This is a genomic window from Brucella sp. LJL56, assembly GCF_054871705.1.
On record NZ_JBTXLQ010000001.1, the window covers coordinates 629024 to 859709 of the forward strand.

The window sequence follows — 230686 nt, forward strand, 5'->3', positions numbered from 1 at the left end:
CGCGACGCGCTCTAACGCTGATTGAAAAGCAGCGAGGATGTGCCCTTTACAAAACCCAGCTTTTCGTAAAAGGGCACAAGCCGATCCGGGCAATAAAGCTCGAAGCTTTTCACACGTTTCAGCTTTTCATGGTTGAGAATGCGCTCGACAAGGGCCTGTCCCAGCCCTTGTCGCCTGTGCTGTTCCGACACAATCACATCAAAAATCAGTGCCTTGAAAGTGAAGTCGCTGAGAACGCGGGCGAAGCCTGCGATCTTGCCTCCCGCGTCGAGACAGAAAAGAAGCAAATCGCAATGGGCCAGCATATGCGTGACGTCATCGAGCGTCCGCTCGCTCGTCCACCATTCTTTACTGTAAAACTCATGAAATTCGCTGTATTGCTCAGGCGCGAGTTTCTCCACCCATTGAAAATCGGTCACGACTTGCCTCTCCCGTTCTACAAAGCCATCAGTCGCAAAGGCGTTCCACAATGGCAATCCAGTTTGAGCAGACCTGTCCAATCTTTCGTATGTTCGACATAGAAAAAGCCCGTGAGTTCTATCTCGGTTTTCTGGGGTTCACTCTGGATTGGGAGCATCGATTTACCGAGGGAATGCCGCTTTATATGCAGGTTTCTCGCGGCGCTTTGGTCCTGCATCTCAGCGAGCATCACGGCGACGGAAGCCCCGGCGCCAATATTTTTGTGCGTATGCAGGGCGTTGAGGAACTGCATAAGGAGATCAGCGCGCGCGGCTATCGCTTCATGCGACCGGGGATCGAGCATGAACCCTGGGGCCGCGTGATGACGGTCATCGACCCCTTCGGTAATCGCATCCAGTTCTGCGAAGGTCCGCACGAGGAATAAATAAAAAACACCCGCCAGATTTTCTGACGGGTGTTTTAGAGCGCGTTTCGATCTGATTGGATCAGATCGGCGCTCTAACTTCTTCTATTTCAAGCATAATCTTATCGATCCTCGTTTCACTCCGGTCGGATTATGCTCTAAGTTCATGATTGGAATGCCAGGTCAGTGCAGAATCTGGCTCAGGAACAGCTTGGTGCGTTCGTGCTGCGGATTGTCGAAGAACTCGTTCGGCGAGTTCTGTTCGACGATCTGGCCCTGATCCATGAAGATCACACGGTTGGCAACCTGACGGGCAAAGCCCATTTCGTGCGTCACGCAGATCATGGTCATGCCTTCGGCGGCGAGGCTCACCATCGTATCCAGCACTTCCTTGACCATTTCGGGATCGAGAGCGGAGGTCGGCTCGTCGAACAGCATGACCTTGGGGTTCATGCACAATGCACGGGCAATCGCCACGCGCTGCTGCTGGCCGCCGGAAAGCTGGCCTGGATATTTGTTGGCCTGTTCCGGAATTTTCACGCGAGCCAGATAATGCATGGCGACTTCTTCCGCCTGCTTCTTCGGCATCTTGCGCACCCAGATTGGTGCCAGCGTGCAGTTTTCCAGAATGGTCAGATGCGGGAAGAGGTTGAAGTGCTGGAACACCATACCGACTTCGCGGCGCACTTCATCGATTTTCTTGAGATCGTTGGTCAGTTCGATGCCGTCGACGACAATCTTGCCCTTCTGGTGTTCTTCCAGACGGTTGACACAGCGGATCATGGTCGATTTACCGGATCCAGACGGCCCTGCCACGACGATGCGCTCCCCGCGCATGACCTTCAGATTGATGTCGCGCAGCACGTGAAACTCACCGTACCACTTATGCATGTTGGTGATTTCGATGGCGACATCGGTTTTGGAAACCTGCATCTTTGAACGATCGACTTCGAGTTCGAGTTCGGATTGCGGCAGGGCACTTTGTGCACTCATTTCCATTATTCCCTTTATTCTTATCGTTTATGACCCGTATCAAGCCGTCGTTCCATGAATATAGAGTATCGCGACATTGCGAAACAGAAAATCCAGAAAATGAAGCCCGCAAAGATCAGACCGGTGGCAGGCGTCTGTGGAGAAGCCCAGTTGGCATCCGAGAAATTCTGGCGAACGATACCCAGAAGATCGAACATGCCGATGATGTAGACGAGGCTCGTATCCTTGAAGAGACCGATAAAGGTGTTCACGATGCCCGGAATCACCAGTTTCAGCGCCTGCGGCAGGACGATCAGTCCCGTTTTCTGCCAGTAGCTGAGACCCAGCGCATCTGCACCCTCATATTGCCCGCGGGGAATGGCCTGAAGGCCGCCGCGCACCACTTCCGCCATATAGGCCGAAGCGAAAAGCGCCACGCCGATAAGCGCACGCAGCAACTTGTCGAAGGTAACGCCCGGCGGCAGGAACAGAGGCAGCATGACGCTGGCCATGAACAGCACCGTCACCAGCGGAACGCCACGCACCATTTCGATGAAGATGATCGAGAACGTCTTGATGACAGGCAGCTTTGAACGGCGTCCGAGTGCAAGCACTATGCCAAATGGCAGCGACACGGCAATGCCCACGAAGGACAGAACAAGGGTGACCAGAAGCCCGCCCCAGAGTGGCGTTTCCACAAAGGGAAGACCAAACCATCCGCCCACCAGCAGGAAGAAGGCGACAATCGGAAACACGAAGAAGAACAAGATCGCATTGAGAGCCTTGTTCGGAACCTTCGGGATCATAAGCGGCACGAGCAGGACCACGAACATCAACGCGGTCAGATTGACACGCCAGCGTTCTGAAATCGGATAACGGCCATAGATGAACTGCTCGTATTTCGCGTTCACGAATGCCCAGCAGGCTCCCGACCAACCTTCCGGCTGCGCGCCGCCCTGCGCGACAGTCAGGCAGGCGGTGCGGTCCGTACCGGTCCACACGGCGTTGACGAACAGCCATTCGATGATCGGCGGAAGGAACCATGCCACGGCCAACAGGCCGAGAATGGTCAGCGCGGCATCCACCGGCGTTGCGAACAGGTTGACGCGGAACCAGTGAGAAATGCCCTGCACGGAGCGCGGAGGTGCTTCGCCATCAACCAGCTCTGCACGGACATATTGGAGATCTGTGTTTTCCATTGTCACCTCTCCACCAGTGCCATCTTGGCATTGAACCAGTTCATCAAGCCGGAAACAAACAGGCTGATGCCCAGGTAGATCACCATCCAGATCGCCACGACTTCGACCGCTTGGCCGGTCTGGTTGAGGATGGTTCCGCCAACCGCGACAAGATCAGGGTAGCCGATGGCGATAGCGAGCGACGAGTTCTTGATGAGGTTGAGATACTGGCTCGATAGCGGCGGGATGATAATGCGCAACGCCTGCGGAACGATGATGAGACGCATCGTCTGACCGGGGCGAAGCCCGACCGCATAGGCTGCTTCGGTCTGCCCCTTGTTGACACCGAGAACACCGGCGCGAACCGTTTCGGCGATGAAGGAGGCCGTATAGAAGGAGAGAGCCAGAAACAGCGCCAGAAATTCCGGCTTGATCTGTGCCCCGCCTGTCAGATTGAAGGTTCCGAGCTTCGGCAAGTCGAATGAAACCGGAAAGCCCGTGGCAATCAGGGCCAATATCGGCAGGCCGATAATTAATGCAATTGATACACGTATCGTATGGAAAGGCTTTCCTGTTGCCATCTGGCGGCGTTTTGCCCAGCGTGCAACGATGACAGCAGCCACGATGCCGATGAGAAACGCCACGGGCAGAAGCCATGCCCCCTCACCCCAAACAGGCGCAGGCATGAAGAAGCCGCGATTGTTGAGGTAGGTGCCAAGCGGAAGTGCAAAACTGTCGCGTGCCTGCGGCAGGACGGACAGGACGCCGAAATACCAGAAGAAGATGACGAGCAGCGGCGGAATATTGCGGAAGACTTCTACATAGACCGTGCAGATCTTGCGGATCAGCCAGTTGTGCGAAAGCCGACCGATGCCGACCAGAAATCCGAGGATCGATGCCGTGATGACACCGAGCGCAGCAACGTAAAGCGTATTCACAAGGCCGACCAGAAAAGCCCGGCCATAGTTTGAATCGCTGTTGTACTGAATGAGCGTCTGGCTGATATCAAAACCAGCGCGACCATTGAGGAAACCGAAGCCGGAAGCAATGTTTGCGCGCTGCAGATTGGTGATCGTGTTGCCGACTATCCAGTAGATTGCGCCAATGACCGCAGCAAAGACAAGGACCTGATAGAAGATGCCGCGAATTCGCGGATCGTACAGGAGCGAAGTTCCGCCGCGGTCCTGGCGACGTTCAGTTGCAGAATAGGAAGCCATATGTTTCCTGTACCTCTCGGTCGGCCACATCGACCTCGAACAAGAACGGCTGGCCGCATTTGCGGAGCAGTTTCTGACGTCGAGGCGTTGAATGCCGAACCGTTCGGTCTTGCCGTCCCCTGCACAGGCTCATCTCGAGCTTGCGGGCCTGCAAGACGCGGTTGAATTCCGAAAAGCAGCTTGTCAGCATTCAAATGCCCGCCAGATGCGGGGGCAGTAGCAAACGGACAAACCGCAGAGCCGACAAATCCGGCGGGTGCTACTGCACCCGCCTGATGATCAGTCTGGAGAATAACGCCCGTTAGCGCACGGGGATGCCATATTGCAGGCCACCCTTGTTCCACTGGGCATTGATGCCACGTGCAATCTTGAGCGGGCTGCTGGCGCCGATGTTGCGCTCGAAAATTTCGCCGTAATTGCCGACGCCCTTAACGATCTTCACCACCCAGTCATTGTCGAGACCCAGATCGGTACCAATCTTGGTATCCGCCTCTACACCGAGAAGACGCTTGATGTCCGGATTGTCGGATTTCTTCATCTCTTCGACATTGGCCTGCGTAATGCCGTATTCCTCGGCGTTGAGCAGCGCATTATGCGTCCAGCGAACGACATCCGCCCACTTGGCATCACCTTGGCGAACGGTCAGACCGAACGGCTCCTTGGAGATGATTTCCGGCAAGATGACGTGATCGTCCGGATTGGCGAGCGCCAGGCGAACCCCGTAAAGGCTGGACTGGTCGGTCGTATAGGCGTCGCAACGACCGGAGTCGTAAGCGGCATTGGCTTCTTCGATCTTCTCGAAGACAACCGGATTATATTCCATCTTATTGGCGCGGAAATAATCGGCCATGTTCAGCTCGGTCGTCGTACCAGCCTGAACGCAGATGGAAGCACCGGAAAGCTGCAATGCGGAATTGATGCCCGACAGCTTCTTCGAATTGATCATGAAACCCTGGCCGTCAAAGTAATTGATGCCAGCAAAATCGAGGCCGAGCGCGGTGTCGCGGCTGATGGTCCAGGTCGTGTTACGGATCAGGACGTCCACTTCACCCGACTGCAGGGCGGTGAAACGTTCCTTGGCATTCAGCGGCGTGAACTTCACCTTGGTTGGATCGCCGAAAATCGCAGAAGCTACAGCACGGCAATAATCCACATCGAAGCCAGACCACTCGCCCTTGTCGTTGGGCGAAGCAAATCCAAGCAGGCCCGTGTTAACGCCGCACTGCAGAAAACCTTTCGCCTTCACATCGGAAAGCGTGTCTGCGGATGCTCCCGAAGCGGCACCAAACAGCGCCGCTGCACCCAATACACCCGTCATAAGAGTTTTTTTCATCTGGCCTGCAACCTTTTTTGTTCCCTGGAGAACGCCGAACCGTTGGCTCATAGCGTCTCTTGTTGCTTTGTTTTTTGCATAAACCCATTGGAAAAGCCGCGTGACCTCCCAAGCCCATGCCTACAGCAGATTGCCCTCGCCCGAGACCGCTATCCGGTCTTCGATTTTTGTTTTTGAGCGCAGTGACAAACCTGTCGCCTTCACAAGTCGTATCGAAGGCGAAATTTTGCCGTTGGTCAAGGCATTAACGTAGTCCGGTGTACAGACGTCTCAAAAAGATGAGGGAGAAATATTCAGAAATTTACACGGTTTCCCGATTTCTGGGTAGAGCCCTTCACAGGTGAAACCTTTACCGCACCCATGTATTATAAAGCAATTTAGCTAAATTAATACAAATACTTATGTATCACTACCATCCAAGATATATGACACTATTGACAACCTTTGGTAGAAATCAAACGCGCGGCATAGCGCTTTCATCATCCAAAGAAAAAATAATATTTCGCGTCGCCATATAGCGGGCAACCCACCAGGTGGCCACGACACCGATTGTCAGACCTGCAAGAACGTCAGTCGGATAATGCGCGCCCGCCGCAAGCCTGCTGATCCCGAAGAGAATACATACAGTGACGGTCAGGATGCGCCAGCGTGGCAGGAATATCCAAAGCGAAACCATCATGATGCCCGCCATCATGGAATGGCCGGATGGAAAGCTCTCATAAAGAAACTGCCCCTTGAAGGGCGAGAAATAGGCAGCCCCCACATCGTCAAGGAGAAACGGGCGCGCCCGGCCTATGGCGAGTTTGCCGATCTCGACGGGAATGCTCGCGACGACGATTGACGTCAACACGAGTGTTGCCCAACTGTGGAGCTTTACGAACCAGGGCCTTGCACCGGCACGCAGTTTCGGCGAGAGCAGCATTGCCGTGACGAGCCACACCACCATGCCTATCGCGAGCCAGACTATGGTGCGAATCGCATCTGTGACCGCCCGCAGAAATTCCATGATGAGATTGGTGCTTTTCGCCGTGACCCGAATAATGTCCGCATCCCACAGATGCAGCACGAGTATGATGAAAGGCAGAAGCACGACAATTGCGGTCATTTCAAGCGTCCAGGAGGACGGCGCACCCTTGTCGGCCGGGCGCAGAAGAGCCTGAAGGAGTTCAATCGCGGCGCGAAAGGGATAAAGAAAAATGCTTCCCGTGCTTGACGCCATCATATTGGAAATATCCTTTCACAAGCTTCTTACGCAACAAATAGCGCGCGAGGTTGCATCCAGAACGCGCGCATCCTATCCAAGTATTCAAAGTTTCCGCCGCAAACGGAATCGCAGATCTTTTTGCCGCAGCCGACCTTGATGCGACCTGGCAGAATCCTCTCTTTCGAGAAGCGGCGGACGAGAATCAGTGGGATAGCATGCAACATGGTGTGGAGGCATTTTCGTGACTAAGCAGCAGGGCAAGACAGAGAAGCTGGGTATAAACACACGGCTCGCTCACGACGGTTATCAGCCACGCGACTATCATGGCTTCGTCAATCCACCCGTTGTCCGCGCCTCGACTGTGCTTTTTCCAGATGCGGAAACGATGGTGACCGGCGGCCAGAAATACACCTATGGTACGCGCGGCACGCCGACCAGCGATGCACTTTGCGCAGCAATCGACGCGCTGGAAGGTTCGGCGGGCACTGTCTGCGTTCCATCCGGGCTCGCAGCGGTTACCATTCCGCTTCTCGCTTTCCTGTCGCCGGGCGATCATGCGCTGTTTGTCGATTCGATCTACAATCCGACCCGTCATTTTGCCGATACCATCCTCAAGCGCATGGGCGTGGACGTCGAATATTACGATCCGGAGATCGGTTCCGGCATCGCAAAGCTGATGCGACCGAACACCAAAGTCGTGTTTACGGAATCACCGGCATCCAACACTTTCGAGATGCAGGACATTCCGGCCATCGTTGAAGAAGCGCACAAGGGCGGCGCCATCGTCATGATGGACAATACATGGGCAACCCCGCTTTATTTCAAGGCGCTCGATTTCGGCGTGGACATCACCATCCACGCCTCGACCAAATATCCATCCGGCCATTCCGATATTCTGTTCGGCACGGTTTCGGCCAACGAAAAATGCTGGCCGCAGCTTCTGGAAACCCACGGAACGCTTGGACTGTGCACGTCGGCTGACGATACCTACCAGATCCTGCGCGGCATGCGGACCATGGGCGTGCGGCTGGAACATCATCGCAAGAGCGCACTGGAAGTTGCGCGCTGGCTTGAAAAACACCCGGCTGTCGACCGTGTCCTGCATCCGGCACTGGAAAGCCATCCCGGCCATGAAATCTGGAAGCGGGATTTCTCCGGCTCCTCCGGCATTTTCTCCTTCGTGCTTGCCAGTGGCGACCAGAAAGAAGCGCATGCGTTCCTTGATGCACTGAAGATTTTCGGCCTTGGTTATTCCTGGGGCGGCTATGAAAGCCTCGCCGTTCATGTCCGTCTCAATGACCGGACAGTAGCAAAGGGTGACTATCCGGGACCGGTGATCCGGCTGCAGATCGGGCTCGAAGACGTGCCGGACCTCATTGCAGATCTCGAAAAAGGTTTTGCAGCGATCTAAGCCGGTTTTGCGGCGGTCACCTTGCGTGACCGCGCACGCACCGTCTTCTTTGCCGCCTTCAAGGGTTTCGGCTCTATTTCGGAGAGCCCTTCCACAACAGCCTCTATCATGGTGCAGGCAACGAAATCCGCCTGTATTTCTTCCCGCAGTTCTTCACGGTCAGCCGAACGAGCTTCATTCGGATCATGCCATAACACCACGCCTATACGCACAGAGCGCCGTAGCCGTCGCAGACGGCGTACGGCAAACCGGGCGTGGCGCGCCGCCTGCCGGTCCAGAAAGCAGATAATCAGCGTATCCCTTCCGGAAATATCCAGAGCCCTGAGATTGGCAGGCTTGAGCGCATCATGCGCGACGGCTTCTGCTGAAGCGCCCTGTACGGCAAGCACCTGCGCCAGCATGATCGCAGCCGTATCGTCGAGCCCTTTCCTGCCCCCGAATGTCAGAAGCGACCGGCCCTCGCCGGGCGGAAGCTCCAGATCGGATGCGCTGCCATCACCGTCCGGATTCTCAATCGCTATCTCTTCGTCATCGCCTTCTTCCTCGCTTGCAATCTGTTCCAGATTGGCCACCAGCGTCTTCGTGCTTTCGGCAACGATCTGAAGTTGCGGCTCTGTCAGAACGCCACGGAGACGGTCCCGTTCTGCCATCAGCAGCGCCGGAATAGCGACCGAGCCGTAAAACTCGACCAGATACTTACGCTCCAGCATTTCCTCGGCATTGTCCGTAGCCTCATCCGGATCGCCGGCCAAAAGGCGTTGATACAGACGTTCTTTCGGATCAAGCACAGGTTCGTTGCCAAACAGAATTTCCAGAAATTCAAACTGCGGCACGTGACGTCCCAACACCACAAGGCAGACCGTCAAGGGCGTTGACAGAACAAGCCCGACAGGCCCCCACAGCCATGTCCAGAAGATGGCAGATACAATGATCGCAAGCGGTGAAAGGCCGGTGCGAGAGCCATAAAGCCACGGCTCGATCACATTGTTTATAAGAAGCTCAATGATGACGAAAAGCCCGATCGTCCAGAGCAACAAGCTCCAGCCCGGAGCAACGGCAAAGGCGAGGAACAGCGGCAGGATCGCCGCAATGACCGGACCGATATAGGGAACGAAGCGCAAAACGATCGCCAACATTCCCCACAAAGCCGCATTCGGGATACCCAGAATCCAGAGCCCGAAAGCGAGAGGCACGCCATAGGTGATATTCACCACAAGCTGGGTCAGCAGATACTGACCGACCCGCTTTCCCGCATCCTGCAAGGCTTCGGTTGTGCGGTGAAGATCACCGTAGCCGACCAGCCTTATGAAGCGATCCCGCAGTTCCTCCCGTTCGAGCAACATAAAAATCACAACAACAACGACAAGACCCGTTGTCGCCAGCGGGCCGATAAGTGGTTCGATGATGCTCCGAAGCGTTTCAACCGGATGGCGCGGTGCAAATATCTGGACGAGGAGCGGCTTTTCCTCCGGCTGGTCGGAAGGCAGAGCCTGTGTTTTTTGTTCGGGCCTGTTGATTTCAGTGCCGATGCGCTCGGCAAAACGGTTGAGCCTGTCAAAGAAGCTGTTGTCGGAGCTTGCTTCCTTGAGGGTCCTGATCTTCTCGATGATGTTGTATTGATAGAGCGAGATATTCTGCCCGACTTCGGAGACCTGAAAGGCAACCACGGCGCTGAATACAGCCACGATCAGGAAACCACCCGCCACGCTGGTAATCACGGCGAACAGTCGCGGAAGACCGGCCCTGCGCAGAAAAGCGACAATCGGCGCAAGCGCAAATGTCAGCAGCACCGCTATGGCAAGCGGCAAAAAGACGTCTTTTGCAAAGTAGAGAATAGCAACGGCCACAGCCATTGCCGCCAAGGTTGGCAAGCGTGGCGGTGCCGTCGTGACAGAACGCACCGCAGAATCCGGGTTGTTGATGCTCTCCATGAACCCCTCTTCAGCCGTCTTGGAATATTCGGCTTGTTAGCCGCAATAACTGGAAAAGGAGGCATTCGGTTCCATATACGCCTGAAACAGACATCAAGTTAATTAGCGGATACTAATAATAATATTTCCCACAATATGATTGTGTTCATAGAAGTAAATTTTAATACAATCAAAATATCGGATATACATTGAATTCGGTTAGTACTGGGAATATGTGGGGACCTGCTTTGTCGTTAATATCAGCCAAAAACCTTATCAATCTAAGCTTATGCAAGTATCTCCTAACTCTACTTTTGGTGGTGGTTTCGTCGGGTTCATACGCTCAGCAGACACCCAAGCCTGTAGAGGTCGGCGTCTATGTCAGCGAGCCATTCGTCAACAAGCAGGGCGATTCTTATTCCGGCATGGCAATCGATATCTGGCAGGATATCGCCACCCGGATGAACCTTGCTTCGAAATATGTGGAGTATCCGAACTATACCGAACTGGTGAAAGCAGTATCGGAAGGTAAGGTTGAAGCCGCCGTCACCAACCTGACCATCACAGAACAGCGCGCCGAGATCGTCGATTTCACTCATCCATGGTTTGATGCGGGCTTGCGCATCATGGTGCATACCGAAGCGGGCAACGGCTGGGACGATTTAATCAATCGCCTTGATGATGCCGGGCATCTGGTGACCTATGGCTGGATTCTGGGTATCCTCATTGCCGCCACTGTATTGCTGACGATCTTCGACAGGCGTTTCGATGAAGGTTTTCCGAAGCGCTGGCGCGAGGGACTGGCGGAAAGCTTCTTTCACGTCGTTTCCATTGCAACATCTGGCAAAACCTCGCGGAAAAACCTGTTCGGCTGGATGGGGCGCATCTGGCAAACGTTCTGGATGGTATTCGGCATAGCGATTATCGCCTACCTGACCTCATCGATTACAAGCGTGATGACCATCGCCCATATCGACAACAACATTTCGAGCCTTTTCGACCTGCAGGGAAAATCCGTTGGCGTACGCGCAGGCAGCGTCGCCGAACAATTCCTGAAGTCCCGCTCCATCGCGACAGTGCCTTTCGACCATATGCCGGAAGCCGTAAACGCACTCGTCAGCGATGAAATTGCGGCCATAGTCGGCGACGGTCCAGTGTTGGAATATTACGCCCACCAGCACGTCGATCAGCCTGTCGATCTGGTCGGCAATATATTCAGTCCGGATAAATATGGCTTTGCCTTTCCGCGTCATAGCGAACTTGTCAAACCCGCGAGCGTAGCAATCATCAGCGCCCATGAGAATGAGGAGGTCGCCAAGCTGAAAGCCAAGTATTTTGGCCCGGAGAACTGATGGTGCAGACATGAAAAAGGCGGCCATTGGCCGCCTTTCTTCCAACCCTTCGACTGATTTACCGGCCCGCGACAATGGACGAAATGATGCCGGTTGCGATGCTGATCATCATGTAATCGTTGTTGACCTTGACCCAGTGATAGCCGCGCGGCGGCTTGCGCAGCTTGTAGCCCGAATAGTTGTTCACGACGTGACCGCGATAGTTTGGCGGCAGGCGGTTGCCCTTCTTCCAGCTCTGGTGACGGCGGTTGTCATATTGACGCGCGTCATATTTCGGACCGCCCTTGTGCATCTGGCTGTGAGACGGCTTGCCATGATGCGAAGGATAGGATTGCGCCATCGCAGCAGGCGCTGCGAGAAAGGAAAAGGCAGTAAGAGCAATAAGGATCGGCTTCATATCGGCTTCCTTTGTTATGTTCGATGAAGCGAAAATACGTCTGCCAATGTGAATGCCAAGTGAATGCTCTCATTAAATAAATTTAATGATTTCATATAATTAGTTTTCGTGAACCCGCACCCTGCCCGAAGACTGCTTCACACTTTTCGCGATACGCCCTCGTCCCAAGCCATCAACATGCATTTCCCATCCGTCTAAAATGCGCTAGGAAGAGGCCAAATTCGTGCGCATTCCCTTAATGGGATACGTGTCAGAGGACTACATCATGATGAACTGGGTTTTCATTTTGCAAGGCGTTATCGCGATAGGATTGGCCGGGCTGGCCATTGCAGTCATTCTGCGCCATCGTCGCCATTGACGCTGTTTCGGTTTGCGATATTTTTCGTACGGACCCATTAGTCCCGACGCAACCGAACACGAAATCAATCGTTTAAGCTTTATCTGACATTTTCTCAGGAGGAGACAGGGATGCGGAAAGTGGCGCTTGGGTTGGTTGCTTTGCTCGCAATAACGGGCTGCACAACCACGGAAAAGGATATTTCGATCGGCACCGGCGCTGGTGCCATTATCGGCGGCATTGCCGGTGGCGGACGCGGCGCGCTTATTGGTGCTGGCGCGGGCGCGTTGGGCGGCCTGCTGGTGCGTGAACTGCGCAACGGCAATTGCCAGTATCGCGACCGTCACGGCCGCATGTATGTGGCTCGCTGCAGGCGATAGTCCCAGCAATCAGCCCAGCAATCAGCAAGCATCATCGAAAGCGCCGGTTCTCCGGCGCTTTTTTGTTGTTCGACGTCCACAACCTGCCTGGACGGTTTGGAACCTTCATTCGCCGATATCGTTTTAGAAGCAATAGAGACAGTTCAGGGAGAACTCCGATGAAGCTTGCTCTCAAAGCCGCCCTCATTGCTGTGGGTGTATTTGCGGCGGGCGCAGCGCAGGCGGCGAACGCCATATCCACCACCAATCTCAATATTCGCACCGGCCCCGGCACGCGCTATGCAACGCTGGGCTCCATCCCCAGCGGAGCGCCTGTGACCGTGCAGGGCTGCACATCCGGCTATGGCTGGTGCCAGGTCAGTTACGGCCCGACCTATGGCTGGGCGTCTTCGCGCTATCTGGCATTTCGAGAGGGGTCATCTGGCGGTTATTCCGATGATTTCGGCCGAACAGCAGCGCTCATCGGCATTCCGCTCATTGCAGGCGTCGCCATAGGCTCAGCTCTCGATGACCGCGATGATTATTGGTATCGTGATCGCCGATACTATCGGGACAGACACTGGGATCGTCGTGGATGGCGTAACCGTCCCGACTGGCACGGACGGCCCGGCAATCATGGGCCGCGGGTTTACATGAGACAGCGTGGATCGGACGGCCCGCATGGGCAATAACTGACACGGCAACAAAAACGGAAACGCCGCGAAGTGCTTTGCGGCGTTCGCTTGTTCCATCTTTGCTGGATGGCCGCGCGGAATCTTATTGCGCCTTCAGGTAAACTTCGTGCCATAGGGTAACGAGGCCAGCTTCGTTGAACTTCAATAGCAGCATCGCTTCGAATTGGTCGATGGTTCCATCAAGACGAATGACGGTTGCCGCCATTGCCAGCACAGCCGAATTCTCTTCAGCAACCACCTCTTGCACATCATAGTCAATCCTACGGATCGTGCTGCGAAAGCTATTGAGAAAATTCAAGTAATTGGAGTGGTTGGCGGGATGCACACGACCATTTGCCTTGACGACAAACCGATCCGAGAATTTCTCCGCGACGATTGCCTCGGTAAGCGTTCCACCCTGGACCAGATGCTTTCGATTCCAGTCCAGAAGCTCCAGCGCCAATTGTGCTGACGTTTGTTTTTGCAGGATGAACCTCCGGGGAATTAGTAATTGGGATGGCTGACATGCCGAATATGAAGACCGCAACATGATCTTCACAAATCAGCTTCCGTTACGGGACAGCGGAAATTTTTCGAGAAATTATGGACCTTTAAAGGCAATTTTCTACCGGCCAATCTGAAGTTTTCACAACCTTATTGCGATTTGATATAATGCGGTGCGCCAGACATTTTTCGGTCGCATTTGTTGGTGAAGTGCCGCGCTCCCTATCGTCACCATCCGGTGAAGCGCATGGGACGCCAACACATAAAGGCTGGAGGCAACATGGACCAAACAGCGAATGCCGTTCATAAAGCAGCGGTTGGACACATACCCGCATTTATAACTCCCCCTGGCCAAACCGACGTGCTTTTGAACATCGTCATTGTTTTTCTGGTCTGCGTGGTGTTTCTCACCGGGATTCTCTATCTGAGACTTCATGCACTCCCCGAACACATTGCTCACCGGACACACAAAGTCCAAATTCAGCTTGTCGCTGTATTGGGATTGATAGCGCTCTTCACTCACAATCAACTATTCTGGATCGCAGCGCTTCTGCTGGCTATGACTGAGCTGCCAGACTTCCTGTCGCCGGTTACATCAATGGCCAGGTCTCTCCGCATCATTTCTCGTCGGGGACTTCATCTGACAATTCCACCCTCCCCGCCAGCGGCAACCATCACCACCGGCAATGATGTTACACCGCAAACTGCGACGGCCACCTCGCAAAATCCGGTTGATCCAACGGCTGCGGCCGACACGGAGGCGCCCCTCAACACCGATCAGAACAAGCCGGAGCAGAAATAATGTTCGAATTCTTGCTTTGCTCCATGGTCACCATACTTCCGGATTACCTCTACCGTCGATTTGGTCAGGGGAAACGGATCGGGCGCGAGATTACAGTCTATTCCGTGTGGTTTGAGCTCAGATGGGGGATCACGGCTTGCCTCATCCTCACGGTCTCTCTGATCACCATGATTTTCTATTACCATCCATCGACATCCAACGTTACGGCTGCTTTCCGAACGGTCACAATCCTTCCGGAAATAGGCGGACGGGTCGATGAAGTCTACGTCACTCGAAACCAGAAGGTCAAAGCTGGCGAGCCGCTCTTCAAACTCGATGACAGCAAACAAAAGGCGGCGCTGGAAACAGCCAGGAAGCAGATCGCCGAAATCGATGCCGAAACGATTGTCGCCAAAAGCGATCTCGTGGCATCCGATGCCCGGATAAAACAAGCAGAAGCAGCCTTCGTCCAAGCGCAAAACGATGTAGATACCCAACTCGAACTGCAACGCCGCAACCCCAATATTGTCGCGCGCAAGGACATTGAACGTCTCCGGTCGATAGCGGATGGCAGAGGTAGCGAACTGGCAGCGGCAACGGCCAACAAGCAGACACTCGAAACGAAGATCACCACACTGCTTCCGGCACAGCGGGCAAGTTCAGAGGCTTCTGCTTCCCAGGCAGAGGTGGAACTCGGCAAGACGGTCGTGAAGGCAGGCGTTTCGGGAACCGTTCAACAATTCACGCTGCGCGCCGGAGAGGTCGTCAATCCATTGCTGCGTCCTGCCGGGATACTGGTGCCGGAAACAGCAGGCCGAACAGCCCTTGTTGCCGGTTTCGGGCAGATCGAAGCACAAGTTATGAAGCCCGGCATGATTGCCGAAGCCACGTGCATCGGAAAGCCGTTTACCATTATTCCGATGGTCGTAACCGAAGTACAAGATGTTATCGCTGGCGGACAGGTGCGAGCGAGCGACCAGTTGGTTGATATTCAGCAATTGGCTAAACCGGGAACGATCACGGTAACCCTCGAACCCCTTTACGAAGGGCAGTTGGCGGACATCCCTCCAGGCAGTAGCTGTGTCGCGAATGCATACACAAGCAACCATGAGGAATTGCAGTCTGGCAGGGCCGGGACGATGCGATCGATGTTCCTGCACGCTGTCGATGCCACAGGCCTTGTCCACGCGATGATCTTGAGAATTCAGGCTGTGATGTTGCCGGTGCAGACACTTGTCCTTTCCGGGCACTGATGTTCTTTGGATACAAATAAGGAATTGGGGGAGTCGATTGCGACTTCCCCTTTTTAGAGCGCATCCCGAAAAGCGTGAAACGGTTTTCGGAAAAAATGTGCATTAAAACAAGTACTTAGATCGTCGATCTAATTCGATCAGATCGAAACGCGCTCTAAGCGTGCTCCGAAAATAGTCTCGCACTTTTCGGGATGCGCCCTGAATTTCGCGACACAGTGCCAGCCTTCACCTCGAATTCAAGGTGTTACACCTCAAAAAAAGCTAAGGCATTTCAGAACGTTAAAGGGGGGAAAAATCGAAGTGGCGATCCCGACAGGATTCGAACCTGTGACATTCAGCTTAGAAGGCTGACGCTCTATCCAACTGAGCTACGGGACCTCGCCTTTCGAAAAAGGTCGAAATACTTCGATGAATGCAAGGCTTTGCCAGCAAAGCCTTGATGAACTATCTCAATGCCCGACCTGAAGCAATTGTCAGGTCATACAGGCAATCAATGCGTCCAGGGTATTGTCCGGTCGAAACGGAAATTGTCCGAATAAGAAACCTTGCGGCGCTTCGGCTCGTTCGGCTCGATAATACGGTATGCGATGCCGTTGCGCTTTGCATAATCAACAGCTTCTTCCTGAGTGGCGAAGAACAGTCGAATCTGGCTCTTCATATCGCCGGAAGAAGTATAGCCCATCAATGGCTCGACCATACGGGGGCTTTCCGGCTCAAACTCCAGAAGCCACTGGTCTGTTTTAGCCTGACCGGACTGCATTGCAGTCTTAGCTGGACGGTAAATACGTGCAACCATTTGAAGAACCCTGAACTACTCTCTTGCCCCACACAGGAGCTGAAAATCCACCAAGCCAATAGTTTACACGCGAATGCATGTCAACGCGATAAAGACACACGCCATAGCCTGAGCCAAGGCGTTTATATATCGATCGATTCAAATCTTGGGGAAGATGGTCGGAGCGGCAGGATTCGAACCTGCGACCCCCTGATCCCAAATCAGGTGCGCTACCAGACTGCGCTACGCTCCGTCGCTGTTAAGCGGGTGCGGCTTCACTAGATAATCAAACGAGATAAAGCAAGAGGCAAATTTATCAGATTGCGCTTTTTCCTTTCAATCCGAACAGGATGGCCGGAAGAGCCGCCTTTTGCAGACCATTTTCCACTTGAATACCAGTGCGCGCCGCCCGATTACAACCGGAGGCGGCAGACATCAGGCCTCCCGCAAGCGATTGAGGCGTCTTCTCGTTCGAAAATAGCAGAATCAGCGAATTGACAGCTCTGGTAAAGTGAGCTTACCAATTATCTGCATACTTAAATTAGCTATTCGTAATTTAACTACCGTTCGGGGGAGAGCGGTCGTTCAAAGCATATCCGTCGAAAAAATTGCGACGGCGCATTTCAGATCTAGGAGAGGGACTGCACACATCCAGGAAGGGAGGACCGATGCCCTGGAATCAAGTATATGACCCGTTGGGAAGCATGTTCTGGTCTACATTGCTTGCCGCTCTGCCCATTGTCGTCCTGCTGGGCGGTATCGGCTTTTTCCACATCAAAGCGCACACTGCGGCCATACTTGGTCTTCTGACGGCGCTTGTCATTGCGGTCGTCGGCTTCGGAATGCCTGCCGACATGGCGGGGGCCACCGCCGTTTACGGTGCCGCCTACGGTCTTCTGCCCATTGGCTGGATCATTCTCAACGTCATCTTTCTCTATCGGCTGACAGAACAGACCGGCCAGTTCAATATTCTGCGTGATTCCATTGCCGGTATCACGCCGGATCGTCGTCTCCAGCTTCTCTTTATCGCCTTTTCGTTCGGTGCCTTCTTCGAAGGTGCCGCAGGTTTCGGCACACCTGTCGCCGTGACGGCTGCGATGCTGATGGGGCTGGGTTTCGCTCCCCTGCCCGCGGCTGGCCTTTCACTGATCGCCAACACGGCGCCAGTTGCCTTTGGCGCACTTGGAACGCCGGTCATTGCGCTTTCGGCGGTGACCGGAATTGACCTTTTGCAACTCTCCGGGATGATCGGACGCCAGCTTCCGTTCTTTTCCGTCATCGTGCCCTTCTGGCTGATATGGGCCTTTGCCGGTCGCAAAGGCATGCTGGAAGTCTGGCCTGCATTGCTGGTGGCAGGTGTTGCCTTCGCCGTTCCGCAATATCTGGTGTCCAATTTCCATGGACCATGGCTGGTGGACGTGATCGCGGCGATCTGTTCGATGGCGGCTCTGGCAGGCTTCCTGCGCATCTGGCAGCCGAAGCGAATCTGGACCTCGACCGGCAAGGAAGGCGAAGCGGATTCGGCCCCTATGCCAGCGCCGCCGAAGCATTCCACCGGAACCGTTTTCCGGGCCTGGACGCCCTGGCTTATCCTGTCGGTGTTCGTGTTCCTCTGGGGCACGCCGCAATTCCGGACATGGCTCGATTCGCTCTGGGTCTGGAAAACGCCGATCCCCTATCTGCATAATCTGGTGTTCAAGGTTCCACCCGTCGTCGCCGAAGCGCATTCGGAGGCTGCGATCTATACGCTCAATCTGCTTTCGGCCACCGGCACGGGCATCCTGCTGTCGGCGGTGGTGGGCGGGCTTGTGCTCGGCTTCAACCCGCTGAAGCTTTTGAAGGAATACGGCAAGACCGCCTACGTGGTTCGCTTCTCGCTGATCACGATCTCGGCGATGCTGGCGCTTGGCTATGTCACGCGCTATTCGGGCACCGATGCGACCCTCGGCCTCGCTTTCGCGCAGACCGGCTGGGTCTACCCGTTCTTCGGAGCGATGCTCGGCTGGCTTGGTGTCGCGCTGACAGGGTCCGACACGGCGTCGAACGTCCTGTTTGGCGGCCTGCAGAAGATCACGGCGGAACAGCTCGGCCTGTCGCCTGTCCTGATGGCGGCTGCAAATTCCTCCGGTGGCGTGATGGGCAAGATGATTGACGCACAGTCCATCGTCGTCGCCTCAACCGCGACGCAGTGGTACGGGCATGAATCGAAGATCCTGCGCTATGTGTTCTTCCATTCCATTGCGCTGGCCGCACTCGTCGGCCTTCTGGTAATGGCTCAGGCCTATCTGCCGCCATTCACCTCCATGGTCCCGACCGAAACACTACCGGCCATCACGCACTGACGTGAAGTGACCGACAGACGAACCCACGCGAGCCCCCTCGCGTGGGTTTTCTGCTTTTCTGCGAAGCCTCTCGGGGGAACAAAATCGCACGCGCACGCGTTTTCACTTCACTACCAATAGGCTGGAGACTGAATGTGAATAGAAACGGGCTTTATCTGATTATTGGCGCGCTGATTGTCGTGGCTGCGGGTCTTGCGGTTTATGTCTATCGTGAAGAGACCAAACCCGCCGGAATCGAGATGAAAATCGGAGAAGGTGGTGTTTCCATTCAGGAAAACTGAAATCGGCAAGACGTTATAAACATATAAACCGATTAAGATTTCAAACGCTTACGCTTTGTGATGCAACATTTCGGACTTCGCCATGTTATTTGGGGCACCAAATAAAACGGAGGACCGAAATGGGTATCCAGACTGTTTCCGACGAGCTTTATCGTCGTCATGAACGCGAATGGGCAGAGCTGCGCAACGCAGTTGAGGCAAGCGAAGCCAACCAACGGCAGCAGGAGAAGGCATCGGGCCAGACCTCTTGCGATGACAAGACGTCTGGGCACCAGTAAGTCTTCACCAATCTACCTTGAAACGCCGCGAAAGCGGCGTTTTTTGTTTCCGCTTCATCGTTCCAGCGTTCGCGCCAGACGCTGCGGTAACCAAATGCGAAGGAACAATTGGTAGCGTCTCCCCATCGCGATTCGAACAGGAGACAGACGATGGCTGCACGGAAACGCACCACCCGCTCGCCCCAGCGCTCCACAAAGCGCTCGGCCAAGTCGTCGGGCAAATCTTCCGGCTCGTCCACCCCCGTTCTCGCACTTGCCGCAATTTTGGGCCTAGGTGCCTTCAGCCTGTGGGCAACCTCCCAGCACAAGAGCCCGCAAGCCGCGATAACAGCCCTGTTCCAGCGCCCCGCTTCCAAGCCGAATACCCAGCCCGCAGCACGAACCGAGCCAAAGGCGACAGTCACCAGCAAAGCACCCGAAAATAAGGCGCCGTCGAAGGATTACGGCGCCGCTGTCGGCCCTGTACCGCGTCCATCGGCACCCGTTGTGGCGGCACCGGCACCGCAAAAGCCGGTGCAGCAGGCAGCAATCCAGACCGCCACCCCGCCGCGCCCCACAAATCAGGTTGCCGTATCCCCGCCCGCCGCTGCGCTACGCTCCATGCCGCCGCGCGGCGTCAACACTCCGGCAAGCTCCCCATCGGTGATTTATGCCAAGGCGCGGCTCACCATCCATAAGAATGCCTGGGACAAGTCGCCATCCATCGGCGTCGTGGAAAAAGGTCGCGAGATGCGCTCCTATGGGAAGACCGGACGCTGGCATCGCGTGATCGTCCCGAAGACGAACATGATCGGCTGGGTGCACGAAGATCAGCTTATCGGCGGGCGCAACAAGCCTGACAGTGCAAGCCTTATCACCGGCTCGATTGCCAGGAAGACGCAAACTGCAACGGCAGCCGCACCAAAACAGGCTCCAAATCCAGCGCATTCACGCATGGAGCCGCCCAAAGCTGTCGGCCAGAAAAACTAGAGCGGTTCCGGTTAAAACGGAGTCGCTGGAACCGCTCTATCTCTTTGTTTTACGCATGTCTTTATCCCAAAACCGGTTCCCACTTTTGGGAGACATGCTCTAATCCAGACCACGCGCCATTGCTTCGAGCTGCCGGTCGCCCGGCAGATAATCGAATCCTGCTTCAATCAGTGATGAACTGTCTGCGACCAGATCACCATAAAGCTGGTCGTAGAGACCGCTTTTGCCCGCTGCCGATAGCAGGAGCCGCATGAAGACCGGCGGAACGGGTACAAGACGCAAAGGCTTTCCCAAGGCAGCACGCAGCTTCGTCACGAGTTCTTTTGTGGAGCGCGGTTGCGGCTCAGCAAGATGAAACACCCGCCCGGCAACCTTTTCGGCAGGCGCCACGCTTAAAAATGTCAGCGCATGTGCGACGTTTTCAAGCGACACGAAACTGCGCCTGTTGTTTGCCAGACCGAACGGCAACGGCAATCCGCTGTTGCAGAGCTTTATCAAGGCTTTCAGGTTCGCCCGCGCTCCGGGACCGTAAACGAGAACCGGGCGCGCGATGACGATCTCGATCCCGTTGATCTCGCGCAGATCGGCTTCCGCCTTCGCCTTGGCACGGCCGTAATCATCACGCGGCTTCAGTGGCATGTCCGGCCTCAGCGGCGACGGGTTTCCCACAATCGTATAGATCGTGGATACAAACACGAAGCGCTTTACGCCGGTGGCTTTTGCCTTGGTGGCGAGTTCCACGGCCAGTCGATGATTGACCGCATCGAATGTATCTGCATCCGGTCGTTCCGCGCCGGTGCGGTGAGCAAGTGCTGCACAATGAACGACAGTTTCCACACCTGAGAAATCCGGATCAGACAGTTCATTCCGGGACATAGGCAGGACTTCATGCCCTTCCCCGGTTAGCACTTGAGTGAGTGCGCTTCCGATAAAACCACCCGCTCCGGTGACCGCTATCTTCATCCTCAGCGTTCCGGCTGTTCGCTGCCTGCAAGAACCTGAGCGGCAAGCGTGCGCGTGATGCGGCTTTTCTGCTCAAGCGCCGCCCGGTCAAGCTTGTCAACGATCTGGATCGCAGACAGAAGCGAGCGCTCGATCCGGCTTACCAGATAGGCGACGACATGCGGCTCGACGCTTACCTGCCGGTCCGCGAAGAGCTTGTGAATGACGCCGGAAAGCAGCAGGTCGTCCGGTTCTGAAATTTCCACGACGGTTGCAGCCTTGAGACGCGAGGCAAGATCGGGGAGCTTGACATTCCAGTTCGCGGGCCACAAGCGGGAAGTCATAAGCAGCGAGGGCCCAAGTCCCTGAGCCGCATTCTGCCGAACGCTGTTGATGAGATGGAAAAGTCCGGTTTCATCGAAAGGCGCAGCACCTATATCGTCGATCAGCACCGGATATTCGGCAGCGCCGTTCACGGCTTCCTCGGTAATGTGCGTGGGGTCTACCAGAAGTGCGCCTGTTCCGGCGCGCCAGATTTCCGCCAGATGCGTCTTGCCTGATCCGGTCGGTCCGGCAAGGATCGTGACAGGCGACAGCCAATTCGGCCAGCGATCGATAAGATCGACGGCGGCACGGTTGGAATCCGTGACGATCATGTCTTCCCGATGATAACCGGGCTGATGCTCAAGATTCAACGGAATCTGGCGCGGTGCCTCACGCATCGCGGCCTCCTGCAAATCCCGTTTCAAATCCTGCCCGGTTACGACCCAGTCTCATTTCTCTTTGCCCGCATTCTCGCCTGCCTCGATCAGCGGCCCGGCGTCGGGGTTCGGCTGATGGTAGGCAGGATCATACATCGGTGAGTGGAGATAGCTATTCAATGCGAACCGCACAAGCACCCCGACTGCAGCCGCTGCGGGCACTGCCACCAGCATTCCGGTGAAGCCGAACAGCGAACCGAAGGCAAAAAGAGCGAACATGAGCCAGACCGGATGAAGCCCCACGGACGAGCCGACGAGCTTCGGCTGGAGGATGTTTCCTTCCACAAACTGACCAAGGAAAAACACACCCGCGACGGCACAGATCATGATCCAGTCAGGCCAGAACTGGACCAGCGCCACACCGATGGCGAGCGCCAGACCAACAAAGGAACCGATATAGGGAATAAAGCTGATGAGACCGGCAAAAAAGCCGATCAGCAGGCCGAAATTGAGCCCGGTCAGCGTAAGACCGATGGCGTAATAGGTTCCCAGAATGAGGCAGAGCGTTCCCTGTCCGCGAATGAAACCGGCGACGGCGGCATTCATCTCGCGGGCGATGCGGCGCACGGTATGAAGCTGGCGGCGCGGCACCCATGAATCGATGCTGCTCACCATGCGGTCCCAGTCCAGAAGCATGTAGAATGCAACCACCGGAGTGACGACGAAAAGCCCCGCAATATCGATCAGCGATTTCCCCGAATTCCACAGGGACTGAAGCAGGGTAGACAGGAAACCGGCGCCCTGCTGGAGCAGCGAACTCAGATTCTGCTGAATGACCGAACTGTCAATGCCGATATATTTCTTCAGCCATTGCGAATCCTCATTCGCCAGCAACGACTGCAACTGGGTGATGTATTCGGGGATTTTGGAAATGAAATCAGCGAGCTGCGTTGCGAGGATCGGCACGACGATCATCAGGCCGAGGATCAGCGCCATCAGGAAGATGAGCAGGATGACGATTGTAGCCGCAAGCCGGGACAGGCCGAAACGTTCGAGCCTGTCTGCGACAGGGTCGAGGAAATAGGCCAGCGCCATGCCCGCAACAAAAGGCAACAGCACTGAACTGAATACGATGAGAAACAGAATGAAGACCGCGACGGTCCCCACCCAGAACATCGCCTGACGACGTACCGAAGAGCCGGTCAGCGCGCCGACTTCCACATTGACGTGGATATCACCATCGCGAACTGTCGCTTCCGACTGACGGATCGTTCGACTGGCGCTCGTGCGCGTGGGTGTCGGTTTCTTGACCATGTGCGTCCATTTTCTAAGAAATGAGCTGGATAGAGCCAGTCCTGATAGCAGAATGGCGTTACGGATATCTTAGTGCGAACGGGAACAAGTTAGAACGGTTGCTGAGGATTGCAATGTCTGTGCGAAAAGCCAGACGAAACACAACCTTCTATCGAGTTATGGACGGTGCTTTACGATTTCAGGCAGAATCCTGCGCTGTTTCGCTCTTTTCAGGCTTTGTGGCCTTGCAGGCAGCGCCGTCTCGTGCCATTGCGCGCACATTCTCTTTTTATCGCATTTTTCTTGAGCAAAACCGTTACACGCTTTTGCCGAAAATGCATTAAACAGCTGCGTGGATAAGCACCCAATTTCAGGAGCAGGCCATGACCATGGAAAATAAGCCCGCCGATAAGTCTGTTGGCCAGAACGGCCTGACCTATGCGCAGGCTGGTGTCGACATCGATGCTGGTAACCTGATGGTCGAGAAGATCAAGCCCCTCGTGCGCTCCACGCGCCGCCCCGGTGCGGACGGAGAGATTGGCGGCTTTGGCGGCCTGTTCGACCTCAAGGCCGCTGGTTTCAGGGACCCGGTACTCGTTGCCGCCAATGACGGTGTCGGCACCAAGTTGAAGATCGCCATCGATGCCGACAAGCACGACACGGTAGGCATTGATCTTGTTGCCATGTGTGTCAACGATCTCGTCGTTCAGGGTGCTGAACCGCTTTTCTTCCTCGACTATTTTGCGACCGGCAAGCTTTCGCCGGATCAGGGTGTCGATATCGTCGCGGGTATCGCAGAAGGATGCCGACAAGCCGGTAGCGCACTGATCGGCGGTGAAACCGCTGAAATGCCCGGCATGTACGCGCAAGGCGATTACGATCTTGCCGGTTTCGCGGTTGGTGCGGCTGAACGCGACCGTTTGCTGCCGCGCGGCGATATTGCCGAAGGTGATGTCATACTCGGCCTTGCTTCGTCCGGTGTGCATTCCAACGGATTTTCTCTGGTGCGCCGCATCGTCGAACTCTCCGGCCTTGGCTGGAAGTCCGATGCCCCGTTCCAGCCGGGCGCGACGCTCGGCGAAGCACTGCTGACCCCGACACGCATTTATGTGAAGCCTCTTCTTGCCGCGATCCGCGCTTCGGACGGCATCAAGGCGCTGGCCCACATCACGGGCGGCGGTTTTCCCGACAATATTCCGCGCGTTCTGCCGGACGGTCTCGCTGCCGAAATCGATCTTGCGTCCATTTCCGTTCCGCCAGTCTTCTCCTGGCTTGCCAAGACGGGCGGCGTCGAGCCAACCGAAATGCTCCGCACCTTCAATTGCGGCATCGGCATGATTTCCGTCGTGAAGCCTGAGAAGGTCGACGACGTTCTGGCTGCCCTTGCCGCTGAAGGCGAAAAGGTCGTCACGCTGGGCCGGATGGTGAAGCGCGAAAAGGACGGCGTCGTCTACAAGGGCACGCTATCGCTATGAGCCGCAAGCGGGTCGTCATCTTCATTTCGGGCGGCGGCTCCAATATGGAGGCGCTGATCCGCGCCGCTGAAGCCACCGATTTTCCGGCTGAAGTCGTGGCGGTCTTTTCCGACAAGGTAGAAGCTGGCGGACTTGCCAAGGCGCAGGCTGCCGGTATTGCCACGCAGGTTTTCAAGCGCAAGGATTACGCCTCGAAGGATGAGCATGAAGATGCCATTCTGGACGCGCTTGCCGCGTTGCAGCCGGATATCATTTGCCTTGCCGGCTACATGCGTCTTCTGTCAGGCCGCTTCATTGCTCCCTATGAAGGCCGCATTCTCAACATTCATCCTTCCCTGCTGCCGCTTTTCCCCGGACTGCATACCCATCAGCGCGCGCTGGATGCGGGTATGAAAGTCGCAGGCTGTACGGTCCATCTTGTAACGGAAGGGATGGACGAAGGCCCAATTCTGGCGCAAGCGGCAGTGCCCGTATTCACTGGCGATAATGCCGAAGCGCTTGCAGCCCGCGTTCTGAAAGCCGAGCATCAACTTTATGCCCTGGCCCTTCGCAAATTTGCCGGTGAACGGACAGAACAGTTGGACGGCATGGTCGTCAGCGCCTGACGGTTCTATCCGCGGCAAATTCATCACAGCCCAATTTTTTTGTTAATAAAACTTTAATTTCCCGCAAAAAGCTCTAATTCCCCCTCGTAACGGAACTTGCTTCGGCAAATCTCGTTAAGGGACGTGTAAGCGTCTCTTTCAATATGTGTTTTAGAAGAGGACAAGGACATGTCTCTCCGTTTTTCGACTTCCTTCCTTTCGGCAATGGCCGTTATTTCCGGCATTGCGGTTACGGCTCCAGCCATTGCTGCCGACTACGTAGCTCCTCCCGCTTCGGGTCGCACCCAGCCGCGCTCGGAAGTCGGCACGCTGTCCTGCGATATTTCTCCTGCCATCGGCGTCATCATCGGCAGCCAGCAGGATGTGGACTGCGTATTCAGACCCGCCCGTGGACGTGGTCCGCTTGAACGTTACACCGGGACGATTACCAAGCTCGGCATCGATGTCGGTTTCATCAATGGCGGCCGTGTCGCCTGGGCCGTCTGGGCTCCGACCGTTCGTCCGGAAGGCGCTCTTCAGGGCCGTTATGTCGGCGCATCCGCCAATGCAGCGATTGGCGTGGGCTTCGGCACCAACGTCCTGACCGGCGGTTCGTGGAAGACGATTTCGCTTCAGCCGATTTCGCTCCAGGGCCAGCGCGGCCTGAATGCTGCTGTGGGCGTTTCCAAGCTGAGACTGCGTTACGCTGGCTAACGAGCAGCGCGATTAAACAACAACGCCGGGGCGCATATATAGTTTATATATGCGCCCCGGCGTTGTTGGATAAATATTTATGAGTTTATTTTTCGAATCCAGATTTTGGTGTCATGCACTGCCAGCCCGCCATAGGGTGCGGCAGGTTCAGCACCGATCAATATATTGATCCCCTCGCCGCGCTCGAATGTCGAGTTTGGAAAAATGCCCTCCGACACGACAACCCCGCGCTTTTGCCCTGCACGCAGCACGGCATGAAGCACCAGCTCGCCGCGATGATTGCCGATCTCGATCCGCTCGCCATTCTCGATGCCAAGCCCCACCGCATCATCAGGATGAATGAGCAGTTCTGGCCGGATTTCCTTGGCGAGCGATGTTGGCGTTTCGGCAAAGGTCGAGTTCAGGAAATTATGTGCCGGTGAGGTCGTCATACGGAAGGGATGCTCGGCATCCGCCGTTTCGATCACTTCCCAATAATCCGGAAACTCGGGGATCGACTGGAATGCTCCCTGCAGCCCCATGACTTCCGGTGGCTTGTTCGGCGAAGGGCTTCCAGTCCAGTCCGGACGAAAGCGGAATTTGCCGTCCGGCCATTTGAAGCCATTGATATAGTGTGCTTCCTCAAACGGCGGCTGGAGATCGACAAACCGCTTTTCCTTCAACTCGTCGAATTGTGGAAGGTCGCTATTGGCATTCATGTTGTCGATCAGCGTGCGCTCGTCCAGATCAAAGCCCGGCAGATGCGCAACGCCAAGACGCTTTGCCAGCTCGTTGATAACGAAGATGTTCGGACGCGCATCGGCGAGAGGCTCGATCAGCTTCGGACCCAGAACCACATGCTGTTGCCCGCCGCCGCGATAGATATCGTCATGCTCGAGGAACGTGGTGGCGGGCAGGACGACATCGGCCATCTTCGCCGTGTCGGTCATGAACTGTTCGTGCACGGCGACGAACAAATCCTCGCGCGCGAAACCTTTGCGCACCAGCCGCTGTTCCGGTGTCACATTCATCGGGTTGGTGTTCTGGATCAGCATGGCCATGACGGGCGGCCCGCCATAGAGCGCTTCCGCGTCCCCAGTGAGAATGCGACCGATCTTCGACTGATCGAGAAAACGAAGCCCTATATCCTGCATGGCGCGACCTTCGATCTCGCGCTTGTCCATCTTGAAGATGCCGGAGTTCGAATGGAATGCCCCGCCGCCTTCATAAAGGAAAGCGCCCGTCACGCAGGCAATCGACGCGGCGGCGTGCATGTTCACTGCGCCATTGCGCTGACGGGTGAAACCATAGCCGAGGCGGAAATAGCTACGCTTGGTCTTGCCGACGAGATGTGCAAACGCCTCGATCTCTTCCACGGTCAGGCCGGTAATTGCGGCTGCCCATTCCGGTGTGCGGGTCTGAAGATGGGCTTCCAGCCCTTTCGGGTCGTCGGTGTAACGCTCCAGATAATCCCAATCGGCAAGTCCGTCACGGAACAGCACGTGCATGACGGCACAGGCAAAGGCGCCATCCGTGCCCGGTTTCAGCACGATTCCCATATCCGCTTGCCGGACGGTCGCATTGGCGTAAACATCGATGACGACGATCTTCGCGCCGCGATCCTTGCGCGCGCGAACCGCGTGGGTCATCACATTGACCTGCGTGGCAGCGGCATTGGTACCCCAGATCACCACAACATCGGCTTTTGCCATTTCACGCGGATCGGGACCGGTCAGGCTTCCTGTTCCGGCAAAATAGCCGGTCCAGGCCATGTTGGTGCAGAAACTGTCAAACTGGTTGGAATAGCGCTTGGCAAAGCGCAGGCGATTGATCGAGTCGCGCTGCACCAGCCCCATAGTGCCCGCATAGTAATACGGCCAGACGCTTTCGCTGCCATAATCGCGCTCGGCTTTCAGAAAGCGCTCGGCGATGAGATCAAGTACGGCTTCCCATGAAGCCTGCTTCCACTGCCCAGCACCTTTCGCACCGGCGCGAACCAGCGGATGCTTCAGGCGGTCGGGATGATGAACCCGTTCCGCATAACGCGCCACCTTGGCGCAGATGACGCCAGCCGTGTAGCTGTTGTCCTTCGCGCCGCGCACGCGCCCGATGGTGCGCTCATCGAGAATCTCGACATCGAGCGCGCAAGTTGACGGGCAGTCGTGCGGACAAGCCGAATGACCTGTTTTGATGTTCGAGATGGGAGCGTGCTGGTTCATGGCACTTTAATATATCAACCCACTTCTCGCAGAAACGAAATTCTGCCGGAAGATTGTCACTGTGACGAAATAAATTTTCACGACAGGCGCAATGAAATCGCCCCAAGGACGATCAGGCCTGCAGCGATGAAACGCGGTAGCCCGACTTTTTCCTTCAACACCAACACCGAGATGAGCACGCCGAAGAGGATAGCCGTTTCGCGGAGTGCCGCCACAACGGCAATCGGGGCCATGGTCATCGCCCACAACGCCAAACCGTAGGAACCAAGAGTTCCAACACCGCCTATTATGGCCGGTCGCCAATGATTGCGCAGATAACGGGTGAACCGGTCTGGTTCACGATAGAATGCCCAACCCGCGAGCGGTATGGCGTTCATAATGAATAGCCACAGCGTATAGGACAATGGCGCACCGGAAACGCGCACGCCCAGACCGTCAATAATTGTATAACTGGCGATGAAACCTGCATTTGCCAGAGCAAGCAAAGCCGTGCGACTTGATGTACCGCGATTTCTGCGGCGGGCATCAAGAGCCATTGCAAGGACACCGGAACAGATCAGCGCTATGCCGAGCCAGCTTTGCCACCCCATAACTTCACCGACGAGCGGGCCACTCACCAAAGCCACAATCAAAGGCGGCGTGCCGCGCATGATGGGATATGCTTCGCTCATGTCGCCAGATTTATAGGCCGCAGCCACGAGCGACATATAGAATACCTGCGTGACGGTCGAGGCCATTATGTAGCCCCAGCTTGCAGGGTTCGGCAGCGGCAGAAAAGGCAGAATAAAAAGCGCAATCAAACCGGCAGCGCTGGTCACACTCGCGGCGCCAAAGAACTTGTCTCCGCTCCCCTTTACGATAGCGTTCCAGCTCGCGTGAAGGAACGCGCCAAAGAGGACGATCAGAAGGACGCCACCAGACATTTCGGGACTCGACTCAAGCAATAAGGAGCGGATGTTGAAGGCTGTATGTCACATTTGTGACGGGAGAGATATTGCAGGAACGACGCAGACCGGGGTCTTTTTGAGTATCTCCGCCTCTTGCCGAAAACAGGCGGACATGAAACAAGCGCAACCATGAATTATCGTCACGCCTATCACGCCGGAAATTTTGCGGATGTCGTCAAACACGTCATCCTGACCCGCCTTGTCGAATATCTGAAACGCAAGGATCAGGCCTTTCGTGTCATCGACACACATGCAGGCATTGGTCTTTACGATCTGAAAGGTATCGAAGCAGGCAAGACCGGCGAATGGACGGGCGGCATCGACCGCATCGTGGAGGCGGTGAAAAAAGGGCAGGTCGAGCAGCCTGTGCTGGAGTTGCTGGAACCCTATCTCGCTGCCGTTCGTGCGGTCAATGAAGGTGAAAAGCTTCGCCATTATCCGGGCTCGCCGCTTGTCGTCCGACATTTGTTGCGCAAACAGGACCGCTTGTCCGCGCTGGAATTGCATCCGCAGGATTCCACCAAGCTGGCGAAACTCTTCGACGGTGATTATCAGGTTCGCGTAACCGAGCTTGACGGCTGGCTTGCGCTTGGCGCTCACCTTCCGCCGAAGGAAAAACGCGGCATGGTGCTGGTCGATCCACCCTTTGAAAAGGAAGGCGAATTTGATCGCCTTGTCGACGGTCTGGTCAAGGCGCATAAGCGCTTCGGCGGCGGCATCTATGCACTCTGGTATCCGGTAAAGGACCGCAAGGAAACGGAGCGGTTCACCAGACAGCTCCGTGAAACCGGCATCCCGAAGATCATGCAGATCGAGCTCGCGATTCGCGCACCGTCCGCCGAACCGCGTCTTGACGGCACGGGCATGATTGTCGTCAACCCGCCCTATACACTTGAAAGTGAGATGCAAACCCTGCTTCCCTGCCTTACCAAGCTTCTGACTGAGGAAAAAGGGAGCAATTTCAGCATCAGGTGGGTGCGCAGCGAGGCTGATCGCACTTGACCCGCGTGAATTGCTGACGGAAACTGCGCCTCAACGCTTCGGCTATCATAGACTCGAGCGGGTGCGAGCCCGCAATTTGGGACAGGACAGAGATATGCAACGAACCCTGGAACGTATCGGACAGTATTCACGCGCAGCCCTGTTTGCGGCGTCTGTCCTCCCCCTGACGCTTGTGTCTCTGCCGGCCAGCGCCGCAGATTATCTTGCTTCAGCGCCTGTGGGTATTGCCGATGCTGGCGCATGCAGTCAGCAAAGTGTGTTGCGCTCGGTGGTTTCAGATTTTGGCTATCAGGTGCGTCATGTCCCGAATCTGCCGCAGGTCGGCATTTCGGCAATGAGCGATGTTCAGCTAACGCGCTTTGAGCCGAAGACCAATCCGGCCCAGATCGAGCGCACCTATTGCAAGGCAACCGCCGTTCTGACCGACGGTCAGTACCGTTCGGTCTGGTATATGGTCGAAGAAGGTCAGGGCTTTGCCTCGATGGGACGGAACGTTGAATTCTGCGTCGACGGTTTCGACCGCTGGTATGTTTACGACGCGAGCTGCCGCGTTCTTCGCTAAAATTAAGCGGCTTGATACGGTCGGCCGTTGAATGAGTGGAGGGCATATGCTGCGGAAGTTTGGTGCGGCTGCGGCTATGTTGCTCGCAACGGCAGTCGCGAGTGTTTTGGCAGTTGGGCCGGGCCGGGCCGATGACATTCCGGGCGAGTTCGACTTCTACGTCCTCGCCCTCTCCTGGTCACCCAGCTATTGCGCATCGGAAGGCCCCCGCGCCAACAAGCAGCAATGTGGAACCAGCCGTCCCTTCGGTTTCGTGGTGCATGGTCTCTGGCCGCAGAACGAATGGGGTTACCCGGCGAACTGTCAGCTCGATAACGTCCGCAGTCGGGGCGGCTATGTCCCTCGCCAGATTATCTCCAGCCTGTCAGACATCATGCCCGCTGCCGGTCTTGTCGCTTATCAATGGCGCAAGCATGGCAGTTGCTCCGGCCTGTCGCAGGACAAATATTTTTCCACGCTGCGCAATGCCTTTGATCAGATCAACATTCCGCCCAGCTTGCGCAATCTGGCGAGTGGGCGCCGTGTGGACCCTCTACTCGTCGAAAAAGCCTTTATCGCCGCCAATCCCGGCATGAAGCCGGACGGAATTTCGGTGAGCTGCAAGCGAAACTATCTTCAGGAAGTTCGCATCTGCATGACAAAGGACCTGCGATATCGCGCATGCGGTCAGGTCAATGCCAATGTCTGCCGAAGCCGCTCCGTCATGATGCCCGCAACACAATGATCTATCAGGAATAAACGATGACACAGATTCTCTATTCGCCCGCTTCGCCCTATAGCGCGAAGGTCCGTATGGCCGCTCACTATGCCGGCATTCCGTTTGAAAGCATTGTCGTCAATACGTCGGCGGAACCGGAGAATCTTATCCATGCCAATCCACTTGGAAAAATCCCGACGCTGGTGACGGATGACGGAAAGTCCGTTTTCGACAGCCGTGCAATCACCCAGTATCTGAACCGGGTTTCGGGCAACAAGCTCTTCCCACGCAATGCGGAAAAGCGCACCGATGCCGAGCGCTATGAAGCCATCGCCGATGGTCTTTGCGACGTGCTTCTGGCGCATGTCTATGAGCGGCGTCTTCGCCCTGAAGAGAAAATTCATCAGCCCTGGCTCGACTTGCAATGGCGCAAGGCCGAACGGGCGCTCGACCTTCTCAACGAAGCGCCACCGCGCCTGGCGGGCAAGCTGCATGGCGGTCATATCGCCGTTGCTGCCGCGCTCGGCTATCTGGCGCTGCGCTTTGAAGGCAAATGGGAACGCAATCGCCCCAAGCTCAAGCGCTGGATGAAGCGTTTTCAGGAACTGCATCCAGAACTGACGGAACTGCTGCCGCGCGGTTGAGTTATCTGGAAATGAAGGAGAAACCCCGGATTTTCCGGGGTTTCTTTTTGTTGTTTATTGGTTCTTGTCGAGCGCCTGCAATATCCGATAGGCGGCTTTTACGCGTTCGTCGATCGGATAATTCCGGTTTGCAAGCAGAACGATTCCGGTCTTCTTCGCTGGAAGGAAAGCCGCATAGGCGCCGAAGCCATTGGTCGAGCCTGTCTTGTTGATCAGGACGTCTGCTGACGGCTGCAAGGGCTGGTCAAATTTCTCGACTTTGTGCGACTTCAGCGCCATGTCGGACGAATTGCCCGTAAGAAGCGTCTTGAGCGAGGTTGGATAGGTATAGAACTCCCAGCCAAGTCCCTGATTGTTGGCACCAACATGATAGTAACCCGTATGTGTCGCGGCCATGGCCTTCTGGAAATCAGGCTCCAGCGACGAACTGTCGATGTTCAGTTCCACAAAGCGGATGAGATCAGGCGCTGTTGTCTTGATGCCATAGGCCTGCGCATCGAGGGCACCGCCCGATACCCGGATCGGCTTGTCGGTTTTGGAGTAGCCGTAAGCGTAATTCTTCATCCGGCTTTCCGGCACATTGACGAAGGTGTTCTTCAGACCGAATGCGGGCAGAAGCTTTTGCTCCATCAGGACATCGAACGGCTTGTCCATGCTTCGCGCCGCCAGATAGCCGAACAGGCCGATACTGGGGTTCGAATAACGGCGCTGCGTGCCCGCCGGATAGTCCGGCTTCCAGTTCTTGAAGTAAGACAGCATTGAACTGTCATCGGTGACAGCATCGGGAAATTGCAGAGGCAATCCGCCCGGCGTGTAGGTTCCGAGATCAAGCATGGTGATCTTGTCGAAGCTGCTGCCTGCCAGTTCGGGAGCCCATTTGGTGGCCGGATCGGACAGAGCGAACGCACCGGTCGCCAGCCCATAGCCTCCGAGCGTCGCGGTAAACGTCTTGCTGACTGAACCAATCTCGAAAATCGTGTCTTCATCGACTTTCTGTCCACTTTCCTTCGATGCCACGCCATAGCCGAAGAAGTGGCTCTTGCCGTCGATGGTTATGGCAACCGCCATGCCGGGAATCTTCTGCTCGGCCATGAGCGGGCGTACGGTCTCATCGACGATGCGGCGCAGGTCACTATGGTCTGCAGCAAACGCGCCGCTATTAGCGGCAGTGGCGAGGAAACCAATCAAAAATATCGTAGATTTTCTCATGACAGATAAATAAACCTCATGATTATGCGTTCCGCTGCGTCTTTTTCAAGACATAGCCGGTATTGCGCGATCCATTATATTGAAGCCCGCTTACAGCATTTTTTCAACGCTTCTGCGGGATATAAGCCTTTCAGGCCCTGCTGATATACGATGCTTGCGCAAAGAGGACAAACGACGTTATCTAGCATTTGGCATTAGAAAAATTTGGGGCAATATGGTTCGTCCGCATCTCCCGCTCAATTCCCTGCGCGCCTTCGAAGCTTCGGCGCGTCACCTGAGTTTTACGAAGGCCGCGATTGAACTTTGCGTCACGCAGGCGGCCGTCAGCCATCAGGTCAAAAGTCTGGAAACCCGTCTGAATGTGACTTTGTTCGAGCGCCTGCCCCGTGGGCTCATGCTGACAAATGAGGGGGAAACGCTGCTTCCCACATTGAAGGACGCATTTGACAGGATTGCCGGTACGCTTGAGCGTTTCGAGGCGGGGCATTATCGGGAAATATTGCGGGTCGGCGCTGTCGGCACGTTGGCCGTCGGCTGGCTTCTGCCACGTCTGCGCGATTTTCAGAATCGCTACCCGTTCATCGATCTGCGGCTTTCGACCAACAATAACCGGGTGGACATAGCGGCAGAGGGTCTGGACTACGCCATCCGTTTCGGCAGCGGCGCCTGGCACGGCATCGATGCAACCGCGCTGTTGGAAGCGCCTTTGTCGCCGCTTTGCATCCCGGAACTGGCACATGAATTGCGAACACCGGCCGATCTCGCGCGGCATACTTTGTTGCGTTCCTATCGTGCCGATGAATGGACGCAATGGTTTCTGGCGGCGGGCGTCACAGGCGACATGCCCCTGCCCCGAAGCATCATGTTCGATTCGTCACTCGCGATGATGGAAGCAGCCATGCAGGGAGCGGGTATCGCACTGGCCCCACCGCTGATGTTCGCCCGGCAATTGCTGTCGGAAACCATCATCCAGCCATTTGAGACGACGGTGACGATGGGCAGCTACTGGCTGACAAGGCTACAATCACGGACGGAAACCGAAGCGATGGCCGCATTTCGCGACTGGCTGACAGATGCTGCGAACAACTGAACCGGAAAAAACGCAACAAAAAACCGGGCAGTTGCCTGCCCGGTTTTCCGTGTTCAATTATCAGATAATTAGAACTTGTAGCCAACGCCGACGCGGATGTCGTGGGTGTCGAGCTTGTTACGAACCGTTTCGGTGCCAAGATCATAGGTCTTGTTGCCGAACTGGGTGTAACGGTATTCGACGCGGCCCAGGATGTTGTCCGTGAGCTTGGCTTCCAGACCGGCACCAGCAGTCCAACCAACGCGGAACTTGCTTTCGTCGTCAAAGCCGTTGTCGAGCTTAACCTGCGAACCGGCAACACCAGCCGTGATGTACGGCATAACCGGGTTCAGGTCGTAGCCGAGACGTGCACGCAGCGAGCCTTCGAAGCCCTGCTTGACTTCCAGACCGTCCTTGGACTTCTTGGCCCAGGAGTAACCGGCGTCGCCTTCAACACCATATACGAACTGATCCTGCTGGAAGTTCCAACCAGCGTAAGCGCCAGCCTTCATGTCGTCCGGCTTAACGGTGCCTACGGTGTCGGTCTTGGCCTTGTTCCAGCCGTAACCGAGGTACAGACCGGTGTAGCCACCAGCCCAGCTATACTGCGGAGCCATTTCAACCGGAGCCGGAACAGGAGGCTGTTCCTGAATGGCATCAGCAGCGAAAGCAGTCGCAGAGAACGGCAGCAGCGCAGCCGAGGCGATTACGAGAGACTTAAGAGTGCGCATAGCATTCTCCTTACACAAATTACGTTTGGCGCGGTCCCTTATCGGGCGGACGACATTGGGAGTAAATCGTCCATGCCGCGCTGACAGGACCGACATATCGGCGGTAATTGCGGCACGAAATGCCCGCTTCTGTGGAGAGAACCTGACGAGAACATGGCAAAAATGCGATGTTGCATTATCGCAACGGCGAGTTCCGTCACCTATATAGCGGGAGGGTTTCGATTCCAGCGACCGCAACGCCCGGCGGATTGAAACGAAGTTGCTGAAATCCCTACCAATTTGTCAGTTGTGAATGTTGCAGATGCGGTTTTTAGCTGCAATCTTCCGACCGAAATGGCATGAAATCGATTGAAGAATCTCAATAAGAAAGTGTTTACCGTGTTGAACGATCACGAGCCTCGCCTGCTTGCTAAATGTCCGGTTCTGGTCACCGGCGGCGCACGGCGCATTGGCAAGGCAATTGTCGAAGACCTTGCCGCCCACGGCTTCCCGGTCGCCATACACTATAATCACTCCATCGATGAAGGTGCGGCCCTTGCAACGGCCGTAAACGAACGAGGCGGGAAAGCCTGTGTCGTGCGCGCAGACCTTTCGTCCGAATCCGATGTTCGCAATCTTGTGAAAGATGCGTCGCGCCAGATCGGGCCGATCCGGCTTCTGGTCAACAATGCATCGCTCTTTGAAGACGATCACATCGGCAATCTTGATATGGCGCTGTGGGACAAGCACTTTGCCATCCACCTCAAGGCACCGGTCCTGCTGGCTGAAGAAATGGCGAAAGCTCTGCCCGACGGCGAAGAAGCGCTTGTCGTCAATGTTATCGATCAGCGCGTCTGGAAGCTCAATCCGAATTTCTTTTCTTATACGCTTTCAAAGACGGCCCTCTGGAATGCCACCCGCACGATGGCGCAGGCACTTGCGCCACAGATTCGGGTCAATGCAATCGCTCCCGGTCCGACATTGCCGAGCGAACGGCAGAAGCCGGGCGATTTCGAACAGCAGGTCGAAAAACTTCTTTTACAGCGTGCGCCGGAATTGTCGGAATTCGGGCGTACTGTTCGCTACTTCTGGGAAAGCCGCTCGGTCACCGGCCAGATGATCGCCCTTGATGGCGGACAGCATCTGGCATGGGAAACCCCCGATATTGCAGGAATTACCGAATGACTGGAAACCGCAAGAACAATGAGGATGCCGCTGCAAAGCTGCCGTCGGATGACGAGCAGGATGTGGCGGGTATTATCATTGGTGACGCGGAAACCGAAGAGGATGACGAAAGCGACGATATAATCGACGTTCCGGCATCGCCGTCCGCTGCCGATTCCATTCAATGGGATTCCTCAGATGGCCTGCCGGATATCGAGGGCCTGAGCGGTCAGGACATTATCAATGCCTTCGTGAAGCGCCTACCCAACAATCCGGGCGTCTATCGCATGTTCAACACCGATGGCGATGTGCTGTATGTCGGCAAGGCACGCAATCTCAAGAAGCGCGTGTCCAATTATGCGCGCGGGATCGGCCATTCGAATCGCATAACGCGGATGATCCGCGAAACGGTGACGATGGAATTCGTCGTCACTCGCACGGAAACCGAAGCCTTGTTGCTGGAAGCCAATCTCATCAAGAGGTTGCGCCCACGCTTCAACGTGCTGATGCGCGACGACAAGTCGTTTCCCTATATTCTCCTGACTGGTGACCATCGGGCACCCGGCATCTTCAAGCATCGTGGTGCGCGGTCCCGCAAGGGAGATTATTTCGGCCCATTTGCCTCCGCTGGCGCCGTCGGTCGCACGATCAACGCTCTCCAGCGCGCCTTCCTGCTGCGAACCTGCACGGATTCGGTTTTTGAAACACGCACGCGTCCCTGCCTTCTGTTCCAGATCAAGCGTTGTTCCGGCCCTTGCACACACGAGATCAGCGATGAGGACTATGCTGAGCTTGTCCGCGAGGCCAAGGCATTTCTGTCCGGAAAGAGCCAGTCGGTAAAAGACCATCTTGCAACAGCGATGCAGGCCGCATCGGCAGACCTCGATTTCGAACATGCCGCAGTTTACCGAGATCGTCTGGCGGCGCTTTCGCACGTCCAGTCACATCAGGGCATCAACCCGCAGACGGTCGAAGAGGCCGACGTTTTCGCCATCCATCAGGAAGGTGGCATGACCTGCATTCAGGTCTTCTTCTTCCGTACCGGCCAGAACTGGGGCAATCGCGCCTATTTCCCCAAGGCAGACAGTTCACTTGGCCCGGCAGAGGTTCTGGGGGCATTCCTGTCCCAGTTCTACGACGACAAGCCATGTCCGCGTCTCGTTCTCTTGTCCGAGACTGTCGAGGAACAATCGCTGATCGCCGAAGCGCTCTCGACGCGCGCGGGGCATAAGGTGCAGGTCAATGTTCCCCAGCGCGGCGAGAAGAAAGATCTTGTCGATCACGCGCTTACCAATGCGCGCGAAGCGCTTGGACGACGGCTTGCCGAAACATCATCGCAAGCGCGCCTGCTGCAAGGCATGGCCGAGACCTTCGGCCTAGCCCAGCCGCCGCGTCGCATTGAGGTCTATGACAACTCGCATATTATGGGCACGAATGCTGTCGGCGGCATGATCGTCGCCGGACCGGAAGGCTTCGTCAAAAATCAGTACCGCAAGTTCAACATCCGCTCGACCGATATTACGCCGGGTGATGATTTTGGCATGATGCGCGAGGTGATCGAGCGGCGCTTCTCGCGGCTGGTCAAGGAACATGGCACGCCCGAAGAACCAACCGATGCAGAAGCAATCGATACGTTTCCCGCATGGCCCGATGTCATTCTGATCGACGGTGGGCAAGGTCAGGTGGGTGCGGTCAGGCAAATTCTCGGTGAGCTAGGGATCAGTCACCTCGTCAATGCAATCGGCATCGCCAAGGGCGTTGACCGTGAAGCGGGACGCGAGCGCTTCTTCGTGGAAGGCAAGCAGGCGTTTACACTGCCGCCGCGCGATCCCGTACTCTATTTCATCCAGCGCCTGCGCGACGAAGCGCACCGGTTCGCAATCGGCACGCACCGCGCCCGTCGCAAGAAGGAAATGGTCAAGAATCCGCTCGATGAAATTGCGGGAATCGGCCCGTCGCGCAAGCGTGCTCTTCTGCACCACTTCGGAACTGCGAAAGCAGTCTCCAGAGCCGCAGTCGCGGATCTGATGCAGATAGAGGGCATCTCGGAGGCCATGGCCAAGACGATTCACGACCATTTTCGTGACAGATGACGTAATTTTGTCCAGGATTGAAGCGCAAGCGTCATTAGGTCCCAGTAGAATATATTCGCAGGTGTTGATTTTACCTCTCATCCCTGTTGATGTGCACTGAAGCATTTTCGAGCCAAAATTGTGAAATAGTTTTGCGTTCGGAAATGCATAAAAACAAATAGTTAGAGCGGTTCTAGCGATTCTGTTAAAACAGTAACCGCTCTGACAGCGACGCGGCGGAACAATGCAGAACAAACATACCCTCTCCTTGCCCAATATCCTCACTTATGGCCGGATCATCGCCGTCCCTCTTGTGGTGTTGTGCTTCTTTGTTGAGGGACGGCTGGAATCAAGCGATTTCGCCCGATGGACCGCGCTTGGATTGTTTGCCATCGCCAGCATCACGGATTTTTTCGACGGCTACCTCGCCCGCATATGGAAGCAGACATCAACTATCGGTCGCATGCTCGACCCGATAGCCGACAAGCTTCTGGTATCAGCTATTTTGCTACTTCTCGCGGCAGACGGTACGATTGCCGGCTGGACGCTGTGGGCCGCGATCATCATCCTTTGCCGCGAAATCCTGGTTTCGGGCCTGCGTGAATATCTTGCGGAGCTCAAGGTCAGCGTTCCCGTCTCCCGTCTCGCCAAGTGGAAGACGACGGCGCAAATGATTGCGCTTGCATTTCTGCTCGCAGGCCCTGCCGGTGACAAAGTCATGCCCTATGTAACGGAAATTGGCATTGCCCTGCTTTGGGTCTCGGCACTTCTGACGCTTTATACGGGCTGGGATTACTTCAAGGCGGGCCTTAAACACGTAATGGATTGATCCAGTGAAGGTAAAACTCGTCTATTTCGCATGGGTGCGTGAGAAAATCGGTAAGGGTGAAGAGGTCATTGAACTCCCCTCACCCAAAACGACCGTGGGCGATCTGATCAGCCACCTGAAATCACGCGGCGATGAATATGAAGCTGCCTTCGAGCACGAGCATGTCATTCGCGCCGCGATCAATCAGGAACATGCCGAACATATTGAACTCGTGAATGACGGCGATGAAGTTGCGCTCTTCCCCCCCATGACGGGAGGATGAGATGAGCGGGCAAACCACGTGCCCACTTTTCGTCGGCATTAGAAGCGAAGATTTCGACACGGCAGAGGAACTGCACAAGCTGGAGCATGGTCGCACCGATATCGGTGCCATTGTCACCTTCACCGGCCTTTGCCGTGATGAAAGCGGCACGTTATCTGCTCTGGAGCTGGAACATTATCCAGGCATGGCCGAAGCGGAAATCAGCCGCATTGCCCGGCAGGCCATCAAACGCTGGCCGATAACAGCCCTCACGATTATTCACCGTTACGGGCTTATCAAGCCGGGCGAAAACATCGTCCTGGTTGCCGCAGCGTCATCGCATCGACATGCCGCTTTCGAAGCTGCATCATTCCTGATGGATTACATGAAAACCGACGCTCCATTCTGGAAAAGGGAGCATCTTGCAGACGGTTCTGTCGGCGGTTGGGTGTCGTCCAAGGAGGAAGATGAAAAGATCCGAGAACGCTGGCAACAGTCATAATCTCACGATTACTTGTCATTCTATTGATCTCTATTTCTCATTTTAATCGTGAATTAACTATTTAACCCCCTAGAATAATGACTGATTTAGGCGGCGTGTTCTTGCGTTGCCACAATTTTCACATGAAGATTTCGCTAATGTCGGCATTATGAATCAGGCGCTGACAAGCGATGATGACAGACAGATTGGAATCCGCATCCGCGCCATCTGTCTTGCAACAAACAACGCGTGCGGGAACGGAAGTTTCGGGCTTTAACGATGCGAAATGGATTGGCGAAAACCCTTTCAATTGCTGCGGCACTTATGGTTGGCATTGGCGCGCTTGGTGGCGCTGCCTTGTTCCTGACCACATCGATGCCGACAAGCAGCCTTGCGGCGGAGAAAACGGTCAGCGGCAAGGTCATGTATCGCGAGCGTATCGCGCTGCCCCCGGAAGCCAACCTCACCGTTCAGCTTTCCGACGTCTCGCTTGCCGATGCCCCATCCAAAGTCATTGGAGAAACACGGATTGAATCCATTCGGGGTTCACCGATCCCGTTTGCCATCAATTTTGATACGGACCAAATCCTGCCCGGCCATACCTATGCCCTGCAGGCCCGCATTTCCGCAGGCGACACGCTCTGGTTCGTTAATGACGAACGCTATGCCATCGATCCGGAGAACCCCGGCGAACCGGCAGAAATCAAGGTTGTGATGGTCCGCAAAAGCGGCGATGAAGGCGCTGCCATCGGCATTGAGGGCAAGGATTGGCTCGCGGAGGACATTCAGGGCGGCGGCGTGATCGACAATGCGCAAACGACATTGACGGTTGCGAGCGACGGTGCCGTCAGTGGTTCAGGTGGTTGCAACCGTTATTTCAGCAAGGCAATCATCACCGGGGAAAATATTTCCTTTGCCGATATCGGATCGACCTATGTCCAGTGCCCGCCTGCCCTCATGACCCAGGAGCGCAAGTTCATGGACGTGCTCGGCAGAACGAAGTCCTACAAGATCGATATGGACAAGCTTGTTCTCTTCGACGATGAAGGGAAAGAAATGGCGACGCTGGCGCAAAGCCTCTGAGACAAAAAAAGCCCGGTCAGACCGGGCTTTTTCTTTGAATTCTCGAAAGGCTCAAAGCGTTTTGCGCTTTAAGCCCTTGTTTCCGCGCATGTCTTTATCCCAAAACCGGTTCTCGCTTTTGGGAGACTGCTTTAGCCGACGATTTCGGTACCCGAGAACCAGTACGCGATTTCTTCTGCAGCGGTTTCCGGAGCGTCCGAACCGTGTACGGAGTTCTCGCCGATCGACAGGGCGAATTCCTTGCGGATGGTGCCTTCGTCAGCGTTTGCCGGGTTGGTTGCACCCATGACTTCGCGGTTCTTGGCGATGGCGTTTTCGCCTTCCAGAACCTGAACGATCGTCGGGCCGGAAGACATGAATTCGGTCAGTTCGCCGAAGAACGGGCCATCCTTGTGAACAGCATAGAAGCCTTCTGCTTCACGCAGGCTCATCCAGACGCGCTTCGAAGCGACGACGCGAAGGCCAGCCTCTTCAAGCTTGGCGGTGATGGCGCCGGTCAGGTTGCGGCGGGTCGCATCGGGCTTGATCATGGAGAAGGTACGTTCGATTGCCATTATGACACCTTGTTCGCTGGAATTTTTAGAAAAGTGAGGCTCTATACCGTCGATAGGCCGAATTGCCAAGAGGCGAACCGATTAGCACCTTGAGACAGCATAGAATTGATTGCATAGATACGCCGTGCCGATTCAACCTCGCGGGAAGCGGCATGGACAGGTGTTCAGGGGGCTCTCATGGAACAGTACTTTCAGATGTTCGCCTATTATAACCGATGGGCAAATGAACTGGTCTATGCTGCGGCTGCCGAGCTGAGCGACGAGGAATACAGGCTCGATCTCGGCCTGTTCTTTGGTTCCATTCACCACACCTTCAATCATTTGCTGGTTGCCGACCGCATCTGGATGAAACGCTTCACCACCGAAGGCGATCATCCGAAGACGCTCGACGCCATTATTTCCGACAATTTCATCATGCTGCGTGACCTGCGGCAGGCGGAAGACGCGCGCATTTGCCGCTATGCCGACAGCCTCGACACACAGAAGCTTGCCGGACGCTATACTTACACCCCTACTCGTGAAATGCGCACGATAAGCCAGCGGCTCGCTCCCTCGCTTGCTCATATGTTCAACCACCAGACCCACCATCGCGGACAGATTCACGCCGCGTTCACACGGCTGGGTACGGAAGCTCCGTCACTCGATCTTGCACATTTCCTGCGGACGGAAGAGGGACGGCGTTTCGCTTGATACTTGCGGAAACGCTTCAAGCCGTGCAAAAGCGCTTTCACCATGCTTATCCTTGACGACATCTCCGTACGAATTGCCGGACGCCTTCTGATCGACCACGCCAGCGTAACGCTGCCAGCGGGATCGAAGACGGGTTTTGTGGGCCGCAACGGCACCGGCAAATCAACCCTGTTCCGTGTGATTACGGGCGATCTTGCGCCGGAAACAGGCAGCATCTCGCTTCCCAAAAATACCCGTATCGGTCAGGTGGCCCAGGAAGCCCCCGGCACCGAAGAAGCGCTGATCGAAATCGTCATGAAGGCGGACAAGGAACGCACGGCGCTTCTGGAAGAAGCGGAAACGGCGACCGACCCCCACCGCATTGCGGACATCCACACCCGGCTCGCCGATATCGAAGCCCATTCGGCGGAAGCCCGCGCGGGCGCCATTTTGTCCGGTCTCGGTTTTAACGCCGAAGCACAACGCCAGCCGGCCTCCGCCTTTTCGGGTGGCTGGCGTATGCGTGTTGCGCTCGCTGCGGTTCTCTTCGCCGAACCGGATCTGCTGTTGCTCGACGAACCGACCAACTATCTCGATCTTGAAGGCGTGCTGTGGCTGGTCGACTATGTGAAGCGCTATCCGCACACAGTCATCATCATCAGCCACGACCGTGACCTTCTGAACTCGGCGACCAGTTCGATCATGCATCTCGACCAGAAGAAGATCAGCTTCTGGCGAGGCAACTACGATCAGTTCGAGCGCCAGCGCCACGAAATGCTGGAATTGCAGCAGAAGGCCCACGCAAAGCAGGAAGCGCACCGCAAGCACATGGAATCCTTCGTTGAGCGATTCCGCGCCAAGGCGACCAAGGCTCGCCAGGCGCAATCGCGCATGAAGGCTTTGGAAAAGCTCAAGCCCATCGAGCTTTATGTAGAAAGCAATGTGCAACCGTTTCGTTTTCCGGATGCGGACAAAAAGACGGCATCGCCCGTTATCGCGCTTGATAATGCCGATGTCGGTTATGTGCCGGGTAAGCCTGTGCTGCGCAATGTCACGCTGCGTATCGACAATGATGACCGCATTGCTCTGCTTGGTTCCAACGGTAACGGAAAGTCAACGCTCGCAAAGCTGATAGCCGGGCGGCTCCAGCCGGAGAAAGGTACGCTCACACTTTCGCCGAGCCTGAAAGTCGCCTTCTTCGCACAGCATCAGATGGATGATCTGATCCCGGAAGACAATGCCATCGAGCATGTGCGCAAACTGATGCCGACGGAACCGGAAGCGAAAGTGCGCGCCCGCGTTGCGCAAATGGGTCTGTCGACCGAGAAAATGCTGACACCGGCCAGAGATCTTTCCGGTGGCGAGAAAGCGCGTCTCCTTATGGGACTTGCGACCTTTCATGGTCCGAACCTGCTGATCCTCGACGAACCGACCAACCATCTCGACATCGACAGCCGCGAAGAGCTTGTGCATGCGCTCAATGCTTTCAACGGCGCTGTCATTCTGATTGCTCATGACCGTCATCTGATCGAAGCCACCATGGAACGGCTCTGGCTGGTCCGCGAAGGCGGCGTAAAGGCGTTTGAAGGCGATCTCGATGAATACCGGCAGATCGTTCTGGCCGATGCCAAGGGAGAACCGGCTGCCGACCGCGACGACACCTCCAAGGTCAACAAGGCCGAACAGCGAAAACTTGCTGCCCAGAAACGCGAAACCCTGGCGCCGCTACAGAAAAAGATCAAGGAAACCGAAGCCTTGATCCAAAAACTGCAGAAACAGATTCAAGGTTTCTCGTCACAACTGGAAGATCCGGCTCTGTACGAGAAGGAACCCCAAAAGGCGATCCGGATCAACAAGGACATGAGCGATGCGCGCTCTACTCTTGCGGATGCAGAGGACAAGTGGCTGGAGCTTTCCACCGAATATGAAGAAGCGATGGCCGATTGAAAATCGGCTTTTTTGCGGGTAGTACCTTACGCGAACATCGACAAGATCACTATTCCCAGCACGATCCAGCCGACGATGCGCACCCCGACCAGCAGGGGACGGGGCATGAACCGCACCGCGAGAAGCGCGAAAACGACCGTCATTACGGGAAACCCGAAATAAAGCGCGGCGTAACCGCTTTGCCCTTCGAAGGAAGAGCCGAACACGCCCAGCCATTCGAGCGGGATGAGTGCGATCAACGCAGCGAGAGCCGAAAGCAGCAATAGCAGCAATCTGTCGGAAATTGTGCGGATCATCGTCATCGATTCAGCCCCAGGCTCAGCTTTGGGGACGCAGCCGCGTGCGCATCAACGCATAAAGACCGAATGCACCGAGAATCAGACCTATCGTCGTATAGACCTCATCGGGCGTTTCCGCTCCTCGGCGCAACACCAGATCGGCTTTTGAAAGTTGTAGCCCATCCGTGTTTCCCTGCACCAGACGAAACGCATAAAGCCCCGGGATGACCGGATCGATGTCCCCCGCACTCTGGCGCAGGACGCTGCCATCCTGCGGGCGGTCCGTATTGATGGAACCGCTCGTCGAGGCGAAGTCGAGCCCTTGGGAGAGAACCGGCTGTCCGTCGCGGCTGACGGCAAGCGTTACCGCCGAACGCCGTTCCGCAGGCACATAACCCGGCAAGGGCGTTGCATCGATGAACACGCGCACCGGCCCATCGTCCGCCGACAGCCTGACTTCCCGTATCTTGAAGCCGCTTTGGCGGTTTTCAAGCATCGTCCAGCGGCCAATTTCGCTGCCGGTGAAATGGCGCATATACCACGGATAGCCGATGCCAAGGCCAAAACCGGCGACAATCATCAAAATGAATAGCGCTCGCATCACGCTTTGCGCTCCCAGCGGCGATCTGGCGTTTGCTGCCAATAGGTCAAATCGTGGCTCCCCGCCTTGAAACTCTTCCATTGCGCTCGGGCAATATCGAGCTGATCCTGATCATGTCCGTCGAACATGACGACAAGCCGCTCGTAGGCATCCGCCTGCTCAAGCCCCGCACCCTCTACGAGAAAGCGCACCGTCGCTCCATTCGGATTGGCTTCACTGGTGGTCAGCAAGACCGGCTGGTGCTCGGGATGGGGCTCTTTATCGGTGCCATGCGCCACGAAAGACGTGTCGGAAAAGGTCCACAGCAGACCATCCAGCGCATCGCGTCTTTCCTCGCTGACGGTCTGGATCGTGACACGCCAGCCGCGCCCGAGCGAACGCTCAACCAGACCGGGCAAGGCCTCGTCGAGTGTCGATTCCGTCAGATGGTAGAAGAGAATTTCCGCCATGCACTATCCGTTTCGGAACGGGTGGAGAAACTGATTCCGCTTTTCCACCCATCCTTTTGTTTTAGCTTTCGAAATGATCCCGGACAAGACGGTCGAGCAGACGAACGCCATAACCGGAAGCCCAAGTCTGGCTATACTCGTTTGCGGGCGACCCCATAGCCGTCCCGGCCACGTCGAGATGCGCCCAAGGGGTTTCGCCAACAAAACGCTTCAGGAACTGTGCTGCCGTGACGGCTCCGCCATAACGACCAGCACTGTTTTTCATATCGGCAAACTTCGAATCGATCATCTTGTCGTATTCGGTACCGAGCGGCAGACGCCACAGCTTTTCACCGGTCGACTGGCCCGCATCGTAAAGCTGATCCGCAAGTTCGTCGTCATTGGAGAAGAGACCTGCATGATACTGGCCAAGGGCGACCATGACCGCACCCGTGAGGGTGGCCAGATTGATGATGAAACGCGGCTTGAAACGGTCATTTGTGTAGTGCAGTGCATCGGCGAGGACGAGGCGACCTTCGGCATCGGTATTGATAACTTCAATCGTCTGCCCCGACATGGATGTCACGATGTCGCCCGGACGCTGTGCATTGCCGTCCGGCATGTTTTCGACAAGGCCGATAATGCCGATGGCGTTGACCTTTGCCTTGCGACCGGCCAGAGCGCGCATCAGGCCCGTGACGGCTGCCGCGCCGCCCATGTCCCCCTTCATGTCTTCCATGCCGGAAGCCGGCTTGATGGAAATACCGCCTGTATCGAACACGACGCCTTTGCCGACGAAAGCAACCGGCTTTTCCTTGCTCTTCGCGCCCTGCCATTCCATGACAACCAGTCGCGGCGGGCGAACGGAACCCTGTGCCACGCCCAGAAGCGCGCCCATACCGAGCTTCTTCATTTCCTTCTCGCCGAGGATTTCGACCTTCACGCCAAGCTTTCCGAGCTTTTCAGCTTCCTGTGCGAATTCTACCGGGCCGAGAATATTCGCAGGCTCGTTAACGAGATTGCGCGCCTGGATGACGCCATCCGCCACCGCTTCGGCAACTTCGAAAGCCCGCTTCGCAGTATGAGGGTCCGCAACGCAGATGCTGATCTTCGCTGCGTGTTTCGGATCGCCATTTTCCTCGTTGTTCTTGCGCGTCTTGTAGCGTTCGAACTTGTATGAGCGCAGAATCATGCCAAGCGCCAGATCTGCTGCCTCGTCACCAGCGATAGTGGTTTCAGGCAGTGCAAGTGTCACGGTTGCGCGCTCCGCCTTGCCGATTCGTGAAAACGCTGCGCCGCCGATCTTCAGCCAATCGTCATTGCCAAGCTTACCGGGCTCGCCAACGCCAACCAGAACGATCTTGTCGACACCGCTGGAAGTTGTTTCGATCGCTTCGGCCGTCTTGCCCAAAGCACCGGTAAATCCGGAAATTTCGGCGATACGCTTGATCTTTTCCGCCCCGCCAGCAGCCTGAGCCGCTTCGTCAGCAAAGCCGCCACCTTTGGCGACCAGGACGATGGACACGCCTTTTTCCGGTACTGCAAAATCGCTGAAAGAGATCGAAGGACGTTTAGACATGACAACTCCAAACTTGATGTCGATTTGAGAATGACACGATTGTGTCGCGACTTTTCCCCACTCATGTGAGACGAATATGGCGAAACAGCAAGAGTGGATGCCAGATTGTGCCAGTTTTAGCCCGAGGAAAACCGTGCAGGAAGCAATTGCAAACCCGTCTTCCTCGTTCCGGGCAAAAACTGGTTGCCTTGAGCCAACGCATCGCTCATTAACAATGCCCATCAGTGGGAACAGCAGAGCTGGCGTCTTCGAGTTGCATTTAGTAATCTGTTAACCGCGTTTATTGGGCCAATCTTAGCCAAGCGTCATTAAGTTTAGTGATTATCACGAGTGCTGCAGCCTTTTTCGGATGCGTGCTCCCTCAACGGAACCGGGATGTAGACTCTACCTATGCGATTGATTGAGTTGTACATCTTGCGCCGGGTGGCGATCATGTTCCTTGCAGTGCTTGGTGCGGCAGTGGGCATTACCTGGACAGTACAGGTGCTCCAGCGCATCGACTTTCTGACCACAAGCGGACAGACATTCCAGACTATCGTTCAGTTCAGCTCGCTTTTGATTCCGTCAGCCATTCCTCTCGTGATGCCGTTTGCGCTGATTATTGCCATCACACAGACGCTTTCGACGATGAACCAGGATTCCGAACTGGTCGTCATCAATGCTTCAGGCGCACCGCGCAGCGCGGTCATGCGGCCTATTCTGATTCTTGCGGCCGTTATTTCCGTCGTGTCGTTTCTCGTCGCCAATTATGTCGATCCCTATGCGCGCATGAACATGCGCGCGATGATCGCCAATGCCAGCGCCGACCTGATGAATGTCATCGTTCAGGAAGGCAATTTCCGTAAGCTGGCGGATAATCTTTACATTCAGGTCGCGGAACGACGTGCCGACGGCAGCATCGGCGGGCTTTTCATTGCCGATTCCCGCGATCCGTCACTCGACCTCATCTATTATGCTGCGGATGGCGCGATTGCTTCGACGCCAACCGGCGACATGCTGCTGATGCAGAACGGCGAGGTGCAACGGCGGGACGTGTCGGATGGCACCGTTTCGATCATCAAGTTCAATTCCTACGCGTTCGACCTCAGCCAGTTCGCCTCGGCAGGTGACGATTTCGTCATCTATGCAAAGGACCGTCCGCTTTCCTATCTGTTGAACCCGGACCCGAACGACCCGACCCTTCAAACCCGACCGCTACGCTATAAGGCCGAATTGCACCGGCGTCTGACGCAATGGCTCTACCCGGTTGTCTTTGCGATGATCGCACTGGCGTTCGCGGGCGATTCCCGTTCGCATCGTGAAGCGCGTGTCTCCGCATCCTTCTCGGCAATCAGCACCGCCCTTCTTGTCTATTGGGCAGGCTATTTCGCATCGGATCGGGCTGACAAGGATGCAGGCTATATCGTCGTCATGTATCTCGTGCCTGCCGCCGTCATTCTCGTGACAGGCTTTGCGCTCGCCACCGGACGACGGATCGGCCTGCCTGACAAATGGAACGACCGCATTCTGGATAGTTTCGACAGCTTGAGAAAGCGCGTTTCGGAACTCTACGCCCGTTTCACCGGACGTCCACGCAACAATGCCGGAGGACAGGCATGATCGGCTGGACACTCGGACGCTATTTCTTCATCCGCTATGTGCAGATCACGCTCTATTTTCTGCTCGGCATTTTCGCATTGTCATTGCTTCTCGATTTTACCGAGAATGCGAGCAAGCTATCAAACCTGCCGGATTATTCGGTGTGGGCGGCGCTTGGACTTTCCGCCATGCGCGTCCCCTTCATCATGCAGCAGATGATTCCGTTCGTTGCCCTGTTCTCCGCAATGGCGACGCTCATATCGCTGAATAGAAAATACGAACTCGTCGTTGCGCGTTCCGTCGGCGTTTCCGCCTGGCAGTTCCTATTGCCTGCCTGCTTCGGCGCCTTCCTGTTTGGCCTCGCCACGATCTTCATTCTCAATCCGTTCGCGGCTTACGGTTTTGCCAAGGCCGATGAAATTGCCTCGACGTGGAAGTCCGGCAAGGTTACCGACGTATCCGCGCTGCGTGATCCCTGGCTGCGTCAGAAGACCGATGAGGGTGAAACCATCATCGGCGCAAAAGGCATTCTGGATCAGGGAGCTACGCTTGCTGATGCAACATTCATTCAGTTCGATGAAAAGAAGAATATCAAGGAACGCTATGACGCGCGAACCGCGCGGCTGAAGGACGGTTACTGGGAGCTCACCGACGTGACGCGATTCGCGCGCGGTGAAGAGCCCCAGAAAATGGCGAGTTTCCAGATAGAGACGCAACTGCGTCCCGAATATGTGGAAGAGAAGCTCGCGACGCCTGACACCATTCCCTTCACGCAGTTGCGCCACAAGATCGAAGTCGCCCGTTCCTTTGGTTACTCCGCAAACGCATTTGACATGCAATACCAGTCACTTCTGGCACTGCCGGCATTGCTGATGGCGATGACTCTCATTGCTGCAACAGTGTCGTTGAAATTTGTGCGGTTTGGTCAGTCAGGAGCTATGATTCTGGGTGGCGTTATCGCAGGCTTCATGCTTTATGTCGTTTCGGTGCTCGTGAAGGCATTCGGGAATGCGGGATTCGTTCCGCCGTTCGTGGCTGCCTGGGTTCCAGTTATTATCGCGACATTCTTAGGTGTCTCCTTTCTGTTGCATAAGGAGGATGGTTAGTGGGTTCGAGTAACGCCCGCATGGTATTGCCCCATTCGCTCTTGCGCCTTGCGCGCGGGACTGCCATGGCGTGCGTCCTTGCTTTACCTTTCATTTCTGTCGCAGCCCTGCCCTCACCTGCATCGGCACAGGAAGCGCTCGGAGCCAATTATCAGAGCGACCCGAATGCGCGCATGCTTCTGCAAGCAAACGAGCTTGTCTATGATCGCGATGTGAACACCGTAACCGCTCAGGGCAAGGTGCGTATCGAGTATGACGGCAATCATCTCGTTGCCGACAAGGTAACCTATAATCAGCAGACGCGGCGCATGACCGCGACGGGGAATGTTGAGATCGTCGAGCGCGACGGCAACAAGATTTACTCCGACCATATGGATATCACCGACAGTTTCCGTGACGGCTTCGTAAATGGCCTTCGCGTCGAGACGACGGATAATACCCGCTTTGCGGCTGAAAGCGCTGAACGCAGCAACGGCGAGATCACGACGTTCAACAACGGCGTCTATACGGCCTGCGAACCCTGCGCCAAGAACCCGGACAAGCCTGTTCTCTGGCAGATCAAGGCGCGCAAGATCATCTGGAACAGCACGACGAAGACGGTTCGTTTCGAGCGTGGTCGCTTTGAGTTTTTCGGCATGCCGCTTGCCTGGTTCCCGGCATTCGAAATGGCCGATCCGACGGTGAAGCGCAAAAGCGGCTTCCTGTTTCCGGGTTTCGCGTACAAGGATGATCTCGGCTTTGGCATCAAGAACTCGTATTTCTGGGCACTCGCCCCGAATTACGACGTTACCCTTTCGTCGACCTATTACACGAAGCAGGGCTTCCTGACTGAAGCCGAATGGCGTCACCGCCTTGAAAACGGCACATATAATCTTCGCATCGCCGGCATTCACCAGAGTAAGCCTGAAGAATTTAGTATAGATTCTATTGATCGATACGAAGATAATCGTGGCATGGTCGCCTCAAAAGGCGATTTTGAGCTCAATTCGCGCTGGCGTTTCGGTTGGGATGTGATGGCACAAACCGATCGGAATTTCAGCCGCACATACGGTATTGAGGGTTATAACGCTCAGACGCAGATATCTAAGATTTATCTGACCGGCGTTAACAATCGCAATTATTTCGATCTCAACTTCTACCGGTTCAACGTCCAAGAATCATATCCGGTTACGGACGTTTACAAAGACTACGAAATGCATTCGAAGCAGCCTTGGGTTTTCCCGAGTCTCGATTATTCCTACACGATGCCCGATCCGGTTTATGGCGGCGAACTGAATTTCAATGCCAATCTGCAGGCATTGTATCGACAGAATGCGAACTATACAGTGAACCCGAACAATGGTTTGCCGTACTATGCTCGTATTCCGGGATTTAGTGGCACGAATGTTCGCCTGACCACCGAAGCGGAATGGAAGCGCACATTTATCACGCCTGCTGGCTTGGTCATCACACCGTTGCTGGCACTGCGCGGTGACGCCATCAGCGCCAATACGAATTTCGATCCCGCGTCTGCTGGCTATACGGACGCACTCGTGCGCTCGGAAGCCTTACGTGCCATGGCAACCGCCGGACTTGAACTGCGCTGGCCGATCCTGTTTTCGACCACAAGCTCGACCCATATAATCGAACCGATTGCTCAGCTTTATGTTCGCAACAACGAGCGCTATGCGGGCGAGTTGCCGAATGAAGACGCTCAGAGCTTTGTCTTCGACGCTACGAACCTGTTTTCGCGCGACAAGTTCTCGGGTTATGACCGCGTTGAAGGTGGCACCCGCGCCAATCTCGGCCTGCGCTATTCGGGCAACTTCAACAACAGCGACTGGGCTCTTTATGCCCTCGGCGGTCAGTCATTCCAGCTTGGCGGCGTAAACTCTTACGGCACCAGCGATTTCGTGAATGTCGGTGCAGACTCCGGTCTGCAGGATGCACGTTCCGATTATGTCGCCATGATCGGCACATCGAACTCGACAGGTCTCGCCCTGGCTGCCCGCGGCCGTTTCGACAAGGAAAGTTTCTCTGTTCAGCGTGGGGAGCTTGAAGCCCAGCAGAGCTGGCAGAAGCTGACGGTTTCCGCGCAATATGCCTATATCGCCCCACAACCGGCTTATGGTTACTCCGACCTCCGTCAGGAAGTTACCGGTGCGGCAACAGCGCGTGTCAATACAAACTGGCGCGTATTTGGCTCTGGAACCTACGACATGGTGTCGGAGACACTGGTTAGAGCATCAGCTGGCCTCGCTTACGATGATGAATGTTTCACGTACTCAATGGCTTATGTGCAGACGCGCAATCCGAAGGTTGAAGGTATAGAGAATAAGCCCTCGCATAGCATTGGCTTCAACATTTCGCTCCGCACTTTGGGTGACATAGGCAGCGGTAATCAGACTTTCTAAACTTGACGGACCGGAAGCGTTGGAAATGCTTCCGGTCTTTCCAATTTAATTCGATAAAGAAATTTGCACATCAGAGCTCAATTGGCTTCCTTTCTGTAGTATTCAGACGATACAAGCTTCGTAAAATAGCTTTTGGGTCATTGTTTCGCCGCACTAGCTCATCTATACAGGCAGCTTATGATCAGCCGCTGATATGATTGCTTGTGGGGCTGAATAGCGGCAATGACTATAATGGGATACGTCCGGTAAGGATTGTCGTTCGTCGACCGGAAGGAATCGGGAAAGAAAGATGATGATTGCAAGACCTCTCTTCGCCTCCATGCTGAGCGCCGCAGTCTGCCTGACGACGCTTGGAACGGTTGCGGTTCCAGCATTCGCTGCGGGTGCAGGTTCCGAGGTCAAAGTCATCGTCTCCGGCAACGCCATCACAAACAGCGATATTCAGCACCGCGTGGCCTTTTTGAAGCTTCAGCGCAAAGGCGGCAATCTCAGCCAGATTGCCAAGCAAGAGCTGACCGATGAAATGTTGAAGCGCATCGAGATGAAATCGCGCAGCATTAACATTTCCGACCAACAGGTCGATGAGGCTTATGCCGGATTTGCCAGCCGTAACAAAATGAGCCTGGCACAGCTTAATCAGTTGATGAACCAGTCGGGCGTTACGCCGGATCATTTCAAGAAATACATCATGGTCCAGATGGGCTGGGGCCGCCTCGTCAGTGCCCGCTTCCGTGCAACCGGCATGGTCAGCGAACAGGAAGCCGTTCAGCGCATGCTGAAAGATGGCGGCAAGAAGCCTGTGGCCACCGAATATCGCCTCCAGCAGGTCATTTTCGTGGTGCCCGCCTCCAAGCGCTCTCCCGGCCTGCTTTCCAAGCGCAAGCAGGAAGCCAACGCACTCCGCTCTCGTTTCCAGAGCTGCGATGCAACCCGTCAACAGGCCAAGGGCATTCTTGACGTTACTGTTCGCGATCTCGGTCGCATTATCGAGCAGCAATTGCCGGGCGAATGGGCGAAAGCCGTCAAGGCAACATCGGTCGGAGGCACCACGCCACCGCAGGAAACCGAAAAGGGCGTCGAATTCCTGGCTGTCTGCTCAACCCGGCAGATTTCGGATGATCGCGTCGCCCAGCTCGTCTTCTCCATGGAAGGGGCTGATTCCGCTTCTGGCCAGGAAAAGAAGGCTGAGGAGCTCAGCACCAAGTATCTTAAGGAACTGCGCGAAAAGGCGAAAATCGTTAATCGCTAATTCCGTTGGAACTTCGATCTGATTAAATCAGGTCGAAGTTCCAACCATTTGTTTTGAAACGCATCTTTTCGAAAATGATTTCACAGTTTTCGGGATGCGCTCTAGACGGCCTCATCCGTATTCATTGGAATATCGACGCGATGTCCGCAGAACCCGTTCCTCCCCTCGCTATCAGCATTGGCGACCCATCAGGCATAGGCCCTGACGTCGCGCTTGCAGCCTGGCTGCGGCGCAGCGAACTTTCACTACCGCCCTTCGCACTGCTGGCAGATCCGCAGCAACTTTCCGAGCGTGCACGATATCTCGGGGTGGATGTCGAGATTGAGGTTATCTCCACTACGGCTGCGGCAAACCGCGTATTTTCGCACATACTGCCGGTTCTCCCGCTCAAAAACAGGCTGACGGACAGCGTCGGCAAACCCTTGATGGAAAACGCTGCGGGCATCATCGAGGCCATCGAGCGAGCGGTTGAGCTCACGCTGAACGGCGAGGCTTCGGCAGTCGTTACCTGCCCAATTTCAAAGAAGCCGCTTTACGAAGCAGGATTTCGGCATCCGGGCCATACGGAATTTCTTGCGGAACTTGCAAGCAAGCATCTGGGTAACCCCGTCACGCCAGTCATGATGCTGGCGGGGCCGCAGCTTCGTGCCGTTCCAGTCACCATACATATCCCGCTTTCAGAAGTGCCTGTCCGTTTGAGTACAGCGGATATTATCGAAGTTTCGCGGATCACTGCCACCGAGTTGCGAGAACGCTTTGGTATCCAATCGCCGCGTCTAGCCATATCCGGGCTTAACCCGCATGCGGGTGAAGGCGGAGCCTTGGGCAAAGAGGACGATGCCATTGTCCTTCCCGCAATCGAGGCGTTGCGCCGCGAAGGGATAGATGCTCGTGGTCCCCTTCCCGCCGATACGATGTTTCATGCCCCGGCCCGTGCGACCTATGACGCCGCGATCTGCATGTATCACGATCAGGCCCTTATTCCTGCCAAAGCGCTGGCTTTCGATGAGACGGTGAATGTGACCCTGGGGCTTCCCTTCATTCGCACATCGCCGGATCATGGCACGGCTTTCGACATTGCAGGCCAAGGCATCGCCCGACCGGACAGCCTTGTCGCTGCCATCCGTCTTGCACAGGAACTGGCTGAAAATGCAGCCAATGGACGCTTATGAGTATTGACGGTCTTCCCCCGCTTCGCGAGGTAATCGAACGGCACGATCTGATGCCGAAGAAATCGCTTGGCCAGAATTTTCTTTTCGATCTCAACCTGACATCGAAAATCGCCCGACAGGCCGGTAATCTGCAGGACCAGCCTGTTATCGAAGTCGGCCCCGGCCCCGGTGGCCTGACCCGCGCCCTTCTTGCACAAGGCGCTTATGTTACCGCAATCGAACGCGATGAACGATGCCTGGATGCGCTCGCCGAGATCGAGGCGCATTATCCGGGTCGTCTGCGCATCATCTCCGGCGATGCCCTTGAGCAGGATTTCTCAGTCTTGTTTCCGGACGGGCCAAAGCCGCGCATCGTTGCCAATCTGCCTTACAATGTCGGCACGCAGTTGCTGCTCAACTGGTTGCTGGTCGAGCCTTGGCCGCCCTTCTATTCGTCCATGACTTTGATGTTCCAGCGGGAGGTTGCCGAGCGTATCGTAGCGACACCTGACAGCGATCATTATGGACGTCTGGGTGTGCTCGCCGGGTGGAGAACCATTTCAAAGATCAGCTTCGATGTACCTCCACAGGCATTTACTCCACCACCGAAGGTCATGTCGTCGGTGGTCCATATCATCCCGCGTGAAGATCCGCTGCCTTGCGATGCGAATGCACTTGGGCAAATCACGCAGGCCGCCTTTGGACAACGCCGCAAGATGTTGCGCCAGAGCCTGAAACCGGTTGGCGGAGCCGAACTCCTTGAAAAGACAGGCATCGACGGAACACGCCGGGCGGAAACGCTCAGTGTCGAAGAATTCGTCGCACTGGCAAATGCCTATCGCCCGATAAAATAATCAGTGGTGACGGCCACTCTTTCCCGAGGCCGTCTTTGCTGTTTCGGGCGCAGGCGGCATGACTGGCAACTTCATTTCGTTGACGATCTGCCCCACGTGATCAATCTCTTCGCGGAAGCTGCTCAAGGATGAGCCGGTCAGTTTTTCACCTGCGTTGAGACGTGCCGTCAAGGGGTCGACGTATTGATCGCCGACCTTGAGCTCATAATAGAGGTGAGGACCAGTGGAGTAGCCCGTCGATCCGACATAGGCAATAACCTCTCCCTGCTTGACGTGCTCGCCGACCTTCAAGCCTTCTTTAGCCGATGAGAGATGCGCATAGGTCGTGCTGTAGCCGCCCTGATGGCGAATCCGGACATATTTTCCATATCCCTTTTGATACGAAATCAGCTCCACCACACCGTCTCCGGCTGCGACGATGGGCGAGCCGATCGGCGCATCGTAATCGACACCATTGTGGTGTTTGCGAACGTGCAGAACAGGATGTATACGCCAGCCGAAACCATCATTGAGACGGCCATTCGGCAGAGGCTTCTGCATCAGATATTTCGTCATGGACGAGCCGTCTTCATTAAAGTAGCCGGCACCACCATTGCCTTCATGGCGGTATAGGCGGCGGCTTTTTCCGTCCGTCGTAAACTCGACAAAAATCAGCTCCGGCTCCGTCTCGGCACTCTGGCGGAAAAGAAGGTCGATCAGGTCGGGAGTTTTTGCGCCCTTCAGCGAAACGCCGTTCTGTATGGCTAGCTTTTTAACTTCGTCGACGATTGTGTTCGGCGCGCCTGCCTGCTCCAGCCGCGATGGTATGGAGCCGTTCTTGCTGACCGCATTCTGCGGATGATATGCCGTCAGCATCGCATCGCGCGACAGCCGAGCAAAAAGGCGCTCATTGCCTGTGGCGCGAAAAACGCCATCGTCGGCGCGCCCATAGACGGCCTTGCCAATATCGCCATGCTCGAAACGTGCAAGCGCGATATGCTGTTCTCCATCGGTGTGCTGCCTGGATTTGTCGACCAGCAGTTCAAGATTATCGCCGGGCACCAGTTCTGTTCGTGCCAAGGCTTCTTCCAGACGCTTGCTGTCCTCAACGGCGATGCCGGCCGCTTGCAACAATGCGCCCAGCCGCTCGCGCGACTGCGGTGCCACAATGATCTCGTGTACCTTTGCTCCTGCTCCGACAGCCGGTTTGGCCAGACTGACATTGATCGGAACGCCTCGCTCCAGTTCCTCCTCGGGCTGCTTCGACGTGGATTTCGGTGCGGAAACCTCCGCGCGGAGCGTCTCATCGATGGCAGCCCGGCTCGAGCCTTTCACGTCGAGAACCACGTGCTGATAGGTATATAGACGCGCATCGCCGTCCGCGACACCTTCGGCGATATCGATACGCCGCGATATGCGGCTGGCCGTGTCGCCGCTTGCCGTCGGCGCAAGTCGCGCTTCTTTCTGTGCGGCGTGATGCTGAACCAGGGTAGCGGGGTCGACCATAACGGGCTGTGCTGCATGACCGTGGCGCACCAGCCGACCTGTCGTAAACAGGAGCCCACCTCCAGCCATGACGGTTGCGGCTATCAGTGCCAGGCAAAACCGTAAATGAGTATGCAGGGAAAACCGGACTTGCCGGAAGGGCTTCAAACTGCGGGAGGAAAGCGGCTCGCTCTTCAACGCCACACCAAAAGCCGCAAAGTCTGGCTCCGCCGTCGCAGCAACTTGTCGTTCGTTTGCTGGCGCTGACCAGAAGATCATTTTGAATATTTCTCCGCCGCAGGATTATCGACGGAAGAGTGGTAAACACAGCGGCCAAAATAAGGCTTCCGGCGAGATATCCACCGGAACAAAATCATATTCAGTGATTTGTGAATATCAGCCTTTGACCTGGCCCCGGCGGTGTTCGACCAGCATCGACCACGTATAGAGCGCAAGCCCGGCCCATATCAGCGCGAAGGCACCAAGCTGAGCCATCGAGAACGGCTCATGAAAGATGAAAATCGCAAAGAAAAACAACATGGTCGGCGTCATGTACTGCATGAGGCCAAGCGTCGTATAGCGCAGCAGCTTCGCGCCACCGGCATAGAGGATCAGCGGGATGGCCGTGAATGGACCTGCCAGAAGCAGCATCGTTACATTGAATGCCGGGCCGGTGGAGAAATGGTCCTGACCGGTTGCGGCCAGCCACAGCACATAGCCCAGCGCCGGGATGCACAGGATAAGCACTTCAAGCGTGAAGCCTTGTAGCGGCGGCATCGGCAGTGATTTGCGGAAGAAACCATAGAGGCCAAAAGTCAGCGGCAGCACCAGCGATACCCACGGCAGACCGCCTGCGTTAATGGTCAGAAGCAGCACCGCAGCGAAAGCCAATCCGACAGCGACATATTGAACCCTGGTCAGCCTTTCGCCGAGAAAGAGGCCGCCGAGCACGACATTGAACAGCGGATTGATGTAATAGCCAAGTGCTGCACCCATCACCTGATCGTGGGCAACGGCCCAAACATAGATCGACCAGTTGATGGTAATCAGCCCGGCAGTCAGAGCAGCCATGGCCAGCATGCGCGGCTGGCGCACGGCATTGAGAATATCCTTGAACTGCCCCAGCAAGAGCAGGAGCACCAGCGCGACCGGAACCGACCAGATCACGCGATGCGACACGACTTCCATTGCCGGAATGTGTCCGAGCGCCTTGAGATAGAACGGCAGAGCACCCCAGAGCCCGTAGGCTGCGATGGCCATCAGAAACCCGCGCGACCCGTCAGACAGGCGCGTATCGGTGATGGTCTGATCGGACATGCCTCTCTCCTCGGCGAAACTAAAGCTATCCGCGCGCCGGTTGCGGCAGGCGAAGCATCGAACTTCACCTGCTATGCGCTCAACAATCCATAAAATCCATTCAATTAAACTGATCGAAGCATCAATCGTCGTGAACAGATGGATTTACTCGGCAGCAGCCAATCCGGCCATCGAACGGTTCTTCATCAGCTTGTAGTTGACCGAATCCATCAGGGCCTGGAAGGACGCATCGATGATATTGTCCGACACGCCGACCGTGCGCCAGCGCGCGCCGGTCGCGTCTCCGGATTCTATCAGAACGCGGGTGATGGCGGCTGTGCCACCATTGAGGATACGCACCTTGAAGTCCACCAATTCAAGATCCTCGATCTCGGCCTGAAAACGCCCAAGATCCTTACGCAATGCAATATCGAGCGCGTTGACCGGGCCGTGCCCTTCGGCGACCGACATGCGAACCTCGCCATCGACTTCCACCTTGACCACGGCTTCCGAAACGGTCTTCAACATGCCGTTGGCATCGAAACGCCGCTCGACAAGGCAGCGGAAGGATTCGACCTTGAAGAATTCCGGCTGCGGCGTCAGCATATTGCGCGCGAGAAGCTCGAAACTCGCATCCGCGCCTTCATAGGCATAGCCTTCGGCTTCGCGTTCCTTGACCAGTGCGATCAACGTGTCGAGACGGACATCGTCCTTCGCAACGCGGATACCACGGCGTTCCAGTTCGGCGATGAAGTTGGATTTTCCGCCCTGATCCGACACCATAACTCGCCGGCTGTTGCCGACTGTTTCCGGCGGTATATGCTCGTAGGTCTGCGGTTCCTTGAGCAGAGCGGAAGCATGAATTCCGGCTTTGGTCGCAAAAGCGGAAGTGCCGGTATAGGGCGCCTGTTCTGTCGGCGGACGATTCAAAATGTCATCGAAGGCTCGCGAGATCCGCGTGATCCCCTTCAGCGCGGCAGGCTTGATACCCAATTCAAAACGCTCGGCCCAATATGGCTTCAACGCAAGTGTCGGGATCAGCGAAACGAGATTGGCGTTGCCGCAGCGTTCGCCGATACCGTTGAGCGTACCCTGCACGTGGCGAACACCCGCATCGATAGCCGCGAGCGAGACGGCAACCGCCTGCTCGGTATCGTTGTGCGCATGGATGCCAAGGCTTTCACCCGGAACCACAGCGGTCACGGCAGTAACGATTTCGGCCACTTCCGATGGTTGCGTGCCGCCATTCGTATCGCACAGCACAACCCAGCGCGCACCGGCTGAATAGGCCGCCTTGGCACAGGCCAGCGCATATTCAGGATTGGCTTTATATCCATCGAAGAAATGCTCGCAGTCGACCAGTGCTTCCCGTCCTGCCATGCGTGCTGCGGTGACCGAAGCCGTAATTGACTCCAGATTTTCCTCATTGGTGCAGCCCAGCGCAAGACGGACATGATAGTCCCAGCTTTTGGCGACGAAACAGACAGCATCGGCTGAAGCCTGCAGCAGACTGGAAAGACCAGGATCGTTGGATGCCGAGACACCCGCACGCTTCGTCATGCCGAAGGCCACGAACTTGGCGCGTGCAGTCTGGCGACGTTTGAAGAACGCCGTGTCAGTCGGGTTGGCACCCGGATAACCACCCTCCACATAATCGACGCCCAGCTCTTCCAGCAAAGCGACAATCGACTTTTTGTCTTCCACAGAGAAGTCAATGCCGGGTGTCTGCTGTCCGTCCCGCAGCGTAGTGTCGTAGATATAGATGCGTTCGCGCGCCATTTTTGCCTGCCTGTCGGTGGGTATGCGGCCCCCGGTCAACCTTGGTCAACCTTGCTGTTGTGGCCAGCTCTCAGTGTCGTAATCGGGATGTTGATAGGAAATCATCGTTCGTACAAATTCGATGCTCTCCGGATCGCGTTCCGTTGTATAGCCGGGAAGATTAGCGAGCTCGGGCACATAGGGCAGTTGCTTCTCGATACCCCATTGAACCGTCGGCTCAATTTCCTCCGGCGCATCGAAAGCGCCGATAGCAAGCGCGACCCCGTCAGGGGCTTCATAGGTAAGCGGTGTGCCGCATTCAGGACAAAAGCCCCGCTGCACGTGATTGGACGAACGGAATCGCTTCGGCTCGTTGCGCGTCCATTCCAGCTTCGCGTTCTCCACCGACACCAGCGGCGCATAGAAATTGCCGAATGCTTTCTGACACATCCGACAATGGCAGATCGATGCGGAACCCATCGCGCCGTCGACGCGAAAGCGAACCGCACCACACTGGCATCCGCCGGTATAGATTGGTTTGTTATCAAGCGTCATGTCATCCTCCCTACTCCGCAAGCTTGTTAGCCTACCACATCCCAACTGGTTGTGCGTTCGCCCGTTGCCGGGTCCTTGCCATCCTTGAGCTGAACACCTTCGCGAAGCAGTTCATCGCGAATGCGGTCAGCCTCGGCCCAGTTCTTCTCATTGATGAAGCGCAGGCGTTCCGCGATACGTGCTTCGATGGCTTCACCATCCACATCGGCTTTTGCAAAAACCGGAATGTCTTCAGCCGAAACGAAATGCGGATCAAACAGGCCCAGCAGCGCCATGCCCTCGCCCAACCCGGCGACATCGCGCTCTTTGAACGCCTTGCGCAACGCCGTAATCGCCGTCCAGCTATTCAGATCGTCAGACAGGGCTTCGACCACCTCGCCAACGGCGGTCAGTGTTTTCGGCAATGCGAAATCCCTGTCGCGCAGCAAGCCATACCAGCGGTGCAGCTCGTCGGCGGATTCTGCCAGACGCTGTGCCGTCCAGTTGATCGGCTCTCGATAATGCGTCTGTAGCATCGACAGGCGCGCCGCCAGACCGACCCAGCGATCATGTGCATCGACATCATCCCACATACCCAGTTGCGGCAGGCCTTCATTCAGCACATCGCGAATGGTGATGAAGTTGCCGAGCGATTTCGACATCTTCTGCCCTTCGACCTGCAAGAAGCCGTTATGCATCCATATGCTTGCCATCCGCTCGGTGCCGAACGCGCAGCAAGATTGCGCAATTTCGTTTTCATGATGCGGGAAGACCAGATCGATACCGCCGCCATGAATGTCGAACTGGTTCTTCAGCGGATCATCGCATTTGAGCCCTCCGCCAAACGGTTCGAGCAATTTTGCCGTTGCCATTGCCGAGCATTCAATATGCCAGCCCGGCCGACCCAATACCTTGATCCCCGCAGGCGAGGACCAGCCCGGCTCGCCGTCCTTCGACGGTTTCCACAGGACGAAATCCATTTCGTCGCGCTTGTAGGATGCCACGTCGACGCGGGCACCTGCCAGCATCTCGTCCAGCGAGCGGCGGGCAAGAGCGCCGTAGCGCGGCCCCTTCCGTTCGTTCATGGCAGACGGCGAGAAGAGGACATGGTCCTCGGCCACATAGGCCACGCCGAGCTTCACCAGACGATCGATCATCGCGCGCATCTCATCCATATGCTCGGTGGCTCGCGGCTGAACGCTCGGCTGTAGATTGCCCAGCGCGGTTACGTCGGCCTGAAACTGCGCATTGGTGCTTTCGGTCACCCGGCGAATTGCTTCGTTGAACGGCAGGTCTGGGTAATCCCGTACGGCGCGCGCATTAATCTTGTCATCAACATCGGTAATGTTGCGCGCATAGGTAACGTGCTCTGCACCATAGACATGACGCAGCAAACGGAACAGCACGTCGAAAACGATCACCGGTCGAGCGTTGCCTATATGCGCGAAGTCATAAACCGTCGGTCCGCAGACATACATGCGCACATTGTCGGCATCGAGAGGAAAAAACTCCTCCTTCGTGCGGGTCAGCGTGTTGTACAGACGCAGTTGTGGCGCATAAGCCATTGTAAATATTCCCCAAAAAGACCTGTGAAATCAGTGCGCAACTGACCGCAGCCGACAGCCCGGGGCGTTATCATCCAATTTTTATGAAAGGGAGACGAAAACGGCCGGGCCAGCAGGCTGCTAGCCAATAATAATCGCACAAATACAAATGATCGTGGTCGGCGTTTTCATAATTGCACTTATCCTCAGCGGGAGTACGTCCGTCAAGAACTTTCGCTAAGTGCCTGTTCCAAAAGTCACCCTGCCCTGCCGCAAACAGCCGGATCGCTGCGCTTGTTGTATTTTTGCAACCTGCGAGCGCCCTCTCCAGCGTTAACCGGAAAACCGCAAAACCGGCTCCAAACAGCCTTCATTCGGTCTCAATCAATCACAAAATAGTGAGCAGGCATTATCGAAAGGAATGAACAATGTCTAAGAGTGAACTGCAACCCCGCCAAGACCGACTGGTTGATAAATACCGCGAAATCGGGCCTGCCGTGCTAGTTGCAGCATTGCTGAATGCAACACGGCGCAGCAGCGACGGTCGGAACGACAATCGCAGGCGTTCTATTCTCGCCGTCAAAAAGACAGGCTGAATAGGCTGATGTCGTTCAGCGCCGAGCCGTGCGGGCTTGGCGATCAGAGTCGGTGGGTGCGTAACAATTAGCGCCAGTCCAGCAAGACTGGCGGTCACGATCAGAACATCGAGAGCTGCCCGCCATTTCCGTCATCGGGCCCACCATCGGGTTCGGGCCTGCTCTTTCGCTTCGGTGCGGCATGCTCTGAAGGCACTTGTTCCTCGACACGCTCCTGCAAATCGGGCGTCGTGTTTGCCACCTTGTTGACCTTGTCCGATACCGGTATCGCTTCAAAGAAATCATCCTGAGCCGGGCGCATAATATCCGCCACTTCTCGCGGCAGAAACCGCTTGCAATCGAGCCAGCGGGCAAAATCTTCCGGCTGCACGACGACGGGCATCCTTTCATGGATCGGCCGCAACAAGCCGTTGGCGCTTGTCGTCAATATACCTCCGGTATCGATCTGCGATCCGTCCGCGCTGCTCCATGTCTCGATCAGACCACCAAAAGCGACAATGCCGCGTTCACGCGGGCGCACCCAATAGGCTTGAGCCTTATTCTTCCCCTCGCGACGCCACTCGTAGAAGCCCGATGCCGGGATCAAGGCACGTCGGTGGTTCAGGGCGGCGCGAAACGAATTCTTCTCCGCAGCCGTCTCGGAGCGGATATTGAACATGGGTGACCAGTCGTTCGGATCTTTAACCCATGACGGTACAAAACCCCAGCGCACCAGCAACCCGACACGATCCGGCCTGTTACTGCCAGGCGGCGGCGTTTCACCGCCAATAATGGTCAATATGGGCTGAGTTGGAGCAATGTTGTACCGTGGAGGAAAATCCTCTGCGATCAATGCGGCCGCGAAGGCTTCCAGCTCTTCCCGGCTTGCTGTCAATGAAAAACGTCCACACATGGCAGCCATGTTTAGTGTTTTTCCACGCCGGTCAAGGGGTGCTTTTCCATTGCCAACTGGTGTAGTTCTAGCATGATGAAAACTGTTCCCGTATTTCCGATTCCTGCCAAGGTTCACGGTGTTTCGCTGATCTGCCGACGTGCAGGGCGTTTCCTTCTGGTCGAGCGCGGAAAAGAACCGTGGAAAGGCTGGCTTGCTTTTCCGGGTGGAAGTATCGAACCGGGCGAAACACCCGAACAAGCCGCGATCCGTGAACTCAAAGAAGAAACAGCGCTCGATGCAAGGGCGTTATCGCATGTCATAACCGTGGATCTGGCGCTTGAGGGACAAGCATATGACAAGAGCTACTACTTGTCCGTCTTCCGGGTTATGGACGTTTCAGGTCAGGAAATAGCCGGAGACGACGCCGCATCCATCCACTGGCTGTCGATAGAAGAGATGGCTTCGGCAAAGGTGACGGACAGCACCCTCGATGTTGCCCGCACTGTGGCAGAAACTGAGGACGAGAATTCCGATATTAATCCTGTTTAGCGATCTGCCTTGAAGCGGCCCCTATTCCCGGTAATAGCTCATGTTCAGGTGAGAGGTTTTCGATTGAAAAGCATTCCGTTTTTTCGACCGGCTATCTGCTTCTCGATCGCTTTATGGGTCGGGGCGGCGTTCCCGGCTTCCGCTCAGGACGCCCCCTATGAAGGGAAGATGTTGCGGCTCGCCGAAATTCTTGGCTCGCTTCACTATCTGCGCAATCTGTGCGGCGAAGCTGGCAGCGAATGGCGCGATCGGATGGATGCGATTGTGACGGCGGAAAAGCCTTCCGAAGCTGAACGGGTGAGGCTCATTTCGAGCTTCAACCATGGGTATCGCGTGTTCAGCAACAATTACACCCGCTGCACCCCTTCAGCGCTTGCGGCGATTGATCGCTACATGAAGGAAGGCGAGGACTTGTCGAACGAGATCATCTCGCGCTATGGAAATTAACCAATCATTCACTCTTGTGCGGATTGACAGGATTAGTTCCTTCAAATCTGTGATAATCTGTTAACACTGTCTTAAGAAGGCAGACAGCTTGCAAGGTGGTAGAGCTCCCGCAAAACGGTGAGACGCCGACTGTGCAACAGAAAGGCGAAAGCCAGGATGAAGTCTATGGAACATGCACCGGCCGATCTGGACGAAATGATTGCGCGCGAGAAGAAGCTCGTCGCAATCGAATATCACAGCGAGGCCTGGGCTGACGGTATCTCTGAAGGTATCGAACCGGAAATCCTTGCCGAAGCGGCCTTCACCACTGCGCTTACCGAATTGATCCGTGAAGCAGGCGACGATTGTGCGCTGGAACTGATTGAAAAAATGCGCGAACAGATTGTAGCGGGAACCTTCCTGCCACAGCGCATTCTTCAGTAGCATCGATAGAACGCCGGTCGCGGGACCAGACCGGCGCAGCAGTTCCCTCCCGGCGTCCCTCTTCTTGCGCCACATGTCATTCCTGATCTGGAACTCCGCCTCGCTCCGAATTTTATTGGCCGGGATATTCCTGGCCTGTGGCATTGTTTTACCTGCAGCCGCACTGACGGATCAGTCAGACTTTCTGCAACGCCCCGGTGCCCGTGCGGTTGCCGATGAGGGCGATAGTTCTTCCCCCATTCCCCTGCCCGGTGTCCTTCCTCGCGCGGTCCCACGCGTATCACCTGACAATGCGCCCGCTCCGGCGGCATCCTCCAAGCCCATGCCGGAAATCCACCGGGATTTCGACAAGCTGCCAGAACCTGTGCGGTTGACACGCGAGCGCATGCTGCAAGCTGCCCGCTCCGGTGACATCGAACAATTGCGGCCGCTTCTCGGCGTCGAGGACAAGGCCACCCAGTTCTCGCTGGAGGACCACGAGGAGGACGTAGTCGATTTCCTCAAATCGCTCTCAGGCGACGAAGCGGGCCGTGAAGTTCTGGCGATCATCGTCGATCTTCTGGACACAGGCTATGTGCATCTCAATGCAGGCAAGGATAACGAGGTGTATGTCTGGCCCTATTTTTACGCCATGCCTCTCGACAAGCTGACACCACCCCAGATCGTGGAGCTTTTCGAAATCGTCACCGCCGGTGATTTCGAGGATATGAAGAAGGCAGGTGGTTACATCTTCTACAGCATCGGCATCGGGCCGGACGGAAGCTGGCGCTTTTTCACCGCTGGCGAATAGTCAGGCCCCAATACGAACCCGGCTCGGCGGCTCATTGTAGATGCGTTGCCAGACCCGACGAAATTGCCGGGCAGAAGCAAAACCGGCCTGTGTCGCGACATTTTCGATATCAAGCCCGGAATGCAAAAGCATCTCGCGCGCGAGGCTGATCTTGAGCCGGTTGACATAGTCGGTCACCGTCATCCCGGCATACTCATTGAAAAGGCGTGAGAAGTTGCGTGGGCTCGCCCCGCCGATATCCGCCAGTTTTTCCACCGACCATTCCGCCGCCGGATCGTGTGCGATGGCATCCTGCGCGCGATGCACAACCGGATTCATATGGTTTCGCCCCTCAAGCCAGGGCGATAGCTGCGGATCATTGCCGCTGCGCCGCAGATAGACGACCAGATAGCGCGCAACCGCCAGCGCCGTGGCGTGATCGGTCATGCTCGCAACGACGTGCAGCATCAGATCGATGCCTGCGGTGATACCTGCACTCGTCAGCCGCTCGCCATCTTCAACGAAGAGCCTGTTTTCATACACGCGCGCGGCTGGAGCAAGCCGTTCAAGTTCACCAAGCGTCTGGTGGTGCGTGGTACAGGAATAGCCGTCGAGTAGCCCCGCGCGCGCCGCGAGCAGCGCACCGGAACAGATCGTCACCAGCCGCACACCGGGACGCACCGCCCGGCGAAGCCATAGAACGATTTCTTTTTCCAGAACGGCATCAGCGGATCGGTCGATCTCCGCATTTCCGAGCGGAACATCGGCGGCGCCTGAAACAATGACCAATGCACCACTCGGCAACGTCTCCGGCAAAGGCTCCACGCCCGCCACCGGCAGGCCGATGGAGCTGAGCGCGGTTGGGGCAGGCCCAATATAATGAACGTCGAAGCGTACCTCATGCTGTTCAAGATTTGCCTTGCGCAAAACCTCCAGTGGTCCCGCCACGTCGAGCAAAAGCACACGCGGCGGGATGACGACATAAACCGGAACTATCCGGGCAATGTCCACCTGACCACTCATGCAGCCTTCCGTTCTCCGGGCGCTGCAAGCGCCTGTTCCACGGTTACGATACGGGCAAAGCGATTGGCCAGAACAAGCTCGGTGCGAGCCTTGACGTCGGCAGCGCTCCACTCGCGGCCAGTTGCATCCGTCATAGGAAAGGTCAATGTCGCTTCACTGACGAAATCGACATGATAACCAAAATCCGATGCGTGCCGTGTTGTCGTCTCGCAGCATTGCTCGGTGCGAATGCCGGAAACCAGCACGCGACGGATACCGTTGGCAACCAGCCAGACATCAAGCCCGCTTCCGACGAGCGCACTATGGCGACGCTTGCGGAAAACCGCATCCGGTTCAATCGACAGGGGCGAAATCGCCTTTACCAGACCCGACGCTTCCGAGAATGGGCCTTCATTCTCGACATGAAAAATCTGCACCACCGGAATACCGGCGCGCTTGGCGCCATCAATCAACGCCTGCTGGCGCTCGATATAGGCTCCAACCTCTTCGTCCCGATAATAAGGCCGGTGGCGGAATGACTCTTGAGCGTCGACAACCAGCAAAACCGTATCATGAGCGGACATTTTTGTTCTCCTTATCAAAAGACTATAGGGAGACAATACGTTTTGCAACCAAGGTCGAAAGCCATCTTTCTGACAAAGAGCGGACAGATCACGCCAATATTTCTAGGTCAGCGATGTGGCAATGCTTCGAGGAACTCCACCGGCTCGCCCTTGTTCGCGTTCACGATTTCCGCTTCCCACATCACCTTGATACCGCGCACAAAAGTGCCGATCGGCCATCCCGTAACGGTCTTGCCGTGATAGGGCGTCCAGCCAGCTTTCGAACCTGCCTGCTCATGCGTGATCGTTTCGCGGCGCTTCATGTCCACAATGGTCAAATCGGCATCGTAGCCGACCGCGATACGACCCTTGCGGGCCATGCCGAAAATGCGGTTCGGGCCGTGGCTGGAAAGATCGACGAAGCGCTCCAGCGAAAGCCTGCCAGCGTTGATGTGATCCAGCATGATTGGCACCAGCGTCTGCACGCCCGTCATGCCCGACGGGGAAGCCGGATAAGGTTTCTGCTTTTCTTCCAGCGTGTGCGGTGCGTGGTCGGAACCGAGCACATCGACAATCCCCTGATCGATGCCCTTCCACACGCCGTCGCGGTGGCGCTTGTCGCGGACAGGCGGGTTCATCTGGATGAGATTGCCGAGTGTCTTGTAATCGTCTGCCGACAAGGTGAGATGGTGCGGCGTTGCTTCGCACGTCGCGACATCCTTGTGATCTTTCAGGAAGTCGATTTCTTCGGCAGTGGAGATATGCAGCACGTGAATGCGTGCGCCGGTATCGCGGGCAATGCGCACAAGCCGTTCCGTGCACTGAAGCGCTGCAACTTCGTCACGCCAGACCGGATGGCTCGACGGATCGCCCTGCACGCGCAGGCCTTCGCGTTCCTTCAACCGGAACTCGTCTTCGGAGTGGAAGGCGGCGCGGCGGCGCGTGTTCTTCAGGATCGAGCGGACACCGTCATCATCATCCACCAGCAGATCACCGGTGGATGACCCCATGAAAACCTTGATGCCGGCAGCGCCCGGCAGGCGTTCCAGTTCGCCGACGTCCTTCGCATTGTCGCGCGTACCACCGACCCAGAAAGCGAAATCGCAGTGCATACGATGACGGCCACGACGAATCTTATCTTCCAGCGTCTCGGCGGAAGTGGTGAGCGGCTTGGTGTTCGGCATTTCGAAAACGGAGGTCACCCCACCTAGAACAGCGGCGAGTGAACCGGTCTCGAGATCTTCCTTGTGTTCAAGGCCGGGCTCGCGGAAATGGACCTGGCTATCCACCACGCCGGGCAGAATATGCAGGCCCGTGCAGTCGATCACCTCACCTGCAGTATGTGTGGAAAGAGAGCCTATGGCAGCGATGCGACCATTGCGAATACCGATGTCGCGTTGGCCTATACCGTCATGATTGACGATGGTTGCACCCTTCAAAATCGTATCGAATGTTTCGGCCATAGTTGTCTCCTGCCAGATTGATAGGACTTGCGAGCCTTTCCATTGGGGCTTACGTAACGAGGGCGCGAAAGGCAAGGACGAAGCGATGACGACGGCAGATGAAACGGTAAATCTTTCCAACAGGGCATTGGTTCACATCACCGGCGAAGAGGCGGAAAAATTTCTGCAGGCCGTGATTACCACCGACCTCGACAAGCTCGGACCGGACGACCTCAAACCGGGAGCATTGCTCGCTCCACAAGGGAAAATCCTGTTCGACTTCCTCGTTTCACGTATCGAAGGCGGTTTGCGTTTCGACCTTCCGGCAAGCATCGTCGCCGATTTCATCAAGCGGATCACACTCTACAGGCTTCGTGCGAAAGCCGAAATTAAACAAATGCCAGAATCACTTGTCAATGTTTCCTGGCACAATGAATCACATTCTTCACACGATGATTCAATCAAGCGAGACAGCCGCTTTCCGATCGATCTGAACGTGTGTCGGATCTACGGTCAGGTAGATGGCACGACCGACGAGAGTGCATGGACAAAGCTGCGGGCGGAATATGGCATAGCAGAAGGTGAAGCGGATTTCGCGTATAATGACGTCTTCCCGCATGACGTCAATTTCGACCAGACCGGCGGCGTCTCCTTCCCGAAAGGCTGCTTCATCGGACAGGAAGTTGTGTCTCGTATGCAGCATCGCGGCACGGCACGGCGGCGTGTTCTGGTGGCTCGCTCTGAAGGAAACTTGCCTGCGATGGGCACGCCCATTACCGTGGACGGGCGTGAAATCGGCACGATAGGCAGTTCTGCTGGCATGATCGGCATCGCGCTTGTGCGCATCGATCGCGCCAAGGATGCAATAGATGCCGGTAGTCCCATTCTGGCTGGCGAGACGCCTATCGCGCTTAGTTTGCCGCCGCATGTGCGGTTTGGGTTTCCTGCAGCCGAAGCGGGAAATGCCTGATGGCGAGCGCCGACCAATCTTCCGGCAAGACGCGCGCCTGGCAACGCATGTTGTCGGGACGCCGTCTCGACCTACTCGACCCCTCCCCGCTCGATATTGAAATCGAGGATATTGCTCACGGTCTCGCCCGTGTTGCGCGGTGGAATGGTCAGACTGTCGGCGAACACGCATTTTCTGTGGCTCAGCATTCGTTGCTCGTGGACCAGATATTCAACCGGTTGGTGCCCAATGCCAGCATCGAATGGCAGATATTCTCGCTTCTGCACGACGCACCCGAATATGTGATTGGCGACATGATTTCGCCCTTCAAGGCAGTAATGGGCGGCAATTACAAGATGATTGAAACGCGGCTGGAAAATGCAATTCACTTGCGCTTCGCACTGCCGGCAACACTGCCTGCCCAACTCAAGACGCTGATCAAACGCGCCGATCAGATTGCTGCCTTTTTCGAGGCCACGCGGCTTGCCGGTTTTACCGAAACTGAAGCTGTGAAATATTTCGGGCGCCCGCGCGGCTTCGATCCGACAGGACTGGATATTGCACCGCGCCCCACACAAGACGTGCAGACGGACTTCCTCGCGCGGTTCGCAGCATTGGAAAAAGCACGGCAGAACCGATGAGCCGGATCGTCGTGACACCCTTGTCGCAACTGGCAATGCAACTCACATTGCACCAGCCCAGCCGTGTGGTGACGCTTGGAAGCGAGGCCCCAGCGGCTCTGCCTGATGGCTACGATGCCTTCCGTCTGTCGCTGACATTCAACGATATTATCGAATTGCGCGAAGGGTTGATCGCCCCCGACGAAACCCACGTACTGCGGCTTCTGGACTTCGCGAAGAGCTGGCCCATGGATGCGCCGTTGCTCATTCACTGTTATGCTGGCATTTCACGTTCCACGGCTGCGGCTTATATCATCGCTTCAACCTTGAACCCGGCTCTGGATGAAAGCGAACTTGCCGGGATTGTTCGCAGCCTTTCTCCATCGGCAACGCCGAATATCCGGCTTGTTACGCTCGCAGACGAAATTTTGGGGCGACAGGGGCGGATGGTAGCAGCCATACGTGCAATCGGACGCGGCACCGATGCCTTCGAAGGCGAGGTTTTCAGCTTGCCTGTGAAAGATTGATCGCCCGCCCGAGGGCGTTCAAAAAACCACCCCGCGCATCAGGCGGCGTGACAGCACGTGGCTCCCATACATGCCGCATCAAGAAATAGCCCGTCATCTTGAAAGCGTGCTCGATATCGTCATAGGACACTGCACGAACGGCCGTACTGTTGACGAAACCCGGCAGCGGAAGAAGCTTGTCAGCCCAGGGAGCTCCCGCATCACGGCAGACCGCCCGTCCGGATTTCGGAGACACATAGATCAGGTCTTCCTTGACGCCTGTTGCCGCACATTCCTTGAGATCGAGGCCGAAGCCAAGTTCCTCAAGCATCATCACTTCGAAACGCAATACCAGTTCGCCTGAGGCCAGCGGGTCGTCAAAATGTTCGATGATAAGCCGCAATGTCTCATAGAGGCCGCGATGCGGATCGCGTTCGGGCAACAGGCGCAAATGGGAAGCTGCAAGCTGGATACCATATAACGCCACAGGCGTTTCGATGAGGCGGGCGGCAGCAAATTCCAGCGGTTCAATGGTGAAGCTGCCCATATGCTCATCGAGCCGTGCCCACCATGTCACATCCACATGATTGCCCGGCTGCAGCAAAGGCTGCATGCGGCGGGAACGCCCGCCGCGCACCATACCCATATGGCGGCCATGCTCACGGGTCATCACTTCCACGATGGCGCTTGTCTCGCCATGGCGTCGTGTCCCGAGAATTATGCCTTCATCGCGCCATTCCATGGCCGCCAGCTTTATGAGTTAGGTTGGAAAATCAAGGCCCATTTCGCGATAGCGTTCCGGGTCGTTGCCCCAGTTTTCCCGCACTTTCACGAAAAGGAAGAGATGAACCGTCTGTTCCAGTATCTCGGAGATTTCCTTGCGTGCCGATTGCCCGATTGCCTTGATCGTCTCGCCCTTGTGGCCAAGCACGATCTTCTTCTGGCTTTCGCGCTCCACATAGATCACCTGCTCAATGCGGACGGATCCATCCTTGCGCTCTTCCCAGCGTTCGGTTTCCACAGTGGACGAGTAAGGTAGTTCCTCATGCAGGCGCAGATAGAGCTTTTCACGCGTAATTTCGGCTGCAAGCTGCCGCATCGGCATGTCGGAAATCTGGTCTTCCGGATAATACCAAGGGCCGTTCGGCACGTTCTCCGCGAGATATTTCGCGAGATCCTTGCAGCCCGATCCGTTCAGCGCCGAGATCATGAAAGTCTGGTCGAAAGCGACCAGCTCATTGGCCTTGCGGGCAAGGTCCAGCAAAACCGGCGGATCGACGCGGTCGACCTTGTTGAGCACCAAAACCTTCTTCTGGCGCACATCCTTCATGCTCGCGAGCAGCGCTTCGGCGTTCTCGTTCAGACCGCCTTGCGAATCGAGAAGAACGAGAATGATGTCGGCATCCTTCGCACCACCCCAGGCCGTCGTGACCATGGCACGGTCGAGCCTGCGCTTCGGCCGGAAAATGCCGGGCGTGTCGACCAGGACGATCTGCGCCTGACCTTCGATGAATATGCCGCGCACGAGCGCGCGTGTCGTCTGCACCTTGTGCGTGACGATAGAAACCTTGGTTCCCACAATCTGGTTGACCAGCGTGGATTTCCCCGCATTCGGCGCCCCTATCAGCGCCACGAAGCCGGAACGGGTCTGTTGCCCTGCTTCGTTTTCGCCGTCAGCCGGCGTCGTCCGATTGTTCATTCTTTATCCTTCCAGACGATATTTCCTTGCAGAATGCGGCCGTCCCCTAAGCACGACATTCCAGATACGGCGAAACCGCTGATAAAAGCGGCATAGCGTATTTGATTGATTATAACCGATCTCGATCTAAAAAACGCCAACTCTTGCATCAAGCGGAATCGTCACGCTTCCAAATGCCTTCGCGATAAAGCATCGCTTCCGCCGCGTTCTGTTCGGCTATCCGTTTCGAACGCCCCTCGCCCGTTTCCGAAGTAAAGCCCTTGACCGTCACCTCCACTGTAAACAGCGGGTCGTGGTCTGGACCGGTACGGCTGACGATGGTGTAGGAAGGGTGCACATTGCCCTGCTGGTGTGCCCATTCCTGCAGTTCGGTCTTGGCATCGCGGCGAGCCGCGCCCGTTTGCAGAGACCGCTTTTCCCAGTAACGCTTGACGAAGGGCCGTACGGATTCAAGCCCGCCATCGAGATAGATCGTGGCGATCAGCGCCTCGACGACATCGGCGCGCACATTCAAAAGGCGCTTGTCATTCAGTGATTTGATATCGGAACCGGTATGAATGAGATCGGCAAGCCCGATCTCGTCGGCAATCGCCGCACAGGTTTCTGCATTCACCAACGCGTTGAGACGAACAGACAGTTCACCTTCGGATGCTTCCGGAAACGCGTCGAACAACATTTCCGCGACGGTCAGTCCCAGAACGCGGTCGCCGAGAAATTCGAGACGTTCATAATTTGCGCGCGATGGCGCCTGCACACTTGAGTGGGTGAGCGCACGATCCAGCCGTTTCAAATTGAGAAAACGGTGTCCGGTGCGCTCCTCCAGAATTGCTGCTGCCTGATTTGCCGAAGCCATTTCAGTTTCCGGTTACGGCTGTGTGCGGCACGGCATTGACTGAGCTGAACAGACGGCCAAAGCGCACTTCGGTCGGCCATTTCCAGATTTCCAGCGGGCTTGCCTTGTCGGCAATGGAGAAGAAGATGATGTTCGCGCGCCCGACCAGATTTTCAAACGGCACGTAACCAACGCCGAAGCGGCTATCGAGCGAGTTGTCGCGATTGTCGCCCATCATGAAATAATGACCGGCGGGAACCTCGAAAACGCGTGTATCATCGCCGATGGAGTTCGGTGCGAGATCAAGCGTGTCGTAGGTCACGCCATCCGGCAAGGTCTCGCGATAGACTTCAACGGGGCGATTCACTTCCGTCACATCGGGATTGTCGATCGTGCCGACACGGTCGCGCTTGACAGCCTGATCGTTGATGTAGAGCACGCCGCCGCGCATCTGAACGCGGTCGCCCGGCAGACCGATTACACGCTTGATGTAGTCGACGGAAGGGTCGCTTGGCAGCTTGAACACCACGACGTCACCGCGCTTCGGCTCCGCACTCCAGATGCGCCCTGAAAACAGATCCAGTCCGAACGGCAGCGAGTAGCGCGAATAGCCATAGGCATATTTCGAAACGAACAGATAATCGCCTTCCAGAAGTGTCGGCCGCATGGAGCCCGACGGTATGCTGAACGGCTGGAAAAGAAGGGTGCGGATGACCAGTGCCAGCAGCAGCGCCTGCACGATAACGCTGATGGTTTCGCCAAGGCCGCCGGATTTTTTTGTCTCACTCTTGCTGGACACGCTCATTGTATCTCCGCTTCCGATAACGCGATCTAATAACGACTATGAATGCATGACGCAATCAGCACGCCGGCAGAACACCGGTTTGTCGCACGATTATGAGCAGGAGTTTACCTCTCACAATCACAATTTTTCCGTCTCAGGCAGGGCCTCGATGATTACGAATGCCTGCGCGAGAGGAAAATCATCGGTAATTGTCAGATGTATGGCGGCGCGAGTTCCGGCGGGCAAGAGTTTCTGGAGCTGCTTCGCAGCGCCGCCAGTCAATTGCATGGTAGGCTTTCCGGAAGGGGCATTGACCACGCCCATATCCCGCCAGAAAACGCCCTGGGCGATACCGGTTCCAAGCGCCTTCGCACAGGCTTCCTTGGCCGCGAAGCGTTTTGCATAAGATGCAGCGCGCTGTTTGCGCCCTTCTGATTTCTTCTGCTCTATCTCTGTGAAGACCCTGTCGCGGAAACGGTCACCATGTCGCTCAAGAGTGCTTTCGACACGGCGAATATCGATGAGGTCGCTGCCTATACCGACAATCATACTTTCTGAAACTCCTGCTCGCGGTGCAGGCGATGCTTTTCCGCAAGGCGCTCGATACGACGGCGACGGAAAGCCGAAACAGCAAACCGGGTGACGAAATAGACCACGACAGCGAATGCAGCGCCCAGAATCGTCGAACCGAACAGCATCGGCTTCAGAAGCGGTGTCCAGATTTCATCGAAATGCATGGTTTCGAGCGCTCGACCGAAATGGACCGGCGGAGCGCTATCGATACTGCCATTCATGATGAAACGGCCAAGCTCAAACGTGCTGCCCCAGATGAATGGCAGGGTCAGCGGATTGGCAAGCGTCGTGCCGAGCGCTGCGGCTGCGATATTCCCTGCAAGGAAATAGGCAAGCACGATTGCGATGATAAGATGGAAGCCGAAGAAAGGTGTAAACGCCGAAAACACGCCGACGGCGAGACCTGCTGCGACGGCATGAGGCGAGGCAGTGATGCGCAGAATCCGCTTTCCACCGTACCGGAAGGAACGGGAGAAGGAGCGGCGCGGCCAGACCAGAAGCCTTAAACGCTCTTTTCTGGTCGGAGGATTACGGCGTTGAAACAGCATGCGCTTCTATTAATGCTCTCCCATCGCGGAGACAATTGTTATTATTCGGCCAAAACTGCGGCGCTATCGCTGCGTTCGAAAGGAACAGTGTCCAGCCTCGGCAAATAAAACCGCGGCGAAACACCGAGCATCCTGCGGAACATCGTCGTGAAAGCGGAAACGCTGTCATAACCCAGATCCAGTGCAACGCTCGTCACCGCCTCCCCTTCCGTAAGCCGGGGAACCGCAGCGAACAGACATGCCTGCTGGCGCCAGACTGAAAGGCTGACGCCGGTTTCCCGCTGGAAATGCCGGGTAAATGAACGTCGGCTCATTGCCATCCTGTCCGCCCAGTCATCAATTGTGGCGCGCGAAGAAGGCTTTTTCACGAATTCACGGCATAGTTTCTGCAAACGCGGATCGGACGGAAAAGGCAGGCCCAGAGAACGCTGCGGCAACGTATGAAGGTCACGCAGTATGAGCTCGATCACCAGCGCATCGCGACTGTCAGGTTCAGGCGTACTGTCCTGCGCCGTCGCATCAGTTATGAGGCATCGCATGAGATCGGTAAGCCCGACCACGTGGAGATAATCCGGCACGCCCGAGACGGCATCGACGCAGATATAGATCGACCGCATGTAGACTTCGCCGAGGATTTCGACTGAATGCTCCACACCTGCCGGTATCCACATGGCGTGGTCACTTGGAATCATCCAGCGTCCGGCATCCGTCGTTACCAGAACCACGCCTTGCGAGGCACAGAGAAGCTGTGCCCGGCTGTGGCGATGGCGCGGCACGAAATAGCCGTCCGGGTAGCGCGTCGGCAGGGCAATCACCGGCCCGCTCATGCCTTCCAGCATGGCGATCCGCTGCTCGTGGAACTTCTGCAGTTCCTCGCTTCCCGGCAATAAAAGCCCCGGTGGAGACTTCGGTTTCATTGCAGTCCCGACCTCTGTTTTGGCCCACTCTCGAAACTATTGGACCAAAACACGAAAGCGGGCGAGAGGCAATAGTCCTATTAATGACTTGCTGAGAATGGGTCGCGACATTCGCTGGCGGAATGAATTTGACGTCTGAGGAGTGCAACTGCCTGTCCAGACGCCAAATTCGCAAATTTTCGCCAGTTTCTCATCAACACCCCGCAATTTCCCTGAGTGTCCTATTTCCTGTAGTCAGATAATATCTGCAGGAAATGCGCCTGAAGACCGGCTTTCATCTTCGGAGTAGTAGTATGAGCATGAGTGCTGCACAGCAGCCATCAAACAGCGGCGCCGACAATACTGTCCTCGCCATCATTCTGGCCACAAGCATGGGCCATTTCCTGAACGACATGATGCAGTCGCTCCTTCCGGCCATCTATCCGATGCTGAAGGACAACTACAGCCTGTCATTCTGGCAGATCGGCCTTCTGACATTCACCTTCCAGATGACGGCATCGATCCTGCAGCCGCTCGTGGGTATCTATACCGACCGCAAGCCAATGCCTTATTCCCTGCCTTTTGGCATGGGGTGCACGCTTGTCGGACTCGTCTTTCTGGCGACAGCGCATCACTATTCGATCCTGCTTCTGGGTGCAGCCTTTGTTGGCTTCGGCTCGTCCGTCTTCCATCCAGAAGCTGCCCGTGTGGCACGCCTTGCCTCCGGCGGACGTCATGGTTTTGCGCAATCCCTGTTTCAGGTAGGCGGCAATTTCGGCTCGTCGATCGGCCCGCTTCTGGCAGCCTTCATCGTTCTGCCTTTCGGCCAGATCAGCGTGTCGTGGTTCTCTGTCGCCGCGCTCATCGGCATGATGCTGCTCTGGTATGTCAGCAACTGGTATAATCGCTACCGGATTGCCAATGCCAGCAAGGCGAAGCCCGACAAGACCCTGCCGCTTCCGCGCAACAAGGTTCTGGTGTCCGTTGGCGTTCTAGCGATGCTGGTTTTCACCAAGTACATCTATATGGCCAGCCTGACGAGCTACTACACCTTCTACACCATCAGCCATTTTGGTGTGACGGTGCAGGCATCGCAGCTTCTTCTATTCCTGTTCCTCGGTGCAGTAGCTGCGGGAACGATCATCGGTGGTCCGATCGGCGACAAGATCGGCGCGCGCAAGGTGATCTGGGCATCGATCCTCGGCGTCCTACCGTTCACGCTTGCCCTGCCCTATGCAAACCTCGAAATGACGGCGATCCTGACGGTGATCATCGGCCTGATCCTCGCCTCGGCCTTCCCGGCAATCGTGGTGTTCGCTCAGGAGCTGCTGCCGGGACGTGTCGGCATGGTGTCGGGCCTGTTCTTCGGCTTTGCTTTCGGCATGGCCGGTATCGCTGCTGCCGTCCTCGGTATTGTGGCCGATAACAAGGGCATCGAGTATGTTTACAACATCTGCTCGTATCTGCCCCTGCTCGGCCTGCTGACGATTTTCCTGCCCAAGCTGGAAAAGAACCGCAAGGCCTGACCCTTTACCAAAAACATAGCCCGAAAAGCGTTCGACGCTCTTTGGGCTATCTTCAAAACAGTGGAGCACCGCACGTCCCCCAACGGCGGTGCTCCCATGCTACTGACCTTTTGACGGCCCGGTGCAGCAGCATTTTCTTGATAGAGCATCTTCCGCCCTACCTCTTTGTTCCAACGCAAGTTCAGACGGCGAAACTGAAGCCGTGCATGGTCTCCCTGCGAAATTCATCGAAAGCAGCCGCAACCAGACGGATCAGCGGTTTGCCATCGCTTGTTGCGCTGATGACGCCGCTGCGTACTTCCACCAGTCCGTCAGCCACCAGAGGGCGCAGCAAGGCCAGCTCGTCAGAAAACTCCACGCCCGGCGCCGTGGTGTTCAGATCGACCCGGAAGTTGCACATCAACGCCGTGATGATACCGGCACGGATACGGTCGCTTTCGCGCATGGCATAGCCGCGAACCGTTGCAAGGTCGCCCGCTTCGGCCCGTTTGGCGTATTGCTTCACATCCGAGATATTCTGGGCATAACCGCCAGGAAACTGCGAAATCGATGACGGTCCAAGACCGATCAGCGTCTGGCAGCGATCATCCGTATAGCCCTGGAAATTACGGTGCAGCGTTCCTTTGCGCGATGCGATAGCCAGGCTGTCATCCGGCAATGCGTAGTGATCGATTCCCACCGGCTCGTAACCGAAACCGATGAAGCTATCCGCAACCACACGCGCCTGTGCAAAGCGTTCATCGGCATCGGGCAAAAGGCTTTCATCGATCAGACGCTGATTGGCGCGCCGCTGAGGAAGATGCGCATAGCCGTAGCAGGCGACGCGGTCAGGCTTGAGTACCGCAACCTTTTCGCAAGTCTCGCGCAGTGTCTCGACGGTCTGCAACGGCAGGCCGTAGATGAGATCGAAGTTGAGACGATTAATACCGACTTCCCGCAGAAGGCTGGCAGCCTTGGCAACCGTTTCTATCGGCTGAATACGGCCGATGGCTTTCTGAACTTCGGCGTCGACATCCTGTACGCCAAGGCTGGCACGATTGACGCCCATGAGTGAAAGCGCACGCACCAGCTCCGGCGTGACGGTGCGCGGGTCAAGCTCGATGGCATGTTCCATCTCAGGCGTAAAATCGAATGCAACCCGCAGCGCTGCCAAAATGCTCGTGAACTGGCGTGGGCTCAAAATGGAGGGCGTCCCCCCGCCCCAATGAAGATGGACCACGCTGGGCCGCGCAGTCAGACTCTTGCTGACAGTTTCGATTTCGCTGAGCAAAGCGGTACAGAAATTCTCGACCACATCATTGCGGACTGCCATTTTGGCATGACAACCGCAGTAATGGCAGAGCTGCCGACAGTAAGGCACATGGATATAAAGGGAGACACTTTCTTTCGGCCCGATCTGGCGCAGCCAGCGATGCGTCGTCTCCGCCCCCACCGGCATGAAATCCGCAGCCGTCGGGAAAGACGTATATCTCGGTACAGCCAGCGCGGCGTAGCGTCTTATCGCTTCTTCATGCATAGTACGTCCACCTTAAGCGTTTGGCGCTCTGGTGAAGCCCTGCCGGAGATACGCGCACCGGAACCGGGGCGACATTCTGCGGGGCAAGACGGCATGATGCGGCAAGGAAGCCCGCATGCATGACAGCCGATATTGCAATTCCCAGCCACAACAGCACCTGTTTTCCCCATTTTGAACGGCGCGATCCTAAAACGGATCGCATCAATCTCTATGGTCAGGAATAGGCTGTTCTGCCGAGTGCTGCATTGATTTGAATCAACGGAAATACACCTGGCTTTCAGGGATGGCAGCTTGAAATCAGAGGCTTTCCGGATCCATTCCGGCAACGGCGGCCAGCGAACGGCGCGACAGGATTTCCACAGTATTGGCGTCAGGCAACTGGATCAGCCCCTGCGTCTTGAGCTTTGTGAAGCTGCGACTGACGGTTTCAATCGTCAGGCCGAGATAGTCGGCAATATCGGTGCGGTTCATCGCCAGATGAACCGGGTTTGGCTTTTCGCCGCGCTTTTCCGCTCGTGCGGACAGAACCAGCAAAAAGCTCGCAAGCTTTTCCACCGGCGCAAGGCGTCCAAGAACAAGCTGATTGTCACGCGCCGTGCGAAGGGCTGCTCGCGTCATTTGATGCAGGCGTTCCATCAATTTCGGAAACCGCTCCATCAGATTGTCCATCTCCTTGGTCGAGAAGGCGCACAAAACCGAAGGCACGACAGCCTCAGCCGACTGGGAGTAAGTCTCGTCATCAGCAAGACCAAGATAGTCGCCGGGGAACAGAAACCCTGCAATCTGTCGACGTCCATCCGGAAGCGATGTGTAAATGCGGAGCATCCCCGAGGTCAGGCTGAAAACACGGCGCTTCGGTTCGCCCTCTTCCACCAACTGCTCATTGGCGTCAAGACGCTTGGACGTCATGATTGCTTCAAGGGCACCGAGATCGCCGTCGTCAAGCGCAGCGCAAACCGCCGTCCGTCGAACATCGCAATCCACACATACCCCGCACGGCGCGCGGTAAGGCGACCTGGGATCGAAAATGATAGGCGCTACACTCACGATGGAACCCTGTTTGTGGAAGCCGGAAGAACGTCTTTGCAGTTCCTCTTAAATAGGTAACTAGAAGGCGTCCCGCAAAGCGGAATTTCGCCGCAGGGGTGTATATTCCCCTGCAGCGTATCCAAAACCGCTGGCGTGCTTATTTAAATGTTGCGACTACCGGGCTTCACAGCCGGAATTGCGGCAAGTTCGGGCGGCAATTTATCCGCTGGATAAGCTGGAACTTCATATTCAGCGAGAGAAATCAGCTTCGTGCCGACATCTGCCTTGCCAGCCGAACGGTCGACGATGCAGGCCGCAGCCACGACTTCGATACCGAGGTCCTTCATGCAGTCAATCGTTTCGCGGATGGAAAGCCCGGTCGTGACGATGTCTTCCACGATAACGACGCGCGCGCCTTTTGGCACATCGAAACGGCGTAGACGGAAAACACCGTTCTCGCGCTCCACCCAGACCGACGGAACACCCAGATGGCGCGAGGTTTCATAGGAAGGAATCAGACCGCCAATCGCAGGCCCGACCACGTAATCGATAGGTCCGAGATTTGCCGCCTTGATCTTCTCGGCCAGAGCCTTGCAGAGCTTTTCCGTCTTGTCGGCATGCATGAAAACGCGTGCTTTCTGAAGGAAAACCGGGCTACGCAGGCCTGACGTAAGAATAAAGTGGCCTTCAAGGATCGCTCCCGCTTCGCGGAAGACGGCGAGCACATCTTCGGTATTCATCTTAGTCCTATCCGTTCACGCGTTTCGCGCCGCTGACGCTCGCGCTTTCTTTCAATTGAGAAATGATACGGTTGAGATGCTTGAGATCCCAAACCTCGACATCGATAATCATCTCGGTGAAATCCGGTGCTGTACGCACCATGGAGAGATTGTGAATGTTCGCGTCGTTGGCTGCCACGATCTGCGTGATCTCCGCCAGAGAACCGGGCGAATTGATAGCCGATACGCTGATGCGTGCCGGGAAGCGCTCACTCATCTGCTCATCGATGTCCCAGCGCACATCAATCCAGCGTTCAGGCTGATCGTCATAGGCAGTCAGCGCAGGCGACTGGATCGGGTAGATTGTGATACCGGCGCCCGGCTGGAGAATGCCGACGATACGATCTCCGGGTACGGCGCCTTCCGGAGCAAACCGAACCGGCAGGTCCGAATTGGTGCCGCGAATCGGTAGCGCCTTCTTTCCAGGCTTCGGCACTGCGTCAGCATCGGTCTTCGTCGCATCTTCGCTGCCCTCGGGCACCTTGAAGATCATGCCGGCTGCGTTCTGGATATTAAACCAGCCCTTTTCACCCGTCTTTGCGGGGCTGTTCTGCGAGGTCACGCGTGTATCCTGATAATCAGGATACACCGCCTTGACCACGTCGGTTGACGGCAGCTCACCACGCCCGACTGCGGCCAGCACGTCTTCCACGTCCTTGCGCGCCAGACGTGGCAGGCCCGGCTTCAGAATATCCTTGCTGAACGGCTTTCCGGCACGCTCGAATGCGCGCTCCAGAATACGCATGCCAAGTCCGGAATATTGTTTGCGGACAGCCGAACGGGTCGCACGGCGAATGGCGGCACGCGCCTTGCCGGTCGCAACAAGCGACTCCCAGGCCGCGGGCGGCACCTGCGCCTTGGAGCGGATGATATCCACCTCATCACCATTCTTCAGCTCTGTCATCAACGGCATGATACGGCCGTTGACCTTGGCGCCGACGCAGCTATCGCCGATATCGGTATGTACCGCATAGGCAAAATCGATCGGCGTCGCGCCACGCGGCAGCGCGATAAGCCGCCCCTTTGGCGTGAAGCAGAAAACCTGATCCTGAAACAGCTCAAGCTTGGTGTGTTCCAGAAACTCTTCCGGATTATCGCCTTCGGAAAGCTGCTCAATCGTCTGGCGCAGCCAGGCATAGGCGTTGGTTTCCGTTGAAATCGCATGCGGATTGTTGGCGCTGCCCCGATCCTTGTAGATCGAATGCGCAGCCACACCGAACTCGGCGATTTCATCCATCGTACGCGTGCGTATCTGTAGCTCGATGCGCTGGCGCGACGGGCCGATGATCGTCGTGTGCAGTGAGCGGTAATCGTTCTGCTTCGGCGTCGAGATATAATCCTTGAACCGCCCCGGAACCATCGACCATGTCGTATGGATCAGCCCGAGCGCCCGGTAGCAATCCTGCACTGTATCGACCATGACGCGGAAGCCGAAAATGTCGGAAAGCTGTTCGAAGGACAAGCCTTTGGTTTCCATCTTGCGGAAGACCGACCATGCCTTTTTCTGACGGCTTTTTACGCTGGCCTTGATGCCGTTCTTCTCGAAAATCTCGGAAAGATCCTTTTCGATCTTCTGCAAAAGACCGCGGTTCTTTTCCAGAAGCTCGGCCAGACGGTCCGTGACCGCGCGCCATGCATCCGGATTGATATAGCGGAATGCCAGCTCTTCCAGCTCCTCGCGCATGTCCTGCATACCCATGCGGCCAGCGAGCGGCGCATAGATATCCATCGTTTCCTCGGCGATGCGCAGACGCTTGTCTTCCCGCATCACGCCCAGCGTGCGCATATTGTGCAGACGGTCTGCCAGCTTGACCAGAAGCACACGGACATCTTCGGAAATCGCGAGAAGGAGCTTGCGAAGGTTTTCCGCCTGCACCGCTTTTTTCGAAACGAGATCGAGCTTTTTGAGCTTGGTCAGCCCCTCAACAAGCCTGCCGATCTCAGGACCGAAGAGTTGATCAATCTCCTGCCGGGTGGCCGTAGTATCTTCGATAGTATCGTGCAGGAGCGCGATGGCGATTGTCGCCTCATCGAGATGCATATCGGTAAGGATTGCAGCGACTTCGAGCGGATGGGAAAAGTAGGGATCACCGGAAGCGCGCTTCTGACTGCCATGCTTTTGCATGGCATAGACATATGCCTTGTTGAGAAGCGCCTCGTTCACGTCAGGCTTGTATCGCTGTACACGCTCCACAAGCTCATATTGGCGCATCATCTACGAGAACTCCCTTTCGAAACCGATACCTGGAACCATATCGGGCCCAGCACACCGGATATTGTGACCCAAAATCGCCGAAAATCGAATAGTTCTCGACGTTTAGGCTTAATTTTCTGCCGACAATATTAATTTCTGGCAGAAATCGCTCGTCATCGATGCTTTTCGCACGCCATCCACGAGCATTCAGAACCTTTGCGACAGGTCAGCCTCAATGGCCGCCAGCACATAAAAACATGCGCCACGACTGGGGAGTCGCAGCGCATGCAAAAGAAAATAATTCAAACGACGATTAAAAATCGTCGTTCTTCTCCGGCGCGACGAGGCCTTCGATACCGGCGAGAAGTTCTTCTTCCGACATACGGTCGAAAGAAACCACATCTTCCTCGGCAGCTTCAGCAATACCTTCCGCAACTTCTTCCGAAGAAGCAGCGGCAATCTGAGCTGGAGCAGCAGCTTCCGGCTCGTCGACTTCCACATGCTTCTGCAGCGAATGGATGAGATCTTCCTTCAGATCGTCCGGCGAGAGGGTTTCGTCGGCGATTTCGCGCAGAGCAACGACAGGATTTTTGTCGTTGTCGCGGTCGATGGTGATCTGTGCACCCTGTGAAATTTGGCGAGCACGGTGACCAGCCAGCAGAACCAGTTCAAAACGGTTCTCGACCTTATCTACGCAGTCCTCAACAGTGACGCGGGCCATGCGCGGTCCCTTTCATTTCTCGAACTTTATTGGATTTTTCCCCACATAACGCTTGTGGAGCCAAATTACAAGCAAAAGCGGAATTGCTCATGCCTCATCTCATGAAATCTGCCGAAAGAACGTCAAATTCATGGATTCGCCCCATAAAACACGGTAGCGCGTCAAAACGGCACAATATTTTATAAGCCGAAAAGGGATTAGCGAGATAAAAATCCCCCTATGGTAATTTAGTGCGAGCAAATAACAACCAATGGTTGCTTGTTTTTCTGTGATATGTCCTTAGAAGGCAATAAACGCACTGGTAAAATTTGATACCACCCGCTGTTTGAAAACAAACTGAATGAGCGGTCGTCGGTCCACTCCCGTCCGGCCGTAGAGTGGATATATTACACGATGTTCGATTCTCGTGAAAAGATTGCGCTTTTTATTGACGGCGCCAATTTATACGCAGCCTCCAAAACTCTGGGGTTCGATATTGATTACCGGAAGCTTTTGAAGGCATTTCAGAAGCGTGGCTATCTGCTGCGTGCTTATTACTATACCGCATTGGTTGAGGATCAGGAATATTCCTCGATCCGTCCCTTGATCGACTGGCTCGATTACAATGGCTATAAAGTCGTCACCAAGGCTGCCAAGGAATTCACGGATTCCACCGGGCGCCGCAAGGTGAAGGGCAATATGGATATTGAACTGACCGTCGATGCCATGCAGCTCACGGATACAGTCGACCATTTTGTAATTTTCTCCGGCGACGGTGATTTCCGCTCGCTTGCAGAAGCTCTTCAGCGCAAGGGCCGCAAGGTTTCCGTCGTCTCGACACTCACCACCCAGCCGGCCATGATTTCCGATGAATTGCGGCGCCAGGCCGACCATTTCATCGATCTGGTCTCGCTCAAGGCTGAAATTGGTCGCGATCCGTCGGAACGTGCACCGCGCCGTCAGGATGATGAAGTCGACGACAGCTATTGACGCCGTCGTCGAGCAGGTTCATGCAAAGGCATGATTTCCGAACCATCTCCCAACTGCGATATCTGTCCAAGGCTGCATGCATTCCTGCAGGAATGGCGCGGCAAGGAACCTTCATGGCATAATTCACCGGTTCCGCCGTTTCTACCGGCGCATGACACCGATGTCCGGCTCCTAATTGTGGGGCTTGCACCTGGTTTGCGTGGCGCCAACCGAACCGGACGTCCCTTCACCGGCGATTATGCCGGTGATCTTCTCTATAGCACGCTGTGTGAATTCGGATTTGCCGCTGGCAAGTTCGAAGCGCGTCCAGATGATAGCTTGCGCTTGCTGGATGCCAGTATCGTCAACGCGGTGCGTTGCGTCCCCCCGGAAAACAAACCGGTCGGCTCCGAAATCAATAATTGTCGGCAGTTCCTGTTACCAATGTTCAATAGGTTTCCGAACCTGCAGGCAGTCGTCACACTGGGAACGATCGCGCATCAGTCGACAGTTCGTGCACTTGGCGCACCGGTTGCGCGACACCCCTTCGGCCACGACAGGGTGAGCGATATCGGCAGCCTGCGCATTTTCTCCAGCTATCACTGTTCGCGCTATAACACGAATACCGGACGACTGACGGATGCCATGTTCCGCACCGTATTCCGGAATGTGCGCGGCTATCTGAATCAAAAGAGCGCCTGAGGCGCTCTCTCAATTTCGCTGATATTTACCCCTTGTCCCGCATCAAACGGGCCTTTTCACGATTCCAGTCGCGCTTCTTTTCAGTCTCGCGCTTATCATGAGTCTTCTTGCCTCGCGCCAGCGCCAGTTCCAGCTTTGCCCGGCCCCGATCATTGAAGTACAGCTTCAATGGCACCACGGTCATCCCGTCGCGTGACACGGAGTTGAACAGGCGGGACATTTCTCGCTTGCTGATGAGCAGCTTACGCAAACGCCGCGGTTCGTGGTTGAAGCGATTGCCCTGTGTATATTCCGGAATATAGGAGTTGATGAGCCAGAACTCGCCGCTCTCAAAGTTCGCATAGCTTTCGGCTATGTTGGACTGATTGGCGCGCAGAGACTTGACCTCGGTGCCGGTCAGCACAAGACCGGCCTCAAGCGTGTCGAGAATTTCAAAATTGAAGCGCGCCTTGCGGTTTTCCGCTATAATCTTGCGCACGGGAGAATTCTTGGGCTTGTTCATGATGGCACCATATAATGTGCAATGCCTGAAATGAAAACGCTCCCGAAGCTACGGGAGCGTAAAAATCTGCGAAAGCGGTAAAATCGGCAGGTCAGTTGACCAGACCGGCATGTTTCATGGCCTGATCGATCTTCTCTGCCGTGGCCGCTTCGACCGGCACCATGGGCGAACGCAACGCATTTTCCACACGACCAAGGCGCGACAAGGCATATTTCGGGCCTGATGGATTCGGCTCGATGAAGAGTGCCTTGTGCAGCGGCATGAGGCGATCCTGTAATTCGAGTGCCTTGGTGAAATCGCCAGCCTGACACGCATCCTGGAATTCGGCGCAAAGGCGTGGTGCAATGTTGGAGGTCACCGAAATGCACCCTGCCCCGCCATGGGCGTTGAAACCGAGAGCCGTGGCATCTTCCCCGGAAAGCTGGATGAAATCCTTGCCACAGGTTGCGCGCTGTTCTGATACGCGCTCGATCTTGCCGGTGGCATCCTTGACGCCAACGATGTTCTTGTGATCGCGAACGAGCGCGCCCATGGTTTCCGGCGTCATGTCGATGACTGAACGACCGGGGATATTGTAGATGATAAGTGGAACTGAAATGGAGCGGGCCACGCGCGAGAAATGTTCGTAAAGACCGCGCTGGTTCGGCTTGTTGTAATAAGGCGTGACAACGAGAACCGCATCGGCGCCCGCCTTTTCGGCATGCTGCGCCAGCTCGATCGCTTCAACGGTGTTGTTGGAGCCTGCGCCAGCGATCACGGGAACGCGGCCAGCCGCAACCTCAATGCAAACTTCAATAACGCGCTTGTGCTCGTCATGCGACAGGGTCGGCGTTTCGCCGGTCGTGCCAACCGGAACCAGTCCTTTGGTGCCTTCTTCGATCTGCCAGTTTACAAATGCGCGAAAGGCTTTCTCGTCGAACGCTCCTTCGGAATCGAATGGCGTGACAAGCGCGGTAATTGAGCCCTTCAGCATTAGTGAACTCCTGAAAAAAGAAAGACTGAACCTCATTCCCCCGATCCGCTTGGGGCTTTTGACCAGGTTGAGGCGTTGCACAATAGTCTTGCCACACGAGTGGAGCAAGCGGGGTATGCTGGCAAAACAAGCGTAATGCAGCAGTTTTGCGGCAAAATTTGAAACGGCTCCCATGCTCCACCACCTATTGGTCCTATTGCTTAAAGGAACATCGGGGGGGGGCAGGAGCCGTCAAAGCAGAGTCACCATTCCGTGATAACGCTTTATTAAGGATGGATTCATTCCTTGAGCCTATTCTGGCCATTGAAAGCGGCTGCCAAAAACCGGGCTCAGAAAAGCCGGATTTCAACAACATATTGCCCATCAACCAAGTCTTTGTTCTAGTTAGCCAATGTCAAAACAAGTCGCAGCGATATCATTGAGAAGAAAAGTGCTCCTTGCGAGTTGCTTTATGGCGGTTGCCCTGCAGCCGGTGATTTCGTTCGCGCAATCTTCGATGCCATCGGATATCCCAACCCCTCTTGCACGCCCATTCGCACCGACGGCGACAAGCCAGTCGCCGATGAACCTGGTGACCCCCAAGCCTCGTCCCGCCACGCCCGATCCGGTCGTCACGTCAGCGGTCAGCCGCATGGAAAATCCGGCTGCAATTGGCGGAACGCTAAAAAGCGGCCTCGATGCCCTTTCCTCCCGTGACGCTGCAAGTGCCATCGCGTTCCGCAACGGAATGCAGCGTGGTTCGCTCGACCGCCAGATTTTGACCTGGGCCATAGCAACCTCCGGCCTCGATGGTGTGCCGAGCGCCGAAATCGCAGCAGCAGCAGCGGATTTGCGCGGCTGGCCGGGGACATCGGTTCTCCGTCGCAATTCGGAACGAGCCCTGTTCAAGGAAAATCCCACTCCGGCCACCGTGATTGCGACAATCGGCAATACGCGCCCACAAACAACGGAGGGCATGATTCTTCTTGCCCGCGCCTACGTAAACACCGGGAATGCAGGCAAAGCACGCGGACTTCTTTCGCCGTGGTGGGCCACACAGCGCCTTTCTGCCGATGATGAGCAAAAGATTCTGAAAGAGTTTTCGGGCGTTCTGACGCGCGAGGATCATCAGCGCCGTATTCTAAACTCGCTCTATAATGACCGCATGCAGTCCGCAAAACTGCTTGCTGGACCGGCACAGGCACAGTCGCTCTACAACGCCTTTGCGGCAGTCTCACAAAAATCGCCGAATGCAGCCAAGGCGATAGCGGATGTCGACCGCACCTGGCAGGGCAACGCCGCCTATCAGTTCCTGAAGATCCGTTATCTGCGTCGCGGCGAGCGCTACAACGAAGCGACAGACCTTATGCTGAAGGCTCCGCGCCAGGCGTCCGCGCTTGTCGACCCGGATGCCTGGTGGGTTGAACGCCGCATCCTGTCGCGCGAACTGCTCGATCTTGGCAAGCCCCAACTCGCCTACAAGCTGGTTTCGGCCCATGCAGCCGAATCGCCCACGATGGCGGCGGAAGCGGAATTCCATGCCGGATGGTATGCGCTTCGCGCTTTGAACCAGCCTAAGACGGCTGCGCCGCATTTTGCCAAGATCGCAGAAATCTCGTCGCGGCCGATTTCCGCATCCCGTGCTTTCTACTGGCTCGGACGGTCGGCTGAAGCAGGTAGCGGTGGCGATGCGCGCGATTATTATCGTCGCTCTGCCCATTTCGGCACGACATTCTACGGACAGCTTTCAGCCGCCAAGTTGAGTGAGAGAGCACCCGAGCTTATCTATCCAAGACCCAGCGAAGCAGATCGCACCCGCTTCGCCGGTCGCCCCGCCGTGCAGGCAATCAAGCGGCTCGAACAGGTCGGCTACAGCAATCGCGCGACGACACTTTATAACCAGCTTTCGCAGGAACTCGACAGTGTCGGCGAACTGGCTCTGCTGGCAGTCATGGCCGAACGCAATGAGAATCACTATCTGGCGCTACGCGTTGGCAAAAACGCAGCACTGCGTGGCCTCGACGTCGGCGCTCTGTCGCACCCGCTCGGTGCAATTCCTGCCAACGCAAATATAAGCGGATCGGGCAAAGCTCTCGCCTATGCCATTGCGCGGCAGGAAAGCGAATTCAACGTCGGGGCGGTGTCCAAGGCTGGCGCACGTGGTCTTTTGCAGCTTATGCCCGCAACGGCAAAAAGCGTGGCAACCCGAAACGGCATGAGCTACTCGGCACCCCGCCTCACGACGGATGCTGGATATAATGCGACGCTTGGCGCGCATTTTCTGGGCGAGCAGCTTGACCGTTTCAACGGATCTTATGTTCTTACCTTCGCCGGTTACAACGCTGGCCCCCGCCGCGCATCCGAGTGGGTCGAGAAGTATGGCGATCCGCGCGGCAAGTCGATCGATCAGGTTGTGGACTGGATCGAGCGTATCCCTTATTCCGAAACGCGAAACTATGTTCAGCGCGTGATGGAAAATTACGAAGTATACAAGGCCCGCCTGACCGGAAGCGCCGATATCCAGACTGATCTAATTTACGGACGGCGATAGAGCATGTCTCCCTAAAGTGGGAACCGCTTTCGGGATAAAGACATGCTTAAAAACATATAGATAGAGCATTCCCACCTTAGAGCGCGTTTCGGCCTGATTTAATCAGACCGGCGCTCCGGACTTTTCTTTATAAAGCGTAATCTTATCGATCCTCGTTTCACACCGATCGAAATGCGCTCTATCCCGAACCGCTGGAACTGCACGGAATGAAAAAGCAGGCTATTCGCCTGCTTTTTTTGTCCGTCGCGGTTTTGGTTTGGTCGCTGCTTTTCGGGGCTTTTCGGCTTTTCTAGCGTTGGCCTTGTTCAGCACATTCGCCACCTTGGTGGCTTGCCCGATCCATTCCTCGCGTTCGACACGGCGCGGAAAGCCTATATTGCGCTCGATCCAGCGCGATTCCTCATCGTTCCAGCCGGAAATCTGGTCGTAGTGAAATACCCCGACCTCATTGAGAAGTCCCTGGACGGCAACACCGATACCCTTGATCACCGTAAGATCATCCGGCTTTCCATGGCGCGCCGCTTCCAAAAGCTCGGGACGCCCCGGATCGCGGGCAGGTTCCGTATTCGTATCTGGCTTTTCCATAAGCGAGGGCCAATCACCAACCACTTCCGCTTCGGGTAGAACATTCAGCGGGAGCTTCTCGGTCCCGCTCAGTCGCGGTAAAGCGCTGGGTTCTGCAATCTTTTCCGGTGCCTCGGTCTGTTTGACCGTTTCCGGCTTTTCATCGATCGGCAATGTGGCGCGTGCTGCGGCGATGATTGTGCGCTCACGGTCCGGCATCGACGCGCCTCTACGCCGCACGAAACGGCCCAGAAGACAGCCGATAACAAAAGCGATAGCGACAAGAACAGCCAGTTGAACAATCAGCAACGGCATATGGTTTCCTCGTACTCCGAATTACTCATGCTCGGCGAACACATTCGCCGTAAATTTTCCCGCCCCAAATGTCGCCACTTACTTCGAACCGGTCTGCCAGCCAACGCCTATACCGATCAGCACTGCCACAACCAGAACTGGCCAAAACGAAACGGCTAAATAAAGCATTGTCAGGTCCGCTTTCTATTCCGGAAACGGTACATACGATCCGCTATGCCTATTCATAAAGAGAAAGGAAAGGCCCGAACAGGCGGGCTGTCAATTCCGAACAGAAAACTAACAGGGGACGAAATTCAGAATCCGGCTAGTTCTCATGACGATGAAATCTAGGGTTCGCTGATCTCGATCCTCACCATCTTCAGACCGAAGGGAAGCGGCAGATTCAATTGCGATTGCATCTTCCGATAGCTGGCGTCATCCGTCGCCTTGCCCTCAATCGAGACGTTGAGATCCGAAATCTCGATCTCCCCTTCCCGCAAACCGGACAGGAGTTGTAGAGCAAACCCCACCGAATCAACAAAATTCGCCGGGCTGCCGCGCCCCACGGCCATCTCGTCATCAAGTGGAATGCCTGGAGCCGCACTTTCGGCCGCCGTCATGATACGATCTCTGACATCATTGTCAGGCACCGAACCAGCCAGAATAATTCCGTCTGCGCCCTTCTTTATCTGTAGCAGATAAGGCGACACGAGCGGGAGAACACTCGTCAGATCGGTGATCTCCCGAATACCCCTCACCTTTTCCAGCGCAGCTTTCACAGCGGATTGTGCCTCTGGATCAGGTGCTATGCCTTTCAGCGTCACATCGCGACCGTCCACATCGAAGCCCGCCCATATGAAAGGTGCAAGCGCCTCGCCAGTGCGTGCTGCGATATCCGTCTCGACCCGATCGGCACCAAACCAGAGTGCAAGTGCCGTCAGCGCTGCGGTCCACGTTACACCGGGCCAAAACCATTTGAACATGTCGTGGCGTCTCCACGCTAGAAATCATCAGATTCGAAGCGGCAAAACACATGCCGCTGCCATGTTTGTACAAAGACCGAGTTTTCGGTGAAAGCAAGATCGCGGCTGCGAAAATCGGCAAACAAAAAACCCGGCAGCGATGCTGCCGGGTTCTTTTTGAACAATCCCAGAGGGATTAGAACGAGCGCTGGAAGCGGATCATGCCCTGGAAAGCATCTTCGCCGTCGAGGCTGATGTTTTCGTCGTCCCACTTGGTGTAGGAAACTTCTGGCGTGATCGTGAAGCCAGGAACCAGTTCGTAAGCAACGTTTGCGGTTGCTGCGAAGGTCTTGGTGTCGTCGTAAGCGAGCTGCAGGTTGAAGGTAGCCTTTTCGGTTGCCTTGAATGCAGCGCCACCCCAGACAGCCCAGTCGCCGCCCCACGTGCCGTAGAAGCTGGTGATACCGCGGTAGGTGTAACCGTCTCCGTCAATGAAGTACTCGTCGTCGTTGGACTTGTAGCCACCCTGTACCCAGAGCGAGAAACGGTCGGTCAGGTTCACGTCACCGCGAACTTTACCAGCCCATTCTTCGTTACGGGCGTCGTAAGCCAGAACACCAGCGATCGAACCCCAGCCACCAGCGTACTTCAGGCCGCCAACGATGTGCGGCGTGTAGTCGTTCAGCGTTACGTCAACATCGGAGTCGCCGTTGCCGCCTTCTTCGAGCGACAGGATGGCCGAGAAGCCGTTGCCGCCGGTGAAGGTGTAGCTGATGAGGTTGGTGCGGTAGCCGCCAGCAAGGATCACGTCATCGTTGATGACGTTGCCGAGGTAACCAGGGAAGGTTACGAAGGCCGACTCATCGAGACCAACGCGCAGGCCGCCGAGCTGAATGTAAGCGTAACGCAGCGAGCTGTTTTCGTTAGACGAGCCGTAATGCTCTTCTTCACCGTCGCTACCACCGGTCCAGTTGTAACGCAGTTCGGTGAAGGTCTTCAGAGTGCCGAGTTCGGTTTCCGAAGCGGTCGAGAAGCGGAGCGTTGCACGAGCAAGCTTGCCCCAGGTGTCACGGTCGAGGTCACCAGGCGTACGAGCGTAAACGCGGTCACCGCCCGAAGCGTCGTAACGAACATAACCATGGATACGCAGGCAGGTTTCGGTGCCTGGGATGTAGAAGTAGCCAGCGCCGTAAGCATCGCAGACGCGGACATATTCAACTGCTTCTGGCTCTGGTGCGACGATTGCGTCGGCAGCCTGAGCGCCGGAAGCTGCAACCAGAGCTGCAGCGGAGCCGAGGAGAAGGCTCTTGATGTTCATTTCTGACCTCCAGTCAAAGTTAAAAATGGGTCTGGGCATTCTGATTTGGCTGAAGGACAACCTGTCCCCATCCCCTGATGAAAAAGTCGCCCCGAAGCGCTCCTTCTTCTGGATGTGAAGATACTCGCCCGCTTCTTCGATTCAACATCGAATGCACTCTCCCAACCTTTCTCGTGCTTCTATGAGGGAGGGTTGTTGCAGAAAAGACACGAAATTGCCCGTTTCCGGGCGAGCGGTTTAGGGTTTATTAACATGAGTAAACGCGAATTAACCGGTCTTAACGCTTGAAAACATGCGATATTTGGCATCGGCACTCTCTTTGGCAGGCGAATCCATGATTTTGCATGGTTCATGCGGAGAATATGTCAGAGTACCGGCACGAACCGCCACATTGACCGGATTCGCTGCGAATCTTTCTTCCTTATATGCCTGTGGAAGAGACTGCGAACGCCTGGTGAAAGGCACCGATTCCGCGCATATTCCTGATCGCATATATATAAAGTGCGATAATTCGCAGGAAATTTACCAGTTGGCGCGCAATTCGCTTGAAATGACAAAGCGTACCGGCTATCTCGCCCTTACCGGAGAGGTGGCCGAGTGGTCGAAGGCGCTCCCCTGCTAAGGGAGTAGACCTCATAAGGGTCTCGTGGGTTCGAATCCCATCCTCTCCGCCATCTGCTTCAAGCGAAATTTTTTCACAAAAATCAGACCAAGATTGCCTCGCGCCGGGTGATTCTGCGTCTTTTTGCACCGCATCCAGCCCATATCGAGTTGCCTTCCGACTTCCTGACTTTTTTCGGTTTAAGTTCATCAATTCTGTAACCTTTTGAAAACAAAGCCTTATTTCGAAAACCTCCGATTCTTGACTGGAGGTCAGAAATGAACATCAAGAGCCTTCTCCTCGGCTCCGCTGCAGCTCTGGTTGCAGCTTCCGGCGCTCAGGCTGCCGACGCAATCGTCGCACCAGAGCCAGAAGCAGTTGAATATGTCCGCGTCTGCGATGCTTACGGCGCTGGCTTCTTCTATATCCCAGGCACCGAAACCTGCCTGCGTATCCATGGTTATGTTCGTTACGACGCTGCTGCTGGCCGCGACGCTTACGACGGCTCGGATGCCAAGACCTGGCGTAAGAACACGCGCTTCACGCTGCGTACGTCGACCGCCTCGGAAACCGAACTCGGCACCCTCCGCACCTACACTGAAAACCGTTTCAACTTCACGGACGGCTTCCAGGGCGGTCACACGCTGAACTTCGCTTACATCCAGCTCGGTGGCCTGCGCCTCGGTCTCGATGAGTCGGCCTTCCACACCTTCACCGGTTACCTCGGCGACATCATCAACGACGACGTGGTTGCTGCTGGCGTCTACCGCACCAACCTCATCAGCTACACCTTCACCGGCGGCAATGGCTTCTCGGCTATCCTGTCGCTCGAACAGGGTGGCGACGCTTATGTCGATAACGACGACTTCGACAATGACGGCAATCTTGCTGAATCCAACCGCATCGACGACTACATGCCGCATGTTGTTGGCGGCCTGAAGTTCGCTCAGGGCTGGGGTTCGGTTGCCGCTGTTGCAGCTTACGACGCCAGGCTCGAAGAATGGGCCGGTAAGGTTCGCCTTGACGTCAACGTCACGGACAAGGTTTCCGTCTGGGTGCAGGGCGGCTACTCGTCTTACGAAAACGACATCGGCATGTACGGCAACTGGGGTGGCGATTGGGCTGTCTGGGGTGGCGCGAAGTTCGTAGCGACCGAAAAGGCAACCATCAACGTTCAGGCTGCTTACGAAGACTGGGGCAAGACGGCAATCGCGGCCAACGTCGCTTACCAGATCGTTCCTGGTTTCACGATCACTCCGGAAATCAACTACACCCGTTGGGATAGTGATCATCCGGCTCGCCTGTCTGGCGCAGTTGAAAACAAGGATGCTTTCGGCGGCATCATCCGCTTCCAGCGCTCGTTCTAATCAGATCGACGCTTAAGCGAAATGCGCCAACGGGAAACCGTTGGCGCACATCCATTTGAAACATAGCTCACGAATACGTGAATTCTGATCCTTCAGAAATGGGGATTTCGAAAAGGATCGAGAACCGAGGGGAGTTGCGGGGGACGACATAAAGCTGGGGGCAAACACTGGTCTTTTAGAAAGGTCCAATCATGTCTCCGCATAAAGTTAGCTCACTTATCTTGTGTTCTGAGAATTATTTCATTAGTTGTGCGTCTCATATATCAATGGGGGGCGTGCAATGATCGTCGTTGGGGAAACGAAGATCGACATAGGCGACAAGTTTGCGCCGATAGTCGACTACAACTTAAAGTACACATCCAGCAAAAGTCCGAACCACCGACTTGTCGAACAGTTTTCGGTGGCGGAACTGACGGGGAAATATATCAACATCCTGTGGGATGACGGGTCACACAAGTATAATGTGAAGTCGTTTCTCGGTGAAATTGACGAGATTCTGAAAGGCGTCCGCTTTTCAGGCTTCGATCAGGAAATGCTCGACTCCGTTATCGGTTCGCTTCGTGAGCGTGGCAACAGCAATGCAACCATCAATAGAAAGATGGCTGCGCTGAGCAAGCTGCTGCGAAAGGCGCACAAGATGGGAGATATCTTCAATCTACCGGAATTCATCCGGCAGAAGGAGCGAGTCGGACGCATTCGATTCCTTGAATATGAGGAAGAAAAGCGCCTGTTCGCCGCGATTAAGTCGCGTTGTGAAGATAGCTATCGGCTTTCCTTGTTTCTTGTCGACACAGGTTGCCGCCTCGGAGAAGCAATAGGCGTTACCTGGAACGATATCCAGGATCACCGGGTTACGTTCTGGCTAACCAAATCGAATCGCAGCCGCACTGTTCCCCTCACCCGCCGTGCCCGCAAGGCGGCACATATCCCGCATGAAAAACTCAAAGGCCCCTTCTCGATGCTCAATCAGGTCCGGTTCCGCCAGATCTGGAATGAAGCAAAGATGGAAGTCGGGCTTGGCACAGACGATCAGGTCGTTCCGCACATTCTGCGCCATACCTGCGCGTCACGTCTGGTCCGTGGTGGGATCGACATTCGCCGTGTTCAGATGTGGCTGGGACACCAGACCCTGCAAATGACAATGCGTTATGCTCATCTGGCGACACATGATCTCGATTCATGCGTGAAAGTGCTCGAAGTCCACTAAAACACATCCCGAAAGGGTGAACGCCTTTTTTTGGATAAGATGTGTTTCAGAACAAATAGATGGAACGCCGATTTGAATCAATCAGATCGAAATGCGTTTTAGTTGACTTTGGCATGCCTGCTTTCATGGTTTTGATGGCCAGCCACTGGCGGCATGGCCGTGGCGTTGGTGTTTTGTCGATATTCGAGCTCCCACCCGGATCGCTTGATTGTGGGTAGTATGTCCTTTCAACTCGATTGACGCGCCGAATGCTCGATCGACTGCTATTTGCATTATTCAGCCGACGCAGAATCATTGTGATGGTACCAGCGAACACAAGTTGCTATGCCTTTCCCAGCAGGACAGGCGCAGGTGACTGACAACATTATCCGGCCCTTCGACTCGTCCTCTTCACACCGTGCCGGACTGAGAATCGACTGGAAATCACCATGGGATCACCCCGCCTTACACCGCTTATCGCAAGCCTGCCCTCTACCGTTCCTTTTACCGGTCCAGAAACGCTGGAACTGCAGCGAGGAAAACCTTTCAAGGCGCGTATCGGTGCGAATGAGAGCAGTTTCGGGCCTGCGCAGTCAGTCCTCGAAGCCATTCGAACCGAAGCAGGTGACATCTGGAAGTATGGCGATCCCGAAAACTACGAATTGCGGCACGCGGTTGCAGCGCATCATGGTGTGAAGCCCGAGAATATCATGCCGGGAGCAGGTGTGGATGCTCTACTCGGCCTGGTGGTCAGGCAGTATGTTCAGGAAGGTGACAGGGTCATCAACTCGCTGGGCGGTTATCCGACTTTCAATTACCATGTTAGCGGCTATGGCGGGCGGTTGGTCACTGTTCCCTATATCAAAGACAAATCAGACCTCGATGGCCTGCTTGAAGCGGCAAGCAAAGAAGATGCCGCAATTTTGTACCTCGCCAACCCGGATAATCCGATGGGAACATGGCACGACGGTTCGGATATCCAGTCCTTTATCGAGCGCGTTCCCGAGACCACGATGCTTGTTCTGGATGAGGCCTATTGCGAAACGGGGCCAGCTTCCGCTTTCCCGCGTTTCGAAACCGACCGCCCAAACGTTCTTCGGATGCGCACCTTCTCCAAGGCCTATGGCCTGGCGGGCATTCGGTGCGGTTATGTCGTCGGCAGCGCCGATACCATCAAGTCTTTCGACAAGATCCGCGATCATTTCGCAGTGAACCGTCTCGCACAGGCGGCAGCGATAGCCGCCCTCAAGGATCAGGCCTATCTGCGCGACGTGGTAGCGAAAATACAGGCTGGAAGAGATCGTATTGCTGCAATCGCCGGGGCAAACGGCCTTTCAGCCATTCCATCTGCTACGAATTTTGTCACCATCGATTGCGGCAAGGACGGAGCGTTCGCCACCGCCGTTCTTAACGGATTGATCGCGCGCGACATTTTCGTCCGCAAACCAGGCGCCCCGCTTCTAGACCGCTGTATTCGTGTGAGTGTCGGCGTTGATGAACAGCTCGATCTTTTTGAAGATGCGCTGCCTGCTGCTTTGGAGGAAGCCAGAAAACACTTAGAGCGCGTTTCGGTCTGATTGAATCCGATCGGCGCGTCTCAACTGTCGGCTTTGCACCACGCATCTTGTTCCGAAAACCGTTTCGCATTCGTCCCGCGCCACTAACCGAGGGATGCAAATGTCGGAATCAGACCACTAGATATTCGCGAAACTGCCTGAACAGTGGAGCCTCATATGCAGATTCGATCAGACAGTCGGCCTTATAACCTCCTTTTCAGCACCCTTGCCGGGCTGTGCGGGGCTCTTGCAATTGCCGCTTATGCAGGCGCTGCTCACGGCGGGCAGAATCATCTCGGCAATATTGCTCCCCTGCTCCTCGGCCATGCGCCCGCATTTCTGGTGCTCTCACTTATTGCACCGGCCAGCCGCATCGCCTATTTGGCCGGCGCGTTGCTTATTATCGGTCTCGCCTTGTTCTGCGGTGATCTCTTCATGCGCGACATGACCGGCGATCGCCTCTTTCCGATGGCTGCACCGACCGGCGGATCATTGATGATTCTGGGCTGGCTCGCGGTCGCAATCACTGGCTGGTTCTCAAAAGCCAAATAAAAAGGGGCCGAAAGGCCCCTTATCAATTAAAGCGCGACCTGAAAAATCAGGAATTGCCTTTCAGGCGTGCATTGCAGAGGCTGTAATAACCGCCGCCTTTCTGCACCCATTTCAGGCCGCCCAGTGCATTGGCGTCCTTGAGGACATGGTACTGCTCGAGGCAGGTGTGCATACGAGCCTTGCCAGCGGATTCATTCGAGAATTTGGCAGAAACTGCCGTCGGGAACTTCACGCCCCGCGGCGCAGCAACCGTTGGAGCTGCAGGTTCAGCATTGCCGTCTGTGCTGAGCGCCACAGGATCTGCACCCGCGCCGCACTCGGCCTTGCGAAAATCGTTCCACTTAGCGCCATTGTCCGTCCCGGCATCCTTGGCTGCCTGATACTTGGCGCTACACTGCTTCATCGTCAGGCCCTTGGCGCTGTCGTCTGCTGCTGGAGCAGCCGCGCTCTTGGCCGTTTTTTTGGCTGGAGCGGCAGGTGCAGGAGCTGCAGCGGCATCTGCATCGTCACCGCATTGCGCTTTACGGAAATCATTCCATTTCATGCCACCAAGCGTGCCTGCATCTTTGGCAGACTGATATTTTGCGCTACATTCCTTCATCGTCAGCGCATTGGCAGGCGATGAAAAGGCAAATGCAGCAGCGCTCATGATGATGGCTGTGCCAGCCATAGCTGTGATGGTTCGAATAGACATCTTGTCACTCCCTATCGAATGCAGCCTTTTGATCGCTCGGCATTTTTCTGCACCTCGCGATCTTGCTAATATAGAAGAACGGTAGATGTCATCGTTGCTCTATCCCGTTCTGTTTATACGCCAACATTGCGCTTCACAAAGTTGACTGTCAATCATTTGGCCAATATTACCTTCAGATCCAATACAAATTTTCTAACGGGCTTTCTTTGCTCGTTATGGTCATGCAGGTGCCATGAAGTAAAATTACAGTACTTCCCACCTCATGTCCGATTTTTATTCGAACAGAGTTAAAATCCAAGGTGATATCGGTGATAAAGCGGATCATGATCATCGGCGGCGCCGGTTCAGGTAAATCAAGCCTCGCACGTACGCTTGGCAGCATTACCGGCTTACCGATCATTCATATAGATACCCTCTATTGGCAACCCGGCTGGACGATGCGCCCGCGAGACGAGATCGGTCGTCTCACCAACGAAGCGGCAAATCACGACACATGGATATTCGAGGGCAATCATAGCGAAACTATGAATTATCGCGCCTCGCGAGCAGACACGCTTATTTTTCTCGATATATCCACCGCACGTCGTTTGTGGCGTGTCCTGAAAAGAACAGTAACGTATTACCGACGCTCACGTCCGGACATGGCGGATGGATGCGTGGAACGTTTCGATTGGGACTTCCTGAAATGGGTGGCGGGCTATCGAAAGAATGGCCGCATTCGCGCATTGGCATTTGTGGAAAAAGCGCCTCACCATCTCGCGAAACACCACTTGCGCAGTCCGCACGACGTGAAACGCTTTCTCGCGCAGATAAGACGCGAAACAAACCAAAACAATCAGTCTTCCCAATTGCGATAAATCAACAAAGCCGACCGTGAAATAACAATATTGCAAGCCGTGCGAAGCGTCGTAACCGCTGCTATATTCGGCTGTCTCCCAAGACTTGACGCTGCGTGCTATGGCCCAACCATCGGCACAGCGCGAATGCATGGCATGCCGGAATTCGTTCCGGCGCTCGTAATCTTTTTGCCGGATTGCCGGCTTTTCGCTGTTCTGGAGTTTCCACGTGGCCGATATCACTGATAACGCCGCCCCGCTCATTGATGCGTCCAAACCCGCCGCATTCGATCATCATCGTCTTTATGAAGATGCGATGGCGATGCTGATCGGCACGTCCTTCATCGCGCTCGGGATCACGCTTTATAGCCAGGCCACCTTGATGACCGGCAGTACCGCCGGTATCGCCCTTCTCATCCAGTATGCAACAGGTACGGAATTCGGATTACTCTATTTCCTGATCAATCTGCCATTCTATTATTTTGCCGTGCAACGCATGGGCTGGGCTTTCACCATCAGAACCTTCGTCGCCGTGGCGATGATGTCGGGCTTTGCACGTCTGATGCCCTTGAGCGTTGATTTCTCAAGCGTCAATCCACTTTTCGCCGCTCTCATGGGAGGCACCTTGATGGGCATGGGTGTGCTCGCACTCTTCCGTCATCGCTCCGGGGTCGGCGGCGTCAACATATTGGCGCTCTATCTGCAGGACGCCTATGGAATAAGAGCAGGCTGGTTTCAGCTCGGTCTCGATGTTCTGATCATGCTGGCATCGCTCTTCTTTATCCCTTGGGAGAACATGGCGCTTTCCCTGGCCGGTGCGATTGCCATGAACCTCATCATCGCAATCAATCACAAGCCCGGTCGGTATCTTGGTATAAGCTGAAAAGACAAAAGCCGCCTCGCAGGCGGCTTTTTTATAACGAGGGGCTCTTCAATCAATGAGTAGTCATCCATTCGCGCGCGCCGCGCAGAGCTGATGCAAGCTCGCCTTTGCTCATTGTCGCTGCCACCTGATTGCGCATGCGGGCCGCCTTCTCACTACCGCGAATAGCGGCAATGTTCAGCCATTTGTGCGCTTCCACCACGTCGATCTCGCAATCACGACCGATAGCAAACTTCATGCCCATTTCCAGAAGAATGCGATCCTGTGCTACTGCGCTGTGCGTATTCGTAAAACTCTGAAACTGTGCCATTTTCTTTGTCCCTGTTAAATCCCGAGAACCGTCCGGTCTTTGTTTTCAAAGCTTGGTTTTCTTGCTTCGAAACTGCCGTCTCTGTCGTTCCGTTCATGCTCTCAAATCTACGGGAAAGGGTTGAAATGCGCGTTAAACCAGATGCTTAACGAGCAACCAACAAAATCCGAACAAGGGGTAAACTTGGGATTTTGTTAAACATGCAAGTACTGCTGATTGCTAGATTTTCGCAAAAATTCGATTCAAATCCGCACAGTCGAACGAAACCAGTTGCTAACTATAGACAACATTCGAATGTGGCGGGTGTGCAAAAGGAGCAGCGCTTCAAGCGCCATATGAGACGTAAATATCCCTCTTCCGCTCCGCCAAAAACTGCATTACGTTTACGTTTGCGTAAGTTTAGCGGATGGTCGAGGAGGCTTCCGTCTTAAACTTCAGAACGCATCACAGCGGTTTCATCGTTGCGACCGGCAAAGCCGGGACTGGCGGCGATTTGGGAGGAAAGAATGATCCGCACACTTATTCTAGGAATGACGCTTGCAGCTACCTTTGCCGCGCCTGCCCTTGCCGACGAAGGGATTGTCGGCACATGGAAGCGACCGAACGGCACGATCATCAGCTACGCGTCCTGCGGTGCCAACAAATTCTGTGGCACGGTGCAGACTGGCGAGTACAAAGGCAAGTCAATCGGCACCATGTCGGGCACTGGCGGCAGCTACAAGGGTGAAGTCAACAAGCTCGACGAAGGTAAGACCTATACCGGCAAGGCCAGCGTCAAGGGCAACACGCTTTCGCTTTCAGGCTGCGTGATGGGCGGTTTAATCTGCAAGAGCGAAAGCCTGGCCCGCCAGTAATATCCAGCAATATATGGAATCGAAAAGGGCGGCTTGCAGGCCGCCCTTTCTTCTTATCAGGTATTCATCGCGCCTTTTGGCCGAAGAGAATTTTCTGGGCATCCTTGTCGGTTGCCAGATTGGATTTTTCTCGCTCTTCTTTCCCGACGAGCAGACCACGCTGTACCGCCGGACGAGCATTCATCGTCTCATGCCAGCGCTTCAAATTCGGGAAGTCATCCAGATTCTGGTCATAATTCTTATAGGCATTGATCCAGCCTATCGAAGCCATGTCGGCAATTGAATATTCGCCTGCGATGTAATCCTTACCTTCAAGCTGCTTGTTCAGGACACCATAGAGACGGTTGACCTCATTGGTATAGCGGTCGATGCCATATTGTACCTTCTCCGGCGCATAGACACGGAAATGCCCGGCCTGCCCCGACATCGGGCCCAGTCCGCCCATCTGCCACATCAGCCATTCGTCGACGGCGACGCGCTTGCGTTCATCGATCGGGTAGAATTTGCCGAATTTCCGTCCGAGATATTGCAGGATCGCACCAGATTCAAATACCGAAATAGGTTCGCCGCCTGGCCCTTCGGGATCGATGATGGCAGGCATGCGGTTGTTCGGAGCAATCTTCAGAAAGTCCGGCTGGAACTGATCCCCCCTACCGATGTTGACATATTTGACCTCGTAGGGAACGCCCAGTTCTTCCAGCATGATGCTGATCTTGAAGCCATTCGGCGTCGGCCAATAATACAACTCGATGGGCTTGGTCTGTTCGGCCATGGGCTCTCTCCCGCTGATCCTGAAGTTGAGCGGGACATGTTCCCGCATTCCAATGATGGGAAACATAAGACCCTTTCGAGCTGGCACAAGAGCTACGCGCAGCAATAAACGGAACATCAATATTTTTGAACGCCGTATGAACGACGCTCTCAGGGACGGTTCAGGGATGATCGCTAGATTGGTGAGGGAGAACAGAAATCAGAACGGCTTTGGGGGCCAACCGGTATGCTTCGGCGTTTTACAATCGTCTGCCTGATGATCGCTGGCTTTGCCGCTGTCGCCAGCATTTTCGTAGACCAGAAATACAGCGTTTACCGGGACCAGCCAGTAATAGGCCCCCTCGCCGCATTCAATCAGAAGCCTGCCGGAGTGCGGCCATGAGAAAAACCCGGATCGTCGCCGCAATCGCCCTTCGGGTTTTCCTTTTCACAGCCATTTTCACTGGTCCCGCAGCCACCTTTGCCTATACGCAGATTGGCCAGCATTCCCAAATGAGTGGCATCGGCCTCGTGCTTTATGTGAGCTTGCAGCGCATCGCATAAACTGGGTCATGTCATGGTCATAGACTTTGCTATAGTAGGCCATGACACAGCGAATCGAACATCCATTTCTGACCGAAATCAGAACGCCTCCGACCGTTGATCCGGAGGTCTTTACCGACGCAGGTGCGGCGGTTGCCGCCCTGCAAAAGCTCTATGATCGCAATACGGCCTTCCTGCGCGATGCGTTCGAGAAGGTTGCGCGCGGCGAGGTTCCGCCGCAGCGCTATCGCGCTTATTATCCCGAGATCTGTCTGTCCACATCCAGTTTCGCGCATGTGGATTCACGTCTGGCCTTTGGCCATGTCTCTACGCCCGGCGATTATTCCGCAAACATCACGCGGCCCGATCTGTTCGACCATTATCTGACCGAGCAAATTCGTCTTCTGATGCGCAATCACGGTGTAACCGTGACGGTGAAGGAATCCTCGACGCCGATCCCGATCCATTTTGCCTTCAAGGAAGGCACCTATGTCGAGGCCTCCGTCGCCAGTGCCTTTACGCATCCGCTGCGTGATCTGTTCGACGTGCCCGACCTGGCAGCGACAGATGACAAGATCGTCAATGCCGACTTCGAGCCTGCCCCCGGTGAACCAATGCCGCTTGCGCCGTTCACTGCCCAGCGCGTCGATTATTCGCTGCACCGGCTCGCGCATTATACGGCGACAAGTCCGACCCATTTCCAAAATTTTGTGCTGTTCACCAATTACCAGTTCTATATGGACGAGTTCTGCGCCTATGCCCGCGAACTCATGGCCCAGGGCGGCGGTGGTTATGAACAGTTCGTGGAACCGGGTAATCTGATCACTCGCGCGGGCGAAAATGCGCCGAGCAGCGGCACCGCCCTGCCTCGCCTGCCCCAGATGCCTGCTTATCATCTGCAGCGGGCTGATCATTCGGGCATTACCATGGTGAATATCGGCGTGGGACCATCCAACGCCAAAACCATCACCGACCATATTGCAGTCTTGCGTCCACATGCCTGGTTGATGCTCGGCCACTGCGCGGGCCTGCGCAACAGCCAGCAGCTTGGCGATTATGTTCTGGCCCACGCTTATATGCGTGAAGACCATGTTCTCGACGACGATCTGCCTGTCTGGGTGCCGCTGCCAGCACTTGCGGAAATTCAGGTGGCACTGGAAGAGGCCGTTGAGGAAATCACCGGTCTGGAAGGTTATGACCTCAAGCGGATCATGCGCACTGGCACCGTCGCCACGATCGACAATCGCAACTGGGAACTGCGCGACCAGCGCGGCCCGGTGCAGCGTCTTTCGCAGGCGCGCGCTGTCGCGCTTGATATGGAATCCGCGACAATTGCGGCCAATGGTTTCCGTTTCCGGGTACCTTACGGCACCTTGCTCTGCGTTTCCGACAAGCCGCTGCATGGCGAATTGAAACTGCCGGGCATGGCTACCGAGTTCTACAAGCGGCAGGTGGCGCAGCATCTGCGCATCGGCATCCGCGCGATGGAAAAGATTGCGGCCATGCCGGATGAGCGGCTGCATTCTCGAAAGCTCCGCAGCTTCTACGAAACGGCTTTCCAGTGATGTTAGGGGAATAGGGCAGTAAGGCAGTAGGGCAATATGTTGGTTAGCAGCAGATGATGCTCTTAACATACTGCCTTATTCCCCTACTGCCCTATTGCCTTCAACTCCATCATCGCGCCGTATTCGATAGCTAGAGGCATTTCATGTCGAAAAGCCGTGAAAACCTTTCATTCCTGTTGCTGCTGGCTGCTGTCGCGCTGTCCGTCCCGCTCGTGCTTGGATTTCTCGGGGCGGTGCATCCAGCTCTGGATTCTTTTTCGCATTTTCGGGCCCACTTGGCCGTCTTGTTGGCGGTGCTGGCCATTCCCTTGCTCTTCACCAAAATGCGGCGCGAAGCGGCAATGCTTCTGCTTTTTGCCATCATGGCTCTCAGTACGACTGTTGGTGCCGTGCGCGATTTCCTGAGCGGTTCGACAGGTGCGCAGGCGCAGGAACAAGGCGGCGTGCGGTATAGTCTTGTTCAGATCAACCTGCGCGAAGACAATCCCGAGCCGAAACGCATTCTCCAGATGATCGCGCGGGAGAAGCCGGACGTCATCACCTATGAGGAAGCAAGCGACCAATGGACCAAGTGGCTCACCATTCTCCAAGGCTCCTATCCCTACCATCTCAATTGTGCTGACGACCCCAACACATGGGGCGTGGGCATCCTTTCGAAGCGGCCTTTCAGCGAAGATGCGCAGACAGCCTGCGTCGGTGACGGTTTGCTCGCAATTGCGCCGATCAACTTCGGCGGAACGACCGTGCATGTCGCGGCGCTGCATTTTTCCTGGCCGTGGCCGCGCTGGCAGCCGCATCAGCTCCGCTACATCGAGCCCGAACTACGGAAGCTGAAAGGCCTCCTGGTCGTCGCCGGTGATTTCAATGCGGCCCCGTGGAGCAATGCCGTTCGTCGTGTCGAACATGCCTCCGGCACCCGCCATATGACCGGCATAGGCGGCACGTGGATGACATATCTGTTGCCCGTTTCGCTCGCGCCCCATATCGGCCTTCCAATCGATCAGATACTCGTCAGTCCCGAAATCGGAGGGGCAAAGGTTTCGGCTCGCGAAGATGCAGGCTCCGACCATCTGCCGGTGCGGCTCGATTTTTCCGTTCCGCCGCCCGTTCGACCGGATGAAGACGAACCGGAAACCCAGTCAGTCATGCTTCAATAAAAAAGGCGGTCCCAGACCGCCTTTTTCTTTTACATGTTTACGTAAACCGGTCCTTCGCCGCCTTGTGGCGGCACCCAGTTGATGTTCTGGTTCGGGTCCTTGATGTCGCAGGTCTTGCAGTGCACGCAGTTCTGCGCGTTGATGACAAACCGCACATCCTTAGCCTGCGGATCGGCTGCGGAGTTGCCGTCGGCATCCACCCATTCATAAACACCCGCAGGGCAGTAACGCGTCGACGGACCAGCGAAGACGTCGTGTTCGGAAGTCTGCTGCAATTTCATGTCGCGAACCTGAAGATGCACAGGCTCGTTCTCGTCATGGTTCGTGTTCGACAGGAACACCGACGACAGGCGATCGAACGTCAGAACACCATCCGGCTTCGGATAGTCGATCTTCGTATGTTTCGCAGCAGGTTCAAGCGACTGTGCATCAGTCTTGCCATGCTTCAGCGTCCCAAAGATGGAGAAACCGAAAAGCTGGTTGGTCCACATATCGAGACCGCCGAGCGCCACGCCGGCAATCGTGCCGAATTTCGACCACAGCGGCTTGACGTTACGCACCCGCTTCAGATCCGTACCGATAAGGCTCGAACGCCAATTGTTTTCGATCTCGATCGGCTCGTCATTGGCGCGGCCTGCTGCAATTGCCTCGGCAATCTTGTCGGCGGCGAGAATGCCGGACAGAACCGCATTGTGGCTGCCCTTGATGCGCGGCACGTTGACCAGACCAGCCGAACAGCCGATGAGCGCTCCGCCCGGAAACGAAAGCTTTGGCACCGACTGGAAACCGCCTTCGGTGATGGCGCGTGCGCCATAGGACAAGCGCTTGCCGCCTTCGAATACGTCCTTGATAGCAGGATGCGTCTTGAAACGCTGGAATTCTTCAAACGGCGACAGATATGGGTTCTTGTAGTTGAGATGCAGCACGAAGCCGACCGCAACCATATTGTCTTCCAGATGATAAAGGAACGAGCCGCCGCCCGTCTTCATATCGAGCGGCCAGCCGAAGGAGTGTTGAACTAGGCCCGGCTTGTGCTTGGAAGGATCGACCTGCCACAATTCCTTGAGCCCGATACCGTATTTCGCCGGTTCACGGCCTTCGTCGAGCTTGAACGTCGCGATCAATTGCTTGGCGAGCGAACCGCGTGCGCCTTCACCGACCAGCGTATATTTACCGAGCAGCGCCATGCCGCGTGTATAGTTCGGCCCATGCGTTCCGTCACGCTCGACGCCCATATCGCCGGTGGCAACGCCGATGACCGCGCCCTCGTCATTGTAGAGCACTTCGGTTGCCGCAAAGCCCGGATAGATTTCCACACCGAGCTCTTCGGCCTTGGTACCGAGCCAACGGCAGACATTGCCCAGGGACACGATGTAATTGCCATGATTACTCATCAAAGGCGGCATGGCGAAATTCGGCAGGCGCACGGAACCTGCAGGCCCCAGCACAAGGAAATGATCGGCTGTCACCGGCGTCTTGAACGGGTGTCCCTCTTCCTCGCGCCATCCCGGCAGAAGCTGGTCGATCCCCACCGGATCGACGACAGCGCCGGAAAGAATATGCGCGCCGACTTCCCCGCCCTTTTCGAGGACAACAACGGAAAGCTCAGGGTTCGCCTGTTTCAAACGGATTGCCGCAGCGAGGCCCGCAGGGCCTGCGCCGACGATCACAACGTCGAACTCCATGCTTTCGCGCTCGGGAAGCTCCTGGTTTGCATATTCTGGGGCTTCAGACATTCATCCCTCCGTCCGGTGTAACATCATCTTCTGACTAGGCTAGCCCAGACGACGCATCCAATTGTTTTTGTGCATGATCTAATCGCGAGTATCCATGAACCGACAACCCGCCAGCGCTAGTGATACACGAAAAGATCTGCCGCTTCCCCGTATTCCGCCTTACCCTGTCGCAGAGTTGGAGACTGTCGCAAATGCGTCCAATTGTCCAAAACTGGCGTCCTACGTCTTCAAGCTTATTTACCTTAACGTAAACGTCAAACCTATATCAATCAAGAAACTGCGATGAGGATTTGTTTGCGAGGTTGAAAGTAGCATGGTTTGATGAGGACTCAGGGCTATATCAGAACCATGGCTGACCACGTTCGAGCCTTGGCCTCAATGCGCGCGCATCAAATCGGATATGAACTGTCACTAACCTGCGAAACAAGCCCTAAATCTGAACCGGGCTATTGCATTCATCTCCAAAATTCGCCACCTCAGAGGTGAGGTAGTTAATGGCTGATAATCGAGAAACGCTGGATATTGAAGGTTTGCTCCGCTTCTACGCGGAAGCAGGCGTTGACATGCCGCTTTCCGAAACACCGATAGACCGGTTTGCGGAACCGCAGCGTCCCGCTCCCTCGCAGCCTGCAGCGCAAATGCCGAATACGCCGGAGCGCGCCCGTCAGCAGCAACCGCGCCCTGCCCCGACACCCGCTCCCACCAGCAGGCCGGTACAGGCAGCAGCCGACCTTCCCGATACGACGCAGATTGCGCTCGCACGCGAGGCGGCATCACAGGCTTCAACGCTGGAAGAATTACGGGAGAAGCTTGCGGCATTCGACGGCTGCAATCTGAAATTCACGGCGAAGAACCTTTGCTTCGCCGATGGCGATCCATCATCCGACATCATGTTCATCGGCGAAGCACCGGGACGTGACGAAGATATGGAGGGATTGCCGTTTGTCGGAAAATCCGGACAACTTCTCAACCGCATGATCGAATCCATCGGCCTGAAACGAGAAAACGTCTACGTCGCCAATACGATCCCGTGGCGCCCTCCAGGCAACCGCACGCCGACGCCGCTTGAGACGGAACTTTGCCGACCTTTCATTGAACGGCAGATCGAGCTTGCTGCGCCGAAAGTTCTGGTTGCGCTGGGTGGTCCAGCAGGCAAGGCACTCACCGGCGCGACGGAAGGTATCCTTCGGCTACGCGGCAACTGGAAGATTCATCGTACGCCCAATGGCCTCGAAATTCCGGTCATGCCGACCCTGCATCCAGCCTATCTTCTGCGCACGCCGGCCCAAAAGCGTTTTGCATGGCGCGATTTTCTGGCTGTGAAGCTGAAATTGGCCGAATTGATTAGTTGAAATCTCCGTAGTTCAGTGGCATCGGCAGGCGGTGCAGGCGGCATTGTCACCAACATGCCGCAAACTTGTTCTATTTCGCCGCTTGCCACACCGCCTTCCGGCGACAAGTAGCCCTAAATTCAGATTCCCCATGGGATTTCACTGTGGAGTTTTTCATGGCTGGCCAGCTCCTGCCCATAGCCGCTTTGCTTGCAAGCACCTTTCTGATGCTGCTTGCCGGTGGCCTTGCGGGTATTCTTCTGCCCCTGCGTGGCGGCATGGAAGGCTGGTCGACCACGACTATCGGCTGGATGGGGACGAGCTATTCCCTCGCCTTCACGATCGGCTGCATTGTGGTACCGCATCTGGTGCGCCGCGTGGGTCACGTGCGTGTCTTCTCTTCACTGGCGACGCTGCTTTCGATGGCGCTTCTTTTCCACGCTCTGGTCGTCAGTCCTGTCGCATGGATGATCTTTCGTGGCGTCGCGGGCTTTTCGCTCGCAGGCAGCTACATGATCATCGAAAGCTGGCTGAATGAGCGCGTGACCAATGAATCGCGCGGTCGCATTTTCTCGATCTACATGATCATAACGATGCTTGGCCTGCTGTGCGGGCAGTATATATTGCCGTTCGGCGATGCGGGGACACAGACGCTCTTCATCATTTGCGCCATCATTTATGCAAGCGCACTGCTTCCAACAGCCCTTTCAAGCGCGCAATCACCCAATCCGCTGACACAGGTCTCGCTCGATCTCAAGGGCCTTTACCAACGGTCACCGGCTGCGGCTGTCGGTTCGCTGATTGCAGGTATCGTCGCAGGCACCTGGAACTTCCTTGCTGCCATTTACGGCGAGATGAACGGCCTTTCCACCTTCGGCATCGCGACCATGCTTGCCTGCGCGATGGTGGGCGGCGCTATCTTTCAGTATCCGCTAGGTCGGGGGTCCGATTTTGTGGATCGTCGCTATGTGATGGTGATTGCCGGTGTCATCGGCTTTGCCTTGTCGATGGTGATGGTGCTGTTCCACCCCACATCGCCCTTGGCGCTCTACATCATGATGTTTCTGTTCGGCTCGGTGATTTATCCGATCTATAGCCTCAACGTCGCCCACGCCAACGACTATGCGGATGCCAGCGAATTCGTGAAGGTTTCCGGCGGATTGCTGATTATCTATGGCGTAGGCAGTGTCATCGGGCCCGCCCTTTCGGGTCCGTTAATGGACCTGATCGGCGCGCCGGGTTTCTTCGTAACCATGGCCATCGCTTACGGCTTGTATGGCCTGCATGCCTTCTGGCGCATCCGCCGCTTCGAGCGTCCGGCCATCAGCGACCAGAAGACTGAGTACAAGTTCCATACGCCAGACGGACAATCCACGCCGGAGACCATGCAGCTCGATCCGCGTGCGGAAGGCACACCCGGTCAAAGCTAAATTATTGTGTCTGGGGCGCATTCACCTTATGGGGCGCGATGGAAAGCTTGTGCTCGCGGTAGATGATGAAACCGCCTGCAGCCATGACCACCGCGCTACCGGCCAGCATTTCGAAGGTCGGAATATCGCCGAATAGCAGAAAGCCGATGGCAAGTCCCAGCAGCATCGATGTGTATTCAAATGGCGCAATTGTCGACATTGGGGCATGGCGGTAGCATTCGGTCAGAAGAATCTGACCGACACCACCGGCAAAGCCGGCACCGACCATCATGGCAAGCTGCGACCAGTTCGGTACGATCCAGCCGAACGGAAGGCTCGCCAAGGAGATGATGCTTGCGGATATGGAAAAGTAGATCACGATGGTCGAGGTACGTTCTGTCTGTACGAGACGACGTACAAGCATCATGGCTACCGCGGACGTGACCGCAGCACCTAGAGCGGCAAGTGCGCCGATGGCCTCGTCATTCCCCATGCCGCCGCCGGAGAACACTGTCATCCGTGGCCAGATGATGACCATCACACCGCCAAGCCCGATGAGAACCGCGCTCCAGCGATAAAACCGCACCACTTCATGCAGGATGACTGCGCCCAGAATAACGGTGATCAGCGGCGAAGCGTAGTTGATCGCGATTGCTTCCGGCAGCGGCAGCTTGGTGAGAGCGAAAAAGCTCATCGACATGGAGCAGACGCCCACCAGCCCGCGCCAGAAATGGCTGAAGCCGTTCTGGGTGCGGAACACGCCAGAAAGCTGCCCACGCCACGCCAGATAGAGCAATATCGCGAAGATTGCGAAGAAAGACCGGAAGAAGATCAATTGTCCGACCGGCACACCTTCAGCCGCTTTCAGCAAGGTAGACATGGCGACAAAAACGGCAACGGAAGCGATTTTGAGACCGATGCCGAGCATCGGATTCGTTTCAAGATGGGCAGCCCCGACAGGCGCGCTCGCGTGAGCGTTCACAACGCAATTCCTTAAAACCATAAAGCGAAGGTTCGCCCAAAGTATCCGGGCGTGTTTTTCTTATTCCTGTTTGTGACACAGCACCAGTAGCACAAAGGTCCGGCTGAAAATTATTTGGTAAAGCGCCTGCCGTTTGGTTTGTCGCATTATCCGACGCATCGAAGCGGGATCAGAAATCAGTCCAGTGGACTGATTTCCCCACGTAGGCGCTTCGTACTTTTGCTGAAAATGCTATGGCCACAAAAGGCTGGTTACTTGTTCTGGAATTGAGTTTCCCTTGGCCGCAATTCCGGGTACGAATCCAGCATCGTGAGTTAAAGGAGAGAGTTTCGCTATGCGTACTGAAACCGGCCAGACATTCCGTCTCGAAGATTACCGTCCGACCCCTTACGCCATACCCGAGACGAAACTGGACTTCTCACTGGAACCGGAAAAAAACCTCGTCCGTGCAACCCTTACAATTGAGCGCCGTGATGGCACCCTGACTGGTACGCCCTTGGTGCTCGACGGTGATGAACTGAAACTCGTCAGCATCGCCATTGACGGTAAGCCGCTGGCCGATAACAGCTATGTCGCAACGCCCGACCAGCTTGAAATCAGCGATCTGCCGGAAGGCAAGCGCTTCACGCTCGAAATCGTGACGGAAATCAATCCGACAACCAACCGCCAGCTATCCGGTCTTTATCGTTCAAGCGGCGTCTATTGCACGCAGTGCGAGGCAGAAGGCTTCCGCCGTATTACCTATTTTTATGACCGCCCGGATGTTCTGTCGGTCTATACGGTGCGGGTTGATGCCAGTGAGCACGCTGCGCCCATTCTCCTGTCCAACGGCAATCCTGTCGACAACGGACCAGTCGAAGGTAAGCCGGACCGGCATTTCGCGATCTGGCACGATCCACACCCGAAGCCGTCCTATCTCTTCGCTCTGGTTGCAGGGTCGCTCGGTGTCGTGAAGGATCACTTCACCACACAATCAGGACGGCCGGTCGATCTGGCGATCTATGTCGAACATGGCAAGGAAAGCCGCGCGCTCTATGCCATGGATGCATTGAAACGCTCCATGCGCTGGGATGAAGAGAAGTTCGGGCGCGAATATGACCTTGATGTTTTCAACATCGTTGCCGTTTCCGATTTCAATATGGGCGCGATGGAGAACAAGGGGCTGAATGTCTTCAACGACAAATATGTGCTGGCCGATCCTGAAACCGCTACCGACGTAGACTATGCGGGTATTGAGGCTGTCATCGCGCATGAATATTTCCATAACTGGACCGGCAACCGCATCACCTGCCGCGACTGGTTCCAGCTCTGCCTGAAGGAAGGCCTGACGGTCTATCGCGATCACGAATTTTCCGCCGATGAGCGCTCGCGCCCGGTCAAGCGTATCGCCGAAGTAAAAATACTCAAGGCGCAGCAATTTCCGGAAGATGCCGGGCCACTCGCCCATCCGGTACGCCCACGCGAATATCGCGAGATCAACAACTTCTATACAGCGACCGTCTATGAAAAAGGTTCGGAAGTCGTGCGTATGATCCGCACGATCATCGGACCTGAGCTGTTCCGCAAGGGTATGGACCTTTATTTCGAGCGCCATGACGGGGAAGCCGCGACTATCGAGGATTTCGTCAGGGTTTTCGCCGATGTTTCAGGTCAGGACTTTTCACAATTCGCACTCTGGTACGATCAGGCCGGAACGCCGAAGGTGGAAGCCGCTTTTACCTACGATGCGGCTGGTGAGACCTATAGGATTGAACTGACACAGTCGCTGGGAGCCACGCCGGGACAAACGGTCAAGAAACCAATGCACATCCCGATTGCCTTTGGCCTTATCGGACCCAGTGGCAAGGATATGGTTGCAACGTCCGTCGAAGGCGGCGATGTGCGCGGCGATACCATCCATCTGCATCGCTCGTCTGAAACAATTGTCTTTCATGGCATCAAGGAAAGGCCTGTACCGTCGCTGCTGCGCGGCTTCTCGGCTCCCGTAAATCTGACAGCGCCTTTATCGGACGAGGATCGTGCTTTCCTTGCACTGAACGACAGTGATCCGGTTGCCCGGTGGCAGGCACTGACCGGGATTTTCAGTCAGGCTCTGCTTGAAGGTGCCAAACGTGTTCGCGGCGGTCACGCCCCGGCGATTGACGACAAAGTCATCGAACTTGCCGGAAAAGTGGCATCCGACGAAACGCTTGATCCGGCCTTCCGCGCGCTCTGCCTGACTTTGCCAAGCGAAAGCGACATCGCACGCGAAATGGGCAGCAATGTCGATCCGGATGCGATCTTCGCCAGCCGAAATCACTTCGTCGACGTCATTGCCGCCCGCTATGCTGGCAGCTTCGCCAAGCTCTACGATGCTCTGAAACAGGAAGGCGCTTTCTCGCCGGATGCAGACGCAGCGGGCAAACGTGCCTTGCGGAATGTGCTGCTCGATTATTTGAGCCGCAATGAGAAAAACCAGCAACGCGCTGCCACTCAGTTCGCCGTCGCAGACAATATGACGGACCGCTTTGCAGCCCTTGCTGTGCTGGTGCACCGCTTTGGCGATACAGACGAGGCAAAGGACGCACTGGCAAGTTTCGAGCGCCAGTTCGGTAAGGATGGTCTTGTGATGGACAAGTGGTTCAGTGTGCAGGCGAGCCGTCCCGGTGATGAAGCCTTGCAAGCTGTGCGTGACCTCACGAAACACGCCCTCTTCTCGCTCGACAATCCGAACCGCGTCCGCTCGGTGATCGGTTCGTTCTCCGCATCAAATCCGACCGGCTTCAACCGCAAGGACGGTGCGGCCTATGAGTTCTTTGCAGATACGATCCTGTCGATAGATTCGGAGAACCCACAGCTCGCGGCCCGGCTATTGACGGCGCTTCGCTCCTGGCGTTCGCTCGAAGATACCCGCCGCGAACATGCAAGGGCAGCGCTGGCGCGTATTTCGGCTGCAGGTAAACTTTCTACCGATCTGCGCGATATTGTGGACCGCACTCTCGCTTGATTCGCGACCTATCCTGATCGTCGTGATGATTCGTTCGTTCCGGTTGTTCAGCCAGCCATCGGAACGAACCTTTCATGCTAACAGACGCAGAGGCGGCGACCAGTCCGTTTTCATGAGTCTTTTCATGCCTTTATCCGAATCAGATGCTATGCCGATTCCACTTAAGAGCTTGAGATTCATGAATAAATCGGCTGATAAAAAGCCCGATTTTTACGCCTCGTTAACGAATTCGCTGGACAGCGCGAATCACTTTTGATTCATTGATGACATTCGGAGGTGGCGTATTCCGAATCACTTCACTCGCAGGGAATTCACGAGGGACCATTATATGGCGAGCACCGACGCGTATGGCGCGCCGGCGGGGACGCATTGCGAATCCGGTCGGAAAAGAAGGAAGGGCAAGCTCTCGGGCCATGTCAGTCTTCTTGCGGGTCCGGCCTATGGCAAGTTCGTCTCAATCGAGCCTATCCTGCGACGCCTCGTTCCGGCACTCATCATCATTTTTCTGATTATTCTCGGCGTTGCGCGCGTCTTTTCGATGCTGGCGTGGCGCGAGGATATCGAGCAGCAGCATAAGGCATTTCTGTCGGCTGCGACCGCCAATCTCGCACAGATGATCGAGCGTGTTGCCAATGGCACCGACGCCGGAGCGCAGATCGCCGCGAAGGCTATTCAGGACACTATAGCCGAGTTTCGTTCGCGCGGGCTGTCGTCGTCCGGCATGACGCTTGCCGTCATCGACCCACAATCCTCCGTGGTGGCGATCTCAGGCCCTATGTCCGATCTATCCGGCAAGCCGGTCGATACGATCCTTTCTGAAGCGCAACCGCTGTTCCTGTTTGCAGAACGTGCAGGTGTGCTGAAAGTCATGCTGCAGGGTGAACCAGCTTTCGGCGCCTTGTCGAAGCCGATGACCCTTCCCTATTCCGTTATCGCCATCGAACCGGAGAGCACCATTTTTGCGGAATGGCGCCGGGCGGTGTCACTCAACGTGACGCTCTTTGCGGGTACGACCGGCGTGATGTTCGCAATTCTCTATGCCTATTTCAGCCAGGCGGCGCGGGCCCGCGAGGCCGATGATCTTTCCGGCCAGATCCAGCGCCGTATCGATATGGCGTTGGGTCGTGGTCGCTGTGGCCTGTGGGATTGGGACATGGCACGCGGTCGCATCTACTGGTCGCGCTCCATGTATGAAATGCTCGGCTACGAAGCGCAGGATGCCGTGCTGCCGTTCGGCGATGTGGCCGCAATCATCAATGCGGAAGATGGCGACCTCTATTCCATCGCCGAACAGGCCGCTTCAGGTGATATTTCGCATGTCGACCGCGTTTTCCGCATGCGTCATGCCGACGGTTCATGGGTCTGGATGCGTGTTCGCGCCGAAATCGCCAGCGAAGGCGATCTTCATCTGGTGGGCATCGCCTTCGACGTCAGCGAGCAGCACCGTTTCGCGCAGCAGACGGCAGAAGCCGACATGCGCATCCGCGAAGCCATCGAGAATATTTCGGAAGCCTTCATCTTGTGGGATGCGAACAACCGCCTGGTCATGGCGAATTCCAAGTTCAGTGAATATGCTGGCCTTCCGGTCTGGACGCTGAAACCCGGTGTGCCGCGCAACGAAGTTGATGCCCATACGCGTCCCTTCACTTTCGAACGTCGCATGGCCAATGAACATAACCGCGCCGGTGGCCAGACCTTTGAACGCCAGCTCAGTGATGGCCGCTGGCTCCAGGTCAACGAGCGTCGTACGCAGGACGGCGGTCTTGTCTCCATCGGCACCGACATTACCCAGCTCAAGCTGCATCAGGAGCGTCTGGTGGACAGCGAACGCCGCCTGATGGCGACCATTCACGACCTGTCCATTGCACGCAAGGGCGAGCGTGACCGCGTGCGCGAACTATCCGAGCTTGCCCGCAAATACGGTCAGGAAAAGGAACGCGCCGAAGCTGCGAACCGTGCCAAGTCCGAATTCCTCGCCAATATGTCTCATGAGCTGCGCACGCCGCTCAATGCCATCATCGGTTTCTCGGAAATGATCCAGGCGGGCACGTTCGGCCCACTCGGCTCCGACCGTTACGAGGAATACATCAACGACATCCACACGAGTGGTAACTTCCTGCTTAACGTCATCAACGACATTCTCGATATGTCGAAGATCGAGGCTGGACATTTCTCACTGGACCGCGAGGAGATGGATCTCTGTCCGCTTATCAATGAAACGGTGCGCATGATCTCGCTGCAGGCGGATGAGAAGAATATTGTGGTCAATACACGTATCGAAGATGCGATGCAGCTTTATGCCGACCGGCGCGCGATCAAGCAGGTGCTGATCAACCTTCTCTCCAATGCGGTGAAGTTCACATCCTATGGTGGACAGATTACGGTACGTGCGCGCAAGACCGGCTCAGCCCTCTTCATGACCATTCAGGATACCGGCGTCGGCATCCCTAAATCGGCAATCAAGAAGATCGGCCAGCCCTTCGAGCAGGTGGAGAACCAGTTCACCAAGACCCATACCGGTTCCGGCCTCGGGCTTGCCATCACCCGTTCACTGGCCGAGCTTCACGGCGGCTGGCTTCGCATTCGCTCGACCGAAGGGGTTGGCACAGTGGTTTCGGTCTGCATCCCTGATCGCAAGCCAGGCCATATCGGCAGTCACAGCGCGGAAATCCACGCCGCCTGATTAGATGTTCAGCAGCTTTTCGAAGCTCGACCGTACTTCAACGGCGACTTCCGCCAGATGATGCTCCACGCGTTTTATATCAGGCATGTCCGCCGCACGACATAACAGGTCAATCATGCCGGGTATGAATTCGTCGCGTTTGGCATCCCCCCCAAGACACAGACGGATTGTCTGGCTCAGATTGGTATAAAGGCGATGGGCGCCGACAAGATTATCGGCAAGCGCTGGATCGGCAAAGGACGGGTCGAGGGCTGAAAGGATTTCCTCGGTGCCCAACGGGCGCGGCTTCCCGTCGAGCTTGTTTGCCAGCACTGCAAACTGGGCAATGAATTCCAGATCGACGATGCCGCCAGGCTTCAGCTTGAAATCCCAGTCATCAGCAGGCGGCTTTTCCTGGTAGATCAGGTCGCGCATCTCGCGCACATCCTTGGCGATCTTCTTCACGTCGCGGGGAGAGACAAGAACCTCGTCGATCACGCTTCTGATGTGATCCATAAAGGCCTCGTCGCCATGGATCGGGCGCGCGCGGGTCAGGGCCATATGCTCCCATGTCCATGCTTCGCTGCGCTGATATTTGCCGAAGGATTCGATATGGGTCGCAACCGGTCCCTTGTTGCCGGAAGGGCGCAGCCGCATATCGACTTCGTAAAGCACGCCTTCCGCAGTTGGCGCAGAAAGTGCCGCGATGAGTCGCTGCGTCAGGCGGATATAATATTGCGAGGGAGCCAGCGGCTTTTCACCGTCGGATTCGTCCGTCTCTCTATCGTGATCGTAAAGCAGAATCAGATCGACATCGGAGCCAGCGGTGAGTTCGTGGCTGCCAAGCTTGCCCATGGCAAGAAGAGCAACCTTGGCGCCCTTCACCTTGCCATGGCGTCGCTCCAGTTCGGCTTCGACAACCTCGAAGGCCTTGCCAATCATCAGTTCGGCAAGATCAGAGAAAGCGCGACCAGCGCGCACACCGTCAATGGCGCTCGTCAGCAGGCGAATACCGATCAGGAAGCGATGCTCGGCAGCGAAGATACGCAGCCGGTCCAGCACCTCCTCATAATCGGTCGCTGGTCCCAGAAACACGCGGAGGCGTTCTTCCAGATAGGCGCGCGTCGGCATTTCGGAGAAAATCGCCGGATCGAGCAAACCGTCGAAAACATGCGGATTGCGGGTGATGATTTCGGCAAGCCGGGGCGCGGCGCTCATAATCATCACGAGGAGATTCAGGAGGCGGGCGTTGGATTGCAGCAGGCTGAAAAGCTGGATGCCTGCAGGCAGCCCTTTCAGAAAACCATCAAAACGTAAGAGCGCTTCATCCGCACGCTTGGTTTCGGCAAAGGCTTTGAGCAGAGCGGGCGTAAGCTCGGTCAGACGCTCGCGCGCTTCTGCCGATTGTGTGGCACGATAACGCCCGAAGTGCCACGTGCGGATCACGCGACATATATCGCTCGGGCGTTCATAGCCCATGGCTGCGAGCGTCTCCAGCGTGCCCGGATCATCCACATCGCCGGTAAAGACCAAATTGCCGGATGAGCTTCCAAGTTCGGGAGCCTGCTCGAACAGTGCCGCATAATGCTTTTCAACAACCTTGAGCGCATCGAGAAAAGCGTCAGAGAAGGCCACCGGATTTGCATAGCCCATCATATGGGCGACACGAGCAAAGCCTTCATCATCTTCAGGCAGGATATGTGTCTGCTCGTCGGCGATCATCTGGATGCGATGCTCGACATCGCGCAGGAAATAATATTCCTTCGCCAAAGCATCGCGTGCCTTGTCGGTGATCCAGCCCCGCTCCGCCAGTCGTGCAAGCATTGGCACCGTCTGGTTACCGCGCAATTCTGGAAAGCGCCCACCCGCAATGAGCTGCTGTGTCTGGACGAAGAATTCGATTTCGCGGATACCGCCACGTCCCAGTTTCACATTGTGCCCGCGCACGGCAATATCGCCATGGCCCTTGTGGGCGTGAATCTGACGCTTGATTGAGTGCACGTCAGCGATAGCCGCATAGTCGAGATATTTGCGCCAGACATAGGGGGAGAGTTCCGCCAGAACCTGCTTTCCGGATTCGCGATCCCCGGCGACCGGCCGCGCCTTGATCATGGCCGCGCGTTCCCAGTTCTGGCCGCGCCCTTCGTAATAATGAAGTGCCGCACCAACAGGAATGGCCAGCGGCGTGGAACCAGGGTCCGGTCGAAGGCGAATATCGACGCGGAAGACATAGCCATCGCCGGTGCGGTCCTGCAGAATGCGAACAAGGCGACGTGTCAGCCGCGAAAAAGTTTCGACGCATTCATACGGATCGCCAATGGCCGGTCTGGTTTCATCAATGAAGACAATGAGATCGATATCTGACGAATAGTTGAGTTCACGTGCACCGAATTTGCCCATGCCGAGAACAATCCAGCCGCTGTCCATGTCAGGGTGGTTCCGGTCGGGAAGTTTGATCTTGCCGGCACTGTCGGCATCGAGCAGCAGAAACCGGACGGCAGCGCCGGTGCAGGTCTCGGCCAGATCGGTGAGCCAGCCTGTCGTTGCTTCTGTATCGAAAATGCCCGCCAGGTCACAAAGTGCAATGAGGACATGCGCCTCGCGTTTCAAAACGCGCAGGCTGGTCATGAGCGAGGCTTCGGTTACGTCTGCACTTGCAGCACTGGCCGAGATTTCCGACAAAATATCCTGAAGCGCCGCCTCTGGCGTTTTCGATAAAATACGATCAAGAATACGCGGATGACGGGTCAGTGCTTCGCGAATAAACGGCGAAAGATCGAGAACAGCGGAGAGAAAACGCGCGGCTTCCGCCTTTTGCAACAAAGCGACAACACCCGGAAGCTCGTCTTCTCTAGCGCGTGCAACGAGATCGGCGAGGAAGGTCTCCGCCCTTGCAGGATCAAGCGGCGTCAAAGCACGAATCTCTCTCTCGAAGAATAGTGCCGTCGCGTTTTCTGCCGCCATGATCCCCTCTTATGTCACGCCATTATTCGACCTTGTCCGATGGCAACGGGAACTCCAGCACAGCGCGCAGGCCCGGATCATTGCCTTCAAGACGAAGTGCGCCACCGTGCAATTTCATCACCGCCTTGGCAAGACTTAAACCGAGTCCCGAACCGGGTTGCGTGCGGCTTTCCTCAAGACGAACAAACCGCTCTGTTGCCTGTTCGCGCTTTTCTTCAGGAATACCGGGACCGTTATCGGCAACGATGATGCGAACCCAGTTCGGGTCACGTTCCATAGAAAGGCTCACTGTCGCGGTCCGCTCATCACCGCCCGCATATTTGATTGCATTGTCGACGAGATTGGAAATCGTCTGCCCGACCAGTTCGCGATTGATGTGAAGGGCCACCTCGTCGAGATCACCAAGTGTCAGGCTCACGCCCGCATCTTCAGCGACGGGTTCATACATTTCAGCCACATCCCGGAGGATGGGCGCCACCGGCATGTTTTCCAGATTCTCGGATGAATAGCCTGCCTCAAGGCGTGAGATCATGAGGATGGCGTTGAACGTCCGGATCAATTGATCCGACTCGCTGATAATGTCTTCCATCGCCTCACGGTATTCAGGCCCGGCCTTCTTACCGGAAAGAGCCTCCTCCGCACGGTTGCGCAGGCGCGTCAGCGGTGTTTTGAGATCATGCGCGATATTATCGGAAACCTGTTTCAGTCCCTCGTTCAGTTCCAGAATTTTACCCAGCATGACATTGAGATTGCCCGACAAGCGGTCGAATTCATCGCCGGAACCGTTGACCGGAAGCCTGCCGGTCAGATCGCCATCCATGATGCGCTGCGATGCCCGCGAAACTTCATCGATACGTTTCAAGGCACGCCGACCGACAAAGAGCCAGATCAAGAGTGCTCCAACGCCCATGATACCAAGGGCCAGCATCAGCGACCGGCGAACGACGTCCCGGAATTGTTCCGGTTCACCCAGATCGCGACCGACCAGAAGCCGCATACCGTTTGGCAATGCGATCACAACCGCAATGGCGCGATGCTCCGTCTCGGTGCCCTGCTCGCCATAGCGCCTGTATTTGAACCCGCGCTCGATAATGCCGTCGGTGTCCAGCACACCGGGCTCGACGCTTTCCACATTGCCCGCAAGGATGCGGCCGGTCGGATCGGCTACCAGATAGAGGTAAGCGCCCGGCTGGCGCGAACGATAGTCGATCGTTCGTACAAGCTGCGGAATGCCGCCGCGCGCATAGCTCTTGCCAATGCTGCCGATCTCCTCGCCCAGCGATTGCTGGGTCTGCGCGGCCAGCATGGAGGCAGACAGATTGGTCATGTAGAACACCAATGCTACCGCACCGACGATGAACAGCAGCAGATAGAGCGTCGATAGTCGAACTGCGGTTGTGCGCATGAGCGCTGAAAAGCGGCTCATCAATCCACCTTGGCGGCTGCGGATTGTTTTGCTCGTCCGGCCTTCAGCATGTAACCAGCGCCACGCACCGTATGAAGCAGCGGAACGTCAAAGCCCTTCTCGATCTTGGAACGCAGACGCGAAATATGCACGTCGATGACATTGGTCTGCGGATCGAAATGATAATCCCAGACGTTTTCGAGCAGCATGGTGCGCGTGACGACCTGTCCGGCATGACGCATCAGATATTCGAGAAGGCGAAATTCGCGGGGCTGGAGCGTGATGTCCACATCCTGACGGCGCGCCGTATGCGCAAGCCGGTCAAGTTCCAGATCGCCGACACGGTAGATCGTATCCGCCTCGCGGGGACTGGAACGACGTTGCAGGACCTCGACGCGAGCCAGCAGCTCTGAGAATGCATAGGGCTTGGTCAGGTAGTCGTCACCACCGGCACGCAAGCCGGTGACGCGGTCATCCACTTCGCCGAGCGCGGAAAGGATCAGCACCGGGGTTTCCATACCCTTGGCGCGCAAGCCGGCCACGACGGACAAGCCATCGCGCTTCGGCAGCATGCGGTCGACTACAAGGACATCGTAGCTTCCATTTTCGGCCAGCGTATAGCCGGTCTCGCCGTCACCGGCGATATCAGCGGAATGTCCGGCCTCGGTGAAGGCCTTCTCCAGATAGCGGGCCGCTTCGCGGTCATCTTCAATAACGAGAATCTTCATGGCGCTACTATAATACCGTTTGATGATAAGGCGATGCCAGGCGGAGAGCCGCCTGGCATCGAATTACTCAGAGTCTTCATGGACTGCCGGTCATCATCCCTGATCGATCGGCAGGGCCACGAAGCGGCTCTGATCGTTGCTCTGCAATTGCAGCAGCACTGCCTTGCGACCCGACTTGGCGGCTTCGCTGATGGCGTTGTTGATATCCTTTGCGCTCTTCACCGTCTGGTTGTTAACGCTCATGATGATATCGCCGGAGCGAACACCGCGGTCGGAAGCATCGCTGTCAGGATCGACATCGGTGACCACCACGCCGTTACCATCTTCGGATGGCGTCACGGTCAGGCCATAGGAGTCGAGTGTCTCGCTCTGGCCATCGCTGCCATTGTCGCCCGAAGGGCTGGCCGCCTTGCCAAGATCGCCAGGCATCGCCTCGATGGTGATGTTGATTTCCTCGGCCTTGTTCTTGCGCCAGACGGTCAGTGCCGTCTTTTCGCCCGGAATGATGCCAGCAACCTTGCGCGCAAGATCGCGCGGGTCCTGCACGGTTTCACCGTTGACAGCCGTAATCACATCACCGGCCTGGATACCGGCCTTGGCAGCCGGACCATCCTTCTGCGGTGAGGCGACGAGTGCGCCCTTTTCCTCGGCAAGACCAAGCGACGATGCAATATCCTTCGTCACCGGCTGAATCTGGACACCGATCCAACCACGTTCCACAGAGCCCTTCTTGATGAGCTGCTCAACGACCTGCTTCGCGGTCGATGCCGGAATTGCGAAGGCAATACCGACGCTGCCGCCGGAAGGCGAGAAGATGGCAGTGTTGATACCGATAACCTGACCGGACATGTCGAAGGCTGGACCACCGGAGTTGCCCTTGTTCACTGCTGCATCAATCTGGATGAAATCATCGTATGGGCCAGCACCGATGTCACGGCCACGAGCCGAAACGATACCGGATGTCACCGTACCGCCGAGGCCGAACGGATTGCCGACAGCCACGACCCAATCGCCGACGCGAATCTTGTTGTCATCGCCAAACGAGACGTAGGTAAACTTCTTCTTCGGATCATTGACCTTCAGCACGGCCAGATCGGTTCGCGGATCGGTGCCGATCAGCTTGGCGTCGAGCTCGGTCCCGTCGTCCATCACAACGCTGTAAGCATCGCCATCGGAAACGACGTGGTTGTTGGTCACGACATAACCATCCTCGGAGATGAAGAAGCCCGAGCCCTGAGCGACAGGCCGTTCATGTCCAGGACGCGGACCACGCTTGCCGGGGCCACGGCGATCAGGACGGGCGTCTGGGCGCGCATCACCACGCGGATCCATTCCGAAATCGCGGAAGAAGCGCTTCAACGGATGATCGTCTGGAAGCTGGTCAAAGCCGGGAGGGCCCGAGAACTGGCCGCCGCGGTCAGCGGTTTCCTGCACGTCTTTCTTCACGCGGACGCTGACGACAGCCGGACGAACTTTCTCAACCAGATCGGCAAAACCGACGGCTTGCAACGGCGGAGTGACTTGCACGGCGTCGGCGCGGGCGTCATTGAGCGCACCGAGAGGGCCGGTAGCGACAAAACCACCGGCGAGAGCAGCCGACAGTGCAATCGCGGCAACGCCCTTGCGATAGTTGGAAATCCTGGCTCTGGACATTTATTTCTCCTTACGAGCAGTAATCCGGCCGCGCTCCGATCTTTTGGAAACGCAACCTGTGAAACCTTTATAGAGCGTAAGATAGCTAGGGCTACCTTACCGCGGCGTTTCCACAACATGAAAGTTTCGTAAGGTTGCGAATAACAATCGGGCGATACGAGTGTTATTTGCCGTCGAGCAGGCGCGAGAGTTCCGTCTTTTCGCTTTCGGTGAGCGGTTTTGGCGCTTCACCCGCCTGTCTGCGCCCGCGAAAGGCAAAAATTAGCGCTACCGCACCGATCAAAAGAACGACGACCGGAAAGCCCCACAGAAGCACGGTACGCGCATTGAGGCGCGGTTTCAAAAGCACGAATTCGCCATAGCGGTCGACGATGAAGTCCATCACCTGTGCGTCGGTATCGCCTTCTTTCAGGCGGTCTCGCACGAGAATGCGAAGATCGCGGGCAAGTTCAGCATTGGAATCGTCGATGGATTCGTTCTGGCAGACCATGCAGCGCAGTTCGCCCGAAATTGTGCGGGCGCGCCTTTCAAGCGCTGGATCCGGCAAGATCTCATCTGGATTGACCGCAAGCGCCGTCGTCCCTTGAAGAGCCAGAGCAGCGCCGAGCAGAAGTGCCGCAAATGCCGACAGCTTTCTCATACTGTGGCCTCTGCTTCTTTCGACGTGGACTTGCGACTGCGCGAAGGCGCGCCGACCCGCAGACGGCGGTCCGCGAGTGAAAACAGCGCACCCACCATCATCACGAGAGCGCCATACCAGATGAGCGTTACGTCAGGCTTCCACCAGATGCGCACCACAGCCGATCCGTCACCTGGTTCATCTCCAAGCGCGACGTAGACCTGACTGAACCACAGCGTTTTGATGCCTGATTCAGTTGTCGGCATCTGGCGTGCCGGGAAGAACCGCTTGGACGGTTCGATCTGCCCGAGATTGCGCGCGCTGGAATCAAGCAGAGTGAAAGTGCCCCGATTTTCGGTAAAATTCGAGCCGGTCAGCGGACGAAGCCCCTCGAAGCGTAGCGTGTAATCCTGTACCTTGGCTGTATCGCCCGGACGCATGATCAGCACGTTCTCTGTGCCGAAGGTGGTCACGCTCACAATACCGAGCAGCGTCACACCAAGCCCGATATGGGCAAGCGCCGTGCCGAAAACCGAACGCGGCAAGCCTTTGAAACGTGCAAATGCTTTGCTCGCGGAAACCTTGCCGATGCCTGCCTTGAGGACGAGGTCGGTTAGGCTGCCGAAAATCAGCCATGTGGCAAGTCCAATTCCGCAAGCCGCCAGAACCGATTTCGCCGATGTGCTCCACAAAACGATTGCGGCTGCAAGAAGCGAGAGCGCGAAGGCGGTCATCAGCCGTTGCGACACGCCGTATAGATCGCCGCGCTTCCAGGCGAGCAGCGGGCCGAACGGAACTGCAAAAAGAAGCGGGATCATCAGAGGACCGAACGTCATGTTGAAGAACGGAGCGCCAACGGAAATCTTATCGCCGGTCATCACTTCCAGCAGCAGCGGATAAAGCGTACCGATCAGCACGGTCGCGGCAGCGGTTGTCAGGAATAGATTGTTGAAGACGAGAGCGCCTTCGCGGGAGATCGGGTGGAAGATACCGCCTGCTGTCAGGCTCTGTACCCGTAGTGCGAAGAGCGACAGCGATCCGCCGATGAAGATTGCGAGGATCGCCAGAATGAAAAGGCCGCGCCCCGGATCGGTGGCGAAGCTGTGAACCGAGGTGAGAACGCCGGAGCGAACAAGAAAAGTGCCGAGCAGCGACAGCGAAAAGGTGAGGATCGCCAGCAGCACGGTCCAGATTTTCAAGGCCGAGCGCTTTTCCATCACAAGTGCGGAATGAAGCAGCGCGGTACCAACCAGCCAAGGCATGAAGGATGCGTTTTCAACCGGGTCCCAGAACCACCAGCCGCCCCAGCCAAGCTCATAATAGGCCCAGTAGGACCCCATCGCGATGCCGCCGGTCAGGAACATCCAGGCGACCAGTGCCCACGGACGCACCCAACGCGCCCATGCAGCATCGAGACGCCCCTCCAGCAGAGCCGCCACGGCGAAGGAGAAGCACACCGAAAAACCGACATAGCCGAGATAGAGCAGCGGTGGATGGATCGCGAGGCCGATATCCTGAAGGATTGGGTTAAGGTCGCCACCCTCCATCGGAGCCGGGAAAATGCGGGTAAACGGGTTCGAGGTGAAGACGATGAACGCCAGAAAGGCAACGCCGATCCAGCCCTGCACTGCAAGGACATTGGCGCGCAGTGTTTCAGGCAGATTGCCGGAAAAAGCGGCGACCAGCGCACTGAAGAAGGTGAGAATGAATACCCACAGCAGCATGGAGCCTTCGTGATTGCCCCAGACGCCCGTGATCTTGTAGAGAAGCGGCTTTTGCGAATGCGAGTTCTCGACCACATTCAGAACCGAGAAGTCCGACACGATATAGGCATGAATCAGGACTGCCGATGCAAGGCAGATCAGCGCAAAGACAGCAATTGCTGTTGGCGCTGCAACTGACATGAGCTGCGTATCCCGGCGATGCGCGCCGACCACTGGCACAATCGATTGGATAATCGACAGGGCCAGCGCCAGAACCAGAGCGAAATGGCCGATCTCGACACTCATCTGCAGTCTCCATCAAGCACCAGCCGGACCATGGGTCCGATACGGAATGCTCTAATTTTTATTTGCCTTCCCAGACGCCCTTTTCCTTCAGGCTGTCGGCAAGATCCTTTGGAACGTAATTCTCATCGTGTTTCGCCAGTACATTGTCGGCGCGGAACACTCCATCGTCTCCGAAGCGTCCTTCAGCGACAACGCCCTGCCCTTCACGGAAGAGGTCAGGCGGAATACCTTCGAACACGACTTTCACGGTCTTGATCGTATCCGTCACCGTGAAACGCAGTTCGCTGCCTTCACGGCTGACGGAGCCCTCCTCAACCAGACCGCCGAGACGGAACCGCGAGCCGGAGGCCATATCCTGTTCGGTCAGGTCGGCCGGTGTGCGGAAGAAACGAATATCCTGGCTGAAAGCCATCAGCATCAACCCGACCGCCACAGCCAGAACCACCAGCGCGCCGCCGATCAGGATCAGGCGCTTCCGTTTTCTCTGGCTGATGGTCCGGGCAAAATTGCCGGTCGGTTTCATGCCGCGTGCATTGTCATCTGCGGTCGCGCTCATTGTTGTGCGTTCCCTGTCTCTAGTCCAAGACCGGCTGCGAAACTTTGAAGGTTCGACCGGCTTTCGCCCTGAAGGGCAGTCATTCCGCGATTGAAAGCGTCCAGCGCTGCATCGCGGCGGTTGAGGATCATATAGGAGCGCACCAGGCGCTTCCAGCCTTCGACATCCCCGCTATTCTGGCGAAGACTTTCATCAAGACGTTGAACCATGCCTTCGATCATCGCCTGCCGGTCTTCCGGGCTGAGCGACGAAGCCGCATCGACGTCGTCCGCCGTCGGTCCCTTCGACTGCTGTTCGCCGCCGGTAGCGGGATCGCGAAGCCGGGCGATAGCCTGTTCGATTTGACCGCGCCACGGCGCATCGGCAGGCGCTTTGTCGAGAAATGCCTGCAAGCGATTGGCGGCCATATCCATGCGACCATCCTGCATCTCGCCCTGTGCAAGGTAGAATTGCGGGCGAACATCATTCGGTTCGAGCTCGGCGGCTTTCTTGAAGAAGCCTTCGGCCTCGGCGGTCACAGTGCCGCCCGAAGCAGTCGCCAGTGCTTCACCCAGTCCCAAAACGCGTGGAAAATTCTCACCGGCGATGCGAATGGAACTGCGATATGCATTGACTGCATCAGCGGCTCGCCCCAGCCGCAAGTAGATCGGCGCCAGCACATCCCATCCGCGCACATCGCCGGGGTTCTGCGCCAGATGCGCTTCGGCACGCGCCACCAGCTCATCGACAGAGCCGCGATCCGCATTGGCCGAAAGCCGTTCGGCGAGCGGCATGGACGGCATGTCCGGTTTGCCGAAAAGCGGATAGATACCCCAGGCGATCAGCGGCACGGCGAGCACCGCCAGGAAAGCCAGCAACCGACCGGGTGCAGCCTTGCCCGCGGCCCCGGCTGCTTCCTTGCCTGACTTTTCAGCATTCAGAATGCGACGTGATATTTCAATGCGCGCCTGTTCGGCGCTCTGCGGATCGATCATGCCCCGCGCAGCATCGGCCTCGACCTCGCGCAACTGATCCCGATAGACCTCGAGATCGTTCTTTTCAGCGGGCAAGAATGCCTGCTTGCGCCGCGTGAGAGGCAACAAAACAGCCAGAGTGGCTGCCAATGTCAGTAATGTTGCAATAAGCCAGAATTCCATGGCTACGACTTAAGCGCAGCCAAGGGAAAAACCAACTACTACCTTCAGTAAGTGAGCGACTAGGGCAATTCGCCGCAAAGGCACGGTTAGGAATTGGAACACCTTTCAATCTGAATCTATCAAATTGAAAGGTGTTCCAATTATTTGTTTTGACGCGCATCCTGTCCGAAAACTGTCCCGCACTTTTCGGAATGCGCTTTAGGTGAGCGGCGTCCAGCTACCGTCCGGATTGCGACATGCCGTTCCACGCGCAGTCTGCTGTGATCCACCAATATTGAAACTGTGCGAATACTGGCGACAGTTTTGCGATCCGACCTGATAGGGCTGCGCCGCGGTCACGTCACCAGAATTCGATCCACTGCCGTTCCAGGACACGGCCTTGCCTGCCGGTGAATATTCAAGCGCACGATATTCCGCCTCCAGCGCCTTCTTGCGATCGGCTGCGTTCAACTGATTTGCAGAGCTGCCGAGAAGGCCGTTACCGAGCGACGTCAACAGGCTGGTTTCGGGCTTCTGTGCTGATGACCCGCCGCCCAGCGAGCCGAGACCAGTTCCCTTGCCGCCACCCGTTGTGCCGCAGGCAGACAATGCAAGCGACAAGGCGAGCATCATCAAAGTGACTGAAACTGGGTGAGAAAACCTGGATACCATCATCATAACAACCGGCCTTCATAAACAATTAGCATGCACACTATATCTGCATACGGCTTTTCAATTTAATCTTCTAGTTCGCTTTCAGGCAAAAACAACCGTCAATCTTGTGTCAACGGCAACACGACCCGGACACCCAAGCCACCGAACGAACTCATGCCAAGATGCAGGCTACCGCCATATTCGCGAACAGTGTCCTGCACGATTGCCAGCCCAAGCCCCGTTCCTGGTTTCGTTTCATCGACACGGCTGCCGCGCTTCAGCGCCGCCTCGATCTTGTCCGATGCCAGACCAGGCCCGTCATCTTCTATCAGGACTTCAAACTGTCGTTGCTCCCCAGAAGTAGGGGCAAGCCTGATGTTGATACGTTTCCGGCCCCATTTACCCGCATTTTCAAGGAGATTGCCGACCATCTCTTCCAGATCCTCCCGTTCCCCGGCAAAAACCGCGCCGGGCAGGTCATTCCTGAAGGTAACGCTGAAAGCCGGATTGAGTTTCGCAGTCACGCGCTGCATACGTTCGAGAACCGGGGGCACGGGCGTGCGAAAGACCACGCTGTCCCGTTGTGCCGCGATGCGCGCACGTTGCAGATAATGCTGTATCTGAACCTGCATCGCCTCGCTCTGCTCCTGAACGATGCGCCCGTGTTCGCCACCCATACTCCGCGCCTCGTTGACCAGCACGGAGAGCGGAGTTTTGAGAGAATGCGCAAGGTTGCCGACCTGCGTTCGCGAACGCTCGACAATGCGGCGATTGTTTTCGATCAGCGCATTCATTTCACTGGCGAGCGGTGCAATTTCGACAGGCAGCGAAGCGTCGAGCTTTGACGAGCGCCCCTCGCGAATATCAGCCAGCGCCTGACGCACCTTGTCGAGCGGTCGCAGGCCGAACAGGATCACGGCTGCATTGATGAGAATACTCCCGATACCGAAGATCGCCAGATAAGTTGCGAGGCTGGTTCTGAAATCGGATATCTCCTTCAGAACTTCGCTGAGATTGCCCATGACGCGAAAGCGCGCCACGCGGTTGGCATTGTCCAGAACCACTTCGGTTTCGACAATGAAAAGCTCCTCGCCGTTAAGGCCGGGCAAGGTGTAGCTACGCATGAAGGAGCTGTCGAAAGGTGCCTGCGTGATCGGCATTTCCGGAACAAAGCGCCCGATCAGAGAGGGCGACTGCAGTTTTCCGGTCAGGTTTGGCGTGACGGGATCGACGGACCAATACCAGCCGGAGAGCGGACTGGAATAGCGCAACTCACCCAGTTCCGGGCGTCCCTGCAACGAGCCTTCTCCCGACGTGCTGACAGCACCGACAAGGCTGAAAAGGTGGGCGGTCAGCAAGCGTTCGAAATTGCTACGCGCCGCATCGCCATAAAGCGACCCGATGAAGGTCGCCACCACGACGAGCGCGACGATGACCCAGATCGTCGAAAGGGTGACAACGCGGACCGCGAGCGAACGAAGAGGAGGAAAGACGCGAAGAAGCTTCTTCAGTTGTCGTTGCCTTTCGTTTCGCCCTCAACCTCCCCTTCGGAGCGGATGCGATAGCCCATACCGCGCACCGTCTCGATTAGGTCGACACCCATCTTTTTGCGCAGGCGACCGACAAAGACTTCAATCGTATTGGAATCGCGATCGAAATCCTGATCATAAAGGTGCTCGACCAGTTCGGTGCGCGAGACCACCTCGTCCATATGATGCATCAGATAGGACAGAAGCCGATATTCATGCGAGGTGAGCTTGAGCGCGACGCCGTTGACACTCGCCTTCGACGTTTTCGTATCGAGATAGAGCGGCCCGCAGACAAGTTCCGACGAGGCATGTCCCGCGGCACGGCGGATCAGCGCGCGCAGCCGCGCCAGCACTTCCTCAATATGGAAGGGCTTTGCCACATAGTCGTCGGCACCGGCGTCAATACCGGCGACCTTGTCACTCCAGCGGTCGCGGGCGGTGAGCATGAGAACGGGCATGGTGCGCCCGCTGCGCCGCCAGCGCTCCACGACGCTGATGCCGTCCATGCGCGGCAGGCCGATGTCGAGTACCACGGCATCATAAGGCTCGGTATCGCCGAGATAATGACCTTCTTCGCCGTCATAGGCGCGGTCGACCACATAACCGGCAGCAGCCATTGCTTCGGAAAGCTGCCGGTTCAGGTCCTTGTCGTCTTCAACGATCAGGATACGCAAGCGGACATTCTCCCTCAATTCATGAAAAACAGCAGTAAATGCCGTTATTATTGAGCGGGAACGGCCACTTCAACGCGGCGCGGACGCTCGCCATCGCGGCCCGGCACGAGCACGACGACCACGCACATGGGGCGGCCGTTCTGAGTCGTGGCGGTTGCCTTGGCAAGCTGGCCGCCCTGCTGGGCAGCCACCTGTTCGCCGACCGCCGCACAATCTCCGGCGGTGGCAACTATGAGATTGGACTTCTGTGGCGCAGTGATCGGCAAGGCACCGGCATCGACCGGCAGCAAGCCAATACTAACCGCGAGAAGCGCGAAAACTTTGAGTACAGAGTTCTGTTTCATCATGCCGCCTTATATAGCGCCCGAGAGCTGAACGATGCATGAACAACCATTCGTCTTCCGGACCCAAAGGAAAATTCAGCCTCTGACTATCACGCTTTGTAAAATTATGAAATGCGTGAAGTTGCCCCGATACGCCCGATTATCGTAACAATTCCGGCAATTGCGGTCGCCAGTTGCAGCAGAACATCCGTCAGGGCACCTTGGTCAATCACATCGATTGCCACCCCGAAAATGCCCGCAAGAGAGAGAAATAGCGCGACGAAACCCGCCCAGACCGTGCGCGAAAGATACCATGATTTATCTGCGTTCATATTTTTTCCTTTCAGTTGATGGTTGCAGCGACGTCCAGCAGTGCAAAATCACCCGGACCGCTCTTTGCGCCGATCATTGCGACACGAAACTGGAATGCCGCATTGCCGATATCGGCCTGTCTTTCGGCCAATCCATAAATCCATGAAGGCGTCGATGTCTGGGTGCTTCGTACCAACGTTCCATCCCGCCAGATTTCGATGCGATAGGCCTCACGCTCTTCGCCAAGCGGAATGTCCTCGCCAAGCCAGTCGTCGGCATCGATACGCCCGCGCCGGATCCAGCCAAAGGACAGATCGCCATTCGCCAGCCGCCCCCCCTTCGGATGAACCGGGCTGAGTGGACGTAAGCCGCGCATGCCGCCGCTCGATCGGACCGTATCGAAAAACTCGTCCGAAAAAGCCTTGCCAGCCGTTCCCACACGCCAGTTGAGTTCAAGTCCCACTTCCGCCGCCTGAACGCCGACCGAAACAACCGAACTATCCAGCAATATGAAGGGTGTCTCCGCTTCCTTCAGGACCGACGCAGCCCGCTCTGTCCCAAGCTGTCCGCGCAAGAGACGGCTGAGCTTCCAGCGGTTGAGACCGATTTCCTCCGCATCCAGAAACTGGAACACTTCCCATTCGCCATCGGGCGCACGCAAAAGAGCCGTATTGGCTCCGTTCAGTATCTGCGCCATTGGCCGCGACTGCAGCTCGCCCGAATAAAGCACAACCTCAATGGACTGCCCCTCGATCAAGCGTCCGCTCGGAGCGCCTTCCAGCGGCGCGGTCAGCTCGCCCATGATTGCCCGGTCCTGAACGATGATGCGCTCAGCAAAGCCGTCATCCGAAGGTGACGCGAATACCGCCGCGCCGCGCCATGGCTTCGCATGGCAGGCGATGCGGAACTGTCCAACAGGCTCTTCCGCGCCAGGCCAGAGCGGCAAATCGATAAGGTGAAAGATCGGCTTCATATCGAGAGCCGGCCCACCGCCGGGGCTGGTTGGCGTTTTGCCATGATCGGCAAAGGCGATGTTCGGCGCCAGCGCGGTTGCGCGGACAGTGCGGATTTCTCCGTCGTCCAGACCCGTCACGACATAGTTGCGCTCGCCGCCCATAATGGCGAGCCGCACGCGGTCTCCGACATGAAGCGCGGCCATTGACCAGGGCAGCGCGAAGTCTACCGAGCGCCGTTCTGCATAGCGCCGCGCCATCCAGGCTTCGGCGAGCGCCGTTGCCTGCCCCTGTTCCATGACACCGGAAAGGCTCAGTGTTTCCGTGCCCTGCCCCTCCTCGCGGCGGACCGAAGCGCCAGTAATCTGGAAATCCCGCAGCGGATCGTTGCAATAAAGCTCCGCCACGGAGGGCAGATCATCTCGATCTTCGATCGTGACCGTGAGACCTTCCCGGTCATCCGGCTGAACGAAATCAGGCAATTCGAGCACCGATCCTGCACGAGTGATGCTTTTGAACACAAAGCGCCCGGCCTGTTCAAACCCATGAACGCCAAAGACATTCAGAAGCGGTTCCAGCACGCCTCGCGCGCTCGATGGCTCACTGATGACAAATCCTGAAAGATAGCCATCGGCACCGGTACAATCGGCTTCCGGCAAACCGAAATCGCTTAGAATGCCAGCAATCAGCTCATCCAGCGACACACCGCTGATGCGCCCGTTCAGCCAATGGCCGAGACGCCAGTTTTCCGTATCGCCCCAGGTATCGGCAGCCAGCGGGAATTCTGGAAACGGCCTCGTATCCCACGACCAGAGATAGATGCGATCCATATCCAGCATCGGCTCGCCATAGAGCGGAGAAACAGGATTATTGTCCTGCCAGTGGCGATAATGCGCACGCAGAAAGCGATCCATGCCGATATCCGCGCGTGATCCGTTTGAAAAATACGGCGTCGCATTTTCCGACGATTTCGGGTCGGGGAAAACATTCGGCTGGTTCGCCCCCTTGTCGACGGCGGGACAGCCAAGCTCAGTAAACCAGAACGGCTTTGATTGCGGTATCCACGCAGTCGGTTGTGAAACCTCCGCCCCTGCGATGCGGTTATAATGCCGGTTGATCCACCAGCCCTCGAGGTCCTTGTAGCGATAGACCCATGGCTTGCCTGCAAGACCATCCGTAATGGGCGAACGCCTACGAGCCTCACGGTCTTCAGCGTTTGCGTAATACCAGTCATAGCCCTCGCCCGACGCCACATGAGCCGCCAAGCCATCCAGATCATAGGCCGTATTGAACCCATCCGGATTGCCATTGTCGAGATCATGATCGCGCCAGTCGGCAAGCGGCATGTAATTGTCGATCCCGATGGCATCGATGGCCGGGTGAGACCATAGCGGGTCAAGATTGAAGAACAGGTCGCCGCTGCCATCCTGCGCCTGATAGCCGAAATATTCCGACCAGTCGGCGCCATAGGTGATCCTGCAGCCGCTGCCGAGCTTTGCCCGCATTTCCGCGGCCAGCGTGCAAAGATGTGCGACGAAAGGGAAGCTGTCCTGTCCATCGCGGATGCCGGTGAGACCACGCAACTCCGATCCAAGCAGAAAGGCATCCACGCCACCCGCCTGCTCTGCCAGATCGGCGCAATGGTTGAGAAAGCGGCGATAGCCCCATTGCCCCTCAACAAAAGCCTGTACCTGTTCGCCCGCGGCAGACGTCTTGTCCGGTGAGCCGGCAATGCCGATGGCAGGATGACAGGTGATGCGCCCGCGCCACGGATAGGCGGGCTGACTGGCATCGCCATAAGGCGACGGCAACGGATTGCCCTCAGGCACATCCATCATGATGAATGGATATAAAGTTACCTTGAGGCCCCGCACCTTCGCATCACGAATGGCGGCAATCACGCTTTGATCGGATGGCGTTCCACCATAGGCCGCGCCCTCGCCGCTTGTGGAAATGAGATGGGCTGTTGCCCGCGTGACGTTTTCCACCGCCCACGCATGGCTCGGCTTGCGGGCTGAAAGCGCGGTGACACCGGGCCGAATCTGACAGGAACCGGCGCGCAAATTGTCGCCGAACCATGGCAGCACAATCGCAACGTGATGCAGGTCGGGACAAAGCGCCTGCAACTCGTCCATTGAAGCAGCCCAGTCGCTGCGCGCGCGCAGAATATTGCGGTTGATCCAGCGCTTCTGACCGGCAAGAGGTTCGTCGCTCACCGGATCGGGCGACAGGCCGAACTCCGTCGAACCGGGGATCAGTGCCACGGCCCGGACGGATTTCGCAACCTTGCCGATGGGCCGCATCACTTCGAACTGGAACTGCGGCAAACGATTGCCGAACCTGTCGAGCGGGATGCGCTCGAACACCACATAGGCTGTGCCGCGATAGGCAGGCGCATTGCCCGCCCCCTGTTTCGCCTCGATCAGCGGATCGGGAGCCTGCGTCTCCGTGCCGCGATAGATACGCATTTCAATCTCGGTGAGATCGAGTTCTTGTCCGTCGGCCCATATGCGGCGAATACCCGCTATCGAGCCTTCCGCGACAGCATAAGCAGCATTGCCGAAATAGCTGTAGCTGGTGACTTTCGGCCCGCCCTTGCCGCCCTGACGTTCAGTCGTCTTCTGTTCCTCGAAGCGGGTCGCCCAGATGAGCGTGCCGGAAACCCGGACCGTGCCATAGACAAAGGGCAGAGCCGCCCCTTCCTCCGCCGTGGCGACACGTCCGCCATTCAGGCGCGCACCTTCGACATGACGTGTGGAATTGATGAGCGCATTGTCGATGGCATAGCCGCCCATCGCGCCAAGACCCGCGCCGATAGCAGCACCGACAGGTCCGAAGATGCCGCCGACCGCTGCACCTACCGCTTGCAAAACGATTGTGGCCATGAATCAGATTTTCCGTTCGGGAAAGATGAAAATTCCAGCGATGCGATTGCGCCATTGCGGCACCAGCGCCGATGCCATCACGCTATGCCCCTGATAGGCATGGATGAAACGGTTATCATGCGCCATGATGCCCAGATGCTTGGCCGCAAGACCGGCCCGCCAGCGAAACACGACAAGGTCGCCGGGCATTGGTACGGGAGAAGCCCGCCGGTTCATATGACGGGACGCTGCTTCCAGCATTGGATCGCCGGTCAAGACTTCAGCCCAGTCAGGCGCATAGACGGCGGGTGCTTCCGGCTCGCAACCGTAGAGCGCCCGCCACACACCGCGCACAAGACCAAGGCAATCGCAACTGATCCCTCGCGTGGACGCGCCATGGCGATAGGGCGTGCCGATCCACCGTTCCGCCTCGGACAGAACTTCCTCGGCGATCGTCATGGAACGAGCACGCTCCCGTCATATTCATTGCCGCCGTTGACATAGGCATAGGCCGCGTCATTGCCCGGCAGATGCGGGAAACCGCGAAAATTGACACCATTCGCGAACCTGGCCTTGCAGGTCGCAAAGCTCTTGTCGCAACCGGCAATGATGCGAAACGCATCGCCTTGCGCGACTGGCAGAACAGGCGGTTCGACAAGTTTGAGAATCTGTCCGGCATGAACCGTCACGCGGACGCTCCGGCCGGCATTCGCACCGCCAGTCCAGTTGAGCATTCCTCCGAAAAACCAGCCCGAAGCAAAGCCGTCCAGACCTGCCGCAGTCAAGCTCAGGCCGTCCGCCGCCAGCACTGTTCCTTCTGCAAAGTAACGCGGATCGTTGACATCGACGCTGCAACGGCTGTCACCGAGACTGGCATCGCAATGGCGCAGAACCCGTCGCCCACGAACCGCGTCAAAGGCTGCCGCAGCTCCTTTCAGTTCCATCACGAACCGGCTACCAGACCGACTGATCTTGCCAGCCGTCCACCGGCGCAGAAGCATATTCTGTGCCGGTGCCGACCAGTTCACCAAATAGGCCTCGATGGAGGCGCCGTCATAGCGGCCCTGTTCAATGTCTATATCGCTGATCTTCACTGACGACAGAACGCCCTCGACCTCGCCGCCTGCCACCGACAGGCCGAGTGCAGTTGAGGCTTCGCTGCTGTTGAGACCGGTCAGAGGTTCGCAGGCAATCCCATCTACGGGTACCGTGCGATCATGATCGGTAAAGCCGAGAACAATGCCGTCGCTTCTTCTGATAAGCCAGGCGAAGCAATGGCTTGTCACCTCGCCCTGCAAATGTGATTCAAGTTCTGCCGGAACCGGGATCATATCTTCACCTCTATGATCGGGATCGAAGGAATTTCACCCGCCTGAAACGAGGCAATGCTTGCCGTCAGGCGATCCGTGTCGAAACGCACCGGCACATCGAACAGAAACCCCGCAGTTATGATTGCGCCCGGCGCTGGCACGTAATCCGGTGAAAATGTGGCCGTTCCAGCGGTGTGATCCACGGTGAAGGCTTCGCTTTCCGGCAGGATCACGCCATTTGCCGCGACCAGCACGGAACCGGCGACGGGATGTGTGATCGGACGGTCGTAGGTCTCATAATGCTTGACGAGCTGAAAGCTAACTTTCGCCCCATCGCCGACACCGATCCGCTGATCGCTCGCCTGGGGTGGCGCGCTGCCGATAGCTGACGAAAAATCGAATGGATCGCGAAAGCGGAATGCATGAAGCGATCCGCGCCGCGCTTCGAAAAAGGCCAGCACCTGCCTCAAATCATCCAATGAACGCAAACCGGTCCCCGCATCGAAATGACGGCGGGAATGCGCCCAGCGGGCATTGCGCTTTTCCATACCGGAGGTGAGCGTCACGATTTCGTTGCGCCATTCTGGCCCACCGGTCGAACCGAACGAAACGCCAAGCGGAAAGCGCACATCATGAAAGGCTTCGATCATGGTCTTGTTTCCTCACGCATGATCTGGTCCGAAAACCGGTTCCCACTTTTCGGGATCATGCTCAAAGCCTCCTTGCGCCGCGACGCACCGCGCCTGCCAGCATCGTCGAAAGCTGCGCCTCCGACTTGCGGAAAGACGAGGCATCCGGCGACGTCATATTGAAGACAACCTGTGCCGGCTTGCCGCCGCCGCCCGTCGCAATGCCCAGGCGACCATCTGCGCCGCGTGCAAGCGGCAGAATGGCCTCTGCACCCGCCTCGCCCGTCAGGCCGAGCGAGCCGTTGCCCATGCCGAAATAGGTCGGGCTCGACACCACGCCGCCCTTGGCAAAGGGCATGATGCCGCGAATGCCGCTGAAAAGTCCGCCCATCATCGATGAGGTGAGGTTTTGCAAGGGCTGCATGCCTGCCGAAAGCGCAGTCCCGGCCAGATTGCTTGCAAGGCCGCGCAGCACGTCCTCCAGCCCCTTGCCGGATGTGATAGCGCCTTTCAAGGCAGAGCTCAGGCTGTTGCCGAAGCTCGACGAGCGCTTTTCGAGGTCGGTCAAGGCACGGTCGAAGGCGCTCGTATCCGCATTGACGGATACGGTAACTGTTTCATCTGTCATAATTCACCTGTCGGGAAAGGCGCGCATCAGTGTTTCGAGTGACTGGCGCGAAGGCGCGTCGAAAACCGGCGCGGCTGAGCCAAGTGCGGCGTTCAGTTCACGCGGCGTCATCGACCAGAATGCCTGTGGGGAAAGCCGCAGCAGACCGAACCCCGCCCGCAGCGCCTCATCCCAGGGAAATGGCTTTTGCGGTGGAGGTTTCGATTCAACTGCGGCCCTCACGGGTTTGGCGGCGAATCCTTTTCAGGCGATCCGAAAGTAACCGTCAGCAGCGATGCGACAATGCGGGCGAAGCCTGCGGCCCCGCCCTCTGCGCGCATGTCGGCCACGTCGTCCGTGCTGACCGCATGACCGCCACCGCGAAGCCCGGCGCAGAGAATGCGCTGCATGTCGCGCGCTGACAGCCGCCCCGTCGAAAAACGCGCTGTCAGGTCTGAAAGATTGTCGACCTCGAATGCCGATTCCAGTTCCGCCAGCGCGCCAAGCGTCAGGCAAAGCGTCCAGTCGCGGTCATCAAGCCGAGCGGCGACTTCGCCACGATGACGATTGACCATCATAGCGCCTCGCCGAAGGTGATGAGGCTTGCCGATTCCAGCGCGATCTCGAAAGTCACTTCCGCATCGTGATTGCCGCCATATTCCAGCGCCGTTATCTGGAACGGCCCGCTGATCGTGCCGAAATCCGGCAGGACAATCTGCCAGTCGCGGATCTCGCCCTCGAAGAATATCCGGCGGATCAGCGCATCGGATGCAGCATCCTTGAAGATGCCCGATCCGCTGACGGATGCGCGCTGAACTCCGCTCCCCGCAAGCAATTGCCGCCAGCGCCCGGCAGCGTCGGCGTCCGTTACATCCACGGTTTCGGCGTTGAACGCGATACGCTTGGTGCGCAAACCCGCGCAGGTTTCAAACGTACCGTCGTCGCGCATCGTCTTGAGCAAGATGTCCTTGCCTCTCTGTGCTGCCATTCAAATCTCCCTGAAATTTAGTCTGCGGGTTCGGTCACGGCGCGATAGCGCATGGTACCGAGATAGCTGCCCAGTCCGTCGGTATTGCGCGCCAGAACTTCGGTCAGCATCAGGTTCACAAGCCGGTGCCCGTTCACCTCAACCGGTTTTTCGTCGAGCGCCGTTGCAATCCTGGCGGCAATGTCCAGCACGCGTTTACGCCCGCTTTCCTTCGCCCATATCTGGATATTGAGAAAATGCTCGCCGCCCTTTTCGGTCGATGTATCCCAGTCGCGGCTGGCGGTCTCGCCGAGCGTCACATAGGGAAAGGGTGTTTTCGGCGGAACATGGTCATAGATGCGCTCCCCGCCAATCGATTCAATGAGTTCGTCATCCTTCTTCAGAGTCTCAAACAGAGCCTTCTGCAATGCTGCCGCGCCATTCCTCATGCGTGCCCCCGCCTGCATTTTTGGTTGTCCGAATGCCGGTATCATCCGATCCCGACGCCTGTTGAACCATGATGGCCTCCCCGGCCGACAACGCTTTCCAGCGCAGCGCCCGGACAAGACCATCGAATGTAAGTTGCATTGAAATATTCATCGCCCCTGCTCGCTCGCCAGACAGACGAGATAGCGCTCGCTTTCATCAGGATCGTGGATGGAACGCAGCGAAAAGACCCGTCCGGCCTTGCGCAATCGCATGGCGGTCGAAACATCCCGGCGGAACCGCAACAGGATGCGGTGCGTCACTTCCGGTTGCGGACGTGTGCCGAAATCCTTCTGCGATGTGGAAAGCGGTTCGATCCGCCCCCATACCATGCCGACTTCGGACCAGCTCTCGTCGTAACCGCCCATACCGTCCGCCACCGGCTGCATCGCTTCCAGCACCAGCTCGGATGTGAGCTGGCCCGGATCGATGAAAAGCACGTTGTTCATAGAGACACCCTCTTCCAGCTATCGATCATCTGGTTGATGACCGGCGGGAAGGAGCGCGATGCGGCATCTGCATCGACACCGGCGCGTGACTCGTAAAGATGCGCGACAAGCATCAGGATCGCATGTTTGAGAGCGTCCGGGACCTCGACGCCGCTCTCTCCGAATCCGGCCACGAAATCGACTTCGAGGCCGATGAATTGCGCTGCATCAGGATATTGCGCCATATAAAGACGCTGTGGCCTGCGGTTATGATGCAGGACGAATTCTTCCGGCTCGAAACTGATTGCGGTTCCATCCTGCCTGTATGCCACTACAGCCGTAACCGATTTGACGGGATATTTGAACAGGGCAAGACGGCCCGAGCGCGGCCAGCGATCGACACGCAGGCGCCAGGTCTGATCGATCAGCGACAGGCCGGTTTCAGCCTCGATGATTTCGCGGGCAGTCGCGATGAGACGACGCAGAATATCGTCCTCGCCATCCGTGGAAATTCGCAAAAATGCACGCACGTCAGCTATCGTCACCGGCCCCAGCACCGGTGGCGTGACAAGAAACATTGTCATGGATTGTCCCCTAAATGATAACTTTCAAATCAGGCAGTTAAACACGAACTCCGGGTGGAGATTCACCCGCTTTGAAACTGGAAACTACCTGCCAAAACCGGCAGGACAGATCCAAAATCCCCTGAGAAAACTGACAGCTTTGAAACCGTCAATCTGATCAGGCCGCGAATTTCAGCAGTTTGATTGCCTCGAAATCCTGCACCCCGCCACCGACGCGCTTCGTGGTGTAGAAGAGCACATAAGGCTTGGCCGAATAAGGATCGCGCAGCACACGCACGCCGATGCGATCCACCACCAGATAGCCGCGCCCGAAATCACCGAAAGCGATGGCCGGACTGTCGGCTGCGATATCCGGCATATGCTCGGCCTCGACCAGACCAAAGCCCATCAGCGAAGCCTTTTCGCCGACAGCGGATGGCGGCTGCCACAGATAATTGCCATCCTTGTCCTTGAGCTTGCGCAATACGCTCTGCGTCTTGCGGTTCATGACGAAGTTGGCATTCTGGCGATAACCGGCACGCAGACCGTAGATAAGCTCGATCAGCTTGTCCGACGGGTCTTCTTCCGGCAAGGCACCCGCAACGCCGGTTGCAATATGGCCGATCTTGCCCCACGCCCAGGCATTATCCGCCACGCTCTCGTAGTTCAGGAAACCGCGCGGCTTGTTGACACCGTCGCCATTGATGAAGGCTGCACCTTCCTGTTCGGCAAAGGCTGCTTCTACTTCCTCGGCAATCCACCGTTCGACATTGATCGCCGCATCGTCGAGGAGCGAGGAAGTCGCTGCCGGCATGGCGTAGATTTCCATGGTCGGGAACTGCAGTTCGGCCAGCTTTGCCGATGCCGTCTGTGGACGTGCATCGGTTTCGCCGACCCAGCCCGTGGCCGGACCGCTGACCGAGAACGGCTTTTTCAGCACAGCGCCTGAAACCTGGCGCACGCTGGAAATGCCACGGATCGGCGACAGGACGGCAAGCCTGCGTCCGATCTCGGTTTCCAGTTCTGCAGGCACCAGATAGCCGCCATCCGGACCGGAGGCATAGGAATGTGCCTTCTGCTCGATGCCACGCAGCGTCTGTTCGTCGCCGCGACGAACATAGCCATCGAACGCCTGCTTGTGTTCGACATTGATGACAGGTGTGGTACCACCCAACGGCGGGCGCGCCTGCTTGAGAACATATTGATCGAGCGCCGCCTTCTGCTCGTCGAGCGAGCGGTTGATGCGGTCGACCTTGTCGCGCAGCAGCACATCGGAATCCGCACCCTTTTCGACCTTCTTCAGCCGTTCGTCATTAGCTTCACGAAATGCCGAGAAGGCCGTCATGAACTCGTCGAAAGCCTCGGATACATCACCATCATTGTGGCCAAGCGCCTTCGTTTCCACGCTCTTGATTTCGAGCGGGATGGTCTGGTTTTCTTCCATTTATGTCCTGTGGTTTCGTTGTTTCAGATTATTTTTGCAGCTTCACGCATACGCTGCGCGAGGCTTGTTTCCCGGCTCGACAGGTGAGCGTCCCGCCCCTGCCCATCGCCAGCGAGTGCCGCAAAGCCCTTGGCTATGACGGTTTTCGCGGCAGTTCGGCTCAGCCCCGCATCCCGCGTGAGCCAGCGTTCGAATTCACGGATCGTCGGCAGCGTCGCCTTGACGCTGCTGACACGCGCCTGCGGCAGCATCGGAAAGGTGACGACCGAGATTTCCCAAAGATCGGCTTCGATGATATGGCGCAGGCCGGTGCGCGCATCCTTGCGCGCCTTGACGGTGCGAAAGCCGATGGACAGGCCGTCCAGCCCGCCACCGCGCATCAACTCCAGCGCATCGCGTGCCCGCGCCACGCCCTTGGCCAGCCTGCCCTCGACATAAAGGCCACGCGCATCCTCTCGGATCGCGGTCCAGACACCAATCGGCTCGCTCGCATCATGCTGCCAGAGCATACGCACACCCGACACGCCGCCCTTGGTGAGCGAGCGGGCGAAAGCGCCCCGTTCGATCACGTCATTGCCGAGATCCGGCAGACCGAAAACACTCGCATAGCCCGAAAAGCTGCCATCCAGCTCGACATCCTCGATAGCGAGAGCAGCCTGTTTCGTTTCCAGCCGCATATCAAGCATCGCCATTATGGCTCCTTTCCTCCGGCAGGATTCCGGGGATGGGTGCCTGCTTCAGCCGTTCGGAAAAACGCTTGAAGATGCCGAGTGCCGACCAGGCCGCAAGACTTGCCGCAGCCGATCCCATCAGCACCAGTTCCGCCCGGCCAAGCAATCCGCCAAGGGCCAGCGTTTCGGAAATCTTGACGCCTGCTGCCCCGCCGAAAACCATGCCGCAAATAATGCCGACTGCGAAACGGATCGCCGCTTCGCGCTTTCCGTGCGGCAGCATATAGGCCAGCGACACGGCAGAGCCTGCCACCGCGCCCGCCATTTTGGCGAACCATATCCATGCTGCCTCCGAGGCAAATACCGCATCGTTGAGGTTGGTCATGACGGTCTCCTTTCTGAATGGGGCTGATAGCCAACCGCATCGCGTTTTTCTTCGTCGGTGAGGAATGACGCATCGGAAATGCGCCGCCACAGCGATTCCCGCTCGGATGACAGCCCCTCTATGCGGTCGATATCGTGATCGAGCCGAAGACCGTCACCGAAATACGGGCCAAGCCATCCGGAGAAGGCCTTGGCGGCACGGCCTATCAGCGGCAGCACCGTCAGCCGGTAAAAGGCGCGATTGGCCTCCGCATAATTGGCATAGGTATTGTCGCCCGGAATGCCGAGCAGCATCGGCGGCACACCGAAGGCAAGCGCGATGTCGCGGGCGGCACCGTTCTTGGCTTCGATAAAATCCATGTCCTGTGGACTGTAGCCCATGGCCTTCCAGTCCAGACCGCCTTCCAGAAGCAGCGGACGCCCGGCACCGGAAGCACCGGTATAACCTTCCTCCAGTTCTTCCTTGAGACGCTCGAACTGCTCCTCGGTCAGATTGCCGCCATCCTTCGGCGCATAGACCAGCGCGCCGGAAGGCCGGGCCGAATTGTCGAGCAGAGCCTTGTTCCAGGCGCCTGCCGCATTATGAAGATCAAGCGCCATGAGGGCTGCTTCCAGCGGCGGAAATCCGTAATGGTCATCCAGCGGATGAAACAGCTTGAGTTGCAAAGCAACCGCCCCGTCACTCCCAAGAGACAGCCGCCTGCCTGCACTTCCTGGGCGATAGACCAGTGCCTGCGGCCAGCCGTCAGGGTCGGTCTCGACGCTGACCCGCTCCGGGCGCAGAAGGTGCAGTTCCATGCGACCGCTCGGCAAATCGACGCGTTCGACATAGGCATTGCCGGAAATCAGCAGATGCCCATAAAGCCGCTCGAAGAATGTCGCTCCGTCCAGCCCGGCCTGCGGGCGGGCAATCAGGTCGAGCAGAGGATGCGTTTCATGTTCGGTTGCGCCCTCATAAAGCAGCCACGGCACGCTGCTTGCCGCTTCCGCAATCATGCGCACGCAGCGATGGGCGACCGGATTGCGCATGAAGCCTTCTCGCGCTAGCGAGGTGTAATCCCGCGCAATCCACGATGCGCCATGATCCATATGCAGCGCGACAAAGCCGTTCGCCATTTTTGTCTGATGCGGGGCGTCGGACTTTATGGCAGATACAGGCGTGCTTCGTCGCCCCGGCCATTTTCGGACCCAGTTCCATGCCATTCGATGGCCTTTCCAAAATTATGAATATTCAGCCAAACCGACGGATACGCGGTTTGCGTTCTGTGCCGAGCATCAGTTCGCCCAGCGCCCAGACGAGTGCATCAAGCCGGTCCGGCGACCGCCCGCTGGAAAGACCGCCCGGCGCGAAGTCGCACATTTCGTCCTCCAGCGCCGGGAACCGTCCGACATGGCGGATGCGCCCCTGTTCATAGAGTGCGGCCACTGGCTCTGCCCGTAGAAACTTGCCCCGCGAGGCATGGCGCTTGAGAACCGGCACACTCGCATCCTCCGCGGCCAGCACCGCTGCCACCATCTCGCCGCCCTGATTGACCTCCGCGACAATCGCATCAGCCTGATGCGCATGGAAAAGCGCAATGGCCTTTCGCGCCCATTGATGCGGCTTCGCGGCGTTCATGCTGGCATCCGCCAGCACGTGGCCGTTTCCTTCATCGTCAAGACCGGCAACGACAATGCCGCAGGCATCCGATGCCTTGCCCGAAGACGCCGGCGGGTCGATAGCCACCACGATACGCACCAATTCGGGTATTCCGGGTTCGAAACATCGCTCGATGAGGTCGCGCGACCAAAGCGCATCGGCGCGTTCCTCGATCAGTTCGCCGTCGAGTTCCTGTCGCCCAAGACGCGTCCCGGCATAGCGATGGTTGATCGTCTGCATGAAACCCTGCGCCAGATTAGCCGCGTTTTCGTCCGTCCGCATATGCGTCATCGAAACCGAGGCATCGCCGATCAAGGTTTTCAGGAGCGGAACCGCGCGCGGCGTCGTGGTCACAACCTGTCTCGGAAAAGTTCCAAGACGCAGACCGAATTGCAGCATGTCCCAGGTTTCCTGCGGATTTTTCCATTTCGCAAGCTCGTCACACCATGCGGCGTCGAATTGCGGACCGCGCAGGCTGTCGGGATCTTCGGAAGAATAGAGCGACGCCACCGCGCCGTTCTCCCATAAAAGCCTGCGGCGGGTCGCTTCATAACGGGGGCGCGCCAGCCGCGACACCGCCAGAATGCCGGACGGCCCGTCCACCATGACCTCGCGCGCATCGCCAAGGGTTTCGCCGACCAGCGCGATCTGCCCGGATAATGTCTTGGCAAAGGGCGGCAGCCCCAGCGCCATGCCGGACGCCCATTCCGCGCCTGCCCGCGTTTTGCCGGAGCCGCGCCCGCCCATGATGAGCCATGTGCGCCAGTCACCATAAGGCGGCAATTGCGCATCACGTGCCTGAAGCAGCCACTCCGCCTCCGCTGCTTCCACTTGCTGCGGCGTCAGGCCCGCCGTCCAAGATCTCCCGCGCCCGACTTTCTGCAAGTTCGTTTATCCTCCTGCTTATGCGCATCAGCGCCTTGCGCGTTTCGCCCAACGAAGCGACCGCGCCACCGGCGGGCGACTGGCTGGTCGGCCTCTCCTCGGCGGTCAGCTCGCCGACGGATTTAACGGCACGTGCAAGCGCCATCAGCGCTTCCGACTTGCTCTTGTCCGGCAGGTCTTCCCCGTCGAGCAACCGTTTCAGCTCGGCCTGCAATCGCTCCAGAATGGCATCGCGTGTCCGCTTATCCGAATCAGGCGCTGCAGATGAACAAGCCAGATTCAGGCGGTTCAGACGATTGAGATATTGGCTTACCGAGACAGACAGCAATTCCGCCATATCCGCGGGGTCGATGCCGTGTGCAATCTGCAACCGATGCGCCGTACGAATGCGCGCTTCACCGCGCGACATCTTTTCCACAATTTTAGGGTGTGTTTTCACCATCTTCACAATTGCCTTAAACGACATAACCCTGAAAAGCCGCTATAGCTTTTCAGGGTTATGCACACCGGTATCGGCTGGGGGTATATAGCGTAACCGGCGCCAGTCGCACTTCTTTGACTGTATAAAAAACTTAGCAAAGCACCGTTACGCAGTCAAGGACTATTTTCCTATTAATTGATTTTTTTCCTATCCATGAAAGCTGCCGACGTTTTAACCATTTCACATGAGCTGTGGCTTATTTATCTGCTATGATGGGTAGGCAAGTTCCGCCTGTCTCCGAAACCAACCATGCCGAAGTCAATGTTATGCGTAAGACGGCAGAAAAAAATCCCGGAAGCGAGAAGCGCAAACCGTTCAGGGTTTCGCGCTTGATCGGGCTCGACGCGTGGATCGATTCCACCCTTTATAGCCTGCGTTACAATCTCGGTGAGTGGTGGGAAAACATCACCATTTTCTCGCGGCGTTTTCGGGTGCGCGGTTTCCGGCGTTTCGTGGTCGAAGTTCTCGATGAAGGATTTACGCTCGGTGTCGGCGGTGCGGTGCTGATGCTCGTCCTGGCCCTGCCCGCCTTTGAGGAAACCAAGAAGGACTGGCGCGCGCAGGACGATTATGCCGTCACCTTCCTTGATCGCTACGGCAATGAAATCGGGCAGCGCGGCATTCTGCATCGTCAGGCGGTGCCAATCGATGAATTGCCGGACCATGTCATCAAGGCCGTGCTCGGTACCGAGGACCGGCGCTTTTTCGACCATTACGGCATCGACTTCTGGGGGCTGACCCGTGCGCTCAGCCAGAATATGCGCGCCAATGGCGTCGTTCAGGGCGGCTCGACCATCACGCAGCAGCTTGCCAAAAACCTTTTCCTCTCCAACGAACGCACCATCGAACGCAAGATCAAGGAAGCCTTCCTCGCGCTTTGGCTGGAAAGCAATCTCAGCAAAAAGGAAATCCTGCAGCTTTACCTCGACCGCGCCTATATGGGCGGCGGAACCTTCGGTATCGCAGCCGCTTCGGAATTCTATTTCGGCAAGAGCGTGAAGGATGTCTCGCTGGCGGAAGCCGCGATGCTGGCCGGTTTGTTCAAGGCGCCGGCCAAGTTCGCGCCGCATGTCAATCTGCCCGCAGCGCGTGCGCGCGCCAATGTCGTGCTTTCCAACATGGTTGAAAGCGGTTTTCTGAGCGACGGACAGGTGGCCGTTGCGCGCCGTCATCCGGCCAGCATTATCGACCGCGCCAAGAATGAAAGCCCTGACTACTTCCTCGACTGGGCTTTCGAGGAAGTGAAGAAAGTCGCCGCCCACATTCCGCAGCACACACTGATCGTGCGCACCACACTCGACCGCAACCTTCAGAAGGCAGCGGAAGAATCGCTCGAATATCACCTGCGCCAGTTCGGCAAGGATTATAATGTTGCGGAAGCGGCAACCGTCGTCATCGCCAATGACGGGTCCGTTCGCGCACTGGTCGGCGGACGGGACTATGGCGAAAGCCAGTTCAACCGTGCCACAAAGGCATTGCGGCAGGCCGGGTCTTCCTTCAAGCCTTATGTCTATGCGGCTGCGATGGAAAAGGGCCTGACGCCCAGCACCATCGTTTCGGACGCCCCGATAAGCTGGGGCAACTGGTCCCCGCGCAATTATGGCCGCAGCTTCGCGGGCCGCGTGGACCTGACGACCGCCCTTGTCCGCTCGTTGAACAGTGTGCCCGTCCGGCTGGCACGCGATTATCTGACCACCGCTCCCATTGTCGCCCTGACCAAGGCGATGGGCGTGGAATCGCCGATCTCGTCACACAAGACCATGGTGCTCGGCACATCGGAAATGACAGTGATGGATCAGGCCACCGGCTTCAACGTGTTTCCGAATGCGGGCATGGCCGGCAACCGTCATGCATTCACACAGATCGTTTCGTCGGAAGGCAAGGTGCTGTGGGATTTCGGTCGCGATGCCGCGAAGCCGCACAGGGCACTGTCGGAGAAAGCTGCACTCGAAATGAATTCCATGCTGGTGCAGGTGCCTGAACGCGGCACCGGACGCCGGGCGGCATTGCCGATGACGCGGGTGGGCGGCAAAACCGGCACGACGCAGAACTATCGCGATGCGTGGTTCGTCGGCTTCACCGGCAATTTCACGGCCGCTGTCTGGTTCGGCAACGACAATTTCACCCCGATGAAGGAAATGACCGGCGGCGTTCTGCCCGCCATGGCCTGGCAACGCATGATGGCCTATGCGCATCAGAACATCGAACTGAAACCCATACCGGGCGTGACACCGCCGTTCCCGGCGCCGCCCAAGAAAAGCGAGCCGCAAGTGGCGAATGCCAAGCCGGAAGAAACCATGGCCGCACCTCCACGCGTATTATCTCCTCTGTCGACAAAAGTTATCAAGGAGCTGCATGACCGCTTCCTTGCAGCCCCGCCTCTGCCTAAGATTGCCGAGCGCACGAAAATATCGGTACTCTGAGGGGCGATGTTCAAGAGGATATTCAACACGGCGATTGTGCTTGTGCTGGCGCTGGGCGGCGGCATCTGGAGCGTCGACAAGGTTCTCGACCGTTTTGAGGGTTTCGGTGAACTCCGTGTCGGGGTCTGGGGCGCCTATCCGGCGGCTGGCACGCCCGATGCCGACCCCTATTCCAAGGCCCGCGCAGCTCGCAAAGCCTATCTGCCGCTCGGAACGGCTGAAGGGTTGCCCTTTTACGCGCGCAGCGACAATAGCGGGCGCACGCTGCAGCGCGGTTGTACCTACCACCTGAGCGGCATGACCCCGCCTGCCCGCTTCTGGACCCTCTATCCCGCCACGCCTGATCTCGAGCCGATCAAGCCGCGCGAAGGATTGCAGGAAGCGTTGCATTCCCGCGAAGTGCTTTATGGCGATGACGGCAGCGTCACGATCACAATCGGCCCCGATGCAGCACCCGGCAACTGGCTTCCTGTCGAAGGCAGCGGCGATTTCGTTCTCGTCATGACGCTCTACGACACGCCTGCTGCATCGTCCTCCGGTCTCTCCGATCTGGTGATGCCGAATGTTGCGCGTGTTGCAGGAGCAAATCCGGGAGCGTGCCGTGGCTAGAATTGTCCACCTCCTTCTCCTCGGCGTCGTGGGCGCTGCGATTGTTCATATCGCGGTTCTTTTCCTCGTTCCCTTCTATTCAGACAAGAACGCATGGTCGCGGATCGAAGCCGGAAGCGAGCCATACCGTTTCCACCGGCTGGACGAGAAAACCGGTCCGGTCAGCGACAGCGACCCGCTGGTGCAGCAAGCCACCTGCCGCTTCGATCTTGCCGATGGTCCCGTGCACATCACGACCGGGGCAAATGTACCCTATTGGTCACTCTCGATCTATGCGCCCAACGGGGATAATCTCTACAGCTTGAACGACAGCGTTTCCAACGAACGCAAGCTCGACCTGATTGTTGCCGACCCGATCGGCATGGCAAGCCTGCGCTCGGATGGAACGCAGGCTGACGCCCGTTCAATCCTGATCGAACAGAATATCGGCGAAGGTGCCGCCGTGCTGCGTGTTTTCGTGCCTGATGCAACGTGGAACACGGAAATGCGGCGCTTCTTCAACGACGCACAATGCACGCCCTTCGAAGGGCTCTGAAAACCGAAGCCAATGGCGTGTCTTTATGGCACGGTTAATGAGTTGCTAAGGCTTCAACGTTACTATCCGGAATACCGACCCATGCGGGGTGCATTTGCGCATCAACCGGCTGCCGCCGGATGCGTGATCTGCAATTTGGGGCGGGTGAGTTGTGTGCCTACCGGAGTATTCTGCGTGACAAATGAACAGTTCCGCGCCCTGGAGGATATTTCAGGCCACCGGAGCCCGTCGAATTCAAAAGCGGGGAAAGCCAAGGCGGACGACCTTCTGGCGGCCGCGATTTCGGCGTTTGCGGGTATCACGCGCCCCGGACGGCAGGATATGCAGCAGCTTGAAGATCTTGCCCTGCCGCTTCTGCAATGCGCTTCCACCCGAGGCAAGCGTCATGCTGCCAATGCGCTGGCACAATTGGAGGACGCGCCCCGTCGTCTCATTCTGGCACTGGCTGACGAGCCCGTCGAAATCTCCGCGCCTATTTTGCTGCGCTCTCCCCTTCTACGCCCTGCCGACCTGATCGAGATCATCGGCAAGAACGGCCTTGCCCATGCGCGTGCCATTGCGCGGCGCCAGTCCGGCGACGCTCTTCTGCAAGGCGTGCTGCGCAGTTTCGCCGATCCGGTCATTGACCGCACGCTGACGCTTCAGGAAAACCTCGCCAATATCGAGGCTGAACCGCTCGAAAGACCGGATGTGCCTGATCTTTCCGCAGCCAGCACACCGCTGATGAAGGAAGACAGCTCCGAACGGCTGGCGCGCGCCCTGCAACAGCCTTTCTTCGAGGCAGGCGCCATCACCGGCTCGCAGCATCTCATCGATACCGCGCTTCTGATCGATAGCCAGTTTTTCCGCAATGCGCTGGCCGATGCGCTCGACCTGTCCTTCGAACGGTCCGACGCGATCATCGGACAGTGGCCGGATTCGCACCTGCCGATTGCGCTCAAGGCGCTCGGACTGTCGCCTGCGGAATGCTATCTCGTCATGACGGCCATTCTGGGCCCTATCGACACCAATCGCGACAGCCTGCGAGAGTTTGTCCATATCTATCGCTCCATCGACCGCGAAAAGGCAATGGCGCTCGTGCGGCGCTGGAAGGCCGAGGATATGTCAGCCATGCTGCGCGGCAAACTGCGTGAAATGGCCGAATCCGAAGACGACACCCCGCTCGTGGATGCCGCCAATTCCGATCACCAATCGCTTCAGCGATCCGTGAAATAGCCTGTACCGAATAGCGTTTTAGAACGCTTCTCCGTCCTGCGAAATCGAGAACAGTTCCGACGCATCGGCTATATCTTCCAGCTCGACCAGCCAGAGGTCGGGATCGAAGCGAGTTTCGCGCGCCATGCGGTCGCCTGCCGCCGCCTCATCGGCGTCGTGAAGAATGCGCAGGAACATGCGCTCCCCATCATTATCCTCTTCATAAGAGGTTTGCGGTGCAGGCGAATATAGATCGCAGGTGCCGAAGCGCGAGCTTACCTTGATGAAGATGGCACCGGCTTCCGGCGAACCGCGACGGGCGAGATAGGCGAAGCCCCCCGCGCCTTGCACCTTGCGGATCAATGCCGAAACCCAGAAATCGGATGTCAGGCGCATCGGGAACCCATCAGCTTATAAGGCCGATCTCGCGCATCTTCGCGATGAGTGTCGCGTCGATTTCGCCGGTCACCGGCATGCTGAACAGTTTCTGGAATTCGCGCACCGCTTCCTGTGTCGCCTTGCCCGGCTGACCGGTCACCGGCACGGTGTCATTGCCGAATGCCTTCAATCCGGCCTGCACACGAATGATATCCTGTGAGGTCACTTTCCCCGATTGCACGACAGGCGTTGCTGCCACCTGCTTTTTCGGTGCCGGTTTTTCATAGGATACGAGGGCGGGCTTCGGCTTTGAAACCGTTTCCGTCTTCAAGACCGCTGGCTGCGGACGCGGCGTCGGAACCGCTACCTCGATGGCTTTGGCAACCTCGTCCTGAGCCGGGGTACTGTTTTGTACACCGGCCTGCAATTGCGCAGGCATGTTTGCCTCCTGCACGCCAAGCTTTTGCTGCAGGGCGCGCCAGCGCTCCACTGCTTCGCGAGTCTGTGGCCCGGTGAAACCATCCACCGGCCCCTTGTAGACACCAAGCGTGGACAGCCTCTGCTGCAGACGTGCGATTTCAAGATCGGCATTGGGTGCAAGTGCCGGCAGCATGTCGTCGACCGACGCGCTCATATTCAGCCGGTCTGCAGACAGGCTGGCCGCCTCAAGCGTCGGGGCCGCCTCGTTGTTTACGGGTTCGACGGAAGCAGTCCCGGTCGATTTCGGCACGCTATCGCTTGCTGCTGTTCCCGGCAGGACTGCGCGTGGCGTCGGTTTGAACACGAAATCCGGTCTGGTGCGGAAGAACACGGCGTTGTGCGCCTCCGGCTGATACCAAAGCGCATTCGCAGAAACGAAACTCATCACCACCAGAAACGCTGTTGCCCCGCCGGTCAGGACGGGGTTGCGGACGATGAAATCTCCGGCAGCAATCGCCAGCACCGAGGCCGATGTAAAGAAGGAGCGAAGGAGCCGCGATCCGAGACTACGCCGTTTTGCGGGTTTGCGCATTTTTCTGCTCCCGGATTTCGTCGTTCTGCCAGTCATTAAGCCTTTCCCCCTGGTGACGGTGAATATCGATCACCGTGCCAAGCTCTGGGCCAAGTTCCTGATATTCGTCTTCTCCCATGACAAACTGCGGGCCTGCCACCGGAAGGCGGATCGTGACGATCGTGCCTTCACCGGGGCAGCTTTTCAGCAGCATCGTTCCCTGATGCAGTTCCACCAGCCCCTTGACCACCGAAAGTCCAAGGCCGCTTCCCTCCTGTGCGCGCGTATAGTTATTGTCGGCACGCACGAATGGCGTGCCGATGCGCTGCATATCTTCCGGTTCGATTCCGATGCCCGTATCCGACACGCTGATTTCCAGCATCGGGCGACCGTCAGTCATCACGCGGGTCGCATCGATGGTGACGCAGCCGCCGCTTTGCGTAAACTTCACCGCATTTCCGGCCAGGTTGAGCAGAATCTGCTGGACGGCCCGACGATCCGCTACCAGTTCACCAATGCCGGTGCCGACGCGATGGCAGAAGGCAACGCCTTTCTTTTCAGCCTGCGGCAGCATGACGGCGGTGCACATTTCAGCCGCCTCGCGGAAAGCGAAGTTCTGGGGGTCGATGCTGTAATTGCCGGTTTCCAGACGCGAGTTATCGAGTACGGCATTCACGAGTTCCAGCAGATAATGGCCGGACTGATGAATGAGGCCCGCATATTCGCGCTGCTTCTCATTTGCCAGCTTGCCGCCCATTTCATGCGACAGCATGTCGGAAAAGCCGATGATCGAATTGAGTGGCGTCCGCAGCTCATGGCTGACGGCGGCAAGCAGGCGGCCCTTGCCGATACGCTCTGATTCCAGTTCCGCTTTCAGCGTTGCGATCTCGTCCAGAAGCTTCTGCTCCCCTTCGAGCGAACGGCCGATCAGCGTGATGGCGTGGGCGCTTGCAGCCCCCTCAAGGCGATAGGTCCGGAAGAGCATATCGCCATCTTCGATGGAACGCAGCCGCACATCGATCTTGCGCGAAGCAGTGCCAGCACGAAGATCGGCCAGAAGTGAAAGATACTGCACGCGGTCAGCCACATGAACGCGGTCCATCAGCGCCGTGCCTTCCAGCATTTTCGGCTGTACGCCCAGAAGCTTCGCCGAGTTCGTATCGACCGAAGACACCACACCATCCAAATCGAGACCGAACTGCACGTCACCGGCTGCAACGGCGATTTGCGGCGCGCTGACATTGATCTGCGCAGGCTTGGCAGCGCTCGCAAAGCCACGCGCAACAAGGCTTGCCGCATAAAGTACGAGAACAGCGACGGACACATAGCTGCCGCCGGAAATGGCACCACCGCCTGCCATCGCAAAATAGCCGAGAATCATGGCCGCCAATGCGGCACCCGCTGCTGCGGCAGCAGGCTTGCGGGTCGCAAACCAGACTTCAAGCGGCAGAGCGGCTGCCATCAGCCACAGAACCGCATTGCCGGACGAAAAAGCGCCGATAGCGGCAAGGCCCGCGCCATAGGCAGCGAAGTTCAGGCCAGCCAGAACAGGCGTAGCGACGCCCATCAGCGACAGCGCACAAAGGATCATGGCGATACCCGCAAAGCTGACGCTGAGAATCGCAAATTCCGTAAAGCCCGGTGTTACGCCGGAAGCAATCAAGGCGGCACAAAGCAGGACCGGCACGGTGATGACCGAACCGATGACACGTATGGAGGCCGCATCGGGATTGGATACCCAGCGGCGGCAGAAACGTTCGTAAAAACGGCTGATCACCTGCACGCTGGTGCGGGCGGTATCGGCTGTTTTCAAAAGAATGGCGTTCAACGTGCCGTACTCACTCAATACTCTTGCATGATCGAAACCGGAAAACCGTTCGCTATGACGACGCTCTTCCAGCCAGCAACAGATTGCAGCCGAGGCTTTAAAGAAACGATAAAACGGGACCGCCCAAAGCGGATAAGTCACACGCCGGGTCTGCTTTTCTGCCTATGGTAAACAGAGAGTAGCAATCAGTTGGGTGAAACCACCACGACCACACAATTCTGACGTTCAATGGTCGCATTATGAATCGTTCAGTTACGGAATCTTTTCGAATTCATCCGACATTGGCGCAAACCAAAGGCTCGTAACCGCAAGAAGGCAATGATCCGTTTTCTCCTCAAATCCGTATTCTGGTTGTCGTTGGCATTCATCGTGATGCCGCGCTTCTTCGCTGCGGATGAGCAAAACAAGCCGCAGGAGAAACCCGCTATTGCCGAGACGAAGCGGGAGCCGGATTCAATCGACCAGCTTCTTGCCAATAGCAAAACCGCCGTGGAACTGGGCAAGCTGTGCATCGACAACCCTTCCTTCTGCCAGAATGGTACCTCGCTTGTTTCCAGCGCCGGAAGCGGACTTCTTGAAGGAAGCCGCGCGGCGCTCGAATATCTGAGCGACCGCTTCGGCACCAAGCCGCAACCGCCTGCAAAAGTGGAACCGACGGCCGCCGAACCTGTACAGGCCGCGACCGGCATTCCCATCCCGACATCGCGGGAAGAAGCCTTGCGAGCACTCGACCGCCGCGTGACTGGTTCAATTCAACGCTAGAGCGTTTTTTAAACGCGCATCTTGTCCGAAAACCGTTTCACACTTTTCAGGATGCGCTCGAGTTTTCCGTGACCTCGCCACGTTTCATGACTATATAAGCGGCAACGACTTTCTTTCAGGCGAGTATTATGACCACGACCATCGATAGCATCATGTCCGATTTCGAATTTCTCGATGATTGGGAAGACCGCTATCGCTATGTCATCGATCTCGGCAAGGAACTGCCGCCCTATCCCGACGATGCACGCGATGCCGCGCACAAGGTTAAGGGCTGCGTCAGCCAGGTCTGGCTGAAGACGCTGCCACAAGGCGGCAACGATCCGGTCATAGAATTTCTGGGCGATTCCGATGCGCATATCGTGCGCGGTCTGGTGGCCATCGTGCTGGCGCTTTATTCGGGCCAAAAGGCTTCGGACATTCTCGCCGTGGACCCGGAAGCCATCCTGAAAAAGCTCGGCCTCGATGAACATCTGACGCCGCAGCGCTCCAACGGACTGCGCGCCATGGTGGCGCGCATCCGTCGTGAGGCAGAGCTCGCGAAAGAATCAGCCTAAGAGTTTTTCGACCGACAAGGCTGCCGCCAGCAGCCTTTTGTCCGTGCTGCCGCGTGCGCTGAGCATGAAGCCGGTCGGCAGGGTCATGCCCGGCATCGGCACGGTGATGCTGCACAGGTCGAACTGGTTTCCAACCTGCGTATCACGCAGCAGCAGCCCTTCCACACGGTCATATTCAGCCTCGTCATTGCTGACCGAAGCAATCGTCGGCGCAACAATCGGCGTGGCGGGCGTTACGAACATATCGAAGCCGCTCAGGCGCTCATCCATTTCGCGAACAAGCGTCGCGCGCGTTTCCATGATCCCGCGATAGGTTTCCATCGGCACCTTGATGCGGACAGCCAGCGGGCGCTTCACACGGATATCAACATTGGCATCCGGATCGCCAAGCCAGGTCGATGCGTGGACATGGCTTGCCTCGATCCCGGCGATGGAACCGGCACGTGTTGCCTCGCGCAGGCGCTGGATCAGGTCATCGACCTCCAGGTCCGCAATGATCGCCCCAGCCTTTTCGAGAAGCGCTACCGTCGCCTCGAAGTGCCTCGCCACGTCCGGCTCCATATCGGCCAGGAGGTAGCCCTTCGGCAGCGCGACGCGCAGGCCCTTGAGCGGCAAGGCATCCGGCAGGACCGGCGTTTCACCCGCCATGACCGCATCGGTCATGATCGCATCGGCCACCGTTTTGGTCAGCGGACCGATGGAATCGAGCGAAGGCGCCAGCGGAAATGCACCGTCGAGCGGAATGCGCCGGGCGGTCGGCTTGAAACCGACAATACCATTCAACGCTGCCGGAATGCGCACCGATCCGCCGGTATCCGAACCGATGGCGATTTCGCTTGTACCTTCCGCCGCCGAGACGGCAGCGCCCGACGACGATCCGCCCGGAACGCGCGTGGGATCAATGGCATTGCCGGGCTCGCCATAATGCGGATTGAGGCCGACCGGCGTGAAGGCAAATTCCGTCATATGGGTCTTGCCGACAATAACCGCACCTGCATCGCGTAGACGCCGCACGATCGTAGCGTCCTGCGTCGCCGGGGCAGCGGCGCAGCGAACAACCGAACCGGCAAGCGTCGGCTCTCCGGCAACGTCGAAAAGGTCCTTGATCGAAACAATACGCCCGTCGAGCGGCCCGAGCGCGCGTCCATCACGAAGACGCGCATCGGCTGCATCCGCCTCGGCCCTAGCCTGCGTTTCATAGACCTTGCTGAAAACGTGTTCGTTCGCTGCCCGCGCTTCCAGTCGCGACAGGATGCTTTCCAGCCGATCCCGTACTGAATTCATGTGATTTCTCCCCACTTCCCCAACGGGCACAGAGTCCCTTTGAGAAAGAGGCGATAGACCCACCTCCGATAGCTGTCAATGAAGGAGAGACGTCATCTATTTTGCGGTCGCATCTGCGGTCGATAGTCGTCGGTTCCCCAATGCAGGATTGCGCTTCTGCCCCGTTCCTTTTCAAGTTGAGGGTTATAATGCCTGTGCAGGGTGGCCAGACCGACCTTGAGCAGCATCTTGGCCGAACGCACGGGCCATTGCCGCTCGCGCTCCACAGCTTCAAGACCTTTCAGGAAGCAGCAGATATCGACCAGAACGCCGTTCAGTTCCGGCCCGACCGCCTCCAGCGCCCGCTCGACACGGATACGGCTGGCAAGTGCAATATCGGTCAGCTCAGCCATGCCACCCGGCCCGCTGCGCCGGCCTCCGACACTGGTATCCCAGCGCATTGTCACAGACGGCATCAGCAATCCGCGCGTGAAGTCGGCGCGTAGCCTTTCACCGGCAAGAAACTCGTTTTCCGAGATGAAGGTAGAACCGTTCGCATTCTTGCGCCTGTAGAGCATGGCAAGCGGCGATTCCTCCGGGTTGATTTCGACCCTTTCGCCCTGCAGGTACTCGATGGTCTGCGTGTTTCCTGCCAGACGGGGTAACGGCTTGCCGTCCTCCTTCGACCGCTTTGCGTAATGCCGCGATGCAACAAGACGCTCCTCGTCCCAACACAGCAACCCCTTCTTCTGCATGGCCTCCAGTTCGGCGCGGGAAGCGGCGATTGTCCCCTGATCCGTGGCGAGCAACACATGCGTAGCGCGAACTGAATCCTGAACCTCGCAGCCTCCATTCTTCAAAAAGCGCATAATTCTCGCTTCAGACACAGACAACTGCTTGGTCATGCCGCCAACCTCCAGGCCGTGAAAGCACTTTGCGCAATCCGCTCGAATGTCGAGACGATTGCATCGAATTCGGTATCGTCGCGCATGTCTTCCACCAGATGGCAGGCATGCATCACTGTTGTCCGGTCCCGCGCAAATCCGGCGGCCACTTCACGCATCGCCATGCCGAAAGCTGTATGCGCGACATACATGCCGATCTGCCGCACGCGAGCAACCTCCCGCCGGCAACGCAACGGAGACCGCAATTCCATGCCGGACACACCGAACATGGCAACCAGCAGATCGATAAGGGCATCACACAGGGCTATGTTCTGCTGCTCCCGCGATCGGTCGGCGACACTCCCCACCCTTTCGAGGTTAAGGCTTCGCCCATGCCGCGCCGCAAGCAACTTCAATGCTTCGAAAGCTTCCGCCCGCGTATGAATGACATCCGATAGTTCCAAAGACATTCATCTTTCCTCGCCAGAATAGGAATATCTTCTTATACGGAGGAAATTGCAAGTGTGGATAAGTTTCGTAGAAGGAATTGCTATCGCGGGTTATTTTCGACAGCTCTAACATAGGCTAAAGCCTTACGAGAGTTGCATTAACCCGTCTCCACCAAGTGCGATCCATCGCCATTTTACAGAAATATCCGGCAAATTCTAGGAATATTATCCAACATCATTTCACGTGGCTCATGCTCACTGGTATCGAGAAATGAGGGTTTTCGCCATGGAAGCAGATCTTAAACATGCCCGCGCACTATTTTTTGCCCGACAAAAGCAGAATCAATTAACGGCCATGCAGCGTATTGCTTTGCAGATCATTGCGGGCATCGATCTGGATGAAGTTCTCAAAGCGCCGCAAGAGGAGAAGGAACGAACCAAACGGCGCCTGACGCGCCTCATGGAAAGAGAGCGGCAGAAAGGAATGTGCGGGCATTGGAGCTACGATCTGAACCGGCATATTGCGCTGAAGCAGGCATTCGACCGGATTGGATAAACATTCTACTAGAGCATGCCTCCCGAAAGTGGGAACCGGTTTCGGGATAAAGATATGCGTAAAAACAAACAGATAGAGAATTTCCAATGCTTCAATCAAAACAGGAAATACTCAAGCTTCCGGAAATTCTTAAAAACCCCAAAAAAATGGCCGGTATCGAAAAGCGTGAGCTCAACAATACCGGCCATTTTGGTAACACTTACAAGAACAGATGTGACGAAGCGCAACCTGCTCGGGAGTCAGGTCGATTAAGCCTCCTTAGGCTTGCGGCCCAGGCCCATCTTCTTTGCCAGACGCGAACGAGCAGCAGCATAGTTCGGAGCGACCATCGGGTAATTCGGGTCAAGATCCCACTTTTCGCGGTACTGTTCCGGCGTCATGCTGTAATGGGTCATCAGGTGACGCTTCAGCGACTTGAACTTCTTGCCGTCTTCGAGGCAGATGATGTAATCATCATGAACCGACTTCTTCGGATTAACGGCAGGCTTCGGCTTCTCAACGATGACAGGCGCTTCTTCGCGTTCGACGTGACGCTTGAAAGCGGCATGTACTTCGGCGATCAGCAGCGGCAATTCACCAGCGCGAATCGAGTTATTGCCGACATATGCAGCTACTACATCTGCAGTAAGGCTCAGAAGCAGTTCTGCGCTCTCGTCGTGCGTGTCCAGATTTTCCATCAGATTTCCTTTTTACTTCTTATTGTTGCGTAATCGACGACTGGAGATCCCCGCCTGCCATCGTCGTTACGTATTCCAAAACTCTGCCCCATCCGTTCGCGATTGCGAATACCAGTTGATAATGTCATTTGCAATAGAATTGTCAAACCACATTACATTACTGAGAAGTCTTTCTTCTTGAATCGGCAAATAGAAAAACTCGAACTCAACCTTACTAAGACTGGGAAACTTTGAATCGCGATGTGTTCGCGTCGCCGCCCCTGTCATTTATTGAAGGATATGGATGAAGCCGCAGTTCACTGCCGTGCTTCCTTTAATTTGCCCGGCCAGTGTTAGCAATAGTTTTCTCCCTCAAGTTTTCTTGTACGTCGTACAAGACTAACATGTTTCCCTTGCGTAGCTTTTGGCCGCGGAATAGGGCCTCAAAAAGGCATTGCTCAAATATATTTCAACGGATTCAACTCGCTTTCGCCTTTTCCGCCAACTATATAAACACCAGTATCACCCGCCTGAAGGCACGGCTTACCGGCCTTGCAGCAAATCGAAACAGTTTTCATCGGAATTGTGGATGTCTCAAAGCTCCTTCCAACTTCAACCGCCGCATGCAGCCAAACATCCAGTCAATGACACCCGCCACGGGATCACACGCACCGACGATTATGCTTGGTTGCGCGCAGACAATTGGCAGGAAGTATTCAAGGACCCGTCGGTTCTGGCCCCCGAAATTCGTTCGCATCTGGAAGCAGAGAATGCTTATCAGGCAGCATTGATGAACGACACGGAAGCACTGCAGAAAACGCTGTTTGCCGAAATGCGCGCACGCATCAAGGAAGACGACTCGTCCGTTCCCGCCAAGGATGGTCCATTCGCCTATGGCGTGTCCTATCGCACCGGTGGCGAGCAGCCCTATTTCATTCGCACGCCACGCGATGGTGGCGCGGAAACCATCCTTCTTGACGGCGATGTCGAAGGCAAGGACAAGGCCTATTTCCGCCTTGCATCAGCCGATCATGCGCCGGATCACAAGCTTTTGATCTGGGGATATGACGACAAGGGATCGGAATTCTACAAGCTGAAAGTCCGCGATCTGTCTTCCATGAAAGATCTTAAGGACATTGTCACCGATACCAATGGCGGCGGCGCGTGGGATGCGAAAAGCGAAGGCTTTTTCTATACGCGGCTCGACGAGAACCATCGACCGTCCAAGGTTTTCTATCATAAGGTCGGTACGGACCAGACGGACGACCGGCTGATCTATGAAGAAAAAGACCCCGGCTTTTTCCTCGGTGTCGGCGGTTCGGCGCTGGACGACTATATCTTCATCGACATCCACGATCACGAAACGTCGGAATGCTGGCTCCTTCCCGCCAACGATCCGGCAGCAAAGCCGCAACTCGTCATGGAGCGCAAGACCGGCACGGAATATGACATCGCGCCGGGCGGCGACGTGTTCTACATCCTGACCAATGCGGATGGCGCCAAGGATTTCAATATCTGTCAGGCACCGGCATCAGCGCCGCAGAAGGAAAACTGGGTCGAGGTCGTGGCGGAAAAGCCGGGACGCCTGATCCTGTCGCACTCCGCCTACAAGCATCATCTTGTCTGGATGGAGCGCGACAACGGCCTGCCGCGCATCGTGATCCGTGATCGGGAAACCGGCGAGGAACATGCCATCGCCTTTGACGAGGAAGCCTATTCGCTCGGCCTTCATGGCAGCGCCGAATATGATACGGATGTGATCCGCTTCTCCTATTCGTCCATGACGACGCCGGAACAGCTCTTCGACTACAATATGCGGACGCGCGAGCGGAAGCTTTTGAAGACGCAGGAAGTTCCTTCCGGCCATGATGCGCAGGATTATGTCACGCGCCGCGTCTTCGCCAAGGCAGCGGATGGCGAACTGGTGCCGGTATCCCTGCTCTATCACAAGGATACGAAGCTCGACGGCTCCGCACCTTGCCTGCTCTATGGCTATGGCTCCTATGGCATCACCATTCCGGCAAGCTTCAGCACGTCGCGGCTGTCGCTCGTGGATCGCGGCTTTGTCTACGCCATCGCCCATATCCGCGGTGGCAAGGACAAGGGTTTCGCCTGGTATGAAAACGGCAAGCGCGACAAGAAGGTGAATACCTTCACCGACTTCATCGCTGCCGCAAAGCATCTCGTTGCCGAAGGCTTCACCAGTCATGACCGCATCGTTGCGCATGGCGGTTCCGCAGGCGGCATGCTGATGGGCGCGATTGCCAATATGGCACCCGACGCATTCGGCGGCATCATCGCCGAAGTACCGTTCGTCGATGTGCTGAACACGATGCTGGACGACACCCTTCCGCTGACCCCGCCGGAATGGCCGGAATGGGGCAATCCGATCACATCGGAAGCGGATTACCGGATCATCGCGGGCTATTCCCCCTACGACAATGTCAGTCGTCAGTCCTATCCGGCCATATTGGCCGTGGCAGGTCTTACCGATCCGCGCGTCACGTACTGGGAGCCTGCGAAGTGGGTCGCCAGACTGCGTGAACTCAAGACCGACGACCATCCTGTCCTGTTCCGTATCAATATGGATGCGGGCCATGCCGGAGCATCGGGTCGCTTCTCGCGGCTCGAAGAAGTCGCCTACACTTATGCCTTCGCGCTCAAGGTGACGGGCAAGGCGGGCGGCACGCTCTGATCCTCGACATTAAGCATCGCATCCAGATTTTAAGATGCGATGCTTCTCCATTGGAGAAAGCGCGCTATTTCGCTTATAATCTCATAGTATTGTCCAATAGCTATTCTTTTAAGGAGAGTTCGATGTTGCGTCAGGTCATTGCTGTTGTTCTCACTTCCGCATCGCTTGCGGTTTCCGGCCTTGTCGCGCTGCCGATGTCGGCTGAGGCGCAGGTGCGCAAGGACGTCAGCGAATATGCGGGCCAGCGCTGCAATGTGCCGAGAAGAGGCAGCGGCATCATCGTCGGCCAGTTCAGCGGCGTTGACGACTCGCCCTTCATTACCGGCGGCGACGGACTGGTCGCTATCGACCGTGTTCGGTGCTTCAGCAGCATGTCGGAATGCAAGGGCTGGCTCTATACGATGCAAAGCAAATACACCAATGCCGGGGCCGCTACTCTCGTGCGTTGCACCAAGCGCTGAATCCGAATTGTAAAAACTGCGGTTTTCACGAAGCGCTGCGAATGGCATCCTCCCATCACTTGATGCATCGCCCTCGGGCGTCATCTTCGGTTTGGGAGGATCGGAAATGCAGCAGGCCAGCTATGTTCATGGTGCGAGCGACAAGCTTCTCATCGGCAATACGATCGGTCGGCATCTCGATCAGATCGCGGATAAATATCCCGACCGTCCTGCGGTTATCGTCCGTCACCAGAATATCCGGCTGAACTATTGCGAACTCAAACAACTGACCGACGAGCTTGCCGAAGGCTTTCTCGCCATCGGGCTGCGCCCCGGCGAACGTCTCGGCATATGGTCGCCGAACAATCTCGAATGGATACTCACCCAGTTTGCAAGCGCAAAGGCGGGTCTGATCCTCGTCAACATCAACCCGGCCTATCGGGCGCATGAACTGGAATATGTGCTGGCAAAAGTCGAATGCGCGGCGCTCATCCTCGCGCCGTCGCTGAAGACCAGCAATTATATCGATATCCTGCGCAGCATCGTGCCCGAACTGGACGGAGCCCGCCCCGGTCATCTGATGTCGGAGAGGCTTCCCAATTTGCGCTGCGTGATCCGGCTCGGTGCGGAACAGACACCCGGCATGCTGAATTTCGGCGATGTCGCCCAGTCCGGGGATGAAGTCACGCGCGAAGAACTGGCGCAGCTTGCCGAAGAGCTGCAATTTGACGACCCCATCAATATTCAGTTCACCAGCGGCACGACCGGCAGTCCGAAGGGCGCGACGCTCTCCCACCACAATATCCTCAATAACGGGTTTTTCGTCGGCGAGGCGATGCAGCTTTCCGAACAGGACCGGCTCTGTATTCCGGTGCCGTTCTATCATTGCTTCGGCATGGTGCTCGGCAATCTTGCCTGCGTCACCCACGGCTCCTGCATGGTGATCCCCAACGACAGTTTCGATCCCCTTCTCACGCTCCAGACTGTCGAGGAAGAGCAATGCACCGGCCTGCATGGCGTGCCGACAATGTTCATTGCGATGCTCGATCACCCCGAGTTCAGCCGTTTCAACCTCTCAAGCCTGCGCACCGGTATCATGGCCGGATCGCCCTGCCCCATCGAAGTGATGCGACGTGTGGTGAGCGAGATGCACCAGAGCGAAATCACCATCGCCTATGGCATGACCGAGACAAGCCCGGTCAGTTTCCAGAGTTCGACGACCGACCCGCTGGAGCGGCGCGTCTCCACGGTCGGGCGCATTCACCCGCATCTGGAGGTGAAGATCGTCGATGCGGATGGCAACGTGGTTCCGCGCGGTGAAAAGGGCGAATTGCTGACACGCGGCTATAGCGTCATGCGCGGTTACTGGAACGATGCCGAAAGTTCTGCTGGCGCCATAGACGATGCGGGCTGGATGCACACGGGAGACCTCGCGACCATAGACGAGGAAGGCTATTGCAACATTGTCGGGCGCATCAAGGATCTCATCATTCGCGGCGGCGAGAACATCTATCCGCGCGAGATTGAAGAGTTCCTCTTCGCCCATCCCGCGATCAGCGATGTCCAGATATTCGGGATTCCCGACCGTAAGTTCGGCGAAATCATCTGCGCATGGGTGAAGCTGCATAAGGATGGCGAGCTGACCGAGGAAGAACTGACTGAGTATTGTCGGCAGCGGATCGCACATTACAAGGTTCCGGCCCATATCCGCTTCGTGGATCAGTTTCCCATGACTGTGACCGGCAAGATCCAGAAATTCGTCATGCGGCAGGTCATGATCGAGGAACTTGAACTGCAGGAAATTCGAACGGCGTAACGGCGATCGGGACTGCCGATCAAATCGTCATATTCACCAACTAATGAATATTGACCCTCATATTTTCGCTCATGGCGGCTTGCAAAGCGAAGGCGAGAGTGCATATTACGTAAACGTAAGATTTTTGGGAGAGTCTCCATGGAAGAACTGATCGCACGCATCACCTCCAAAGTCGGTATCGATGCGGCAACGGCAGAAAAGGCAGTCGGCATGATCCTCGCCTTCCTGCAGAAGGAAGGTCCGGCAGCAGAAGTTCAGAAGCTTCTGGCGGCATTTCCTGGCGCTGAAGAAGCCATTGCCCAGGTCAAGGGCGGCGGCTTCCTGTCCGGCCTTATGGGTGGTGTGATGGGTCTCGGCTCCCAGCTCATGGGTGCGGGCCTCGGCATGGGTGAAATTTCCGGTGTTGCCAAGGAAACCATCCGCTTCGCCAAGGAAAAGGCCGGCGACGAACCGGTTGACGCCGTCATCGGCGCAATTCCGGGCCTCGGCCAGTTCGTCTGATCGAAGTTTGCATGCTGGAAAAGGCCCCGGTTTCCGGGGCCTTTTTGTTTTTGCCTTTCATCATTTAACCCGGTCCAGTATAAAACAATAGTATTTCAGTCATATTTTTCACGATAACGTGAAATCAATGTAATAACCGCTATAAATTCAGGATGATACTTGCCGCATTGGGGATTTAGCCGACGCGATGATTGCAATGTCCTGGATTGTATCGGATATTTGAACCAAGGGACGAAGTCTGTTCAATTTTTAAATGCGGAGGATCGCATGCGTTTGTTTTTCCTGACTGTCAGCTCTGCAGCGGTATTGATTGCCGGTGTCGCACAGGCCGACGTCATCGCCGATCGTGAGGCAATCATGAAGGACCTTGGACGTTCGGTCGGGTCGATTGCTCCTATGATCAAGGGCGAGAAACCGTTTGACGCTGCCACGGCGCTTGCTGCGCTGGAAAAGATCGATGCAGATGCCAAGAAGCTGGATGTGGATGCGTTGTTCCCGGCAGGTTCGGATCAGGGCGATACCGAAGCTTCGCCGAAAATCTGGGAAAACAAGGACGACTTCGTCAAGCATGTCGAGAAATTCCAGACGGACGCCGCTGCGGCATTGGCAGCCAAACCGCAGGATCTCGATGCGCTGAAGCCAGCCTTCCAGCAGGTTGCCGCCAATTGCGGTTCCTGTCATCAGGCCTATCGCGTCAAGAAGAACTGATCTTCACTGTTGACACACAGCACACCGGACGGAAACATTCGGTGTGCTGGAGCGGCTCCAATGCCTTCGCGCATGTGCAACTGCCCTGCTGAATGACAGCCATAAGAGCGGTCCGCAATTGCCGGAACCGCCAGACGGGAACGGATGGAATGGTCCGAAAACTGGCATATGTCGCAGGCGCTGTGGTCGTCCTTGGAGCCGCGGCTTTCTGGATTCTGACCACGCCGCAGAAGGTGGACGCGACTGTTCTAGATGCGATGAAGCCCGGCGACCCTGTCAAGGGCGAACAGGTTTTCTGGGCGGGCGGCTGTGCTTCCTGCCATGCTGCGCCCGGTGCCTCCGGTGACGCGCGCAAGGTTCTGGCAGGCGGGCACGAGCTGGTTTCAGATTTCGGAACTTTCATCGCGCCCAATATCTCCCCCTCCGAGCAGGGAATCGGCACCTGGACCATCCAGGATTTTGCCAATGCGATGCTGAAAGGCGTCGGAAAGCAGGATGAACATCTTTATCCGTCCTTCCCCTACACATCCTATACAAGAATGCAGCAGCAGGACGTGGCCGATCTCTTCGCCTTTATGAAAACGCTGCCGCCCTCCGACAATGTCGCGGCGCCGCATAAGCTCTCCTTCCCTTTCAATATCCGGCGCGGGCTCGGCCTCTGGAAGCAGCTTTATCTGACCGATCGGCCTGCGGTGGAAATCGCAAATGCCTCCGATCAGGTTAAACGCGGCCAATATCTGACCGAAGCACTTGGCCATTGCGGTGAATGCCATACGCCACGAAATATCATAGGCGGCCTGAACACCGGCCAATGGCTTGCCGGAGCATTGTCTCCGGAGACCGGCAGCGATGGAAAAAGAGGCGTTGTACCGAACATTACGCCGGATGAAGCGGGCATTGGTGGGTGGAGCGAGAAAGACATTTCCTACGCGCTGCAGAGCGGCTTTACCCCGGATTTCGATTCGCTCGGCGGATCGATGACCGACGTGGTTGCGAACATGGCCCATCTCACCGAGGCGGACCGCAATGCCATTGCCGCCTATCTGAAAGCAATTCCAGCCCACCCGAACGGCTATCCTGCGCGTTGAAGTTGCGTTGCAGGCTTCGTCAGCCACCGCGTCCAAGGTTTTTCCTTAAGGCTTCCCCCAAGGCTTTTGCTTGTCGTGACGATAAGCGATGTTTATATCGTAAGTAATAGTTGAACAGAGGGAGCAAGCTGCCTGATGACTGCCGAAGACGCTATTTTTCTTGGCGCGAGCCGCAAGCCTGACGACTCCTACCAGCAGCCGGAATATCTAGCGCTGAAATACGGCAACCGGCACGGCCTCGTCACCGGCGCGACCGGCACCGGTAAAACCGTCACGCTGCAGGTTCTGGCCGAAAGCTTTTCGGCGGCCGGCGTTCCGGTTTTCTGCGCCGACATCAAGGGCGACCTTTCCGGCATCGGCGCGATCGGCGTTCAAAATGACGGCCTGCTCAAGCGCGCGGCGGAAGTGAAGCTCGACCCGTACGAAATGCGCGCCGCGCCTGTGATCTTCTGGGATATTTTCGGGGAACAGGGACATCCTGTCCGCGCCACCATTTCCGAAATGGGACCGTTGCTCCTGTCGCGCCTGATGAGCCTGACCGACGCGCAGGAAGGTGTGCTGAACATCGCGTTCCGTCTGGCCGATGAAGAAGGCCTGTTGCTTGTGGACCTGAAGGATTTGCAGGCCATCCTCGCCGAAATGGCGGAGCGCTCGGCAGAGCTTTCGGGCAAGTATGGCAATGTGAACAAGGCTTCGGTTGGCGCGATCCAGCGTTCGCTTCTAGTCCTCGAACAGCAAGGCGGCTCGAAGTTTTTCGGAGAACCCGCGCTCAAAATATCCGACCTGATGCGCACCACGACCGACGGGCGCGGCGTGGTGAGCGTGCTCGCCGCTGACAAGCTGATGATGAGCCCGCGGCTCTATTCCACCTTCCTGCTCTGGCTGATGTCGGAGCTGTTCGAAGAGCTGCCGGAAGTCGGTGATCCCGACAAGCCGAGGCTCGTCTTCTTCTTCGACGAAGCCCATCTTCTCTTCGATGAAGCGCCGAAGGCACTTGTCGACCGTGTCGAACAGGTCGTGCGCCTGATCCGCTCCAAGGGCGTCGGCGTTTATTTCGTGACGCAGAACCCGCTCGACGTGCCGGAAACCGTTCTGGCGCAGCTTGGCAATCGCGTGCAGCACGCGCTTCGAGCCTATACGCCGCGCGAAACCAATGCCGTGAAGACCGCAGCCGATACGTTCCGTCCGAACCCGGATTTCAACACGTTCCAGGCGATCACCAATCTCGCCACCGGTGAAGCACTGGTTTCCACGCTTCAGGCAAAAGGCGTGCCTTCCATCGTGCAGCGCACGCTCATGCGTCCGCCTTCATCGCGCATCGGCCCGCTGACGCCGGAAGAACGCGCCAAGATCATGGCCTCAAGCCCGGTTGCCGGGCAGTACGATCAGGTTATGGATCGCGATTCCGCTTTCGAAATGCTGGCCCGCAAGGCACAGAATGCGGCGGCAACCCAGCAAAAGACAAAGGAAGAGGAAGAAGGCGGCGGTGGCATTCTTGGCGATCTCGTCGGCACCGCACTTGGTACTGGCCGTCGCTCAGGCCGCCAGACGGTTGCGGAAGCCGCGATGAAGTCCGTCGTCCGCTCGGTCGGCAATTCGCTGGGCCGCGCACTGGTGCGCGGCATTCTCGGCGGCTTCAAGCGTTAGAAAATGCCAGCATCACGCCTTCGCCGGTTTGGCGAAGGCGTAGGCGACCAGGGCATTGGCGTGGCCGTGCCCCATCTCGAACTCCGACTTCAGCCAATTGACGATTTCCATATGCTTGTCGCCCTTTCGCTGCTCGATCAGCGAAAGCCAATGCTGGACAGGCTGTCCGTATTTTTTCTCGATGGACGGGAAATAGGATGCAGGCCCCTTCACGACTTCCTTGGCGGCTTTTTCCTCTGACATGATTTCCCTCCCTCTGCTCCGATGATTGTCCGCGCGGAAAGTGACTGATTTTCGTGGCGGCGGCAAGCATTTACCAGACGCCCGTAATCCACCCAATAAAGGGTTATCAGCGAACGCTTATCCGGGTTTACGATGTATCGCTTTCTGCTTAAGTTCCATCCGCCCAATATCGGGCTTTTGGGGGTAACATCATGAAATTACTAAATATTATTGGCATAGCTTCGGCTGTGCTGTTTGCGTTTGCATCTGCTTCGAAAGCCGATGACCTGATTTTCAATCTGAAGAACGGCACCAATTCCACACTGACCCATTTCTACACGTCGCCGGTTGGGGTTAACGACTGGGAAGGCGATGTTTTCGGCGATCAAGTGCTCGATCCCGGCGAAACCATCAAGATTACGATCGCCGATGGCCGTCGGGTCTGCAACTACGACATGCGCTTCGAGTTCCAGGATAGCGACGATCTCGATACGACCACCGATACGCAGAACCTATGCGAATTGAGCACCTACACCATCGAAGAATAATCGGAAGCGGCGGCAGACCCAAAATATCTGCCGCCCGGATTGCCCTGTGGCTCTGCGGGTCATTCCCTGGAATTATTGTTCCAATGCAGCGCCGCGTGGTGCATCGCTTTTGTAATTGCTGAGAATTTGAGGGCTTGCCAGTAGCGATAATCCTGCACGAGTATCGCTGAAATCCAGCAGTAGCCGCGATTTCCGGGCCGCTCCCATCCCATCAGGCCGCTGTCGCGTGCCCTGGCCAGCATTCGAGCTGTGTTGCTTTGCGACATCCGGTAGCGTGCCGAGATGCTGTTGGACGTCACCTTGCCGATCCAGATTTTATCACCGGAAATCACCCATGGCGCGCGGGACGCAATATCGTGCAGAACATTGTCACCGGATTCCGCATGGGTGAAATTGGCGATACTGGCAACCGGACGGCACCAGTCGCTGCGGTGCAGCAGTTCACGTGTCATCAGCGGCTGCGCGTAGCATAGCAAGTCCGGATAGGCCCGCATCAGTTCGACGCGATTGCCGCCGTCCATCCCGTCGAGCGGGACAAGATGAGTTGTCAGCCAGAGCCGGATCAATTCTTCGGTTTCCGGGCGCGCCCGAAACAGGCGACGCCTGCGGTCCTGCGCCGGAATTGGCTCTACAAGCTTGTAGTGCAGGGTCTCCTGAAGGAACGCAACCGTCGTATTCCTGCTGGCAACAGGCGTACCATGCAGGAACTTCAGCAGGCTGCTCGGAGAGATGGGCGGGCGGTTCGCATTGGTCAGATGCTCGAAGTGGAGTGCCAGCGTCGCATGGCTCAACAGCCATTTCTGCATGTCCGACATATAACGGACTTCGCGGGGCAATCTGGCAGTAATGGCGAGCAGTTCTGCCGCCGTATCCGTCAGACAATTATGAAATCTGGAGTTCGCGATGAACTTGACAGGCTCGATAATGGCGGGTGGAACGAGAACCGGTCGAAAAACAGACGCTATTGACATGATGAACAGATGCCGGATGAAGATCAACCCCGGTAGTCCATTTCCCCAACAGCAGCAAGCTAAAACAGTAGCGTGCTAATCATGTGATACTCAAAGTCGCCATAAAAAACCCGGACAGGAACTGTCCGGGTTTTTGCAATCTGCCGTTTCAGCGCTCGTTATTACATAACGAGGATCGGCGATTTCGCCGGTACGCGATCATAGAGATCGATGATATCCTGGTTCAGGAAGCGCACGCAGCCCGAAGATACCGCCTTGCCGATCGACCACCATTCCGGGTTGCCGTGCAGGCGATACAGCGTGTCCTTGCCGTCCTGGAAAATATAGAGTGCGCGGGCGCCGAGCGGGTTCTTCAGGCCCGGAGCCATGCCGCCGTTCTTGGCGCTGTACTGCACCAGTTCCGGCTGGCGGGCGACCATTTCATCCGGCGGGGTCCAGCGCGGCCACTGGCGCTTGTATTGGATCACAGCACGGCCTGACCATGCGAAGCCTTCGCGGCCGATGCCGACGCCGTAGCGCATCGCCTGTCCGTTTTCGAGGACGAGATAGCAGAAGCGGTTGGCCGTATCGATGACCAGCGTACCAGGCAGTTCGCCGGTCGGGTCCTGCACAACCTGACGCAGATAGCGCTTGTCCATCTTCTGGATCGGAATTGCCGGAAGCTGGAAGCCACCATCTTCGACGGCGGCGTACATCTGCGCCCAGCCGCCATAAGAAGAGTCGACATTGGCCTGCGGGGTGCGGTTGATCGGGTTGCCCGACTGATCCACATCAATGATTGGAACATTCTGCCCCAACTGAGCGCAACCGGCCAGACCGGCGGCCGCTGTTGCTGTCATAGCCGTCAGGAAGGAACGGCGGGTAAGGGTCGTTTGCATATGAAAACCAGTTTAGTGACGGGAGGGGTTACTGATACACATTCAGGGTTAACGAATTGCGACCCGGCCAATTGTGGCAGATACGCGGCGAGCCATCGAAACGGCCGAAAATGGCTGTTTCCGGTGATTGGTTGCACGGAAAACGCCCGAAAAATGTGGCATACGCCCGTTCGCAATGCGGCTTAAACATGGCGAAAGCCCACCAGTAAGGCTCGTGTTGCAGCCGCGACACAATTTTGGGTGCTAGAGCCTGCTTCCAATATAATCGAACAGTTCAAATTTTAGTGAGCACTTAGTCGAGCAGTTGAAGGCTCGGCAAAATGAGCGCCGGAGCAAACTGCTTGTACTCGTCAGGCTGGTTGGACCGATTGATCCAGACCCCACGCATGCCGAACCGTACCGCACCTGCCACATCCCAGCGATTCGAGGACTGGAACGAGATTGCCGACGGGTAAAGCCGCCATTGCAGGGTTATAAGCTCATAAACAGCCGGGGCGGTCTTGTATTTCCTGACTTCATCGACCGAAATCACATCATCCAGCAGGACGTCGAGCGCTGCCGAACGCACTGCGGATTCCAGCATTGCGGGCGATCCGTTGGAGAGAATTGCAAGCCGTGCGCCCTTCTCCTTCAGGCTTTTGAGAGCGGCTGGCACTTCCGGATAGCAATCAAGCTTCCAATAGGCATCGAGCAAGTCATTGCGCAGTGCCGGATCAACGGAAGGATAGCGTGCAAATGCGAAATTAAGGGAATCCTCGGTGAGTTTCCAGAAATCGCTATAGGCGCCCATCAAGCTCAACACCCAGGAATATTCAAGCTGCTTTGCCCGCCACAGTTCGGAAAATGCCCGTTCGTCCGGCCCGGCTTTATCTGCATGTCGTCGCACCGCCGAATGGACATCGAACAATGTGCCATAAGCGTCGAAGACATAAGAATTGTAGGACACCATTTCCTCCTGTGAGGGCCCGCCACCCATCGCGAAGCATAAAACCAGATTTGGGTCATGTTACTGTGATTTCAATAATAATTCATTGTCTTGAAGCTGAATTGCCCGCTGGTGCCATTGCCGCCCGCGCTATTGCGGCCTATGTAGATTCCGCACGCAAGTTTTGAGGCAGCATCCGCTTGGCCCGCTGCAAGCTGCCCATGTAAGCTGCCATGTAAGCTGAAAGAAAAGAGGAGAGTTTCCAATGGCTTTCGAACTGCCCGCCCTGCCGTATGACTATGACGCCCTTGCGCCTTTCATGTCGCGTGAGACGCTTGAACTTCATCACGACAAGCACCATCAGGCCTATGTCACCAATGGCAACAAGCTGCTCGAAGGCTCCGGCCTCGAAGGCAAGAGCCTGGAAGAGATCGTCAAGGAAAGCTACGGCAAGAACCAGGGCCTCTTCAACAATGCCGGCCAGCACTACAACCACATCCTGTTCTGGAAGTGGATGAAGAAGGACGGCGGCGGCAAGAAGCTGCCGGGCAAGCTTGAAAAGGCAATCGAGTCCGATCTTGGCGGCTACGACAAGTTCCGTGAAGATTTCATCGCTGCCGGTGTCGGCCAGTTCGGTTCTGGCTGGGCCTGGCTGTCGGTCAAGAACGGCAAGCTCGAAATTTCCAAGACCCCGAACGGCGAAAACCCGCTGGTTCATGGCGCAACGCCGATCCTCGGCGTCGACGTGTGGGAACACTCCTACTATGTCGATTATCGCAATCTGCGTCCGAAGTACCTCGAAGCCTTCGTCGACAACCTCATCAATTGGGAATTCGTCGAAGAGCTGTACGAAAAGGCCTGACGCCTTTCGTGCAGGAATAAAGAAAAACCCCGGTTTTGCCGGGGTTTTTTGTTACTGCTATTCCCTGATTACCTGCACGCCCACATGCTGCGCGCGCCCTGCTCCCCATCCGGCAATGGCAGCCCCCAGCCCCAGCACGGCGAAGAAAAGGCCACAGGCGGTAAAGCTGCCCGTTGCACTGTGGATCATCCCGACGATGAGCGGGCCGATTGCAGCAAGCGTGTAGCCGACGCACTGCGCCATGCCGGACAGATGCGCTGCCGTGTGCGAATCCGGTGCGCGCAGCACGATCACCATCATGGCAGCGGCAATGAGCCCGCCCTGCCCGATACCCTGAATGATCGCCAGCCCCCAATAGGTCCAAAGCGGCAGGTAAAGAAACCCGATCAGCGGCAAGGCCGCACAGGCACACAGAATGACATTGAGCAGACTCTGGTTCTTCTGGCGGGTGGCGATGGAAGGCACTGCGAGACAGGTGATGACCTGTGCCAGTATCGAAAAGGAAACCAGACCGCCTGCTGCTGCCGGGCTCAGGCCCTGCTCGCGCAGGATCGGCGCCAGCCATCCGAAGACGATATAGGCCGTGGAAGATTGCAGGCCCATGAACAGCGTCACCTGCCAGGCCAGCTTGTCCTTCCACAGGCCGATTACCTTGAAACCCGAATGCGCGACATTGTGTTTCGCGCGCATGGCCTGCGGCAGCCACAACAGCAGAACGATTGCCGCCGGAACCGCCCAGAAAGCCAGGGCAAGGTTCCACGAACCACCGAGCATTCCCTTGATCGGTATGGTGAAACCGGCAGCAGATGCAGCACCGCCGCACAGCGCCATCGTATAAAGACCAGTCATGATGGCTGCAGTTTTCGGGAAGTCACGCTTGACGACCCCCGGAAGCAACACATTGCCCGTCGCAATGGCCGCACCGGCCAGCGCCGCGCCTATGTAAAGGGAATAGAACGTACCAAAGCCGCGGATTGCCGTCCCGATAGTCAGAACTACCAGCACGAACAGCAGAACGCGCTCCGCACCAAAACGCTGTGCCAGACGCGGCGCGAATGGTGCAAAAATGCCAAGGCAGAGCACAGGCAAGGTAGTCAGAACACCGGCTGCAACGGATGACATACCGGTGGCGTCGATGATTTCCGGCAACAACACGGAAACGCTGGAGAACACCGGTCGCAGATTGGCCGCGATCAGCACGAGGCTCAGCCCCAACAAAATGCGCAGCGCCTTGCTTGGCGGCTGTTGGACCGGTGGCGGCGGAACGCTGTCAGCCTCTGCATCGACCAACGCTTCCGGCTGCGATACCACCTCATTATCTGCCTTAATCGACGGAGCTGTGTTCGTGTGGCTCATGATGCCAGCAACCTTTCAAGTTCTTCAATCAGGGGCGCCATGAAACGGCGAACCGTCGCTCCGGCCTTGTCGGGATCGCCCGAGGCGATGGCTTCGACGATCTGGCGGTGCGCTTCATGGTTCGGTTCGGGCAGTTCGCCGTCGAGCGTGGCTTCTATGGATTCACGAATGGAGGCTGAGAAAAAGGCATAGACCTCAATCAGCGCGCTGTTGCCCGAGGCAGCGACGATGGCTTCATGAAAGGCAAAGTCACGGGCAACGAAAGTTGCACGGTCGAGTTCGTCGCGATTGCCGCGCTGCACCAGCATCTTCTCCAGATGCGCAATCATTCTGGGCGTGATGCGCTGGGCAGCCAGACGTGCGGCTTCTGTTTCCAGAACAGCCCTGGTCTCAAAGCGGTCGCGCAGGCTGGTATGACGGATACGATCAAGGCTGCGCACCGTGTCGGCAGCCGAACGAACATAGGTGCCGGAACCCTGCCTGGTTTCCAGCATTCCCTGCGCCACCAGCGCCCGCACGGCTTCGCGTACCGTGCCGCGGCTGACACCGAGTTTTGCCGAAAGCCCGGCTTCATTGGGCAATTGATCGCCAATCGCCCAGCGCCCGGATGTGATTTCCGTCCGCAAGGATTGCGTGGCGGCATCCGTTAGGCTCTTGCGAGATATCGTCTTCATCTATTCACCAAAGTCATCTGATGACTTGATGAATTAGACCTGTGTAATGAAGCTGTCAACCCTTATGAAGAAACCTGATTGCGGGCTGGTGTGGTGGATTTGAAATTCCTATCGCTACACTGGAAACCACCGCCGCATTCCGTTAACAATTTTCGCGCACAGTGCCCCATAATCCAGCCGTTCGAGATTTCGAGCCAGACTTCAGGTGCCAGTATGATTACACTTTACAGCCTCTCCGGAGACCATCTCGAACAAGTCGAAGTCGAGCCGGGCAGTCCGCTGCCTGAGAATGTAATCTGGATCGACCTGTTTGCACCCGGCGTCAATGAGGACAGCATCGTCGAGGCGTGGACGGGCATTTCGATCCCGACGCGCGAGGACATGACGGAGATTGAGGAATCGAGCCGCTTCTATATGGAAACCGGCGCGCAATATCTCACGGTCCCGATCCTGCATGCGGTCGATCTCGACCATCGCGAACTGGCGCCGGTCACCTTCATCCTGCACGGTTCGCGACTGATAACTGTGCGCTACGCCAATCCGAAGTCATTCAGCACCTATATTCTGCGCTCGACCAAGCCGGGGAACGGTTTGATATCACCCAAATGCTCGGGCCTTTCGATCATGCTCGGCATCACCGAAGCCACGACGAACCGGCTCGCCGATATTCTGGAAGGTGTGGCGGGCAAGATTGATGCGGCCTCGCATTCCATCTATCGCCGTCAGCCCAAAGCACGCCCGATGACGACACAGGACTTCCGGCACATACTGACCCAGATCGGCGGACAGGGAACGTTTCTCTCACGAATGCGGGAAAGTCTGGCAGGCGTCAGCCGCATGCTGGTCTATCTGTCGGCCACCAATAATCCGGCATCCGGCAAGAAAGAGACGCGTAGCTGGATCAAATCGCTGGAGCGCGACACACAATCGCTGACCGCCTATGTAGACTTTCTGTCCAACAAGGTCACGTTTCTGCTCGATACGATTGTCGGGCTGATTTCAGTCGAGCAGAACGCCATCATCAAGATTTTCTCTGTGGCGGCGGTTGGTTTCATGCCGCCAACGCTGGTGGCTTCCATCTACGGCATGAATTTCTCCTTCATGCCTGAACTGCACTCGCCATGGGGCTATCCGATGGCACTTGGCCTGATGGTCGCTTCCGCCTTGCTGCCGCTCTATTATTTCCGTCGCAAGGGTTGGCTGTAGCTTGTAGTGACAACACAGGCGCACCATGTTATATCATGTGTTATAACATAGGAGAAAAGCCATGAACGTGACCCTGCGCAAGATCGGCAATTCCGACGGTGTGATCCTGCCCAAGGAAGTGCTGGAACGGCTTAACCTGCAGACTGGAGACAAGCTCCAGATTATTGAAACGCAAAATGGCGTAACACTGGAGCCTATCGACGATACTTTCGAGCAGCAGATGGAAGCGGCCCGGAAAGTGATGGACAAGTACAAGGTCGCCTTGCAGAAGCTCGCCGAATGAACTGGCGTTTCCTTTCACGACGTGTTGTTGAGGCAATCCACGTCGAACAATTGCAACGCCATGGCGGCGCTCAGGGGCTTCGAGATGAGAATGCCCTTGAGTCTGCCTTGGCTCGTGCTCAGAACAAGCAGGTTTATGGCGAGCCGGATCATGCGGATATCGCAGCCGCCTATATCTTCGGAATAGGCCGCAACCATGCTTTTGTGGATGGTAACAAGCGCACTGCTATCGTTACCGCTGTTACGTTTCTGCTCGTCAACGGTTATGCGCTGACCGCAGATGACGGATTACTTTACAGCTTCACGATGGGCATTGCTTCGGGCGAAATCGATGAATTGGGTGCTGCGGCGTTTTTCCGTGATCATACGGTCGCGATAGAAGAAGATTAAACAACCTTAGAGCGCGTTTCGATCTGATTGGATCAGATCGGCGCTCTAAGCTTTTCTTTCCAAAGCATAATCTTGTCGATCCTCGTTTCACTCCGGTCGGATTATGCTCTAAGCGACACGATTTCCCAGTCTACATTGTTGATCTTCACGACATCGCCAAGCGGCTTGCCGAATAGCAGGATTGCAACCGGCGCAACGTGGGAAATCTTGCCGTTTGACGGATCAGCTTCGTCCTCGCCAACGATCATCCAGCGACGGACCTTGCCGTCGTCCAGATTTTCCAGTTCCACCGTCATGCCGAAACGCACGACATCGCTGTCGGAATCGGGAACCGAAAGCTCGGCATTTTCGCGCCGCGCCGTCCAGTAGCGCAGATCGCGCGAAACGCGCGCAATCACCGAACGTTCACCCGCGATATTAGCGTCCGCCAGTTCGCGCTGCAGTCGGGCGAGTTCATCCTCGATCATCTTCAAGCCGTTCGGCGTGACGAGATTGCGATGCGGACTGACCGGGCGCTCGCCGAGATCGGTTGGCGCATCATCCCGTTCTTTGGTGAAAGCTCTGCTCATCAGATGAATGTAAGCAGTCGACAGCTCCCCGGCAAGCCTGTCCGTCACTTCCTCCGTCAGCCCACGCAATGGTTAAACGCATGTTTTTCATATCTGGTTTTTATTGATTGATGAGTCAATCAACGATAAACTGGATCAAAACTAGTCTGAGAATGGACCAGGACGATGCCTAAGATCGGGATGGAGCCCTTACGGCGGCGCGAGCTTATCGACGCTGCCATTCGCACCATCGGCCAGCGCGGTTCGCTGGACGTGACTGTCGCGCAAATCGCGCATGAGGCAGGCGTTTCGCCTGCGCTCGCGCATCATTATTTCGGCGGCAAGGACAAGCTCATCCTCGCCACCATGCGCCATCTGCTGCGTGAGTTGGGCAACGATCTGAATGCGGCAATTAAACGGGCTGAGACGCCGCGGGAGCGCATCGCAGCCATCATTGCAGTCAATTTTTCCGCATCGCAGTTCGCGCAGGAAACCATTGCAGCCTGGCTCACCTTCTATGTGCATGCGCAGCAGTCGGAAGACACGCGTCGGCTACTGCGCATCTACGCACGCCGCCTGCATTCGAACCTCGTTTTTGCGCTCGAACACCTGACCACGCGCGAACGGGCCGCTCGTATCGCCGAAGGTGCCGGTGCAATGATCGACGGTCTCTACATCCGTCACGCGCTCGGTGCCGATGCGCCGGATGCAGCTTCGGCCATAGCGCTGGTTGAGGATTACATCGGCATTCAACTTTGCGAGCAACTTTCGGGGGAGAAATGAGTATGGAAGCGGATTTCGTCATTATCGGCTCCGGCTCCGCCGGATCGGCCATGGCCTATCGCCTGTCGGAAGACGGTCGTTATTCGGTGATCGTCATAGAATATGGCGTTCCAGACGTTGGCCCGTTGATCCAGATGCCCGCCGCCCTCTCCTTCCCCATGAATATGGAGACCTATGACTGGGGCTTCTCGACCGAACCGGAACCGCATATTGGCGGGCGCAGCCTTGTGACGCCGCGCGGCAAGGTGCTGGGCGGCTCGTCTTCGATCAACGGCATGGTCTATGTACGCGGCCATGCCCGCGACTACGACCACTGGTCGGAAAGCGGCGCGCGCGGCTGGGCCTACGCCGATGTGCTGCCCTATTTCAAGCGGATGGAAAATTCGAGCGGTGGCCAGGAAGGCTGGCGCGGCACCAGCGGCCCGCTCTACATCCAGCGCGGCAAGCGCGACAATCCGCTGTTCCATGCCTTTGTCGAGGCTGGCCATGAAGCGGGCTTTGAAGTGACCGAGGATTATAATGGCGAGAAGCAGGAAGGCTTCGGCCCGATGGAGCAGACGATCCATAATGGTCGTCGCTGGTCTGCCGCCAATGCCTATCTGAAGCCGGCTCTCAAGCGCCCGAATGTCAAGCTGGTGAAGGGGTTGGCGCGCAAGATCGTGCTTGAGGGCAAGCGCGCGGTTGGTGTTGAGATTGAGGCGGGCCGCAGCTTCTCGACCATCCGTGCACGGCGCGAGGTCATCATTGCCGCTTCGTCGATCAATTCGCCAAAACTGCTGATGCTCTCCGGCATAGGCCCGGCGGCGCAGCTTAAGGAACACGGCATCGAAGTGGTGGCCAACCGTCCCGGCGTCGGCCAGAACCTGCAGGACCATCTGGAAGTCTATATCCAGCAGGAATGCACACAGCCGATCACGCTCTATTCCAAGCTGAACCTGTTCTCGAAAGCGAAAATCGGCGCAGAATGGCTGTTCTTCAAGACGGGCGACGGTGCAACCAATCATTTCGAGTCCGCTGCTTTCGTACGCTCGAAGGCTGGCGTGGAATATCCGGATATCCAGTATCACTTCCTGCCAGTCGCCATCCGTTATGATGGCAAGGCAGCAGCAGAATCGCACGGCTTTCAGGCCCATGTCGGGCCGATGCGGTCGAAGTCTCGCGGCAGTGTAACGCTCCGTTCGGCCAATCCGCGCGAAAAGCCTGTCATCAAGTTCAATTATATGTCGCATGAGGACGACTGGGCCGACTTCCGCCACTGTGTACGGCTGACCCGTGAAATCTTCGGACAGGCCGCATTCGACGCCTATCGCGGCGCGGAAATCCAGCCCGGCGCGCATGTTCAGAGCGACGATGAAATCGACAATTTCATCCGCGAGCATGTCGAAAGCGCCTTCCATCCATGCGGCACTTGCAAGATGGGTGCGGTTGACGATCCGATGGCAGTGGTCGATGCTGAATGTCGGGTGATCGGTGTCGAAGGTTTGCGCGTTGCGGATTCATCCATCTTCCCGCGCATTACCAACGGCAATCTCAATGGCCCGTCGATCATGGTCGGCGAAAAGGCCTCCGATCATATTCTCGGTCGCACGCCGCTCGCGCGCTCCAATCAGGAGCCGTGGATCAATCCGCGGTGGAGAGAGGCGGACCGCTGATGCGGTCGAGGGGAATAGGGCAATAAGTCAGTAGGGCAATATGTTGGCTCGTGTTCCCTGCGCTTAAAAACATACTGCCTTATTGCCATACTGCCCTACTGCCTTACACAAGGAAACAACAATGAAAGCACAACCCAAAGCTTCGCACTTCATTGGCGGCGCATTCGTGGAAGACAAGGCGGGCAAGCCTTTGCCGGTCATCTATCCGGCAACCGGCGAAGAAATTGCCAAGCTCTATTCGGCGACGCCGGATGTGATCGAAGCGGCTTACGCGGCAGCGCTGAAAGCGCAAGGCGAATGGGCAGCACTGAAACCCGTTGAACGCGGGCGCATCCTGCGCCGCACGGCGGAAATTCTGCGCGAGAAGAACAAGAAGCTGTCGAAGCTCGAAACCCTCGATACCGGCAAGGCGCTTCAGGAAACTTTGGTGGCGGATGCGGCCTCGGCAGCCGATGCGCTGGAGTTCTTCGGCGGCATCATTTCCGGCTTCAACGGCGAGTTTGTGGAGCTTGGCGGCTCGTTCGCCTATACGCGCCGCGAGGCGCTCGGCATTTGCGTCGGCATAGGCGCATGGAATTATCCGATCCAGATCGCCGCGTGGAAATCCGCGCCTGCGCTCGCCATGGGTAATGCTTTCATCTTCAAGCCATCCGAAAACACGCCGCTTTCAGCGCTCGCATTGGCGGAAGCCTATAAGGAAGCGGGCCTCCCCGATGGTCTTTTCAATGTCGTGCAGGGTTTCGGCGATGTGGGTGCCGCACTGGTCAACCATCGCCTGACAGCCAAGGTGTCCCTCACCGGCTCTGTGCCGACCGGCAAGCGCATCATGGCGCAGGCGGGCGAACATCTGAAGCATGTCACCATGGAACTTGGCGGCAAGTCCCCGACCATCGTGTTCGATGACGCTGATCTTGAGAGCGCTATAGGCGGCGCAATGCTCGGCAACTTCTATTCGACCGGGCAGGTCTGCTCGAACGGCACCCGCGTCTTTGTTCATAAAAAGGTGCGCGAGCGCTTTGTCGAACGCCTTGTGGAACGCACGCGCAAAATCCGCATCGGCGATCCGCTTGATGAAGCAACCCAGATGGGTCCGCTTGTCAACGGTGCCCAGCGTGACAAGGTTCTGTCCTATATCGAAAAGGGCAAGGCAGAAGGCGCCACACTCGCCTGCGGCGGCGGTGTGCCGAAACTGCAAGGCTTTGACAAAGGCTATTTCATCGAGCCGACCATCTTCACGGATGTGACCGACGACATGACCATCGCTCGCGAGGAAATCTTCGGGCCGGTGATGAGCGTTCTGGAATTCTCCGACGAGGACGAAGTGATCGCACGCGCCAACGATACCGAATTCGGTCTGGCGGCGGGCGTATTCACTGCGGACATCGCACGCGGCCATCGCGTCATCGGCCAGATCAAGGCCGGGACATGCTGGATCAATGCCTATAATCTGACGCCTGTGGAAGTGCCATTCGGCGGCTACAAGCAATCCGGCATCGGACGCGAGAACGGCATTGCCGCTCTCACCCATTACAGCCAGATCAAGACTGTCTATGTTGAAATGGGCAAGGTCGACAGCCCTTATTGACCGCTGTAATCGGCCCGTGGAACTGCATTCGGTTCTGCGGGCGTCGGCGTACAGTCATAGCGGTAAAGCTGCGGCGATGGCACTGCCTGCGGATAGACTATGGCACGTGGTGACCGTTGACTGGCGGGAACTGACGGTGAATTCCATAGAGGCATAGCCCAGGACGGCCTTGTCACAGTATCCGAAGCACCTGTTCCCTGAATGGGGATGCGCCGACATTCCGTCCCGAGATTGCCGTTCAGCCCAGCCGCAGCGGCAACATGCGTAGAGCTGAGCACGGCAAGTGCCAAAACAGCATAAAACAATCTCATATCGGAACTCTTTTCAAACAGCATCACCATAGGGTGACAGCGGTCAAACCCGCGATAACAACGGGTTCGTCTTGCACAACCCCACCCTATGCGAGCCGACAAGATCGCCAGTATTTTTCAGGCTCACAATCCCACAGATAGAGGATTTACCGAGGCGTTCAACAGCAGGCTCCGGGCCGAGTGTTCAAACCTGCGCGAGGCTCCGGAAGTTTGATGTGCGCTCAATCCGTCAGCCATACTCAACCTTCGTAAATAGAAACCTGATTATTCCTTATTTCGCATAAATTAAATAAATAATTGACCCTAAATTTTAGATTATATCACCAATAATATTTTAATATAATAATATCTTGATTGCAATTTATTGGTAACAAAATTCAATTTAATCACTACCAACTAACATATTATTGATTTTTCATTTATAATTCCCTTCCGTATCAATGACCATGACTTTGGCTAAACGGTTCATGATGATCAACGAGACTTCAATTTCGACGGACATGATAGAGGACCAGCTCCGCAATGAGTTCTGGCGAGCTGTTCTCAAACCCATGTATGAAATCGCGGACGAGAACAAGAATTATCAATTCTCCGGAACGATTGTTGCGCGTTCGCTGGTATCCATGCAGATTGGCGCAACCTCGTTCAATTCACAGAACTACACGCGCGCACCCAAGCTCATAGCTCAGGGCGGGCTAAACCACTATGTCCTGCAACTTATCACCGGCGGCGATCTACGCGGCGATTTCAACGGCGTCGATGTCGTGGCGAAACAGGGCAATATCGTTATCATCGATCTGACCCAGACGGTGGAGAGCCAAGCATCCGGCGGTTCACGCATCACAGTGGTGATTCCACGCGATGAGCTGGAAAAGATTGTAGGCTGGCGCAACCTGCACGGCCTTGTCATGCCTGCGGATGCTGCCATGACACGTCTGCTTTTCAGTTATCTCAGCAGTCTCCAGTCGTTGAGCGGGGACCTGGACAAGACCGAGGCGCAATCGGCGCAGGACGCAATGCTTATATTACTCGGTGCCAGCATCAACGGCACAGAAGGCGGTGCGATCGAGAGCCTTCCGGTCAATCTACCCATACGCAAGCGCATCCTCGCCTATATCGACGAAAATCTGTCCAACCCACTGCTTGGACCACATCTTATCGTCAAGAATCTCCGCCTCTCCCGTTCACGTCTTTATCGGACGTTCGATACGGATGGTGGCATAGCCAGAATTATTCGCGACAAACGGCTGGATCGTGCCTATCGCATTCTCGTCGATGAACGCGGTCGACACGTATCGTTCAAGGAAATCGCCTATCGCTGTGGCTTTCACGACGGTACACAATTTACCAAGGCATTCAAAATTCGCTTTGGCATGTCGCCAAGGGATGCTCGCGAAGCTGACGCGCCGTTGCTATCATCAGGCATGGTCAACTTCGACTATACCGCTCACGTTTCGAAAGAAGCGGCCAAGTGCGGCGTGGTCAATCTGTGAACCATCGGTCAGCCTGGTGAGAGACGTTTCAGAAAATCATCGCACCAACGGTTTACATCGTGCTCGGTCAAAAAAGTCATCATGCTTTCAAAGCGCTCCTTGCGCTCCTCAAGCGGCATGACAAGCGCGCGGGCCATGGCATAGGCCATCGCCTCGGTGTCATAGGGATTGACCAGAAGTGCTCCATTGAGTTCCTGCGCCGCGCCTGCAAAACGGGATAGCACCAGCGCTCCGGGATTCTGAGGGTCCTGTGCGGCAACATACTCCTTGGCGACAAGATTCATGCCGTCACGCAACGGCGTGACCAATCCGACATTGGCGAGCCGATAGAGCCCTGCCAGCACCTCGCGGTTGAGCGAACGATTGATATAACGTATCGGCGTCCAGTCGACCGTGGCGTTCGCTCCATTCACCCGCCCGGCAAGTTCCGCCACGGCGCGTTGCATGTCCTTGTATTCCGGTACTTCGGAGCGAGATTTCGGGGTGACCTGCAGAAAGGTGACCTTGCCGCGATTGCCGGGATCGACCTTCAGGAAATGCTCAAAGGCTTCCATACGATTGGTGATGCCCTTGGAATAATCGAGCCTGTCCACGCCGATGATAAGATCGCGATCCAACATGCTCTCGCGCATGCGCTTTACCGTCGAATGGCGTTGCGCTTTAACGGCAATCTCGGCGAATGCGGCGGTTTCGATACCGATGCCGAAACGCTCGGCCCGAAACTGATGCCCGAACGCCTCGAACAGCCCATCGTCATCCAGCGGCTTGCCAATTTTCTCACGTCGCAGGCAACCGATGAAATTGTCGACGTCATTCTCGGTCTGAAAACCAATGACATCATATGAAGCCAGGCCGCGCATGATGGTTTCATGCACGGGCAGCGTGAACAGAATATCGGCGGGCGGCCAGGGAATATGCAGGAAGAAGCCAATCCGGTTGGTAACGCCAAGATTGCGTAGTTCCGCCGCCAGCGGGATGAGATGATAGTCGTGGATCCAGATCACATCATCCGGCTCGATCATTGGCAGGAGATGGCTCGCAAACAGACGATTGACCCGGAAATATCCGGCCATGTCCTTGCGGGTATAATCGATCAGATCAAGGCGATAGTGACAGAGCGGCCAGAGCATTCGGTTGGCGAAGCCTGCATAATATTCGTCGATATCCTTCTTGTGGAGATCGAGCAGCGCATAGCGAATAGGCCCTGCATCGCGGATCGTCAGCTCCTGCGCCTGACGATTGGGGAGCGTCTTGCCGGACCAACCGAGCCATATGCCACCGCGTTCACTGAGCGCGGCATGCAGCGCAACCGCCAGCCCGCCTGCAGGTGCCTTGCCCTGTTCGTCGGGCAAGGGAACACGATTGGAGACCACGATCAGCCGTCCCATACATCAAGTCCTTTCATTGTTTTGCTTGTCCGACACACCAGAAAGGTGGAATAGCCAGAGGCGAAGCTCATCAGGATTTGCGAACCTCGCAGCGCCCGGACGATCGATTGCGCGACCGACCACGACGGCGGTACCGCCAAGATCGTTCGCCGCGTCGAGCATGGATAAATCTGTCAAATCATCGCCGAATGCGACCGGTATCCTGCCCGGAAACGGCTTTTCTCCCATGAGGCGGCGTAGGGCCACGCCCTTGTCGCTAATCGCCGGGCGCAATTCAAACACCATCTTGCCAGACTGCACGATCCAGCCCGGTCCGGCCAGCTTCATGGCCTTGCCGACGAGATCATGCGCCAGATCGGCCTTTTCAGGCGCGGCGCGATAATGCAGCGCGACTGCACTCCCCTTGTCCTCGGCGAGAAAGCCGCTGACGCGCAGTGCCGCCTGTCGCAAAAAATCCTTGGCGATCAGAAAATGCTCGTCCGGCTCAATCAATTCGACCAGCCCGGAAGCATGCCGGAATTCGGCCCCATGCAGCGCAGCTATCGGGCCATGATAATCGGGAAAGCGCTCCTCGATAAACGCAATTGCCCTTCCGGTGACCAGCGCCATTGCACCGGACAGCCGCTCGGAAAGCACCGAAAGCGATTCCTGCAGATCGGAAGGAACGATAACGCCGTCAGGATTGGCGGCAATATCGAGCAGGGTTCCGTCCACATCGAAGAAAAGGGCGTGTTTTTGAAAGTCGATGACCGGCATACCGATCTGGTCGGTTGCCGGGTCCTGTTCCTTGCTGGGCATGTTAAGGCAAACATCCGCAATGGCGAATGGTTCCCGAATAAATTCGGCCAGCTCCCATTTCCTACCGGTCAGACGGCCCTACGTGCGCCCATAGACGTCATCGAAACGCACGATATCGTCTTCGCCCAGATATTCACCGCTTTGCACCTCGATCAGCACGAGCGGCAGAATGCCTGGGTTTTCGAGCCGATGACGAAAGCCGCAGGGAATATAGGTCGACTGGTTGGTCGTGAGCAGAATCTCGCGATCGCCATTGATGACCTTTGCGGTTCCCGACACAACGATCCAGTGTTCGGAACGGTGGTGATGCGCCTGCAGGCTCAAGCGTCGTCCCGGCTTCACTTCGATCCGCTTGATCTTGAAACCGTCGCCCTCTTCGAGAACCGTATAGGTACCCCATGGACGATGGGCCGTGCGGTGAAGCTTGGCCGCTTCATGGCCGCTTGCCCGTAGCTTATTGAAGACGTTGCGCACTTCCTGCGCCTTGTCGCGATGGGCGACCAACAGCGCATCAGGCGTATCCACGACAAGGAGGTCGTGAACGCCAACAAGGCTGACCAGACGGGTTTCGGACAAAACAAAACTGTCGGTCGTATCCTCAATGACCGTTTCGCCGCGCAGGCGATTGCCATCATCATCCGGTGGGATGAGATCGGCCATAGCTGCCCAGGAGCCGATATCGGACCAGCCGCATGACACCGGAATGCAGGCAATATTGTCGGCCTTTTCCATGATCGCGTAGTCAATGGAAATCGCAGGCGCGGTTGCAAAATCGTCCTTTGCGATCTCAACGGTCTTGGTCTCGCCATTGACACCGCGTCGGGCATGTTCGAGCGAAGCCTGCACGGCGTTGAAAATGTCCGGTGCAAAATGCTGCATCGCTGCGATCATGGTTTCGGCGGTGAAACAGAACATGCCGGAATTCCAGAAATATCGACCGCTTTCGACATAGCCCTGTGCGGTCTCCGCGTCGGGCTTTTCGACGAAACGCAGCACATCTGTGCCTTCGGTCTCGATATAGCCAAAGCCGGTTTCCGGACGATCCGGAACAATACCGAAGGTCACGATACGGCCTGTTTCGGCAAGTTGTCGGGCCTTCGAGACAGCCTCGGCAAATGCAGCTTCGTCCTCGATCAGATGGTCCGCGGGCATGACAAGCAATGTTGCGTCATGTCCGTGGGTCGCTGCGGCATGCAGGGCGGCCACAGCAACAGCAGGCGCCGTATCGCGCCCGAAAGGCTCCAGCAGAAACGCGTTGTCGATTTTCGGCGCTTTTGCATCCGCATAGGCATCAAGCGTCAGGAACAGGAAATCGCGATTGGTCACGGTGAGGATGTGATCCGCGCCGTCCAGCTTGGCCGCGCGCTTATAGGTCTTGCCGATCAGGGTGCTGCCATCGGGCAGTTCGATGAACGGTTTCGGGTGCGCATCGCGCGAAAGCGGCCACAACCTGGAACCGGAGCCGCCGCTGATAATGACAGGAATAAAGCTCATTGCTCAGTTGTCCTTCGTTGCGTTGCGGGCGATAGCAAGTCCCGTTTCCAGAAGCGTCTCGGCCTGGCTCTCGTCTGAAGCTTCCACATAGCATCGCAGTTCCGGCGCATTGCCGGAAGCGCGATAATGGATTGCATTGCCTGAATGGAAGAAGAGTTTCACACCGTCAATCATTTCGGAGCGGACAATCGGATCATCCATTAGAAACAGTTCGTTTCGTGTCATGTCGTTTTTGAGTAAGGACGAGAATGCGAGACTCTTTTCCTGCGGGATATTCTGAAGCCTGTCGCTAAGAGCAAAACGGAAATGAAAGCCTGCCGCGATTTCAGAAAGCGGCTTGCCAAGTTCCTTGATGGAAGCGAGGCTGCCGAGAATCGGCAGCAATGCGTCACGGGTCGACAGGGCGGTCAGTACGCACCCATCCCGCCTGATATCCGTACCGAGCAACACGCCGCTATTGGCCTCAAAACCGATAACCGCCGATATGCCCCCCTCAATAGCCTGCGCCATGCCTTCGATGACGTAGGGGGAGCCCACACGGGTTCTGACGACGCGGTCGAAATGCGTTTCAAGAGCGGAATTGGACGTAACCGGCGTTACGATCGTTTTGACGCCAAGCCAGGTTGCGGTAATCGCTCCCACAAGATCGCCACGTATGAAGTGCCCCTTCTCGTCCGCGATCAGCGGGCGATCGGCATCCCCATCGGTGGAAATAATGGCATCGAAATGGCTTTCCTTCGCCCATTGATCGAGAAGCTCAATATCTTCGGAACGCAGAGCTTCTGTGTCGACAGGTACGAATGCATCGGAACGCCCCAGCGGTACCGCCTCCGCTCCCAGCTCCGTTAAAATGCGGACAATAAGATCACGCGCTACTGACGAGTGCTGATAGACGCCGACACGCAGACCTTCGAGGCTTTCAAATCCCAGAAATCCAACATAGCGCTTCACATAGTTGTCGATAACATCGCTGCTACGGGATGCATCATGCGAATGACGAAAGGCAAGATTTTCAGGCAGGGCGGCGTAGACGCTGCTGATGGCAATCTCGTCGTTCTTATCGATTTCTCCGTCGCGCCGATAGAATTTGAGCCCATTGCGATCATCGGGAATATGGCTTCCGGTGACCATAATGCCCGGCGCTTGCTGCGAGATCGCATAATGGCTCAATGCCGGGGTTGGCAAAACACCGCAATCGACCGGCTGAAAGCCTGCATCATCTATTGCCGCCATGCATAATGCTGCAATGGCCGAACTGGAGGGGCGAAGGTCGCGACCGACGAAGACCTTGCCGCCCTGCTGCAGCTTTCCGGCTTCCGACAGCATTCCAACAAAAGCAAAGGAATAGGCATAAGCGGGCAAACCATTCAGCTCGTCCGCCAATCCCCTAAGACCGCTTGTGCCAAATTTAAGGGATGTTCCGCTCATGCTTTCCGCCAGCTCTCTTCCAATGTCGAATACACAACGCCCGCAAGGGCCTCCCAGCTCAACCGTCTCGTCATCTTATAACGTGAACCTGAAAACGATGATCCCCACAATAAGGAGCAAGCATATGCACCTTATTGTGGGTCATAATCCGTATAGGCAAGCAATTTCAAATCCTTACCGCTGTCTGCATTCATAATTACTGTTCTGCACGCATTGATTGGAATTATTGTCGCCAGAAACGAAAAACGCGACACCGATCCTTGAGCGATGCCGCGTTAGAAATTTCGTTCATCAATACACTATATCAGTCTGGTCACTACATCGCGTAAGGATGACTGCCAATGTGGGGCCGACCAGTTGAATACCTGCTGGAATTTGGCCGTCGACAGGCGCGAATTGGCAGGGCGTACAGCCTTGGTCGGATAATCGGCAGTCGCAATATCCGTGACAGTCGCCATTGGCCCGCCGGGCCTGGCGCTTTCATCGAATATGGCGCGTGCAAAGCCGCTCCAGTTCGTATCACCTGTGCCCACCAGATGATAAACACCATAGGCGGAAAAGTCCGGCGTGGCCGCCAAATGATCCGCCACCCCGATAATCGCGTCGGCGATATCGAGCGCACTGGTTGGGTTGCCCCATTGGTCAGAAACGACCGAGAGCGCATCACGCGTCTCCGCCAGCTTCAATATCGTCTTGACGAAATTCTTGCCAAAGGGGCTATAGACCCACGCCGTCCGCAAAATGATGTGGCGTGGATTGGCTCGCGCAACCAGACGCTCACCTTCAAGCTTGGAGCTTCCGTAGACGCTGCGAGGTCCGGTAGCATCCGTTTCAGCATAGGGTTCGTCAGCGTCGCCCGCAAAAACATAATCCGTCGACAGGTGGATAACGGGAACGCCGCAGATCTTCGCCGCTTCGGCAACTGCTTCAGCGCCAGTGGCATTCACCGCAAAGGCAAGTTCCTGCTCATCCTCGGCCAGATCCACCGCCGTGTAGGCGGCGGCGGATACAACAAGGTCGGGCTTGATTGCCTCAATGGCACTGCGCACAGTATCCGGCTTTGTCAGATCCAGTTCCGGGCGACCCAACGCAATCACTTCCAGATCGGGTCGTTGAGCTGCCTTCTCAAGAAGGCTCTGGACAACCTGCCCTTCCCGCCCGGTGACGAGGATTTTCATGCCTTGACCTCTTTTGCTGGCGTGCTGCCCAGACGCTCACCAGCATAGGTACCGCTGCGGATCGGTTCCCACCACCATGTATTATCGAGATACCATTGAATGGTTTTTTCCAATCCCGTCTCGAAGGTTTCCTGCGGTTTCCAGCCCAATTCGCGCTCGATCTTCGAAGCGTCAATCGCATAGCGGCGGTCGTGGCCAGGGCGATCTGTCACGAAGGTTATCAAATCGGCATAACTCTTGCCGTTTGCGCGAGGTCGTTTCTTGTCGAGAATGGAGCAGATCGTTTCCACCACATTCAGGTTGGTACGCTCTGCACGCCCGCCGATATTGTAGCTTTCGCCCAGCTTTCCAGTGGTCGCGACCAGTGCCAGAGCACGCGCATGATCCTCGACATAGAGCCAATCGCGCACATTCGCCCCTGCCCCGTAAACCGGCAGCGGCTTTTCATCGAGCGCGTTGAGAATGACGAGCGGGATCAGCTTTTCCGGAAAATGGAACGGTCCATAATTGTTGGAGCAATTGGTGAGCACGACCGGCAGGCCGTAGGTTTCATGCCATGCGCGTACCAGATGATCGGAGGCCGCTTTCGAAGCCGAATAAGGCGACGACGGCTGATACGGGGTTTCTTCGGTAAAGATGCCGCTATCGAAAGGCAGATCGCCAAACACTTCATCCGTCGAAATATGGTGAAAACGAAAAGCCGATTTGCGTGGCTCCGGCAGTTCGCGCCAATAGGCGAGCGCCGCATTGAGCAGACGGAATGTGCCAATGATATTGGTTTCGATGAAAGCCGCCGGACCATCGATGGAGCGGTCAACATGGCTTTCCGCCGCCAGATGCATGACCACGTCGATTTCGTGGGCGCGCAACGCTTCCAAAACGCCCATGTCATCACAAATATCAGCTTGAAGGAAACTGTAATTCGGGTGATTTTCGATTTGGCGGAGGGAGGCCAGATTGCCCGCATAAGTCAGTTTATCGAAATTAACGACATTGATCTTCGGATCAGACGCCAGATGGCGACAGACGGCCGAACCAATGAACCCTGCTCCACCGGTAACGAGAATATTCATATCATTTCCTCAAGCAAAAACTTCTGCGTCAGCAAAAAGCGGGGCCTTCTGATCCTTGTCAGAAAGCTGGACGCCTGAAGATGCAATTGGCCAATCGATACCAATGGCCGGATCATCAAATCGGATGGAGCGGTCGTGCTCAGGAGAATAATAATTCGTCACCTTGTAGATAACTTCAGTGTTCTCCACGAGCGTCATGAAGCCGTGCGCGAAGCCCTTCGGCACAAGAATCTGGTTCCATTTTTCAGCCGAGACTTCCAACGCAACCCACTTCCCGAACGTAGGTGAGCTTTTGCGGATATCGACCGCAACATCGAGAATTGCACCGCGCGTAACGCGCACCAGCTTGTCCTGCGCAAATGGCGACAACTGATAATGCAGCCCACGAACAACGCCTTTGGCGGCCGAAAAAGAATGATTGTCCTGAACGAAAGTCAGATCAATCCCGGCTTCGGCGAATGATTTCGCATTATAGGTCTCGGAGAAAAAGCCACGGTCGTCGCCGAATTTACGAGGGCTGATTTCCAGAAGACCATCGAACTCCAACAGGCGAACTATCATCTTTCGCTACCGATTTCCTCGACGCGACGACGCAGATAGGCAGCATATTCGGTCTGGCCAAGTTTTTCCGCCCGTTCGAGAACGGCGTCTCCATCGATCCAGCCTTTTTCAAACCCGATTTCCTCAGGACAGGCAATCTTGATGCCTTGCCGTTTCTCGATAGTACGTACGAAAGACGACGCGTCCTGAAGGCTGTCATGCGTTCCGGTATCAAGCCAGGCATAACCCCGTCCTAGCTGCTGGACCGTAAGATCACCGCGCTGAAGATAGATATTATTGATGGCTGTGATCTCCAGTTCACCACGCGCGGAGGGTTTGAGTGAGGCGGCAATCTCAACGACATCATTGTCGTAAAAATATAATCCGGTTACTGCCCAGGAGGATTTGGGCTTAATCGGCTTTTCTTCAATGGATTTTGCCTTACCGGTTGTCTTGTCGAACTCAACCACACCATAGCGCTGGGGGTCTTCCACCCGGTACGCAAATACGGAACCACCCTTATCAAGACGAGCAGCACTTTGGCATAACTGAGACAGGCCGTCGCCGAAATAGATATTGTCCCCGAGGATCATCGCCACGTGGTCGTTACCGATAAAATGGCGACCGATGATGAAAGCTTCCGCCAGACCGTTGGGTTGCGGCTGCTCTGCAAAAGAAAAATTCATGCCGAACTCGCTGCCATCTCCAAGCAGCTTGCCGAAAAGCGGCAGGTCATGCGGCGTCGAGATAACCAGAACATCCCTGATCCCCGCCAGCATCAACACGCTCAACGGGTAATAGATCATAGGCTTGTCATAGATTGGAAGAAGTTGCTTCGAAACGGCTATCGTCAGGGGATAAAGACGTGTACCACTTCCACCGGCGAGGATAATGCCCTTCATGTACGCCGCGCTCCAATCTTTATTTCCTTGAGGGTAAGAATATTGGAAACTGCGATAATAGACTTCGTATTGGCAAGGTTGGCAACCCGAGCTAACGCCTCAATGCATTATAAACATTCACATATTCCAGCGCCATTTTACGAGCTGTGAAGTGTTCGAGATAGCGCGCTCGCGCATTGGAACCAAAAGTCTCAGCCAGGTCTTTGTCATTTGAGATGGTTTGCATCGCTTCAGCGAGCGCTGCCGGATCTTGAGGTTGAATAACGAGTCCTGTTTTGCCGTTTAGATTGACAAAACTGGTGCCTGTGCCGATCTCGCACGAGATCATAGACTTTCCAAACATGGACGCTTCCACCAGCGACAGACCGAAAGCTTCCGAACGCAGATGTGATGGGAAGACCAAGCCTATGCTCAATTCAAGCAGCGCCGCTTTATCCGCGTCCGACACAGCCCCCACAAAATGCACATGCGACAGGTTATGCTCTCTCGCATAATCAATCAGCATGGACTTCATTGGCCCATCGCCCACGATAACGATATCTACAGTAGAGCTGCGTGCCGCCGCCAGCAAAGTGCGCAATCCTTTATAATATCGCAATACGCCGACAAACAGGAAAAACGGGCGAGGAAAACGGGCTCTCCAACGCTCCATATCGGCTACGCTGCCATGCACATAATCCGTTTCATCGAGGCCAAGCGGGATTACAGTCGTTTTGTCCTTAAACCGCTGCAAAACCTCACTTGTCGCAACATAGTTCGGAGACGTCGCAACGATCCGGTCCGCACTGCCGAGGAAGCGGTTCATCAAAGGGCGATAGAGCCGCAGTAGCAGTTTCTGCTTCACGATATCCGAATGATAGGTAATGACGGTTGGCTTTTTGGGGCGCAGCCAAAGCTGAACAATATCGCTCATCGGCCAGGGAAAATGATAATGAATAATATCGGCTCTATCACTTAATTCCTGAAAGCGCGAAAATACGTCACGAGATAAACCCGTCGATGCAAACTCGAAATCGAGCTTGGCCTTGTATGCCATATGACCATCGAAACTTCGCGTATTCTCTTCAGGAGTTGTGCTCAGAGACAAAACATCCGACGCAATACCCTGTTCAGCGGCTCCCTTCGCAATCGCATGGATCGTTCGCTCAATACCGCCAAACGTATCTGGCCAATAGGTTTTAAAAAAATGCAGAACTCGCATGTTTCTCCAATACAGATGCGTCATCACCAGCACATCTGATCGTTAGCCATCATCGGCAATTGTAAACGGTCACGACAAGCTAAAGCTCGGTCAACGTTTTTTCCGCTTCATAGCAAGCGCAAAGAATATGATAGAAAGTCGATGCTGGCGCAGGCTCGTCAAGAAGTGCACCACCTTCGGGCCATTTGTCGTACCATAAGCCCTTTACAGGCGTTTCAAGAAATGGACGAAGAGCATCAATGGCACGCAGTGCGGACTGTAGATAGTAAGCTCGCTCTTCACCTTCGCTCAACGAAGCGAACAGCAGAGCCGACTTTATCCATTCAGTTTGCGGCCAGAGCCGGGCCAGACCGTCGTGAACCGAAAAATCGTCGTACAAGCTCATGACCGCAACCTTGCGATGCTCGCACATACCATGCTCTGCTGCTATCTCGAACAGACGCTTAGCCGCCCTTATAGCATCGTCATTCTGCCGTCGTTCCGCCCACTGGCCCATCAGCCAAGACCATTCGAACTGATGTCCCGGTTCGACCACCCTCCCCTTGTCCCCTGGATAAGGTCGCCAATCGTGATCGAAGAATTCACGCAACGCTCCGGTCTTGCCATCTATGAATCTCGTTAATGCAAGATTTGCGATCTCATCGGCATATGTCGACCAGAACTGTGTTTGTGGATCTACTGCCTCCCAAGCAAGCATTGCTTCGAACAAATGCATGTGCGGATTTGAGCACAAGGGAAGCTTTGGCGGATTAGCTTCCTCAAATCCGCCAAGAGGATGGTGATAATCCGCCACGAGCGAATTCATCAAACCAAGCGCTCGCTGACGCATTTCATCAAACCGATCCGGTATGGAAACAGCGATCTGGGCGGCCGCAAAAACGGAAAAAGCCTGATTGTAGAGATCGAACGTGTGATCGATCATCTCGCCATTTTGGCCAGCAAGACTGCCATAGAAGCCGTCTTCTCGCCGGTAGACGCGATCATAATAGTCTATTCCGGCTTCAACGGTCTGTTTCCATTCGCCTTGCCAGCCCATTGCGCCAGCCTTGGCGAAACAGTAGATTTGTCTCGGATGCACGCGAGAACGACGATTATCCGCATCCGTTGCGACGCCGTTCTGTCCAATACGTTCAAAGAAACCATTATTTGGCGCATCCACACCGGCTGACAACCAAAGAGGCAACGCGTCGTTGTGGAGCCACGACGATAAGCGCTCCACTTCCGCCTGAAGTTTACGTGTCACATCATTCATTACACGGCTTTCATGCTGAAATAATCACACCATCAAACGCGTCCGAAATCATCCTCGAAGCGTACGATATCGTCCTCGCCCAGATAAGCTCCGGTTTGAACTTCAATCAGTTCAAGCAGAATTTTACCCGGATTTGAGACACGGTGTACCGCACCTTGAGAAATATATGTCGATTCGTTCTCTGACAGGAAAAGGCTCTTGTCATCGATCACTATTTCGGCCACGCCTCGAACAACCACCCAATGCTCTGAACGATGGTGATGCTTCTGCAGCGAGAGCTGTTTACCCGGCTTGATGAACAGACGCTTTACCTGAAACCGATCGCCCGACAGCAGATGGGTGTAGCCGCCCCAAGGGCGATAGATGGTCCGATGCTCCTCAGCAAGCTTCGCCGTGGCGGGCTGTTTCATCAGCGCCTTTACGATCGTGCCTACACCTTGCGCTTCTGAGAGCTTGCCGACGTAAAGTGCATCTTCCGAGGCCACAATCGTCAGATCATCGACACCATTGACCGCGACATGAACGCCTTCAGACAAGACCAGCGAATTATTGGTGTTGTGCAGGCTGACAGGTCCGCGTGCAACGTTTCCAGCCAGATCCTGTTTGCTTTCCTTCCAGACAGCATCCCACGATCCGAGATCCGACCAGTGGATTGGTGACGGAACAACAGAAGCGAGCTTTGTCTTCTCGAAAATCGCATAGTCGACGGAAATATCCGGCGCTTTCTCAAATTCGGCGCTGTTCAGACGCACAAAATCGAGATCCCGCTGTGCGGTCGCAACGGATGCCTCAGCAGCTTCATATACCGCAGGTGCGTGACGCCTGCATTCATCGAGGAAGACGTCCGAACGGAACAAAAACATGCCTGAGTTCCAGTAGAAGCCGCCAGCAGCAAGCATTTCCCGCGCAACTTCTTCCTTTGGCTTTTCCACAAAGCGCTTGATCGCACAGGCTCCGCTTTCTTCCAACTCGCCTGCTTCGATGTAACCAAAACCGGTCGCCGGTTCCGTCGGCGTAATGCCAAAAGTCGCAAGACGCCCCATGCGAGCGGCATTGCTGGCCGTATCAACAGCCTGAAAATATGCATCGTCCATTTCGATGTTGTGGTCAGATGCAACGACATGAATAAGGGTCGGTTCATCCTTGGAAGCAATCAAAGCCGCAGCCGCGATCGCCGGGGCGGTATTGCGCGCAACCGGCTCCAGGACAACGTCCGAAAGTTCGACGCCACATTCTAGTGCCTGTTCCGCCACCAGAAACCGATAGTCAGCGTTCGTTATGATGATCGGCTTCGAATAGCGCTTCGGGTCCGACAATCGTTTCAAAGTCATCTGAAAGAGGCTAAGTTCGCCAGTCAGGGCCAGAAACTGTTTTGGGCGTTGCGAGCGCGACATCGGCCACAATCTTGTACCTTTTCCGCCTGCCAAAACTACCGGTCTGATCAACATTTCACGCACTTTGCCTTCCTTTCGCGGATGAACTCAGATCGTCTCAGAGAGCTTTGCAATAAATTCGCTCAACATTCGATCAGTTTTCTCTGCGGAATCCGTTTCGATATAAATCCGCATTTCCGGAGCATTGCCTGATTGTCGGAAATGAACCGTATCGCCATTCGCAAACGCCATTCGCACGCCGTCGACAGTCGAGATTGATTCCGGTTCGGCAATCAAGGGGGAGAAACTAAAACGAAATGATTGTGACGTTTCTATAGCGCGCAAAAATGGAGCAGCGCGATCTGCGGAAACTTCCTTGACCCTATCGGCTTTCATGAAACGAGAAGGAAGTGTCGCGACCATCTCACTCAATCGCACACGCTGGTCTTTCGCCTGCACCAGAACAGCCAACGCTGGCAAAACTGAATCACGGGTTGGGAGACGACGCAATAAACCGGACTTTAACGCCACATCATCGCCGAGTAGAAAGCCGCCATTCGCCTCGAAACCAACCACTGGATGCGCCGTCGCACGCGCCATTTCGGCCACGACAAACGGGGACCCAATCCGTGTTCTGTGGATGTTCTCGAACCAGCCGCTTTCCTCCAGCGCGCTCGTCGTGCTGAGCGGCGTTACGACTGTTTTCGCACCGAGATATCGAGCCGTCAGAATACCCAATATATCGCCATTTACCTGCCTCCCCTGATCATCGATGACCAGAGGTCTATCACCGTCTCCATCTGTCGACACTACCGCATCGAGTCCATGTTCTGCGATGAATGCGCTCGCCCGAGATAGATCCGAGGGATCAAGCGCTTCTGTATCGACGGCGACGAACTTTTCCATTCTGCGGAATGGATAAACCTTCGCTCCAAGCCCTTCAAATATACAAACAAGAAGATCGCGCCCAACAGCGGAATGCAGATCGATACCGATTTTCATTCCAGTCAGCGCGTCCGAACCGAAAGAATTGATGGAGCGATTCACATATTCCTCTGCCACATCGGCCAGAGGCGCAGGCATTTTGGTGAGTTGTACTTCAATAGCTCTGCTCAACAATTCTTCCGCAAGAATACGGACAGGAACTTCGTCTTCCTTCAGGAACTCGCCATCAGGACGATAGAATTTAATGCCATTATAGGCTTCCGGGATATGGCTTCCCGTTATCATGATAGCAGGCGCGTTACGGGCCATCGCGTAGGATGCGAGTGCAGGTGTCGGAACATTTCCCGCCCATATCGGGTTCTTGCCGCCCTGCTCGATCGCAGCCAAGCACGAAGCAGCAATTCGAGGGCTAGATTCGCGCAAATCAGCGGCTACATAGACATTGTGAAATTCGAAATCACGAGCAATATGCTTAAGAAAAGCAACGACATAAGCAACACAAGTCTGGTCTGTGAAGTCAACTGCCGGGCCTCGCAGACCCGATGTTCCAAAAGTAACAGCCATTTTTAAGATCACCTCACATTATCGTCCGCTCCTATTGCCATGGAAATGCGAACGAATACAAATAAATAAAGACCAAAAGCATGATGAGGGTAGGACTTGCGTTTCTCGTCTTGACGAGGCTTGATATTCTCATTTGAGCTGGGGAAGTGTGTCAATTTTCAACTGATTGGAAAATCTGGTTGAAAACATGATCTAGAGATTAACAAAAAAATCCTGCATTGCTGCCAGAGAAGGAGACGAAAGTAAGCCAAGATAAGAGTAAATCTGGCTCACTCGTCAATTTTACTTGGTTATCATGCACCGGAAAAACGACTGAAAACCAATTCGACACTCGACAACGTATAAACTATGACCTCCTAGCAATCTTTCGGAGACGAAATGAACACAAATTCTTCAAAAGGTCTTTATATTCTGGGCTTTGGCGGTCATGCGCGCAGCGTTGCGGACGTAGCGATTCTGGCTGGCTGGAATAATTTTGTTTTCGTGGATCGGAATGCTCGAGCCGGCGAGCAGTTTCATTCTTTTGAAGTCCTGAGCAACTTTCCCGACCCCGTCAATCCTCAATGGAAAGTCTTTCCTGCGGCAGGTGATAACCGCCGCAGAAGGGAACAGGTAGACGGTGCCAAAACCGAACTGGCGACAGTCGTATCTCCTCAAGCCACTGTCGGGTTGGGAGCTAGAATCGGCGAAGCTACACTCGTCTGCCACGGCGTCCATATAGGACCAGACGCCTACGTGGGACGCGGGGTCATACTAAATACCCATTCTGTCATAGAGCATGAAGTTGAGATTGGTGATTTCTCGCACATCTCCGTCAATGCCACAATTGCAGGACGGACCAGAGTGGGAGCGAACGTTATGGTAGGGGCTGGCGCGGTTCTCATCGACTCAGTGACCATTTGCGACGATGTGATTGTGGGGGCTGGCGCGGTGGTGGTTTCCGACATTACTGAACCAGGAACCTATGTTGGAATACCGGCGCGGCGTATTGATAAAACGTTATTATAATGCCCGTATCACACGAGATTGGTTCAGTCGGCACTGAACCGTCGAAACCGTTCTGTTTTTATTTATCGCACATCTCCACCGAGAACCGTTTCATACCGTATGGGATGTGCTCTAGCGAGAGCAAGCTATGAGAATTGGTGTCGATGCCCGAAATCTGGTGCCCAAATTATCAGGCATTGGGCGCTATGTATTGGAAACCAGCCGGCATCTCACCGAGATTGGACACGAGGTATATCTATATCTTCCGGAGCCACCCAATGATCGAAACGCGCTCCCTCAAGCAGAAAACGTTGATATATCCAGCTTCAAAGGAGCGTTATCGCGTATCGTCTGGGGAAACAGTTACCTTCCGTTAAAGGTGAAGGAAGACAAGATCGATGTTTTGTGGGGTCCGGCCCACCGCCTTCCGTTGCTGCCGGTGAGCGGCATCCCGCAGGTTGTAACAATACACGATTTAGTGTGGCAGCACGCCTCCTCTACAATGCGGTTTCAAGGGTGGCTGGCCGAACGGGCCTTTATGAAGCCCGCAATCAAACGCGCCGAACGCGTCGTCGCCGTTTCAGGTGCAACAAAACAGTCGATATCTGAACTCTACCCATGGTCCAAAAACAAAATCGACGTTGTTTATCCCGGATGTACCCCATTCCTCCCTGATCGGATTTCGGTAGACCTGAAACGGTTCGATCTAGATCGACCATACGCACTCTTTGTTGGAACATTGGAGCCGAGAAAGAACCTCTTACGTCTTCTTGAGGCATTTGCATCCTTGTCCCTAGATATCAAATCTCGCCTTCTTCTGGTAATAGCAGGCGGGCAAGGCTGGGGATTAAACGACCTGACAACCGAAATTTCGCGGCTCAACATTGCTTCATCAGTCCGTTTGACCGGATTTGTCTCTGACGAAGAACTCGGCAAGCTCTACCTTGATGCACGCTTTCTTGCGATGCCTTCGCTGTACGAGGGTTTCGGCTTCCCGATAATTGAGGCCAATCAGTTGGGTGTACCCGTACTTACATCGAATACGTCTTCAATGCCGGAAGTAGGAGGGGATGCTGCCCTTCTCATCGATCCAACCTCGGTATCTTCAATCATGGATGGCCTCACGAAATTGGCAACGGACGATTTCCTACGCGCTCAACTTGCCAAATCTGCGCAAACGAACGCAGCTAGATTCGATTGGTGCCAAAGCGCTCGTGAACTCACAGACGTTTTTCTTCGCGCCTTGAACGAATACACCCAAGGATAGGACACTCGTCTCAATTCACGTTTGGTGGCAGCCGGCGTACTCCTTTTTGGGAAGTTTCGTTCCTCGTCAAGCTCAGTTACATTTTTAACGTGCGGCAATGCTCGCCGATAGCAAACAGCTTTATTTTAGTGATCAAGCGCCTATCGGCAAATGGTAACGGAATGAAGCCACAGTTGGTCTTGTCCAAGAGACAAAAAAGGAGACTAACAATGCCAATCTCCAGATCCCCTTTTCCGTCTCCCAGCGTAGCAGGAGACATCCAGCATTATTCGCCGATGACGGGTCAGCAACGGAATCAATTCGACATACGTGTCCAGAACAACGCACCGAGCAACCAGGAAGCCACTTCATCCCGGCAGGAGCCGTACCTTTATCCAGAATACGACCCTCTGGAGTGACATCTCGCAGACTAAATATTGTAGCAAGCCGGTCTCTGACTAGCCAATTAAGTAATTGTTCCTCACAATTATGAAATTTTGGGAACAATATCCGGGTAAATAGCCTCAAGCCTTGAGAGGAACAGCCGCGGAGTAATATATGCAGGGATGGAGGTGTCGCTGAAAGAGATCAGCGTGGGATTGGGCGATGCTACCGTCAAGTTGGGTCGCGAGCTCAGAGTTGGCATCTTGACACGGGCGGCGATTTCTCCGTTATCGACAAAGCATTCGAAGATATAGATCACGTATGCAATAAACCTCAAAACCCTTAGCATATTCTGTGACGAGCTCGGCATCATTGTTCGGCATTGCAACGTCCCAAGTCATTAGAGCGCGTTCCGATCTGATTGGCGCTCTAACTTCTTCTATTTCAAGAATAATCTTATCGATCCTCGTTTCACTCCGGTCGGAATATGCTCTAGATCAGTCCGCCGCGTGAACGACTTGGAACGTTCGTGTTGAGGGTTTGTGGCCAAGGACTACTGTTCGCCACCTATACGCTCCATCCGGTTCGTCCGCCGTAGCCTGATGTGCTCCCGCTGCACCTACCATCGTTTGTTTGATCACCCTTCAACGCAACGATCTGACCAAGGCTCAGTCCGTGACGGTCGCCGCAATCGAGGAGCGACAACCAGACCTTGTCAAGGCCAGGGATGTCATCGAGAGTTTTCACAGCGTGCTGCTCCGCAAGTCTAAGGATGATCTGGAAATCGGAAGCGACCGTGCGGCGAAAGCCTCGTCGCGTCATTCGCCAACGGCACCATCCACGACAGAGCCGCGGTTCATAATCCAATCACCTCACAATGGTCCAGCGGTCAGACAGAAGGCCAAATCACCATGCTCAAGCTCATCAAACGGCAAGTATACGGGCGTGGGCAACTCCGCCTGATCAAGGCGGGTATCGTCGGAGCCGCCGATGTCATTGAGATTGCGTCAGAACCCTATTACAATGTCAATTGGCACTCGTTATGCAGAAGCGAATGTCCCAGTCATTTCAATAAAAGGCAATAGAATCAGAGGTTGTTTGCCTCTTTGTAACGTTCGATTGCCTTGTCCATTTCACCATCAAATATCACTTCACCATGATGAAAAACCAATCCGCGCGTGCAAATCGAGCGCAGCGTTGAAAAATCATGGGAGGCAAGAACTAATATTTCTGCTTTTTCGATCAGGTCAGTGATACGTTGCCGGGCTTTACCCATAAAGTTCGCATCGCCCGCCCCGATAACCTCGTCAAGCAGCAGAATGTCCCCGCCGACCGACGTCGAAATTGCAAATGCCAGACGCACTTGCATACCGGCCGAATAGGTCTTGATAGGATAATCGATAAACTCGCCGATATCGGCAAATTCAATAATCTCGGACTGAATCGACTTCATATATTTAGGCGTCAATCCAAGAAGCAGCCCACGGTAGAGAATATTTTCACGACCGCTCGCATCCGGTTCAAACCCAAGACTGATATCAAATAGAGAACGTACTGTGCCTTCTACCGTTCGCAAACCGGACGATATAGGATACAGACCTGCGAGCATCTTCAGAAACGTGCTCTTGCCCGCCCCGTTGTGACCCAGCAGACCAACACGTTCTCCGGGATGAATAGTGAGGTTGACCCCCTTCAAAGCGTGGATATCAGCGATTTTTATCCCATTCCCCGGCGTCAACACAGACGACAGCATGGTTTTGATGGATCGCTCTTTAAATGCAACGGACGCATAATGAAGATTGACGTCCCTAAGTTCGATACGATTTGTCATAGATAAAATATTACCCGCTTTTCTGCTTTGCGCCCCACAGCAATAGCGATCAACGAAAACACCAATGCCGTTCCGAAACACCACATGTAATTCGTCAGTGTTGGCCACTCACCGTGTAATAATGGCGCGCGCACGATCTGTAAAAGATGATAGATCGGATTGTAATCCAGCAGAGCGTGTAGATTACCACGCCTGAAGATGGAATCTTCAAAGTAAACAGGAGACACAAACCATATCGCCTGTAACATCAGCCCCAGAGCATGAGGCAAATCTCGAAACCGGGTGGAAAAATATGCCATTATGGTCGCCCACGGCCAAACAAATACTGCAAGTATGGGAAAAATCGTCAACGCAGCAAGCCAGCACCAACCAAAATTTTGGGGCATTACGACCAGAACCCAGCCAATCAAACTCACCGACGCAACAGCCAATATGATAAGGCCGGACAGTACATTTCTTAGCGTATAGATCGCCAAGGGATGTTTCGTCTGCTTGATATAAGCATCAGCCTGCACAAAGGCCATTGAGCCGCCGGTTACATTAAAGGCAATGTATTCCCATATAATCACACCCGACAGAATATAGGGCGCATACTCGGCCAGCGTCGAATTGAATATCTGGCTGAATACGATGGATATCAGGATGGTCAGCCCCAATGGCTGAAGCATAGACCAAAATATGCCAAAGAATGATCTCCGCCAGCGTGCGCGGAGATCAGATAAAACCAAATGGAACCAAAAATAACGGGCGGCCCATATACCTCTGGCGTATTCCATTCAAAAGCTCACTTTCAAAACTCAACTTTTCTTGTGATCGAAATATTGACAGATGGTGTCGCAAATATGATTTAGCTGTGGCTCGGTAAGCCCCGGATAACTCGGCAGGTTGACACCCTTCAGGCTTAAATCCTCACCGATAGGAAACAATTGGTTCGTTGCACAGTGAGGCATCAGATGCGCCATCGGGAAGAACGGTCGGGTTTCGACTTCCTGATCGGCCAGTTGCTTCCGCAACGGATCCCTATCTGCCGCGTCGTTCAGGATGATGGAACACATCCAGTACGAATGCTTGCCCTCACCCTGAAAATCGTGCGTCCTCAGCGGCAATCCTGACAGGCGGCGTGTGTAGAATTCAGCAACCTGTTTTTTCTTCTCAAGAAGAGTGTCGGCCATCTCCAGTTGAGCGAGACCGATTGCCGCTTCGATATTTGTCATGCGATAGTTGAACGCCAGCATATCGTGCCAATATTCGCGCGTTGCCGACACACCCTGACTTTTAAGGCGCCTCGCTCTCTCCATTGCCGATGGATCACGAACCAGCACCATCCCGCCTTCGCCGGTTGTAATGGTCTTGTTACCGAAGAAGCTAAAGCTTGCGGCATCACCAAAGGTTCCGACGTGCTGGTCTTTCCAGTATGTACCGAAAGCTTCCGCACAATCTTCAACAAGCAGAAGATTGTGTTCGCTACAGATTTTGACAATGGCATCCATATCGCACGGATGACCATACAGATGAACAGCCATCACAGCTTTTGTCTGCGGTGTTATTGCAGCGCGAATTGAGGCTGGATCGACCTGAAGTGTATTACTCAGAGAATCCACGAACACGGGCTTGGCGCCAGTTTGCATAATCGTGTTAACGGAAGCGATATATGTGAAACTGGGGACGATTACCTCGTCGCCCTGACCAATTCCAAGCGCTTCCAAAGCCAAATGGATAGCGACCGTTCCGTTGGCCACCGAGGTGGCCGAGCTTGCGCCGACATAGTCGGCGAAAGCGGATTCGAACTTCGAAATGAACTGGCCGCGAGAAGATATCCAGCCGGTCGTCAGGCACTCATTGACATACTGGGATACATTGCCTCCAAGGTGAGGCTCATATACTGGAATTCTTGACATGATCAATCTCGACGCACAGCGGACTGGTAGCCGTTTTCATTGAGGAATTTTTCACGTTCGGCGGACTTCAGATCTTCCGCCGCCATCTCTTGCACCAGTTCGCTGAAACTCGTTGCAGGGGACCAGCCAAGCTTCGCCTTTGCCTTCGATGCATCACCCAGCAGTGTTTCCACCTCGGCGGGACGGAAATAGCGGGGATCTACGGCAACGATGCATTCGCCGGTGGCTACATCATATCCCTTTTCATCCACGCCTTCGCCTTCCCAGCGAATGGAAATGCCCAGTTCGGCCGCAGCGAGTTCAACAAACTCTCTTACCGAATGCTGTTCACCAGTCGCGATCACGAAGTCTTCGGCCTGCTCCTGCTGAAGCATCAGCCACTGCATTTCCACGTAGTCCCGCGCATGACCCCAATCACGAAGCGCGTCGAGGTTGCCAAGAAACAGTGTTTTCTGAGTGCCAAGCTTAATCCGCGCCAATGCCCGTGTGATCTTGCGCGTCACAAAGGTTTCACCACGGTTCGGCGACTCATGGTTGAACAATATTCCGTTGCACGCATAGATGCCGTAGGCTTCACGATAGTTCACCGTAATCCAGTATGCGTACATCTTGGCAACAGCATAAGGAGACCGGGGATAAAACGGCGTCGTTTCTTTCTGAGGAATTTCCTGAACCAGCCCGTAAAGCTCGGAAGTGGATGCCTGATAGAAACGCGTTTTTTGGGTCAAACCAAGAATGCGGATAGCTTCAAGAATTCTAAGCGCACCAAGCGCATCGGAATTCGCGGTATACTCCGGCTCTTCAAACGAGACCGCAACGTGACTTTGTGCGGCAAGGTTATAAATCTCGTCCGGTTGCACAAGCTGGATAATGCGCATTAGGCTCGAGGAATCCGTCAGGTCGCCATGATGCAAGGTCAGATCATTGCCTGTATCATGCGGGTCGCTATAGAGATGATCAATTCTATCAGTGTTGAATAACGAGGTTCGCCGACGAACCCCATGCACAGAATAGCCTTTACCCAGCAGGAACTCTGCCAAGTAAGCGCCATCTTGGCCAGTTATTCCTGTTATGAGGGCGACTTTCTTAGTCATTACTTTCTCCATTAGAGACTTAATCAATTTTTCTGCACCAATGGCGCTTATACCCCCGACGTCACAAATTTCGAGCTCTATAGCCGCACCGGAGGATAAAGTCGACCCATTCCATGCATTAAGCATCAAGTGTATTGTTGACTGCGCATAACCTGACGGTGTCACTCTAGATGTCGACGGTTAATTCTGCTTATGTGACCGATCCTCAGAGTCCCTCCCGCACTTAGGAGCGTCTTTTGTCTGTATGAGCACTTAATCCCGAGATTGGACCGCCCGGAATTAGAGTTTCCGGCTCTCATCCCAATGGCGAGCTGATGACGCCACCGGGATTATGCAAGGCAATCGGCATGTTATATCCGATTGCCGAATGAGAACGATCCTCATTGGAATGTCTATGCCAATTCTCCAACCTTTCGCGCGCCTTCAAACTTTACGAACCAGTGCGCGTTCAAGCACTCCGCACGATGCATGAAAATCTGCTGATGATTTTTTAAATTCTTCCATCGTATTCATTCTGCGTTGCCTCGTTGATCCTGTGCTAAAACTCCAAGGAGATCCAGATGGTCCCGCGCTACGTGCCGTCAGCTTCTCTGCTTCAACACGCTTTCGTAAAACCCATGTTGTGCTGTTAACAGATCATTTCTGTTCTCAAGAGCCCACAGTATTTAATCAGCTAGAGCACGCCAATCCATCCCATTGAAGGTGGTCAATTCATACAGCGTTTGACCTGCCACTGAGAATTTCCTCCAGAATAGATTAGAGTCCGGCCCATGACAGGACGGACGAATGAAGAAGCAGCGATTTACGGAAGAGCAGATTATTGCGGTGCTGAAGGAGCAGGTGGCCGAACAGATGCTGGATGTGGCCGCACTTCGCGCGCTTCTCGCAAAAAAATGGTAGGGCCTGCCGCCAAGCGTGACGCCGTTGCACATCTAAAGGACATAATGGGTCTTTCGGAGCGACGGGCCTGCCAGATTATGTCGGCTGATCGCAAGATGATCCGCTATCGGTCCTGCCGACCGCCGGAGGTCGAATTGCGAGCAAAGTTGCGCGATCTCGCCAATGAGCGGCGACGTTTCGGGTATCGGAGGCTGTTCATCCTGCTTCGATGGGATGGAGAGCCGTCCGGCGTCAACCGCATCTACCGGCTGTATCGCGAGGAAGGTCTTTCCGTTCGCAAGCGCAAAGCGAGGCGGCGTGCTGTGGGTTCACGTGCGCCGATACTGGTCGAAGCGAAGGCCAATGCACGTTGGTCATTGGATTTCGTCCACGACCAACTCGCCTGCGGACGACGATTTCGCGTGCTTAATGTCGTCGATGATGTGACGCGGGAATGTCTGGCGGCAATCCCCGATACATCAATCTCAGTACGTCGCGTTGCCCGAGAACTCACAGCGCTCATCGAACGACGCGGCAAGCCCGGCATGGTTGTTCGGACAACGGCACGGAACTCACCCCAAATGCGATCTTTGCTTGGTCGAAGGATCACAAGGTTGAGTGGCACTATATCGCGCCAGGAAAGCCTGTTCTTCGGCCTCGATCACGCCCGGAGCGCAATCGCCCAATGGGCCGACGATTATAACAATTTCCGGCCACACTCGTCGCTCGGATACCAAACACCGGCGGTCTATGCTGGATCCATCGCCGCAACCGGCTCTAACGCTACGTAAAATGAAGCCTACGCGTTTCCGCCGATTGCTACCACCGCGCCATTCGGCCTATCAAAAATGCCGGTTCTCTAATTGCAGCCGGATGAAAGCTCAGTGGCAGGTCAGTGCGGGTATCCGTCATCTGGAGCCGACACGAAACCGCAATTCACAAGAATCGGCATGTGTCATAGCTCTGTGCCACAGTGAAGTGCACATCCGGCGAATATGAAAATAATGAGGATTCCCAGCCAGAGGGAAACTTGAGTGAAATAAATAAGCCTTAGATTTCACTTACATTTCATGGCTGGGGCGCCTGGATTCGAACCAGGGAATGCCGGTACCAAAAACCGGTGCCTTACCGCTTGGCTACGCCCCAACAAATCAAACCGAAGCAATCGGTTGCGCGGCCTTATAACCGCTTCGAAACCCAAGCGCAATCGCCTAATAGCGAAATCCCGCGCAAGCTAACAGGCTCTGTGAAAAACCTTTTCAACCACATATTGCCGTCGCCAGTTCCTCAAATTGAAAGCGCCGATTTGCGTCCAGCCCCAAAGCTGCTACTTCCTGTAGATGGGTGTATTTTCGGTATTCGCTATGCTGTTTTTGTTAATTTCGTTTCTCGTCAGCGCCACCTTGTGCGGCATCGGTCTCTATCTGCTGAACCGGTTGTTACCCGCGCGCTTTCTCGCGGCACGGATGAGTTCGCGGTCCAACCATACGACAGTAGCACGACAGATCGGCGGGCTGGCGCTCATTCCTTCAATCATCGTGACGCTGCTGATCTTCGCCCCTGATCTTGAAGTCAATGCACGTCTGGCGCTTTTCCTTTCCGGAGCCTCGTTGCTGCTCTGGATCATCGGCGGGTTAGATGACCGCTATGAGCTTTCGGAAATCATCCGGCTGGGATCACAATTCGTCGCCGCCGGACTGGTTATTTATGGCCTGGGACCGGAATTTCGGCTGCTACCCGAGCTCCTGCCTCACTGGCTTGAAGCGACGCTGATTGTCTTTGCACTGGTGGTCGCAATCAACGTCACCAACTTCATGGACGGTCTCGACCTCATGACCGCAGCGGGCATAGGGCTGCCACTGGCTGGCATCGGCATTCTGGCCGCGCTCGGTCTGGCCGGGCTGGAAAGCGGCGGCATCGGCATCATCGCAGCCGGTGGGATTCTTGGCTTTGCCCTCTTCAATCGTCCACCGGCAACGGTCTTTCTAGGTGATTCAGGAAGCTTGCCGCTCGGTTTGATCACGGGCACTGCACTGATCCTGCTCGCGCGCGAAACACATATCACCGTCGCGCTGATCCTGCCGCTTTATTACATTCTCGATGCAGGTACGACCATCGTGATGCGTTTGGGCCAGGGCGAGAATATCCTGAAGGCGCATTCCAAGCACGCCTATCAGACGGCGAAGCGCTCCGGCTGGAGCGTGCCGAAGGTCGTCGGCCACGTGGCGTTCCTGAATCTGATTCTCATTGCCTGTGCCACAGCGTTGCTCGCGCTGGATCACACAATCACCCAGGTCGCCTTCCTGCTTGTGGGCGTGGTGGCGACGCTGGTTTTGTTGCTGGATTTTCGCGGACGCTTCAGGAAGCTATAACGTCGAACAGAATCTTGCGGACAGCATCGACGTCACCGCTTTCCATGGCAATACGCAGTGCCGTGAGGCTGGCTGGAACATCTACCGCGGCCTTCTTCCCCTGCGGGGCGCGCATGATCTTCGGGTGCCGTGTCGACTTTGCCTGTGAAGGATCATAGAAGAGTTCTTCGTACATCTTCTCGCCTTCACGAATCCCTGTCACTTCAATGGCGATATCACCGTGCGGGTTCTCGTTACTCCGGACGGTCAGACCTGCCAGCAGGATCATATTCTCGGCCAGATCGCGAATCTTCACCGGCTCGCCCATCTCCAGCAGAACCGTGTCGCCGGATTCGGCGATGCCGCCTGACTGTACGATAAGCTCGGCTGCTTCCTTGATCGACATGAAATAGCGGGTCATATCGTCATGCGTCAGCGTAATCGGACCGCCATCGGCAATCTGTTCGCGGAAAAGCGGAACCACCGAACCGTTCGACCCAAGCACATTGCCAAAACGGACGGAATAAAAAGCCTTCTTTTTTCCGGATTGTTCGGCGAGCTTACCGCAATAATAAACGACCAGTTCGGCCCAACGCTTGGTTGCACCCATCACATTCGTAGGCCGCACCGCTTTATCGGACGAGATGAGCACCATCCGTTCAACGTCTGTGTTGAGTGCAGCCTGTGCCACTTCCAATGTACCGAAAACATTGTTGAAGATACCGATTAGCGGATTCTTCTCTACGAGAGGCACGTGCTTGTAAGCTGCGCAATGATAGACCGTATCGACATTGTAATCGCGAATGGCTTTTTCGACACAGGCCCGGTCTCGGACCGAACCCAGGATTGGCACGATTTCGCAACTGGCTATCTGTCTCAACTGCCTGTCTATATTGTAAAGTGCGAATTCGCTGGATTCGAACAAGACCACGCAGGCGGGGTTCCATTGCGAAATGGTGCGACAGAGCTGACTGCCGATGGAGCCTCCGGCTCCCGTCACCATGATATGCCGGCCTTCTACCACTTCTCGCAGGAGAGCTGCATCCGGAGGCACAGGTGAACGGCCAAGCAGATCATCGATCTCCACATTGCGAAGAGAACTGACCAGATATTTGCCTGCCGTCAGATCGGCGATCGGCGGGAGAATGCGCGTATTGACCGGAAGACGCCCCAGAAGGCGCGCGAAATCCTGACGCTGTTTCTGTTCCAGCGCCGGCTCGGACACAACCACCTGCTTGATACCGTAATTGTCGATCAGCGCGGGAATGTCTTCCACCCCATAGACACGCAACCCAATAATATCCATACCGTTGAGCTGGCCATCAGGATCGACAAAGCCGACAACCAATGTGTCGCTATGGCTGCGAAGCGCCGTTGCCAACTGGCGAGCGGGCTCACCAACGCCGATGATCAATGCGGAACTTGTATACCGTTTGTCCGACTCGGAACTACGCAGAAGCCATTTCGCACCGAAACGGCTGGCGGAGATGAAAACCGTACTCAAAAGCCAGTAAAGCAAGGGGACAGAACGCGGCAGACCTGTGCTGCCATAAAGTTCCATGAGGAATACGAGCGCGACCCAGAACAGCGAACCAATAGCAGTCGCTTGAAAAATCGGCCAGATCGCGCGTTCCGCGAGATAGCGGATAATGGCACGATAAAGTCCGAAACGGACAAAAACCGGAATTGCCAGAATAGGCGCGATGAAAATCAGGAACGTTTGTCCTTCGTTCGGCACAAAAACGAAACCGAGACGTATAACAAAAGCGAGATAGGCACTCAGCAGCAGCAAAATACAGTCGCTCAGCATCAGAATGATCTGTTTGCTGGCGCGGGGCAAAAGCGCCAATCTCTGCCATGGATATTTCAAACTCATACGCGTGTTATCCCGCTCTCTATTAGAGAGAAATACCGGAACGATTCCAGCGCCATAAGGCTGTTTATACTACTATTGGGGACTAAAGTTTAGTCAATCCCTTCGCGGCTTTCGATGCGGTATAGCTGCGAAGAATTCTAATTTCCCGCCACCGTTAACATGAGTCCTCCGGCAGAACTATATCAATTGCCGTTGCGAGGGCTTAACAAACATCTTTTGACGAAATTACGGCCCGTAAACAGTATTTTGGCAGTCGTGCGGGCCAATCCGCCGCACCCTTCATTAGAGCGCGTTTCAATCTGACTGGATCATATCCGTGCTCTGAGCTTTTCCGTCCAACGCATAATCCTATTGATCCTCGTTTCACTCCGGTCGGATTATGCCCTAGGCGATTATGATGTCACTGCGAATGCTTCGCCAGTTCGTGCCATCCGAATAGACCATTTCCGCACCGGATGGGGCATTGGGGACAAAAACCATTGCACCCGCACCATGGCTTCCGGCAGAAGGTAGCGCTGTAACGGCATAGGACGCAGGACGGATTGGGCCGTCAACGTGAAGCCGGGTTTGTGGCCAGATCGAGCCCACTGCAACATTGCCGGTCGCGTGATCTATCCTTATCGCCTCTCGCCATTGTCCTGCGTCGCTGCTCACCTTCACACTGAAATCGTTGCTGCCGTTCAGCCCCATTTCGGCAAAACCGGTCCAGTTCGTCTGATACAGAAGGCTTGCCGTATCCGTGACCGTTTGCTTGTTAACCTTCACCTGATGTCCTGCACCGGCATTGTTGAACAGGCTGGCATCCGACGAGATGGCGAGGCGGTTGACCGTATCGGCAATGGCATGAACGCCCAGCATGGACAAGGACAGGCTCTCCGGGACCGACGAAACGCCCTTCCAGAGTGCGCCGTCGAAAACCAGCAGTTGTGCTTCGTCCTCGACATAGGCCTGCCAGCCGATCGCCGGCGTAACGAACAGCCATCCGCCATCAATGAAAGATGCAATTGCGCCGTCTTTTCCGACCCATGCCCCGGCAGCCGCTGCAGCCACGAGATAGCGATCTCCGCCGAGAGGTGTTTCGGGCGCTTCGGCTCGGAACCGCGATCTGACGCTCAGATGCACGACGGCATCGAGCAGCCGCAACGCCTCATTGTGGGTGACATGTTTCTGCGCCTGGCTGGGCAGGATATAGGGTAACTTCAGATTTGGGGTTTGGTCCATGAACAACTCCTCGCAATGGATGGTGCGAGGAGTCTAATGGGTCTGCTCGTCAAGAGGATAAGTCTGGATCAGCTTCCGCGATAGGTCGAATATGACCACGGGCTGACAAGCAATGGCACATGGTAATTGCCGTCAGAATCGGCAATTGCGAAGCGGATCGGAATGAGGTCGAGGAAAGGCGGGTTAGCCTGTTCCGCACCGCGTCCCTCAAAATATTCGGCAACATGGAACTGCAACTCGTAAGTGCCGATGCGCAATTCATCGCCGGAAAGCAAAGGCGCGTCCGTGCGTCCGTCGAGATTGGTCACCGTCCGCTTGAGGAGTTCAGAAACGCCGTTTGTGGCAATACGATAAAGCTCAATGCGCATCGCCGCCGCTGGACTGCCGTGGGCAGTGTCGAGAACATGTGTGGAAAGTTTACCCATAATATCCCTCGATAAAACTCAGGCAGGTTGCGTCGTTTCAATGCGGTAGGCGGTATCGGAGAAGAAAAACTCCTCCAGATTGTCTTCCTTGCCTGCCCGGTCGACAATCAGAAAATCGGATTTCTGCTCAAGCGCCAGTAGCGGGTGGTGCCACACATTGCGCAGATAATTGACGCCCTGATCACCGCGCGCAAGGAAAACACGCGGACGAGCAGGCTTGCCGCCGGCATCTTCGGCGACCACCACAAGGAACGGCCTGCCGTTTAACGGAATGAATGCCTGCGAGCCGAAAGGATGGCGTTCCATCATGACGATATCGATTGGTGCCTCGAACGACTGTCCCCGAAAGATATTGACGAGAACCCTTGCTTCAGTGCCGGCAGCTTCGACACGGGCGAGATCGTGATACCGCTCCGTGGTGCCATTGTTGATCAGGCGAAGCTCGGCTCCTTCCGTCTCGATGACATCGCCAAATGGCGCAAAGGTGTCCTTTGTCAGCGGTTCGACCACCAGAGTTTCGATGTGCAAATCATCCTCCCCGTAAAATCAGATTGCTTATAGCGACAAAGCTTGGCGATGGACCTCCTGTCAATTGCGAAGCAGTTTCAACCGAAACAAAAGAAGCCGGGCAAAGACCCGGCTTCCATCAAGCAAACTTTTAAAAATTCAGCGCTTCAGAAGCGACATCACCGCTGGCACACCGCAGGCGGCGAGTGCGAGTTTCACCAGATCACCGACGATAAAGGCGCCGAAGCCGAAGGCAATGGCTTTTTCAAGACCGAAGAGATAGGCCATCCAGCCTGCTCCCATCACAAGAATGACGGCTTCGGCGAGCAACATTGCGCCGCCGAGAGCGAAAGGATTACGCGCCAGCCCCTTATCGGCAGCACGCCCGACAATCCATGCCGCAGCGAGATAAGAGAGCAGGTAACCACCCGTCGGGCCGACCATATAGGCAAGACCGATGCCTTTTTCCGGCGTTCCGGTGAAGACCGGCATGCCGAGAGCGCCTTCAAGCAGATAAAGAGCGACGGTAGCGACAGCAAGCCGTGAACCGTAAAGTGCTGACATTGCAAAGAGAGCGAAGGTCTGCATCGTCACATTGACGTAGACCAGATCAACCTTGATCTTGGCAGAAATGGCAAGAACAGCCGTTCCGATCAGCGCAAGACCAACAAACCAGAAAGCGCGGGCCAGTTGTCTGGTGGACAGATATTCAGCAGCGAGAGAGGCGGTGGCAACGCGAGACTTTGCTCTATGGGACATATCCAACTCCACTTCTTGAACGCGGTACATCGGCACCGAATGGCGAAATGTCATTTCCAGGCCGAACATACCGCGCGCGATTGTCGGTGCGCGTGACTGTTCAGGTTTGCAACCCGACTATATAAGGCCTATGCCGTTTCATCAATCAAACCAAAGAAGAATGGAAGCCGCTTCAATGGCGCTTGTTTTCGACAGCAGTTTCACGCCACAATATGGGAAATCGGTTGAACTGAGTAAAGGCATTTTGCGCCTCACTGCCAACAATCCGAGCGCTTTCACCTTTCACGGCACCAACAGCTATATTATCGGCACGGATACGCTGGCGATCATTGATCCAGGCCCGGAAGATGACGCGCATTACAACACCCTGATCACGGCCATTGCCGGCCGGCCGGTTAGCCACATCTTCGTCAGCCACACCCATCGCGATCATTCGCCCTTGGCACAGCGCCTGAAGGACGAACTGGGGGCTCGCACCGTTGCCGAAGGACCGCATCGCCCTGCCCGTCCCTATTATGCAGGCGAAGTGAACATGCTCGAAGCGAGCGCCGATACGGATTTCATTCCGGATATCGTGCTGGCCGATGGAAACGCGATCGAAGGCGACGGCTGGGCATTGGAGGGCTTGCATACGCCGGGGCATGCCGCAAATCACATGGCGTTCGGCCTGAAGGGAACGGGCGTTCTTTTTTCCGCCGACCATGTCATGGCCTGGGCGACATCCATCGTTGCACCGCCTGACGGCTCGATGAACGACTATATGGCCTCGCTAGAGAAGCTGCTGGCGCGCGACGACAAGGTCTATCTGCCGGGGCATGGCGGCGCAGTCACCAAACCAGCCGCTTTCGTTCGCGGCCTGCGTGCACATCGCAAGATGCGCGAACGCGCCATTTTCGAGCGCGTTCTGCAGGGCGACCGGACAATCAGCGACATGGTGAAAGTGATCTATCGCGAGACCGATCCGCGACTGCATGGTGCCGCAGCGTTGTCCGTTTTGGCACATCTGGAAGATCTGGTCGGACGTGGAGAGGTTAAGACCGACGGCTATCCATCGATCGAGAATATCTATCTTCCCGGCTGATTATTCCACGTCGGCCGGAGCCTTGTTGACCTCACCTTCCAGCGTGCCCAGAAAATCGGTGATGAAGCCTGCATTCTGCCCCATGTCGCGTTTGCCATAACGTGACAGCGAACGCACATCGACATAGGTGGTTTCGCCTTCGTCGAGCAGCCGGATGACGATGTCACTTTTCAGACCCAGAATGAAACTATGAGCCGTCACAGCAAACCTTGTTGCATTCTGCTCCGGCGAAGGAGCATTGCGCGCAATCTCCTGCCATCCAAATGTCTTGAGGACCGTCTCGACCCCTTGCGCAACACGGTCAGGTGCTGCTTCGTAGCGGCGTCCGACCACATCGGGATAGGCGGTCAACTGGGTCAGCGCATCGCCACTCACTGCCACTGTCAGCGGATTCATCCATTGCAGGCGTGGCGGCATATGGGATGGAAATTGCGGCGGCGTTTCGAAATCCGTGGAGAGATCGTAAAGTGGCGGTGAAGCATACCACAGTGCAGTCACCAGTCCGACCGGAAGCAATACGGCAAAGGCAAAAACACCGCCCCAGAAGGAACGCCCGCCGCCCTTGTCACCATTGACCCAAAGGTTGCGAAAACCTTTTGCAGCGCAAAGAAGAGCCAGAGCGGCAAGACCGGCGCTCAATCCGGCAACTAGCACCAGATCCGGTGTCTCCAGCGTCCAGAAGCGGTGCAGAAGAAATGCCAATGCAAGCAGCACAACCGCAAAAATGCCGAGGCGAAGCGACCAGACCGCAGAGCGCGACTGACGTCGCTGGTAGCGAAGTTTTCTCATACGGTCTCCGAGAGCATTTCCGGCTTTTACTGAATCATTGGAAATGCTGTTTCTCTCTGTTTTCACGCAGTATGAATAGCAGAGAGATTTTCACACGGCAAAACTTCAGCATAGAAATTCAAGCTCCCCGCCTGTGTTGTGCATGACGGGGAGCTTGTCTCGGCGATATGGATCAGTAACGCGCGTCTTTCGGCTTCTTCGTATTCGGCCAGTCCTTCACCTTACCCGCGAAATCAGGCCGCGGCATATGAGTGAAATATTCAGACACGTCGATGGCTTCCTGATCCGTCAGAACACCCCCCTGCCCTATGGGAAGATTGTAGTTCTGGGCAGGAGGCATTGCATATTTGACGAGCTGCGCCGCCTTGTAGGTGCGCGCCAGTCCAGCTCCGATATTGAAGCTTTCATCCCCCCAGAGCGGCGGGAAGATGTAATCGCCAGCCTGATCCTTCATACCCTCGCCATCGGCCCCATGACAGGTTGAACATTGCGCAGCATAGATTTTCGCACCATTGACCGGATCTGGAACCAGGCTTTCGTCAATAGGACCGGCATTGCGGATCGCTACTTTCGTGCCCTTCTTCACATCCTGCCGCAGCCAGTCCATATAGGCGACCATCGCCATCATGTCGGCTCCATCAGGCGGCAAAGGCTTGCCGTTCATCGAACGCTGGAAACAGCCATTGATGCGCATGACCAGATCGACTTCCTTGCCCGCGCGGGGCATGACAGCGGGATAGAAGTTGCTGCTGTTGATATAGGAGGCAACATTGTCGATCTTGCCCTGCCCCATGTGACAGGAATTGCAGTTCAGGCCGTTGCCAACATTGTCGGGCAGAAGTCGCGCTGTTTCGTTGAGCAGCCGTTTGCCATGCATGATTTCGGACGCATTCGGCTGTTTGAGAATGTCACGATCCGGCGGGATGACGTAGGTTCCGACCTGGTTCTTGTCCTTATCCAGAACCGCATAGGCCTTCGGAGCGGGAGCGTCCAGTGAGGGGCGCAAATGATTGAAGAGGAAAGCGCCGCCCGTTACCGCCACGGCAAAACCGGCGCCTAGAACGATAATCGTACTGGTCTTCATTGCTTGTTCTCCGGAACGTAATGGACGGGCTTGTGAGCAATTTCACGCCGCATGCGTGCGATATCCTGCTCCGTGATGGCAGCGCCGTGGTTGCCCCAGCCGTTGCGAATGAAATTGAGGATTTCGGCGACCTGCCAGTTCGGAAGATTGGCGAAGCCCGGCATGGTGAAAGCCATCTTGTCCGCTGGCGTGTCAGGCGTCCTTCCCCCGGTCAGCGTGACCTGAATGAGCGAGCTTGGATCATCGGCAAAGACAATCGAGTTGCCAGCAAGCGCCGGATAAATGCGGGGCGCACCCTTGCCGTCCATACGATGGCAGACCGAACATTGCTCGACATAAGACAAAGCGCCCGGCGCATTGAAATCTCCCGCCTTGAGTGCTGCTGTCGTCACGTCTTCCTTCGGCTGCCATTCACGCTCGCGTCCTTCGCTCGGTGGCAGTGACTTCAGGTAGCGGGCAATCGCACGCAAATCATCTTCCGCAAGATATTGGGTCGAGTGCTGCACGACATCGGCCATCGAGCCGAATGCCGCTGTGCGATCAGTACGCCCGGTCTTGAGGAAGGTGACGATCTCGTCTTCGGCCCAGGTCGAAAGCCCCGTATCCTGATCGCGCAGGTTCTTCGCATACCAGCCTTCCAGAACCGAGCCGGACAGGAACTTGCCTTTCGGATCGTTCTTCACTGCTTTTTCTTCATAGGCGAGACCGCGCGGTGTGTGGCATGCGCCGCAATGGCCCAGCCCCTCGACCAGATAAGCGCCGCGGGCGATCACCGGATCGGTATCGGCTGCAATCTCGAACGGTCGCGAATTTCCGAAAAAGAGCTGCCAGTAAGCGAGCGGCCAGCGCATATTGGTCGGCCATGGCAAGGTGCTGGGCTGGTTATCCTGCTTTACCGGCTCCACCTTCGACATGAAGAACGCATAAAGCGCCTTCATGTCCTCGTCGTCCACAACTGTATAGGACACAAATGGCATTGCCGGATAAAGATGAACATTATCCTGACGCACACCCTGCCGCACCGCACGTTCGAAATCGGCATAGCTGTAACCGCCGATACCGGTTTTGCTGTCTGGTGTGATGTTCGTTGAATAAATCGTGCCAAGCGGTGTCTGCATGCCCAGCCCGCCCGCAAACGCCTTGCCTCCCGGTGCCGTATGGCAAGCAGCGCAGTCGCCCGCATGGGCGATATATTCGCCTTTTTCGATCAAAGCCTTGTCGGTGACATCAACGGTGCTTTCTTGTCTGGCAATCAGCCAATGGGGTGTTGAAAGCGCAAAGAGCCAGGCTGCGGCTAACGCACCTGCGCCGCCGACCGCCGCTTTCCAGATCAGTTTCATGTGCCCTCCGACACCAATTCCTTCGTGATGGGCAAAGGGTCGAAGATTCGCGAGGAAAGAGCATTGACCGCGATCAAAACCTATCGGGATCAATGTTTAGCTATCTATGAAAGCATGAGCTAATGCACGTTTAGCGTGCTTGATAGATCGGGCAAATCGCATTAGGGGCAGCACCCTCCTGGAGCGCAACTCGATCTGATTGCATCGGATTGGCGTGCCAATTGTTTGTTCAACGCGCATCAGATCCGAAAACCGTTTCACACTTTTCGGGATGCGTTCTTAGCCTGCAAAGATCACCAGCTTTAAGAATAAGTGAGAAAAAGCTAGGTAAATCAAATAAAAAGACATTGCAGCAACCGCTAACAGAAGGCATGATTGCATATATGGGGGCTTTTAATGCAATCGTCGGAGAGGACGGAATGGATCGCGCCCTTCAAAATGGCAACCAGTCATCGGACGGCACAGCCGCAGACGACACGATGACGCTTGAGGCCGTCGAACTGGAGTTCGCGCTCGGAGCCATTGACGTACTGATCGAAGGTTTTGATTCCGCGCTTGCCAAGGCTGCCGAACGGGTCGGCGGTGAAGTTCTTTTTAATATGCCTGCTCTCGATACCAGCGAAGCACAACGCATCGGTGCAATCGCCATTGCCGGGCAACCGGAAGATCAGGTCATATTCGTCACATTGCGCAACGACGGCACAACCTTGTCCATCGAACCGCCAACAGGTGAAAATGCCGTTTTCGAAAGTCTCGGCCGTAACTACGCCGCCGTCATGAAAAGTCTTTCTCCAAAGGAAAAAGTCAACGGCGCCTGATCTGTTGGAGCGGTCTATTTCGGCGCCCCTGGCTTTGGAACGCCTGCATGAAGATTGTGCGGCGCAACCGGATTGAGCGTCATCGTGGTTTCGACATCCTTGAGACGCACGAATTTCATCCCCTTCGCTTTCAAGGCCAGAACGCCTTTGGCCACGCCCTCGCCCGCTGACCGCGTCGGCTGGTTGATATGCGAGATAATGACGTCGCCGTCACGCGCGGCAGCGATGCGGCGCTCGACAGTCGGCGCCAGCAACGAGGCACCCTGATCGCCATTCAGCGAATAGCCGCCTATCTTGTAGCCCATGCTTGTTGCCAGCTTGATGGCATCGGTCGAATAACGGGCTGTCGCATCGCGATACCAGATTGGCCTGGACATGCCTGCATCCGTGATCGCCGTCGCGCCGCCATCGATTTCCAGATGAATCGCCTCAAGTGAACCTGCTGTCTTGATGCCATACATTTTCGGCTCGTTGGTAATGGCCGGAACATGCATTGCGCCATGGTTCTCGATATCGAACAAATCGGCATTGGCCTTCAGAACCGCCATGGTGGCCGGATTCTGTTTTATCCATCGCTCCGTCACGAAGATCGTCGCCGGAATGCGGTTCTGCACCAGCATGTCCAGAATCCGGTGATCGGTCTTGCCCATGCAGGCATCAAGCGTCAGCGCCACCTGTGGCGATGCAGCGCCGCCGCGTGCAATATGCAATTGCGGCTCAACGATCCTGATCGTGTCATGCTTGGCCTTGTTCTCCGCCCGCTCCTGCGGCGAGATATCGTAGGCGCTGGCAATACCGGTCATTACGAAAAAGGCGGCACCTGCCGCAGCAATACAACGAAGCATGACAATATCTTCTGAAAATGGCTTAACTACCGGGGGATTACTCCGGCAGCTAAGCCAAATTGTGGCAATCTGTCAAACCTTGCGTACCGCCGATTGTGCCGCGGCAAGACGGGCAATAGGCACGCGGAACGGCGAACAGGACACATAGTCGAGACCTGTCTTTTCACAGAATGCAATCGAAGCCGGATCACCGCCGTGCTCACCGCAAATACCAAGCTTCAGCTTCTCGCGGGTTTTCCGCCCGCGCTCGGCGGCGATTTCCACCAGTTCGCCGACCCCTTCGAGATCAAGCGACACAAACGGGTCCTGTTCGATCACGCCGCGCTGCTGATAAGAGGTCAGGAACGAGGACGCATCGTCGCGTGAAATGCCGAATGTCGTTTGCGTCAAGTCGTTGGTGCCAAACGAGAAGAACTCAGCCGTTTCAGCGATTTCAGCAGCGCGCAAGGCGGCGCGCGGCAGTTCGATCATCGTGCCGACCATATAGTCGACTTTGATGCCTGCCTCTGCCATGACTTGCCTGGCAACAGCATCGATGCGCGCCTTGACGAAATCGAGTTCGGCTTTCAGACCGACCAGTGGCACCATCACTTCCGGCACCACATGTTCGCCGGTTTTCTTGCCAGCCTCGACGGCTGCTTCAAAAATCGCCCGTGCCTGCATTTCCGCGATTTCCGGATAGGATACAGCCAGGCGGCAGCCACGATGGCCCAGCATCGGGTTGAATTCATGCAAGCTATCGGCACGTTCGCGCAGCTTTGCCGCATCGACGCCCATCGAGCGGGCAACCTCTGCGACTTCCTCATCGGTATGCGGCAGAAACTCATGCAATGGCGGATCAAGCAGACGGATCGTGACCGGAAGCCCCTTCATGATCTCAAACAACTCGACAAAATCCGAACGCTGCATCGGCAGAAGCTTTGCCAGAGCCGCGCGACGGCCTTCTTCATTGTCGGAAAGGATCATCTCGCGCATGGCGACGATGCGGCTTCCCTCAAAGAACATGTGTTCGGTACGGCAAAGGCCAATGCCTTCAGCACCGAACGAGCGTGCCGTACGGGCATCTGCAGGGGTTTCGGCGTTGGCACGAACCTTCATGCGGCGGGTGCGGTCGGCCCATTCCATCAGCTTGCCGAAATCACCGGAAAGCTCGGGCTGCAGCATGGCGACAGCACCTTTCAGAACCTGCCCCGTACCACCGTCGACGGTGACGACATCGCCCTTCTTGAAGGGCTGGCCTGCTGTGAGCATGACGCCATTGCGGTAATCCACGCGAAGCGACCCGGCACCCGACACACAGGGCTTGCCCATGCCGCGCGCGACAACGGCTGCGTGGCTGGTCATGCCGCCGCGCGTCGTCAGAATACCTTCCGCCGCGTGCATGCCGTGAATATCTTCCGGGCTGGTCTCAATGCGAACGAGAATGACCTTTCGACCTTCCGATTTTGCCTGTTCGGCATCTTCCGAAGAGAAGACAATTTCACCCGTCGCGGCACCTGGCGATGCGGGCAGTCCCTGGCCGATGACCTGACGTTCCGCACGTGGATCAATAGTCGGATGGAGAAGCTGGTCAAGCGCCGCCGGATCGACGCGCAGAACCGCTTCTTCTTGCGTGATCAGGCCTTCGCCTGCCATTTCCACGGCCATCTTCAATGCGGCCTTTGCGGTACGCTTGCCCGAGCGGGTCTGAAGCATCCACAGTTTGCCGCGCTCAATTGTAAACTCGAGGTCCTGCATGTCGCGATAATGCTGTTCCAGCCGATCAGCAACCTTGAGGAATTCGGCGAAGGCTTCCGGCATGACCTTTTCAAGCGACGGCTTGTCGGAACCGGCTGCGATGCGCGCTTCTTCGGTGATGTTCTGTGGCGTGCGGATACCGGCGACGACGTCTTCGCCCTGCGCGTTGACGAGGAATTCGCCGTAAAGCTTCTTCTCGCCCGTCGAAGGATTGCGTGTGAACGCAACACCGGTCGCGGACGTCTCGCCCATATTGCCGAATACCATGGCCTGCACATTGACCGCCGTACCCCACGCGGCGGGAATATTGTGCAGCCGCCGATAGGTGATGGCGCGCGCATTCATCCAGCTTGAGAAAACGGCGCCAATGGCACCCCAAAGCTGTTCGCGCGGGTCTTGCGGGAAAGGCTGGCCGAGTTCTTCCTCGACCTTATCTTTGTAAGAGCCGATGACATTCTTCCAGTCGTCAGCAGTCAGGGCCGTATCGACATCAACGCCGAGATCGGCCTTCTTGTCTTCGAGAATTTCTTCAAAGAAGCCATGATCGACGCCCAGCACGACATCCGAATACATCTGGATGAAGCGGCGGTAACTGTCATAGGCAAAGCGCTCATCACCTGCTTCGCGAGCAATGGCCTGTACGGTTTCGTCATTAAGACCGAGATTGAGCACCGTATCCATCATGCCCGGCATGGAGGCACGGGCGCCGGAACGCACCGACACCAGAAGTGGCTTTTCGGCATCGCCGAAATTGCGCCCCGTCACCTTGGCGATATGGGCCAGAGCCGCCTGAACCTGTTCATTCAGTTCGGATGGATAGGACCGGTCATGATCGTAATAATAGGTGCAGACTTCGGTGTTGATGGTAAAGCCTGGAGGTACCGGAAGACCGAGGCTGCTCATCTCAGCCAGATTCGCTCCCTTGCCGCCGAGAAGATTACGGTCGCTTGCCGCACCTTCCGCCTTGCCGTCGCCGAACGTGTACACCCACTTCGCCATCATGACCTCCCTTGATGCAGGACCGGTTCATGAAAGGCTTGCAACAATTGCAAGCACTCCCAGAACCTGCTTCCCGTTGCTTATGCGATCCGCAAGGCTGCTGCCAACCAAAAAAGACAAGCCGCGACAATAGAATCGATTAGAGGCGGCAATAGCTGGGTAGAGGCCGCACAACAGATTGACTCTGCTGGACAGATATAGCAAAAATAAGAACAAATAAGGAACATATTGGAGTTGGACCATGCGTATCACAGGCAAGCTCGACTATCTGGAAATGCCAGCGGGAAACGGATCGCTTGATGCGACCAAGAGTTTCTACGCACGTGCCTTCGGCTGGTCTTTTACTGATTACGGCCCGACCTATTCAGCCTTTTCGGAAGGATTGGACGGTGGGTTTGATGCCGATGGGCAAGCGGCTGAAAAGCCTTTGCCGGTACTCTATGCTGCCAGGCTGGAAAGCGCGCTTGAAGCCGTTACCGACGCAGGTGGCACCATCGTAAAGCCCATTTTCTCTTTCCCCGGCGGACGGCGGTTTCATTTCACCGATCCGGCCGGAAATGAACTTGCCGTGTGGAGCGACCGGTAAAGATCACGTTGCGGCAGTAGAGTATCGAATGTCAGTGAATATGCTCGGCGGAAGCGCGATCTACTGCTTCCATCTGCAAGGTAGTGTGATGGAGATCGTATTTCTCCTGCAAGACCTGTTCAACTGCGCGACGCACGGTTTCCCCCCCTGCCCCGTCAGCCAGCACAATATGAGCGGTCAGGGATTTCTGATTCTTGGTGAGTGACCAGACGTGGAGGTCGTGGAGCGCCGCCACTCCGGGCACAGCCAGCACAGCTTTCTGCAAATCATTGAGGTCGAGACCCACAGGAACTCCTTCCAGCAGAATATTGATGCATTCCTTGAGCAGAACCCATGTGCGTGGAAAGACCATGAAGCCGATACCGATGGCTATCAGTGAATCCACCCACTCCCATCCGGTCAGATAAATGATCACAGCGCCGACGATCACGCCGATGGAGCCCAGCATATCCGCCCAGACCTCCAGATAAGCGCCCTTGACGTTGAGGCTTTCATCCTTGTGCCCCATCAAGACCCGCATCGATATCACGTTGACGATCAAGCCGATCACCGCAACGACCATCATACCCACGGACTGCACGTCGGCGGGGCGCGAAAGACGCTCATAGGCTTCATAAAGGATATAGAATGCCACTCCCAGCAACAGAAGCGCATTGACCGTTGCCGCAAGGATTTCGAAGCGGGCATAGCCATAGGTGCGAAGAATATCGGCTGGCCGTCGACCCAGATAGATGGCGATCAAGGCAAGGAGAAGTGCAAAACTGTCCGTCGCCATGTGCATGGCATCGGATAACAGCGCGAGACTGCCCGTGATGAAACTGCCGATAATCTCGACAATCATGAAAAGGCTGGTCAGTGCAAAGGCGATCCATAATCTTGGAAGCGGCGTGTCGCTGACGTCTCCGTGGTCGTGATCACCGCTCATGCCGTTCTCCGCACAGATTATGTTTTAGCTTGCTTCGCGCAGTTGTTCCGCAGTCTGCAAGTCAACAGAAACAAGCTGGCTCACGCCCTGCTCGCCCATCGTCACACCAAAGAGACGGTTCATGCGCGCCATGGTGATCGGGTTATGTGTGATAACCACGAAGCGCGTTTCGGTTGAAGCCGCCATTTCATCCATCAGATTGCAGTAGCGCTCGACATTATGGTCATCGAGCGGCGCATCCACTTCGTCGAGCACGCAGATCGGTGCCGGATTGGTCAGAAACACCGCGAAAATGAGCGCCATGGCTGTCAAAGCCTGCTCACCGCCCGAAAGCAGCGTCATGGTCTGTGGCTTCTTGCCGGGCGGACGGGCGAGAATTTCCAGACCGGCTTCCAGCGGGTCGTCGCTTTCGATCAGTTGCAGTTCGGCCGTGCCGCCGCCGAAGAGATGCGTGAACAGCCGCTGGAACTGCACATTCACCACGTCGAACGCAGCCAGCAGACGCTCGCGCCCCTCACGATTGAGGCTCTGGATTGCCTGACGCAATTTCTTGATCGCCTCGATCACGTCTTCGCGCTCGGAGACGATGGTATCGAGACGTCCAGACAGTTCCTGCTGTTCTTCATCGGCGCGTAGATTGACTGCGCCAAGTCGCTCGCGCTCAATCTTCAACCGCTCAAGCTGCCGTTCCAGATGATCGGGGTCAGGCAAAGCCTCATCTGGTTTCAAGCCGGTCTGGCGAATAGCTTCGTGGGGCGGACAGTTCAACGCTTCAGCGATTCGGGCTTCGGCATCCTTGCGCCGCTCTTCTGCCGCCGCAAGACGTTCTTCGGCGCGGGCCCTCTGTTCTCGGCTTGCTGCCAGTTGCTGGATGGCGAGGGTTGCCGCCTTGTCGAGTTCCGCCTGCGCGGCCTCGGCCTCGGCCAGAACGTCGCCCGCCTGCTTGCGCAGGGCATCAGCCTGTGAAAGCTCGTTCAAAAGTGCCCGGCGGCGGCTCTCGATCTCATCGGGCGCTTCCGCAAGCGCCTCGGCTTCGTCAGCCGTTTCCGCTCGGCGATCATTCAACGCAGCTATATGACGGCCAGCATTTTCCGCGCGGGATTTCCAGTTTCGACGTTCCAGCGCAATCATTTCCAGTCGACGTTTGCGCGCATCGGCTTCGCGCCGCAGCCCTTCATAAGCGGCCCGCGCTTCGGCCAAAGCCGTACGATCCGACATGACTTCGCTGTTCAATGCGGTGAGACGCTGGCCAATCGCATCGATATCCGGCATTTCATTAAGGCGGTCTTCGGCTTCCGCAACACGGATCTGGGCCTCTTCGAGATTTTCCTCAAGATGCACCTTGCTATCTTCAAGACCCGCGCGGCGTGTCGCAAGCTGACCTGCAGCGCGTTCGGCAGCAGCCAGAGCTTCACGCGCTTCATCAAGCTTGCGCTGGTTCGCGCGCCATTGATCGCGGGCGACACGCTCCTGCTCGACGGTCTCGCGGACGCTGGCTTCAGTGCGCTGTACATCCTGCTCAGCTTGACCGGCACGCTTGCGGGCGACAACTGCTTCCTGTTCGAGTTCCGCCAGCCGGTTTTTTTGCGCAAGCCGCTGGGCTGCCGGGGTCGGCGCATCGGCGCTCGCTGTATAACCATCCCAACGCCAGAGCGCACCCGCTTGGCTCACCAGCCGCTGGCCGGGGCGCAACATGGCCTGCAGGCGTTTGCCATCGCCATCAGCAACAACACCAACCTGTGCCAGCCTGCGGCGCAATTGCTGCGGCCCTTCCACCAGCCGATCCAGAGGCGTCACACCATCCGGCAGAGCGGGATCAGCATTCGTCCCAGGATTATAAGCCCAGTAGACCGGCGCATGCTCATCGCTGGCCGCATCGAGATCTTCACCCAGCGCCGCACCAAGCGCGACTTCATAGCCCTTCTCGACACGGAGCTCTTCCACCACTGGCGGGAATAGCCCCGTTTCACCAGCATTCAGAATGCGGGCCAGCGTTTGCGCTTCCGTTTCAATGCGGTTCAGCTCCGTGCGCGCTTCGCTCAAAGGCTGGCGGCTGGCGGCCTCCGCTTCGCGCGCGTTTGCAACAAGCTCTTCCGCGCTGGCAACCATTTCTTCCGCTGACGCCAGTGCCTCTGCACAGCGGTCAACCACAATGCGCTTTTCGGCGGGATCGAACAGGCCACCGATCTGCTCCGCGACAGCAGCAATATCGCGCTCAATCGCTTCCATCTGGACAGAAAGACGGTCACGACGATCACGTGTTTCCTTCAATGCCCGTTCGATCTGCACACGCTCTGCGGCAGCTTCGGCACGTTCAGCCGTAACGCGGGACAAAGCGTTCTCGCTGTCCTGCAAGCGAACTTCCGCTTCCTCAAACAGCGCATGCAGTTCCTGATCACGTTCGCCGGACTCCTCGGCAGAAGCGATCAACTCCTGTTCCTCGTCATCGAGCCGCGCCAGAATATCGGCATTCTCGCGCATCATCTCTTCTTCGCGCGCGATGTCAGCGGAAAGCTGCTCGAGCCTCTTCATCAGCTCGGCTCGGCGGGCACGCAAACGCTCGCCTTCTTCGTCAAGCTGGGTTCGCGCTATGGAAAGACGCTGCAATGCAGCGGAGGCTTTAGCTTCAGCCTCTCGCAGTTTGGGCAGTTTGTGCGCGCCGACGGCCTGCACCTTTGCGGCGTTCATCTGGGCCTGCGCCATATCGCCGACAGCCGAGGTCGCCTGCGCCAAGGCGCTTTGCGCCTCACCTTCCTGCATCTTTGCCTGCGACCAGCGCAAATGCAGAAGTGCGGCTTCGGCACGACGAATATCTGCGGAAAGCGCCTTGAAGCGATTAGCCTGACGTGCCTGACGCTTCAGGCTTTCGATCTGGCTGCCCAGTTCGCCCACCACATCGTCCAGACGCTCCAGATTGGTTTCAGCAGCCCGCAGGCGCAACTCGGCCTCGTGGCGGCGCGTATGCAGGCCAGAGATGCCGGCTGCTTCTTCCAGGAGAGCGCGGCGGGCCTGTGGCTTTGCCTGAATGAGCTCGCCGATACGTCCCTGTCCGACCATGGATGGCGAACGCGCGCCGGTGGACTGATCCGCGAAGAGAAGCTGCACATCCTTGGCGCGCGCTTCCTTGCCATTGATGCGGTAGACAGACCCGGATTCGCGTTCGATGCGGCGAGAAACCTGCAGCTCATCCGCATCATTATAAGCGGCCGGTGCGCTGCGGTCAGAATTGTCGAGAAAAAGCGTGACTTCCGCAGTATTTCGCGCGGGCCGCGTGGCCGAGCCGGAAAAGATCACATCGTCCATGCCGGAAGCGCGCATGTTCTTGTATGAGTTTTCACCCATCACCCAGCGCAGCGCTTCGACCAGATTGGATTTGCCGCAGCCATTCGGGCCGACGACACCGGTCAGCCCGCCTTCAATGACGAACTCCATGGGCTCGACGAAGGATTTGAAACCGACAAGGCGCAGCTTGGAGAAGCGCATCAGCGAGCCCCTCTCAAGACTGTCTCAAAAACGCAAAAAGCGGACGCAAAAACGCGCCCGCTTTTCGATCTGAAAAACGGATTAGAGAAGCTTGTCGATGATTGCCGACATTTCGTCAACCGAAAGCGCTCCAGCGTACTTTTGTCCGTTGATGAAGAAAGTCGGCGTTGCACTCACACCGAAATCCTTCGATCCACGCTCCATCGTTGCTCTCACATCATCGAGAACTTGCTGGTTCGTCAAGCAAGCCTTGAAGGACTCCTGTGTAAAACCGGCAAGTTTCGCGATTTGCAGGAGAGCTGCCTCGCCATCTTCAGCGGTCGCCCACTGCTGCTGCTGCTTGAAGAACACGTCGATCATCGGGAAGTAACGGTCCTCCGGTGCACAGCGCGCCAGCATGAAAGCAGCCGTCGCGCGCGGATCGAATGGAAACTCGCGGAAGATGAGCCGTGCTTTGCCCGTATCGATATATTTTTCCTTGATTTTCGGGAATGTGTTGATCGTGAAATCTGCGCAATGCGGGCAGGTCAGCGACGCATATTCGACGATAGTTACCGGCGCATCGGCCTTGCCGTAGACCATATCCTTGAGCTTACCGGCTTCGGCAAGCTTGGCCGCATCGACGGTGCCTTCGGGATCGCGCTGCTGCGCATTCGCGCCACCGGCAAACGCCAGCCCGGCTGCGGCCGCTCCGGCAAGAGAAATAACGTGTCTGCGATTAAACGCTGCAGGCATCCGAATCATCCAGTCCTGTTTCAATAGTTGACTTCAACATACAATCTAAAGCGGCAGATCGCGCTTCGCTAGACCCGCAGCATTCACATGAAAGTCAGCACCTTGCATTTTTTGTCTTCAAATTTGCGACAATAAATAAAGACGCTGAACACAAACTGCTAAAAGCTTGCATCAAATTTATGGCGGCAGATCGTATTCAGCTATCCTTGCTGCCTTTTCCACCAGTCATCCGCTTCTCGGCGAGGATGTTCTTGCCAAGACGCGCCAGAGCTGCGCGAAGCGCATCGTCTTCAATACCGTCCGTAGCCTTGTCGATACGACGTTCTTCGGCGGGCCCGAGCGGCGCCAGTCGTTTCACGCGGCGCTTGGCCGGGATGATCGGCGGCTTCTGCTCGATACGGATACGCCCAACCGCCGAGAACCCCAGAAATCCGTTTATGCGGCTGATGATTTCACCCGTTTCGTGCTGCACCTGCAGGGCTGCAAACCCTTCGCAGGCAATAATCAGCGTCGCAGGAGAAAACGGATCGTCTTCACGCAGGCGACGTGGCCAGATGATACGCAAAGGGCGCGAGGTTGCGCCGATGGCAGGGCCGACAATATCTTCCCATGACTGCAGCAGGGCAAGATTGATACCGGCACGCTTCTGCAACATCGGGTCCACCAGACCCGAAGCCATATCTGCCAGCGGCCTGAAACCGCGTCTGGACGTTGGTTCGCTCATCGCGCTCCATTATAGCCGCGAAACCATTCCACAAACAAAGGAATACCCTGATCGAGCGTGGTTTTCGGGCTAAATCCAAGGTCGCGGGCAGCAAGCGCGATATCGGCATAGGTGCGTGGCACATCGGCAGCCGGCATCGGTTCCAACTTGCGGATCGCTTCCCTACCCGTAGCTTTTTCGATTGCCGCGATGAAATCGTTGAGCATTACAGGCTTGTTGTTGCCGAGATTGTAGACTGGTGCCGTATCTTCCGGCGTGTCGAGCACACGTCTTACCGCACCAACCACACCGCTGACGATATCTTCCACAAACGTGAAATCGCGCTGCATCTTGCCATTGTTGAACACCCGGATCGGCTCGCCTTTGAGGATAGCCGATGTAAACAGCCACGGTGCCATGTCAGGACGCCCATAGGGACCATAGACGGTGAAAAAGCGCAAACCTGTGGAATACAGTTTATGCACGTGGCGGTATGAGTAAGCCAGCAATTCGCCAGAGCGCTTTGTTGCGGCATAGATCGAGACCGGGTGATCGACAGGGTCGCTTTCGGAGAAAGGAACCTTTTCATTCGCACCATAGACCGACGACGAGCTCGCATAGACGACAGGCGGGCGCTTCTCCAGCCTCAGTGCGGTTTCGAAGACCGTGATCTGTCCCTGCACATTGGCAGAAATATAGGCTGAGGGGTTTTCGATGGAGTAACGAACCCCTGCCTGTGCCGCGAGATGCACGATGATGTCGGCGTCTCGGTCGGGGCCGATCGCCGCATTGAACGCTTCCGCGTCGGAAATATCCGCCTTTGCAAACCGAAACCCATCCCGCATGTGAAGTTTCGAGAGGCGAGCTTCCTTCAGCGTGACCGGATAATAGTCGTTCACATTATCGATGCCGATGACCTGCCAGCCCTCATCCAGCAGACGCAGGGCCGTATGAAACCCTATAAATCCGGCAGCCCCCGTTACAATCGCTTTCATGCGGCTGATTTCTTTCCAAAAATATATGAGGTGAGACCTGCACGACGTGCCGCCATCAATCGCCGCGATGCTGCCGCGTTCAACGCTGCAAGGAAGAACATGGTCGAGGATATAGTGACCTCGTGCAGTAGCGGATTGTGCAGCATACCGTAACTGCCGCACACAACGGCGAAATAGATCAGCGCTCGCCGCATCGCCCAGCTATCGGCAGTCCTCCACAAATAGACGAATATGGAAATAAAGGCGGCAGCCATGAAGATGAGACCGACAATGCCGTCGTTCAGCAACTCGTCAAGAACCGTGTTGTGAACATGACGGAAGCCGTCGAGCATCATAGCCTTGTCGCCAGCCTCAGCCTTTACGAAATCCATCTTCGAATAGGAGCCAACTCCTGTGAATGGGTGAGCTTCAATGACACGAGAAGCACTTTTCCACATAGTCTCGCGGATATCGGCGGAAACCTTATCCTCCCAGTCGGCGGCGCGTCCTGTATCGTAATATTCGATCATTCCAGAAAAGCGCTTGGAAATGATACTTCCGACCGGTCCGGCAACGACAAGAGCTGCAATTGCGGCGATCAATATAGCGTACGCCACCCCCTGCTGCTTAATGCTGAAACGCTTCAGGAAGATAAGTATTTCTACCGCTGCAAATATCGGTAGCACTACGATGACCGCTCGTGTTTCAGACGTCAAAACTGCAGCAAACCCCAGAACGAGCCAATGCGGGCCGTTCGGCAAATAGCGCGAGCCTGCGCGCAACGGAATTGCAGCAGAAATAGCCGCTACCCCGGCAACGAATGCAAAAACTGCCTGATTGCCACCGATACCAACCCGCTCGCCGTCGATCACAGCAAGATATATTGCAGCGATGACGGCAAGTACGGTTCCAACGCGCGCGCCAAGAACATAGGCCCGCAACGGATCGCGAACGAGCACCATTCCCGAACCGGCAAAAGCGAACACGGTGAGGAGCAGCGTATAGCCGATCTGCCGATTATCCTGAAAGGGCTCCCCACGAAACAGGATCAGTCCCAGCGACCATACGGCATATAAGACTATGAAGAGATAGAATTTCTTGGCGAACATACGCGTGGTCGCGTGACGACCGCAGGCAAGATAAATACCGATACATGAGAATATGAAAAGTATGAGCGGCCCAAGACCGATGCGAATGGGCATTGATGCCGACGCGATGCCAAGCACCCAGGAATCTATCCGGCGCCGCAGGAGAAAAGACTTTTTAAAATAACTCAACCTTCTGCCTCTTTTAGCCCTTTCTTACTTAAAGCGTAAGCGATTCGCCGGACATAGTCAGTTGCCCGAAAGGCAAGCGTGCTTATCCTTTTGTATATCGGCAAACGCGTCTTGGCGTAAGCCGAACGACCCTGAGCAATCGTCGATTCCGTGACGGAAAAGGAGACCAGGGGTGCACTCGTCGTGAATACCTCATGCCCTCCCGACCAACCGCGTTCGAGCTCAACATCATACGGCAAACGCATTGTACGGATAGAATTGCTGAGTTTTCTCGCTGCCTGTTTGGTCACCAGGTAAGCAGCAGCACTTCCCATCGGTCCATGCAAACTCCGACCAACGGCAATTTCATCGTTCACCTGCAAGAATGGCCGGAACGCCGAAAGGCGGTGATTGACGAGCTTGATGACGTCCCAACCATAAATATGTGTCATCTGGTTCACGGAAGCATTGAATCCCGGTGACAACACGACATCATCCTCGACAATGACTGCGAAAGGCTCCGGTGCATCGGCTATAGTTTCCAATGCACGAATATGGCTGAAATAACAGCCGATCTCTGCCGGCAGCGCGACTTTGCCGTGACAACGACGAAACCCGGCGTCATCGAAATTCGTCAGTTCTTCTGAGGATAACAGCTTTCCTTCGATGGCGTCCACACGCCGGAGATCAACTGAAAGCGCATCCGCATTGGACTTCAACCTGTCCCAGCGGTCTTTCGACCGCGCAAGATTGATGACATAGACAGGTACAGAATGATCCACTTATTCTCTTTCCGCCGCGAGCAATGGAGCATAGTCGGGAGACTCACAGACAAACTTCTATGCGTTAGGCTCTAGTATGCACAGCATTGTTTCTATCAATTGTAAAAATAAGGCATTAATCAGAATGCTGCCCAACCGTTACCTGATGCCATACACATGCTGAATTCTGCCCCCTCCGATAAAAGCACAAAGCTCCTGCACTGGTATGACCGACACCATCGCGTTTTGCCGTGGCGCGTGAGCCCAGCCGAGCAGACATATGGCATCAAGCCAGATCCCTATCGCGTCTGGCTCTCAGAAATCATGCTTCAGCAGACAACGGTAGAGGCGGTAAAGTCCTACTTTACAAAGTTTGTCGAACGCTGGCCCACCGTTCAGGCCATGGCACAAGCCAGTGAAGACGATATTCTGCGCGCTTGGGCCGGGCTCGGCTATTATTCACGTGCGCGCAATCTGAAAAAATGCGCTGACGCTGTGGCTGAACAGCATGAGGGTAAGTTTCCCAGCAATGCCGTGGGACTGAAGGAACTGCCCGGCATCGGGGATTACACTTCTGCAGCAATCGCAGCGATAGCGTTTGGCGAAGCGGCTGCCGTCGTCGACGGCAATGTGGAGCGTGTGATTTCACGGCTTTATACAATAGACATCCCCCTGCCCGCAGCGAAAACGGAAATTCGCGCGCGCATGGGACAATTGACCCCGATCGACAGGCCCGGAGATTTTGCACAGGCCATGATGGATCTGGGTGCAACCATATGCACGCCGCGACGGCCAGCCTGCGCGATCTGTCCGCTCAATGACGGCTGCATGGCTCTCAAGTCGCGCGACCCCGAAGAATTCCCGGTCAAAGCGCCCAAAGCCGAAAAACCCGTTCGTACCGGAGCCGCGTTCATTGCCATT

221 protein-coding genes, 4 tRNA genes and 3 pseudogenes (1 of these 228 only partly in view) are annotated in these 230686 nt (G+C 56.1%); 92 read left to right on the forward strand and 136 right to left on the reverse strand.

All coding sequences use genetic code 11. From position 1 onward, the window contains the following. Positions 1–11: 11 nt before the first annotated feature. Positions 12–419 carry a GNAT family N-acetyltransferase gene (locus tag ACYSN1_RS03095; RefSeq protein WP_461724341.1) on the reverse strand — a complete coding sequence of 136 codons (408 nt, stop codon included), beginning with the start codon at positions 417–419 and terminating at the stop codon, positions 12–14. Positions 420–469: 50 nt separating this feature from the next. Here ACYSN1_RS03095 and ACYSN1_RS03100 point away from each other — a divergent pair, with 50 nt between their 5' ends. Continuing rightward, entirely contained in the window at positions 470–844 is a 375-nt protein-coding gene (locus ACYSN1_RS03100; RefSeq protein ID WP_461724342.1) for a glyoxalase superfamily protein, read from the forward strand. A 162-nt stretch (positions 845–1006) separates the two neighbouring features. On the opposite strand, the gene ACYSN1_RS03105 is transcribed toward ACYSN1_RS03100, so the two are convergent. The 5 genes from ACYSN1_RS03105 to lpxE all read right to left on the reverse strand — a co-directional run bounded on the left by ACYSN1_RS03105 (position 1007) and on the right by lpxE (position 6745). After that, the gene (locus ACYSN1_RS03105) at positions 1007–1816 is read right to left on the reverse strand and encodes an amino acid ABC transporter ATP-binding protein (protein WP_461724343.1); all 810 of its coding nucleotides are present in this window, start codon (positions 1814–1816) and stop codon (positions 1007–1009) included. A gap of 20 nt (positions 1817–1836) precedes the next feature. Beyond that, a complete protein-coding gene (locus ACYSN1_RS03110) occupies positions 1837–2994 on the reverse strand; it encodes an amino acid ABC transporter permease (RefSeq protein WP_461724344.1) in 1158 nt (385 codons plus the stop codon). A gap of 2 nt (positions 2995–2996) precedes the next feature. Continuing rightward, a complete protein-coding gene (locus tag ACYSN1_RS03115) occupies positions 2997–4190 on the reverse strand; it encodes an amino acid ABC transporter permease (protein WP_461724345.1) in 1194 nt (397 codons plus the stop codon). Between the two features lie 301 nt (positions 4191–4491). Further along, positions 4492–5523, reverse strand: a complete 1032-nt coding sequence (locus tag ACYSN1_RS03120; RefSeq protein WP_461724346.1) for an amino acid ABC transporter substrate-binding protein — start codon at positions 5521–5523, stop codon at positions 4492–4494. Between the two features lie 454 nt (positions 5524–5977). Then, a complete protein-coding gene (lpxE, locus tag ACYSN1_RS03125) occupies positions 5978–6745 on the reverse strand; it encodes a lipid A 1-phosphatase LpxE (RefSeq protein WP_461724347.1) in 768 nt (255 codons plus the stop codon). Positions 6746–6968: 223 nt separating this feature from the next. Here lpxE and ACYSN1_RS03130 point away from each other — a divergent pair, with 223 nt between their 5' ends. Next, on the forward strand, positions 6969–8138 hold the full coding sequence (locus tag ACYSN1_RS03130; protein WP_461724348.1) for a cystathionine beta-lyase: 1170 nt from the start codon (positions 6969–6971) through the stop codon (positions 8136–8138). On the opposite strand, the gene ACYSN1_RS03135 is transcribed toward ACYSN1_RS03130, so the two are convergent. Further along, positions 8135–10069, reverse strand: a complete 1935-nt coding sequence (locus ACYSN1_RS03135) for an AI-2E family transporter (RefSeq protein ID WP_461724349.1) — start codon at positions 10067–10069, stop codon at positions 8135–8137. The genes ACYSN1_RS03130 and ACYSN1_RS03135 overlap by 4 nt on opposite strands. A gap of 296 nt (positions 10070–10365) precedes the next feature. On the opposite strand from ACYSN1_RS03135, the gene ACYSN1_RS03140 reads away from it, so the two are divergent. Next, on the forward strand, positions 10366–11400 hold the full coding sequence (locus ACYSN1_RS03140; protein WP_461724350.1) for a transporter substrate-binding domain-containing protein: 1035 nt from the start codon (positions 10366–10368) through the stop codon (positions 11398–11400). A gap of 58 nt (positions 11401–11458) precedes the next feature. Here the strand turns inward: ACYSN1_RS03140 and ACYSN1_RS03145 are convergent, their stop codons facing one another. Further along, positions 11459–11797: an RcnB family protein gene (locus ACYSN1_RS03145; protein WP_461724351.1), complete on the reverse strand. Its 339-nt coding sequence runs from the start codon at positions 11795–11797 to the stop codon at positions 11459–11461. A gap of 468 nt (positions 11798–12265) precedes the next feature. On the opposite strand from ACYSN1_RS03145, the gene ACYSN1_RS03150 reads away from it, so the two are divergent. Further along, entirely contained in the window at positions 12266–12514 is a 249-nt protein-coding gene (locus ACYSN1_RS03150) for a YMGG-like glycine zipper-containing protein (RefSeq protein WP_012092366.1), read from the forward strand. A gap of 158 nt (positions 12515–12672) precedes the next feature. Continuing rightward, entirely contained in the window at positions 12673–13185 is a 513-nt protein-coding gene (locus ACYSN1_RS03155) for an SH3 domain-containing protein (protein WP_461724352.1), read from the forward strand. A gap of 85 nt (positions 13186–13270) precedes the next feature. On the opposite strand, the gene ACYSN1_RS03160 is transcribed toward ACYSN1_RS03155, so the two are convergent. Further along, positions 13271–13717 (reverse strand): hypothetical protein, encoded by a 447-nt coding sequence (locus tag ACYSN1_RS03160; protein ID WP_461725261.1) that lies wholly within the window; start codon positions 13715–13717, stop codon positions 13271–13273. Positions 13718–13951: 234 nt separating this feature from the next. Here ACYSN1_RS03160 and ACYSN1_RS03165 point away from each other — a divergent pair, with 234 nt between their 5' ends. Both ACYSN1_RS03165 and ACYSN1_RS03170 read left to right on the forward strand, forming a co-directional pair. Beyond that, a complete protein-coding gene (locus ACYSN1_RS03165) occupies positions 13952–14473 on the forward strand; it encodes a hypothetical protein (protein ID WP_461724353.1) in 522 nt (173 codons plus the stop codon). Then, positions 14473–15705: an HlyD family secretion protein gene (locus tag ACYSN1_RS03170; protein WP_461724354.1), complete on the forward strand. Its 1233-nt coding sequence runs from the start codon at positions 14473–14475 to the stop codon at positions 15703–15705. The genes ACYSN1_RS03165 and ACYSN1_RS03170 overlap by 1 nt, the downstream gene beginning before the upstream one ends. 301 nt (positions 15706–16006) lie before the next feature. On the opposite strand, the gene ACYSN1_RS03175 is transcribed toward ACYSN1_RS03170, so the two are convergent. From ACYSN1_RS03175 to ACYSN1_RS03185, 3 genes are all read right to left on the reverse strand, one after another. Further along, positions 16007–16083 (reverse strand) — tRNA-Arg (locus ACYSN1_RS03175). A gap of 112 nt (positions 16084–16195) precedes the next feature. After that, positions 16196–16501 carry an ETC complex I subunit gene (locus tag ACYSN1_RS03180; protein ID WP_140019810.1) on the reverse strand — a complete coding sequence of 102 codons (306 nt, stop codon included), beginning with the start codon at positions 16499–16501 and terminating at the stop codon, positions 16196–16198. A 155-nt stretch (positions 16502–16656) separates the two neighbouring features. Further along, positions 16657–16733: transfer RNA gene (locus tag ACYSN1_RS03185), tRNA-Pro, on the reverse strand. A 415-nt stretch (positions 16734–17148) separates the two neighbouring features. Here ACYSN1_RS03185 and ACYSN1_RS03190 point away from each other — a divergent pair. The 4 genes from ACYSN1_RS03190 to ACYSN1_RS03205 all read left to right on the forward strand — a co-directional run bounded on the left by ACYSN1_RS03190 (position 17149) and on the right by ACYSN1_RS03205 (position 20350). After that, positions 17149–18822 (forward strand): L-lactate permease, encoded by a 1674-nt coding sequence (locus ACYSN1_RS03190; protein WP_461724355.1) that lies wholly within the window; start codon positions 17149–17151, stop codon positions 18820–18822. 134 nt (positions 18823–18956) lie between these two features. Beyond that, on the forward strand, positions 18957–19103 hold the full coding sequence (locus ACYSN1_RS03195) for a hypothetical protein (protein WP_010661698.1): 147 nt from the start codon (positions 18957–18959) through the stop codon (positions 19101–19103). Positions 19104–19222: 119 nt separating this feature from the next. Beyond that, positions 19223–19381, forward strand: coding sequence for a hypothetical protein (locus ACYSN1_RS03200; RefSeq protein WP_010661697.1), 159 nt, complete (start codon positions 19223–19225; stop codon positions 19379–19381). Positions 19382–19531: 150 nt separating this feature from the next. After that, positions 19532–20350 (forward strand): hypothetical protein, encoded by an 819-nt coding sequence (locus ACYSN1_RS03205; protein ID WP_461724356.1) that lies wholly within the window; start codon positions 19532–19534, stop codon positions 20348–20350. A 99-nt stretch (positions 20351–20449) separates the two neighbouring features. Here ACYSN1_RS03205 and ACYSN1_RS03210 read toward each other — a convergent pair whose 3' ends face one another. From ACYSN1_RS03210 to ACYSN1_RS03220, 3 genes are read right to left on the reverse strand one after another with little or no spacing between them, the layout of a single operon-like run. Beyond that, the gene (locus tag ACYSN1_RS03210) at positions 20450–21313 is read right to left on the reverse strand and encodes an NAD-dependent epimerase/dehydratase family protein (RefSeq protein ID WP_461724357.1); all 864 of its coding nucleotides are present in this window, start codon (positions 21311–21313) and stop codon (positions 20450–20452) included. A gap of 2 nt (positions 21314–21315) precedes the next feature. Continuing rightward, positions 21316–22014, reverse strand: coding sequence for a DnaA regulatory inactivator HdaA (hdaA, locus tag ACYSN1_RS03215; RefSeq protein WP_461724358.1), 699 nt, complete (start codon positions 22012–22014; stop codon positions 21316–21318). A 51-nt stretch (positions 22015–22065) separates the two neighbouring features. Beyond that, positions 22066–23307, reverse strand: a complete 1242-nt coding sequence (locus ACYSN1_RS03220; RefSeq protein WP_192799419.1) for an AI-2E family transporter — start codon at positions 23305–23307, stop codon at positions 22066–22068. A 362-nt stretch (positions 23308–23669) separates the two neighbouring features. Here ACYSN1_RS03220 and purM point away from each other — a divergent pair, with 362 nt between their 5' ends. The 3 genes from purM to ACYSN1_RS03235 all read left to right on the forward strand — a co-directional run bounded on the left by purM (position 23670) and on the right by ACYSN1_RS03235 (position 26059). Then, entirely contained in the window at positions 23670–24761 is a 1092-nt protein-coding gene (gene purM / locus ACYSN1_RS03225; protein WP_461724359.1) for a phosphoribosylformylglycinamidine cyclo-ligase, read from the forward strand. Then, on the forward strand, positions 24758–25366 hold the full coding sequence (gene purN, locus ACYSN1_RS03230) for a phosphoribosylglycinamide formyltransferase (protein ID WP_461724360.1): 609 nt from the start codon (positions 24758–24760) through the stop codon (positions 25364–25366). Before purM ends, purN begins: the two co-directional genes overlap by 4 nt. Positions 25367–25534: 168 nt before the next feature. Continuing rightward, on the forward strand, positions 25535–26059 hold the full coding sequence (locus tag ACYSN1_RS03235; protein WP_461724361.1) for a DUF992 domain-containing protein: 525 nt from the start codon (positions 25535–25537) through the stop codon (positions 26057–26059). A gap of 77 nt (positions 26060–26136) precedes the next feature. On the opposite strand, the gene ACYSN1_RS03240 is transcribed toward ACYSN1_RS03235, so the two are convergent. Next, positions 26137–28257 (reverse strand): molybdopterin oxidoreductase family protein, encoded by a 2121-nt coding sequence (locus ACYSN1_RS03240; protein WP_461724362.1) that lies wholly within the window; start codon positions 28255–28257, stop codon positions 26137–26139. A gap of 77 nt (positions 28258–28334) precedes the next feature. Beyond that, positions 28335–29180, reverse strand: a complete 846-nt coding sequence (locus ACYSN1_RS03245; RefSeq protein WP_461724363.1) for a DMT family transporter — start codon at positions 29178–29180, stop codon at positions 28335–28337. Positions 29181–29333: 153 nt separating this feature from the next. On the opposite strand from ACYSN1_RS03245, the gene ACYSN1_RS03250 reads away from it, so the two are divergent. The 4 genes from ACYSN1_RS03250 to ACYSN1_RS03265 all read left to right on the forward strand — a co-directional run bounded on the left by ACYSN1_RS03250 (position 29334) and on the right by ACYSN1_RS03265 (position 32109). Further along, a complete protein-coding gene (locus ACYSN1_RS03250) occupies positions 29334–30206 on the forward strand; it encodes a 23S rRNA (adenine(2030)-N(6))-methyltransferase RlmJ (RefSeq protein ID WP_461724364.1) in 873 nt (290 codons plus the stop codon). Between the two features lie 94 nt (positions 30207–30300). Continuing rightward, the gene (locus ACYSN1_RS03255) at positions 30301–30768 is read left to right on the forward strand and encodes a phage portal protein (protein WP_140019821.1); all 468 of its coding nucleotides are present in this window, start codon (positions 30301–30303) and stop codon (positions 30766–30768) included. Between the two features lie 46 nt (positions 30769–30814). Further along, on the forward strand, positions 30815–31492 hold the full coding sequence (locus tag ACYSN1_RS03260; RefSeq protein ID WP_461724365.1) for a ribonuclease T2 family protein: 678 nt from the start codon (positions 30815–30817) through the stop codon (positions 31490–31492). 17 nt (positions 31493–31509) lie between these two features. After that, a complete protein-coding gene (locus ACYSN1_RS03265; protein ID WP_461724366.1) occupies positions 31510–32109 on the forward strand; it encodes a glutathione S-transferase in 600 nt (199 codons plus the stop codon). 54 nt (positions 32110–32163) lie between these two features. On the opposite strand, the gene blaOCH is transcribed toward ACYSN1_RS03265, so the two are convergent. Beyond that, on the reverse strand, positions 32164–33318 hold the full coding sequence (blaOCH, locus tag ACYSN1_RS03270) for an OCH family extended-spectrum class C beta-lactamase (RefSeq protein ID WP_461724367.1): 1155 nt from the start codon (positions 33316–33318) through the stop codon (positions 32164–32166). Positions 33319–33532: 214 nt separating this feature from the next. Here blaOCH and ACYSN1_RS03275 point away from each other — a divergent pair, with 214 nt between their 5' ends. Further along, the gene (locus ACYSN1_RS03275) at positions 33533–34408 is read left to right on the forward strand and encodes a LysR family transcriptional regulator (RefSeq protein WP_461724368.1); all 876 of its coding nucleotides are present in this window, start codon (positions 33533–33535) and stop codon (positions 34406–34408) included. A 68-nt stretch (positions 34409–34476) separates the two neighbouring features. Here the strand turns inward: ACYSN1_RS03275 and omp25 are convergent, their stop codons facing one another. Further along, complete coding sequence (gene omp25, locus ACYSN1_RS03280; protein WP_461724369.1) at positions 34477–35118, reverse strand: outer membrane protein Omp25; 642 nt, start codon at positions 35116–35118, stop codon at positions 34477–34479. Between the two features lie 348 nt (positions 35119–35466). On the opposite strand from omp25, the gene ACYSN1_RS03285 reads away from it, so the two are divergent. The 6 genes from ACYSN1_RS03285 to ACYSN1_RS03310 all read left to right on the forward strand — a co-directional run bounded on the left by ACYSN1_RS03285 (position 35467) and on the right by ACYSN1_RS03310 (position 40967). After that, positions 35467–36282, forward strand: a complete 816-nt coding sequence (locus tag ACYSN1_RS03285; RefSeq protein WP_461724370.1) for an SDR family oxidoreductase — start codon at positions 35467–35469, stop codon at positions 36280–36282. After that, the gene (gene uvrC, locus ACYSN1_RS03290) at positions 36279–38354 is read left to right on the forward strand and encodes an excinuclease ABC subunit UvrC (protein ID WP_461724371.1); all 2076 of its coding nucleotides are present in this window, start codon (positions 36279–36281) and stop codon (positions 38352–38354) included. The genes ACYSN1_RS03285 and uvrC overlap by 4 nt, the downstream gene beginning before the upstream one ends. Positions 38355–38577: 223 nt before the next feature. Beyond that, entirely contained in the window at positions 38578–39162 is a 585-nt protein-coding gene (gene pgsA / locus ACYSN1_RS03295) for a CDP-diacylglycerol--glycerol-3-phosphate 3-phosphatidyltransferase (protein ID WP_461724372.1), read from the forward strand. Positions 39163–39166: 4 nt separating this feature from the next. Next, the gene (moaD, locus tag ACYSN1_RS03300; RefSeq protein ID WP_461724373.1) at positions 39167–39424 is read left to right on the forward strand and encodes a molybdopterin converting factor subunit 1; all 258 of its coding nucleotides are present in this window, start codon (positions 39167–39169) and stop codon (positions 39422–39424) included. A 1-nt stretch (position 39425) separates the two neighbouring features. Continuing rightward, the gene (locus tag ACYSN1_RS03305; RefSeq protein WP_461724374.1) at positions 39426–39905 is read left to right on the forward strand and encodes a molybdenum cofactor biosynthesis protein MoaE; all 480 of its coding nucleotides are present in this window, start codon (positions 39426–39428) and stop codon (positions 39903–39905) included. A gap of 258 nt (positions 39906–40163) precedes the next feature. Continuing rightward, a complete protein-coding gene (locus ACYSN1_RS03310) occupies positions 40164–40967 on the forward strand; it encodes a YbaY family lipoprotein (protein ID WP_461724375.1) in 804 nt (267 codons plus the stop codon). Between the two features lie 131 nt (positions 40968–41098). On the opposite strand, the gene ndk is transcribed toward ACYSN1_RS03310, so the two are convergent. Next, entirely contained in the window at positions 41099–41521 is a 423-nt protein-coding gene (ndk, locus tag ACYSN1_RS03315; protein WP_461724376.1) for a nucleoside-diphosphate kinase, read from the reverse strand. Between the two features lie 177 nt (positions 41522–41698). On the opposite strand from ndk, the gene ACYSN1_RS03320 reads away from it, so the two are divergent. Both ACYSN1_RS03320 and ACYSN1_RS03325 read left to right on the forward strand, forming a co-directional pair. Continuing rightward, positions 41699–42211 carry a DinB family protein gene (locus tag ACYSN1_RS03320; protein ID WP_461724377.1) on the forward strand — a complete coding sequence of 171 codons (513 nt, stop codon included), beginning with the start codon at positions 41699–41701 and terminating at the stop codon, positions 42209–42211. Between the two features lie 42 nt (positions 42212–42253). Beyond that, on the forward strand, positions 42254–44137 hold the full coding sequence (locus ACYSN1_RS03325) for an ABC-F family ATP-binding cassette domain-containing protein (RefSeq protein WP_461724378.1): 1884 nt from the start codon (positions 42254–42256) through the stop codon (positions 44135–44137). Positions 44138–44163: 26 nt separating this feature from the next. On the opposite strand, the gene ACYSN1_RS03330 is transcribed toward ACYSN1_RS03325, so the two are convergent. The 4 genes from ACYSN1_RS03330 to ACYSN1_RS03345 all read right to left on the reverse strand — a co-directional run bounded on the left by ACYSN1_RS03330 (position 44164) and on the right by ACYSN1_RS03345 (position 47023). Beyond that, positions 44164–44439, reverse strand: a complete 276-nt coding sequence (locus ACYSN1_RS03330) for a hypothetical protein (protein WP_461724379.1) — start codon at positions 44437–44439, stop codon at positions 44164–44166. A gap of 16 nt (positions 44440–44455) precedes the next feature. Beyond that, positions 44456–45016: a type IV secretion system effector BspB gene (gene bspB / locus ACYSN1_RS03335; protein ID WP_461724380.1), complete on the reverse strand. Its 561-nt coding sequence runs from the start codon at positions 45014–45016 to the stop codon at positions 44456–44458. Further along, on the reverse strand, positions 45016–45465 hold the full coding sequence (locus ACYSN1_RS03340; RefSeq protein ID WP_461724381.1) for a DNA polymerase III subunit chi: 450 nt from the start codon (positions 45463–45465) through the stop codon (positions 45016–45018). Before ACYSN1_RS03340 ends, bspB begins: the two co-directional genes overlap by 1 nt. Before the next feature lie 61 nt (positions 45466–45526). Continuing rightward, positions 45527–47023 (reverse strand): leucyl aminopeptidase, encoded by a 1497-nt coding sequence (locus ACYSN1_RS03345; RefSeq protein WP_461724382.1) that lies wholly within the window; start codon positions 47021–47023, stop codon positions 45527–45529. A gap of 390 nt (positions 47024–47413) precedes the next feature. On the opposite strand from ACYSN1_RS03345, the gene lptF reads away from it, so the two are divergent. The 6 genes from lptF to rsmA all read left to right on the forward strand — a co-directional run bounded on the left by lptF (position 47414) and on the right by rsmA (position 55354). Beyond that, complete coding sequence (gene lptF / locus ACYSN1_RS03350) at positions 47414–48622, forward strand: LPS export ABC transporter permease LptF (protein ID WP_461724383.1); 1209 nt, start codon at positions 47414–47416, stop codon at positions 48620–48622. After that, positions 48619–49707, forward strand: coding sequence for an LPS export ABC transporter permease LptG (lptG, locus tag ACYSN1_RS03355; protein WP_461724384.1), 1089 nt, complete (start codon positions 48619–48621; stop codon positions 49705–49707). The genes lptF and lptG overlap by 4 nt, the downstream gene beginning before the upstream one ends. 20 nt (positions 49708–49727) lie before the next feature. Then, positions 49728–52100 carry an LPS-assembly protein LptD gene (locus tag ACYSN1_RS03360; protein ID WP_461725262.1) on the forward strand — a complete coding sequence of 791 codons (2373 nt, stop codon included), beginning with the start codon at positions 49728–49730 and terminating at the stop codon, positions 52098–52100. A 289-nt stretch (positions 52101–52389) separates the two neighbouring features. Continuing rightward, complete coding sequence (locus ACYSN1_RS03365; RefSeq protein ID WP_461724385.1) at positions 52390–53349, forward strand: peptidylprolyl isomerase; 960 nt, start codon at positions 52390–52392, stop codon at positions 53347–53349. Positions 53350–53489: 140 nt separating this feature from the next. Further along, positions 53490–54521: a 4-hydroxythreonine-4-phosphate dehydrogenase PdxA gene (gene pdxA, locus ACYSN1_RS03370; RefSeq protein WP_461724386.1), complete on the forward strand. Its 1032-nt coding sequence runs from the start codon at positions 53490–53492 to the stop codon at positions 54519–54521. Then, a complete protein-coding gene (rsmA, locus tag ACYSN1_RS03375) occupies positions 54518–55354 on the forward strand; it encodes a 16S rRNA (adenine(1518)-N(6)/adenine(1519)-N(6))-dimethyltransferase RsmA (protein ID WP_461724387.1) in 837 nt (278 codons plus the stop codon). The genes pdxA and rsmA overlap by 4 nt, the downstream gene beginning before the upstream one ends. Here the strand turns inward: rsmA and ACYSN1_RS03380 are convergent, their stop codons facing one another. The 5 genes from ACYSN1_RS03380 to cysS all read right to left on the reverse strand — a co-directional run bounded on the left by ACYSN1_RS03380 (position 55355) and on the right by cysS (position 61971). Next, positions 55355–57097 (reverse strand): peptidoglycan DD-metalloendopeptidase family protein, encoded by a 1743-nt coding sequence (locus ACYSN1_RS03380; protein WP_461724388.1) that lies wholly within the window; start codon positions 57095–57097, stop codon positions 55355–55357. Positions 57098–57214: 117 nt separating this feature from the next. Then, the gene (gene rarD / locus ACYSN1_RS03385; protein ID WP_461724389.1) at positions 57215–58135 is read right to left on the reverse strand and encodes an EamA family transporter RarD; all 921 of its coding nucleotides are present in this window, start codon (positions 58133–58135) and stop codon (positions 57215–57217) included. Between the two features lie 144 nt (positions 58136–58279). Beyond that, positions 58280–59893: a citramalate synthase gene (gene cimA, locus ACYSN1_RS03390; protein WP_109987983.1), complete on the reverse strand. Its 1614-nt coding sequence runs from the start codon at positions 59891–59893 to the stop codon at positions 58280–58282. Between the two features lie 45 nt (positions 59894–59938). Further along, positions 59939–60427, reverse strand: a complete 489-nt coding sequence (locus tag ACYSN1_RS03395) for a GFA family protein (protein WP_461724390.1) — start codon at positions 60425–60427, stop codon at positions 59939–59941. Positions 60428–60453: 26 nt separating this feature from the next. After that, positions 60454–61971, reverse strand: coding sequence for a cysteine--tRNA ligase (gene cysS / locus ACYSN1_RS03400; protein WP_461724391.1), 1518 nt, complete (start codon positions 61969–61971; stop codon positions 60454–60456). 407 nt (positions 61972–62378) lie between these two features. Here cysS and ACYSN1_RS03405 point away from each other — a divergent pair, with 407 nt between their 5' ends. Beyond that, a complete protein-coding gene (locus ACYSN1_RS03405; protein ID WP_010661656.1) occupies positions 62379–62546 on the forward strand; it encodes a hypothetical protein in 168 nt (55 codons plus the stop codon). A gap of 100 nt (positions 62547–62646) precedes the next feature. On the opposite strand, the gene ACYSN1_RS03410 is transcribed toward ACYSN1_RS03405, so the two are convergent. After that, positions 62647–63438, reverse strand: a complete 792-nt coding sequence (locus ACYSN1_RS03410; protein WP_461725263.1) for an SOS response-associated peptidase — start codon at positions 63436–63438, stop codon at positions 62647–62649. 75 nt (positions 63439–63513) lie between these two features. Between ACYSN1_RS03410 and ACYSN1_RS03415 the strand changes: the two genes are divergently transcribed. From ACYSN1_RS03415 to ACYSN1_RS03430, 4 genes are all read left to right on the forward strand, one after another. Beyond that, positions 63514–63969 carry an NUDIX hydrolase gene (locus ACYSN1_RS03415; protein ID WP_461725264.1) on the forward strand — a complete coding sequence of 152 codons (456 nt, stop codon included), beginning with the start codon at positions 63514–63516 and terminating at the stop codon, positions 63967–63969. A 72-nt stretch (positions 63970–64041) separates the two neighbouring features. Then, a complete protein-coding gene (locus ACYSN1_RS03420; RefSeq protein ID WP_461725265.1) occupies positions 64042–64416 on the forward strand; it encodes a TIGR02301 family protein in 375 nt (124 codons plus the stop codon). Between the two features lie 165 nt (positions 64417–64581). Next, a complete protein-coding gene (locus ACYSN1_RS03425) occupies positions 64582–64839 on the forward strand; it encodes a hypothetical protein (protein ID WP_461724392.1) in 258 nt (85 codons plus the stop codon). 73 nt (positions 64840–64912) lie between these two features. Beyond that, positions 64913–65629 (forward strand): hypothetical protein, encoded by a 717-nt coding sequence (locus ACYSN1_RS03430; protein WP_461725266.1) that lies wholly within the window; start codon positions 64913–64915, stop codon positions 65627–65629. Here the strand turns inward: ACYSN1_RS03430 and ACYSN1_RS03435 are convergent, their stop codons facing one another. The 3 genes from ACYSN1_RS03435 to ACYSN1_RS03445 form a co-directional block, all read right to left on the reverse strand. Continuing rightward, positions 65630–66631 (reverse strand): GlxA family transcriptional regulator, encoded by a 1002-nt coding sequence (locus ACYSN1_RS03435; RefSeq protein ID WP_461724393.1) that lies wholly within the window; start codon positions 66629–66631, stop codon positions 65630–65632. Further along, positions 66628–67194: an isochorismatase family protein gene (locus ACYSN1_RS03440; RefSeq protein ID WP_461724394.1), complete on the reverse strand. Its 567-nt coding sequence runs from the start codon at positions 67192–67194 to the stop codon at positions 66628–66630. Before ACYSN1_RS03440 ends, ACYSN1_RS03435 begins: the two co-directional genes overlap by 4 nt. 107 nt (positions 67195–67301) lie before the next feature. Then, positions 67302–68636 carry a dihydroorotase gene (locus ACYSN1_RS03445; protein ID WP_461724395.1) on the reverse strand — a complete coding sequence of 445 codons (1335 nt, stop codon included), beginning with the start codon at positions 68634–68636 and terminating at the stop codon, positions 67302–67304. Between the two features lie 85 nt (positions 68637–68721). Between ACYSN1_RS03445 and ygfZ the strand changes: the two genes are divergently transcribed. From ygfZ to ACYSN1_RS03460, 3 genes are read left to right on the forward strand one after another with little or no spacing between them, the layout of a single operon-like run. Then, positions 68722–69585, forward strand: coding sequence for a CAF17-like 4Fe-4S cluster assembly/insertion protein YgfZ (gene ygfZ, locus ACYSN1_RS03450; RefSeq protein WP_461724396.1), 864 nt, complete (start codon positions 68722–68724; stop codon positions 69583–69585). Then, positions 69585–70205, forward strand: coding sequence for a YfbR-like 5'-deoxynucleotidase (locus ACYSN1_RS03455; RefSeq protein WP_461724397.1), 621 nt, complete (start codon positions 69585–69587; stop codon positions 70203–70205). The genes ygfZ and ACYSN1_RS03455 overlap by 1 nt, the downstream gene beginning before the upstream one ends. Then, positions 70202–70711, forward strand: a complete 510-nt coding sequence (locus ACYSN1_RS03460) for a tyrosine phosphatase family protein (RefSeq protein WP_461724398.1) — start codon at positions 70202–70204, stop codon at positions 70709–70711. Before ACYSN1_RS03455 ends, ACYSN1_RS03460 begins: the two co-directional genes overlap by 4 nt. Here ACYSN1_RS03460 and recO read toward each other — a convergent pair. The 7 genes from recO to ACYSN1_RS03495 form a co-directional block, all read right to left on the reverse strand. Further along, positions 70689–71432 (reverse strand): DNA repair protein RecO, encoded by a 744-nt coding sequence (gene recO, locus ACYSN1_RS03465; RefSeq protein WP_461724399.1) that lies wholly within the window; start codon positions 71430–71432, stop codon positions 70689–70691. The two genes, ACYSN1_RS03460 and recO, sit on opposite strands and share 23 nt — an antisense overlap. A gap of 18 nt (positions 71433–71450) precedes the next feature. Next, positions 71451–72389: a GTPase Era gene (gene era, locus ACYSN1_RS03470; protein ID WP_461724400.1), complete on the reverse strand. Its 939-nt coding sequence runs from the start codon at positions 72387–72389 to the stop codon at positions 71451–71453. 148 nt (positions 72390–72537) lie between these two features. Beyond that, a complete protein-coding gene (rnc, locus tag ACYSN1_RS03475) occupies positions 72538–73242 on the reverse strand; it encodes a ribonuclease III (protein WP_461724401.1) in 705 nt (234 codons plus the stop codon). Position 73243: 1 nt separating this feature from the next. Beyond that, a complete protein-coding gene (lepB, locus tag ACYSN1_RS03480; RefSeq protein WP_461724402.1) occupies positions 73244–74026 on the reverse strand; it encodes a signal peptidase I in 783 nt (260 codons plus the stop codon). A gap of 117 nt (positions 74027–74143) precedes the next feature. Beyond that, on the reverse strand, positions 74144–74554 hold the full coding sequence (gene acpS, locus ACYSN1_RS03485) for a holo-ACP synthase (RefSeq protein WP_461724403.1): 411 nt from the start codon (positions 74552–74554) through the stop codon (positions 74144–74146). Next, positions 74551–75126 carry a type IV secretion system effector BspA gene (bspA, locus tag ACYSN1_RS03490; RefSeq protein ID WP_461724404.1) on the reverse strand — a complete coding sequence of 192 codons (576 nt, stop codon included), beginning with the start codon at positions 75124–75126 and terminating at the stop codon, positions 74551–74553. Before bspA ends, acpS begins: the two co-directional genes overlap by 4 nt. A gap of 41 nt (positions 75127–75167) precedes the next feature. Continuing rightward, positions 75168–76013 (reverse strand): AraC family transcriptional regulator, encoded by an 846-nt coding sequence (locus ACYSN1_RS03495; RefSeq protein ID WP_461725267.1) that lies wholly within the window; start codon positions 76011–76013, stop codon positions 75168–75170. Positions 76014–76336: 323 nt separating this feature from the next. On the opposite strand from ACYSN1_RS03495, the gene ACYSN1_RS03500 reads away from it, so the two are divergent. Continuing rightward, positions 76337–77548 (forward strand): MFS transporter, encoded by a 1212-nt coding sequence (locus tag ACYSN1_RS03500; RefSeq protein WP_461724405.1) that lies wholly within the window; start codon positions 76337–76339, stop codon positions 77546–77548. Between the two features lie 181 nt (positions 77549–77729). Here ACYSN1_RS03500 and hemN read toward each other — a convergent pair whose 3' ends face one another. The 5 genes from hemN to rpoZ all read right to left on the reverse strand — a co-directional run bounded on the left by hemN (position 77730) and on the right by rpoZ (position 83787). After that, on the reverse strand, positions 77730–79064 hold the full coding sequence (gene hemN, locus ACYSN1_RS03505) for an oxygen-independent coproporphyrinogen III oxidase (protein ID WP_461724406.1): 1335 nt from the start codon (positions 79062–79064) through the stop codon (positions 77730–77732). 297 nt (positions 79065–79361) lie between these two features. Further along, a complete protein-coding gene (locus ACYSN1_RS03510; protein WP_461724407.1) occupies positions 79362–80111 on the reverse strand; it encodes a Crp/Fnr family transcriptional regulator in 750 nt (249 codons plus the stop codon). Between the two features lie 143 nt (positions 80112–80254). Beyond that, complete coding sequence (gene pyrE, locus ACYSN1_RS03515) at positions 80255–80833, reverse strand: orotate phosphoribosyltransferase (protein ID WP_461724408.1); 579 nt, start codon at positions 80831–80833, stop codon at positions 80255–80257. 7 nt (positions 80834–80840) lie between these two features. After that, positions 80841–83087 carry a RelA/SpoT family protein gene (locus tag ACYSN1_RS03520; protein ID WP_461724409.1) on the reverse strand — a complete coding sequence of 749 codons (2247 nt, stop codon included), beginning with the start codon at positions 83085–83087 and terminating at the stop codon, positions 80841–80843. Between the two features lie 292 nt (positions 83088–83379). Continuing rightward, a complete protein-coding gene (gene rpoZ / locus ACYSN1_RS03525; RefSeq protein WP_105541379.1) occupies positions 83380–83787 on the reverse strand; it encodes a DNA-directed RNA polymerase subunit omega in 408 nt (135 codons plus the stop codon). A 393-nt stretch (positions 83788–84180) separates the two neighbouring features. Here rpoZ and ACYSN1_RS03530 point away from each other — a divergent pair, with 393 nt between their 5' ends. Then, entirely contained in the window at positions 84181–84756 is a 576-nt protein-coding gene (locus ACYSN1_RS03530; RefSeq protein WP_105541378.1) for a LabA-like NYN domain-containing protein, read from the forward strand. 30 nt (positions 84757–84786) lie between these two features. Beyond that, positions 84787–85437 carry a uracil-DNA glycosylase gene (locus ACYSN1_RS03535; RefSeq protein WP_461724410.1) on the forward strand — a complete coding sequence of 217 codons (651 nt, stop codon included), beginning with the start codon at positions 84787–84789 and terminating at the stop codon, positions 85435–85437. Between the two features lie 25 nt (positions 85438–85462). On the opposite strand, the gene smpB is transcribed toward ACYSN1_RS03535, so the two are convergent. Next, on the reverse strand, positions 85463–85939 hold the full coding sequence (gene smpB, locus ACYSN1_RS03540; protein ID WP_461724411.1) for an SsrA-binding protein SmpB: 477 nt from the start codon (positions 85937–85939) through the stop codon (positions 85463–85465). A gap of 91 nt (positions 85940–86030) precedes the next feature. Further along, positions 86031–86912: a 4-hydroxy-tetrahydrodipicolinate synthase gene (dapA, locus tag ACYSN1_RS03545; RefSeq protein ID WP_461724412.1), complete on the reverse strand. Its 882-nt coding sequence runs from the start codon at positions 86910–86912 to the stop codon at positions 86031–86033. A gap of 451 nt (positions 86913–87363) precedes the next feature. Between dapA and ACYSN1_RS03550 the strand changes: the two genes are divergently transcribed. Further along, complete coding sequence (locus tag ACYSN1_RS03550; RefSeq protein ID WP_461724413.1) at positions 87364–89442, forward strand: lytic transglycosylase domain-containing protein; 2079 nt, start codon at positions 87364–87366, stop codon at positions 89440–89442. A gap of 219 nt (positions 89443–89661) precedes the next feature. Here ACYSN1_RS03550 and ACYSN1_RS03555 read toward each other — a convergent pair whose 3' ends face one another. The 3 genes from ACYSN1_RS03555 to ACYSN1_RS03565 form a co-directional block, all read right to left on the reverse strand. Further along, positions 89662–90321 carry a 50S ribosomal protein L21 gene (locus tag ACYSN1_RS03555; RefSeq protein ID WP_461724414.1) on the reverse strand — a complete coding sequence of 220 codons (660 nt, stop codon included), beginning with the start codon at positions 90319–90321 and terminating at the stop codon, positions 89662–89664. A 326-nt stretch (positions 90322–90647) separates the two neighbouring features. Continuing rightward, positions 90648–91283 carry a BON domain-containing protein gene (locus tag ACYSN1_RS03560; protein ID WP_461724415.1) on the reverse strand — a complete coding sequence of 212 codons (636 nt, stop codon included), beginning with the start codon at positions 91281–91283 and terminating at the stop codon, positions 90648–90650. Between the two features lie 175 nt (positions 91284–91458). Continuing rightward, positions 91459–92580 (reverse strand): porin, encoded by a 1122-nt coding sequence (locus ACYSN1_RS03565; protein WP_461724416.1) that lies wholly within the window; start codon positions 92578–92580, stop codon positions 91459–91461. Between the two features lie 583 nt (positions 92581–93163). Here ACYSN1_RS03565 and ACYSN1_RS03570 point away from each other — a divergent pair. From ACYSN1_RS03570 to ACYSN1_RS03590, 5 genes are all read left to right on the forward strand, one after another. After that, positions 93164–93254: transfer RNA gene (locus ACYSN1_RS03570), tRNA-Ser, on the forward strand. Positions 93255–93459: 205 nt separating this feature from the next. After that, a complete protein-coding gene (locus ACYSN1_RS03575; protein WP_461724417.1) occupies positions 93460–94548 on the forward strand; it encodes a porin in 1089 nt (362 codons plus the stop codon). Between the two features lie 280 nt (positions 94549–94828). Further along, positions 94829–95755: a tyrosine-type recombinase/integrase gene (locus ACYSN1_RS03580; RefSeq protein WP_461724418.1), complete on the forward strand. Its 927-nt coding sequence runs from the start codon at positions 94829–94831 to the stop codon at positions 95753–95755. Positions 95756–96183: 428 nt separating this feature from the next. Continuing rightward, positions 96184–97311 carry a pyridoxal phosphate-dependent aminotransferase gene (locus tag ACYSN1_RS03585; RefSeq protein ID WP_461724419.1) on the forward strand — a complete coding sequence of 376 codons (1128 nt, stop codon included), beginning with the start codon at positions 96184–96186 and terminating at the stop codon, positions 97309–97311. Positions 97312–97467: 156 nt separating this feature from the next. Further along, positions 97468–97842: a DUF423 domain-containing protein gene (locus tag ACYSN1_RS03590; protein WP_461724420.1), complete on the forward strand. Its 375-nt coding sequence runs from the start codon at positions 97468–97470 to the stop codon at positions 97840–97842. A gap of 46 nt (positions 97843–97888) precedes the next feature. On the opposite strand, the gene ACYSN1_RS03595 is transcribed toward ACYSN1_RS03590, so the two are convergent. Further along, a complete protein-coding gene (locus ACYSN1_RS03595; RefSeq protein WP_461724421.1) occupies positions 97889–98536 on the reverse strand; it encodes an antifreeze protein in 648 nt (215 codons plus the stop codon). Positions 98537–98859: 323 nt separating this feature from the next. Between ACYSN1_RS03595 and ACYSN1_RS03600 the strand changes: the two genes are divergently transcribed. After that, a complete protein-coding gene (locus tag ACYSN1_RS03600; protein WP_461724422.1) occupies positions 98860–99393 on the forward strand; it encodes a P-loop NTPase family protein in 534 nt (177 codons plus the stop codon). Between the two features lie 208 nt (positions 99394–99601). Beyond that, positions 99602–100255 (forward strand): YitT family protein, encoded by a 654-nt coding sequence (locus ACYSN1_RS03605; RefSeq protein ID WP_461724423.1) that lies wholly within the window; start codon positions 99602–99604, stop codon positions 100253–100255. Between the two features lie 52 nt (positions 100256–100307). On the opposite strand, the gene ACYSN1_RS03610 is transcribed toward ACYSN1_RS03605, so the two are convergent. Then, entirely contained in the window at positions 100308–100565 is a 258-nt protein-coding gene (locus tag ACYSN1_RS03610; protein ID WP_461724424.1) for a sel1 repeat family protein, read from the reverse strand. A gap of 506 nt (positions 100566–101071) precedes the next feature. On the opposite strand from ACYSN1_RS03610, the gene ACYSN1_RS03615 reads away from it, so the two are divergent. After that, positions 101072–101419, forward strand: a complete 348-nt coding sequence (locus ACYSN1_RS03615) for a DUF2147 domain-containing protein (protein WP_461724425.1) — start codon at positions 101072–101074, stop codon at positions 101417–101419. 64 nt (positions 101420–101483) lie between these two features. Here ACYSN1_RS03615 and ACYSN1_RS03620 read toward each other — a convergent pair whose 3' ends face one another. Next, positions 101484–102191, reverse strand: a complete 708-nt coding sequence (locus ACYSN1_RS03620; protein WP_461724426.1) for a glutathione binding-like protein — start codon at positions 102189–102191, stop codon at positions 101484–101486. A gap of 377 nt (positions 102192–102568) precedes the next feature. Here ACYSN1_RS03620 and ACYSN1_RS03625 point away from each other — a divergent pair, with 377 nt between their 5' ends. From ACYSN1_RS03625 to ACYSN1_RS03635, 3 genes are all read left to right on the forward strand, one after another. Continuing rightward, entirely contained in the window at positions 102569–102733 is a 165-nt protein-coding gene (locus ACYSN1_RS03625) for a hypothetical protein (RefSeq protein WP_461724427.1), read from the forward strand. Positions 102734–102774: 41 nt separating this feature from the next. Then, positions 102775–104277 (forward strand): AMP nucleosidase, encoded by a 1503-nt coding sequence (locus tag ACYSN1_RS03630; RefSeq protein WP_461724428.1) that lies wholly within the window; start codon positions 102775–102777, stop codon positions 104275–104277. A gap of 143 nt (positions 104278–104420) precedes the next feature. Next, a complete protein-coding gene (locus ACYSN1_RS03635) occupies positions 104421–105434 on the forward strand; it encodes an endonuclease/exonuclease/phosphatase family protein (protein ID WP_461724429.1) in 1014 nt (337 codons plus the stop codon). Between the two features lie 29 nt (positions 105435–105463). Here ACYSN1_RS03635 and ACYSN1_RS03640 read toward each other — a convergent pair whose 3' ends face one another. Further along, on the reverse strand, positions 105464–107170 hold the full coding sequence (locus ACYSN1_RS03640; RefSeq protein ID WP_461724430.1) for an electron transfer flavoprotein-ubiquinone oxidoreductase: 1707 nt from the start codon (positions 107168–107170) through the stop codon (positions 105464–105466). Positions 107171–107664: 494 nt separating this feature from the next. On the opposite strand from ACYSN1_RS03640, the gene ACYSN1_RS03645 reads away from it, so the two are divergent. Further along, the gene (locus ACYSN1_RS03645; protein ID WP_461724431.1) at positions 107665–108522 is read left to right on the forward strand and encodes a uracil-DNA glycosylase; all 858 of its coding nucleotides are present in this window, start codon (positions 107665–107667) and stop codon (positions 108520–108522) included. Positions 108523–108677: 155 nt separating this feature from the next. Further along, entirely contained in the window at positions 108678–109931 is a 1254-nt protein-coding gene (locus tag ACYSN1_RS03650) for an MFS transporter (RefSeq protein ID WP_461724432.1), read from the forward strand. Position 109932: 1 nt separating this feature from the next. On the opposite strand, the gene ACYSN1_RS03655 is transcribed toward ACYSN1_RS03650, so the two are convergent. Further along, positions 109933–110913, reverse strand: coding sequence for a DMT family transporter (locus ACYSN1_RS03655; protein WP_461724433.1), 981 nt, complete (start codon positions 110911–110913; stop codon positions 109933–109935). 313 nt (positions 110914–111226) lie between these two features. Between ACYSN1_RS03655 and pepN the strand changes: the two genes are divergently transcribed. Next, positions 111227–113878 (forward strand): aminopeptidase N, encoded by a 2652-nt coding sequence (gene pepN / locus ACYSN1_RS03660; protein WP_461724434.1) that lies wholly within the window; start codon positions 111227–111229, stop codon positions 113876–113878. 328 nt (positions 113879–114206) lie between these two features. After that, entirely contained in the window at positions 114207–116561 is a 2355-nt protein-coding gene (locus ACYSN1_RS03665) for a PAS domain-containing sensor histidine kinase (protein ID WP_461724435.1), read from the forward strand. Here ACYSN1_RS03665 and ACYSN1_RS03670 read toward each other — a convergent pair whose 3' ends face one another. The 31 genes from ACYSN1_RS03670 to ACYSN1_RS03820 all read right to left on the reverse strand — a co-directional run bounded on the left by ACYSN1_RS03670 (position 116562) and on the right by ACYSN1_RS03820 (position 145353). Continuing rightward, the gene (locus ACYSN1_RS03670; RefSeq protein ID WP_461724436.1) at positions 116562–119504 is read right to left on the reverse strand and encodes a bifunctional [glutamine synthetase] adenylyltransferase/[glutamine synthetase]-adenylyl-L-tyrosine phosphorylase; all 2943 of its coding nucleotides are present in this window, start codon (positions 119502–119504) and stop codon (positions 116562–116564) included. 22 nt (positions 119505–119526) lie between these two features. Next, positions 119527–120933 carry a sensor histidine kinase gene (locus tag ACYSN1_RS03675; protein WP_461724437.1) on the reverse strand — a complete coding sequence of 469 codons (1407 nt, stop codon included), beginning with the start codon at positions 120931–120933 and terminating at the stop codon, positions 119527–119529. Further along, positions 120930–121637 carry a response regulator transcription factor gene (locus ACYSN1_RS03680; protein WP_061347250.1) on the reverse strand — a complete coding sequence of 236 codons (708 nt, stop codon included), beginning with the start codon at positions 121635–121637 and terminating at the stop codon, positions 120930–120932. Before ACYSN1_RS03680 ends, ACYSN1_RS03675 begins: the two co-directional genes overlap by 4 nt. Before the next feature lie 93 nt (positions 121638–121730). Further along, positions 121731–123290 (reverse strand): Do family serine endopeptidase, encoded by a 1560-nt coding sequence (locus ACYSN1_RS03685; RefSeq protein WP_461724438.1) that lies wholly within the window; start codon positions 123288–123290, stop codon positions 121731–121733. Between the two features lie 163 nt (positions 123291–123453). After that, a complete protein-coding gene (locus tag ACYSN1_RS03690; RefSeq protein ID WP_461724439.1) occupies positions 123454–123930 on the reverse strand; it encodes a cytochrome c-type biogenesis protein in 477 nt (158 codons plus the stop codon). Continuing rightward, positions 123927–125918 carry a heme lyase CcmF/NrfE family subunit gene (locus ACYSN1_RS03695; protein ID WP_461724440.1) on the reverse strand — a complete coding sequence of 664 codons (1992 nt, stop codon included), beginning with the start codon at positions 125916–125918 and terminating at the stop codon, positions 123927–123929. The genes ACYSN1_RS03690 and ACYSN1_RS03695 overlap by 4 nt, the downstream gene beginning before the upstream one ends. A gap of 58 nt (positions 125919–125976) precedes the next feature. Beyond that, complete coding sequence (gene ccmE / locus ACYSN1_RS03700) at positions 125977–126474, reverse strand: cytochrome c maturation protein CcmE (protein WP_461724441.1); 498 nt, start codon at positions 126472–126474, stop codon at positions 125977–125979. After that, the gene (gene ccmI / locus ACYSN1_RS03705) at positions 126471–127610 is read right to left on the reverse strand and encodes a c-type cytochrome biogenesis protein CcmI (protein ID WP_461724442.1); all 1140 of its coding nucleotides are present in this window, start codon (positions 127608–127610) and stop codon (positions 126471–126473) included. Before ccmI ends, ccmE begins: the two co-directional genes overlap by 4 nt. 198 nt (positions 127611–127808) lie before the next feature. Further along, entirely contained in the window at positions 127809–128267 is a 459-nt protein-coding gene (locus ACYSN1_RS03710; protein ID WP_461724443.1) for a hypothetical protein, read from the reverse strand. A gap of 95 nt (positions 128268–128362) precedes the next feature. Then, the gene (locus ACYSN1_RS03715) at positions 128363–129661 is read right to left on the reverse strand and encodes an ATP-binding protein (RefSeq protein WP_461724444.1); all 1299 of its coding nucleotides are present in this window, start codon (positions 129659–129661) and stop codon (positions 128363–128365) included. 89 nt (positions 129662–129750) lie between these two features. Further along, positions 129751–130446, reverse strand: a complete 696-nt coding sequence (locus tag ACYSN1_RS03720) for a response regulator transcription factor (RefSeq protein WP_140019874.1) — start codon at positions 130444–130446, stop codon at positions 129751–129753. Positions 130447–130493: 47 nt separating this feature from the next. After that, entirely contained in the window at positions 130494–130790 is a 297-nt protein-coding gene (locus ACYSN1_RS03725) for a hypothetical protein (RefSeq protein WP_461724445.1), read from the reverse strand. A gap of 104 nt (positions 130791–130894) precedes the next feature. After that, entirely contained in the window at positions 130895–131101 is a 207-nt protein-coding gene (locus ACYSN1_RS03730) for a hypothetical protein (RefSeq protein WP_461724446.1), read from the reverse strand. An 11-nt stretch (positions 131102–131112) separates the two neighbouring features. After that, positions 131113–134919 (reverse strand): baseplate multidomain protein megatron, encoded by a 3807-nt coding sequence (locus ACYSN1_RS03735; protein WP_461724447.1) that lies wholly within the window; start codon positions 134917–134919, stop codon positions 131113–131115. A 3-nt stretch (positions 134920–134922) separates the two neighbouring features. Continuing rightward, positions 134923–135357, reverse strand: a complete 435-nt coding sequence (locus ACYSN1_RS03740; protein ID WP_461724448.1) for an NlpC/P60 family protein — start codon at positions 135355–135357, stop codon at positions 134923–134925. Further along, on the reverse strand, positions 135354–136229 hold the full coding sequence (locus tag ACYSN1_RS03745) for a DUF2163 domain-containing protein (RefSeq protein WP_461724449.1): 876 nt from the start codon (positions 136227–136229) through the stop codon (positions 135354–135356). Before ACYSN1_RS03745 ends, ACYSN1_RS03740 begins: the two co-directional genes overlap by 4 nt. Further along, on the reverse strand, positions 136226–136858 hold the full coding sequence (locus ACYSN1_RS03750; RefSeq protein ID WP_461724450.1) for a phage distal tail protein, Rcc01695 family: 633 nt from the start codon (positions 136856–136858) through the stop codon (positions 136226–136228). The genes ACYSN1_RS03745 and ACYSN1_RS03750 overlap by 4 nt, the downstream gene beginning before the upstream one ends. 61 nt (positions 136859–136919) lie before the next feature. Then, on the reverse strand, positions 136920–137465 hold the full coding sequence (locus tag ACYSN1_RS03755) for a phage tail tape measure protein (protein ID WP_461724451.1): 546 nt from the start codon (positions 137463–137465) through the stop codon (positions 136920–136922). A gap of 3 nt (positions 137466–137468) precedes the next feature. Then, a complete protein-coding gene (locus ACYSN1_RS03760) occupies positions 137469–137687 on the reverse strand; it encodes a rcc01693 family protein (protein WP_461724452.1) in 219 nt (72 codons plus the stop codon). Then, positions 137684–138022 (reverse strand): gene transfer agent family protein, encoded by a 339-nt coding sequence (locus tag ACYSN1_RS03765; RefSeq protein WP_461724453.1) that lies wholly within the window; start codon positions 138020–138022, stop codon positions 137684–137686. The genes ACYSN1_RS03760 and ACYSN1_RS03765 overlap by 4 nt, the downstream gene beginning before the upstream one ends. After that, positions 138019–138432: a phage major tail protein, TP901-1 family gene (locus ACYSN1_RS03770; protein ID WP_461724454.1), complete on the reverse strand. Its 414-nt coding sequence runs from the start codon at positions 138430–138432 to the stop codon at positions 138019–138021. Before ACYSN1_RS03770 ends, ACYSN1_RS03765 begins: the two co-directional genes overlap by 4 nt. 17 nt (positions 138433–138449) lie before the next feature. After that, positions 138450–138860 carry a DUF3168 domain-containing protein gene (locus ACYSN1_RS03775; protein ID WP_461724455.1) on the reverse strand — a complete coding sequence of 137 codons (411 nt, stop codon included), beginning with the start codon at positions 138858–138860 and terminating at the stop codon, positions 138450–138452. Next, positions 138820–138999, reverse strand: coding sequence for a hypothetical protein (locus tag ACYSN1_RS03780; protein ID WP_461724456.1), 180 nt, complete (start codon positions 138997–138999; stop codon positions 138820–138822). Before ACYSN1_RS03780 ends, ACYSN1_RS03775 begins: the two co-directional genes overlap by 41 nt. A gap of 8 nt (positions 139000–139007) precedes the next feature. Beyond that, entirely contained in the window at positions 139008–139346 is a 339-nt protein-coding gene (locus ACYSN1_RS03785; protein WP_461724457.1) for a phage head closure protein, read from the reverse strand. Next, complete coding sequence (locus ACYSN1_RS03790) at positions 139343–139909, reverse strand: head-tail connector protein (RefSeq protein ID WP_461724458.1); 567 nt, start codon at positions 139907–139909, stop codon at positions 139343–139345. Before ACYSN1_RS03790 ends, ACYSN1_RS03785 begins: the two co-directional genes overlap by 4 nt. Positions 139910–140066: 157 nt before the next feature. Further along, on the reverse strand, positions 140067–141332 hold the full coding sequence (locus ACYSN1_RS03795) for a phage major capsid protein (RefSeq protein ID WP_461724459.1): 1266 nt from the start codon (positions 141330–141332) through the stop codon (positions 140067–140069). Positions 141333–141355: 23 nt separating this feature from the next. Then, entirely contained in the window at positions 141356–142024 is a 669-nt protein-coding gene (locus tag ACYSN1_RS03800; RefSeq protein ID WP_461724460.1) for an HK97 family phage prohead protease, read from the reverse strand. Further along, a complete protein-coding gene (locus ACYSN1_RS03805) occupies positions 142011–142388 on the reverse strand; it encodes a DUF6107 family protein (RefSeq protein WP_461724461.1) in 378 nt (125 codons plus the stop codon). Before ACYSN1_RS03805 ends, ACYSN1_RS03800 begins: the two co-directional genes overlap by 14 nt. Continuing rightward, complete coding sequence (locus tag ACYSN1_RS03810) at positions 142385–143590, reverse strand: phage portal protein (RefSeq protein ID WP_461724462.1); 1206 nt, start codon at positions 143588–143590, stop codon at positions 142385–142387. The genes ACYSN1_RS03805 and ACYSN1_RS03810 overlap by 4 nt, the downstream gene beginning before the upstream one ends. A gap of 28 nt (positions 143591–143618) precedes the next feature. Next, the gene (locus ACYSN1_RS03815; RefSeq protein WP_461724463.1) at positions 143619–144911 is read right to left on the reverse strand and encodes a DNA-packaging protein; all 1293 of its coding nucleotides are present in this window, start codon (positions 144909–144911) and stop codon (positions 143619–143621) included. After that, positions 144817–145353 carry a hypothetical protein gene (locus ACYSN1_RS03820; RefSeq protein WP_461724464.1) on the reverse strand — a complete coding sequence of 179 codons (537 nt, stop codon included), beginning with the start codon at positions 145351–145353 and terminating at the stop codon, positions 144817–144819. Before ACYSN1_RS03820 ends, ACYSN1_RS03815 begins: the two co-directional genes overlap by 95 nt. Positions 145354–145658: 305 nt before the next feature. On the opposite strand from ACYSN1_RS03820, the gene ACYSN1_RS03825 reads away from it, so the two are divergent. From ACYSN1_RS03825 to ACYSN1_RS03840, 4 genes are all read left to right on the forward strand, one after another. After that, a complete protein-coding gene (locus ACYSN1_RS03825) occupies positions 145659–147815 on the forward strand; it encodes a penicillin-binding protein 1A (protein ID WP_461724465.1) in 2157 nt (718 codons plus the stop codon). A 6-nt stretch (positions 147816–147821) separates the two neighbouring features. Continuing rightward, positions 147822–148424: a DUF1214 domain-containing protein gene (locus ACYSN1_RS03830; protein ID WP_461724466.1), complete on the forward strand. Its 603-nt coding sequence runs from the start codon at positions 147822–147824 to the stop codon at positions 148422–148424. Further along, positions 148417–148959 carry a DUF1254 domain-containing protein gene (locus ACYSN1_RS03835; RefSeq protein WP_461724467.1) on the forward strand — a complete coding sequence of 181 codons (543 nt, stop codon included), beginning with the start codon at positions 148417–148419 and terminating at the stop codon, positions 148957–148959. The genes ACYSN1_RS03830 and ACYSN1_RS03835 overlap by 8 nt, the downstream gene beginning before the upstream one ends. Positions 148960–149133: 174 nt before the next feature. Continuing rightward, positions 149134–150174: a DUF2336 domain-containing protein gene (locus tag ACYSN1_RS03840; protein WP_461724468.1), complete on the forward strand. Its 1041-nt coding sequence runs from the start codon at positions 149134–149136 to the stop codon at positions 150172–150174. An 18-nt stretch (positions 150175–150192) separates the two neighbouring features. On the opposite strand, the gene ACYSN1_RS03845 is transcribed toward ACYSN1_RS03840, so the two are convergent. Genes ACYSN1_RS03845 through ACYSN1_RS03855 form a run of 3 tightly spaced genes read right to left on the reverse strand, consistent with a single transcriptional unit; the run spans position 150193 to position 153350 of the window. Then, entirely contained in the window at positions 150193–150549 is a 357-nt protein-coding gene (locus ACYSN1_RS03845) for a DUF1491 family protein (protein ID WP_461724469.1), read from the reverse strand. 10 nt (positions 150550–150559) lie between these two features. After that, positions 150560–151543, reverse strand: a complete 984-nt coding sequence (locus ACYSN1_RS03850) for a peptidoglycan-binding domain-containing protein (protein ID WP_461724470.1) — start codon at positions 151541–151543, stop codon at positions 150560–150562. Then, positions 151518–153350, reverse strand: coding sequence for a sensor histidine kinase (locus tag ACYSN1_RS03855; RefSeq protein WP_461725268.1), 1833 nt, complete (start codon positions 153348–153350; stop codon positions 151518–151520). The genes ACYSN1_RS03850 and ACYSN1_RS03855 overlap by 26 nt, the downstream gene beginning before the upstream one ends. Positions 153351–153668: 318 nt before the next feature. On the opposite strand from ACYSN1_RS03855, the gene ACYSN1_RS03860 reads away from it, so the two are divergent. Together ACYSN1_RS03860 and ACYSN1_RS03865 are read left to right on the forward strand one after the other, a co-directional pair. Then, positions 153669–154112: a hypothetical protein gene (locus ACYSN1_RS03860; RefSeq protein WP_461724471.1), complete on the forward strand. Its 444-nt coding sequence runs from the start codon at positions 153669–153671 to the stop codon at positions 154110–154112. Positions 154113–154240: 128 nt separating this feature from the next. Next, on the forward strand, positions 154241–154666 hold the full coding sequence (locus ACYSN1_RS03865; protein WP_461724472.1) for a SufE family protein: 426 nt from the start codon (positions 154241–154243) through the stop codon (positions 154664–154666). On the opposite strand, the gene ACYSN1_RS03870 is transcribed toward ACYSN1_RS03865, so the two are convergent. From ACYSN1_RS03870 to ACYSN1_RS03880, 3 genes are all read right to left on the reverse strand, one after another. Beyond that, complete coding sequence (locus ACYSN1_RS03870; RefSeq protein WP_461724473.1) at positions 154658–155950, reverse strand: amidase; 1293 nt, start codon at positions 155948–155950, stop codon at positions 154658–154660. The genes ACYSN1_RS03865 and ACYSN1_RS03870 overlap by 9 nt on opposite strands. Positions 155951–156042: 92 nt before the next feature. After that, entirely contained in the window at positions 156043–156834 is a 792-nt protein-coding gene (locus tag ACYSN1_RS03875; RefSeq protein WP_461724474.1) for a DUF6456 domain-containing protein, read from the reverse strand. Then, positions 156831–157277, reverse strand: coding sequence for a helix-turn-helix domain-containing protein (locus ACYSN1_RS03880; protein ID WP_461725269.1), 447 nt, complete (start codon positions 157275–157277; stop codon positions 156831–156833). Before ACYSN1_RS03880 ends, ACYSN1_RS03875 begins: the two co-directional genes overlap by 4 nt. Before the next feature lie 271 nt (positions 157278–157548). Here ACYSN1_RS03880 and ACYSN1_RS03885 point away from each other — a divergent pair, with 271 nt between their 5' ends. Next, a complete protein-coding gene (locus ACYSN1_RS03885; protein ID WP_461724475.1) occupies positions 157549–157818 on the forward strand; it encodes a cytoplasmic protein in 270 nt (89 codons plus the stop codon). Positions 157819–158066: 248 nt separating this feature from the next. On the opposite strand, the gene ACYSN1_RS03890 is transcribed toward ACYSN1_RS03885, so the two are convergent. Further along, positions 158067–158495 (reverse strand): Ros/MucR family transcriptional regulator, encoded by a 429-nt coding sequence (locus ACYSN1_RS03890; RefSeq protein ID WP_461724476.1) that lies wholly within the window; start codon positions 158493–158495, stop codon positions 158067–158069. 568 nt (positions 158496–159063) lie between these two features. Between ACYSN1_RS03890 and ACYSN1_RS03895 the strand changes: the two genes are divergently transcribed. The 7 genes from ACYSN1_RS03895 to ACYSN1_RS03925 all read left to right on the forward strand — a co-directional run bounded on the left by ACYSN1_RS03895 (position 159064) and on the right by ACYSN1_RS03925 (position 167369). Then, positions 159064–161169, forward strand: a complete 2106-nt coding sequence (locus ACYSN1_RS03895) for a S9 family peptidase (RefSeq protein WP_461724477.1) — start codon at positions 159064–159066, stop codon at positions 161167–161169. A gap of 122 nt (positions 161170–161291) precedes the next feature. Continuing rightward, positions 161292–161630 carry a hypothetical protein gene (locus tag ACYSN1_RS03900; RefSeq protein ID WP_461724478.1) on the forward strand — a complete coding sequence of 113 codons (339 nt, stop codon included), beginning with the start codon at positions 161292–161294 and terminating at the stop codon, positions 161628–161630. Between the two features lie 106 nt (positions 161631–161736). Then, positions 161737–163425, forward strand: a complete 1689-nt coding sequence (locus ACYSN1_RS03905; protein ID WP_461724479.1) for an AMP-binding protein — start codon at positions 161737–161739, stop codon at positions 163423–163425. A 138-nt stretch (positions 163426–163563) separates the two neighbouring features. Further along, complete coding sequence (locus ACYSN1_RS03910; protein WP_010661572.1) at positions 163564–163926, forward strand: DUF2267 domain-containing protein; 363 nt, start codon at positions 163564–163566, stop codon at positions 163924–163926. Between the two features lie 267 nt (positions 163927–164193). Then, positions 164194–164634: a c-type cytochrome gene (locus ACYSN1_RS03915; protein WP_461724480.1), complete on the forward strand. Its 441-nt coding sequence runs from the start codon at positions 164194–164196 to the stop codon at positions 164632–164634. Between the two features lie 149 nt (positions 164635–164783). Then, positions 164784–165722, forward strand: coding sequence for a c-type cytochrome (locus tag ACYSN1_RS03920; RefSeq protein WP_461724481.1), 939 nt, complete (start codon positions 164784–164786; stop codon positions 165720–165722). 135 nt (positions 165723–165857) lie between these two features. Beyond that, positions 165858–167369 carry a helicase HerA-like C-terminal domain-containing protein gene (locus ACYSN1_RS03925; RefSeq protein ID WP_461724482.1) on the forward strand — a complete coding sequence of 504 codons (1512 nt, stop codon included), beginning with the start codon at positions 165858–165860 and terminating at the stop codon, positions 167367–167369. A gap of 12 nt (positions 167370–167381) precedes the next feature. Here ACYSN1_RS03925 and ACYSN1_RS03930 read toward each other — a convergent pair whose 3' ends face one another. Next, positions 167382–167612, reverse strand: a complete 231-nt coding sequence (locus ACYSN1_RS03930; protein WP_461724483.1) for a DUF4287 domain-containing protein — start codon at positions 167610–167612, stop codon at positions 167382–167384. Between the two features lie 191 nt (positions 167613–167803). On the opposite strand from ACYSN1_RS03930, the gene ACYSN1_RS03935 reads away from it, so the two are divergent. Further along, complete coding sequence (locus ACYSN1_RS03935) at positions 167804–168139, forward strand: hypothetical protein (RefSeq protein ID WP_461724484.1); 336 nt, start codon at positions 167804–167806, stop codon at positions 168137–168139. 59 nt (positions 168140–168198) lie between these two features. On the opposite strand, the gene ACYSN1_RS03940 is transcribed toward ACYSN1_RS03935, so the two are convergent. The 3 genes from ACYSN1_RS03940 to ACYSN1_RS03950 form a co-directional block, all read right to left on the reverse strand. Continuing rightward, complete coding sequence (locus ACYSN1_RS03940; RefSeq protein ID WP_461724485.1) at positions 168199–169110, reverse strand: hypothetical protein; 912 nt, start codon at positions 169108–169110, stop codon at positions 168199–168201. A gap of 161 nt (positions 169111–169271) precedes the next feature. After that, positions 169272–169988, reverse strand: coding sequence for a L,D-transpeptidase (locus ACYSN1_RS03945; protein WP_461724486.1), 717 nt, complete (start codon positions 169986–169988; stop codon positions 169272–169274). A gap of 292 nt (positions 169989–170280) precedes the next feature. Next, positions 170281–170934 (reverse strand): haloacid dehalogenase type II, encoded by a 654-nt coding sequence (locus ACYSN1_RS03950; RefSeq protein ID WP_461724487.1) that lies wholly within the window; start codon positions 170932–170934, stop codon positions 170281–170283. Between the two features lie 244 nt (positions 170935–171178). On the opposite strand from ACYSN1_RS03950, the gene ACYSN1_RS03955 reads away from it, so the two are divergent. Next, a complete protein-coding gene (locus ACYSN1_RS03955) occupies positions 171179–171775 on the forward strand; it encodes a superoxide dismutase (protein WP_461724488.1) in 597 nt (198 codons plus the stop codon). 57 nt (positions 171776–171832) lie between these two features. Here ACYSN1_RS03955 and ACYSN1_RS03960 read toward each other — a convergent pair whose 3' ends face one another. Together ACYSN1_RS03960 and ACYSN1_RS03965 are read right to left on the reverse strand one after the other, a co-directional pair. Continuing rightward, complete coding sequence (locus tag ACYSN1_RS03960; RefSeq protein WP_461724489.1) at positions 171833–173131, reverse strand: CynX/NimT family MFS transporter; 1299 nt, start codon at positions 173129–173131, stop codon at positions 171833–171835. Continuing rightward, positions 173128–173805, reverse strand: a complete 678-nt coding sequence (locus tag ACYSN1_RS03965) for a FadR/GntR family transcriptional regulator (RefSeq protein WP_461724490.1) — start codon at positions 173803–173805, stop codon at positions 173128–173130. Before ACYSN1_RS03965 ends, ACYSN1_RS03960 begins: the two co-directional genes overlap by 4 nt. 213 nt (positions 173806–174018) lie before the next feature. Here ACYSN1_RS03965 and ACYSN1_RS03970 point away from each other — a divergent pair, with 213 nt between their 5' ends. The 3 genes from ACYSN1_RS03970 to ACYSN1_RS03980 all read left to right on the forward strand — a co-directional run bounded on the left by ACYSN1_RS03970 (position 174019) and on the right by ACYSN1_RS03980 (position 175683). Further along, positions 174019–175011, forward strand: a complete 993-nt coding sequence (locus ACYSN1_RS03970; protein ID WP_461724491.1) for a magnesium transporter CorA family protein — start codon at positions 174019–174021, stop codon at positions 175009–175011. A 61-nt stretch (positions 175012–175072) separates the two neighbouring features. Next, the gene (locus tag ACYSN1_RS03975; protein WP_109987897.1) at positions 175073–175294 is read left to right on the forward strand and encodes an AbrB/MazE/SpoVT family DNA-binding domain-containing protein; all 222 of its coding nucleotides are present in this window, start codon (positions 175073–175075) and stop codon (positions 175292–175294) included. Continuing rightward, a complete protein-coding gene (locus tag ACYSN1_RS03980) occupies positions 175291–175683 on the forward strand; it encodes a type II toxin-antitoxin system death-on-curing family toxin (RefSeq protein WP_461724492.1) in 393 nt (130 codons plus the stop codon). The genes ACYSN1_RS03975 and ACYSN1_RS03980 overlap by 4 nt, the downstream gene beginning before the upstream one ends. Before the next feature lie 3 nt (positions 175684–175686). Here the strand turns inward: ACYSN1_RS03980 and ACYSN1_RS03985 are convergent. Beyond that, positions 175687–175774: pseudogene (locus ACYSN1_RS03985) on the reverse strand (invasion associated locus B family protein); the annotation flags it as partial. A gap of 10 nt (positions 175775–175784) precedes the next feature. After that, the gene (locus tag ACYSN1_RS03990) at positions 175785–176252 is read right to left on the reverse strand and encodes a GreA/GreB family elongation factor (protein ID WP_461725270.1); all 468 of its coding nucleotides are present in this window, start codon (positions 176250–176252) and stop codon (positions 175785–175787) included. A gap of 165 nt (positions 176253–176417) precedes the next feature. Between ACYSN1_RS03990 and betI the strand changes: the two genes are divergently transcribed. From betI to betB, 3 genes are all read left to right on the forward strand, one after another. Beyond that, a complete protein-coding gene (gene betI, locus ACYSN1_RS03995) occupies positions 176418–177014 on the forward strand; it encodes a transcriptional regulator BetI (RefSeq protein WP_461724493.1) in 597 nt (198 codons plus the stop codon). Positions 177015–177016: 2 nt separating this feature from the next. After that, positions 177017–178666: a choline dehydrogenase gene (betA, locus tag ACYSN1_RS04000; protein WP_461725271.1), complete on the forward strand. Its 1650-nt coding sequence runs from the start codon at positions 177017–177019 to the stop codon at positions 178664–178666. Positions 178667–178787: 121 nt separating this feature from the next. Next, positions 178788–180251: a betaine-aldehyde dehydrogenase gene (gene betB / locus ACYSN1_RS04005; protein WP_461724494.1), complete on the forward strand. Its 1464-nt coding sequence runs from the start codon at positions 178788–178790 to the stop codon at positions 180249–180251. On the opposite strand, the gene ACYSN1_RS04010 is transcribed toward betB, so the two are convergent. After that, positions 180245–180562, reverse strand: a complete 318-nt coding sequence (locus ACYSN1_RS04010) for a hypothetical protein (protein WP_461724495.1) — start codon at positions 180560–180562, stop codon at positions 180245–180247. The two genes, betB and ACYSN1_RS04010, sit on opposite strands and share 7 nt — an antisense overlap. Before the next feature lie 470 nt (positions 180563–181032). Between ACYSN1_RS04010 and ACYSN1_RS04015 the strand changes: the two genes are divergently transcribed. After that, a complete protein-coding gene (locus ACYSN1_RS04015) occupies positions 181033–182055 on the forward strand; it encodes a helix-turn-helix domain-containing protein (protein WP_461725272.1) in 1023 nt (340 codons plus the stop codon). Positions 182056–182063: 8 nt separating this feature from the next. Here ACYSN1_RS04015 and otsA read toward each other — a convergent pair whose 3' ends face one another. The 12 genes from otsA to ACYSN1_RS04075 form a co-directional block, all read right to left on the reverse strand. After that, entirely contained in the window at positions 182064–183443 is a 1380-nt protein-coding gene (gene otsA / locus ACYSN1_RS04020) for an alpha,alpha-trehalose-phosphate synthase (UDP-forming) (protein WP_461724496.1), read from the reverse strand. Between the two features lie 3 nt (positions 183444–183446). Next, positions 183447–184241, reverse strand: coding sequence for a trehalose-phosphatase (otsB, locus tag ACYSN1_RS04025; protein WP_461724497.1), 795 nt, complete (start codon positions 184239–184241; stop codon positions 183447–183449). A 78-nt stretch (positions 184242–184319) separates the two neighbouring features. Then, positions 184320–185735 carry a mannose-1-phosphate guanylyltransferase/mannose-6-phosphate isomerase gene (locus ACYSN1_RS04030; protein ID WP_461724498.1) on the reverse strand — a complete coding sequence of 472 codons (1416 nt, stop codon included), beginning with the start codon at positions 185733–185735 and terminating at the stop codon, positions 184320–184322. A gap of 3 nt (positions 185736–185738) precedes the next feature. Further along, entirely contained in the window at positions 185739–187163 is a 1425-nt protein-coding gene (locus tag ACYSN1_RS04035; RefSeq protein ID WP_461724499.1) for a phosphomannomutase, read from the reverse strand. 299 nt (positions 187164–187462) lie between these two features. After that, positions 187463–188341: a dTDP-4-dehydrorhamnose reductase gene (gene rfbD, locus ACYSN1_RS04040; RefSeq protein WP_461724500.1), complete on the reverse strand. Its 879-nt coding sequence runs from the start codon at positions 188339–188341 to the stop codon at positions 187463–187465. Next, entirely contained in the window at positions 188338–189414 is a 1077-nt protein-coding gene (gene rfbB, locus ACYSN1_RS04045) for a dTDP-glucose 4,6-dehydratase (RefSeq protein WP_461724501.1), read from the reverse strand. Before rfbB ends, rfbD begins: the two co-directional genes overlap by 4 nt. 9 nt (positions 189415–189423) lie before the next feature. After that, on the reverse strand, positions 189424–189975 hold the full coding sequence (gene rfbC, locus ACYSN1_RS04050) for a dTDP-4-dehydrorhamnose 3,5-epimerase (RefSeq protein WP_461724502.1): 552 nt from the start codon (positions 189973–189975) through the stop codon (positions 189424–189426). Next, positions 189972–190856: a glucose-1-phosphate thymidylyltransferase RfbA gene (gene rfbA / locus ACYSN1_RS04055; RefSeq protein WP_461724503.1), complete on the reverse strand. Its 885-nt coding sequence runs from the start codon at positions 190854–190856 to the stop codon at positions 189972–189974. Before rfbA ends, rfbC begins: the two co-directional genes overlap by 4 nt. A gap of 91 nt (positions 190857–190947) precedes the next feature. Next, positions 190948–192057: a glycosyltransferase family 4 protein gene (locus ACYSN1_RS04060; protein WP_461724504.1), complete on the reverse strand. Its 1110-nt coding sequence runs from the start codon at positions 192055–192057 to the stop codon at positions 190948–190950. Between the two features lie 79 nt (positions 192058–192136). Continuing rightward, on the reverse strand, positions 192137–193309 hold the full coding sequence (locus tag ACYSN1_RS04065; protein WP_461724505.1) for an AGE family epimerase/isomerase: 1173 nt from the start codon (positions 193307–193309) through the stop codon (positions 192137–192139). Positions 193310–193341: 32 nt separating this feature from the next. Then, positions 193342–194766 (reverse strand): mannose-1-phosphate guanylyltransferase/mannose-6-phosphate isomerase, encoded by a 1425-nt coding sequence (locus ACYSN1_RS04070; RefSeq protein ID WP_461724506.1) that lies wholly within the window; start codon positions 194764–194766, stop codon positions 193342–193344. Between the two features lie 24 nt (positions 194767–194790). Then, positions 194791–196191 carry a phosphomannomutase gene (locus ACYSN1_RS04075; RefSeq protein WP_461724507.1) on the reverse strand — a complete coding sequence of 467 codons (1401 nt, stop codon included), beginning with the start codon at positions 196189–196191 and terminating at the stop codon, positions 194791–194793. Positions 196192–196569: 378 nt separating this feature from the next. Between ACYSN1_RS04075 and ACYSN1_RS04080 the strand changes: the two genes are divergently transcribed. Both ACYSN1_RS04080 and ACYSN1_RS04085 read left to right on the forward strand, forming a co-directional pair. Next, on the forward strand, positions 196570–197199 hold the full coding sequence (locus ACYSN1_RS04080; RefSeq protein WP_461724508.1) for a NeuD/PglB/VioB family sugar acetyltransferase: 630 nt from the start codon (positions 196570–196572) through the stop codon (positions 197197–197199). Between the two features lie 127 nt (positions 197200–197326). Continuing rightward, positions 197327–198445, forward strand: coding sequence for a glycosyltransferase family 4 protein (locus tag ACYSN1_RS04085; RefSeq protein WP_461724509.1), 1119 nt, complete (start codon positions 197327–197329; stop codon positions 198443–198445). Between the two features lie 1450 nt (positions 198446–199895). On the opposite strand, the gene ACYSN1_RS04090 is transcribed toward ACYSN1_RS04085, so the two are convergent. From ACYSN1_RS04090 to gmd, 4 genes are read right to left on the reverse strand one after another with little or no spacing between them, the layout of a single operon-like run. Continuing rightward, positions 199896–200639 (reverse strand): ABC transporter ATP-binding protein, encoded by a 744-nt coding sequence (locus ACYSN1_RS04090; protein WP_461724510.1) that lies wholly within the window; start codon positions 200637–200639, stop codon positions 199896–199898. Beyond that, entirely contained in the window at positions 200636–201415 is a 780-nt protein-coding gene (locus tag ACYSN1_RS04095) for an ABC transporter permease (protein WP_461724511.1), read from the reverse strand. The genes ACYSN1_RS04090 and ACYSN1_RS04095 overlap by 4 nt, the downstream gene beginning before the upstream one ends. A gap of 21 nt (positions 201416–201436) precedes the next feature. Beyond that, the gene (locus ACYSN1_RS04100) at positions 201437–202537 is read right to left on the reverse strand and encodes a DegT/DnrJ/EryC1/StrS family aminotransferase (protein WP_461724512.1); all 1101 of its coding nucleotides are present in this window, start codon (positions 202535–202537) and stop codon (positions 201437–201439) included. A gap of 2 nt (positions 202538–202539) precedes the next feature. Beyond that, a complete protein-coding gene (gmd, locus tag ACYSN1_RS04105; RefSeq protein ID WP_461724513.1) occupies positions 202540–203631 on the reverse strand; it encodes a GDP-mannose 4,6-dehydratase in 1092 nt (363 codons plus the stop codon). Positions 203632–204453: 822 nt separating this feature from the next. Here gmd and ACYSN1_RS04110 point away from each other — a divergent pair. Continuing rightward, positions 204454–205156, forward strand: a pseudogene (locus tag ACYSN1_RS04110) (DDE-type integrase/transposase/recombinase); the annotation flags it as partial. After that, positions 205128–205301: pseudogene (locus ACYSN1_RS04115) on the forward strand (integrase core domain-containing protein); the annotation flags it as partial. The pseudogenes ACYSN1_RS04110 and ACYSN1_RS04115, both read left to right, overlap by 29 nt. A gap of 280 nt (positions 205302–205581) precedes the next feature. On the opposite strand, the gene ACYSN1_RS04120 reads toward ACYSN1_RS04115, so the two are convergent. Then, positions 205582–205656 (reverse strand) — tRNA-Gln (locus ACYSN1_RS04120). Positions 205657–205874: 218 nt separating this feature from the next. On the opposite strand from ACYSN1_RS04120, the gene ACYSN1_RS04125 reads away from it, so the two are divergent. Continuing rightward, positions 205875–206882 carry an MraY family glycosyltransferase gene (locus ACYSN1_RS04125; RefSeq protein ID WP_461724514.1) on the forward strand — a complete coding sequence of 336 codons (1008 nt, stop codon included), beginning with the start codon at positions 205875–205877 and terminating at the stop codon, positions 206880–206882. Here ACYSN1_RS04125 and ACYSN1_RS04130 read toward each other — a convergent pair. The 5 genes from ACYSN1_RS04130 to ACYSN1_RS04150 all read right to left on the reverse strand — a co-directional run bounded on the left by ACYSN1_RS04130 (position 206869) and on the right by ACYSN1_RS04150 (position 211649). Then, on the reverse strand, positions 206869–208737 hold the full coding sequence (locus tag ACYSN1_RS04130) for a polysaccharide biosynthesis protein (protein WP_461724515.1): 1869 nt from the start codon (positions 208735–208737) through the stop codon (positions 206869–206871). The two genes, ACYSN1_RS04125 and ACYSN1_RS04130, sit on opposite strands and share 14 nt — an antisense overlap. A gap of 384 nt (positions 208738–209121) precedes the next feature. Continuing rightward, positions 209122–209958 (reverse strand): DUF2793 domain-containing protein, encoded by an 837-nt coding sequence (locus tag ACYSN1_RS04135; RefSeq protein ID WP_461724516.1) that lies wholly within the window; start codon positions 209956–209958, stop codon positions 209122–209124. A 68-nt stretch (positions 209959–210026) separates the two neighbouring features. After that, complete coding sequence (gene uraH, locus ACYSN1_RS04140) at positions 210027–210383, reverse strand: hydroxyisourate hydrolase (RefSeq protein ID WP_461724517.1); 357 nt, start codon at positions 210381–210383, stop codon at positions 210027–210029. Between the two features lie 18 nt (positions 210384–210401). Next, on the reverse strand, positions 210402–210911 hold the full coding sequence (locus ACYSN1_RS04145; RefSeq protein ID WP_461724518.1) for an ureidoglycolate lyase: 510 nt from the start codon (positions 210909–210911) through the stop codon (positions 210402–210404). 138 nt (positions 210912–211049) lie between these two features. Continuing rightward, a complete protein-coding gene (locus ACYSN1_RS04150; RefSeq protein WP_461724519.1) occupies positions 211050–211649 on the reverse strand; it encodes a biotin transporter BioY in 600 nt (199 codons plus the stop codon). A gap of 175 nt (positions 211650–211824) precedes the next feature. Here ACYSN1_RS04150 and ACYSN1_RS04155 point away from each other — a divergent pair, with 175 nt between their 5' ends. Further along, a complete protein-coding gene (locus ACYSN1_RS04155) occupies positions 211825–212730 on the forward strand; it encodes an MBL fold metallo-hydrolase (protein WP_461724520.1) in 906 nt (301 codons plus the stop codon). On the opposite strand, the gene ACYSN1_RS04160 is transcribed toward ACYSN1_RS04155, so the two are convergent. From ACYSN1_RS04160 to ACYSN1_RS04170, 3 genes are all read right to left on the reverse strand, one after another. Then, complete coding sequence (locus ACYSN1_RS04160; RefSeq protein ID WP_461724521.1) at positions 212731–213519, reverse strand: DUF1499 domain-containing protein; 789 nt, start codon at positions 213517–213519, stop codon at positions 212731–212733. A 172-nt stretch (positions 213520–213691) separates the two neighbouring features. Then, complete coding sequence (locus tag ACYSN1_RS04165; protein WP_461724522.1) at positions 213692–214603, reverse strand: c-type cytochrome; 912 nt, start codon at positions 214601–214603, stop codon at positions 213692–213694. Beyond that, positions 214600–215943 (reverse strand): c-type cytochrome, encoded by a 1344-nt coding sequence (locus ACYSN1_RS04170; RefSeq protein ID WP_461724523.1) that lies wholly within the window; start codon positions 215941–215943, stop codon positions 214600–214602. The genes ACYSN1_RS04165 and ACYSN1_RS04170 overlap by 4 nt, the downstream gene beginning before the upstream one ends. A 419-nt stretch (positions 215944–216362) precedes the next feature. On the opposite strand from ACYSN1_RS04170, the gene ACYSN1_RS04175 reads away from it, so the two are divergent. After that, positions 216363–216761 (forward strand): hypothetical protein, encoded by a 399-nt coding sequence (locus ACYSN1_RS04175; protein WP_461725273.1) that lies wholly within the window; start codon positions 216363–216365, stop codon positions 216759–216761. Between the two features lie 14 nt (positions 216762–216775). On the opposite strand, the gene ACYSN1_RS04180 is transcribed toward ACYSN1_RS04175, so the two are convergent. Beyond that, the gene (locus tag ACYSN1_RS04180; protein WP_461724524.1) at positions 216776–217606 is read right to left on the reverse strand and encodes a polysaccharide deacetylase family protein; all 831 of its coding nucleotides are present in this window, start codon (positions 217604–217606) and stop codon (positions 216776–216778) included. A 72-nt stretch (positions 217607–217678) separates the two neighbouring features. Next, positions 217679–220342 (reverse strand): pyruvate, phosphate dikinase, encoded by a 2664-nt coding sequence (gene ppdK / locus ACYSN1_RS04185; RefSeq protein ID WP_461724525.1) that lies wholly within the window; start codon positions 220340–220342, stop codon positions 217679–217681. Positions 220343–220583: 241 nt separating this feature from the next. On the opposite strand from ppdK, the gene ACYSN1_RS04190 reads away from it, so the two are divergent. After that, entirely contained in the window at positions 220584–220928 is a 345-nt protein-coding gene (locus ACYSN1_RS04190; protein WP_461724526.1) for a VOC family protein, read from the forward strand. Positions 220929–220959: 31 nt separating this feature from the next. On the opposite strand, the gene ACYSN1_RS04195 is transcribed toward ACYSN1_RS04190, so the two are convergent. The 7 genes from ACYSN1_RS04195 to ACYSN1_RS04225 all read right to left on the reverse strand — a co-directional run bounded on the left by ACYSN1_RS04195 (position 220960) and on the right by ACYSN1_RS04225 (position 229786). After that, positions 220960–221853, reverse strand: a complete 894-nt coding sequence (locus ACYSN1_RS04195) for a cation diffusion facilitator family transporter (protein WP_461724527.1) — start codon at positions 221851–221853, stop codon at positions 220960–220962. A gap of 24 nt (positions 221854–221877) precedes the next feature. Beyond that, on the reverse strand, positions 221878–225336 hold the full coding sequence (locus ACYSN1_RS04200) for a chromosome segregation SMC family protein (RefSeq protein WP_461724528.1): 3459 nt from the start codon (positions 225334–225336) through the stop codon (positions 221878–221880). A gap of 81 nt (positions 225337–225417) precedes the next feature. Then, positions 225418–226071 (reverse strand): DsbA family protein, encoded by a 654-nt coding sequence (locus ACYSN1_RS04205; protein ID WP_461724529.1) that lies wholly within the window; start codon positions 226069–226071, stop codon positions 225418–225420. Between the two features lie 196 nt (positions 226072–226267). Then, positions 226268–226795: a DUF721 domain-containing protein gene (locus tag ACYSN1_RS04210; RefSeq protein WP_461724530.1), complete on the reverse strand. Its 528-nt coding sequence runs from the start codon at positions 226793–226795 to the stop codon at positions 226268–226270. Then, positions 226792–227769 (reverse strand): NAD-dependent epimerase/dehydratase family protein, encoded by a 978-nt coding sequence (locus ACYSN1_RS04215; RefSeq protein WP_461724531.1) that lies wholly within the window; start codon positions 227767–227769, stop codon positions 226792–226794. The genes ACYSN1_RS04210 and ACYSN1_RS04215 overlap by 4 nt, the downstream gene beginning before the upstream one ends. Beyond that, on the reverse strand, positions 227766–229025 hold the full coding sequence (locus tag ACYSN1_RS04220; RefSeq protein ID WP_461724532.1) for an O-antigen ligase family protein: 1260 nt from the start codon (positions 229023–229025) through the stop codon (positions 227766–227768). The genes ACYSN1_RS04215 and ACYSN1_RS04220 overlap by 4 nt, the downstream gene beginning before the upstream one ends. After that, positions 229022–229786, reverse strand: coding sequence for a glycosyltransferase family 25 protein (locus ACYSN1_RS04225; protein WP_461724533.1), 765 nt, complete (start codon positions 229784–229786; stop codon positions 229022–229024). Before ACYSN1_RS04225 ends, ACYSN1_RS04220 begins: the two co-directional genes overlap by 4 nt. Positions 229787–229942: 156 nt before the next feature. Here ACYSN1_RS04225 and mutY point away from each other — a divergent pair, with 156 nt between their 5' ends. Continuing rightward, positions 229943–230686: the 5' portion of an A/G-specific adenine glycosylase gene (mutY, locus tag ACYSN1_RS04230; protein ID WP_461724534.1), read on the forward strand. Its footprint extends 351 nt past the window's final position; the window shows 744 of its 1095 coding nt (coding positions 1–744); it begins with the start codon at positions 229943–229945; its stop codon lies off the right edge, out of view.

Coding starts and splice junctions, on each gene's coding strand:
- ACYSN1_RS03100 (WP_461724342.1), top strand. CDS start 470: ATGGCAATCCAGTTTGAGCAGACCTGTCCAATCTTTCGTATGTTCGAC.
- ACYSN1_RS03105 (WP_461724343.1), bottom strand. CDS start 1,816: ATGAGTGCACAAAGTGCCCTGCCGCAATCCGAACTCGAACTCGAAGTC.
- ACYSN1_RS03110 (WP_461724344.1), bottom strand. CDS start 2,994: ATGGAAAACACAGATCTCCAATATGTCCGTGCAGAGCTGGTTGATGGC.
- ACYSN1_RS03115 (WP_461724345.1), bottom strand. CDS start 4,190: ATGGCTTCCTATTCTGCAACTGAACGTCGCCAGGACCGCGGCGGAACT.
- ACYSN1_RS03120 (WP_461724346.1), bottom strand. CDS start 5,523: ATGAAAAAAACTCTTATGACGGGTGTATTGGGTGCAGCGGCGCTGTTT.
- lpxE (WP_461724347.1), bottom strand. CDS start 6,745: ATGATGGCGTCAAGCACGGGAAGCATTTTTCTTTATCCCTTTCGCGCC.
- ACYSN1_RS03135 (WP_461724349.1), bottom strand. CDS start 10,069: ATGGAGAGCATCAACAACCCGGATTCTGCGGTGCGTTCTGTCACGACG.
- ACYSN1_RS03145 (WP_461724351.1), bottom strand. CDS start 11,797: ATGAAGCCGATCCTTATTGCTCTTACTGCCTTTTCCTTTCTCGCAGCG.
- ACYSN1_RS03150 (WP_012092366.1), top strand. CDS start 12,266: ATGCGGAAAGTGGCGCTTGGGTTGGTTGCTTTGCTCGCAATAACGGGC.
- ACYSN1_RS03155 (WP_461724352.1), top strand. CDS start 12,673: ATGAAGCTTGCTCTCAAAGCCGCCCTCATTGCTGTGGGTGTATTTGCG.
- ACYSN1_RS03160 (WP_461725261.1), bottom strand. CDS start 13,717: ATGTTGCGGTCTTCATATTCGGCATGTCAGCCATCCCAATTACTAATT.
- ACYSN1_RS03165 (WP_461724353.1), top strand. CDS start 13,952: ATGGACCAAACAGCGAATGCCGTTCATAAAGCAGCGGTTGGACACATA.
- ACYSN1_RS03170 (WP_461724354.1), top strand. CDS start 14,473: ATGTTCGAATTCTTGCTTTGCTCCATGGTCACCATACTTCCGGATTAC.
- ACYSN1_RS03180 (WP_140019810.1), bottom strand. CDS start 16,501: ATGGTTGCACGTATTTACCGTCCAGCTAAGACTGCAATGCAGTCCGGT.
- ACYSN1_RS03190 (WP_461724355.1), top strand. CDS start 17,149: ATGCCCTGGAATCAAGTATATGACCCGTTGGGAAGCATGTTCTGGTCT.
- ACYSN1_RS03200 (WP_010661697.1), top strand. CDS start 19,223: ATGGGTATCCAGACTGTTTCCGACGAGCTTTATCGTCGTCATGAACGC.
- ACYSN1_RS03205 (WP_461724356.1), top strand. CDS start 19,532: ATGGCTGCACGGAAACGCACCACCCGCTCGCCCCAGCGCTCCACAAAG.
- ACYSN1_RS03210 (WP_461724357.1), bottom strand. CDS start 21,313: ATGAAGATAGCGGTCACCGGAGCGGGTGGTTTTATCGGAAGCGCACTC.
- hdaA (WP_461724358.1), bottom strand. CDS start 22,014: ATGCGTGAGGCACCGCGCCAGATTCCGTTGAATCTTGAGCATCAGCCC.
- ACYSN1_RS03220 (WP_192799419.1), bottom strand. CDS start 23,307: ATGGTCAAGAAACCGACACCCACGCGCACGAGCGCCAGTCGAACGATC.
- purM (WP_461724359.1), top strand. CDS start 23,670: ATGACCATGGAAAATAAGCCCGCCGATAAGTCTGTTGGCCAGAACGGC.
- purN (WP_461724360.1), top strand. CDS start 24,758: ATGAGCCGCAAGCGGGTCGTCATCTTCATTTCGGGCGGCGGCTCCAAT.
- ACYSN1_RS03235 (WP_461724361.1), top strand. CDS start 25,535: ATGTCTCTCCGTTTTTCGACTTCCTTCCTTTCGGCAATGGCCGTTATT.
- ACYSN1_RS03240 (WP_461724362.1), bottom strand. CDS start 28,257: ATGAACCAGCACGCTCCCATCTCGAACATCAAAACAGGTCATTCGGCT.
- ACYSN1_RS03245 (WP_461724363.1), bottom strand. CDS start 29,180: ATGTCTGGTGGCGTCCTTCTGATCGTCCTCTTTGGCGCGTTCCTTCAC.
- ACYSN1_RS03250 (WP_461724364.1), top strand. CDS start 29,334: ATGAATTATCGTCACGCCTATCACGCCGGAAATTTTGCGGATGTCGTC.
- ACYSN1_RS03255 (WP_140019821.1), top strand. CDS start 30,301: ATGCAACGAACCCTGGAACGTATCGGACAGTATTCACGCGCAGCCCTG.
- ACYSN1_RS03260 (WP_461724365.1), top strand. CDS start 30,815: ATGCTGCGGAAGTTTGGTGCGGCTGCGGCTATGTTGCTCGCAACGGCA.
- ACYSN1_RS03265 (WP_461724366.1), top strand. CDS start 31,510: ATGACACAGATTCTCTATTCGCCCGCTTCGCCCTATAGCGCGAAGGTC.
- blaOCH (WP_461724367.1), bottom strand. CDS start 33,318: ATGAGAAAATCTACGATATTTTTGATTGGTTTCCTCGCCACTGCCGCT.
- ACYSN1_RS03275 (WP_461724368.1), top strand. CDS start 33,533: ATGGTTCGTCCGCATCTCCCGCTCAATTCCCTGCGCGCCTTCGAAGCT.
- omp25 (WP_461724369.1), bottom strand. CDS start 35,118: ATGCGCACTCTTAAGTCTCTCGTAATCGCCTCGGCTGCGCTGCTGCCG.
- uvrC (WP_461724371.1), top strand. CDS start 36,279: ATGACTGGAAACCGCAAGAACAATGAGGATGCCGCTGCAAAGCTGCCG.
- pgsA (WP_461724372.1), top strand. CDS start 38,578: ATGCAGAACAAACATACCCTCTCCTTGCCCAATATCCTCACTTATGGC.
- ACYSN1_RS03305 (WP_461724374.1), top strand. CDS start 39,426: ATGAGCGGGCAAACCACGTGCCCACTTTTCGTCGGCATTAGAAGCGAA.
- ACYSN1_RS03310 (WP_461724375.1), top strand. CDS start 40,164: ATGCGAAATGGATTGGCGAAAACCCTTTCAATTGCTGCGGCACTTATG.
- ndk (WP_461724376.1), bottom strand. CDS start 41,521: ATGGCAATCGAACGTACCTTCTCCATGATCAAGCCCGATGCGACCCGC.
- ACYSN1_RS03320 (WP_461724377.1), top strand. CDS start 41,699: ATGGAACAGTACTTTCAGATGTTCGCCTATTATAACCGATGGGCAAAT.
- ACYSN1_RS03325 (WP_461724378.1), top strand. CDS start 42,254: ATGCTTATCCTTGACGACATCTCCGTACGAATTGCCGGACGCCTTCTG.
- ACYSN1_RS03330 (WP_461724379.1), bottom strand. CDS start 44,439: ATGACGATGATCCGCACAATTTCCGACAGATTGCTGCTATTGCTGCTT.
- bspB (WP_461724380.1), bottom strand. CDS start 45,016: ATGCGAGCGCTATTCATTTTGATGATTGTCGCCGGTTTTGGCCTTGGC.
- ACYSN1_RS03340 (WP_461724381.1), bottom strand. CDS start 45,465: ATGGCGGAAATTCTCTTCTACCATCTGACGGAATCGACACTCGACGAG.
- ACYSN1_RS03345 (WP_461724382.1), bottom strand. CDS start 47,023: ATGTCTAAACGTCCTTCGATCTCTTTCAGCGATTTTGCAGTACCGGAA.
- lptF (WP_461724383.1), top strand. CDS start 47,414: ATGCGATTGATTGAGTTGTACATCTTGCGCCGGGTGGCGATCATGTTC.
- lptG (WP_461724384.1), top strand. CDS start 48,619: ATGATCGGCTGGACACTCGGACGCTATTTCTTCATCCGCTATGTGCAG.
- ACYSN1_RS03360 (WP_461725262.1), top strand. CDS start 49,728: ATGGTATTGCCCCATTCGCTCTTGCGCCTTGCGCGCGGGACTGCCATG.
- ACYSN1_RS03365 (WP_461724385.1), top strand. CDS start 52,390: ATGATGATTGCAAGACCTCTCTTCGCCTCCATGCTGAGCGCCGCAGTC.
- pdxA (WP_461724386.1), top strand. CDS start 53,490: ATGTCCGCAGAACCCGTTCCTCCCCTCGCTATCAGCATTGGCGACCCA.
- rsmA (WP_461724387.1), top strand. CDS start 54,518: ATGAGTATTGACGGTCTTCCCCCGCTTCGCGAGGTAATCGAACGGCAC.
- ACYSN1_RS03380 (WP_461724388.1), bottom strand. CDS start 57,097: ATGATCTTCTGGTCAGCGCCAGCAAACGAACGACAAGTTGCTGCGACG.
- rarD (WP_461724389.1), bottom strand. CDS start 58,135: ATGTCCGATCAGACCATCACCGATACGCGCCTGTCTGACGGGTCGCGC.
- cimA (WP_109987983.1), bottom strand. CDS start 59,893: ATGGCGCGCGAACGCATCTATATCTACGACACTACGCTGCGGGACGGA.
- ACYSN1_RS03395 (WP_461724390.1), bottom strand. CDS start 60,427: ATGACGCTTGATAACAAACCAATCTATACCGGCGGATGCCAGTGTGGT.
- cysS (WP_461724391.1), bottom strand. CDS start 61,971: ATGGCTTATGCGCCACAACTGCGTCTGTACAACACGCTGACCCGCACG.
- ACYSN1_RS03405 (WP_010661656.1), top strand. CDS start 62,379: ATGTCTAAGAGTGAACTGCAACCCCGCCAAGACCGACTGGTTGATAAA.
- ACYSN1_RS03410 (WP_461725263.1), bottom strand. CDS start 63,438: ATGTGTGGACGTTTTTCATTGACAGCAAGCCGGGAAGAGCTGGAAGCC.
- ACYSN1_RS03415 (WP_461725264.1), top strand. CDS start 63,514: ATGAAAACTGTTCCCGTATTTCCGATTCCTGCCAAGGTTCACGGTGTT.
- ACYSN1_RS03425 (WP_461724392.1), top strand. CDS start 64,582: ATGGAACATGCACCGGCCGATCTGGACGAAATGATTGCGCGCGAGAAG.
- ACYSN1_RS03430 (WP_461725266.1), top strand. CDS start 64,913: ATGTCATTCCTGATCTGGAACTCCGCCTCGCTCCGAATTTTATTGGCC.
- ACYSN1_RS03435 (WP_461724393.1), bottom strand. CDS start 66,631: ATGAGTGGTCAGGTGGACATTGCCCGGATAGTTCCGGTTTATGTCGTC.
- ACYSN1_RS03440 (WP_461724394.1), bottom strand. CDS start 67,194: ATGTCCGCTCATGATACGGTTTTGCTGGTTGTCGACGCTCAAGAGTCA.
- ACYSN1_RS03445 (WP_461724395.1), bottom strand. CDS start 68,636: ATGGCCGAAACATTCGATACGATTTTGAAGGGTGCAACCATCGTCAAT.
- ygfZ (WP_461724396.1), top strand. CDS start 68,722: ATGACGACGGCAGATGAAACGGTAAATCTTTCCAACAGGGCATTGGTT.
- ACYSN1_RS03455 (WP_461724397.1), top strand. CDS start 69,585: ATGGCGAGCGCCGACCAATCTTCCGGCAAGACGCGCGCCTGGCAACGC.
- ACYSN1_RS03460 (WP_461724398.1), top strand. CDS start 70,202: ATGAGCCGGATCGTCGTGACACCCTTGTCGCAACTGGCAATGCAACTC.
- recO (WP_461724399.1), bottom strand. CDS start 71,432: ATGGAATGGCGCGATGAAGGCATAATTCTCGGGACACGACGCCATGGC.
- era (WP_461724400.1), bottom strand. CDS start 72,389: ATGAACAATCGGACGACGCCGGCTGACGGCGAAAACGAAGCAGGGCAA.
- rnc (WP_461724401.1), bottom strand. CDS start 73,242: ATGGCTTCGGCAAATCAGGCAGCAGCAATTCTGGAGGAGCGCACCGGA.
- lepB (WP_461724402.1), bottom strand. CDS start 74,026: ATGAGCGTGTCCAGCAAGAGTGAGACAAAAAAATCCGGCGGCCTTGGC.
- acpS (WP_461724403.1), bottom strand. CDS start 74,554: ATGATTGTCGGTATAGGCAGCGACCTCATCGATATTCGCCGTGTCGAA.
- bspA (WP_461724404.1), bottom strand. CDS start 75,126: ATGCTGTTTCAACGCCGTAATCCTCCGACCAGAAAAGAGCGTTTAAGG.
- ACYSN1_RS03500 (WP_461724405.1), top strand. CDS start 76,337: ATGAGCATGAGTGCTGCACAGCAGCCATCAAACAGCGGCGCCGACAAT.
- hemN (WP_461724406.1), bottom strand. CDS start 79,064: ATGCATGAAGAAGCGATAAGACGCTACGCCGCGCTGGCTGTACCGAGA.
- pyrE (WP_461724408.1), bottom strand. CDS start 80,833: ATGAATACCGAAGATGTGCTCGCCGTCTTCCGCGAAGCGGGAGCGATC.
- ACYSN1_RS03520 (WP_461724409.1), bottom strand. CDS start 83,087: ATGATGCGCCAATATGAGCTTGTGGAGCGTGTACAGCGATACAAGCCT.
- rpoZ (WP_105541379.1), bottom strand. CDS start 83,787: ATGGCCCGCGTCACTGTTGAGGACTGCGTAGATAAGGTCGAGAACCGT.
- ACYSN1_RS03530 (WP_105541378.1), top strand. CDS start 84,181: ATGTTCGATTCTCGTGAAAAGATTGCGCTTTTTATTGACGGCGCCAAT.
- ACYSN1_RS03535 (WP_461724410.1), top strand. CDS start 84,787: ATGATTTCCGAACCATCTCCCAACTGCGATATCTGTCCAAGGCTGCAT.
- smpB (WP_461724411.1), bottom strand. CDS start 85,939: ATGAACAAGCCCAAGAATTCTCCCGTGCGCAAGATTATAGCGGAAAAC.
- dapA (WP_461724412.1), bottom strand. CDS start 86,912: ATGCTGAAGGGCTCAATTACCGCGCTTGTCACGCCATTCGATTCCGAA.
- ACYSN1_RS03550 (WP_461724413.1), top strand. CDS start 87,364: ATGGCGGTTGCCCTGCAGCCGGTGATTTCGTTCGCGCAATCTTCGATG.
- ACYSN1_RS03555 (WP_461724414.1), bottom strand. CDS start 90,321: ATGCCGTTGCTGATTGTTCAACTGGCTGTTCTTGTCGCTATCGCTTTT.
- ACYSN1_RS03560 (WP_461724415.1), bottom strand. CDS start 91,283: ATGTTCAAATGGTTTTGGCCCGGTGTAACGTGGACCGCAGCGCTGACG.
- ACYSN1_RS03565 (WP_461724416.1), bottom strand. CDS start 92,580: ATGAACATCAAGAGCCTTCTCCTCGGCTCCGCTGCAGCTCTGGTTGCA.
- ACYSN1_RS03575 (WP_461724417.1), top strand. CDS start 93,460: ATGAACATCAAGAGCCTTCTCCTCGGCTCCGCTGCAGCTCTGGTTGCA.
- ACYSN1_RS03580 (WP_461724418.1), top strand. CDS start 94,829: ATGATCGTCGTTGGGGAAACGAAGATCGACATAGGCGACAAGTTTGCG.
- ACYSN1_RS03585 (WP_461724419.1), top strand. CDS start 96,184: ATGGGATCACCCCGCCTTACACCGCTTATCGCAAGCCTGCCCTCTACC.
- ACYSN1_RS03590 (WP_461724420.1), top strand. CDS start 97,468: ATGCAGATTCGATCAGACAGTCGGCCTTATAACCTCCTTTTCAGCACC.
- ACYSN1_RS03595 (WP_461724421.1), bottom strand. CDS start 98,536: ATGTCTATTCGAACCATCACAGCTATGGCTGGCACAGCCATCATCATG.
- ACYSN1_RS03600 (WP_461724422.1), top strand. CDS start 98,860: ATGATCATCGGCGGCGCCGGTTCAGGTAAATCAAGCCTCGCACGTACG.
- ACYSN1_RS03610 (WP_461724424.1), bottom strand. CDS start 100,565: ATGGCACAGTTTCAGAGTTTTACGAATACGCACAGCGCAGTAGCACAG.
- ACYSN1_RS03615 (WP_461724425.1), top strand. CDS start 101,072: ATGATCCGCACACTTATTCTAGGAATGACGCTTGCAGCTACCTTTGCC.
- ACYSN1_RS03620 (WP_461724426.1), bottom strand. CDS start 102,191: ATGGCCGAACAGACCAAGCCCATCGAGTTGTATTATTGGCCGACGCCG.
- ACYSN1_RS03625 (WP_461724427.1), top strand. CDS start 102,569: ATGAGAAAAACCCGGATCGTCGCCGCAATCGCCCTTCGGGTTTTCCTT.
- ACYSN1_RS03630 (WP_461724428.1), top strand. CDS start 102,775: ATGACACAGCGAATCGAACATCCATTTCTGACCGAAATCAGAACGCCT.
- ACYSN1_RS03635 (WP_461724429.1), top strand. CDS start 104,421: ATGTCGAAAAGCCGTGAAAACCTTTCATTCCTGTTGCTGCTGGCTGCT.
- ACYSN1_RS03640 (WP_461724430.1), bottom strand. CDS start 107,170: ATGTCTGAAGCCCCAGAATATGCAAACCAGGAGCTTCCCGAGCGCGAA.
- ACYSN1_RS03645 (WP_461724431.1), top strand. CDS start 107,665: ATGGCTGATAATCGAGAAACGCTGGATATTGAAGGTTTGCTCCGCTTC.
- ACYSN1_RS03650 (WP_461724432.1), top strand. CDS start 108,678: ATGGCTGGCCAGCTCCTGCCCATAGCCGCTTTGCTTGCAAGCACCTTT.
- ACYSN1_RS03655 (WP_461724433.1), bottom strand. CDS start 110,913: ATGGTTTTAAGGAATTGCGTTGTGAACGCTCACGCGAGCGCGCCTGTC.
- pepN (WP_461724434.1), top strand. CDS start 111,227: ATGCGTACTGAAACCGGCCAGACATTCCGTCTCGAAGATTACCGTCCG.
- ACYSN1_RS03665 (WP_461724435.1), top strand. CDS start 114,207: ATGGCGAGCACCGACGCGTATGGCGCGCCGGCGGGGACGCATTGCGAA.
- ACYSN1_RS03670 (WP_461724436.1), bottom strand. CDS start 119,504: ATGGCGGCAGAAAACGCGACGGCACTATTCTTCGAGAGAGAGATTCGT.
- ACYSN1_RS03680 (WP_061347250.1), bottom strand. CDS start 121,637: ATGAAGATTCTCGTTATTGAAGATGACCGCGAAGCGGCCCGCTATCTG.
- ACYSN1_RS03685 (WP_461724438.1), bottom strand. CDS start 123,290: ATGTCCAGAGCCAGGATTTCCAACTATCGCAAGGGCGTTGCCGCGATT.
- ACYSN1_RS03690 (WP_461724439.1), bottom strand. CDS start 123,930: ATGAGAAAGCTGTCGGCATTTGCGGCACTTCTGCTCGGCGCTGCTCTG.
- ACYSN1_RS03695 (WP_461724440.1), bottom strand. CDS start 125,918: ATGAGTGTCGAGATCGGCCATTTCGCTCTGGTTCTGGCGCTGGCCCTG.
- ccmE (WP_461724441.1), bottom strand. CDS start 126,474: ATGAGCGCGACCGCAGATGACAATGCACGCGGCATGAAACCGACCGGC.
- ccmI (WP_461724442.1), bottom strand. CDS start 127,610: ATGGAATTCTGGCTTATTGCAACATTACTGACATTGGCAGCCACTCTG.
- ACYSN1_RS03710 (WP_461724443.1), bottom strand. CDS start 128,267: ATGATGATGGTATCCAGGTTTTCTCACCCAGTTTCAGTCACTTTGATG.
- ACYSN1_RS03725 (WP_461724445.1), bottom strand. CDS start 130,790: ATGAAACAGAACTCTGTACTCAAAGTTTTCGCGCTTCTCGCGGTTAGT.
- ACYSN1_RS03730 (WP_461724446.1), bottom strand. CDS start 131,101: ATGAACGCAGATAAATCATGGTATCTTTCGCGCACGGTCTGGGCGGGT.
- ACYSN1_RS03735 (WP_461724447.1), bottom strand. CDS start 134,919: ATGGCCACAATCGTTTTGCAAGCGGTAGGTGCAGCGGTCGGCGGCATC.
- ACYSN1_RS03740 (WP_461724448.1), bottom strand. CDS start 135,357: ATGACGATCGCCGAGGAAGTTCTGTCCGAGGCGGAACGGTGGATCGGC.
- ACYSN1_RS03745 (WP_461724449.1), bottom strand. CDS start 136,229: ATGATCCCGGTTCCGGCAGAACTTGAATCACATTTGCAGGGCGAGGTG.
- ACYSN1_RS03750 (WP_461724450.1), bottom strand. CDS start 136,858: ATGATCGAAGCCTTTCATGATGTGCGCTTTCCGCTTGGCGTTTCGTTC.
- ACYSN1_RS03755 (WP_461724451.1), bottom strand. CDS start 137,465: ATGACAGATGAAACAGTTACCGTATCCGTCAATGCGGATACGAGCGCC.
- ACYSN1_RS03765 (WP_461724453.1), bottom strand. CDS start 138,022: ATGATGGTCAATCGTCATCGTGGCGAAGTCGCCGCTCGGCTTGATGAC.
- ACYSN1_RS03770 (WP_461724454.1), bottom strand. CDS start 138,432: ATGGCAGCACAGAGAGGCAAGGACATCTTGCTCAAGACGATGCGCGAC.
- ACYSN1_RS03775 (WP_461724455.1), bottom strand. CDS start 138,860: ATGAGGAATGGCGCGGCAGCATTGCAGAAGGCTCTGTTTGAGACTCTG.
- ACYSN1_RS03780 (WP_461724456.1), bottom strand. CDS start 138,999: ATGCAACTTACATTCGATGGTCTTGTCCGGGCGCTGCGCTGGAAAGCG.
- ACYSN1_RS03785 (WP_461724457.1), bottom strand. CDS start 139,346: ATGAACAACGTGCTTTTCATCGATCCGGGCCAGCTCACATCCGAGCTG.
- ACYSN1_RS03790 (WP_461724458.1), bottom strand. CDS start 139,909: ATGACAATGTTTCTTGTCACGCCACCGGTGCTGGGGCCGGTGACGATA.
- ACYSN1_RS03795 (WP_461724459.1), bottom strand. CDS start 141,332: ATGGAAGAAAACCAGACCATCCCGCTCGAAATCAAGAGCGTGGAAACG.
- ACYSN1_RS03800 (WP_461724460.1), bottom strand. CDS start 142,024: ATGGCGATGCTTGATATGCGGCTGGAAACGAAACAGGCTGCTCTCGCT.
- ACYSN1_RS03805 (WP_461724461.1), bottom strand. CDS start 142,388: ATGACCAACCTCAACGATGCGGTATTTGCCTCGGAGGCAGCATGGATA.
- ACYSN1_RS03810 (WP_461724462.1), bottom strand. CDS start 143,590: ATGGCATGGAACTGGGTCCGAAAATGGCCGGGGCGACGAAGCACGCCT.
- ACYSN1_RS03820 (WP_461724464.1), bottom strand. CDS start 145,353: ATGGTGAAAACACACCCTAAAATTGTGGAAAAGATGTCGCGCGGTGAA.
- ACYSN1_RS03825 (WP_461724465.1), top strand. CDS start 145,659: ATGCGTAAGACGGCAGAAAAAAATCCCGGAAGCGAGAAGCGCAAACCG.
- ACYSN1_RS03830 (WP_461724466.1), top strand. CDS start 147,822: ATGTTCAAGAGGATATTCAACACGGCGATTGTGCTTGTGCTGGCGCTG.
- ACYSN1_RS03845 (WP_461724469.1), bottom strand. CDS start 150,549: ATGCGCCTGACATCCGATTTCTGGGTTTCGGCATTGATCCGCAAGGTG.
- ACYSN1_RS03850 (WP_461724470.1), bottom strand. CDS start 151,543: ATGCGCAAACCCGCAAAACGGCGTAGTCTCGGATCGCGGCTCCTTCGC.
- ACYSN1_RS03860 (WP_461724471.1), top strand. CDS start 153,669: ATGATCCGTTTTCTCCTCAAATCCGTATTCTGGTTGTCGTTGGCATTC.
- ACYSN1_RS03865 (WP_461724472.1), top strand. CDS start 154,241: ATGACCACGACCATCGATAGCATCATGTCCGATTTCGAATTTCTCGAT.
- ACYSN1_RS03870 (WP_461724473.1), bottom strand. CDS start 155,950: ATGAATTCAGTACGGGATCGGCTGGAAAGCATCCTGTCGCGACTGGAA.
- ACYSN1_RS03875 (WP_461724474.1), bottom strand. CDS start 156,834: ATGACCAAGCAGTTGTCTGTGTCTGAAGCGAGAATTATGCGCTTTTTG.
- ACYSN1_RS03885 (WP_461724475.1), top strand. CDS start 157,549: ATGGAAGCAGATCTTAAACATGCCCGCGCACTATTTTTTGCCCGACAA.
- ACYSN1_RS03890 (WP_461724476.1), bottom strand. CDS start 158,495: ATGGAAAATCTGGACACGCACGACGAGAGCGCAGAACTGCTTCTGAGC.
- ACYSN1_RS03895 (WP_461724477.1), top strand. CDS start 159,064: ATGTCTCAAAGCTCCTTCCAACTTCAACCGCCGCATGCAGCCAAACAT.
- ACYSN1_RS03900 (WP_461724478.1), top strand. CDS start 161,292: ATGTTGCGTCAGGTCATTGCTGTTGTTCTCACTTCCGCATCGCTTGCG.
- ACYSN1_RS03905 (WP_461724479.1), top strand. CDS start 161,737: ATGCAGCAGGCCAGCTATGTTCATGGTGCGAGCGACAAGCTTCTCATC.
- ACYSN1_RS03910 (WP_010661572.1), top strand. CDS start 163,564: ATGGAAGAACTGATCGCACGCATCACCTCCAAAGTCGGTATCGATGCG.
- ACYSN1_RS03915 (WP_461724480.1), top strand. CDS start 164,194: ATGCGTTTGTTTTTCCTGACTGTCAGCTCTGCAGCGGTATTGATTGCC.
- ACYSN1_RS03920 (WP_461724481.1), top strand. CDS start 164,784: ATGGTCCGAAAACTGGCATATGTCGCAGGCGCTGTGGTCGTCCTTGGA.
- ACYSN1_RS03925 (WP_461724482.1), top strand. CDS start 165,858: ATGACTGCCGAAGACGCTATTTTTCTTGGCGCGAGCCGCAAGCCTGAC.
- ACYSN1_RS03930 (WP_461724483.1), bottom strand. CDS start 167,612: ATGTCAGAGGAAAAAGCCGCCAAGGAAGTCGTGAAGGGGCCTGCATCC.
- ACYSN1_RS03935 (WP_461724484.1), top strand. CDS start 167,804: ATGAAATTACTAAATATTATTGGCATAGCTTCGGCTGTGCTGTTTGCG.
- ACYSN1_RS03940 (WP_461724485.1), bottom strand. CDS start 169,110: ATGTCAATAGCGTCTGTTTTTCGACCGGTTCTCGTTCCACCCGCCATT.
- ACYSN1_RS03945 (WP_461724486.1), bottom strand. CDS start 169,988: ATGCAAACGACCCTTACCCGCCGTTCCTTCCTGACGGCTATGACAGCA.
- ACYSN1_RS03955 (WP_461724488.1), top strand. CDS start 171,179: ATGGCTTTCGAACTGCCCGCCCTGCCGTATGACTATGACGCCCTTGCG.
- ACYSN1_RS03960 (WP_461724489.1), bottom strand. CDS start 173,131: ATGAGCCACACGAACACAGCTCCGTCGATTAAGGCAGATAATGAGGTG.
- ACYSN1_RS03965 (WP_461724490.1), bottom strand. CDS start 173,805: ATGAAGACGATATCTCGCAAGAGCCTAACGGATGCCGCCACGCAATCC.
- ACYSN1_RS03970 (WP_461724491.1), top strand. CDS start 174,019: ATGATTACACTTTACAGCCTCTCCGGAGACCATCTCGAACAAGTCGAA.
- ACYSN1_RS03975 (WP_109987897.1), top strand. CDS start 175,073: ATGAACGTGACCCTGCGCAAGATCGGCAATTCCGACGGTGTGATCCTG.
- ACYSN1_RS03980 (WP_461724492.1), top strand. CDS start 175,291: ATGAACTGGCGTTTCCTTTCACGACGTGTTGTTGAGGCAATCCACGTC.
- ACYSN1_RS03990 (WP_461725270.1), bottom strand. CDS start 176,252: ATGAGCAGAGCTTTCACCAAAGAACGGGATGATGCGCCAACCGATCTC.
- betI (WP_461724493.1), top strand. CDS start 176,418: ATGCCTAAGATCGGGATGGAGCCCTTACGGCGGCGCGAGCTTATCGAC.
- betA (WP_461725271.1), top strand. CDS start 177,017: ATGGAAGCGGATTTCGTCATTATCGGCTCCGGCTCCGCCGGATCGGCC.
- betB (WP_461724494.1), top strand. CDS start 178,788: ATGAAAGCACAACCCAAAGCTTCGCACTTCATTGGCGGCGCATTCGTG.
- ACYSN1_RS04010 (WP_461724495.1), bottom strand. CDS start 180,562: ATGAGATTGTTTTATGCTGTTTTGGCACTTGCCGTGCTCAGCTCTACG.
- ACYSN1_RS04015 (WP_461725272.1), top strand. CDS start 181,033: ATGATCAACGAGACTTCAATTTCGACGGACATGATAGAGGACCAGCTC.
- otsA (WP_461724496.1), bottom strand. CDS start 183,443: ATGGGACGGCTGATCGTGGTCTCCAATCGTGTTCCCTTGCCCGACGAA.
- otsB (WP_461724497.1), bottom strand. CDS start 184,241: ATGCCCAGCAAGGAACAGGACCCGGCAACCGACCAGATCGGTATGCCG.
- ACYSN1_RS04030 (WP_461724498.1), bottom strand. CDS start 185,735: ATGAGCTTTATTCCTGTCATTATCAGCGGCGGCTCCGGTTCCAGGTTG.
- ACYSN1_RS04035 (WP_461724499.1), bottom strand. CDS start 187,163: ATGAGCGGAACATCCCTTAAATTTGGCACAAGCGGTCTTAGGGGATTG.
- rfbD (WP_461724500.1), bottom strand. CDS start 188,341: ATGAAAATCCTCGTCACCGGGCGGGAAGGGCAGGTTGTCCAGAGCCTT.
- rfbB (WP_461724501.1), bottom strand. CDS start 189,414: ATGAATATTCTCGTTACCGGTGGAGCAGGGTTCATTGGTTCGGCCGTC.
- rfbC (WP_461724502.1), bottom strand. CDS start 189,975: ATGATAGTTCGCCTGTTGGAGTTCGATGGTCTTCTGGAAATCAGCCCT.
- rfbA (WP_461724503.1), bottom strand. CDS start 190,856: ATGAAGGGCATTATCCTCGCCGGTGGAAGTGGTACACGTCTTTATCCC.
- ACYSN1_RS04060 (WP_461724504.1), bottom strand. CDS start 192,057: ATGCGAGTTCTGCATTTTTTTAAAACCTATTGGCCAGATACGTTTGGC.
- ACYSN1_RS04065 (WP_461724505.1), bottom strand. CDS start 193,309: ATGAATGATGTGACACGTAAACTTCAGGCGGAAGTGGAGCGCTTATCG.
- ACYSN1_RS04075 (WP_461724507.1), bottom strand. CDS start 196,191: ATGGCTGTTACTTTTGGAACATCGGGTCTGCGAGGCCCGGCAGTTGAC.
- ACYSN1_RS04080 (WP_461724508.1), top strand. CDS start 196,570: ATGAACACAAATTCTTCAAAAGGTCTTTATATTCTGGGCTTTGGCGGT.
- ACYSN1_RS04085 (WP_461724509.1), top strand. CDS start 197,327: ATGAGAATTGGTGTCGATGCCCGAAATCTGGTGCCCAAATTATCAGGC.
- ACYSN1_RS04090 (WP_461724510.1), bottom strand. CDS start 200,639: ATGACAAATCGTATCGAACTTAGGGACGTCAATCTTCATTATGCGTCC.
- ACYSN1_RS04095 (WP_461724511.1), bottom strand. CDS start 201,415: ATGGAATACGCCAGAGGTATATGGGCCGCCCGTTATTTTTGGTTCCAT.
- ACYSN1_RS04100 (WP_461724512.1), bottom strand. CDS start 202,537: ATGTCAAGAATTCCAGTATATGAGCCTCACCTTGGAGGCAATGTATCC.
- gmd (WP_461724513.1), bottom strand. CDS start 203,631: ATGACTAAGAAAGTCGCCCTCATAACAGGAATAACTGGCCAAGATGGC.
- ACYSN1_RS04125 (WP_461724514.1), top strand. CDS start 205,875: ATGCTGTTTTTGTTAATTTCGTTTCTCGTCAGCGCCACCTTGTGCGGC.
- ACYSN1_RS04130 (WP_461724515.1), bottom strand. CDS start 208,737: ATGAGTTTGAAATATCCATGGCAGAGATTGGCGCTTTTGCCCCGCGCC.
- ACYSN1_RS04135 (WP_461724516.1), bottom strand. CDS start 209,958: ATGGACCAAACCCCAAATCTGAAGTTACCCTATATCCTGCCCAGCCAG.
- uraH (WP_461724517.1), bottom strand. CDS start 210,383: ATGGGTAAACTTTCCACACATGTTCTCGACACTGCCCACGGCAGTCCA.
- ACYSN1_RS04150 (WP_461724519.1), bottom strand. CDS start 211,649: ATGTCCCATAGAGCAAAGTCTCGCGTTGCCACCGCCTCTCTCGCTGCT.
- ACYSN1_RS04155 (WP_461724520.1), top strand. CDS start 211,825: ATGGCGCTTGTTTTCGACAGCAGTTTCACGCCACAATATGGGAAATCG.
- ACYSN1_RS04160 (WP_461724521.1), bottom strand. CDS start 213,519: ATGAGAAAACTTCGCTACCAGCGACGTCAGTCGCGCTCTGCGGTCTGG.
- ACYSN1_RS04165 (WP_461724522.1), bottom strand. CDS start 214,603: ATGAAGACCAGTACGATTATCGTTCTAGGCGCCGGTTTTGCCGTGGCG.
- ACYSN1_RS04170 (WP_461724523.1), bottom strand. CDS start 215,943: ATGAAACTGATCTGGAAAGCGGCGGTCGGCGGCGCAGGTGCGTTAGCC.
- ACYSN1_RS04175 (WP_461725273.1), top strand. CDS start 216,363: ATGGATCGCGCCCTTCAAAATGGCAACCAGTCATCGGACGGCACAGCC.
- ACYSN1_RS04180 (WP_461724524.1), bottom strand. CDS start 217,606: ATGCTTCGTTGTATTGCTGCGGCAGGTGCCGCCTTTTTCGTAATGACC.
- ppdK (WP_461724525.1), bottom strand. CDS start 220,342: ATGGCGAAGTGGGTGTACACGTTCGGCGACGGCAAGGCGGAAGGTGCG.
- ACYSN1_RS04190 (WP_461724526.1), top strand. CDS start 220,584: ATGCGTATCACAGGCAAGCTCGACTATCTGGAAATGCCAGCGGGAAAC.
- ACYSN1_RS04195 (WP_461724527.1), bottom strand. CDS start 221,853: ATGAGCGGTGATCACGACCACGGAGACGTCAGCGACACGCCGCTTCCA.
- ACYSN1_RS04200 (WP_461724528.1), bottom strand. CDS start 225,336: ATGCGCTTCTCCAAGCTGCGCCTTGTCGGTTTCAAATCCTTCGTCGAG.
- ACYSN1_RS04205 (WP_461724529.1), bottom strand. CDS start 226,071: ATGCCTGCAGCGTTTAATCGCAGACACGTTATTTCTCTTGCCGGAGCG.
- ACYSN1_RS04210 (WP_461724530.1), bottom strand. CDS start 226,795: ATGAGCGAACCAACGTCCAGACGCGGTTTCAGGCCGCTGGCAGATATG.
- ACYSN1_RS04215 (WP_461724531.1), bottom strand. CDS start 227,769: ATGAAAGCGATTGTAACGGGGGCTGCCGGATTTATAGGGTTTCATACG.